The sequence below is a fragment of the Streptomyces sp. NPDC046831 genome (assembly GCF_040645305.1).
Classification (GTDB): Bacteria; Actinomycetota; Actinomycetes; order Streptomycetales; family Streptomycetaceae; genus Streptomyces.
The window spans coordinates 1-192,220 of sequence record NZ_JBEYXZ010000009.1; the positions used below are offsets into that span (position 1 = coordinate 1).

General features: G+C 72.1%; 161 protein-coding genes, 7 tRNA genes, 3 pseudogenes and 1 riboswitch. Of the genes and pseudogenes, 72 read left to right on the forward strand and 99 right to left on the reverse strand.

Features of this window, described 5'->3' with window-relative positions:
• Together ABZ920_RS10715 and ABZ920_RS10720 are read right to left on the reverse strand one after the other, a co-directional pair.
• A pseudogene (locus ABZ920_RS10715) lies at positions 1–261 on the reverse strand (hypothetical protein); the annotation flags it as partial.
• Between the two features lie 73 nt (positions 262–334).
• Positions 335–1,129, reverse strand: coding sequence for a carbon-nitrogen family hydrolase (locus ABZ920_RS10720; protein WP_361501463.1), 795 nt, complete (start codon positions 1,127–1,129; stop codon positions 335–337).
• Positions 1,130–1,350: 221 nt separating this feature from the next.
• Here ABZ920_RS10720 and ABZ920_RS10725 point away from each other — a divergent pair, with 221 nt between their 5' ends.
• Positions 1,351–2,175, forward strand: a complete 825-nt coding sequence (locus ABZ920_RS10725; protein ID WP_361501466.1) for a maleylpyruvate isomerase family mycothiol-dependent enzyme — start codon at positions 1,351–1,353, stop codon at positions 2,173–2,175.
• Positions 2,176–2,498: 323 nt separating this feature from the next.
• Here ABZ920_RS10725 and ABZ920_RS10730 read toward each other — a convergent pair whose 3' ends face one another.
• Together ABZ920_RS10730 and ABZ920_RS10735 are read right to left on the reverse strand one after the other, a co-directional pair.
• Positions 2,499–3,797, reverse strand: a complete 1,299-nt coding sequence (locus tag ABZ920_RS10730; protein WP_361501469.1) for an MFS transporter — start codon at positions 3,795–3,797, stop codon at positions 2,499–2,501.
• The gene (locus tag ABZ920_RS10735) at positions 3,794–4,444 is read right to left on the reverse strand and encodes a GntR family transcriptional regulator (RefSeq protein WP_361501471.1); all 651 of its coding nucleotides are present in this window, start codon (positions 4,442–4,444) and stop codon (positions 3,794–3,796) included. Before ABZ920_RS10735 ends, ABZ920_RS10730 begins: the two co-directional genes overlap by 4 nt.
• 186 nt (positions 4,445–4,630) lie before the next feature.
• Here ABZ920_RS10735 and ABZ920_RS10740 point away from each other — a divergent pair, with 186 nt between their 5' ends.
• On the forward strand, positions 4,631–5,533 hold the full coding sequence (locus tag ABZ920_RS10740) for a D-alanyl-D-alanine carboxypeptidase (RefSeq protein ID WP_361501474.1): 903 nt from the start codon (positions 4,631–4,633) through the stop codon (positions 5,531–5,533).
• A 433-nt stretch (positions 5,534–5,966) separates the two neighbouring features.
• Here the strand turns inward: ABZ920_RS10740 and ABZ920_RS10745 are convergent, their stop codons facing one another.
• The 3 genes from ABZ920_RS10745 to pdhA (ABZ920_RS10755) are packed head-to-tail and all read right to left on the reverse strand — an operon-like array spanning position 5,967 to position 9,673.
• Entirely contained in the window at positions 5,967–7,427 is a 1,461-nt protein-coding gene (locus tag ABZ920_RS10745; protein WP_361501477.1) for a dihydrolipoamide acetyltransferase family protein, read from the reverse strand.
• A 10-nt stretch (positions 7,428–7,437) separates the two neighbouring features.
• On the reverse strand, positions 7,438–8,418 hold the full coding sequence (locus tag ABZ920_RS10750; RefSeq protein WP_361501480.1) for an alpha-ketoacid dehydrogenase subunit beta: 981 nt from the start codon (positions 8,416–8,418) through the stop codon (positions 7,438–7,440).
• A gap of 1 nt (position 8,419) precedes the next feature.
• Positions 8,420–9,673, reverse strand: coding sequence for a pyruvate dehydrogenase (acetyl-transferring) E1 component subunit alpha (gene pdhA / locus ABZ920_RS10755; RefSeq protein WP_361501483.1), 1,254 nt, complete (start codon positions 9,671–9,673; stop codon positions 8,420–8,422).
• Positions 9,674–10,239: 566 nt separating this feature from the next.
• On the opposite strand from pdhA (ABZ920_RS10755), the gene ABZ920_RS10760 reads away from it, so the two are divergent.
• Complete coding sequence (locus tag ABZ920_RS10760; RefSeq protein WP_361501486.1) at positions 10,240–11,256, forward strand: phosphotransferase; 1,017 nt, start codon at positions 10,240–10,242, stop codon at positions 11,254–11,256.
• A 161-nt stretch (positions 11,257–11,417) separates the two neighbouring features.
• Here ABZ920_RS10760 and ABZ920_RS10765 read toward each other — a convergent pair whose 3' ends face one another.
• The gene (locus ABZ920_RS10765; protein WP_361501489.1) at positions 11,418–13,058 is read right to left on the reverse strand and encodes a protein kinase; all 1,641 of its coding nucleotides are present in this window, start codon (positions 13,056–13,058) and stop codon (positions 11,418–11,420) included.
• A 362-nt stretch (positions 13,059–13,420) separates the two neighbouring features.
• On the opposite strand from ABZ920_RS10765, the gene ABZ920_RS10770 reads away from it, so the two are divergent.
• Positions 13,421–15,085 carry a protein kinase gene (locus tag ABZ920_RS10770; RefSeq protein ID WP_361501492.1) on the forward strand — a complete coding sequence of 555 codons (1,665 nt, stop codon included), beginning with the start codon at positions 13,421–13,423 and terminating at the stop codon, positions 15,083–15,085.
• 132 nt (positions 15,086–15,217) lie between these two features.
• Here the strand turns inward: ABZ920_RS10770 and ABZ920_RS10775 are convergent, their stop codons facing one another.
• Positions 15,218–15,757 carry a bacterial proteasome activator family protein gene (locus ABZ920_RS10775; RefSeq protein WP_361501495.1) on the reverse strand — a complete coding sequence of 180 codons (540 nt, stop codon included), beginning with the start codon at positions 15,755–15,757 and terminating at the stop codon, positions 15,218–15,220.
• Positions 15,758–16,130: 373 nt separating this feature from the next.
• Between ABZ920_RS10775 and ABZ920_RS10780 the strand changes: the two genes are divergently transcribed.
• Positions 16,131–16,754, forward strand: coding sequence for a hypothetical protein (locus tag ABZ920_RS10780; RefSeq protein ID WP_361501498.1), 624 nt, complete (start codon positions 16,131–16,133; stop codon positions 16,752–16,754).
• Positions 16,755–16,891: 137 nt separating this feature from the next.
• Here ABZ920_RS10780 and ABZ920_RS10785 read toward each other — a convergent pair whose 3' ends face one another.
• From ABZ920_RS10785 to pdhA (ABZ920_RS10815), 7 genes are all read right to left on the reverse strand, one after another.
• Positions 16,892–17,872 (reverse strand): NAD(P)H-quinone oxidoreductase, encoded by a 981-nt coding sequence (locus ABZ920_RS10785; protein WP_361501501.1) that lies wholly within the window; start codon positions 17,870–17,872, stop codon positions 16,892–16,894.
• Positions 17,873–18,030: 158 nt separating this feature from the next.
• Positions 18,031–19,110, reverse strand: a complete 1,080-nt coding sequence (locus ABZ920_RS10790; RefSeq protein WP_361501503.1) for a potassium channel family protein — start codon at positions 19,108–19,110, stop codon at positions 18,031–18,033.
• Positions 19,107–20,567, reverse strand: a complete 1,461-nt coding sequence (locus ABZ920_RS10795; protein ID WP_361501506.1) for a molybdopterin molybdotransferase MoeA — start codon at positions 20,565–20,567, stop codon at positions 19,107–19,109. Before ABZ920_RS10795 ends, ABZ920_RS10790 begins: the two co-directional genes overlap by 4 nt.
• Entirely contained in the window at positions 20,564–21,838 is a 1,275-nt protein-coding gene (locus ABZ920_RS10800; RefSeq protein ID WP_361501509.1) for an NTP transferase domain-containing protein, read from the reverse strand. The genes ABZ920_RS10795 and ABZ920_RS10800 overlap by 4 nt, the downstream gene beginning before the upstream one ends.
• A 54-nt stretch (positions 21,839–21,892) precedes the next feature.
• Positions 21,893–23,311 carry a dihydrolipoamide acetyltransferase family protein gene (locus tag ABZ920_RS10805; RefSeq protein WP_361501512.1) on the reverse strand — a complete coding sequence of 473 codons (1,419 nt, stop codon included), beginning with the start codon at positions 23,309–23,311 and terminating at the stop codon, positions 21,893–21,895.
• The gene (locus ABZ920_RS10810; protein WP_361501515.1) at positions 23,311–24,315 is read right to left on the reverse strand and encodes an alpha-ketoacid dehydrogenase subunit beta; all 1,005 of its coding nucleotides are present in this window, start codon (positions 24,313–24,315) and stop codon (positions 23,311–23,313) included. Before ABZ920_RS10810 ends, ABZ920_RS10805 begins: the two co-directional genes overlap by 1 nt.
• Positions 24,312–25,457 carry a pyruvate dehydrogenase (acetyl-transferring) E1 component subunit alpha gene (pdhA, locus tag ABZ920_RS10815; protein ID WP_361501518.1) on the reverse strand — a complete coding sequence of 382 codons (1,146 nt, stop codon included), beginning with the start codon at positions 25,455–25,457 and terminating at the stop codon, positions 24,312–24,314. The genes ABZ920_RS10810 and pdhA (ABZ920_RS10815) overlap by 4 nt, the downstream gene beginning before the upstream one ends.
• Positions 25,458–25,647: 190 nt before the next feature.
• Here pdhA (ABZ920_RS10815) and ABZ920_RS10820 point away from each other — a divergent pair, with 190 nt between their 5' ends.
• The gene (locus ABZ920_RS10820; RefSeq protein ID WP_361501880.1) at positions 25,648–26,130 is read left to right on the forward strand and encodes an Lrp/AsnC family transcriptional regulator; all 483 of its coding nucleotides are present in this window, start codon (positions 25,648–25,650) and stop codon (positions 26,128–26,130) included.
• Between the two features lie 79 nt (positions 26,131–26,209).
• Here the strand turns inward: ABZ920_RS10820 and ABZ920_RS10825 are convergent, their stop codons facing one another.
• On the reverse strand, positions 26,210–26,800 hold the full coding sequence (locus tag ABZ920_RS10825; RefSeq protein WP_361501521.1) for a TetR/AcrR family transcriptional regulator: 591 nt from the start codon (positions 26,798–26,800) through the stop codon (positions 26,210–26,212).
• Positions 26,797–28,311, reverse strand: a complete 1,515-nt coding sequence (locus tag ABZ920_RS10830) for a 3-hydroxyacyl-CoA dehydrogenase (protein WP_361501524.1) — start codon at positions 28,309–28,311, stop codon at positions 26,797–26,799. The genes ABZ920_RS10825 and ABZ920_RS10830 overlap by 4 nt, the downstream gene beginning before the upstream one ends.
• A 148-nt stretch (positions 28,312–28,459) precedes the next feature.
• On the opposite strand from ABZ920_RS10830, the gene paaN reads away from it, so the two are divergent.
• A complete protein-coding gene (gene paaN, locus ABZ920_RS10835) occupies positions 28,460–30,169 on the forward strand; it encodes a phenylacetic acid degradation protein PaaN (RefSeq protein ID WP_361501527.1) in 1,710 nt (569 codons plus the stop codon).
• Between the two features lie 127 nt (positions 30,170–30,296).
• Here paaN and ABZ920_RS10840 read toward each other — a convergent pair whose 3' ends face one another.
• Genes ABZ920_RS10840 through ABZ920_RS10850 form a run of 3 tightly spaced genes read right to left on the reverse strand, consistent with a single transcriptional unit; the run spans position 30,297 to position 33,165 of the window.
• Entirely contained in the window at positions 30,297–31,052 is a 756-nt protein-coding gene (locus ABZ920_RS10840) for a TrmH family RNA methyltransferase (RefSeq protein ID WP_361501530.1), read from the reverse strand.
• Positions 31,049–32,263, reverse strand: coding sequence for an HTTM domain-containing protein (locus ABZ920_RS10845; protein ID WP_361501533.1), 1,215 nt, complete (start codon positions 32,261–32,263; stop codon positions 31,049–31,051). The genes ABZ920_RS10840 and ABZ920_RS10845 overlap by 4 nt, the downstream gene beginning before the upstream one ends.
• Positions 32,260–33,165 carry a DUF5819 family protein gene (locus tag ABZ920_RS10850; protein ID WP_361501536.1) on the reverse strand — a complete coding sequence of 302 codons (906 nt, stop codon included), beginning with the start codon at positions 33,163–33,165 and terminating at the stop codon, positions 32,260–32,262. Before ABZ920_RS10850 ends, ABZ920_RS10845 begins: the two co-directional genes overlap by 4 nt.
• A gap of 588 nt (positions 33,166–33,753) precedes the next feature.
• Here ABZ920_RS10850 and paaA point away from each other — a divergent pair.
• The 5 genes from paaA to ABZ920_RS10875 are packed head-to-tail and all read left to right on the forward strand — an operon-like array spanning position 33,754 to position 37,370.
• Entirely contained in the window at positions 33,754–34,764 is a 1,011-nt protein-coding gene (gene paaA / locus ABZ920_RS10855; protein WP_361501538.1) for a 1,2-phenylacetyl-CoA epoxidase subunit PaaA, read from the forward strand.
• Positions 34,761–35,048, forward strand: coding sequence for a 1,2-phenylacetyl-CoA epoxidase subunit PaaB (paaB, locus tag ABZ920_RS10860; protein ID WP_059130355.1), 288 nt, complete (start codon positions 34,761–34,763; stop codon positions 35,046–35,048). The genes paaA and paaB overlap by 4 nt, the downstream gene beginning before the upstream one ends.
• Positions 35,045–35,761: a 1,2-phenylacetyl-CoA epoxidase subunit PaaC gene (paaC, locus tag ABZ920_RS10865; protein ID WP_361501542.1), complete on the forward strand. Its 717-nt coding sequence runs from the start codon at positions 35,045–35,047 to the stop codon at positions 35,759–35,761. The genes paaB and paaC overlap by 4 nt, the downstream gene beginning before the upstream one ends.
• Positions 35,755–36,306 carry a 1,2-phenylacetyl-CoA epoxidase subunit PaaD gene (gene paaD, locus ABZ920_RS10870; RefSeq protein ID WP_361501545.1) on the forward strand — a complete coding sequence of 184 codons (552 nt, stop codon included), beginning with the start codon at positions 35,755–35,757 and terminating at the stop codon, positions 36,304–36,306. Before paaC ends, paaD begins: the two co-directional genes overlap by 7 nt.
• Positions 36,306–37,370, forward strand: coding sequence for a 2Fe-2S iron-sulfur cluster-binding protein (locus ABZ920_RS10875; protein ID WP_361501548.1), 1,065 nt, complete (start codon positions 36,306–36,308; stop codon positions 37,368–37,370). The genes paaD and ABZ920_RS10875 overlap by 1 nt, the downstream gene beginning before the upstream one ends.
• A 287-nt stretch (positions 37,371–37,657) precedes the next feature.
• On the opposite strand, the gene ABZ920_RS10880 is transcribed toward ABZ920_RS10875, so the two are convergent.
• The 4 genes from ABZ920_RS10880 to ABZ920_RS10895 form a co-directional block, all read right to left on the reverse strand.
• On the reverse strand, positions 37,658–37,987 hold the full coding sequence (locus tag ABZ920_RS10880; protein WP_361501883.1) for a rhodanese-like domain-containing protein: 330 nt from the start codon (positions 37,985–37,987) through the stop codon (positions 37,658–37,660).
• A 113-nt stretch (positions 37,988–38,100) separates the two neighbouring features.
• Positions 38,101–38,949: a hypothetical protein gene (locus ABZ920_RS10885; protein ID WP_361501551.1), complete on the reverse strand. Its 849-nt coding sequence runs from the start codon at positions 38,947–38,949 to the stop codon at positions 38,101–38,103.
• Positions 38,950–39,098: 149 nt separating this feature from the next.
• Entirely contained in the window at positions 39,099–40,499 is a 1,401-nt protein-coding gene (locus ABZ920_RS10890) for a DUF2252 domain-containing protein (protein ID WP_361501554.1), read from the reverse strand.
• A gap of 458 nt (positions 40,500–40,957) precedes the next feature.
• Positions 40,958–41,041: transfer RNA gene (locus tag ABZ920_RS10895), tRNA-Leu, on the reverse strand.
• Positions 41,042–41,692: 651 nt separating this feature from the next.
• On the opposite strand from ABZ920_RS10895, the gene ABZ920_RS10900 reads away from it, so the two are divergent.
• From ABZ920_RS10900 to pknB, 7 genes are all read left to right on the forward strand, one after another.
• On the forward strand, positions 41,693–41,815 hold the full coding sequence (locus ABZ920_RS10900) for a hypothetical protein (protein ID WP_361501556.1): 123 nt from the start codon (positions 41,693–41,695) through the stop codon (positions 41,813–41,815).
• Complete coding sequence (locus tag ABZ920_RS10905; RefSeq protein ID WP_361501559.1) at positions 41,803–42,657, forward strand: DUF3662 and FHA domain-containing protein; 855 nt, start codon at positions 41,803–41,805, stop codon at positions 42,655–42,657. Before ABZ920_RS10900 ends, ABZ920_RS10905 begins: the two co-directional genes overlap by 13 nt.
• A 10-nt stretch (positions 42,658–42,667) precedes the next feature.
• Positions 42,668–43,180 carry an FHA domain-containing protein gene (locus tag ABZ920_RS10910; RefSeq protein WP_361501562.1) on the forward strand — a complete coding sequence of 171 codons (513 nt, stop codon included), beginning with the start codon at positions 42,668–42,670 and terminating at the stop codon, positions 43,178–43,180.
• Between the two features lie 140 nt (positions 43,181–43,320).
• Entirely contained in the window at positions 43,321–44,892 is a 1,572-nt protein-coding gene (locus ABZ920_RS10915) for a Stp1/IreP family PP2C-type Ser/Thr phosphatase (RefSeq protein WP_361501564.1), read from the forward strand.
• 27 nt (positions 44,893–44,919) lie between these two features.
• Positions 44,920–46,356, forward strand: a complete 1,437-nt coding sequence (locus tag ABZ920_RS10920) for an FtsW/RodA/SpoVE family cell cycle protein (RefSeq protein WP_361501567.1) — start codon at positions 44,920–44,922, stop codon at positions 46,354–46,356.
• The gene (locus ABZ920_RS10925) at positions 46,353–47,834 is read left to right on the forward strand and encodes a penicillin-binding transpeptidase domain-containing protein (RefSeq protein WP_361501570.1); all 1,482 of its coding nucleotides are present in this window, start codon (positions 46,353–46,355) and stop codon (positions 47,832–47,834) included. Before ABZ920_RS10920 ends, ABZ920_RS10925 begins: the two co-directional genes overlap by 4 nt.
• Before the next feature lie 169 nt (positions 47,835–48,003).
• Positions 48,004–50,004, forward strand: coding sequence for a Stk1 family PASTA domain-containing Ser/Thr kinase (pknB, locus tag ABZ920_RS10930; RefSeq protein WP_361501573.1), 2,001 nt, complete (start codon positions 48,004–48,006; stop codon positions 50,002–50,004).
• A 151-nt stretch (positions 50,005–50,155) separates the two neighbouring features.
• On the opposite strand, the gene ABZ920_RS10935 is transcribed toward pknB, so the two are convergent.
• From ABZ920_RS10935 to ABZ920_RS10955, 5 genes are all read right to left on the reverse strand, one after another.
• Complete coding sequence (locus ABZ920_RS10935) at positions 50,156–50,917, reverse strand: class E sortase (RefSeq protein ID WP_361501576.1); 762 nt, start codon at positions 50,915–50,917, stop codon at positions 50,156–50,158.
• 14 nt (positions 50,918–50,931) lie between these two features.
• Complete coding sequence (locus ABZ920_RS10940) at positions 50,932–52,164, reverse strand: class E sortase (protein ID WP_361501579.1); 1,233 nt, start codon at positions 52,162–52,164, stop codon at positions 50,932–50,934.
• Entirely contained in the window at positions 52,161–52,799 is a 639-nt protein-coding gene (locus ABZ920_RS10945) for an aminodeoxychorismate/anthranilate synthase component II (RefSeq protein ID WP_361501582.1), read from the reverse strand. The genes ABZ920_RS10940 and ABZ920_RS10945 overlap by 4 nt, the downstream gene beginning before the upstream one ends.
• Positions 52,796–52,957, reverse strand: a complete 162-nt coding sequence (locus ABZ920_RS10950; RefSeq protein ID WP_206440922.1) for a hypothetical protein — start codon at positions 52,955–52,957, stop codon at positions 52,796–52,798. Before ABZ920_RS10950 ends, ABZ920_RS10945 begins: the two co-directional genes overlap by 4 nt.
• A gap of 175 nt (positions 52,958–53,132) precedes the next feature.
• Positions 53,133–53,912, reverse strand: a complete 780-nt coding sequence (locus ABZ920_RS10955; protein WP_361501586.1) for a DUF881 domain-containing protein — start codon at positions 53,910–53,912, stop codon at positions 53,133–53,135.
• Between the two features lie 140 nt (positions 53,913–54,052).
• Between ABZ920_RS10955 and crgA the strand changes: the two genes are divergently transcribed.
• Entirely contained in the window at positions 54,053–54,307 is a 255-nt protein-coding gene (crgA, locus tag ABZ920_RS10960) for a cell division protein CrgA (protein WP_361501589.1), read from the forward strand.
• 455 nt (positions 54,308–54,762) lie between these two features.
• Here crgA and ABZ920_RS10965 read toward each other — a convergent pair whose 3' ends face one another.
• Together ABZ920_RS10965 and ABZ920_RS10970 are read right to left on the reverse strand one after the other, a co-directional pair.
• On the reverse strand, positions 54,763–55,659 hold the full coding sequence (locus ABZ920_RS10965; protein WP_361501592.1) for a rhomboid family intramembrane serine protease: 897 nt from the start codon (positions 55,657–55,659) through the stop codon (positions 54,763–54,765).
• Positions 55,660–55,749: 90 nt separating this feature from the next.
• Positions 55,750–56,283, reverse strand: a complete 534-nt coding sequence (locus tag ABZ920_RS10970; protein WP_361501594.1) for a peptidylprolyl isomerase — start codon at positions 56,281–56,283, stop codon at positions 55,750–55,752.
• A 384-nt stretch (positions 56,284–56,667) separates the two neighbouring features.
• Between ABZ920_RS10970 and ABZ920_RS10975 the strand changes: the two genes are divergently transcribed.
• Positions 56,668–57,369, forward strand: coding sequence for a DUF5324 family protein (locus ABZ920_RS10975; RefSeq protein WP_361501597.1), 702 nt, complete (start codon positions 56,668–56,670; stop codon positions 57,367–57,369).
• An 80-nt stretch (positions 57,370–57,449) separates the two neighbouring features.
• Here the strand turns inward: ABZ920_RS10975 and ABZ920_RS10980 are convergent.
• A tRNA-Ala gene (locus ABZ920_RS10980) sits at positions 57,450–57,522 on the reverse strand.
• Between the two features lie 184 nt (positions 57,523–57,706).
• On the opposite strand from ABZ920_RS10980, the gene ABZ920_RS10985 reads away from it, so the two are divergent.
• Both ABZ920_RS10985 and ABZ920_RS10990 read left to right on the forward strand, forming a co-directional pair.
• Positions 57,707–58,255, forward strand: coding sequence for a DNA-binding protein (locus tag ABZ920_RS10985; RefSeq protein ID WP_361501600.1), 549 nt, complete (start codon positions 57,707–57,709; stop codon positions 58,253–58,255).
• 221 nt (positions 58,256–58,476) lie between these two features.
• Positions 58,477–60,759 (forward strand): protein kinase, encoded by a 2,283-nt coding sequence (locus ABZ920_RS10990; RefSeq protein ID WP_361501602.1) that lies wholly within the window; start codon positions 58,477–58,479, stop codon positions 60,757–60,759.
• 12 nt (positions 60,760–60,771) lie between these two features.
• Here the strand turns inward: ABZ920_RS10990 and ABZ920_RS10995 are convergent, their stop codons facing one another.
• Both ABZ920_RS10995 and ABZ920_RS11000 read right to left on the reverse strand, forming a co-directional pair.
• A complete protein-coding gene (locus ABZ920_RS10995; protein WP_361501605.1) occupies positions 60,772–62,100 on the reverse strand; it encodes a hypothetical protein in 1,329 nt (442 codons plus the stop codon).
• 227 nt (positions 62,101–62,327) lie between these two features.
• The gene (locus ABZ920_RS11000) at positions 62,328–62,456 is read right to left on the reverse strand and encodes a DLW-39 family protein (protein WP_003999697.1); all 129 of its coding nucleotides are present in this window, start codon (positions 62,454–62,456) and stop codon (positions 62,328–62,330) included.
• A gap of 337 nt (positions 62,457–62,793) precedes the next feature.
• On the opposite strand from ABZ920_RS11000, the gene ABZ920_RS11005 reads away from it, so the two are divergent.
• A complete protein-coding gene (locus tag ABZ920_RS11005; RefSeq protein ID WP_361501608.1) occupies positions 62,794–63,147 on the forward strand; it encodes a DUF6344 domain-containing protein in 354 nt (117 codons plus the stop codon).
• Positions 63,148–63,346: 199 nt separating this feature from the next.
• On the opposite strand, the gene ABZ920_RS11010 is transcribed toward ABZ920_RS11005, so the two are convergent.
• The 13 genes from ABZ920_RS11010 to dnaA all read right to left on the reverse strand — a co-directional run bounded on the left by ABZ920_RS11010 (position 63,347) and on the right by dnaA (position 78,914).
• Positions 63,347–63,961, reverse strand: coding sequence for a hypothetical protein (locus ABZ920_RS11010; RefSeq protein WP_361501610.1), 615 nt, complete (start codon positions 63,959–63,961; stop codon positions 63,347–63,349).
• 681 nt (positions 63,962–64,642) lie between these two features.
• Positions 64,643–64,996, reverse strand: coding sequence for a VOC family protein (locus tag ABZ920_RS11015; RefSeq protein WP_361501613.1), 354 nt, complete (start codon positions 64,994–64,996; stop codon positions 64,643–64,645).
• 201 nt (positions 64,997–65,197) lie between these two features.
• Positions 65,198–65,539 carry a hypothetical protein gene (locus tag ABZ920_RS11020; RefSeq protein WP_361501616.1) on the reverse strand — a complete coding sequence of 114 codons (342 nt, stop codon included), beginning with the start codon at positions 65,537–65,539 and terminating at the stop codon, positions 65,198–65,200.
• A gap of 116 nt (positions 65,540–65,655) precedes the next feature.
• Positions 65,656–65,732: transfer RNA gene (locus ABZ920_RS11025), tRNA-Ile, on the reverse strand.
• A 100-nt stretch (positions 65,733–65,832) separates the two neighbouring features.
• Positions 65,833–66,624 (reverse strand): DUF3566 domain-containing protein, encoded by a 792-nt coding sequence (locus tag ABZ920_RS11030; RefSeq protein WP_361501619.1) that lies wholly within the window; start codon positions 66,622–66,624, stop codon positions 65,833–65,835.
• Positions 66,625–66,642: 18 nt separating this feature from the next.
• A complete protein-coding gene (gene gyrA, locus ABZ920_RS11035; RefSeq protein ID WP_361501622.1) occupies positions 66,643–69,237 on the reverse strand; it encodes a DNA gyrase subunit A in 2,595 nt (864 codons plus the stop codon).
• A gap of 42 nt (positions 69,238–69,279) precedes the next feature.
• Entirely contained in the window at positions 69,280–71,361 is a 2,082-nt protein-coding gene (gyrB, locus tag ABZ920_RS11040) for a DNA topoisomerase (ATP-hydrolyzing) subunit B (RefSeq protein ID WP_361501624.1), read from the reverse strand.
• A 243-nt stretch (positions 71,362–71,604) separates the two neighbouring features.
• Positions 71,605–71,739 carry a hypothetical protein gene (locus ABZ920_RS11045; protein ID WP_361501627.1) on the reverse strand — a complete coding sequence of 45 codons (135 nt, stop codon included), beginning with the start codon at positions 71,737–71,739 and terminating at the stop codon, positions 71,605–71,607.
• On the reverse strand, positions 71,736–72,269 hold the full coding sequence (locus ABZ920_RS11050; RefSeq protein ID WP_361501630.1) for a DciA family protein: 534 nt from the start codon (positions 72,267–72,269) through the stop codon (positions 71,736–71,738). The genes ABZ920_RS11045 and ABZ920_RS11050 overlap by 4 nt, the downstream gene beginning before the upstream one ends.
• Positions 72,266–73,387 (reverse strand): DNA replication/repair protein RecF, encoded by a 1,122-nt coding sequence (gene recF, locus ABZ920_RS11055; RefSeq protein ID WP_361501633.1) that lies wholly within the window; start codon positions 73,385–73,387, stop codon positions 72,266–72,268. Before recF ends, ABZ920_RS11050 begins: the two co-directional genes overlap by 4 nt.
• A gap of 112 nt (positions 73,388–73,499) precedes the next feature.
• The gene (gene gnd / locus ABZ920_RS11060) at positions 73,500–74,375 is read right to left on the reverse strand and encodes a phosphogluconate dehydrogenase (NAD(+)-dependent, decarboxylating) (protein ID WP_361501636.1); all 876 of its coding nucleotides are present in this window, start codon (positions 74,373–74,375) and stop codon (positions 73,500–73,502) included.
• Positions 74,376–74,641: 266 nt separating this feature from the next.
• Positions 74,642–75,772, reverse strand: coding sequence for a DNA polymerase III subunit beta (dnaN, locus tag ABZ920_RS11065; RefSeq protein ID WP_361501639.1), 1,131 nt, complete (start codon positions 75,770–75,772; stop codon positions 74,642–74,644).
• Between the two features lie 1,105 nt (positions 75,773–76,877).
• Positions 76,878–78,914 carry a chromosomal replication initiator protein DnaA gene (dnaA, locus tag ABZ920_RS11070; RefSeq protein WP_361501642.1) on the reverse strand — a complete coding sequence of 679 codons (2,037 nt, stop codon included), beginning with the start codon at positions 78,912–78,914 and terminating at the stop codon, positions 76,878–76,880.
• Positions 78,915–79,292: 378 nt separating this feature from the next.
• Here dnaA and rpmH point away from each other — a divergent pair, with 378 nt between their 5' ends.
• The 9 genes from rpmH to ABZ920_RS11115 all read left to right on the forward strand — a co-directional run bounded on the left by rpmH (position 79,293) and on the right by ABZ920_RS11115 (position 86,316).
• Entirely contained in the window at positions 79,293–79,430 is a 138-nt protein-coding gene (gene rpmH, locus ABZ920_RS11075) for a 50S ribosomal protein L34 (protein WP_003956500.1), read from the forward strand.
• Positions 79,431–79,451: 21 nt separating this feature from the next.
• Complete coding sequence (rnpA, locus tag ABZ920_RS11080) at positions 79,452–79,823, forward strand: ribonuclease P protein component (RefSeq protein ID WP_361501645.1); 372 nt, start codon at positions 79,452–79,454, stop codon at positions 79,821–79,823.
• Positions 79,820–80,173: a membrane protein insertion efficiency factor YidD gene (yidD, locus tag ABZ920_RS11085; protein WP_361501648.1), complete on the forward strand. Its 354-nt coding sequence runs from the start codon at positions 79,820–79,822 to the stop codon at positions 80,171–80,173. The genes rnpA and yidD overlap by 4 nt, the downstream gene beginning before the upstream one ends.
• Positions 80,174–80,176: 3 nt before the next feature.
• Positions 80,177–81,454: a membrane protein insertase YidC gene (gene yidC / locus ABZ920_RS11090; protein WP_361501651.1), complete on the forward strand. Its 1,278-nt coding sequence runs from the start codon at positions 80,177–80,179 to the stop codon at positions 81,452–81,454.
• A 15-nt stretch (positions 81,455–81,469) separates the two neighbouring features.
• Complete coding sequence (locus ABZ920_RS11095; protein ID WP_361501654.1) at positions 81,470–81,982, forward strand: R3H domain-containing nucleic acid-binding protein; 513 nt, start codon at positions 81,470–81,472, stop codon at positions 81,980–81,982.
• Positions 81,983–82,123: 141 nt separating this feature from the next.
• A complete protein-coding gene (gene rsmG, locus ABZ920_RS11100; RefSeq protein ID WP_361501658.1) occupies positions 82,124–82,840 on the forward strand; it encodes a 16S rRNA (guanine(527)-N(7))-methyltransferase RsmG in 717 nt (238 codons plus the stop codon).
• Between the two features lie 359 nt (positions 82,841–83,199).
• Positions 83,200–84,273 carry a ParA family protein gene (locus ABZ920_RS11105; RefSeq protein ID WP_361501886.1) on the forward strand — a complete coding sequence of 358 codons (1,074 nt, stop codon included), beginning with the start codon at positions 83,200–83,202 and terminating at the stop codon, positions 84,271–84,273.
• Positions 84,270–85,376 carry a ParB/RepB/Spo0J family partition protein gene (locus tag ABZ920_RS11110; protein ID WP_361501661.1) on the forward strand — a complete coding sequence of 369 codons (1,107 nt, stop codon included), beginning with the start codon at positions 84,270–84,272 and terminating at the stop codon, positions 85,374–85,376. Before ABZ920_RS11105 ends, ABZ920_RS11110 begins: the two co-directional genes overlap by 4 nt.
• A gap of 322 nt (positions 85,377–85,698) precedes the next feature.
• Entirely contained in the window at positions 85,699–86,316 is a 618-nt protein-coding gene (locus ABZ920_RS11115; protein ID WP_361501664.1) for a GNAT family N-acetyltransferase, read from the forward strand.
• A gap of 114 nt (positions 86,317–86,430) precedes the next feature.
• On the opposite strand, the gene trxA is transcribed toward ABZ920_RS11115, so the two are convergent.
• The 7 genes from trxA to ABZ920_RS11150 form a co-directional block, all read right to left on the reverse strand.
• Positions 86,431–86,763 (reverse strand): thioredoxin, encoded by a 333-nt coding sequence (gene trxA / locus ABZ920_RS11120; RefSeq protein WP_361501668.1) that lies wholly within the window; start codon positions 86,761–86,763, stop codon positions 86,431–86,433.
• A gap of 48 nt (positions 86,764–86,811) precedes the next feature.
• The gene (trxB, locus tag ABZ920_RS11125) at positions 86,812–87,783 is read right to left on the reverse strand and encodes a thioredoxin-disulfide reductase (protein ID WP_361501671.1); all 972 of its coding nucleotides are present in this window, start codon (positions 87,781–87,783) and stop codon (positions 86,812–86,814) included.
• A gap of 166 nt (positions 87,784–87,949) precedes the next feature.
• Positions 87,950–88,993 carry a hypothetical protein gene (locus ABZ920_RS11130; RefSeq protein WP_361501673.1) on the reverse strand — a complete coding sequence of 348 codons (1,044 nt, stop codon included), beginning with the start codon at positions 88,991–88,993 and terminating at the stop codon, positions 87,950–87,952.
• The gene (gene sigM, locus ABZ920_RS11135; RefSeq protein ID WP_361501676.1) at positions 88,990–89,715 is read right to left on the reverse strand and encodes an RNA polymerase sigma factor SigM; all 726 of its coding nucleotides are present in this window, start codon (positions 89,713–89,715) and stop codon (positions 88,990–88,992) included. Before sigM ends, ABZ920_RS11130 begins: the two co-directional genes overlap by 4 nt.
• A gap of 25 nt (positions 89,716–89,740) precedes the next feature.
• Positions 89,741–91,462, reverse strand: a complete 1,722-nt coding sequence (locus tag ABZ920_RS11140; RefSeq protein WP_361501678.1) for a protein kinase family protein — start codon at positions 91,460–91,462, stop codon at positions 89,741–89,743.
• 118 nt (positions 91,463–91,580) lie between these two features.
• Positions 91,581–93,974: a murein biosynthesis integral membrane protein MurJ gene (murJ, locus tag ABZ920_RS11145; protein ID WP_361501681.1), complete on the reverse strand. Its 2,394-nt coding sequence runs from the start codon at positions 93,972–93,974 to the stop codon at positions 91,581–91,583.
• Positions 93,975–94,018: 44 nt separating this feature from the next.
• On the reverse strand, positions 94,019–96,427 hold the full coding sequence (locus ABZ920_RS11150) for a DUF6049 family protein (RefSeq protein ID WP_361501684.1): 2,409 nt from the start codon (positions 96,425–96,427) through the stop codon (positions 94,019–94,021).
• Positions 96,428–96,704: 277 nt separating this feature from the next.
• Between ABZ920_RS11150 and ABZ920_RS11155 the strand changes: the two genes are divergently transcribed.
• The gene (locus ABZ920_RS11155; protein WP_361501687.1) at positions 96,705–98,147 is read left to right on the forward strand and encodes a CCA tRNA nucleotidyltransferase; all 1,443 of its coding nucleotides are present in this window, start codon (positions 96,705–96,707) and stop codon (positions 98,145–98,147) included.
• A gap of 97 nt (positions 98,148–98,244) precedes the next feature.
• On the opposite strand, the gene ABZ920_RS11160 is transcribed toward ABZ920_RS11155, so the two are convergent.
• The 4 genes from ABZ920_RS11160 to ABZ920_RS11175 all read right to left on the reverse strand — a co-directional run bounded on the left by ABZ920_RS11160 (position 98,245) and on the right by ABZ920_RS11175 (position 102,011).
• A complete protein-coding gene (locus ABZ920_RS11160) occupies positions 98,245–98,736 on the reverse strand; it encodes a hypothetical protein (protein WP_361501690.1) in 492 nt (163 codons plus the stop codon).
• Positions 98,737–98,846: 110 nt separating this feature from the next.
• Positions 98,847–100,124 carry an MFS transporter gene (locus ABZ920_RS11165; protein ID WP_361501693.1) on the reverse strand — a complete coding sequence of 426 codons (1,278 nt, stop codon included), beginning with the start codon at positions 100,122–100,124 and terminating at the stop codon, positions 98,847–98,849.
• A gap of 76 nt (positions 100,125–100,200) precedes the next feature.
• Complete coding sequence (locus tag ABZ920_RS11170) at positions 100,201–101,283, reverse strand: inositol-3-phosphate synthase (RefSeq protein WP_361501696.1); 1,083 nt, start codon at positions 101,281–101,283, stop codon at positions 100,201–100,203.
• Between the two features lie 44 nt (positions 101,284–101,327).
• On the reverse strand, positions 101,328–102,011 hold the full coding sequence (locus tag ABZ920_RS11175; RefSeq protein WP_361501699.1) for a helix-turn-helix transcriptional regulator: 684 nt from the start codon (positions 102,009–102,011) through the stop codon (positions 101,328–101,330).
• Positions 102,012–102,385: 374 nt separating this feature from the next.
• On the opposite strand from ABZ920_RS11175, the gene ABZ920_RS11180 reads away from it, so the two are divergent.
• Together ABZ920_RS11180 and ABZ920_RS11185 are read left to right on the forward strand one after the other, a co-directional pair.
• Entirely contained in the window at positions 102,386–105,013 is a 2,628-nt protein-coding gene (locus tag ABZ920_RS11180; RefSeq protein WP_361501702.1) for a transglycosylase domain-containing protein, read from the forward strand.
• Between the two features lie 270 nt (positions 105,014–105,283).
• Positions 105,284–106,801 carry a glycosyltransferase 87 family protein gene (locus tag ABZ920_RS11185; protein ID WP_361501889.1) on the forward strand — a complete coding sequence of 506 codons (1,518 nt, stop codon included), beginning with the start codon at positions 105,284–105,286 and terminating at the stop codon, positions 106,799–106,801.
• Between the two features lie 82 nt (positions 106,802–106,883).
• Here ABZ920_RS11185 and ABZ920_RS11190 read toward each other — a convergent pair whose 3' ends face one another.
• From ABZ920_RS11190 to ABZ920_RS11200, 3 genes are all read right to left on the reverse strand, one after another.
• The gene (locus ABZ920_RS11190) at positions 106,884–107,915 is read right to left on the reverse strand and encodes an alanine racemase (protein WP_361501705.1); all 1,032 of its coding nucleotides are present in this window, start codon (positions 107,913–107,915) and stop codon (positions 106,884–106,886) included.
• Positions 107,916–107,993: 78 nt separating this feature from the next.
• Complete coding sequence (femX, locus tag ABZ920_RS11195) at positions 107,994–109,115, reverse strand: peptidoglycan bridge formation glycyltransferase FemX (protein WP_361501708.1); 1,122 nt, start codon at positions 109,113–109,115, stop codon at positions 107,994–107,996.
• 216 nt (positions 109,116–109,331) lie between these two features.
• On the reverse strand, positions 109,332–109,640 hold the full coding sequence (locus tag ABZ920_RS11200; RefSeq protein ID WP_361501711.1) for a hypothetical protein: 309 nt from the start codon (positions 109,638–109,640) through the stop codon (positions 109,332–109,334).
• A gap of 325 nt (positions 109,641–109,965) precedes the next feature.
• On the opposite strand from ABZ920_RS11200, the gene rpsF reads away from it, so the two are divergent.
• The 4 genes from rpsF (at position 109,966) to rplI (ending at position 111,696) form a co-directional block, all read left to right on the forward strand.
• The gene (gene rpsF, locus ABZ920_RS11205; RefSeq protein WP_004985983.1) at positions 109,966–110,256 is read left to right on the forward strand and encodes a 30S ribosomal protein S6; all 291 of its coding nucleotides are present in this window, start codon (positions 109,966–109,968) and stop codon (positions 110,254–110,256) included.
• A gap of 78 nt (positions 110,257–110,334) precedes the next feature.
• Positions 110,335–110,913, forward strand: a complete 579-nt coding sequence (locus ABZ920_RS11210) for a single-stranded DNA-binding protein (protein ID WP_361501714.1) — start codon at positions 110,335–110,337, stop codon at positions 110,911–110,913.
• An 81-nt stretch (positions 110,914–110,994) separates the two neighbouring features.
• On the forward strand, positions 110,995–111,231 hold the full coding sequence (gene rpsR / locus ABZ920_RS11215) for a 30S ribosomal protein S18 (RefSeq protein ID WP_003949403.1): 237 nt from the start codon (positions 110,995–110,997) through the stop codon (positions 111,229–111,231).
• An 18-nt stretch (positions 111,232–111,249) separates the two neighbouring features.
• A complete protein-coding gene (gene rplI / locus ABZ920_RS11220; RefSeq protein ID WP_361501716.1) occupies positions 111,250–111,696 on the forward strand; it encodes a 50S ribosomal protein L9 in 447 nt (148 codons plus the stop codon).
• A gap of 137 nt (positions 111,697–111,833) precedes the next feature.
• Here rplI and ABZ920_RS11225 read toward each other — a convergent pair whose 3' ends face one another.
• A complete protein-coding gene (locus ABZ920_RS11225; RefSeq protein ID WP_361501719.1) occupies positions 111,834–113,171 on the reverse strand; it encodes an MATE family efflux transporter in 1,338 nt (445 codons plus the stop codon).
• 460 nt (positions 113,172–113,631) lie between these two features.
• Here ABZ920_RS11225 and dnaB point away from each other — a divergent pair, with 460 nt between their 5' ends.
• Complete coding sequence (gene dnaB, locus ABZ920_RS11230) at positions 113,632–115,110, forward strand: replicative DNA helicase (RefSeq protein ID WP_361501722.1); 1,479 nt, start codon at positions 113,632–113,634, stop codon at positions 115,108–115,110.
• 115 nt (positions 115,111–115,225) lie between these two features.
• On the opposite strand, the gene ABZ920_RS11235 is transcribed toward dnaB, so the two are convergent.
• Entirely contained in the window at positions 115,226–115,951 is a 726-nt protein-coding gene (locus ABZ920_RS11235; RefSeq protein WP_361501725.1) for a dienelactone hydrolase family protein, read from the reverse strand.
• A gap of 142 nt (positions 115,952–116,093) precedes the next feature.
• Here ABZ920_RS11235 and ABZ920_RS11240 point away from each other — a divergent pair, with 142 nt between their 5' ends.
• Complete coding sequence (locus ABZ920_RS11240) at positions 116,094–117,479, forward strand: serine hydrolase domain-containing protein (protein ID WP_361501728.1); 1,386 nt, start codon at positions 116,094–116,096, stop codon at positions 117,477–117,479.
• 254 nt (positions 117,480–117,733) lie between these two features.
• Here ABZ920_RS11240 and ABZ920_RS11245 read toward each other — a convergent pair whose 3' ends face one another.
• The 7 genes from ABZ920_RS11245 to ABZ920_RS11275 all read right to left on the reverse strand — a co-directional run bounded on the left by ABZ920_RS11245 (position 117,734) and on the right by ABZ920_RS11275 (position 123,424).
• Positions 117,734–118,186 carry a GNAT family N-acetyltransferase gene (locus ABZ920_RS11245; protein WP_361501730.1) on the reverse strand — a complete coding sequence of 151 codons (453 nt, stop codon included), beginning with the start codon at positions 118,184–118,186 and terminating at the stop codon, positions 117,734–117,736.
• Between the two features lie 39 nt (positions 118,187–118,225).
• A complete protein-coding gene (locus ABZ920_RS11250) occupies positions 118,226–118,690 on the reverse strand; it encodes a MarR family transcriptional regulator (protein WP_361501733.1) in 465 nt (154 codons plus the stop codon).
• Between the two features lie 268 nt (positions 118,691–118,958).
• Positions 118,959–119,825, reverse strand: a complete 867-nt coding sequence (locus ABZ920_RS11255; protein ID WP_361501736.1) for a GNAT family N-acetyltransferase — start codon at positions 119,823–119,825, stop codon at positions 118,959–118,961.
• Between the two features lie 127 nt (positions 119,826–119,952).
• Positions 119,953–120,435, reverse strand: coding sequence for an NUDIX hydrolase (locus ABZ920_RS11260; protein WP_361501738.1), 483 nt, complete (start codon positions 120,433–120,435; stop codon positions 119,953–119,955).
• Between the two features lie 87 nt (positions 120,436–120,522).
• Positions 120,523–121,428 carry a LysR family transcriptional regulator gene (locus ABZ920_RS11265; RefSeq protein ID WP_361501740.1) on the reverse strand — a complete coding sequence of 302 codons (906 nt, stop codon included), beginning with the start codon at positions 121,426–121,428 and terminating at the stop codon, positions 120,523–120,525.
• Positions 121,429–121,712: 284 nt separating this feature from the next.
• The gene (locus tag ABZ920_RS11270) at positions 121,713–122,891 is read right to left on the reverse strand and encodes a cystathionine gamma-lyase (RefSeq protein WP_361501743.1); all 1,179 of its coding nucleotides are present in this window, start codon (positions 122,889–122,891) and stop codon (positions 121,713–121,715) included.
• 155 nt (positions 122,892–123,046) lie between these two features.
• Entirely contained in the window at positions 123,047–123,424 is a 378-nt protein-coding gene (locus tag ABZ920_RS11275) for a phage holin family protein (protein WP_361501746.1), read from the reverse strand.
• A 47-nt stretch (positions 123,425–123,471) separates the two neighbouring features.
• Between ABZ920_RS11275 and ABZ920_RS11280 the strand changes: the two genes are divergently transcribed.
• The 4 genes from ABZ920_RS11280 (at position 123,472) to ABZ920_RS11295 (ending at position 125,804) form a co-directional block, all read left to right on the forward strand.
• Positions 123,472–123,789 carry a cupin domain-containing protein gene (locus ABZ920_RS11280; RefSeq protein WP_361501749.1) on the forward strand — a complete coding sequence of 106 codons (318 nt, stop codon included), beginning with the start codon at positions 123,472–123,474 and terminating at the stop codon, positions 123,787–123,789.
• A 181-nt stretch (positions 123,790–123,970) separates the two neighbouring features.
• Positions 123,971–124,183 carry a DUF5326 family protein gene (locus tag ABZ920_RS11285; protein ID WP_361501752.1) on the forward strand — a complete coding sequence of 71 codons (213 nt, stop codon included), beginning with the start codon at positions 123,971–123,973 and terminating at the stop codon, positions 124,181–124,183.
• A 296-nt stretch (positions 124,184–124,479) separates the two neighbouring features.
• A complete protein-coding gene (locus ABZ920_RS11290; protein WP_361501755.1) occupies positions 124,480–125,268 on the forward strand; it encodes a helix-turn-helix domain-containing protein in 789 nt (262 codons plus the stop codon).
• A gap of 98 nt (positions 125,269–125,366) precedes the next feature.
• A complete protein-coding gene (locus ABZ920_RS11295; protein ID WP_361501758.1) occupies positions 125,367–125,804 on the forward strand; it encodes an SsgA family sporulation/cell division regulator in 438 nt (145 codons plus the stop codon).
• A 105-nt stretch (positions 125,805–125,909) separates the two neighbouring features.
• Here ABZ920_RS11295 and ABZ920_RS11300 read toward each other — a convergent pair whose 3' ends face one another.
• Entirely contained in the window at positions 125,910–127,490 is a 1,581-nt protein-coding gene (locus tag ABZ920_RS11300; protein ID WP_361501761.1) for a YibE/F family protein, read from the reverse strand.
• A gap of 70 nt (positions 127,491–127,560) precedes the next feature.
• Positions 127,561–127,738: riboswitch (TPP riboswitch) on the forward strand.
• Between ABZ920_RS11300 and thiC the strand changes: the two genes are divergently transcribed.
• Positions 127,731–129,515 (forward strand): phosphomethylpyrimidine synthase ThiC, encoded by a 1,785-nt coding sequence (thiC, locus tag ABZ920_RS11305; protein WP_361501763.1) that lies wholly within the window; start codon positions 127,731–127,733, stop codon positions 129,513–129,515. Its footprint overlaps the riboswitch before it by 8 nt.
• 115 nt (positions 129,516–129,630) lie before the next feature.
• Here the strand turns inward: thiC and ABZ920_RS11310 are convergent, their stop codons facing one another.
• The 3 genes from ABZ920_RS11310 to ABZ920_RS11320 form a co-directional block, all read right to left on the reverse strand.
• A complete protein-coding gene (locus tag ABZ920_RS11310) occupies positions 129,631–130,491 on the reverse strand; it encodes a hypothetical protein (RefSeq protein WP_361501765.1) in 861 nt (286 codons plus the stop codon).
• A 182-nt stretch (positions 130,492–130,673) separates the two neighbouring features.
• The gene (locus tag ABZ920_RS11315; protein WP_361501767.1) at positions 130,674–131,765 is read right to left on the reverse strand and encodes a metallophosphoesterase; all 1,092 of its coding nucleotides are present in this window, start codon (positions 131,763–131,765) and stop codon (positions 130,674–130,676) included.
• A 391-nt stretch (positions 131,766–132,156) separates the two neighbouring features.
• Positions 132,157–133,269 (reverse strand): LacI family DNA-binding transcriptional regulator, encoded by a 1,113-nt coding sequence (locus ABZ920_RS11320; protein ID WP_361501769.1) that lies wholly within the window; start codon positions 133,267–133,269, stop codon positions 132,157–132,159.
• A 424-nt stretch (positions 133,270–133,693) separates the two neighbouring features.
• Here ABZ920_RS11320 and hisC point away from each other — a divergent pair, with 424 nt between their 5' ends.
• The 5 genes from hisC to ABZ920_RS11345 all read left to right on the forward strand — a co-directional run bounded on the left by hisC (position 133,694) and on the right by ABZ920_RS11345 (position 143,350).
• Positions 133,694–134,776, forward strand: a complete 1,083-nt coding sequence (hisC, locus tag ABZ920_RS11325) for a histidinol-phosphate transaminase (protein WP_361501771.1) — start codon at positions 133,694–133,696, stop codon at positions 134,774–134,776.
• A gap of 332 nt (positions 134,777–135,108) precedes the next feature.
• Positions 135,109–136,617 carry a cytochrome ubiquinol oxidase subunit I gene (locus tag ABZ920_RS11330; RefSeq protein ID WP_361501773.1) on the forward strand — a complete coding sequence of 503 codons (1,509 nt, stop codon included), beginning with the start codon at positions 135,109–135,111 and terminating at the stop codon, positions 136,615–136,617.
• 20 nt (positions 136,618–136,637) lie between these two features.
• On the forward strand, positions 136,638–137,657 hold the full coding sequence (cydB, locus tag ABZ920_RS11335) for a cytochrome d ubiquinol oxidase subunit II (protein ID WP_361501776.1): 1,020 nt from the start codon (positions 136,638–136,640) through the stop codon (positions 137,655–137,657).
• A 79-nt stretch (positions 137,658–137,736) separates the two neighbouring features.
• Positions 137,737–141,315, forward strand: coding sequence for a thiol reductant ABC exporter subunit CydD (gene cydD / locus ABZ920_RS11340; RefSeq protein WP_361501779.1), 3,579 nt, complete (start codon positions 137,737–137,739; stop codon positions 141,313–141,315).
• A 1,003-nt stretch (positions 141,316–142,318) separates the two neighbouring features.
• Positions 142,319–143,350: a M23 family metallopeptidase gene (locus ABZ920_RS11345; protein WP_361501781.1), complete on the forward strand. Its 1,032-nt coding sequence runs from the start codon at positions 142,319–142,321 to the stop codon at positions 143,348–143,350.
• A gap of 45 nt (positions 143,351–143,395) precedes the next feature.
• Here ABZ920_RS11345 and ABZ920_RS11350 read toward each other — a convergent pair whose 3' ends face one another.
• The 4 genes from ABZ920_RS11350 to ABZ920_RS11365 all read right to left on the reverse strand — a co-directional run bounded on the left by ABZ920_RS11350 (position 143,396) and on the right by ABZ920_RS11365 (position 148,264).
• Positions 143,396–144,322, reverse strand: coding sequence for an HAD hydrolase family protein (locus ABZ920_RS11350; RefSeq protein ID WP_361501784.1), 927 nt, complete (start codon positions 144,320–144,322; stop codon positions 143,396–143,398).
• Between the two features lie 164 nt (positions 144,323–144,486).
• Positions 144,487–145,389 (reverse strand): LLM class flavin-dependent oxidoreductase, encoded by a 903-nt coding sequence (locus ABZ920_RS11355; RefSeq protein WP_361501787.1) that lies wholly within the window; start codon positions 145,387–145,389, stop codon positions 144,487–144,489.
• Positions 145,390–145,718: 329 nt separating this feature from the next.
• Positions 145,719–146,267, reverse strand: coding sequence for an RNA 2'-phosphotransferase (locus ABZ920_RS11360; protein ID WP_361501789.1), 549 nt, complete (start codon positions 146,265–146,267; stop codon positions 145,719–145,721).
• A gap of 239 nt (positions 146,268–146,506) precedes the next feature.
• A complete protein-coding gene (locus ABZ920_RS11365; RefSeq protein WP_361501791.1) occupies positions 146,507–148,264 on the reverse strand; it encodes an SDR family oxidoreductase in 1,758 nt (585 codons plus the stop codon).
• A 198-nt stretch (positions 148,265–148,462) separates the two neighbouring features.
• Here ABZ920_RS11365 and ABZ920_RS11370 point away from each other — a divergent pair, with 198 nt between their 5' ends.
• The 5 genes from ABZ920_RS11370 (at position 148,463) to ABZ920_RS11390 (ending at position 152,429) form a co-directional block, all read left to right on the forward strand.
• Positions 148,463–149,434, forward strand: a complete 972-nt coding sequence (locus ABZ920_RS11370) for an ABC transporter ATP-binding protein (RefSeq protein WP_361501892.1) — start codon at positions 148,463–148,465, stop codon at positions 149,432–149,434.
• Positions 149,424–150,335 carry an ABC transporter permease gene (locus ABZ920_RS11375; protein ID WP_361501794.1) on the forward strand — a complete coding sequence of 304 codons (912 nt, stop codon included), beginning with the start codon at positions 149,424–149,426 and terminating at the stop codon, positions 150,333–150,335. Before ABZ920_RS11370 ends, ABZ920_RS11375 begins: the two co-directional genes overlap by 11 nt.
• On the forward strand, positions 150,332–151,243 hold the full coding sequence (locus ABZ920_RS11380) for an ABC transporter ATP-binding protein (protein ID WP_361501797.1): 912 nt from the start codon (positions 150,332–150,334) through the stop codon (positions 151,241–151,243). Before ABZ920_RS11375 ends, ABZ920_RS11380 begins: the two co-directional genes overlap by 4 nt.
• Positions 151,244–151,254: 11 nt before the next feature.
• The gene (locus tag ABZ920_RS11385) at positions 151,255–151,974 is read left to right on the forward strand and encodes an ABC transporter permease (protein WP_361501800.1); all 720 of its coding nucleotides are present in this window, start codon (positions 151,255–151,257) and stop codon (positions 151,972–151,974) included.
• 370 nt (positions 151,975–152,344) lie between these two features.
• Positions 152,345–152,429 (forward strand) — tRNA-Ser (locus ABZ920_RS11390).
• 160 nt (positions 152,430–152,589) lie between these two features.
• Here ABZ920_RS11390 and ABZ920_RS11395 read toward each other — a convergent pair.
• From ABZ920_RS11395 to ABZ920_RS11435, 9 genes are all read right to left on the reverse strand, one after another.
• A complete protein-coding gene (locus ABZ920_RS11395) occupies positions 152,590–153,402 on the reverse strand; it encodes an HAD family hydrolase (protein WP_361501803.1) in 813 nt (270 codons plus the stop codon).
• The gene (serS, locus tag ABZ920_RS11400; protein WP_361501806.1) at positions 153,399–154,676 is read right to left on the reverse strand and encodes a serine--tRNA ligase; all 1,278 of its coding nucleotides are present in this window, start codon (positions 154,674–154,676) and stop codon (positions 153,399–153,401) included. The genes ABZ920_RS11395 and serS overlap by 4 nt, the downstream gene beginning before the upstream one ends.
• Positions 154,677–155,272: 596 nt before the next feature.
• Positions 155,273–156,205: a prephenate dehydratase gene (gene pheA, locus ABZ920_RS11405; RefSeq protein WP_361501809.1), complete on the reverse strand. Its 933-nt coding sequence runs from the start codon at positions 156,203–156,205 to the stop codon at positions 155,273–155,275.
• 82 nt (positions 156,206–156,287) lie between these two features.
• Complete coding sequence (efeB, locus tag ABZ920_RS11410) at positions 156,288–157,595, reverse strand: iron uptake transporter deferrochelatase/peroxidase subunit (protein ID WP_361501812.1); 1,308 nt, start codon at positions 157,593–157,595, stop codon at positions 156,288–156,290.
• Between the two features lie 6 nt (positions 157,596–157,601).
• Positions 157,602–159,653 carry a copper resistance protein CopC gene (locus ABZ920_RS11415; RefSeq protein WP_361501815.1) on the reverse strand — a complete coding sequence of 684 codons (2,052 nt, stop codon included), beginning with the start codon at positions 159,651–159,653 and terminating at the stop codon, positions 157,602–157,604.
• A 13-nt stretch (positions 159,654–159,666) separates the two neighbouring features.
• On the reverse strand, positions 159,667–160,131 hold the full coding sequence (locus ABZ920_RS11420; protein ID WP_361501818.1) for a copper chaperone PCu(A)C: 465 nt from the start codon (positions 160,129–160,131) through the stop codon (positions 159,667–159,669).
• Entirely contained in the window at positions 160,128–160,778 is a 651-nt protein-coding gene (locus ABZ920_RS11425; RefSeq protein ID WP_361501820.1) for an SCO family protein, read from the reverse strand. Before ABZ920_RS11425 ends, ABZ920_RS11420 begins: the two co-directional genes overlap by 4 nt.
• A gap of 88 nt (positions 160,779–160,866) precedes the next feature.
• Positions 160,867–161,601, reverse strand: a complete 735-nt coding sequence (locus tag ABZ920_RS11430; RefSeq protein ID WP_361501823.1) for a YcnI family protein — start codon at positions 161,599–161,601, stop codon at positions 160,867–160,869.
• Positions 161,602–161,985: 384 nt separating this feature from the next.
• Positions 161,986–162,861 (reverse strand): hypothetical protein, encoded by an 876-nt coding sequence (locus ABZ920_RS11435; RefSeq protein ID WP_361501826.1) that lies wholly within the window; start codon positions 162,859–162,861, stop codon positions 161,986–161,988.
• Positions 162,862–163,086: 225 nt separating this feature from the next.
• Between ABZ920_RS11435 and ABZ920_RS11440 the strand changes: the two genes are divergently transcribed.
• The gene (locus tag ABZ920_RS11440) at positions 163,087–163,533 is read left to right on the forward strand and encodes an ATP-binding protein (protein ID WP_361501829.1); all 447 of its coding nucleotides are present in this window, start codon (positions 163,087–163,089) and stop codon (positions 163,531–163,533) included.
• A gap of 445 nt (positions 163,534–163,978) precedes the next feature.
• Here ABZ920_RS11440 and ABZ920_RS11445 read toward each other — a convergent pair whose 3' ends face one another.
• On the reverse strand, positions 163,979–165,439 hold the full coding sequence (locus ABZ920_RS11445) for an aminopeptidase P family protein (protein ID WP_361501832.1): 1,461 nt from the start codon (positions 165,437–165,439) through the stop codon (positions 163,979–163,981).
• A gap of 445 nt (positions 165,440–165,884) precedes the next feature.
• Positions 165,885–167,312, reverse strand: a complete 1,428-nt coding sequence (locus ABZ920_RS11450) for a PP2C family protein-serine/threonine phosphatase (protein WP_361501835.1) — start codon at positions 167,310–167,312, stop codon at positions 165,885–165,887.
• 636 nt (positions 167,313–167,948) lie between these two features.
• On the opposite strand from ABZ920_RS11450, the gene ABZ920_RS11455 reads away from it, so the two are divergent.
• Positions 167,949–168,614, forward strand: a complete 666-nt coding sequence (locus tag ABZ920_RS11455; RefSeq protein WP_361501837.1) for a bifunctional DNA primase/polymerase — start codon at positions 167,949–167,951, stop codon at positions 168,612–168,614.
• 55 nt (positions 168,615–168,669) lie between these two features.
• Positions 168,670–169,197: a hypothetical protein gene (locus ABZ920_RS11460; protein ID WP_361501840.1), complete on the forward strand. Its 528-nt coding sequence runs from the start codon at positions 168,670–168,672 to the stop codon at positions 169,195–169,197.
• 273 nt (positions 169,198–169,470) lie between these two features.
• On the opposite strand, the gene ABZ920_RS11465 is transcribed toward ABZ920_RS11460, so the two are convergent.
• The 3 genes from ABZ920_RS11465 to ABZ920_RS11475 all read right to left on the reverse strand — a co-directional run bounded on the left by ABZ920_RS11465 (position 169,471) and on the right by ABZ920_RS11475 (position 172,379).
• Entirely contained in the window at positions 169,471–170,436 is a 966-nt protein-coding gene (locus tag ABZ920_RS11465) for a DUF5926 family protein (protein WP_361501843.1), read from the reverse strand.
• A 351-nt stretch (positions 170,437–170,787) separates the two neighbouring features.
• Positions 170,788–171,426, reverse strand: coding sequence for an ATP-binding protein (locus tag ABZ920_RS11470; protein ID WP_361501846.1), 639 nt, complete (start codon positions 171,424–171,426; stop codon positions 170,788–170,790).
• A 125-nt stretch (positions 171,427–171,551) separates the two neighbouring features.
• Positions 171,552–172,379 (reverse strand): glycerophosphodiester phosphodiesterase, encoded by an 828-nt coding sequence (locus ABZ920_RS11475; protein WP_361501849.1) that lies wholly within the window; start codon positions 172,377–172,379, stop codon positions 171,552–171,554.
• A 257-nt stretch (positions 172,380–172,636) separates the two neighbouring features.
• Here ABZ920_RS11475 and ABZ920_RS11480 point away from each other — a divergent pair, with 257 nt between their 5' ends.
• Positions 172,637–174,133 (forward strand): trypsin-like peptidase domain-containing protein, encoded by a 1,497-nt coding sequence (locus tag ABZ920_RS11480; RefSeq protein ID WP_361501852.1) that lies wholly within the window; start codon positions 172,637–172,639, stop codon positions 174,131–174,133.
• 66 nt (positions 174,134–174,199) lie between these two features.
• A tRNA-Ser gene (locus ABZ920_RS11485) sits at positions 174,200–174,286 on the forward strand.
• Positions 174,287–174,648: 362 nt separating this feature from the next.
• Here the strand turns inward: ABZ920_RS11485 and ABZ920_RS11490 are convergent.
• Positions 174,649–175,518 (reverse strand): bifunctional DNA primase/polymerase, encoded by an 870-nt coding sequence (locus tag ABZ920_RS11490; RefSeq protein WP_361501855.1) that lies wholly within the window; start codon positions 175,516–175,518, stop codon positions 174,649–174,651.
• A gap of 359 nt (positions 175,519–175,877) precedes the next feature.
• Here ABZ920_RS11490 and ABZ920_RS11495 point away from each other — a divergent pair, with 359 nt between their 5' ends.
• On the forward strand, positions 175,878–176,438 hold the full coding sequence (locus ABZ920_RS11495; protein ID WP_361501858.1) for a SigE family RNA polymerase sigma factor: 561 nt from the start codon (positions 175,878–175,880) through the stop codon (positions 176,436–176,438).
• Between the two features lie 149 nt (positions 176,439–176,587).
• A complete protein-coding gene (locus ABZ920_RS11500) occupies positions 176,588–178,243 on the forward strand; it encodes a long-chain fatty acid--CoA ligase (protein ID WP_361501860.1) in 1,656 nt (551 codons plus the stop codon).
• Positions 178,244–178,635: 392 nt separating this feature from the next.
• On the opposite strand, the gene ABZ920_RS11505 is transcribed toward ABZ920_RS11500, so the two are convergent.
• Positions 178,636–183,831 (reverse strand): PAS domain-containing protein, encoded by a 5,196-nt coding sequence (locus tag ABZ920_RS11505; protein ID WP_361501863.1) that lies wholly within the window; start codon positions 183,829–183,831, stop codon positions 178,636–178,638.
• Between the two features lie 589 nt (positions 183,832–184,420).
• On the reverse strand, positions 184,421–184,912 hold the full coding sequence (locus ABZ920_RS11510) for an SSI family serine proteinase inhibitor (protein ID WP_361501866.1): 492 nt from the start codon (positions 184,910–184,912) through the stop codon (positions 184,421–184,423).
• Positions 184,913–185,082: 170 nt separating this feature from the next.
• Here ABZ920_RS11510 and ABZ920_RS11515 point away from each other — a divergent pair.
• Together ABZ920_RS11515 and ABZ920_RS11520 are read left to right on the forward strand one after the other, a co-directional pair.
• Positions 185,083–185,173: transfer RNA gene (locus tag ABZ920_RS11515), tRNA-Ser, on the forward strand.
• Between the two features lie 275 nt (positions 185,174–185,448).
• Positions 185,449–185,521 (forward strand) — tRNA-Arg (locus ABZ920_RS11520).
• A gap of 221 nt (positions 185,522–185,742) precedes the next feature.
• Here ABZ920_RS11520 and ABZ920_RS11525 read toward each other — a convergent pair.
• From ABZ920_RS11525 to ABZ920_RS11535, 3 genes and pseudogenes are all read right to left on the reverse strand, one after another.
• Positions 185,743–186,579, reverse strand: a pseudogene (locus ABZ920_RS11525) (protein kinase).
• 70 nt (positions 186,580–186,649) lie between these two features.
• Positions 186,650–187,066, reverse strand: a complete 417-nt coding sequence (locus tag ABZ920_RS11530; RefSeq protein WP_361501868.1) for a hypothetical protein — start codon at positions 187,064–187,066, stop codon at positions 186,650–186,652.
• Between the two features lie 200 nt (positions 187,067–187,266).
• On the reverse strand, positions 187,267–187,509 hold the full coding sequence (locus ABZ920_RS11535) for a hypothetical protein (RefSeq protein WP_361501895.1): 243 nt from the start codon (positions 187,507–187,509) through the stop codon (positions 187,267–187,269).
• A gap of 107 nt (positions 187,510–187,616) precedes the next feature.
• Between ABZ920_RS11535 and ABZ920_RS11540 the strand changes: the two genes are divergently transcribed.
• From ABZ920_RS11540 to ABZ920_RS11565, 6 genes and pseudogenes are all read left to right on the forward strand, one after another.
• Positions 187,617–188,360, forward strand: a complete 744-nt coding sequence (locus tag ABZ920_RS11540) for an XRE family transcriptional regulator (protein WP_361501871.1) — start codon at positions 187,617–187,619, stop codon at positions 188,358–188,360.
• A gap of 2 nt (positions 188,361–188,362) precedes the next feature.
• Positions 188,363–188,833 (forward strand): NUDIX domain-containing protein, encoded by a 471-nt coding sequence (locus tag ABZ920_RS11545; RefSeq protein ID WP_361501873.1) that lies wholly within the window; start codon positions 188,363–188,365, stop codon positions 188,831–188,833.
• Between the two features lie 289 nt (positions 188,834–189,122).
• On the forward strand, positions 189,123–189,995 hold the full coding sequence (locus tag ABZ920_RS11550; RefSeq protein ID WP_361501875.1) for a DUF2797 domain-containing protein: 873 nt from the start codon (positions 189,123–189,125) through the stop codon (positions 189,993–189,995).
• A 4-nt stretch (positions 189,996–189,999) separates the two neighbouring features.
• Entirely contained in the window at positions 190,000–190,905 is a 906-nt protein-coding gene (locus ABZ920_RS11555; RefSeq protein ID WP_361501898.1) for an amidohydrolase family protein, read from the forward strand.
• 127 nt (positions 190,906–191,032) lie between these two features.
• Positions 191,033–191,773, forward strand: a complete 741-nt coding sequence (locus ABZ920_RS11560) for a response regulator transcription factor (RefSeq protein ID WP_361501877.1) — start codon at positions 191,033–191,035, stop codon at positions 191,771–191,773.
• Positions 191,774–191,777: 4 nt separating this feature from the next.
• Positions 191,778–191,987, forward strand: a pseudogene (locus ABZ920_RS11565) (two-component sensor histidine kinase); the annotation flags it as partial.
• Positions 191,988–192,220: the final 233 nt, after the last annotated feature.

Here is a 192,220-nt window from a genome sequence, read left to right on the forward strand (position 1 = left end):
ATCGACCAGCCCGATCAGACCGTGCAGGGTCAGGATCAGACGGAGGGTGCGGCGGCTGACGGTGACCGCGCGCGGGTCGTTCGGGATGTACAGGCCCGCGGGGCTTTCCCGCGGGTCACCGACCCGCCCTTTCCGTGCGTCTCTCGCGGCCCGGATCAGCTCCGCCAGGGCCGAGAAGCGGCTGCCGGGCGCGCGGACGCCGTCCGGCACCGTCTGCCGCGGCACGTCGCCGTCGAGGGCGCCGGATCGGCCTGGGGCCACGGGGCCGGCTCGCGGACCGGTCACGCGGCCGGCCACACGAACAGCGGCCGCACCCGGGGCCACGGGCCCGGCGTCACCGCCGCGGCGGCTCCAGCCCCAGCACCCTGTCCTTCAGGGCCGGGAACTGCTCCCGTGTCGTGGCCGTCCGGCCCGGGTCGAAGTCCACCGTGAGGACCTGCTCCTCGTGCCCCGCCTCGGCCAGCACCTCGCCCCAGGGGTCCACCACGATCGAATGACCTGCCTGGGGAACGCCCGCATGCGTACCCGCCGTTCCGCACGCGAGTACGAACGCCTGGTTCTCCACCGCCCGCGCCTGCGCCAGCAGCGTCCAGTGCGCGCGCCGTCGTTCGGGCCAGCCGGCCGGGATCACCAGGGTCTCGGCCCCGTCGGCGACGAGTCCGCGGAAGAGCTCGGGGAAGCGCAGGTCGTAGCAGGTGGCCAGGCCGAGTGTGGTCTCGGGCAGACGCACCGTCACCTTCTCGTGCCCCGCGCCCATCAGCACGGCCTCGCCCTTGTCGAAGCCGAAGCGGTGGATCTTGCGGTAGGCGGCGGCCAGGTCACCGGACGGGGCGAAGACGAGGGAGGTGTTGTAGAGGGTGCCGTCCGTGTCGCGCTCGGGGACCGACCCGGCGTGCAGCCACACGCCCGCCTCGCTCGCCGCCTTCGCCATCACCTCGTACGTGGGCCCTTCGAGCGGCTCGGCCTCGCTGCCGAACTCCTCGAAGGCGAAGGCCCCGGTCGTCCACAGCTCCGGCAGGACGACGAGGTCGGCGCCCTCCTGCTCGCGCACCAGCGCGGCCACCCGCTGCCGCCGCGACACGACCGATTCGCCCTCGTCCACAGCGATCTGGATCAGCGAGGCGCGCACACTACCACCGTCCTGACACTAGGGCCGTCCACACGGGCCTACGATCGTCACACGAAAGCACTGCCGGGGTGCTCCACAGCAGCGTAACTTGGGGGCTCCCCCTGTTCGAGGGCAGCCGCGAGCTTGGGGGAGTTCGACGACACCCGCCGACAGCAGCCACCAGCCCACTGGCATTGCCGTGACAACCTGCCCGTGTACCGACCGCCGAGGGGTCCCGTTCCGTGAGTCTGCATCCCACCCTCCAGCCCTACGCCGACGCCTGGACTCACTCCGTCGAAGCGATATCCGAGCTGGTGCAGCCGCTCGTGGAGGGCGAGTGGAACCGGCGGACCCCGTGTCCCGGCTGGTCCGTCCGCGACGTGGTCTCCCACGTCATCGGCCTGGACTGCGAGGCGCTCGGCGACCCGCGCCCCATCCACACCCTCCCGCGCGACCTGTTCCACGTCACCAACGACCACCAGCGGTACACGGAGATGCAGGTCGACGTCCGCCGCCACCACACGGCGCCGGAGATGACGTCGGAGCTGGAGTACACGATCATCCGCCGCAACCGCCAGCTGCGGAACGAGTCCCGCGACCCCGGGACGAAGGTGCGCGGGCCGCTCGGGACGGAGCTGACCCTCGAAGAGGCCATGCGCTACCGCGCGTTCGACATCTGGGTGCACGAGCAGGACCTGCGCGCGGCCCTCGGCCGCCCCGGCAACCTCGACTCCCCGGGCGCCCACGTCGCCCGGGACTACCTGCTCGGCGAGCTGCCCCGCGTGGTCGCGGAGAGGGCGGACGCGCCGCGCAGTTCGGCGATCGTCTTCGACGTCCACGGTCCCGTGGAGTTCCTCCGCACGATCCGCGTGGACATCCAGGGGCGCGGCACCCTGGAGACCGCTCCGGCTCTCGGGCCGGCCGCCGCGCTCACCATGGACTGGGAGACCTACGTCCGCCTGGCCTGCGGCCGCGTGAGCCCGGAGGCGGTCGCGGACCGGGTGAAGACGGAGGGCGACCCGGACCTGGTGGCGGCGATCCTGCGCGACTTCACGGTGACGCAGTAACGGCACGCGGCGACCGACCGCGCTGCGGCCCCCGGCGCCCCGTGCGCCTCCCCGGCCGGCGTCCCGGCCGGGGGTAGCCCACCTCGTCGGCGAGGGGCGTCCCGTGCTCGCGGGCGGGGCGAGTGCGTAGGGCGGCCGGCCGGCGCCGGGCCGCGGCACTCCGTTGACGCAGGGGGCGGCAACCCGGCCGGCGCAGGGGCGCCCGGCCGCACGGACCCGCGCACTTCGGGCGCACCCGCGCCGTCACACCGGGACGCGCGCCGTCACACCGGGACGCGCGCCGTCACGCCGGGAGGTGCACCCTCACGCCGGGACACGCGCCGTCACACCGGGACGTGCACCGTCTCCACCCGGCTGGCCACCAGCCGCTCCTTCTCCCGCCGGGCCGCCCGCCTGCGCAGCCGCAGGATCTGGCTGACCCCGAGCGCCTGGAGCACGAACACCGCCGAGAAGGCGACCCGGTAGTCGTCCCCGGTCGCGTCCAGCAGCACCCCGATCGCCAGCAGCGTCGTCATCGAGGCGATGAAACCGCCCATGTTGGTGATGCCGGACGCCGTCCCCTGTCGCTCCGGCGGGTTCGCCGGCCGGGCGAAGTCGAAGCCGATCATCGAGGCCGGACCGCACGCCCCGAGCACCGCGCACAGCACGAGGAGCAGCCACATCGGCGCGTGCCCGGGCCACGCCAGCGTCACCGCCCACAGCAGGGCCGTCGCGGCCACCGTGCCGAGCGCCAGCGGCAGCCGTGCCGCGTGGTGCCGGGCGATGATCTGCCCGTACACGAGCCCGACGAGCATGTTCGACAGCACGACCAGCGTGAGCAGCTCCCCGGCCGTGGCCCGTGACAGCCCCTGCGCCTCGACGAGGAACGGCAGGCCCCACAGCAGCAGGAACACCATCGCCGGGAACTGCGTGGTGAAGTGCACCCACAGGCCGAGGCGGGTGCCCGGCTCCCGCCAGGAGGCGGCGATCTGCCGGCGGACGTAAGCGGCGCCCTGGTGCGGCACCGGCTCCGGTTCGAAGCCCTCGGGGTGGTCCTTGAGGAACAGGGCCAGCAGCACCAGGACGACCACGCCCGCCAGCGCGCTGCCGGCGAACGCCGCCGTCCAGCCGGCCGTGTGCAGCAGCCGGGCGAGCAGCAGCGTGGACACCAGGTTGCCCGCCATGCCGACCAGCCCGGCGAGCTGGGCGACGAGCGGCCCGCGCCGGGCGGGGAACCAGCGCGTGCCCAGCCGCAGCACGCTGATGAACGTCATCGCGTCGCCGCAGCCGAGCAGCGCGCGGGAGGCGAGCGCCGTGCCGTACGACGGCGAGAACGCGAAGCCGAGCTGCCCGACCGTGAAGAGCACGACGCCGATGCCGAGCACCTTCTTCGTGCCGAGCCGGTCGACCAGGAGGCCGACGGGTATCTGCATGCCGGCGTAGACGAGGAGCTGGAGGATCGAGAACGTGGACAGGGCGGAGGCGCCCACGTGGAAGCGGTCCGCGGCGTCGAGGCCGGCCACCCCGAGCGAGGTGCGGAAGATGACGGCGACGAAGTAGACGGCGACGCCGATGCCCCAGACGGCGACGGCCCGCCGCCCGCCCGGGGGATCCCCGGGCAGCGACACGGACGGCGAACTCATCGGACCTCACCCCGCGCCAGGTGGGAGAACCAGCCGACGTGGCGGTGGACGACGCCGACGGCCGCCTCCGCGTCGCCGGAGCGCAGCGCGTCCAGGATCTCCTCGTGCTCGGTGAGCGTCTTGGCGATCCGGTCGGGGTGGGAGTGCATGACCGCGACGCCCATGCGCAGCTGCCGGTCGCGGAGCTGGTCGTAGAGCCGGGAGAGGATCTCGTTGCCGGCGCTGCGGACGATCTCGGCGTGGAAGCAGCGGTCGGTGACGGCGGCCGCCGCGAAGTCCCCTTCGGCGGCCTGCCGCTTCTGCCGGGCGAGCAGCTCCTCCAGCCGCTCGACGAGACCGGGCGGCGCGGGGACGGCCTTGCGGGCGGCGTGCTCCTCGACCAGCAGCCGGGTCTCGACGACGTCCGCGATCTCCTGCGCGGAGACGGGCAGCACCAGGGCGCCCTTCTTCGGGTACAGCCTGATGAGCCCTTCGGCCTCCAGCCGCAGCAGGGCCTCGCGCACCGGTGTGCGGGAGACCCCGACGGCCTCGGCCAGCTCACCCTCGGTCAGGAGCGTGCCGCCCTCGTAACGGCGGTCCAGCACTCCTTGTTTGACGTGGGTGTAGACGCGGTCGGCGGCGGGTGGTTGCTTCACGGCCAGGGTCATGTCCACAGAATAGATACAATAGGTACGCATCACCGGTACGGTCCAGCATGCGGACCCGCCGAAAATCACCCGGACGATCGCGCAACCTTCGGGGCCTTTCGCCTGTCACACAACTGTGGCCCTTCTCCATGGGGACTCAACTGGGCCGCACCCTAGGGGCAGTCGACACCAATCGGGGTACCTCACTTGAAAACCGGCATCCAGGGCTTCCGTTTCCACCGCGCCGCCGCCGTCGCCTTGACCTCCGGCGCCGTGCTCGCCACCGGAGCCCTCACCGCGGCGCCCGCCCAGGCCGTCAGCACGCCCTCGATCGTTGCCAAGGGCGGCTACGTCATGAACGACGTGAGCGGGACGTCGCTGTACATGAAGGGCGCCGACACCAGGCGCTCCACCGGCTCCACGACGAAGATCATGACCGCGAAGGTCGTGCTCTCACAGCCGAACCTGAACCTCGACGCCAAGGTCACCATCCAGAAGGCGTACAGCGACTACGTCGTCCGCAACAACGCCTCCCAGGCCCACCTCATCGTCGGCGACAAGGTCACGGTCCGTCAGCTGCTGTACGGGCTGATGCTGCCGTCCGGCTGCGACGCCGCCTACGCCCTGGCCGACAAGTTCGGCTCGGGTACGACGCGGGACGCGCGTGTGAAGTCGTTCATCGGCAAGATGAACACCGCCGCCCGCAACCTCGGCCTGCAGAACACCCACTTCGACTCGTTCGACGGCATCGGCCAGGGCTCCAACTACTCGACGCCGCGCGACCTGACGAAGATCGCCAGCAGCGCGATGAAGAGCGCCAACTTCCGCGCGATCGTGAAGACGAAGTCGTACACGGCCAGGACGGTCACCAAGACGGGCAGCACCCGCACGATGGCTCCCTGGACGAACACGAACACGCTGCTGAGCAGCTACAGCGGCGCCACCGGCGTGAAGACCGGCTCCGGCCCGGAGGCCGGGTACTGCCTCGTCTTCGCCGCCACCCGCAACGGCAGGACGGTCATCGGCACGATCCTCGCCTCCTCCTCGGCCTCGCAGCGCTCCTCGGACGCGACGAAGCTGCTGAACTACGGTTTCGCCAAGCTGGGCTGACGCTCGCTCACCCGCTCCCGGACGGGCCCGCCGCACCCGCGGCGGGCCCGTTCGCGCAGGCCGGCACCCTCGCCCGCTGCCGGCGGCCGGGGCTATCGCCGCAGCGGCCTGGGCACGACGGTGATGCTGCGGGCCGGGGAGTGTCCGATCGTCCGCGCTCGGCGCAGGCGCACGGACGTCGCGGTCGGTGTGGAGGACGACGCGGAGCGCGGGACCGTCCTGCTGAACGCGCCGCGTAGGGTGCGGCGCGGCCGACGCCGCGTCGAGGACGGCTCGGGCGGCGCCCGGTTCCCCGCGCGTGCGCGCAGGTGGCCGGCCGGACCCTGGGCGTCCGGGCCGGACGTCACGGTCCGGCCGGCATCCGCGCGGGAGCCGCGCACCCCGGGACGGGATGCGCGGCTCCGTGTCTCGTGCGCGGCGGTGCCGCCGGGCCCTACGCCCAGGTGATCAGCCGCTTCGGCTGCTCCAGGACCGCCGCCACGTCCGCCAGGACCTTCGAGCCCAGTTCGCCGTCGACCAGGCGGTGGTCGAAGGAGAGGGCCAGGGTCGTGACCTGGCGCGGCTTGACCTTGCCCTTGTGCACCCACGGCTGGAGCTTGATCGCGCCGACCGCGAGGATCGCCGACTCGCCCGGGTTCAGGATGGGCGTGCCGGTGTCGACGCCGAAGACGCCGACGTTGGTGATGGTGACCGTGCCACCCTGCATGGCCGCCGGGGAGGTCTTCCCCTCGCGGGCCGTCGCGACCAGGTCGCCGAGAGCCTCGGCCAGTTCCGGCAGCGTCTTGGCGTGCGCGTCCTTGATGTTCGGGACGATCAGGCCGCGCGGCGTCGCCGCCGCGATGCCCAGGTTGACGTAGTGCTTCTGCACGATCTCCTGGTTGGCCTCGTCCCAGGACGCGTTGATCTCCGGGTTGCGCCGGATGGCCACCAGCAGGGCCTTGGCGATCAGCAGGAGCGGGTTGACCCGCAGGCCCTGCATGTCCTTGTCCTGCTTGAGCTCCTCGACCAGCCGCATCGTCCGCGTCACGTCCACCGTCACGAACTCCGTGACGTGCGGCGCCGTGAAGGCGGAACCGACCATCGCCGCCGCGGTCGCCTTGCGGACGCCCTTGACCGGGACGCGGGTCTCCCGCGCGCCGTCGAACGTCACCGGGGCGGCCGGGGCCGCGGGAGCGGCGGCCGGGGTGCCGGTCTCCGGCTCGGCCGGCCGCGGCGGGGCCGTCGCCGCCGCCACGGCGGCGTGCACGTCCTCGCGGGTGATGACGCCGTCGGGGCCCGAGGGCACCACGGTCGACAGGTCCACGCCCAGGTCCTTGGCCAGCTTGCGCACCGGCGGCTTGGCCAGCGGCCGGGCCTCCGCCACGGGCGCCGCGGGGGCGGCCGGAGCGGTCGCGGCCGGCGCGGGGGCCGCGCCGTGGCCGTTGAGCTCCGTCTGGATCGCCGTCGCCGCCTGCGCGGCCGTGGCGTCCGGGCTCTTGCGGGGACGGCGCTTGGTCGAGGACGCCGAGACGCCGTAGCCGACGAGGACCGGCTGGCGGCCCTGCGGCTTGTCGTCCTCGTCCTTGTCCGCTGCCGGGGCCGGGGCCTGGGCGGCCGGAGCGGCGGCCTGGGCCGGCACCTCGGCGGGCGCCCCGCCTGCCACGTCCACCGCGATGATGGGCGTGCCCACGTCCACCGTGGTGCCCTCGGGGAACCGCAGCTCGCGCACCACGCCGTCGTAGGGGATGGGCAGTTCGACGGCGGCCTTGGCCGTCTCGACCTCGCACACCACCTGGCCGTCGGTGACGGTGTCACCCGGCTGGACGTACCACTTGAGGATCTCCGCCTCGGTGAGCCCCTCGCCCACGTCCGGCATCCTGAACTCGCGCACGGACGCTTCCGTCATCGTCGTCACGACCTTCTCCTCAGTACGCCAGCGAGCGGTCGACGGCGTCGAGCACGCGGTCCAGGTTCGGCAGGTACTCCTCCTCCAGGCGGGCCGGCGGGTACGGCGCGTGGTAGCCGCCGACGCGCAGCACCGGGGCCTCCAGGTGGTAGAAGCAGCGCTCCGTGATCCGGGCGGCGATCTCGGCGCCGGAGCCGAAGAACACCGGTGCCTCGTGCACGACGACCAGGCGGCGGGTCTTCTCCACCGACGCCTGGAGGGAGTCGAAGTCGAGCGGGGAGACCGAGCGCAGGTCCAGGACCTCCAGGGACTTGCCCTCCTCGGCGGCCGCCGCAGCGACCTCCTGGCAGAGCTTCACCATCGGGCCGTACGCGGCCAGCGTCAGGTCCCTGCCCTCGCGGACGACCTGCGCCTTGTGCAGCGGGCCGGGGATCGCCTCCGGGTTGACCTCGGACTTGTCCCAGTAGCGCCGCTTCGGCTCGAAGAAGATCACCGGGTCGTCGCTCTGGATGGCCTGCTGCATCATCCAGTAGGCGTCCGACGCGTTCGACGGGGTGACGATCTTCAGGCCCGCCACGTGGGCGAACAGCGACTCGGGGGACTCGGAGTGGTGCTCGACCGCGCCGATGCCGCCGCCGTAGGGGATGCGCACCACGACCGGCAGCTTCACCTTGCCGAGGGAGCGCGCGTGCATCTTCGCGAGCTGCGTGACGATCTGGTCGTACGCCGGGAAGACGAAGCCGTCGAACTGGATCTCCACCACCGGGCGGTAGCCGCGCAGGGCCAGGCCGATCGCGGTGCCGACGATGCCGGACTCCGCGAGCGGGGTGTCGATGACGCGGCTGTCGCCGAAGTCCTTCTGCAGACCGTCCGTCACCCGGAACACGCCGCCGAGCTTGCCGACGTCCTCGCCCATGATCAGGACCTTGGGGTCGGACTCCAGGGCACGGCGCAGCGACTCGTTGATCGCCTTGGCCAGGGCCATCTTCTCCGCTGCCATGTCAGACCCCCTCTGCGTCCGCGAACGACGCCTGGTAGGCGGCGAACTGGGCGCGCTCCTCGTCGACGAGCGCGTGCCCGTCCGCGTACACGTTCTCGAAGATGGCGAACCGGTCCGGGTCGGGCATGGCACGGACCGCTTCGCGCACCCGCTTGCCCAACGCCTCGCTCTCGCTCTCCAGTTCCGCGAAGAATCCCTCGTCCGCGTGGTTCGAGGCCTCCAGGTAGCGGCGCAGGCGCAGGATCGGGTCCTTCGCCTCCCACGCGGCCCGCTCGTCGTCGTGGCGGTAGCGGGTCGGGTCGTCGGAGGTGGTGTGGGCGCCCATGCGGTAGGTGTACGCCTCGACCAGGGTCGGGCCCTCACCGCTGCGGGCGCGCTCCAGCGCCCACTTGGTCACCGCCAGGCAGGCCAGCACGTCGTTGCCGTCCACCCGGACGCCGGGGAAGCCGTAGCCCTGCGCCCGCTGGTAGAGCGGGACGCGGGTCTGCTTCTCAGTCGGCTCGGAGATCGCCCACTGGTTGTTCTGGCAGAAGAACACCACGGGGGCGTTGTAGACCGCGGAGAAGGTGAACGACTCGGCCACGTCGCCCTGGCTGGAGGCGCCGTCGCCGAAGTAGGCGATGACCGCCGAGTCCGCGCCGTCCTTGGCGACGCCCATCGCGTAGCCGGTGGCGTGCAGGGTCTGGGAGCCGATGACGATCGTGTACAGCTGGAAGTTGTTGCCGTTGGGGTCCCAGCCACCGTTGTTCACGCCGCGGAACATGCCCAGCAGGTTCGTCGGGTCGACGCCCCGGCACCAGGCGACGCCGTGCTCGCGGTAGGTCGGGAAGACGTAGTCGTCCTCGCGGGTGGCCCGGCCGGAGCCGATCTGGGCGGCCTCCTGGCCGAGCAGCGACGCCCACAGGCCCAGTTCTCCCTGGCGCTGCAGGGCGGTGGCCTCGGCGTCGAAGCGGCGGGTGAGCACCATGTCGCGGTACAGGCCGCGGAGCTCCTCGGGCGTGATGCCGGCGACGTACGCGTCGTACTCCGCGTTCTCGACCCGCTCGCCCTCGGGCGTCAGCAGCTGCACGAGCTGGGGGTCCGCGGTGCCGGTGTCCTTCTTGGCGGCCGTGCGGGTGGTACGGGTGCCGCGCCGGGTGCCGGTGGCCTCGGCCGCCGCCGCGCCGGTGCCGGCCGTCTTCTTCGTGCCGGTGCTCCCGGCCTTGCTTCCGGCGCTGCGGCGCGGTGTGCGCGGGGCAGTGCTCTCCACGGTCACGTGTGCTCCTCCGTCGGTCCGGCCCCCGGGGTTGCCGGCAGGCCTGGGGTTCCCCCCGCTCGTGAGAGCTGGGGGAAGGCTCACCTGCCCGGCACCCAGGCACGGGGTGGGTGCCACTCGGCCGGGAACAGGCGTGACAGGTGCCCCGGCGAGCGCCCTGCAACAGTCACGTTACCCAGTGCTCCACATTTCTGTGAAACCCCTCCTGAGCTGCGTTTTTGCTTGGATTTCCAAGTATTTCGCCAGGAGGAAGTCCAACCATCGCGCAGGCTTCGGGGCAGCCGCTGGTCACAGCCTTGCAGGGGGCCGGAACACGGGCACGTTATCCCGGTGGACCTGGCCACGGGAAGAGTTCAGCCGGGGTACGCGCTGCTCCTGTCGTGGGACGGCCGGCGGGTCGGGCGTGGCGGCCCCGGCGGGTCGGGCACGGCGGACGGAGCGCACCCGGAGCGGTTCGCATGTGACCGGAAGCGACCGGTGACGACTGTGTGTGACAAGCCGCAGCTCAGAGGGGTCCGACGGTGCCCTAGCATCAGCGCGTGCCGCGCCCTTGTGTACCACCCCCCATGCCTCACGCGCCCCCGTTACGGGCCTTGCTCAAGCAGTACTCCGCCGGTTCCGCCCTCACCTGCGAGCCGGTCGACCAGGGGCTGCTCAACCGGGGCTACCGGCTGCGCACGACCCGGGGCCGGTACTTCCTCAAGCACCACTTCGACCCCGACACCGCCGACCCCGCGGCCATCGCCCGCCGGCACCGGGCCACCGAGCGCCTCGCCGACCTGGGCGTGCCGGTGGCCCCCGCGCTCCCCGGACGCGACGGGCGCACGGTCGCCGTCGTCGGCGGCCACGCGTACGCCCTGCACCCCTGGGTCGACGGCGGGCACCGGCACGGCGGTCAGCTCACCACCAGCCAGTGCGGGCGGCTGGGGGCGCTCCTCGGCGCCGTGCACGCCTGCCTGGAACGCGTGATGCCCCCGAAGGGGCGCACCCGCCCCGCCGCGGGCCCCCACCCGGTGGAGAGCGCCGACCCCGCCGGCACCTTCGCCCTCATCGACGGCCTGCTCGCCCAGGTCCGCCGGCACCGCCCCGGCGACGCCTTCGACGCGCTCGCCCGCCACCGGCTGCTGGAGCGCCGCGCGCTGCTGGAACAGCACGCGGACCGGCGTCCCCCGCCCGGCGGCCCGGTGGGCTGGGTGCACGGCGACTTCCACCCGTTCAACCTGCTCTACCGGGGGGACGCGCCCGCCGCGATCGTCGACTGGGACCGGCTCGGCGTGCAGCCGCGCGCGGAGGAGGCCGTCCGCGCGGCCGCGATCTTCTTCGTCCGGCCCGCCGGCACCCTGGATCTCGTGAGGGTGCGGGCGTACGCCCGCGCGTACCGGCGCGCGACCGGCGCCACCCCCGCGGAACTCGCGGCGGCCGTGCACCGCGTGTGGTGGGAGCGCCTGAACGACTTCTGGATGCTGCGCTGGCACTACGAGCGGGGCGACACCCGGGCGGACCCGCAGTTCCCGGCGGCCTCGGCGCTCGTGGTGTGGTGGACGCGGCGCTACGACGCGGTGTGCGGCGCGTTCGCGGAGTGAGGCGCCGTCAGCCGGCACCGGCCCACCGGGCTCGCCGCTCCGCCCTCCGCGCGCGGCCGCGGGAACGGCACGCGCGCGTGCGGCCCACCGGGGTCGCACGCGCGCTGTCAGCCACCTGTGGCGTCAGGACGAGGCCGGGGGACGGCCGGTGCCGGTGGCCTTCACGGCGTGGTGCCGCCGATCACGGCGCCGGCCGTGGAGCCCGCGTTGGTGCCGCCGTCCGTGGTGCTCCCGTTCGTGGTCCCGCCGCTCGCGCCGCCGCCGTTGGAGGTCCCCCCGTCCGAGGTGCCCCCCTCGGTGCCGCCGTCCGCCGGGTCCGAGGGCTGCGACTGCGAGGGCGTCGGGTCCGACGGCTCGTCGGTCGGCTGGGGGCCGGACGGCTGCGACGGCGTGTACGACGGCTCGGACGACGGCGTCCAGTGCGATCCGGAGCCGCCCGAGTAGCCGCCGTCGTCCGTCTCCGTGTCCGACGGCCCCTTCGACGCCTCGTCGCTCGGGCTGGAGCTGGACCGCGGGCCCCCGCTGGACGGTGTGCTCGACGGCGACGTGGTGGTGCCGTTGCCGCCGCCCTCGCCCTTGCCGCCGGTGTTCTGCAGCGCCAGGGCCACGCCGGCCACCACGGCGATCACCGCGAGCACGGCGAGGATCCACAGCTTGCCGCGGCCGCTGCCCTGGTTGCCGTTGCCCTCGAAACCGCCGTCGTCGCGGTTGCCGTAGCCGGCGGGCAGGATCGGCTGGGGGATCTGCGTGGTGCCGGAGCCGGCGTCGCCGGCGTGCGGCAGTACGGCCGTGCCCGCCAGGCCCGCCGCGGGAGTGTGCCGGCCGTCGTGCGCCGTCACCGGGCCGGTGTTCCAGCTGCCGGTGTGACCCCCCTGCTCGTACAGCATCTGCAGCGCGTACTGCACCATTCCGCGCATTTCCTCGGCCGTCTGGAACCGGTCGTCGGGCTCCTTGGCGAGGGAGCGCATGACGAGGCCGTCGAGCTCCGGCGGGCAGGCCTCGGCGACCGCGGACGGCGGCGACGGGATGTCCTGCACGTGCTGGTACACCACCGACAGCGGGGTCTCACCGGTGAAGGGGGGCCGCAGCGCGAGGAGTTCGTAGAGCAGGCAGCCGGTGGCGTACAGGTCGGAGCGGTGGTCGACGGCCTTGCCGAGGGCCTGCTCCGGGGAGAGGTACTGCGGGGTGCCCATCACCATGCCGGTCTGCGTCATCGTCGTGGACGCCCCGTGCAGGGCACGGGCGATGCCGAAGTCCATCACCTTCACGGCGCCGTTGTGCGTGATGATGACGTTGGCCGGCTTGATGTCGCGGTGCACGATGCCGTGCTGGTGCGAGTACGCCAGCGCCTCCAGCACGCCCGAGACGATGATGAGGGCCTGTTCCGGTCCCGGCGCCTCCGCGTTGAGCAGCAGATCGCGGATGGTGCGGCCCTCGACCAGCTCCATGACGATGTACGGCACGGCCTGGCCGCCCGCCTGGTCCTCGCCGGAGTCGTACACGGCGACGATCGCGTGGTGGTTCAGGCCGGCCACCGACTGTGCCTCGCGGGTGAACCGGGCCTTGGAGACCGGGTCTTCGGCGAGGTCGGCGCGCAGCAGCTTGACCGCCACCGTGCGGCCGAGACGCACGTCCTCGGCGGCGAACACCTCCGCCATGCCGCCCCGGCCGAGTCTGCGGGTCAGCCGGTACCGGCCGTCGCCGACAAGCCCGCCGTTGCCCCACATCTCCGGCGCGTCCGACATGCCGCCGCCGGACGCCTCGGGGTCGGACGGGCCCTGGGCGCGCTGCGTCTGTGCCATCGGTCCTCGCCGTCGTTTCTGCCCGCGGTGCGCGCGGTGTTGTCACGGTCTCCGTCGGCCACGCTACAGGCTCCGCGCAAGCCGCCGGTCCAGGTTGCGTGCGGGGACCGGCCCGAGACGGACCGGCCATCAAACCTCGTACGGGTGCGGTCGTGCAAATCCCGTATACCGGCCCCGCGCCCGCTGTAACGCTTCCGCGACGCTTCTTTCGCGTACGGTCACGGAACGGGCACCGAGCTTGACGTGTCGGTGCCCTGGGGCAGACTTGGCCGGGAATGACACATGCGATCACTGACTTTCGATCGCCGGACAGTAGATCGCGGGAGCAGCGCAGCCGCTGCCGCCTATGGGGGACGCAGAACATGAGCCAGGACGGCGCGGAGGGCCGGTTCGCGGGGCGGGCACTGGCCGGCGGCCGCTACCAGCTGCGCGACTTGCTCGGCGAGGGCGGCATGGCCTCGGTGCACCTCGCGTACGACGCCGTTCTGGACCGCCAGGTCGCGATCAAGACCCTGCACACCGAGCTGGGCCGGGAGCAGGCCTTCCGGGAGCGGTTCCGCCGCGAGGCGCAGGCCGTCGCCAAGCTCACGCACACCAACATCGTCTCGGTCTTCGACACCGGCGAGGACACGCTGTCCGGCGAGGGCGCGGGCGGCGCGCCGATGCCGTACATCGTCATGGAGTACGTCGAGGGGCGGCCGCTCGGCTCGGTGCTGGAGGAGGACATCCGGCAGCACGGCGCGATGCCCGCCGACAAGGCACTGAAGATCACCGCGGACGTGCTCGCCGCGCTGGAGATCAGCCACGAGAAGGGGCTGGTCCACCGCGACATCAAGCCCGGCAACGTGATGGTCACCAAGCGCGGTGTCGTCAAGGTCATGGACTTCGGCATCGCCCGCGCCATGCAGTCCGGCGTGACCTCGATGACCCAGACCGGCATGGTCGTGGGCACCCCGCAGTACCTCTCCCCGGAGCAGGCCCTCGGCCGGGGCGTGGACGCGCGGTCCGACCTCTACTCGGTCGGCATCATGCTCTTCCAGCTGGTCACCGGACGGCTGCCGTTCGACGCGGACTCCCCGCTGGCGATCGCCTACGCGCACGTGCAGGAGGAGCCGGTCGCGCCCTCCTCCATCAACCGCGCCCTGCCCCCGGCCGTGGACGCGCTGGTCGCCCGCGCGCTGAAGAAGAACCCCAACGAGCGCTTCCCGAGCGCGGAGTCGATGCGCGACGAGTGCCTGCGCGTCGCGGCCTCCGTCCAGGCGGCCCCGCCGAGCATCGTCCCGGGCGCGCAGACGCCGAGCGGCGCGGGCGTGGGCTCCGCGGTGTTCCCGCCGGTCGACCAGTCGGCCCCCGCTCCCCAGGGTCACGTCCAGACGCCGTACCAGCCGGCCCCGCACAACCCCTACGGCACCGGCGCGCCCACCGCGCCGTCCCCGGGCTACGGCTACCCGCAGCAGGGCGGGTACCAGACGCCCCAGCCGTCGCCGTACGCGCAGCAGGCCTCGACCCCGCCGCCGTACACCATGTCGCCGCACGCCACGGCGGCGATCGGCGGACCGGGCGACGGCGGCCGGAGCAGCCGGCCGGTGGTCATCGCCTCCATCGCGGTCGCCGTCATCGCGGTCGCCGGCCTCATCGTCGCCCTCGCCCTGAACGACAACGGCTCACCGGGCGGCAACGAGGGCAGGAACGGCACCGCGAGCGCGAGCGCCCCGGCGACCAGGGCGTCGGGCTACCGCGGGCCGGACCCGTCGAAGACGATCGAGAAGAGCGAGTGCACCGAGCCGCAGGAGTCGTACAACGACCCCGACAAGATCCAGGTGCCGGACTTCAAGTTCAAGTACATCAAGTCGGTCAAGGAGTGCCTGCAGGCCGCGGGCTGGAAGCTGAAGCTCGAGAAGCAGGACGAGAACACCTACGGTGACGGCACGGTCATGAACCAGTTCCCCGCCGCGGGCACCGACGTCGACCCGAAGAGCATGCCGGAGATCCAGCTCAACGTCTCCACCGGCAACCCGCCGTCCTGACCGCGGCTCCCTCCCGGCCGGTGGCGAACGGACCCGGTCCGCTCCAGCCGACGGAAGGGGCCCGGCGGTCCGGCCGCCGGGCCCCTTCCGCGCGCACGCGCTGACGACTACGTCCTCGGCGCCACCACGGGCCTACAGGTACGGTCCGCCCGAGCGCCCGCCGGTGCGGGGGTCGTCGCCCCCTTCGGGGGCGAGCCCCGGGGGAAGGGCGCGGCGCATCTGCTCCAGCTGGGCCCGCGCCGCCATCTGCTGCGCGAAGAGGGTCGTCTGGATGCCGTGGAAGAGGCCCTCCAGCCAGCCCACCAGTTGCGCCTGGGCGATGCGCAGCTCGGCGTCGCTGGGCGTTCCGTCGTCCGTGAAGGGCAGGGAGAGCCGCTCGAGCTCCTCGACGAGTTCCGGCGCGAGGCCGTCCTCGAGCTCCTTCACCGAGCTGGCGTGGATCTCCTTGAGCCGGTTCCGGCTGGCCTCGTCGAGAGGAGCGGCGCGCACCTCCTCGAGAAGCTGCTTGATCATGCTGCCGATCCGCATGACCTTGGCGGGCTGCTCCACCTGCTCCGTCACCGGGGTCTCGCGGGTGTCGTCGTCACCACCGCCGCCGAGCGCCATGCCGTCCTGGCCCACGACCAGGATCTGCGGGTTCTCCGGCGACCTTTCGTTCCTCGGCATCTCCATTCCCCCATTCTCTCGCACCCGCCCACCTCACCACGGAGGGGCCCCGGTGCGGGGCGATTCCCGAAGACGGGCCGGCGTTCGCGCCTGCCGGCCCCCGGCGGACCGCCCTCAGCCGTCGCCGACCTGCCGTCATCCACCTGCCGTCACCCTCCCGCCGTCACCCCCCGCCGTCACCCTGTCGCTGTCACCCGAACGCCGGATCGGCACCGTCCGTGGGGCGACCCGCCGTGACGTGCCCGGACCCTGCGGCCGGCTCGGCCCGTCGGCCCCGTCCGGAATGCCGGTCGGGCCAGTCGGTGTGACTGTTGTTCCACTGATGCGCTGACGCGCGACGCGCTGATGCGCCGACCGGGCACCGTGAGGGGGTCCCGACGTGACTCCAGGGCTGCGCACCTCGCTGGGTACCACCGGAACACTGATCCTGCTGGGCACGGCCACGCTGATCTGCGGCTCCGCCCCGTCGTACGGCGCCGCGCCGGTGTCCTCGGCCGTCGTGCCCTTCGCCCCCGCGTCGCCCTCCGCGTCGTCCCCGGCCTCGCCCTCCCCCCAGCCGTCACGGGCCGGGAGCCGGGCGGGCGAGGGGCGGCAGCGGCCGGGACGGCCGGAGCAGCCGGGGGAGGACCCGGAGAACCAGGACACGGCCGGGCCGGCGGAGGACGGGGGAGCCGGCGAGCGGGGGAACGTGGGGGACGGCGCGGAGGAGGACGCCGGGGACGGCGCGCAGGCGGACGGTGGTGTGGACGCCGGGGACGGCGGGGAAGCCGGGGACGGCGCGCGGCCCCCCGACGCCCCCGGGGCGGGCACCCCCTCGGAGACCTCCGGGGTGACCGGCCAGGTGCCGGCCTCCCCGGACGGCCCCGGCTCCTCCCGGACCGCCGGCCGGGCGGAGGCTCCCGCCGAACCCGTGCTGCGCGTCCTGCCCCTCGGCAGCGGCCTGGTCCTGATCGGCTTCGGCCTGGGACTCGCGTTCGTCGCCCTCAGGGTGCGCCGGAGCTAGGGAGTCCCCGGGCGGACCGGGGTGTGCCGGGCGCGTCGGCCACCAGGCCGCCGGTCCGGGGGCGCGTCGCGGAACCGGGTCGGTCCACAACGCACCCCCGTCGGCCCGTCCTGCCACCGGGACCGGGACTGGACGGGTCAGGGCGCGACCAGCAGCACCTTTCCGATGTGACCGCTCTCCTCCACGACCCGGTGGGCCGTCGCCGCTTCGTTCATGGGGATCTCGCGGTCGACGACCGGCCGCACCTCGCCCGAGGCGAGCAGCGGCCAGACGTGCTCGCGTACGGCCGCGACGATCGCCGCCTTCTCGTCCAGCGGCCGGGCGCGCAGCGAGGTCGCGCTGATCGCGGCCCGCTTGGCGAGCAGGGCCCCGATGTTCAGCTCGCCCTTGGCGCCGCCCTGCATGCCGATGATCGCGAGCCGGCCGTTGACGGCGAGGGCCTGGACGTTGCGGTCGAGGTACTTGGCGCCCATGTTGTCGAGGATGACGTCGGCGCCCGCGCCGTCCGTGGCCTGCTTGATCTCGGCGACGAAGTCCTGCTCGCGGTAGTTGATCAGGATGTCGGCGCCCAGCTCGGCGCAGTAGTCCAGCTTCTCCTTCGTGCCGGCCGTGACCGCGACCCGCGCGCCGAGGGCCTTGGCGAGCTGGATCGCCATCGTGCCGATGCCGCTGGAACCGCCGTGCACGAGCAGCGTCTCGCCCGGACGGAGGTGAGCCACCATGAAGACGTTGGACCACACCGTGCAGGTCACCTCGGGCAGCGCCGAGGCCTGCCGGAGGTCGATGCCCTCGGGCACGGGCAGCAGCTGACCGACCGGGACGACGACCTTCTCGGCGTAGCCGCCGCCCGCCAGCAGTGCGGCCACCGCGTCGCCCACGGCCCAGCCGGAGACGCCGGGGCCGAGCGCGGCGATCCGTCCGGCGCACTCCAGGCCGGGGTACCGGGACGCGCCGGGCGGCGGATCGTAGAAGCCCTGCCGCTGCAGGATGTCGGCACGGTTGACGGCACTGGCCACGACGTCGACCAGCACCTCTCCCTCGCCGGGTACCGGGTCCGGCACCTCGTCCCACACCAACGCCTCTGGCCCACCGGGTTCGGGGATCGTGATCGCATACATGGGTCCGACGCTACTCCCCGCTTTTCCCGGAAGACTTGGAGCACCGTGCACGCCAGCCGACGGCACCCGCCCCCTGCGAGGGAAGGGGACAGGCACACCCCCGCGGGCAGGTGGAGGCGAATACCCCCGCGGGCAGGTGGTCAGTCACCCCCGCCCGCTCAGCCCAGGGGCAGCGCCCGCGCCCCCGGCGTGGCCCGCACGATCGTGATCAGACGGTCCGTCAACTGGAGGGTGCCGACGGACGGATCGTCGTACCCGAGCACCCGGTGCCCCCGTACGACGCTCACCACCAGGTCGTCCATCTCCCGCGGGGTCTTGCCCACCTCGGCCTTCACGACGGGCCGTTCGACGATGTCCAGACCGCTCCCCTGCTGGATCAGGTCCTCCATCACCATGCCCGCGGCCGGGCTCAGCACGGACAGCCCCAGCAGCCGCCCCGCCGCGCTGGCACTCGTGATCACGGCGTCGGCCCCGGACTGCTTCAGCAGCGGCGCGTTCTCCTCCTCCCGCACCGCCGCGACGATCTTCACACCGCGATTGAGCTGCCGCGCGGTCAGTGTCACCAGCACGGCCGTGTCGTCCCGCTGCGTGGCGACGATGATCTGCCGGGCCCGCTGCACCTCCGCCCGCTTCAGCACCTCGCTGCGCGTGGCGTCCCCGATCACTCCGGCGTACCCGTCCGCCGCGGCCGCGTCGATCGCCTTCGCACTGGGGTCGACCACGACGACCTGCTGCTTGTTCAGCCCCGTCGCACAGACGGTCTGTATCGCGGACCGCCCCTTCGTACCAAAGCCGACGACGACGGTGTGGTCGCGCAACGCGGACCTCCAGCGGTTGAGGCGCCACTCCTCACGCGTGCGTTCGGTGAGGACTTCGAGCGTGGTGCCGACGAGAATGATCAGGAACAGCACGCGGAACGGTGTGACGACGAGGATGTTCGTCAGCCGTGCCGAGTCGCTGACGGGTGTGATGTCGCCGTACCCGGTGGTCGAGAGGGTGACGGTCGCGTAGTACGCCGCGTCGAGGAGGTCGACGGAGCCGTCGGAGTTGTCCGTGTACCCCTCGCGATCGGCATAGACGATGAACGCGGTCCCGATCAGGATCAGCAGCGCCAGGGAGAGCCGCTTGGCGACCTGCCGGATCGGCCGCTCCACCACCTTCCTGGGCAACTGCACCTGATGGGTCACAAGGTGTTCGCCCGCCTGGCGGGCGATCGCGTCCTGACCCGGAAGTTTCACGTGAAACACACCCCGATTCCCGCGGCGGCCCAGGGCAGATCGAGGAGTTCGGCCTCCTGACCCGGCCGGACGCCGCCCGGTGGTACGACGGCGAGGGCATCGGCGGCCGCGACGCCACGCAGCATCGCGGGTCCGTTGTAGTGCAATGGAACGGCGTGGTCGCCCCGCAGGACCACCGGCACCAGCCGGGTGTCGTACGGATGCCCGTGCACGGCCTCTCGAAGCGGCAGGGTGTAGGGCTCCGGGGCCGGGCGCCCCGCCAGGCCGCGCAGCAGCGGCTCGGCGAGCGTGAGCAGACCGGAGACGGCCGCGAGCGGGTTCCCGGGCAGTCCGACGAGGTGCTGGTCCTGCCTGGTGCGGGCCAGGAGCATCGGGTGGCCGGGCCGGGCCATGACGCCGTCCACCAGGAGTTCCGCGCCGATCCGGCGCAGCGTGGGATGCACGTGGTCCACCGGCCCGGCCGCGGTGCCGCCGGTGGTGACGATCAGGTCGGCCTGGGATCTGGAGACGGCCTGGTGCAGCGCCCTGGCGTCGTCGCCGATCCGGCGGACGCCGATGACGTCCGCGCCGAGGGCGCGCAGCCAGGGCGGCAGCATCGGGCCGAGCGCGTCGCGGATCAGGCCGTCGTGCGGCAGCCCCTCGGTCAGCAGCTCGTCGCCGAGTACGAGGACCTCCACCCGAGGGCGCGGAAGCACCGTGAGGGTGTCGTAGCCGGCGGCCGCGGCGAGACCGAGCACGGCCGGCGTGACCAGGGTGCCGGCGGGCAGCAACTGGTCGCCCGTGCGGCACTCCTGGCCGCGTGGGCGGATGTCCTGCCCGTGTCCGACCTCCCGGGTTGCGTGCAGCCGGTCCTTGGTGTCCGTGCGGCCGTGCTCGCTGCGCAGCACGGCCGTGGTGTCCTGCGGGATGCGTGCGCCGGTCGCGATCCGTACCGCCTCCCCGTCGGTCAGCGGCTCCGGCTGCCCGTCCCCGGCCAGGACACCCTCGTCCCGCACATCCCAGGGGCCGGGGCCGGAGACCGCCCAGCCGTCCATGGCGGAGGTGTCGAAGGAGGGCAGGTCGGTGAGGGCGGTCAGGGGCGCGGCCAGCACCTGCCCGAGAGCGGCCTCGAGGACCACCGGGACGGGAGCGCGCCCGCCGCCGGGGGCACCGCTCGTCCCGTCGCTGGCCGCAGGAAGGCAGGTGGTGGCTGCGATCTCACGGGCCTGCGGCCACGGGGTGGGCCCGTGGCGGCCGTCGGCCGGGTGCGGGCAGTGGTGTCCCGTTCCGGCCGGCCCCTGGCCCTCGGCGCGGACCGACGCGGGCGCGCCCGCACGCTGGGCACCACTCCCGCCCGCGCCGGCGGCGGGTGGACCGCCGCCCACTGCCAGTCCGTTGCTTTCCTTCACCAGGGCGAGCACCTCCTCGACGTCGAGATCCTCGACATCCTCGCCGGCCTGGACGCCGCGGGGGGTCATCCGGCATCCGGTTCCGCGCCCGGACCCGCGTCGGCGGTGGCCTCGTCCGCCCAGCGCTGCGCGAGCACGGCGGCCTTCCGGGCGGCTTCGGCGACGGCCTCGGGGCCGCCCTTCCCCTGCGCGGCCGCGTACCCCACGAGGAAGGTGGTCAGCGGTGCGGCGGGCCGGGCGACGCCGTGGGCGGCGTCACGGGCGAGGTCGAGCAGGACGTTGGTGTCGACGTCCAGGTCGATGCCCAGCTCGTCCTTGACTGCGGTGATCCATTCATCCAACACGTGCCCATGCTCCCTGATGCGTGCCCTGGCGGTGGCGATGTCGTCCCAGGTGTCGCAGTCGAAGGACGCGACGGGGTCGGGGACGCGGCTGAGATCGAGCACGGCGGTCAGCCGCCGCAGCGGCAGCCCGGTCAGGGCACTGCCCGCGCCGGAGCCGTCGGCGGAGGCGGTACCGCTTCGGCCCCTGCCCGCCGCGAGGCCGTCGGCGGACGCCGTGCCAGCGGGTGCAGTGCCCGGGGCCGAACCCCTGCTCGACTCCGCGCCGGTGGGAGCGCTGCCGACACCCGAACTCCTCGTGGACTCCGCAGCGGTGGGAGCGCCATCCGGAGCCGAGCCCCTGGTGGACTCCGCGTCGCTGAGGGCTCTTGCCTCGGCGGGCTTCTTGATGGACGCCGCATCGGTGGGAGCGCTGCCCGCAGCGGAACCCTCGATGAACGCCGCATCGCGCAGGGCGCCGCTCGCGCGGGGGCCGGAACCGGGCGCCGCGTCCGCGAGTGCTGTGAGTCCACGGCGCAGCGCGGCCGTCCGGTAGGCGGCCACCAGCGGCTGGTCGCGTCCGTCGGCGTCGGTGAGCAGGACACCGTCGCCCGCGCTGGCGCGCAGGGCGTCCAGCAGCCGGCGGACCGTGTCCTTGCCGACGAAGGGCAGGTCGGCGGAGAGCACGACGACGTGTTCGGCCGTGGTGCCGCGCAGCCCGGCCTCCAGCGCGGCGAGCGGCCCGGCGCCCGGGGGTTCCTCGCGCGTCCACCGCACGGGCCGCCCGGTGGCTCGCGGTTCGGCGACCACCACGGTCGTCCGGGCCCCGGCGCAGGCGTCGAGGACCCGGTCGAGCAGCGCCCGGCCGCCCACACGCACTCCGGGTTTGTCGATGCCGCCGAGCCGCCGGGCGCCACCGCCGGCCAGCACCACGGCGTCGTAGGCGGCGCCGGGCTCACCGGCGCCGCCCGGTGGCCCGGGCCTGGGTGGCTCGTACTCGGGGGGCTCGTACGCGGTCACCCCCCGAGTATGCGTCCCGCCGGGATCACAGGGAACGCGGGCGGGCCCCCTCCGTCACACAGTGCGCAGCAGCACCGCCGGCTGTTCCACGCAGTCGGCCACATACCGCAGGAAACCGCCCGCCGTGCCCCCGTCGCACACCCGGTGGTCGAAGGTGAGCGACAGCTGCACGACCTGGCGCACCGCCAGCTCGCCGTCGTGCACCCAGGGCTTGGGGACGACGCGGCCGACGCCGAGCATGGCGGCCTCGGGGTGGTTGATGATCGGCGTGGAGCCGTCGACGCCGAACACGCCGTAGTTGTTCAGCGTGAAGGTGCCGCCGGTGAGCTCCGCGGGCGTCAGGGTGCCCGCCCGGGCCGCCTCGGTCAGCCGGGCGAACTCGCCCGTCAGCGACTCGGCGTCCCGGGCCTGCGCGTCCCGTACGACGGGCACGACGAGCCCGCGCTCGGTCTGCGCCGCGAAGCCGAGGTGCACCTGGTCGAGCCGGACGACCTCCCTGGCCTCCGTGTCGACGGTCGAGTTCAGCTCCGGGAAGCGGGCGAGCGCGGCCGTGCAGATCCGCGCCAGCAGCGCCAGCAGGGAGATCTTCGGTCCGCCGGCCGCGTTCATGGCCGCCCGGGCGCGCATCAGCTCCGTCGCGTCGGCGTCCACCCAGCAGGTCGCGTCCGGGATCTCCCGGCGGCTGCGGGACAGCTTGTCGGCGACGGCACCGCGCACGCCCTTGAGCGGGATGCGGGTCCCGGCGCCGGTGCGTGCCGCGGCCGCGGCGGGGGCGGCCGGTGCGCCGGCCCGTCGGTGACCGTTCGGCGCGGGGCCCGCGACAGCGGGCGCGGACGTGGCGTGGGACGACGACACGGCCGTGGCCGCCGGCGTCCCCGCCGTGCGGCCCCGTGCGGCGTCGGCCCGGAGCACTTCCTCGACGTCCGCCCGCAGAATCAGCCCGTCGGGACCGGAACCTGCCAGCCGGCGCAGGTCGACGCCGTTCTCCCGGGCCAGCCGGCGGACGAGCGGCGAGATGACGGGGACGGGACCGTCACCGTGGGGCGCGGCCTCACGCACCGGGCCGGGCACCGCCGCGACGGCCGGCCCGCCCGCCTGGGAGGACGCGTGCGCCGCACCGGCCGGCGCCGGCCTCGGCCGCACCCTGCGGCGCCGCGCCGGAGCCTCGGAGGTGCCGTATCCGACCAGGACGTTGCCGGAGCCCTGGGGCCCCTCCGCGGCGGCCGGTTCGCCGACCGCGACGGTCAGCAGGGGCGCGCCGACGGGCAGTTCGGTCCCCTCCTCGCCGAAGCGGGCGGTGACCACCCCGCCGTAGGGGCAGGGCACCTCGACCATCGCCTTGGCCGTCTCCACCTCGACAACGGGCTGGTCCACGGCGACGACGTCACCGACCTCGACCAGCCACCGGACGATCTCCGCCTCGGTGAGGCCCTCCCCGAGGTCGGGGAGCTTGAACTCCAGCACCTGTGGCATCAGCTCTCCGCCTCCCACTGCAGACGCGCCACGGCGTCCAGGATCCGGTCCACGCCGGGCAGGTGGTGCCGCTCCAGCATCGGCGGCGGGTAGGGGATGTCGAACCCGGCCACCCGCAGCACCGGCGCCTCCAGGTGGTGGAAGCAGCGCTCCGTGACGCGGGCGGCGATCTCCCCGCCCGGGCCGCCGAACCCGGCCGACTCGTGCACCACGACCGCGCGTCCGGTGCGGCGCACCGACGCGCAGACGGTCTCGTCGTCGAACGGCACCAGTGAGCGCAGGTCGACGACCTCCAGGTCCCAGCCCTCGGCCTGCGCCGCCTCGGCGGCTTCCAGGCAGACGGGCACGGACGGCCCGTAGGTGATGAGCGTGGCGCTCCGGCCGGTCCGCCGCACCACCGCGCGGCCGATCGGGTCGACGCCCGGCGGTTCCTCGGGGTTCCAGGCGTCCTTCGACCAGTACAGGCGCTTGGGCTCCAGGAAGACGACCGGGTCGTCGGAGGCGATGGCGGCGCGCAGCAGCCCGTAGGCGTCGGGCACGGTGGCGGGCGTGACGACGTGCAGGCCGGGAGTCGCCATGTAGTACGCCTCGGAGGCGTCGCTGTGGTGCTCGACGCCGCCGATGCCGCCGCCGTAGGGGATGCGGATCGTGATCGGCAGCGGCATCTTCCCGCGCGTGCGGTTGCGCATCTTCGCCACATGGCTGGCGAGCTGCTCGAAGGCCGGGTACGCGAAGGCGTCGAACTGCATCTCGACGACCGGGCGCAGGCCGTACATCGCCATGCCGACGGCCGTGCCGAGGATGCCCGCCTCGGCCAGCGGCGTGTCCGTGCAGCGGTCCTCGCCGAACTCCCTGGCGAGTCCGTCGGTGACGCGGAAGACGCCGCCGAGCGTGCCGACGTCCTCGCCGAGGACGTGCACGGACGGGTCGGCGGCCATCGCGTCGCGCAGCGCGCGCGTGAGCGCCTGGGCCATGGTGGCCGGCTTGAGCGCGACGGTGGTCATCGGGCGGTGCCCTCCTCCGACTCGTTCTCGGCGTCGAGTTCCGCGCGCAGCTGCGCCTGCTGCTCCCGCAGCTGCGGTGTGGGCTCGGCGTACACGTGGGCGAACAGGTCCGCCGGGTCCAGCGCCGCGTCCTGGTTCATGCGCTCGCGCAGCCGTGCCGCCATCGTCTCGGCCTGCTCGCGCACGCTCTGGATGCCGCTGTCGTCGAGCAGGCCGCGCGCGGTCAGCTCCCCTTCGAGCAGGGCGATCGGGTCGTGCTCGCGCCAGGCCTCGACCTCGGCGTCGCCGCGGTAGCGGGTGGCGTCGTCGGCGTTGGTGTGGGCGTCGATGCGGTAGGTCACCGCCTCCACCAGCGTGGGGCCGCCGCCCGCGCGGGCGTGCCGTACGGCGTCGGCGAGCACCTCGTGCACGGCGGCGGCGTCGTTGCCGTCGACCAGGCGGCCCGGCATGCCGTACCCGACGGCCTTGTGGGCCAGGGAGGGCGCGGCGGTCTGCTTGGCCAGCGGGACGGAGATGGCGAAGCCGTTGTTCTGCACGAGGAAGACCACAGGTGCCTGCCAGACGGCGGCGAAGTTCAGCGCCTCGTGGAAGTCGCCCTCGCTGGTGCCGCCGTCGCCGACCATCGCCAGGGCGACCACGTCGTCGCCCTTGAGGCGGGCGGCGTGGGCGAGGCCCACGGCGTGCGGCAGCTGGGTGGCGAGGGGGGTGGAGAGGGGGGCGACGCGGTGCTCGTAGGGGTCGTAGCCGGTGTGCCAGTCACCGCGCAGCAGGGTGAGGGCCTCGACGGGGTCCGCGCCGCGGGCGACGACGGCGAGGGTGTCGCGGTAGCTGGGGAAGAGCCAGTCGCGCTCCTCCAGGACCAGCGCCGCGGCCACCTCGCAGGCCTCCTGGCCGGTGCTCGAGGGGTAGACGGCGAGACGTCCCTGCTTGGTCAGGGCGGTCGCCTGCACGTTGTACCGGCGGCCGAGGACCAGCTGCGCGTACAGGCGGCGCAGCAGCTCCGGATCGGCCTTCGCGACGGCCTGCGTGCCAAGGACGCGGTAGGGCTCCGCGTCGGGCAGCAGGGGCGCGGGGTCGGTACGGGGCTGCCAGGCGGGCGGCGGCGACGGCCGGTACGCGCCTCGCTGCTCCATGACCGTCATGACGGCACCTCCTCGTGGGAGCGGCTTGGAGAGGCGCGGCGTCTGTGACGCGCCTCACCTACCGATTGTTCGGTCGTCGGCACATTTTGGCTACAGGCGGCCCAAGGCTGTGGACAAACGGTTCTGCACAGCCTGAGATGGACGCAGTGCGTCCACGGCGGAGAGGCGGGGGGACATGGCACCTGAACAAATGGCCGAGCAACCCGACGACAGAGCCCTGCCGCCGCCCCGCCCGCTGGACGCCGTCGACCAGGACATCCTGCGGATGCTCCAGACGGACGGCCGCGCCTCGATACGGTCGGTCGCCGAGCGGGTCCACGTCTCCCGGGCCAACGCCTACGCACGCATCAACCGCCTCGTCGAGGACGGCGTCATCCGCGGCTTCGGGGCCCGTGTCGACCATGAACGCGCCGGCCAGGGCACGTCGGCGTACATCACCCTGAAGATCGTGCAGAACTCCTGGCGCACAGTGCGCGAGCAGCTGCGGCAGCTGCCCGGCGCCTCCCACATCGCCCTGGTGGGCGGCGACTTCGACGTCCTGCTGCTGGTGCACATGCCGGACAACCGCGCACTGCGCGAGGTGGTGCTCACCCGGCTCCAGGCGATTCCCGAAGTGCTCAGCACGCGCACGCTGCTGGTGTTCGAGGAGGAGGACCTGGAGCCGCAGGGCTGAGCGGCCCGGCCCGGGTCGTGTCCCGCCGGCGCGGGCCGGTGGGCTCCGAGCACCAGCCGGCGGCCGGCCCCGGCCCGGCTCAGTCCTGGTGGCGCAGGCCCCCGAAGACCAGCCGGGCGACGGCGTCGGCCACTTCGCGCTCGCCCATGCCGCGCCCGTCGGGCCGGTACCACTCGGCGATGGAATTGATCATGCCGAACACGAGCCGGGTCGCCAGCCGCACCTCCACGTCGCCGCGCACGTCCCCGTCGGCGGCGGCCGCCTTCAGCAGCTGGGCGACCCGGTGGTCGAACTCGCGGCGCCGCTCCAGCGCCCATCGCTCGGTGCCGGTGTTGCCGCGCACCCGCAGCAGCAGCGTGACGTAGGGCAGCTCGGCGATGAGCACCTCGACCATGCGCCGCACGACGTACTCCAGGCGGTCGGCGGCGCGCCCGCCGCGCGCCTGCTCCTCGTCGAGGATCCCGAACAGCCCGTCCAGCGCCCGGCTCACCGCCCGGCGCAGCAGCTCCTCCTTGCCGGCCACGTGGTGGTAGATCGACGACTTGGAGATGCCCGCCGCCTTCGACAGGTGCTCCATGGAGGTGCCGTCGTAGCCGCGCTCGTTGAAGACGCGCACGGCGACGGACAGCAGGCTCTCGGGCGTGTACGTGTCGCGCCTGGCGGTGGTCATGACGTGCCCTCCCGCGGGTCGGTGGCGTACGCGTGGCGGTACAGCGCGAGGGAGGGCGCGTAGCGTCCCGACGGGTCGCGCAGGTGCATCTCGTCCAGGAGTCCGTAGGCCCAGGTGCGGCCGAGCCGGCGGCTCCACTCGAAGGGACCGAGGGGGTAGTTCACGCCCAGGCGCATCGCGGTGTCGACGTCCTCCTCGGTGGCCACGCCCTTGGCCACGGCGTCGAGCGCCAGGTCGACGATCCGGGCGACCGTACGCGCGACGATCATGCCGGGGACGTCGCCGATGACGCTGACGTCCTTGCCGAGCGCCTGGAACAGGCCGGTGGCCTCCGCCAGGGTCTGCGGGGAGGTGTCCTTCGCGGCGGACAGGGCGATGCGCGTGGCCCTGCGGTAGTCGAGGGCGAGGTCGAAGTGGACGACGTCCTGGAACTCGGCGGAGGTCTGCCCGTCGGCGAGCGCGAGCCGGCCGCCGCCCGGCAGCACCAGCCGGGTGCCGTGGTCCTCTTCTTCCTCGCGGACGGGGATGCCCGCCTCGCGGATCAGCGTCAGCAGCTCGGCGGCGGGGCCGAGATCGCCCTCCACGACGACGTGGGAGGGTGGCTGGGCCTTCTCCGCGGTGTGCGGCTCGGGGCGCTCCGCGCCGTCGGAGTGGTCGTACCAGCCGCGGCCGGACTTGCGGCCGAGCCGGCCCGACTCCACCAGGCGCCGCTGGGCGAGCGAGGGCGTGAAGCGCACGTCCTGGAAGAAGGACTGCCACACGGAGTGCGTCACGGACTCGTTGACGTCCTGCCCGATCAGGTCGGTCAGCTCGAACGCCCCCATCCGGAAGCCGCCGGACTCGCGCAGGATTGCGTCGACGGTGGCGGGGTCGGCGGCCTGCGCCTCGTACACGGCGAAGGCCTCGGCGTAGAACGGCCGGGCGATCCGGTTGACGATGAAGCCGGGCGTGTCCGCGCAGGCGACCGGGGTCTTCCCCCAGGCCCGGGCCGTCTCGTACGCGCGCGTGGCCGACGTGACGTCGGTGGCGAACCCGGAGACGACCTCCACCAGCGGCATCAGCGGGGCCGGGTTGAAGAAGTGCAGTCCGACGAAACGGCCGGGCACGGCGAGGGCACCGCCGATCGCCGTCACCGACAGGGACGAGGTGTTGGTGGCGAGCAGGCAGTCGTCGGCGACGACGCCCTCCAGCTCGCGCAGCAGTTCCTGCTTGACGTCCAGCCGCTCCGGGGCGGCCTCCACGGCCAGCGCGCAGTCCGCCAGCTCCGAGAGGGCCCGTGCGGGCAGGAGCCGGGCGCGCGCCGCGTCCCGCTCCGCGCCGGTGAGCCGGCCCTTCTCGACGAGCCGGTCGAGGCGGGCTCCGATCGCCACGGCCGCCTCCCGGGCACGCCCGGGCACGGCGTCGTACAGCCGCACCGGATGCCCGGCGACCAGCGCGACCTGGGCGATGCCCTGGCCCATGATGCCGGTGCCGACGACGGCCACGGGGCTGCTGAGGTCGAGTGCTGTCATGTGCGCGATCCTCCCGCACGACGTTTTCCACAGATGCGGCGGTCCCCCTTGTCCCGACCGATCGTTCGGTTACTCTAGCCCTGTCCGGCTGTTTCCGCCCAGGTCATGAGCTCGACGAAGAGTTCCCCAGACGAGGAGTTGGTCCCGCATGGCCGCCGAACTGACCGCGCAGGAGCTGATCACCAGGCACCGGCCCACCCTGGACCAGGCGCTCGAGGCGATCCGCACGCGCGCGTACTGGTCCCCGCACCCGGAGCACCCCAAGGCCTACGGTGAGGGCGGCAGCCTGGACGCGGCGGCGGGCAGGGCCGCCTTCGACGCCGTCCTCGGCACCCGCCTGGACCTCGGCCAGCCCGGCACCGACGACTGGGTGGGCGGCGAGGTCTCGCCGTACGGCGTCGAGCTCGGCGTGACGTACCCGCACGCGGACCTCGACGTGCTGCTGCCCGCCATGAGGGCCGGCCAGCGCGCCTGGCGGGACGCGGGCGCCGAGGTGCGCGCCATGGTGTGCCTGGAGATCCTCCGCCGCATCAGCGACCGCACGCACGAGTTCGCGCACGCGGTGATGCACACCTCCGGGCAGGCCTTCCTCATGGCGTTCCAGGCGGGCGGCCCGCACGCGCAGGACCGCGGCCTGGAGGCGGTGGCCTACGCCTACCAGGAGCAGGTGCGCACCCCGGACACCGCGCAGTGGACGAAGCCGCAGGGCAAGCGCGACCCGCTCGCCCTCGCCAAGCAGTTCACACCCGTCCCGCGCGGCATCGCCCTCGTCATCGGCTGCAACACCTTCCCGACGTGGAACGGCTATCCGGGCCTCTTCGCCTCCCTGGCCACGGGCAACGCCGTCCTGGTCAAGCCGCACCCGCGCGCGGTGCTGCCGCTCGCGCTGACGGTGAAGACCGCCCGCGAGGTACTGGCCGAGGCGGGCTTCGACGCGAACCTGGTGGCACTGGCCGCCGAACGCCCCGGCGAGGGCATCGCCAAGACGCTGGCCACGCGCCCCGAGATCAGGATCATCGACTACACGGGGTCGACGTCCTTCGGCGACTGGCTGGAGGCCAACGCCCGCCAGGCGCAGGTCTACACGGAGAAGGCCGGCGTCAACACGGTGATCGTGGAGTCGACCGACGACTACAAGGGGATGCTGTCCAACCTGGCCTTCTCGCTGTCCCTGTACAGCGGCCAGATGTGCACCACCCCGCAGAACCTGCTCGTCCCCCGCGACGGCATCCGCACCGACGAGGGTCCCAAGACCTTCGACGAGGTGGTGGCCGACCTCGCGAAGTCCGTCGCCGGGCTCCTCGGTGACGACGCCCGCGCGAACGCCCTGCTGGGCGCGATCGTCAACCCGGACGTCAAGGCCCGCCTGGACGCCGCCGCCGACCTGGGCGAAGTCGCCCTCGCCTCCCGCGAGGTCGCCAACCCCGACTTCCCGGGCGCGGTGGTCCGCACGCCGGTGATCGTGAAGCTGGACGGCGCCAAGCCGGACGCCGAGGCCGCCTACATGAGCGAGTGCTTCGGCCCGGTCTCCTTCGCCGTCGCCGTCGACTCGGCGGCGGACGCGGTGGAGCTGCTGCGCCGCACCGTCCGCGAGAAGGGCGCCATGACCGTGGGCGCCTACACCACGGACGCGGAGGTCGAGCAGGCGGTGCAGGAGGTCTGCCTGGAGGAGGCCGCCCAGCTGTCGTTCAACCTGACCGGCGGGGTGTACGTCAACCAGACGGCCGCCTTCTCCGACTTCCACGGCTCGGGCGGCAACCCGGCGGCCAACGCGGCCCTGTGCGACGCCGCGTTCGTGGCCAACCGCTTCCGGGTGGTGGAGGTGCGCCGCACCGCCCCGCAGGCCGCCGCCGAATAGGCGCGGGAAGCGGGCCGGCGGCGGCCGGCCCGCGTCCCCCAGGGGGCAGGGCCGGACACGGTGGTCCTTGGGACACCCGGCCGGGCGGCCGGCCCGGCCCGGCTCTGAAGGTGTCGCCGCGCACCCCTCAGGGAGCGCGGTGCGCCCCGGCCGTGGTGCTCCAGTGGTACAGCGTCATGGCCACGCTCGTCGCGAGGTTGTAGCTGGAGACCTGCGGGCGCATGGGCAGTGCCAGCAGGTGGTCGGTGCGGGCGCGCAGTGCGGCGGACAGGCCGCTGCGCTCCGAACCGAACGCGAGCACGGCGTCGTCGGGCAGCTTCACCCCGCGGATGTCCTCGCCCTCCGGGTCGAGGGCGAACAGCGGACCGGACGGCAGCTCGTCGACGGACAGCCGCTCGACGGCGGTCGCGAAGTGCAGCCCCGCCCCGCCGCGCACCACCGCCGGGTGCCAGGGGTCGAGGGTGCCGGTGGTGACGACACCCGTCACCCCGAATCCGGCGGCGAGCCGGACCACGGCCCCCGCGTTGCCGAGGTTGCGCGGCTGGTCGAGGACCACGACGGGCGCACCGCGGGGCACGCGGGTCAGGGCCCGCAGCTGGGCGTCGCGTTCGGGCCGTACGGCCAGGGCGGCCACGGCGGTGGGGTGCGGACGCGGTACGAGAGACGCGTACGCCTCCCGGGGCAGCTCGGTCAGCAGCGTCTCCAGCCGGCCCCGCACGTCCGGGGCCAGCTCGTCCGCCAGGGCGAGCGCCGCCCGCCGGTCGGCGGTGACGGCCATCCGGACGTCGGCGCCGAAGCGGATCGCGTGCTTGAGGGCGTGGAAGCCGTCGAGCAGCACGGCCGTGCCGGCGAGCCGGTGCCAGGCGGACAGGGGGTCGGTCATGCCCCGAAGCCTACGTGGGCGGGCCCGTCCCGCTCCGGTGAGCGCGGTCCCCCGGGCACCGTCCGCCCGCCGCGCAGGGGCAGACGTCCTCGCGCCCGTGCCGCCCAGCCGCCGAGCCGGCGCAGGAACGAGGTCGGCAGGAACACCGCGTCCGTCGCGATCATCGCCAGCGAGAAGAACGGCAGACCCAGCACCACCGCGATCACGGCGTGCTCGAACATCATGGCCGCCAGCAGCACGTTCTTCACCCGCCGGTTGAAGAGTGTGAACGGGAAGGCGACCTGCACGGCCACCGTCCCGTACGTCGCGAGCATCACCAGCGTGCCGTTGGCGGACAGCAGGTCGGCGAGTGCCGGCCAGGGCGAGAAGTAGTCGAGGTGCAGCGGGTAGTAGACGGCCGTCCCGTCCTGCCAGCGCGATCCCTGGATCTTGTACCACCCGGCCGTCGAGTAGATCAGGCAGGCCTCGGCCATGATCACGAGGAGCGCCGCGTTGTGCACGACGTTCGCGATCACGTCGAGCAGGATCCGCGGCTGTGCCGAAGCCCCCGCCTGCCGTCCGGCGAGCCACCACAAAGCCTGCGCGAGCCACACGCCCCACAGCAGAGCGGGCACCAGCCACTCGCTGTCGAGCCGTCCCGCCGCGGTCACCGCGGCCAGGGCCGCCCCGAGCACGGCCCACAGGACGGGGCCGGTCCGGTCAGGCCTGTGATCGCCCCGCGCGCGGGCCGCGCGGGTCCGCGCGGCCCGCCGCGCGTCCAGCGACCAGACCTGGCCGCAGCGTGTGAAGACCAGGTAGAGCGCCATCAGGTGCAGCACGTTGTCGCCGCCGTCGCCCATGAACACACTGCGGTTCTGCAGCGACAGCATGCCGGCCATGAAGAGCACGGACGCCGTACGGGTGCGCCAGCCCAGCACGAGCAGCAGGCTCGACAGGGCGGCCAGCAGATAGACGGCCTCGAACCACGGTCCGCCCCTGAACCACATCAGTGCCGAGAAGGCGCCGTTGCCCGACGTCAGCTGCCGGGCGAGGTCCCAGCTCCACGGGCCGTCGGGCCCGTACAGCTCCTCGCGGTGGGGGAACTCGCGCAGCAGGAACAGCAGCCACGTCGCCGGGAAGCCGATGCGTATCACGGCCGTCTGGTAGGGGCCGAGGGCCGCTCCGGTGACCCGGGCCAGGCCCTGCGAGAGGGGCAGCGAGAGGCGGTTCACCGCGCTCCTCCCTCCGTCTCGTCCGCGGACACCGGCCACCAGGGCAGCTCGTGGTAGGTGGGCGTGCCCGACACCTTCTCGTCGCTCCACGCGGGCGGGGGCACGTCGGTGGTACGGCTGCGGACCTGTACGCGTTCGACGGCACCGCCCGGACCGGCCGCGTGCACGCGGTTCAGGCGCAGCACGACGATGCGGCGCAGGTACTCTTCCGCCAGCTCGCCCCGCCGCCCCGCCGGGCGGTTGTCGTCGCCGTGCGAGGCGGCGACGAAGTCCCAGGCGCGGCGCAGCTCGTTCTGCTGGGTGTGGCTCGGCAGCGGGTTTCCCTCGATGGCCCGGCCGTCCTGGGCCGACAGGTCGTACCAGCCGGTGGTGCGGATGCCGCCGTCCGGCCTCCGGACCTGGGCCCGCGCCTGCACCGCGATGTTCTGCTGCAGCGGGTTCGGCGCGAAGAGCTTCCAGTTCTGCTCGAACTCCGGGTAGATCCACTCGTCCACGGCCTTGCCGTGTTCCTTCGTCACCGTGTTCGACGGAGCGACGTGCAGGAACAGCATGCCGAGGTGCACGCAGGCGACCGCCGCGACGACCGCGAGCGCCAGCGCCGCACCGATCCGGTAGCGCGGGGAGAGCGCGGCGATCCCGGTACGGGTCTCGGGCGGGGGTCCGGCGGGCCGGGTGGCGCCGGGCCACGCCGGCTCACGGCGCGGACCGGGCACGGACGCGCGGCCCGGGTCCGTGCCGGACTTGGGGTGGGACTCCGTCCCGGACCCGCGGGGGAACTCCGCCCCGGCCTCCCCGTAGGGCTCGGGCAGGGACTCGCGGTGAGGGCCCGTCCCGGCCTCGTGGTGGGGCTCCGGCACGGACTTGTGGGGCTCGGGCCCGGACCCGCGGCGGGGGGCGGACACGGCCGGGCCGGGTATCCGCCCGGGGCGGGGGGTCACCGGGCCTGTCGAGGCCGCCGTCCCGGCGCCGCGGGCGTCGGACGGCTCGCCTTCCGCCGCTCGCGGCCCGTCCCGCGGCCCGTCCGGGGGGCTCGAGTCCTCGTCGTACGCGTCCATCCGCCCGTTTCCCCGATTCCCATCCGTCGTCCGCCGGCCTGGCGGCCCGGTCACAGGCCGCTCGGTCACAGGGCCGCCCGGCACGGGCCGCCCGGCCGCGGATCGCCGGCGCGGCACCCCGCCCGGCGCTCGTCGTTCCGCGCGGCACCCCGCCCGGCGCTCGTCGTTCCGCGCGGCTCCCGGCACGGCGTCCGGCGTCCGGCGTCCGCACACGGTACTCACGCCCGCCCACCGGGCGCAGCCCCTGCCGCACCGCCGGCGAGGGCCCGGCCGCCTGCTCCTCCTGCCGTCCGCCGCCTCCTCCTGCCGTCCGTCCACAGGGGGCGGCCGGTTGTCCACAGCGGTTGACACCTTACGCGGGTCGCTCCACCATTGATGCGACGGACCGAACGATCGGTCGGGAGACGGCAGGAAGTCGAGGTCGAGGGAGACCGCATGGCGACAGCAGCCGCGCACCGGACGGCCCGCAGCGAGGCGCACGACGCCTCGGGCGACGCCGCGCACACCGATGCCCACCAGCAGGCATTCGACGCGGCGGTCGCCGCGGACGAGCGCATCGAGCCACGCGACTGGATGCCGGACGCCTACCGGGCGACGCTGGTCCGGCAGATCGCCCAGCACGCCCACTCCGAAATCATCGGCATGCAGCCGGAGGCCAACTGGATCACGCGTGCGCCGTCCCTGCGCCGGAAGGCCATCCTCATGGCCAAGGTCCAGGACGAGGCGGGACACGGGCTGTACCTGTACAGCGCGGCGGAGACCCTCGGCACCAGCCGCGAAGAACTGCTCGACAAGCTGCACAGCGGCCGCCAGAAGTACTCCTCGATCTTCAACTACCCCACGCTGACCTGGGCCGACGTCGGCGCCATCGGATGGCTAGTGGACGGCGCCGCGATCACCAACCAGGTCCCGCTGTGCCGCTGCTCCTACGGCCCGTACGCGCGCGCGATGGTCCGCATCTGCAAGGAGGAGTCCTTCCACCAGCGCCAGGGGTACGAGCTGCTGCTGGCCCTCAGCCGCGGCACGCCCGAGCAGCACGCGATGGCGCAGGACGCGGTGGACCGCTGGTGGTGGCCGTCGCTGATGATGTTCGGCCCGCCCGACGACGCCTCGCAGCACTCCGCGCAGTCCATGGCCTGGAAGATCAAGCGCCACTCCAACGACGAGCTGCGCCAGCGCTTCGTGGACATCTGCGTCCCCCAGGCCGCGTCCCTCGGCCTGACCCTCCCCGACCCCGACCTCGAGTGGAACGAGGAGCGGGGGCACTACGACTTCGGCGCCATCGACTGGACCGAGTTCTGGGAGGTCCTCAAGGGCAACGGGCCGTGCAACGAACAGCGCATCACCCAGCGCAGGCGGGCCCACGACGAGGGCGCGTGGGTACGGGAGGCAGCCGCGGCCTACGCGGCCAAGCACACCGGTGAGACGGGAGCGGAACGAGCATGACCAACACCGACTGGCCCCTGTGGGAGGTCTTCGTGCGCTCCCGGCGCGGCCTGTCCCACACCCACGCCGGCAGCCTGCACGCGCCGGACGCGGAACTGGCCCTGCGCAACGCGCGGGACCTGTACACCCGGCGCGGGGAGGGCGTGTCGATCTGGGTGGTGCCCTCCTCGGCGATCACCGCCTCCTCGCCGGACGAGAAGGACCCCTTCTTCGAACCGGCCGCCGACAAGCCCTACCGGCACCCGACCTTCTACGACATCCCGGAGGGGGTGAAGCACCTGTGACGACCACCGCCACCACCGCCGCCCTCGCCCTCGGCGACGACGCCCTGGTGCTCTCCCACCGCCTGGGCGAATGGGCGGGACACGCCCCCGTCCTGGAGGAGGAGGTCGCCCTCGCCAACATCGCGCTGGACCTGCTCGGCCAGGCCCGGGTACTGCTCTCGACGGCCGGGGACGAGGACGAACTGGCGTATCTGCGCGAGGAGCGCGCCTTCCGCAACCTCCAGCTCGTGGAGCAGCCGAACGGCGACTTCGCGCACACGATCGCCCGCCAGCTGTACTTCTCCACCTACCAGCACCTGCTGTACGGCCGGCTGGCCGACGGGGACGGCGACTTCGCACCGCTGGCCGGCAAGGCCGTCAAGGAGGTCGCCTACCACCGCGACCACGCCGAGCAGTGGACACTCCGGCTCGGTGACGGCACCGAGGAGAGCCACCGGCGGATGCAGCGCGCCTGCGAGGCGCTGTGGCGCTTCACGGGCGAGATGTTCGAGCCGGTGGATGGCCTGGACGTCGACTGGGAGGACCTGCGGGCCGCCTGGCTCGCCTCCGTCGGCGACGTGCTGGCACAGGCCACTCTGACGCTTCCCGAGGGCCCCCAGACGGGGGCCTGGTCGGCGGGCGCGGGCCGGCAGGGCCTGCACACCGAGCCGTTCGGGCGGATGCTCGCCGAGATGCAGCACCTGCACCGCAGCCACCCGGGGGCGGCATGGTGACCACGGCGACGACCCTGGAGGCCGAACTGCTGCGGCTCGCGGGTTCGGTGCCGGACCCGGAGCTGCCCGTGCTCAGCCTGGCGGAGCTGGGCGTCCTGCGGGCCGTGCGCCTGCGCGCCGCGGACGCGGTCGAGGTCGATCTGACCCCGACGTACACCGGCTGCCCGGCGATCGAGGCGATGTCCCTCGACATCGAGCGGGTGCTGCGCGAGCACGGCATGCGGGAGGTCACCGTCCGCACGGTGCTGGCGCCGGCCTGGTCCACGGACGACATCACCGACGAAGGGCGGCGCAAGCTCCAGGAGTTCGGCATAGCCCCCCCGCGCGTCCACGGCGCCTCCGGGCCGGTCGCACTCGGACTCGGCCCGACGCGCACGCTCTCCGGGCGGGGCCAGGACGCCGCGGCCGAACAGGCCCCCGTCCACTGCCCCCACTGCGGTTCGGACCGTACCGAGCTGCTCAGCCGGTTCTCCTCCACCGCGTGCAAGGCGCTGCGGCGCTGCCTCGCCTGCCGAGAACCCTTCGACCACTTCAAGGAGGTGTGATGGCCCGCTTCCACCCGCTGCCCGTGACCGCGGTCGACCGGCTCACCGACGACTCCGTCGCCCTGACCCTCGCGGTACCGCCCGGGCTGCGCGAGGAGTACCGGCACGCACCCGGCCAGCACCTGACACTGCGGCGCGTGGCCGACGGCGTGGAGATACGGCGGACGTACTCGATCTGCTCCCCCGCGCCCGCCCCCGGCGCGGACGGACCGCGGACGCTGCGGGTCGGGGTCCGCCTGGTGGACGGCGGCGCCTTCTCCACGTACGCGCTGAAGGAGATCAACGTCGGCGACGAGCTGGAGGTGATGACCCCGGCGGGCCGCTTCACGCTGGAACCCGCACCGGGTCTGTACGCCGCCGTCGTCGGCGGCAGCGGCATCACCCCGGTGCTGTCGATCGCCTCCACGCTGCTGGCGCGGGAGCCCGGCGCCCGCTTCTGCCTGATACGCAGCGACAGGACGACCGCCTCGACGATGTTCCTGGAGGAGGTCGCCGACCTGAAGGACCGCTACCCCGAGCGGCTCCAGGTCGTCACCGTGCTCTCCCGCGAGGAGCAGCAGGCCGGGCTGCCGTCCGGGCGGCTCGACCAGGGGCGCCTGACCCAGCTGCTTCCCGCACTCCTCCCGGTGGGGGAGGTGGCCGGCTGGTTCCTGTGCGGGCCGTACGGGCTGGTGGGGCAGGCCGAGCGGGCCCTGCGGAGTCTCGGGGTGACCAAGGCCAGGATCCATCAGGAGATCTTCCATGTGGACGGCGGCACGGCATCCGGCCCGGCGTCCACGGCCCCGGCGAACAGCACGGTGACCGTCCGGCTCGACGGCCGCGGCGGGACCTGGCCGGTCCGGGACGGCGAGACGCTGCTGGAGACGGTCCTGCGCAACCGGCCGGACGCGCCGTACGCCTGCAAGGGCGGCGTCTGCGGTACCTGCCGGGCCTTCCTGGTGGCCGGCGAGGTGCGCATGGACCGCAACTTCGCCCTGGAGCCGGAGGAGACGGAGGCGGGGTACGTGCTCGCCTGCCAGTCGCATCCGAGGACGGAGACCGTGGAGCTCGACTTCGACCGCTGACACCGCCTCAGCACGGCCCGGCCCCCTCCAGGCGCACCGCGCCCGGATGCGGCCGGTGCCCCGCGACCGGACGAACGCGTCGTGCCGGTGCGTTCCGATGACTCCGGACCGGGCGCACGTCGGGCGCACGCCAGGCGGTCACTCACAGGCGATCACCCGCCCCGACGCCGGCCCTGCCTCCGGTCCGGGGCCTCGGCCCCGTCCACCGGTCCCGGACCTCGGTGCGGGACCGGAGACAGCCGCCCCCCACTGCGGCCGGACCGAGGGCGGCCTTGACACAGCGTCGGTCAGAGGACGTGGCCGGACTTGCCCTCGTCGGTCACGACGGGGCGGCCCGAGGCGGCCCAGACCTGCATGCCGCCGTCGACGTTCACCGCGTCGACGCCCTGCTGGGCCAGGTACATCGCGACCTGGGCGGAGCGGCCGCCGGAGCGGCAGATCACATGGACCCGGCCGTCCTGCGGCGCGGCCTCGGTCAGCTCCCCGTACCGGGCGACGAACTCACTGATGGGGATGTGCAGCGCCCCTTCGGCGTGACCCGCCTGCCACTCGTCGTCCTCACGGACGTCCAGCAGGAAGTCGCCGTTCTTGAGGTCCGTGACCTGGACCGTGGGCACACCAGCTCCAAAATGCATGCCTCCGACGCTACCCGACCCGGCCGCCCGCGGGCCTCGCCGCAGCCGACAGCCCGGGCCACGGCAGCCGGGGGCGCGGCGCAGGGGCAGCCGCGTCAGCCCTGCGCCAGCAGCGCCGCCAGCTCGGCCTCCCGCCGGGCGACGTCGTTGCGCAGCTGCTCGCCGATCTCGTCCAGGAGGCGGTCGGGGTCGTCGGGGGCCAGCCGGAGCATCGCGGCGATCGCGCTCTCCTCCAGCTCCCGCGCCACCATGGTGAGCAGTTCCTTGCGCTCGGAGAGCCACTCCAGGCGGGCGTACAGCTCCTCGCCGGGGCTCGGGCGCTGCTCCGCGAGCTTCGGCCCGGCCGCCCACTCCCCGGCCAGCTCCCGCAGCTCCGCCGCGTCGCCGCGGGCGTACGCGGCGTTGACGCGGGTGACGAACTCCTCGCGCCGCTTGCGCTCGTCCTCCTCCTGCGCCAGGTCGGGGTGAGCCTTGCGGACCAGGTCCCGGTAGAGCCTGCGCGCCTCCTCGCCCGGGCGTACCCGCTGCGGGGGCCGCACGGGCTGGTCCGTCAGCATCGCGGCGGCCTCCGGGAACAGTCCGTCCCCGTCCATCCAGCCGTGGATCAGCTCCTCGACGCCGGGTATCGGCATCAGCCGTGCCCGGGCCTCCTCCGCCCTGCGCAGGTCCTCCGGGTCACCGGTGCGCGCGGCCCGGACCTCGGCTATCTGCGCGTCCAGCTCCTCGAGCCGGGCGTAGAGGGGGCCCAGCCTCTGCTGGTGCAGCCGGGAGAAGTTCTCGACCTCCACGCGGAAGGTCTCCACCGCGATCTCGTACTCGATGAGCGCCTGCTCGGCGGCCCGCACGGCCCGTTCGAGCCGCTCCTCGGGCCGTGCCGCACCGTCCTCGGACGTCGCCCGAGCCGCACCGGCGACACCATCCTGCTCAGCTTCCGGGGTCGTCACCCGACCAGCGTAGGCCACCAAATGGATGCCCCGGTTCCCAACGCGACGAAGGTGCCGCCGGCGCCCGCGACGAGTCCCCTCCGGACCCGGCTCTCACGGGCGTCGCCTCACCTGCCCGGCAGGCGGCGTTCAGGCGCCCGCCGGCCTCCTCACACCCCCGTCTCCGCCGCGATCCGGCCCGCGCGCACCGCCGTGACCAGCGCGGCGTGGTCGGCCTCCGTGCGGTCGGCGTAGGCGACGGCGAACGCGGCGACGGCCTCGTCCAGTTCCTCGCTCTTGCCGCAGTAGCCGGCGACCACCCGCGGGTCCGCGCTGTGGGAGTGGGCACGGGCCAGGAGGGCGCCGGTCATACGGCCGTAGTCGTCCATCTGGCCGGCGGCGAGCGCGGCCGGGTCGACGCTGCCCTTGCGGTTGCGGAACTGCCGCACCTGGTAGGGCCGACCGTCGACCGTCGTCCAGCCCAGCAGGACGTCGCTCACCACCTGCATGCGCTTCTGCCCGAGGACCACGCGCCGGCCCTCGTGCGCGACCTCGGGCACCTCCAGCCCGGCGGTCGCCAGATGCGGCACCAGCGCCGAGGCCCGCGCCTCCTTGACCTGCAGCACCAGCGGTTCGCCGCGGTGGTCCAGCAGCAGCACCACGTACGACCGTGTGCCCACGCTGCCGGTGCCGACGACCCGGAACGCGACGTCGTGCACCGCGTGACGGGCCAGCAGCGGCAGACGGTCCTCGGACAGGGTGGTCAGGTACTGCTCCAGTGACGCAGCCACCGCCGCGGCCTCCGCGTCCGGCACCCGGCGCAGCACCGGCGGGGTGTCGACGAAGCGGCGCCCGCCGTCCCCGGTGGCCTCGGTCGACTTGGCGGCGAAGCGCCCGCTGGTGTTGGCCCGCGCCTTCTCCGAGACCCGCTCCAGTGTGCCGAGCAGGTCGTGGGCGTCGGTGTGGGAGACGAGCTCCTCGTCCGCGATGGCGTTCCACGCGTCCAGGACCGGCAGCTTCGCCAGCAGCCGCATGGTGCGCCGGTAGGCGCCCGCCGCGTCGCGGGCGGCCTCCCGGCAACTGTCCTCGTCGCAGCCCGCCTCCCGGCCGGCGAGCACGATCGAGGCGGCGAGCCGCTTGAGATCCCACTCCCACGGACCCGGCACCGTCTCGTCGAAGTCGTTGAGGTCGATGACCAGGCCGCCGCGGGCGTCGCCGTACAGGCCGAAGTTGGCCGCGTGGGCGTCACCGCATATCTGGGCGGTGATCCCGGTCATGGGCGTGCGGGCGAGGTCGTGGGCCATGAGGCCCGCCGAACCCCGCAGGAAGGCGAAGGGCGTCGCCGCCATGCGCCCCACCCGGATCGGCGTCAGCTCGGGTATCCGGCCGGCGTTGGACTCCTCGACCGCCCTGACCGCGTCCGGGCGGGAGGCGTGCGGGTCGAACTCGGCGTGCGCCCGGCGCGGCACCCGGCGCCGCAGCGCCTTCCCCTCTTCCTTGGGCGTCCCTTCGGCGGGCCACTTCGCGAAGCCCCGCACCCGGGGCAGCCGGCGCCCGTTCGTCTGTGCCATGTCCGACCTGCCCGTGTCCGACCTGTCCGTGTCCGGCTCCGCACGCGGTTCGGACCGCGCGGCCGCCTCCCTGTCCGTCGTCCCGACCGGCCCCGGCACCACGTCCGGCCCCGGCACGATGACCGGCTCCGGCACCGCCACTGCCACTGCCCCCACTGCGACTTCGGTCACCACGACCGCCTCCCCCGAGCACGCACGAACATCGACGCGAGGCGACCGTACCGCCGACGGCTCACGCACGTCAGACCCTGTGGACAACTCCGCCCAGGGTGCACGGCCGGCGTCCCCACCGCCACCGGAGACCGGCGGCCGAGGGCGCTCCGAGCCGGCCGGCCCCTCCGCAACCGCCCGGCCGTCCCGACCCCATGGACCGCACCTGTGATGAGCATCACCCGAGGCCGGAGTCGCACGAACATGCGAAAGCCCCGCAGGTCCGAGACCTGCGGGGCTTTCAGCTGTGCGCGAGGGGGGAGTTGAACCCCCACGCCCTTGCGGGCACTGGAACCTGAATCCAGCGCGTCTGCCTATTCCGCCACCCGCGCATTGGGTGTGTCCTCCGGCTCAGGCCCGGTGTTTTCCGGTGCCACCGCCTTCCGACATGCAGAACATTAGCACGTCCCGGAGGGTGGATTCACATCCCTTCCCCGGGGCCCTCCCGGAGCCCGCGCGCGGCCGGACGGCGAACCGGCACCCGCCTGACCTGCGCACCAGCGCAAACCGGCCCGGCACGACCGGCGCCGGCCCGACCCGCTCACCGGTGCGACGTCGGCCCGCGGACCGGCACCGGCCGGCCCGCACCGGGCCCGGGCAGAACCGCACACGCCGGAAAGCCCCCGCATCCCGTCCCGCCCCCGCCGAGCCCCTCTCCCGCCCCCGTCCGGCAGGAACTTCCGGGCCTCCCGCCTCGTATCAAGGAGTGCCGGCTCGCGTCTCAACCTCGTACCGGTCGCGCCCGACGCCCCCGGAGCGGACGAGGCGCGCTCCCGGGTGCGGGACACTGGTCTGCGGCCGCCTCTACGATCCTGGGCAGAAGTACGCGTAGGACTGCTTCCCGGTGGTTGGGAGAGGAGCTTCGCGGGGAACCTCGGAGGCAGCTCCGCGAGTGCCTCGGGACGTGGCACCGCGCACCACCTCGTAAGCCGCCGACACCCGTCGGCGGGGCCGACAGGGGGAACCAGCCGATTGACCGGCGCGTGGATACGATCAGTAAGCAGTACCAGGTAAGCAGTACGCAGCAGCACAACGGCAAGATCCGCAACACCGGCGAGACCCGGCACGACGGAAACGACGGAGGAGGTGCCCCATGGGAGTCCTGAAGAAGTTCGAGCAGCGTCTCGAAGGTCTGGTCAACGGCACCTTCGCCAAGGTCTTCAAGTCCGAGGTCCAGCCCGTGGAGATCGCCGGCGCGCTCCAGCGCGAGTGCGACAACAACGCGACGATCTGGAACCGCGACCGCACGGTCGTCCCCAACGACTTCATCGTGGAACTCAGCGCGCCGGACTACGAGCGCCTGAGCCCCTACTCCGGCCAGCTCGGCGACGAACTGGCCGGGATGGTGCGCGACTACGCCAAGCAGCAGCGCTACACCTTCATGGGACCGATCAAGGTCCACCTGGAGAAGGCGGACGACCTCGACACCGGCCTGTACCGGGTGCGCAGCCGTACGCTCGCCTCCTCCTCCAGCCAGCAGGCCCCCTCCGCCCCGCCCGGGCGGCCGGGCCCCGGCGCCCAGGGCGGGTACGGCTACCCGCCGGCCGCCGGGCCCGCCGGAGCGCCTGCCATGCCGTCCGCGCCGCCGCCCGGCTCGGGCCCGGGCGGCTACGGCTACCCGCAGCCCGCCGCGCAGCGGCCCCCGGCCGCCCCGGTGGCCGGCGGGCGGACCCGCCACTGGATCGAGATCAACGGCACTCGCCACCAGATCTCCCGTCCGACGCTGGTGCTGGGCCGCAGCACCGACGCCGACGTGCGGATCGACGACCCCGGCGTCTCACGCCGGCACTGTGAGATCCGGACCGGAACGCCCTCGACGATCCAGGATCTCGGGTCCACCAACGGCATCGTGGTGGACGGGCAGCACACCACCCGCGCTACGCTCCGCGACGGCTCGCGGATCGTCGTGGGCAGCACCACCGTTATCTATAGGCAAGCCGAAGGGTGAAGCGGGGGCAATGTCAGAGCTGACCCTCACGGTCATGCGGCTGGGTTTCCTGGCCGTACTGTGGCTGTTCGTGATCGTGGCCGTGCAGGTCATCCGGAGCGACCTGTTCGGTACGCGTGTCACCCAGCGGGGGGCCCGCCGGGAGGCCGGACGGCCGCAGCAGGCCGCGCGCCAGGCCGCGCCTCCGCAGCAGCGCGGTCAGCAGGGCGGCGGCCGCCAGCGCCGCAACGCCCCCACCAAGCTCGTGGTGACCGAGGGCACCCTCACCGGCACCACGGTCGCGCTGCAGGGCCAGACCATCACCCTGGGCCGTGCGCACGACTCCACGATCGTGCTGGACGACGACTACGCCTCCAGCCGTCATGCCAGGATCTATCCGGACCGCGACGGCCAGTGGATCGTCGAGGACCTCGGATCCACCAACGGCACGTACCTGGACCGGTCGCGGCTGACGACTCCCACACCGATCCCGCTGGGCGCGCCGATCCGCATCGGCAAGACCGTCATCGAGCTGCGGAAGTAGTGCTACATCATGAGTGAGCGCGAGCGGAGCGAGCACGCAGTGGCGGCCGGCACCCCGGGCCCCGGCGCGCTCCCGACCGGAGGGTGGGCAGTGTGGCTCGACACGATCGGCTGTACCCGGAGCCGGCGGGCGAGGTGCGCATGAGTCTGTCACTGCGCTTCGCCGCCGGATCGCACAAGGGCATGATCCGCGAGGGCAACGAGGACTCCGGTTACGCCGGTCCGCGCCTGCTCGCGATCGCCGACGGCATGGGCGGCCAGGCCGCCGGCGAGGTGGCCTCCTCCGAGGTGATCTCCACCATCGTGCCCCTGGACGACGACATCCCGGGCTCCGACGTGCTCACCTCGCTCGGCGCGGCCGTGCGGCGCGCCAACGACCAGCTGCGCTCGATGGTCGAGGAGGACCCCCAGCTCGAGGGCATGGGCACCACGCTCACCGCCCTGCTGTGGACCGGGCAGCGGCTCGGCCTCGTGCACGTCGGCGACTCGCGCGCCTACCTGCTGCGCGACGGCGTGCTGACGCAGATCACGCAGGACCACACCTGGGTGCAGCGCCTGGTCGACGAGGGCCGCATCACCGAGGAGGAGGCCAGCACCCACCCGCAGCGCGCCCTCCTCATGCGGGCCCTCGGCAGCGGCGACCACGTCGAGCCCGACCTGTCGATCCGCGAGGTCCGCGCCGGCGACCGCTACCTGATCTGCTCCGACGGCCTGAGCGGCGTCGTCTCCCACCAGACGATGGAGGAGACCCTCGCCAGCTACCAGGGCCCCGAGGAGACCGTGCAGGAGCTCATCCAGCTCGCGCTGCGCGGCGGCGGCCCGGACAACATCACCGTCATCGTCGCCGACGTCCTCGACCTCGACACCGGTGACACCCTCGCCGGGCAGCTCTCCGACACTCCGGTCGTGGTGGGCGCGGTCGCCGAGAACCAGAGCCACCTGCAGGACAACGGCATCATGCAGACCCCGGCCGGCCGCGCCGCCGGTCTCGGCCGGCAGGTGCCCGGACAGGGCGGCGGAGGCGGTGAGTTCGGCCCGCCCGGCTCCGGCGACACCACGGGCTACGTCCCGGCGGCCGGCTTCGGCGGCTACGGCGACGAGGACTTCGTCAAGCCGCGGAAGAACCGCAGGTGGCTGAAGCGATCCTTCTACACCGTGCTCGCCCTCGGCGTCATCGGCGGCGGCCTGTACGGCGGTTACCGCTGGACGCAGACGCAGTACTACGTCGGCACCAACGACGAGCACGTCGCGCTGTACCGGGGCATCAGCCAGGACCTGGCCTGGGTCAAGCTGTCGAAGGTCGAGAAGGATCACCCCGAGATCGAACTCAAGTACCTGCCGCCCTACCAGCAGAAGCAGGTCAAGGCGACGATCGCGGCGGGTGGTCTGGCGGCCGCCCAGAAGAAGATCGACGAGCTCTCGGTGCAGGCCTCGGCGTGCCAGAAGGAGTCCGAGGTCCGCACCCTCGAGAGCCAGAACGCCAAGACGGCTCAGGGCGTGGCCGCGAAGCCGGCCCAGGGTGTGGCCGGTCACACCGCGGGAACCACCCGCGTCTCCCTCACGTCCAAGGCGACACCCACGCCGAACCCGTCGGCGTCGAAGCCATCGGAGTCCCCGTCCACGTCCCCGTCCGCGACCGCGCCCACTCCCAGCCCCGGCCCCACTCTCTCGGAGGAAGAGCAGAAGGTCGTCTCGCTGTGCGGTAAGCAGTAGGCAAGCCGTGAGAGGCCCTGTCACACGATGAGCAGTACTTCCAACACGTCGACGCACCACACGTCCACGATCGGCGCCATCGGCGCGCCCAGCAGGCGCAACACCGAGCTCGCGCTGCTGGTGTTCGCCGTCGCCATCCCGGTGTTCGCCTACGCCAACGCGGGCCTGGCCATCAACGGCTCGGTGCCGGCCGGCCTGCTGAGCTACGGCCTGGGCCTCGGCCTGCTGGCCGGCGTCGCCCACCTCGTCGTGCGGAAGTTCGCCCCGTACGCGGACCCGTTGCTGCTGCCGCTGGCCACGCTGCTGAACGGCCTCGGTCTGGTCGTGATCTGGCGGCTGGACCAGTCCAAGCTGCTGCAGGCCATCGGCCAGGGCGGCGACAAGGCCCCCAAGCAGCTGATGTACACGGCGATGGGCATCGCGCTGTTCGTCGTGGTGCTGATGTTCCTCAAGGACCACCGCGTCCTGCAGCGCTACACCTACATCTCCATGGTGGGCGCGCTGCTGCTGCTGCTCCTGCCGCTCGTCCCCGGGCTCGGCGCGAACATCTACGGCGCCAAGATCTGGATCCAGATCGGCAGCTTCACCATCCAGCCGGGTGAGTTCGCCAAGATCGTGCTGGCGATCTTCTTCGCCGGCTACCTGATGGTGAAGCGCGACGCGCTGGCCCTCGCCAGCCGCCGCTTCATGGGCCTGTACCTGCCGCGCGGCCGCGACCTCGGCCCCATCCTGGTCGTCTGGTTCATCTCGATCCTCATCCTGGTGTTCGAGACCGACCTCGGTACGTCCCTGCTGTTCTTCGGAATGTTCGTCATCATGCTGTACGTCGCCACCGAGCGGACCAGCTGGATCGTCTTCGGTCTCCTGATGTCCGCGGTGGGCGCGGTCGGCGTGGCGTCCTTCGAACCGCACGTGCAGCAGCGCGTCCAGGCCTGGCTCGACCCGATGAAGGAGTACACGCTCTCCCGCCAGGGGGTCGCGGGCCACTCCGAGCAGGCCATGCAGGCGCTGTGGGCGTTCGGCTCCGGCGGCACCCTCGGCAGCGGCCTGGGCCAGGGCCACTCGGACCTCATCCGGTTCGCCGCCAACTCCGACTTCATCCTCGCCACCTTCGGCGAGGAACTGGGCCTCGCCGGCATCATGGCCGTCCTGCTCATCTACGGCCTGATCGTGGAGCGCGGCGTGCGCACCGCGCTCGCCGCCCGCGACCCGTTCGGCAAGCTCCTCGCCATCGGCCTGTCCGGCGCCTTCGCGCTGCAGGTGTTCGTCGTCGCCGGCGGTGTGATGGGCCTGATCCCGCTGACCGGTATGACCATGCCCTTCGTGGCGTACGGCGGTTCCTCCGTCATCGCCAACTGGGCCCTCGTCGGCATCCTGATCCGGATCAGCGACACCGCCCGCCGCCCGGCGCCCGCCCCCGCCTCCAACCCCGACGCCGAGATGACCCAGGTGGTCCGCCCGTGAACAAGCCCCTGCGCCGGATCGCGATCTTCTGCGGCCTGCTGGTGCTGACGCTGCTCATCCGCGACAACTGGCTCCAGTACGTCAAGGCCGACAGCCTGAAGGACGACGACAAGAACCGCCGCGTCACCATCGCGCGCTACGCCACACCGCGCGGCGACATCATCGTCGGCGGCAAGGCCATCACCGGGTCCACGGAGACGAAGAGCAACGGGCTCAACGACCTGAAGTACAAGCGCACGTACAAGAGCGGCCCCATGTGGGCGCCCGTCACCGGGTACGCCTCGCAGGCCTTCGGCGCCAACCAGCTGGAGTCCCTCGAGGACGGCATCCTCACCGGCAACGACGACCGGCTCTTCTTCCGCAACACCCTGGACATGATCACGGGCAAGCCGAAGCAGGGCGGAAACGTCGTCACGACCCTCAACGCGGCCGCGCAGAAGGCCGCGTACGACGGTCTGAAGAAGCGCGGCAAGGGCGCCGTCGTCGCCCTCGAACCCTCCACCGGCAAGATCCTGGCGCTGGCCTCCTACCCGTCGTACGACCCCTCGTCGTTCGCCGGCACGTCCGACTCGGACGCCGAGGCCTGGCAGAAGCTGCAGAAGAAGCAGAACCCGAACGACCCGATGCTGAACCGGGCGCTGCGCGAGGTCTATCCCCCCGGCTCCACCTTCAAGGTGGTCACCGCGGCCGCCGCGCTGGAGAACGGCCTGTACTCGTCGGCCGACGAGAAGACCGACTCGCCGCTGCCGTGGATCATGCCGGGCACCACGACGCCGCTGAAGAACGAGGGCAACATCCCCTGCGAGAACGCGACCATGCGGGAGGCCCTGCGGGTGTCCTGCAACAGCGTCTTCGGCAAGATCGGCGCCGACCTGGGCAACGACAAGATGCTGGAGGAGGCGAAGAAGTTCGGCTTCACCGCCGAGCAGTTCACGCCGGTCCGCTCCAGCGCCTCGGTCTTCTCCGGGGACATGAACGACTCGCAGACCGCGCTGTCCTCGATCGGCCAGTACAACACCGCCGCCACCCCGCTGCAGATGGCCATGGTCGCCTCGGCCATCGCCAACGACGGCAAGCTGATGAAGCCGTACATGGTCGACATGCTGCAGTCGCCGAACCTCGACCCGCTCAGCAGGACGGAGCCGCAGGAGCTCAGCCGGCCGCTGTCGGCGCGGAACGCCCAGATCCTGCAGGCCATGATGGAGACGGTCGTCAAGGACGGCACGGGCAAGAGCGCACAGATCGACGGCGTCACCGTGGGCGGCAAGACCGGTACCGCCCAGCACGGTGTCGACAACAGCGAGAAGCCGTACGCCTGGTTCATCTCCTACGCCAAGGGCGCCGACGGCAGTTCGCCGGTCGCCGTGGCCGTGGTGGTCGAGGACGAGCAGGCCAACCGTGGCGACATCTCCGGCGGCGGCCTCGCGGCGCCGATCGCGAAGAGCGTGATGGAGGCGGTCGTCGACGGCAAGAAGTGACTCCTGTCACGCCCCCTTCACATCGGTGCACGTTGCGATACCGGTCCTGTATCGGGTGACGGGCTTGGCCAGGTCACGGAAGGCGAGCCGGGTACGGTATGCCCGGACGGCAGTCTCCGGCGGCACACAGGTGCCGGTCGGGACCGACGGAGAGGGCTGGTAGGTAGCTATGGAAGAGCCGCGTCGCCTCGGCGGCCGGTACGAACTGGGCCAGGTGCTCGGCCGTGGTGGCATGGCGGAGGTGTACCTCGCGCACGACACCCGGCTGGGCCGCACCGTGGCGGTGAAGACGCTGCGGGCCGACCTCGCCCGCGACCCGTCGTTCCAGGCCCGGTTCCGCCGGGAGGCCCAGTCGGCCGCCTCGCTCAACCATCCCGCGATCGTCGCGGTCTACGACACGGGCGAGGACTACATCGACGGGGTCTCGATCCCGTACATCGTGATGGAGTACGTCGACGGGTCGACGCTCCGTGAGCTGCTGCACAGCGGCCGCAAGCTGCTGCCCGAGCGGGCCATGGAGATGACCATCGGCATCCTCCAGGGCCTCGAGTACGCCCACCGCAACGGCATCGTCCACCGCGACATCAAGCCGGCCAACGTCATGCTGACGCGCAACGGTCAGGTCAAGGTGATGGACTTCGGCATCGCCCGCGCCATGGGCGACGCCGGCATGACGATGACGCAGACGGCCGCCGTCATCGGCACCGCCCAGTACCTCTCCCCCGAGCAGGCCAAGGGCGAGCAGGTCGACGCGCGGTCCGACCTGTACTCGACGGGCTGCCTGCTGTACGAGCTGCTGACCGTCCGCCCGCCCTTCGTCGGCGACTCCCCGGTCGCGGTCGCCTACCAGCACGTCCGCGAGGAGCCCCAGCCGCCGAGCGTCTTCGACCCCGAGATCACGCCCGAGATGGACGCGATCGTGATGAAGGCGCTCGTCAAGGACCCGGACTACCGGTACCAGTCCGCCGACGAGATGCGCGCCGACATCGAGGCATGCCTCGACGGCCAGCCGGTCGCGGCCACCGCCGCGCTCGGCGCGGTCGGCTACGGCGGCTACCACGACAACCAGGCGACGACCGCGCTGCGCTCGGATTCCGGGCCCGTGGGCGCCACGACGATGCTGCCGCCGATGAACCCGGACGACGGCGGCTTCGGCTACGACGAACGCCCCGACCGGCGGCGCCAGAAGCAGTCCAGCAACACCTCGACGATCCTGCTGGTCGTCGCCGGCGTGCTGGTCCTCATCGGCGCCATCCTCATCGGCAAGTGGGCCTTCAGCGGCGACGGCTCGGCGGCCAAGGTGCCCGTGCCCAACTTCGTCGACCAGACGCAGAGCGACGCACAGCGGTCGGCGGAGAACGTCGACCTGAAGGTGGCGTTCACTCAGAAGCCGTGCGAGAACCAGCCCAAGGGCAGGGTCTGCTCGCAGAACCCGCAGCCCGACACCGACGTGAAGAAGGGCACCACCATCAACCTGGTGCTGTCCACGGGCGCGCCGAAGGTGGCGGTGCCCAGTGTGCTCGGCCTCGACGTCGACGAGGCCCGCTCGAAGCTCGAGGGCGACAAGTACCAGTTCAAGGTCGACACCAAGACGCGGGAGTCCACGGAGGAGGAGGGCACCGTCCTGGAGCAGGACCCCGTCACCGGCGAGGAGGTCCAGAAGGGGTCGACGATCACCCTCATCGTGGCCAAGGCCGTCGAGAGGTCCACGGTCCCCGACGTCTCGGGGCAGGGCTGTGACGCCGCCAAGCAGCAGATGCAGGCCAGCAACCTGACCGGCGAATGCGTCGAGGTGGACAACAACGACCCCAACAAGGCGGGCAAGGTCATCCAGACCGTCCCGGGCATCGGTCAGCAGGTCGACAAGAACTCCAAGGTGCAGATCCAGATCGGCAAGCAGGTCCAGCAGAAGACGCCGGTGCCCGAGGTCCGCGGCGGGACCGTGGCCCAGGCCCGGCAGACGCTGGCCGCGGCGGGCTTCACCAACGTCCAGATCGCCCCGGGCAGCGACGGGAGCGACAACGCGCTGGTCATCGACCAGGACCCGAAGCCCGGTCAGCAGGTGGACAACCCCGGTGGCACGCAGATCACCCTGAAGACCATCGGCGGCGGCGGGAACAACGGCGGAGGCGGCGGAAACGGCGGCTTCTTCGGCGGTGGGACCGGCTGACAAGACGCCGTATCCCCCTCGGCACCGGGCCCCGGCACCCTCCAGGAGGGTGCCGGGGCTCCGTCGTCACGTCACGGCCGGTCGCTGCCCCGGCGGGACCCGGTCCGGCCGCGCTCCTCGGGAGCGTCGGCCCGCCGGTTCCCGCGCGGCCTCAGCGCAGTTCCTTCGGCGGCGTCCGCTCGCTGTCGACCTTGTCGACGCGCTCCAGTTCGCCCCACACCACGTACCGGTACCGGCTCGTGTAGACCGGGGTGCAGGTCGTCAGGGTGATGTAGTGGCCGGCCTTCTTCACGCCCGACTCCTTGGGGACCGCCGTCAGCACCTCGACGTTGTACTTCGAGGTCTCGGGGAGGATGGCGTAGACCTTGTAGACGTACCACTTGTCCTTCGTCTCGAAGACGATCGGGTCGCCCTTCCGCATCTTGTCGATGTTGTGGAACTTCGCACCGTGGCCGTCGCGGTGGGCGGCGAGCGTGAAGTTTCCGTTCTTGCCGGTCATCGGCAGGGTCGCCTTGACGGGGTCCGTGTAGTAGCCGGCGACGCCGTCGTTGAGGATCTTGGCGGTGGTGCCCTTCTCGACCAGCACGTCGCCGCTCTTCATGGCCGGCACGTGCAGGAAGCCGATGCCGTCCCCGCTGTCGAACGCGGCGGGGCCGCCGGGCTGGTGGGCCCAGGTGTCGCGGACCTTGTCGGCCTGCTGGCCGGCCTCGCGGTCGGCGACGACGTTCGTCCACCACAGGGAGTAGACGACGAACAGGCCGAGGACGAGTCCCGCCGTGATGAGGAGTTCACCGAGGACGCTGACCGCCAGGGCCAGCGGGCCGGGGCGGCGCCGGGGTCCGGCGGCGGACGCGTCACCGCGCCGTTCGGTTCCGTCGGTGTGCTCTGCGGTGTCGTCCGCGGTCGCTGCCACTGTTCATCTGCCCTTTAACTGACGAGCGCATCCGGCTTGCCCTTGCTGCGCGGCCGTTCCTCGACCATCTTGCCCCAGACGATCAGCCGGTACTTGCTGGTGAACTCAGGTGTGCAGGTGGTCAGCGTGATGTAGCGACCGGATCGGGTGAACCCCGACCCCCTGGGGATGGGATCGAGGACGGTCGTGTTGCTCGGCGACGTGACGGGAAGCATCGACGCCATCTTGTAGACGAAGTACGTGTCCTGGGTCTCGACGACGATCGCGTCGCCGGGCTGGAGCCTGTTGATGTAGCGGAACGGCTCGCCGTGCGTGTTGCGGTGGCCCGCCAGACCGAAGTTGCCGGACTCCGCGTCCGGCATCGCCGTGGTGAGCGGGTCCTCGGCGTAGTGCCCGACCATGCCCTTGTCGAGCACCCTGGTCTTGCTGATGCCCTCGGCGATCGGCACGACCACGTCGAGCTTGGGGATGTGCAGGATGGCGAAGCCCTGCCCCGGCTCGAACGTCCCCGGGTTGCGTCTGCCGCTCGCCCAGTCGTCCTGCAGCTGGTGCGCCTCGCTGCCCGCCTGGGCGTGGGCGCGGATGTTGGTCCACCACAGCTGGTACGTGACGAACAGCAGCATCACCACGCCGGTGGTGATGAACAGCTCGCCGACGATGCGGCTGGCGATGACGCCCGGGCTGGGCCTGCGGGCCCGCGCCAGACGCCTGGCCTCCACACGGGACAGGGGTGCGGAACGGCTGCCCCTGTTCCCGTCCCCCTCTCCGGCAGGTGCCTCGGAGGTACCGCCACGACGCCCGTGGCGGGCCTTGGCGGCCTTTCTGCGGGCAGCGCGCCCTCCCGGCGTCGGTGCGGTGCCCCCCGTGGCCCGTGGGGCCTCTGAGGCGGCCGGAGACCCGGACCCGGTCCGGTCCGACGGCGGACCGGGGATCCGCAGCGCGACGGTCTCCTCGTCGGCCGGCGGCAGGTACGGCGCTCCTGAGGGCTCTTCGCCGGGGGAGGCGTACGGAACCCCCGGAGAACCGTCGCCCGGGGAGGCCCACGCCGCCGACGACGATCCGCCGGCCTCGGACGGGTACGGCGCCGGCGGTCCCTCGTCGCCGTACGGGTACGGCGACGCGTACCGCTCCTGCGCCGAGCCCTGTGCCCCGGGGCCGTACCACTGCCCCGCGAACGCGCCCGGCTCCCCGTACGACTGCCGCCCGTACGAGGTGCCGGACTCGCGCTCCGGGCGCAGCGCGGTCACGCCGTGGCCCTGCCCACCACCGGGGCCAGCCCCGCCGACCTCGCCACCGCTCCGCCGTCGCCGCACTCCACCAGCCAGTTGGCCAGCATCCGGTGTCCGTGCTCGGTCAGCACCGACTCGGGGTGGAACTGCACGCCCTCCACGCGGTGTTCCCGGTGGCGCAGGCCCATGATGATGCCGTCGTGCGTGCGCGCCGTGACCTCGAGCTCGGCCGGTACGGTCGCCGGCTCGGCGGCCAGGGAGTGGTAGCGCGTCGCCGTGAACGGCGTGGGCAGGCCCGCGAAGACGCCCTTGCCCTCGTGCTCCACCAGCGACGTCTTGCCGTGCAGCAGCTGCGGCGCCCGGTCGACGACACCGCCGTACGCCACCTGCATCGACTGCATGCCCAGGCACACGCCGAAGACGGGCACACCGGTGGCGGCGCAGTGGCGCACCATCTCGATGCAGACCCCCGCCTCCTCCGGCTTGCCCGGCCCGGGCGACAGCAGCACCCCGTCGAAGCCGTCCTGTGCGTGCGCCGTCGACACCTCGTCGTTGCGCACGACCTCGCACTCGGCACCCAGCTGGTAGAGGTACTGGACGAGGTTGAAGACGAAGCTGTCGTAGTTGTCGACGACGAGAATCCGCGCGCTCACTGGTTGTCCACCGTCACATCGTTGAAGGGAAGCAGCGGCTCGGCCCAGGGGAAGACGTACTGGAAGAGGACGTAGACCACGGCCAGAACCAGCACCAGTGAGATCAGCGCCCTGACCAACGCGTTACCCGGCAGATGCCGCCAGATCCAGCCGTACATGCCGTCCCTTCCGTCGCACCACGGCACCAGACTCACGCCGTACGCCACCAGACTAACGGCGCGGCGGCTCCGGTTTCCCGGCCTCCGCGGGCTTGTTCCACGTGAAACCGAGGCATCGTCCGGGTGTTCGTGCGCAGGCCTGCCGGGTGACCGCCCGCGAATACGGTCGCCCGTCCTATTCGGCGGGCTGCGCGTAGTGGAGGTCGACCGCTCCGGAATAGCCGGGCAGCGTCACCGTGCCGTCCTCGGTGACCTTCCAGCCGAGACCGTAGACGTTGACGTAGACCATGTAGTTCTGGATCGCCGGGGAGTCGGCGAGCGCCCGCTTCAGCCGGTCCGGGTCGCCGACCGCCGTGATCTTGTACGGCGGCGAGTAGACGCGGCCCTGGAGGATCAGCGTGTTGCCCACGCAGCGCACCGCGCTGGTGGAGATCAGCCGCTGGTCCATGACCTTGATGCCCTGGGCGCCGCCTTGCCACAGCGCGTTGACGACGGCCTGGAGGTCCTGCTGGTGGATGACCAGGTAGTCGGGCTGCGGCTCAGGGTAGCCGGGCAGCTTGGCGGTGGCGTTGGGGGGCGCGTCGTTCAGCGTTACGGTGATCGCCCTGCCCTTGAGCGGCCGGGTGCCGGCGTTCTTCTCCAGTCCGGCGAGCAGGTCGTCCTGGGCCCGGGTGCTGCCGTTGTCGCGCTCGGCGAGCGTCTCGACGTCGTCGCGCAGGGCCGCGTTGGAGTCGTCCAGCTCCTTGTTCTTGTGGCTGCGCTCCTGGACCAGGTCGGACAGCTTCAGCAGGGACGTGTCCGTGCGGATGTTGGTGCCCTTCGCCGTGTCGAAGCTCGTGAAGAACAGGAGCCCGGCGAGGGCGAAGACTGCACCGGTGAGGATCCGCACGGGCCTGGGACGGCGGGTGCGGGCGGGGGTGGAACTCGCCCCGGGGGAGTCGGCAGAATTGCTCAACGTACCCTTATCTCCTTCGGCGCCACGGAAGCACTACGCTAACGGACGCCCGGGAAAGTGCTCAGCGTCCCCTTGTACGCTGCCCCGAGCCAGCCCAGTTCCCTGCGCGGCCACGCAGCGCATCGACAGGAGAGACCCTCGTGCCGAAGTCACGTATCCGCAAGAAGGCCGACTACACGCCGCCGCCGGCGAAGCAGGCTGCGAGCATCAAGCTGGAGAGCCGCAGCTGGGTCGCGCCCGTCATGCTGGCCATGTTCCTCATCGGCCTGGCCTGGATCGTCGTCTTCTACGTGACCGACGGCTCGCTGCCCGTCGACGCCCTGGACAACTGGAACATCGTGGTGGGCTTCGGCTTCATCGCCGCCGGGTTCGCCGTCTCCACCCAGTGGAAGTGACGGCCTCCCGGACGGGAGAGCGGTGGGTTCCCCTTTCGCCGCGGTGACCCTTTGGTCCGCACATGGGGTGATCTGCGGTTCCTCTTCGGCCGGGGAAGAGAATCACGGCCGGGGCGAAGTCGCCCGTGGGCCCGCCCCGGCTGGGAAGCAGGCACCTGAGGACCGTCGCGCGCCGTGAGAATCGGGGTCGGTTTCTCGTTGAACGGAGCCCTGCCGGGGGTCGTCCGACGAGTTATCCACAGCTCCGGTCGAATTTCCACACTCACCTGGGGAAAAGCCAGCCGATCTGTGGATAACCCGTTGAGCATTGACGCCGGTACGACTGTCGCACCACATCGGGAAGATCCCAGCACATCACCTCTGACCTGCACAGACACAGGTGAGCGAACAGAGGCACAGATGTTCCCGCACCGTGTGCACAGGACCCGGCACACGCTGTGGACAACGGTTCGGCCTCAGGCCAGCTGGGCCGTTCTCACCAGGGCAAGGACCACCGCGACCCCCAGCACCAGGGCACAGACCCCGTACTGGATCAGGTCCCGGTGCCGGCGCGGGGCGTGGACCATCGCGTAGCCCACCACGGCACCGGCGACCAGGCCACCGATGTGCGCCTGCCAGGCGATGTTGCTCCACCCGAAGGTGACGATCAGGTTGATCACCAGCAGAGCGATGATCGGCCGCATGTCGTAGTTCAGCCGGCGCATCAGGATCGCGGTCGCGCCGAAGAGACCGAAGATCGCGCCGGAGGCCCCGAGCGAGGGCTGGTTCGGGGCGGCGATCAGATAGGTGAGGGCACTGCCCGCCAGCCCCGCGGTGAAGTAGAGCGCGAGGTAGCGGGCCCGGCCGAGGGCCGCCTCCAGCGGGCCGCCGATCCACCACAGGCTGAGCATGTTGAACAGGATGTGCAGGTGGCCGCCGTGCAGGAACATCGACGTCAGCAGCCGGTACCACTGGCCCTGCGCGATCCCCTGCGGTGAGCCGAGCGACGGGACGTACGCCTGGCCGATCAGGTCCAGCCGGTCGGTGAAGCGGGCGCCGACCACGAGCTGGGCGAGGTACAGGGCCAGGTTCACACCGATGAGGATCTTGGTGGCCAGCCGCGGGTCGGAGCTCACCCTGCCGCCCGCGAGCGTGCGCGGCCGGGAGGCGTCCGGGGCGTGGCCCGTCCCGGACCCGGAGCGGACGCAGTCCGGGCACTGGAAACCCACCGAGGCGCTCACCATGCACTCCGGGCAGATGGGCCGCTCGCAGCGGGTGCAGCGCACGCCGGTCTCACGGCCGGGGTGGCGGTAGCAGGTGGGCAGTACGTGGGCGTCCTGCGGGCCCTGCGGGTTGCCTGGCGCCTGTTCCATGCCGATCCCCTCGTCATCGTGTGCAATGCACCGCCCCGCCCATCCATACGGACGAGCGGGGCGTTTGGTTCCCTCGGGGACCTCTCGGGCTCAGCCCTGGCGGGTCTCCACCACGACCGACTCGATGACGACGTCGTTGAGCGGACGGTCGGTGCGCGGGTTGGTCTGCGTGGTCGCGATGGAGTCCACGACCTTCTGGCTCGCCGCGTCGACGACCTCACCGAAGATGGTGTGCTTGCGGTTCAGCCACGTCGCCGGGGCGACGGTGATGAAGAACTGCGAGCCGTTGGTGCCCGGACCGGCGTTGGCCATCGCCAGCAGGTAGGGCTTGTCGAACGAGAGGTCCGGGTGGAACTCGTCCCCGAACTGGTAACCGGGACCGCCGGTGCCGTTGCCCAGCGGGTCACCGCCCTGGATCATGAAACCGCTGATCACCCGGTGGAAGACCGTGCCGTCGTAGAGCTTCGCCGTGGACTTCTCGCCGGTGGCGGGGTGGGTCCACTCCCGCTCGCCCTGGGCGAGCTCGACGAAGTTCTTGACCGTCTGCGGGGCGTGGTTCGGCAGGAGCCGGACGTCGATGTCGCCGTGGTTGGTCTTCAGGGTGGCGTAGAGCTGCTCAGCCACGTTCTGCCTTCCGTTGTCTTCCTGTGCCCCCCGATCCTCGCACGGCCCGCGCCGTGCGTCGCCCGGCGACTGCTTCCCGGCACGGATCCGCCGAATTCGGTTGCGGAAAACCCCTTTCGATACTCGCGGGATGCAAGCGCGGAGCGTCAATCCGTGGCATTGTCGACCACGGGATCACGTTGCCCCTTGTTCATCCGCAATTGCACTGGATCGTCCCTCGATCGTCTCTCGGGCAGTGGCTTGATCGGAAGAGCCGGCGGGGGACCGGAGCCGTCACCGGTGACCCGGATGCCGTCTCTCGCATGCCGCCGTGTCCGTCGGCAGGCATGATCCGCAAAAGGGCGGAAAGTCGAATCACCGTACGCCACCGAGGAGGAGGAACCCGTGACCCGCATTGACAGCGTGCGCGCCGCGACCGGCTCGGCGAAGGAGAGCGTGCTGCACGCCGCGGACGTGGTGGCGCCCTACGCCGACACAGCCAAGGAGAGGGCCGCACACTACGCACACGAGGCACGTGTACGGCTCGCGCCGAAGGTGTCGCTGGCCGCCGGCCAGGCCCGCGCCCAGTACGGCGCCCACGTCGCTCCCCGAGTGGAGCAGGCTCTCGCCTACGTGCCGCCGAAGGTCGACCAGGCCGCCCAGGAAGCCGCCGCGCGCACCCGCAAGGCCGCGCGGCAGGCCGCCGAGTACTCCCGCCCGAAGATCGAGCAGGCCGTGGCCGCGGCCGCGCCGGTCAAGGAGGAGGCCGCCGCACGCGGCGCCGCTGCACTGGTCGCGCTGCGCGGCCAGGTCCCGCCGCGGGAGATCCTCCGGCTGGTCCGGCGCCAGGAGCGGCGGGCGAGGGCCGGACGCGTGGTGAAGGCGCTCGTGGTGGCGGGTGCCCTCGCCGGCGGCGCCTTCGCGGCGTGGAAGTGGTGGGACAAGCAGGCCAACCCCGACTGGCTGGTCGAGCCGCCCGCGGCGACCGAGGTCCCCGAGTCCGGCGGACTGACGTCGGTGGACGGCAGCGGCCAGGCCGTGCTGGACCCCCAGGTCCAGGAGAAGGAGGCCGAGGAGGAGGCCGCCGACCGCGACGAGAAGGGCTGACCGTCACTGACCGGCCGATACACACGAGAAAAGCTCCCCCGCACGCCACGGTCGTGGACACGCGGGGGAGCTTTCGTACGTGGAGCCTAGGGGAGTCGAACCCCTGACATCTGCCATGCAAAGACAGCGCTCTACCAACTGAGCTAAGGCCCCGTGAACGGGAGCGTCCGGCCGGGGGAACCGCGTACCGGTCGGGCGCCGCAGACCAGAGTACCGGGTCACCCCCCCGATTCCGCAAAAGGATTAGGGGTCCCCGTGGCCGACCACTCTCCGTAAGATGCTCCGCGTGGTTCGCTGGAGCGAACCTCGGTACCTGGGGAAGCGATGGGGAGACGCAATGGACGCCGCACAGCAGGAAGCCACCGCGAGAGCGCGGGAACTGCAGCGGAACTGGTACGGGGAGCCGCTGGGGGCGCTCTTCCGCAAGCTCATAGACGACCTGGGGCTCAACCAGGCCCGTCTGGCGGGGGTACTGGGACTGTCCGCACCGATGCTGTCGCAGCTGATGAGCGGCCAGCGCGCGAAGATCGGCAATCCCGCGGTGGTGCAGCGGGTGCAGTTGCTGCAGGAGCTGGCGGCGCAGGTGGCGGACGGCAGCGTCAGCGCGGCGGAGGCCACCGAGCGCATGGACGAGATCAAGCGGTCGCAGGGGGGCTCGGTGCTCAGCAACACCACGCAGACGGCGGGCAGTTCGGGTGCGCCCACGGTGAAGCGCGTGGTGCGTGAGATCCAGTCGCTGCTGCGCTCCGTCGCCGCCGCCGGGGACATCATCGACGCGGCGGACTCCCTCGCCCCGACCCACCCCGAACTGGCCGAGTTCCTCCGCGTGTACGGCGCCGGCCGCACCTCCGACGCGGTCGCGCACTACCAGGTGCACCAGAGCTGAAACCCACCGCCCGGGCCACCACGGGGGGATCGGCCGCCGGGCGGACGCCGAGGGGGCGGCACGCCGGCCCGGCAGACGGCGCACGGCCCGCCCGGAACGGGAGCCGCACCGCTCTGCGGGCACCGGCGCAGGGCAGGTGACCGCACGGACCGCACGGTCAGTACCGGACCCGCCGGTCGCACCGGACGCGCAGGTCTTTGGGGGAGGAGCGACGCACAGCCATGGGTGAGGTCTTCGCCGGCCGGTACGAGCTGGTCGACCCGATCGGACGCGGCGGGGTCGGCGCGGTCTGGCGCGCCTGGGACCACCGCCGCCGCCGGTACGTGGCCGCCAAGGTCCTGCAGCAGCGCGACGCGCACTCCCTGCTCCGCTTCGTGCGGGAACAGGCCCTGCGGATCGACCACCCCCATGTGCTCGCGCCGGCCAGCTGGGCCGCCGACGACGACAAGGTCCTGTTCACGATGGACCTGGTGACCGGTGGATCACTGGTCCACCTGGTCGGGGACTACGGGCCGCTGCCCCCGGTGTTCGTCTGCACCCTGCTCGACCAGTTGCTGTCGGGGCTGGCCGCGGTCCACGCGGAGGGCGTGGTGCACCGTGACATCAAGCCCGCCAACGTGCTGCTGGAGGCCACCGGCACCGGCCGTCCCCGGCTGCGCCTGTCCGACTTCGGCATTGCGATGCGGCTGGGCGAGCCACGGCTGACGGAGACCAACCTCGTGGTGGGGACGCCGGGTTACCTCGCTCCGGAGCAGATGATGGGCGCGGAGCCGGACTTCCCGGCGGACCTGTTCGCCGTCGGCCTGGTCGCCCTCTACCTCCTGGAGGGCGCGAAGCCCGACGCCAAGGCCCTCGTCGAGTACTTCACCGAGCACGGCACGCCGGGCGCGCCGAAGGGCATCCCCGAGCCCCTGTGGCAGGTCGTGGCCGCGCTGCTGCAACCGGATCCGGCGGCCCGGTTCCGTACGGCGACGGGTGCGCGCAGGGCGCTGGCCGCGGCCGCCGAACTCCTCCCCGAGCCGGGGCCCGACGACGAACTCGTCGAGATCTTCGACCAAGTCGGCCCGCTCCCCCCGGGTTTCGCCCTCGACGGCCCGCTCGAACGCAGCCCGGGGGTGGCGGTGGTGCACACGGGCGGGGCGACGGGCTCGACCGGAGCGGCACGCACCAGGGCGGCGTGGACGGGAGCCGGGGGAGCAGCCCGGACGGGGGACCTGGAGGCGCCGCGATCGTCGGAGGAGCGGGCCTTCGCGCCCGGGGAGGGGGAGGGACGTGACGCGCCGGCCGGTGCGGAGAACGGTTTCGCCCATGACACCGGGGCAGACCGCGACACGGGGCGGCGGGACGAGGGCGGCACAGGGAGCAGCGGCGGCGCGGGGAGCGGCCGTCACGGGGGCCGCCACGGTGGCGACGGGGTCCGGAGCGGCCGCGAGGCGGGCCGCCAGGGTGGCGACGGCACGGGCAGCGGCCAGGACCCGGTTCCGCGGCGCCTCGATGAAACGGAAAGCGGCCGGGACGTGGGCCGGGGCGACGGCACCGGAAGCGCCGGCGGTGCGGAAAGCCGGGACGCGGTCCCCCAGCGCGGCAGCGGTCACGACTCGGTGCCACGCGACGGCCGCCACACAAGATCGCACAGTGGCCCGGAATCAGGGCCGCAGAGCGGCCACGGCGCCGGAAGCCGGGGCGATACCGGCCGATCGGCCCAGCCGGGGGCGGGCGGCGACGCCCCACTCGATCCGAGCCGTCACGCCCGCCGGGAACCGGGCGGCCCCGCACGGCACGACCTCGATGGCCACACCCCGCACGCCTCACACGACCCGATCGGCCACACCCCGCACGCCCCGCACGACCCGATCGGCCACACCCCGCACGCCCCGCACGACCCGATCCGCCACACCCCGCACGCCCCGCACATCCCGGGCGGGAATTCCACCGGCGCCCCGGCCTCCCCCGCCCCGCCACTCGACGCCTCCGCGTCCCCTCCCACCGGGCCGTCCACGATGTCGGACACCGGCAGCTTCCACCTGCCTCCGCCCCAGGCAACCGGCTCCGTACCGCGGTCCCCCGCCGGCCAGGACGGTTCGCCGCGGCCCCGACGGCCCGAGCCCGGGCGTCCGTGGCCGCAGCACACGCTCGACGCCGAGTCCCCCGCGGCGCCCCGACCCGGGTTCAGCCCTCCGCTCCCACCCGAGGTTCCCGCCTCACCGCGCTTCTCCCCCCACGACCCGACCGATCCCCTGCCTCACCGCGGTTCACCGCCGAGCCACCCGGCGCCGACGTCACGGCAGGACGGCGACACCTCCACCGCCGAGTACACGGCCGAGGTCCCACAGGCGCCGACCGTGCCCCACCCGCCCCCGGAGCGCACGCCGGGGCGCAGGCCGTCCCGGCACCGAGCCGCGCGCCCCCGTCGCCCCGGCCCGCCCCGCGCGGTCGCTGTCCCGCTGCTGCTCCTCGCGCTGGCGTGCTACGCCGTGGGCCTCTGGGCTCTGACGCGCCTGTGAGGCCGGGCCCGGTCAGGCCCGCGCCCGGCGCCTGGTCACAGCGGTCCACACTCCTAGCCCGGCCAGCAGGACCGTTCCGGCACCGATCCCGCCCACCGCCAGCGCCCGCAGCGCGGTCTCATCGGGTGCCCCGGTCCCGTCGGCCGTCGCCGCGGCCCGGTCCCGGGAGGTGACCGCGAACAGGTCCCGCGGCGTGGACTGCCCCGCGTATCCGGGCCCGGACCGCGCCGCGCCGCCGAGCCGGACGCGCAGGGTCAGCTCGAAGGGCCCGTCCCCGAACTGTTCGGCCGTCTTCCCGGCCAGGTGCACCACCAGGTAGTAGCAGCCGGCGAACCGCGTGGCCTTCATCTGGTCGGAGAAGCCGAAGCGGTTCGAGTAGGCCACGGGCGGCAGCGGCGGGGACGCGGCGGACGCCTGCCGCCCGTCGTAGCCGTCGCTCGCGTCCGCGACGGAGCCCCGGGCCGGGTTGTAGAGGGACAGGGTCAGCGCTCCGCTGACGTAGCCCCGGCCGCCGCTGGAACCACCCAGCTCGGCAAGGGCGTTGAGCTGCTGCCCCCAGTCGACCGGCACCGCGTAGAAGAGCGTCTGCCCGGGCCGCAGCCGGGCCTGCCAGACCCCCTGGCCCACCCGGCTCGCCGTGGCGAACCCGCCGCCGCCCGCCCGTTCCACCGGCTTACCGGTGACCGGCGCGGGCGAGGCCGAGTCCCATGTCCCGGGCGCCCTGCTCGCGCCGGTCCGTTCCAGGGGCGGTTCCGCCACGGGGGCCAGTTCCAGGGCCCAGTCGTCCGGTGACGAGCCCCTGGCGTCGGTGCGTTCGACGACCACGTGAAAGGTGCCGGCGCCCTGGCACAGCACCCGGCCGGGGAGGACCTCGCGCGCTCCCCAGGCGGCGATCGGGTGCGGGCTGTGGCTCGCGCCGAAGCGGGCGCTCTGGAAGGAGCAGGAGGTGCCGTCGGCGGCCTGGACCGACACCCGCAACCCGTCGGTCGCGGCGACCGTGGTGCCGGGCCGGGGCACAGCGGTCGCGGAGACGTACGCGCTCGAGGTGTCGTCGAGGTCGAGGCGGTAGTAGACCTTGCCGTGGGCCGGCAGGGAGCTGGTGTAGGCGCGACCGGGCTCGAGGCGTTCGGCGCCGGCGGGGCTCGTCGCGCCGGTGACGGACCGGGCGCCGTCGGCGAAGGAGTACGGTTCCGGTGTCCCGGCCGCGACCGCGGTGTACCCGGGGACCGCCACCACCAGGGAGAACGCCGCCGCGGCCACGGCCGTGCCGGCGGCGCCGGCCGGGCGGCCGCACCGGCCGCGTCCGGTCCCCGCGCGCCGTCCCCCCGTACGCCGCACCATCACGCGCACCTCCCCCTCGTCGCTCCGGGACGTCGCCCATCCTGCCCCGTGCGGCGGTACGCCATCCGCACAATCCGCTGATGTGTCCGGCCCGCGGCCTGCCGCGGCGACGCGCTACCCGAGGCGCCCCCACCGCGCAACACGAGAGCCCGGCCCCGGCCGGCCCCGGCAACACAAAACCCCGACCGCGAGGCGGCCGGGGTCTGTTCAGATCGGGATGCAGGTACTCACGAACCCGTGGGCACGGAGTCAGTCGCCTCCGTCCACAGATCCTGCTCGGCGCGATCCGCCTGGATCTGGCGGTACACGAGGAGCCCGCCGATGGCGGCCAGTGCGACCAGGAGAAGCTTCTTCACCGCGCGACCTCGTCTTTCCTTGACGTAGGGGACCTCTGGCGCCCGACTATACACACCGGCCGATACCGATCGGTGACCTGAGTCGGGCCCCAACTCCCGGTGCCGACCGCGCCGTCGGCGAGCATCGCGCCGATCCGATCGGAGGGTGATCGCACCTCCACGCACGGTGACTTATGGCAGATCCCGCCCTTGTTCTTACGTTTTCTGACTCTATGCGTCCATACGAGTGGTGTTCATCCGAAGATCCCGGTGTCGCGGGCGTCGGTCCAACACTTCGCGGCCCGCATACACATGATGGGCAACGTACGCAAATCGCCCGACCCGAAAGTGAGGGGCCATGGACCAGAGCAAGGTCATGAAGGTGTGGACCACCATCGTCACCGTCTTCCTCGCGCTGTGCGCGGCGCTCGGATTCACCACGACGACCGCCGCCGCGGCGCCCACCGCGTCGCAGCCCGAGACGGCACCGAAGAGCACGGTTCCGGTGCCGGCCCAACCGACATCCCCATGGTCCCGCGTTCACGCCAGGTCACTGCCCCCCACGATGAAACAGCGCATCCGCGCCGAGGCCCACGGAAAGAGCCCCAGCTGCCGGCACCGCCCCACGGCTGAAGCGTCCGCCCAGATGACCGACCCCCTGTGCGTATCCGACGCACCGCCGGTCAGACCGACGATTCCCCTTCAGCGCTGACAGCGCCGAGGCGGCACCCCGGTGCCGCCATCCGGAACCCATGACAGAACGGCGATCTCGCGTACAGCACCGCCTCGACCCTGGAAGATCCCCGGTCATCGCGACCGGGGATCTTTTCGTCATGCGGGAATTCCGGACACACGACAGTGGTGAGGCGGACAGCCGCCTCACCACCGCGGTCGGCACTGCTGCCTCGTGGCTACATCGCCGGGGGCGCTTGAGTGCCGGCGGTCCCCGTGGTCGCGCTCGGGTTGCTACTGATGCCCGTACCCGACGGGGCCGTGGTGGTACCCGACGGGGTCGTGGTGCCCGTGCCCGACGGAGTGGTGGTCCCCGTGCCCGACGGGGTCGTGGTGCCCGTGCCCGACGGGGTCGTGGTGCCCGTGCCCGACGGAGTGGTGGTCCCCGTGCCCGACGGGGTCGTGGTGCCCGTACCCGACGGGGTCGTGGTGCCCGTACCCGACGGGGTCGTGGTGCCCGTACCCGTGCCGGTGCCCTCGGTACCCGTGCCGGTGCCCGTACCGGTGCCCGTACCGGTCCCCTCGGTACCCGTGCCGGTGCCCGTACCGGTCCCCTCGGTACCCGTGCCGGTGCCCGTACCGGTCCCCTCGGTACCCGTGCCGGTGCCCGTACCGGTCCCCTCGGTGCCGGTGCCGGTGCCGGTGCCCGTACCTGTGCCGGTGCCCTCGGTGCCCGTGCCGGTGCCGGTGCCGGTGCCGGTGGCCGGAGTCTGGGTGCCTGTGCCCGGGAGGTTGACGTTCGTCACGTTCTGGGTGTTGTTCTGGATCGCGGTGTTCACCACGTTGTTGATCACCGTCTGCGGTACGCCGGGTGCTGCGGCTCGGGCGGCTGCGGCGGCCTGCGCGGGGGTCGCGCCCCTCCTCACCGCCTGTGCGGCTGCTGCCTGTGCGGCTGCTGCCTGGGCCGCTGTCGCTCCCCCTGCTCCCGCGGCCTCACCTGCCGGCGCGGAGCACTGCACGCCCGCCACGGAGACCGGGCCCCCGCCCGCCAGAGACGTTTGGAAACTACCGCCCTGCCCCGAGACGGTGCCGAGGGACGTCCCCCCGCGCGTGACCGGGTACGCCGTCGTGCCGGGGTTGAAGCCCTGTCCCGACAACGTGCCCCCGGCCAGCCGGCACGTCTGGGTCTGAACTGCAGAGGCCTGCGAAGCAGAGACCGCGGTCGCCCCCGCAGCCAGTGCGATCGTTGCGGCGACGGCCAGCGTCTTCCCTTTTCGCATGGGTGTCTCCATTCCTCGACGAGGAAGTCCCGGCGCGGGGCGCACGTGGCCGCGCGCATGCCGAGGACTTCTTCCATCCCTCGCCATCCTGGAAGAGGGGGCGTCACGTCGGCGTGATCCTCGCGTGACGCGCATGCGACGCCGGGCGGACCCAGGAATTCGTGCCGCGACCCGCCGCGAGCCCTGGACGACGAAGACCCCCGGTCCAGGTGGACCGGGGGTCTTCCCGTCGGCGGCGCCGGTAGGGGTGGAACCTCACTGACGCCGTTGGCCGAGGACACAGAACTCGTTGCCCTCGGGGTCTGCCATGACGACCCACGACTGCTCGCCCTGGCCGATGTCGACACGCTTCGCGCCGAGAGCCTCGAGGCGGGCCACCTCGGCGTCCTGGTCGTCGGGCCTGAAGTCCAGATGCAGCCGGCTCTTGGCCTTCTTGCTCTCCTCGATCCGGACGAAGTCCAACCCGGGCAGGCGATCCGGCTCCGGGCGGATCTCGAACTCCTCGTCGGAGGAGTGCACCACGACCCAACCGAGAGCGGTGGCCCACCACTGCCCCAGGGCAGCCGGATCGACCGAGTGGACAATCACCTGTTCCCATTCCAAGGTCATTCGCCGAGTCTAGGCACACCGAGGCTCCGGAGGCAGGCACTTTACGGGCCGGACGAAGGCTGCGGCAGGGACCGTCCGGCCCCCGAGCGGCCCGGTTCCGGAAGCCGGACTCCGACTCTCCTGACCGGCGACGGCGACGCGAAGCGGCTGGCACGCAACGGCGCCGGCCCTCCGGCAGATCCGTCCGTCCAGCAGTCGCGGTCAGTTGTCGGTGGTCCCGCCTCGACGTCGGAGCACCCGCCGAGCGCCGCGCAGCGCAAGGATGCAAAAAATCCGGAACACCATGAACACAGTGGTGAGAGCGAACGCGCGGGCAAGCACGTCAATGACCGTGGTCCAGGGATCGGGCAGGCCGAGAAGGAGTGACAGCTCTCCGAGGGCCGTGGTCAGCCCGAACATGAACGGCAGCCATTCCCAGTGAGTCCGTGAGCCCTGCCTGACCGCTGTCCGCCGCCTCCGACCCGTCACCCAGCTGAGGACGGCGCTCAGAACGATCAGCGAAGCGGGCGCCCACAGGTCCGACCAGTGCACCGTGAGCTGCACGGCTCCGCCCCCTTGCCGAGCTGTTGGAAGGCCCACTCACCGGCTGACCGCCGCTGCTGGTGTCCCGTGTGGGTGTGAGAAGACCCCCGGCCCAAGTGGACCGGGGGTCTTCTCGCTGGTGGGGCTAACAGGATTTGAACCTGTGGCCTCATCCTTATCAGGGATGCGCTCTAACCAACTGAGCTATAGCCCCGCCGCGCTCTGCGGTGTGCCCCGCGCGCTGACTCCTGAAGATTAGCGCACGACGTGGTCAGTCCCAAAATCGGTTGCCGGGCGCCGGTGCCCGCGGATCCTCACTCGTCCTCGGCCAGCGTCAGCTCGACTCCGCCGACGAAACCGGCGGAGAGGTTGTAGATGAACGCGGCGAGGGTCGCGAGCGCCGTGGCGAGGACGACGTCGATGAGCGCGATGATCGACGCGAACATCAGCACGTGCGGCAGGGACAGGAAGGACTGCAGGTCGAAGCCGTTCGACTCGTTCGAGCCGGTCGCCTCCGAGATGGTGCCGCCGACGGTGGAGAAGACGCCCATCGCCTCCAGCACCATCCACAGCACGGCGGCGGCCACGATCGTGCAGATGCCCAGCGCGATGGAGAGCAGGAAGCTCATCTTCATCACCGACCACGGGTCGGCCTTGGCCACCCGCAGCCGCGCCTTGCGGGTCCGCGGGGTCGTCGTGGCGCCCGTACGGGGCCGGCGCACCGCGCCCGCCTGGTAGGCCTGGGGCGGGTGGTAGGGCCCCGTCTGCTGCTGCGGCTGGCGCTCGCCCGGCAGCGGGGAGGCCGACTGCGGCCCGACCGTCTGGCCGGAGGCCGCCTGCTGGGCCTGCGGGCCTCGGGTGTCCGTCACCGTTCCCCCCTGGGATGCGTGCGTGTCGGGCGCGTGCGAGTCGGACGCGGACGGCTTGATCGCTTTGAGGTTGGTCGTGTGCGGGTCGGGCGCGTGCGAGTCGGGCGCGGACGGTTTGATCGCCTTCAGGTTGGTCGTGTGCGGGTCCGTCGCCTGCGCGGCGGAGCCACGGCCGCCGCCGTCCGCTTCCGTACCCGTGGGGGTACCGGCCGACCCGGCGCCCGTGGCTCCGCTCACGATCACTCTCTCCTCGTACTACTCGGCCGAGGGCGCCTCGCCCTCGTCCGTGCCGTTGGTCGCGGCGTCCTCCGCGGTCTCGTCCACGGCCACGTCGCCGTCGACTTCCTCCGCCTCGCGTCCCGCCTCGGCGTTACGAGCGATGCCGACGACGGCATCGCGCTTGCCCAGGTTGATCAGTTGGACGCCCATGGTGTCACGGCCCGTCTCCCTGATCTCGTTGACTCGCGTACGAATCACACCGCCCGACAGTGTGATGGCGAGGATCTCGTCGGTCTCCTCGACCACCAGCGCCCCCACGAGCGAACCGCGGTCCTCGACGATCTTGGCGGCCTTGATGCCGAGGCCGCCGCGGCCCTGGACGCGGTACTCGTCGACACGGGTCCGCTTCGCGTACCCACCGTCGGTGGCAGTGAAGACGAACGTACCGGGTCGGACGACATTCATCGAGAGCAGTTCGTCGCCCTCGCGGAAACTCATGCCCTTGACGCCCGAGGTGGCACGGCCCATGGGACGCAGGGTGTCGTCGGAGGCCGTGAACCGGATCGACTGCGCCTTCTTGCTGATCAGCAGCAGGTCGTCGTCGGCCGAGACCAGTTCGGCGCCGATCAGCTCGTCGTCGGAACCGTCCTCCCGCTCGCGGAGGTTGATGGCGATGACACCGCCGGAGCGAGGCGAATCGTAATCCTTCAGAGGCGTCTTCTTGACCAGGCCGGCCTTGGTGGCCAGTACCAGGTACGGTGCCGCCTCGTAGTCGCGGATGGCGAGGATCTCGGCGATCGCCTCGTCCGGCTGGAAGGCGAGCAGGTTGGCCACGTGCTGTCCGCGCGCGTCCCGGCCGGCGTCCGGCAGCTCGTAGGCCTTGGCCCGGTAGACCCGGCCCTTGTTGGTGAAGAACAGCAGCCAGTGGTGCGTGGTGGACACGAAGAAGTGGTCGACGATGTCGTCTTCCTTCAGCTTCGCGCCCCGCACGCCCTTGCCGCCGCGCCTCTGGGCGCGGTAGTCGTCGGTCTTGGTGCGCTTGACGTAGCCGCCGCGGGTGACCGTGACGACGATGTCCTCCTCGGCGATGAGGTCCTCGATGGACATGTCGCCCTCGTACGGGATCAGCTTGGTCTTGCGGTCGTCGCCGAACTTCTCGACGAGCGCCGCCAGCTCCTCCCGGACGATGCCGCGCTGGCGCACCGAGGAGGCCAGGACCTCGTTGTACTCGTTGATCTTCGCCTGGAGTTCGTCGTGCTCCTGGACGATCTTCCGACGCTCCAGGGCGGCCAGTCGCCGCAGCTGCATCTCGAGGATGGCGTTGGCCTGGATCTCGTCGATCTCCAGCAGGCTCATCAGCCCGCCGCGGGCGATCTCGACGGTGTCGCTGCGCCGGATCAGGGCGATGACCTCGTCGATGGCGTCCAGGGCCTTCAGCAGACCGCGCAGGATGTGGGCGCGCTCCTCGGCCTTGCGCAGCCGGAAGCGGGTCCGGCGGACGATGACCTCGATCTGGTGCGTCACCCAGTGGCGGATGAACGCGTCCAGGGACAGGGTGCGCGGCACGCCGTCGACCAGCGCCAGCATGTTGGCGCCGAAGTTGGTCTGCAGGTCGGTGTGCTTGTAGAGGTTGTTCAGGACGACCTTGGCGACCGCGTCCCGCTTGAGGACGATGACCAGGCGCTGACCCGTGCGGGACGACGTCTCGTCGCGGACGTCCGCGATGCCGCCGATCCTGCCGTCCTTCACCAGGTCGGCGATCTTCTGCGCGAGGTTGTCGGGGTTGACCTGGTAGGGCAGCTCCGTGACCACCAGGCACTGGCGGTTCTGGATCTCCTCGACCTCGACGACCGCGCGCATGGTGATGGAGCCGCGGCCGGTGCGGTACGCCTCCTCGATCCCCCGGCGGCCCACCACGAGGGCGCCGGTCGGGAAGTCGGGGCCCTTGATGCGCTCGATGAGCGCGTCGAGCAGCTCCTCGTGCGAGGCCTCGGGGTTCTCCAGGTACCACTGGGCGCCGGCGGCGACCTCGCGCAGGTTGTGCGGCGGGATGTTGGTCGCCATGCCGACCGCGATACCGGCGGAGCCGTTGATCAGCAGGTTCGGGAAGCGGGACGGCAGGACGGTCGGCTCCTGGGAGCGGCCGTCGTAGTTGTCCGTGAAGTCGACGGTCTCCTCGTCGATGTCGCGGACCATCTCCATCGACAGCGGCGCCATCTTGCACTCGGTGTACCGCATGGCCGCCGCGGGGTCGTTGCCCGGGGAGCCGAAGTTGCCGTTGGAGTCCACCAGCGGCATCCGCATCGCCCACGGCTGCGCGAGGCGGACCAGCGCGTCGTAGATCGAGGAGTCGCCGTGCGGGTGGTAGTTGCCCATGACGTCGCCGACGACGCGGGCGCACTTGTAGAAACCGCGCTCGGGGCGGTAGCCGCCGTCGTACATGGCGTACAGGACGCGGCGGTGGACGGGCTTGAGACCGTCGCGGACGTCGGGCAGCGCACGGGACACGATGACGGACATCGCGTAGTCCAGGTACGAGCGCTGCATCTCCGTCTCGAGCCCGACGGGCTCGACGCGCATCGCGAGTTCGCCGCCCTCTTCAGGGGTGACAGGGGTGTTCTCGTCGGCCATTGCTGGTGAGGATCCTTCCTGGTGCGGTCAGCTGAGACCGACTCAGATGTCGAGGAAGCGGACGTCCTTGGCGTTGCGCTGGATGAACGCGCGGCGGGCCTCGACGTCCTCGCCCATGAGGACCGAGAACAGGTCGTCGGCCTGGGCGGCGTCGTCGAGGGTGACCTGGCCGAGGACCCGGTGCTCCTGGTCCATCGTGGTCACGCGCAGCTCCTCGGCGTTCATCTCGCCGAGGCCCTTGAAGCGCTGGATCGAGTCCTCCCGGACCCGCTTGCCGCGCTGGCGGCCCAGCTCCAGCAGCGCGTCGCGCTCACGGTCGGAGTACGCGTACTCGACGTCGTCCTTGCCCCACTTGATCTTGTAGAGCGGGGGGCGGGAGAGGAACACGTGGCCGGCCTCGACCAGCGGCCGCATGAAGCGGAACAGGAAGGTCAGCAGCAGGGTGTTGATGTGCTGGCCGTCGACGTCGGCGTCCGCCATCAGGATGATCTTGTGATAGCGGAGCTTGTCGATGTCGAAGTCCTCGTGCACGCCCGTGCCGAAGGCGGAGATCAGCGCCTGGATCTCCTGGTTCTGCAGGATCTTGTCGAGGCGGGCCTTCTCGACGTTGAGGATCTTGCCGCGGATCGGGAGGATCGCCTGGTACTCCGGGTTGCGGCCGGACTTCGCCGAGCCGCCGGCGGAGTCGCCCTCGACGATGAAGATCTCGCACTTGGCCGGGTCGTTGGACTGGCAGTCCGACAGCTTGCCCGGCAGGGACGCGCTCTCCAGCAGGCCCTTGCGGCGGGTGAGGTCCCGGGCCTTGCGGGCCGCGACGCGCGCATAGGCCGCCTGGATGCCCTTGCGGATGATGTCCGCGGCCTCGTTCGGGTTGCGGTCGAGCCAGTCGGTGAGGTGCTCGTAGACGATCTTCTGGACGAAGGTCTTGGCCTCGGTGTTGCCCAGCTTGGTCTTGGTCTGGCCCTCGAACTGCGGCTCGCCCAGCTTGACCGAGATGATCGCGGTCAGGCCCTCGCGGATGTCGTCGCCGGTGAGGTTGTCGTCCTTGTCGCGCAGCAGCTTCTTGTCCCGCGCGTACTTGTTGATCAGCGAGGTCAGCGCGGCGCGGAAGCCCTCCTCGTGCGTGCCGCCCTCGTGGGTGTGGATGGTGTTGGCGAAGGAGTACACGCCCTCGCTGTAGCCGTTGTTCCACTGCATCGCGACCTCGACGGACAGGAGCTTGTCCTTGTCCTCGGCCTCGATGTCGATGACGGAGGGGTGGACCACGTCCCCCTTGCGGGAGTTGAGGTACTTCACGAAGTCGACGATGCCGCCCTCGTAGTGGTACGTGACGGACTTGACCTCGTCCTTCACGTCGGCGCCCGCCTCGTCCGCGCCGGTGGTGGCCTTCGCCGACTCCCGCTCGTCCGTGAGCCTGATGGTCAGGCCCTTGTTGAGAAACGCCATCTCCTGGAAGCGCCGCGACAGCGTCTCGAACGAGTACTCGGTGGTCTCGAAGATGTCGCCGTCGGCCCAGAAGGTGACCGAGGTGCCGGTCTCGTCCGTCGCCTCGTGCTTGGCCAGCGGGGCCGTCGGGACGCCCATCTTGTAGTCCTGCGTCCAGCGGTGGCCGTCGGTCCGGACCTCGACGGAGACCTTCGTCGACAGGGCGTTCACAACCGAGACGCCGACGCCGTGCAGACCGCCGGAGACCGCGTAGCCGCCGCCACCGAACTTGCCGCCCGCGTGCAGCACGGTCAGTACGACCTCGACGGCCGGCTTGCCCTCGGAGGGAACGATGCCCACCGGGATGCCGCGGCCGTTGTCGACGACGCGGACGCCGCCGTCGGCCAGGATCGTCACGTCGATGGTGTCGGCGTGGCCGGCCAGCGCCTCGTCGACGGAGTTGTCGACGACCTCGTACACGAGGTGGTGCAGGCCGCGCTCACCGGTGGAACCGATGTACATACCGGGTCGCTTGCGGACTGCGTCCAGACCCTCGAGGACAGTGATGGCGCTGGCGTCGTACGAGGCCGTGACCTCACCGTTCGAGGATGCGGCCCCGTTCACGCCGGCGTCGGTGGACGGGATGTTCTCGTTGGGGTTGCCGGAATCGGCCACGAAGCGCCCTTTCTGGCACAGCACGAGCCGGGCTCGGCGGCAGGTTGCCGGAGCGGCTGCGGCATGTTGCGTTGGTAAGCCTTGTTCAGCGTTGCTCAGCTTTTCCCGGGCGGTCCCCACAGGCGGGGCGGGATTGTCTTCCAGTCTACCGGTAGCACTGACAGTGATGGGGGTTTGCCGGTACCTGAGTCCGCATGTGCCGCCCTGAACCGGTCTCGGCCGGGTCCCGATATGCGGAAGGGGGCTCCAAGAGGCTCACAGCGGCACTCAGAGCTTCTGGACGTCAACCCCTCGCTCCTCGCGGGTCAGGTCGGTTCCCGCAAGGGTGTGCGGTTCCATGACGAACAGCCCGGACGGGTTCCCGGCCGGGCCGTCGTGACCGCTCAGTGTGAGGTCTGTCACCCGTACGTGTCGCCGGGTCCGGTGCTGCCCGGAGCCCTCAGGGGACCGTAGCGGCGGGCGGGACCGCCCGGCCCGAGCACCTTGATCAACTGCACCCTGCCGTGCCCCAGGTCCTCGTTGAGGCGGGCGACGAGCGTCGGCGCGAGCAGGCGCAGGTTCGTCGCCCAGGCCGTGGAGTCGCAGCGCACGGTCAGCACCCGCTCGTCCTCGTCGTACCGCTCCGGCACGCAGTGCTTGGCCACGTCCGCGCCGACGATCTGCGGCCAGCGCCCCATGACGCCGCCCACCGCGGCCGGGGCCTCCCAGCCCCGCTCGGTCAGCAGCCGGTTGATCGCCGCGCCCAGCGCCATGGGATCGCGGCCGTCCGCCCGCGCGCCCGAGCGCAGGCCCCCGCGCCGGGCCTGCTTGCGCTGCCGCGTGGCGTCCCCCCGCGCCCGGGCCGCCTCCTTCGCCGCCCTCAGCGCCACCCGCGCCAGGTCGACGCCGGAGGGCTCCGCACTCTTCCTCGGGGTCGGGTCCTCGCCGCTCATACCCGCTCCACCGCCCCGCCGGACACGGCGAAGCGCGTTCCGGTCAGCACGTGCGGCACGTCGTCGTCGACGGCGGCCGTCACCAGCACCTGCTCGCCGGGCGCGACCAGTTCGGCCAGGCGCTCGCGCCTGCGGGCGTCCAGTTCGGCGAAGACGTCGTCCAGGATCAGCACCGGCTCGTTGCCCTCGGCGCGCAGCAGGTCGTAGGAGGCCAGACGCAGCGCCAGCGCGAACGACCAGGACTCGCCGTGTGAGGCGTATCCCTTGGCGGGCAGCTGACCGAGCTTGAGGAGCAGGTCGTCCCGGTGCGGCCCCACGAGGGTCACACCTCGTTCGATCTCCTGCTTGCGGGCCTCGGCGAGCGCCGACAGGAGCTGGACGAACAGATCGTCGCGGGTGTGCGCCTCACCGGGGGCGGACGACTTGTACTCCAGGGCGACCGGCCCGCCGCCCGGCGCCAGCTGCTCGTACGCCTTGTCGGCCAGCGGCTGGAGCGCGCCGATCAGGTCCAGGCGCTGGGCCAGCAGCTCGGCGCCCGCGCGCGCGAGGTGCTGGTCCCACACGTCGAGTGTGGACAGGTCCATCGAGCGGCCGCCGTGTCGCCGGGCCAGCGCCGCCGACTTCAGCAGGGTGTTGCGCTGCCTGAGGACCCGCTCGTAGTCGGAGCGCACGCCGGCCATGCGGGGGGAACGGGCGGTGATCATCCCGTCGAGGAAGCTGCGCCGCTCGCCGGGATCCCCCTTGACCAGCGCAAGATCCTCCGGGGCGAACAGCACGGACCGCACGATGCCCAGCACGTCACGGGGCCTGACCTGCGAGGACCTGTTGATACGGGCGCGGTTGGCCCGCCCCGGGTTGATCTCCAGCTCGATCAGCTGCTGCCGCTCGCCCTGCCGCACCTGCGCCCGGACCACCGCGCGGTCCGCCCCCATGCGCACCAGGGGCGCGTCGGAGGCGACGCGGTGGCTGCCGAGGGTCGCGAGGTAGCCGACGGCCTCGACGAGGTTCGTCTTGCCCTGTCCGTTGGGGCCGACGAAGGCCGTCACGCCCGGGTCCAGCGGTACCTCCGCCCGCGGGTACGAGCGGAAGTCGGCCAGCGACAGATGCGTGATGTGCATGGTCGTTCGCCGACCTCCCAACGTGGTGCCTCGGGTGTCCCCGGTTCGTCCACGGCCTGTGGACGAACCGGGTCTGTCCTGGGGGTGCACGGTGCCGCCCCCAGGCTGTGGACTACTTCTTCTCGACCGCGTGGCCGCCGAACTGGTTGCGCAGCGCGGCGATCATCTTCATCTGGGGCGAGTCCTCCTGGCGGGAGGCGAACCGCGCGAACAGCGACGCGGTGATCGCCGGCAGCGGCACCGCGTTGTCGATCGCGGCCTCCACGGTCCAGCGTCCCTCGCCGGAGTCCTGCGCGTAGCCCCTCAGCTGCTCCAGGTGCTCGTCGGCGTCGAGGGCGTCGACCGCGAGGTCGAGCAGCCAGGAGCGGATGACCGTGCCCTCCTGCCAGGAGCGGAAGACCTCACGCACGTCGGTGACGGAGTCGACCTTCTCCAGCAGCTCCCAGCCCTCGGCGTAGGCCTGCATCATCGCGTACTCGATGCCGTTGTGGACCATCTTCGCGAAGTGGCCCGCGCCGACCTTGCCGGCGTGCACCGCTCCGAAGTCGCCCGCCGGCTTCAGGGCGTCGAAGACGGGCTGCACCTTGGCGACGTTCTCCTTGTCGCCGCCGTACATGAGCGCGTAGCCGTTCTCCAGGCCCCAGACGCCCCCGGAGACGCCGCAGTCGACGAAGCCGATGCCCTTGGCCGCCAGCTCCTCCGCGTGCCTCTCGTCGTCCGTCCAGCGGGAGTTGCCGCCGTCCACGACCACGTCACCGGGTTCGAGCAGCTCGGCCAGCTGGTCGATCGTGCTCTGGGTGGGCTCTCCGGCCGGGACCATCACCCAGACCACGCGGGGGCCGCTGAGCTTGCCCACCAGTTCTTCCAGGCTGTGGACATCGGCGAGATCCGGGTTGCGGTCGTATCCGATGACGGTGTGGCCGGCGCGGCGTATGCGCTCGCGCATGTTGCCGCCCATCTTGCCGAGGCCGACGAGACCGAGCTCCATCAGTTGCGTTCCTTAGGTTGCACGACGTGGCGTTCAGGCACTTTCGTACCTGCGTCCGAGCCTAAAGCCTGGGGGTACCTGCCACGCCTTTCGGGCAGCGGGGGACCTCACGCACATCTGTGGGCATACCCGCTCACTCGTACGCCCCCGTCCGCCGCGTGCCCGGCACCGGCCCACAGGCGCCGTGCGGGCGGCGGACCGGCACCGCTCCTCATGGGGCGGGTGCGGGCGGCGCCGGCCGCTCAGCCGCTCAGCCGCTCAGCCGCTCAGCCGCTCAGCCGCACCGGCATGATCAGGTACTTGTAGGCCTCGTCCGCCTCGGCGTCCACCGCCGGCCTGCCGCTGAGCAGCGCGGGCTTCGTGGACGTCGTGAAGGAGAGCTGGGCCACCGGGGAGTCGATGGCGCTGAGGCCGTCCAGCAGGAACGTCGGGTTGAAGGCGATGGAGATGTCGTCGCCCTCGAGCTGGGCGTCCACCCTTTCCACAGCCTGTGCGTCGTCGCTCGAGCCGGCCTCCAGGATCAGCACGCCCTGCTCGAAGCTCAGCCGCACCGGGGTGTTGCGCTCGGCGACCAGGGCCACGCGCTTGACGGCCTCCACGAAGGGGCCGGTCTCGATGACGGCGACCGAGTTGAACTCCGTCGGGAACAGCGTGCGGTACTTCGGGAGGTCACCCTCCAGCAGGCGCGTGGTGGTGCGCCGCCCGGCGCCCTCGAAACCGATGAGGCCCTCGCCCGCACCCGAGCCCGACAGCGCCAGGGTGACGGTGTCGCCGGCGCTGAGCGCCTTGGCGGTGTCCAGCAGCGTCTTGGCGGGCACCAGGGCGACCGCGGAGGCGTCCGGGTTCTCCGGCTTCCACAGGAACTCGCGGACCGCGAAGCGGTAGCGGTCGGTGGAGGCCAGCGTCACGGACTCGCCCTCGATCTCGATGCGCACACCGGTGAGGACGGGCAGCGTGTCGTCGCGGCCGGCGGCGATGGCGACCTGCTGCACCGCGGAGGCGAAGACCTCGCCGGGGACCGTGCCCGTGGCGTTCGGCATCTGCGGCAGCGCCGGGTACTCCTCCACCGGCAGAGTGTGGAGGGTGAAGCGCGAGGAGCCGCAGACCACGGTCGCCCGTACACCGTCTGTGGAAATCTCCACCGGCCGGTTGGGGAGGGCGCGGGAGATGTCGGCGAGCAGACGGCCGGAGACGAGGACCGTGCCCTCCTCCTCGACCTCGGCCTCGACGGACACGCGAGCGGAGACCTCGTAGTCGAAGCTCGACAGGCTCAGCTGGCCGTCCTCGGCCTTCAGCAGCAGGCCGGCGAGGACAGGCGCCGGCGGACGGGCCGGGAGGCTGCGTGCCGCCCAGGCCACTGCCTCCGCGAGTACGTCGCGTTCCACCCGGATCTTCACCGTAAGCCGCCTCCTGCTGTTGCTACTGAGTCCTCCGACTCGGTGTCACCGCCCTCTGCGACGGGCAGGACACCGGGGACCAGTCTGACGCACCGCGCTGACAGTAGGTGCCTGTCGGGGTCAAGTCGGGTCGAGGGGCAGCCGGGCTCGAGAGAGCGAGTTGTGCACAGGGCCCTCTTCGAAACGGATTCAGCGCTCTCTCTAGTCGGGAGTAGTAGTAGGGCCTGTGGATACCGTGGATAACCACGTTTGCCCAGCTCAGCGCGTGAATTTTGTCCACGGCCCCTGTGGGTGGCGGCGGTGGACAACCAGGGGTCTCTGTGGAGAACGGGAAGTTCTGCACACCCCGCCCACAGGTTGGAGGCACTTCTCCCCAGCTGCGTCCCCAGTTTTACCCACGTTTCCCACACCCCAATCCGGCACCTCGGTGTGACCGCTTTCACTCGGTGCGGTGAGGAGCGGCTCCGGGTTGCCGAACAGTGGACAGCCATGTGGAGAAGCCGCCGATCACTGGGGACAACGGGCCGTTCCCTGTGGGCGGGCCGTGGACAACGTCGTGCACAGCCTGTGGACCGCCGCTTCGTCCACAGGCTGTGGAGATCGTTCGTCCACGCTTCCACAGCCGGTTGAGCTGGGCCGACGCTCTTTCTACCGCACAGGCTGTGGACACGGTCTGGACAACTCCCGGATCCCCAGCATGTGGACCGCAGAAAGTCGCCGAATCTGTGGAGAGCGCCCGTAACCCGGCCGGTATTCGAACAGCGGGAGCGCGAGGGCACGCACAGCACGAGAGGCTCGCACGGGCCGGACGGGGGCGGGAGCGGGCTGAGCGCGTCCCACGGGGTGGAGGGGCGGGTCTTCGGGCGACGAGGGCCGAGGCGCTGGCGAGAGGAAGGCGCGGGCGGGCCCGGGCGCCGGGAGGCGGGCTGAGCGCGTCGCAACAGGCGCGGGCCGCCGAGGGAGGCGACGGGCGGGCCGTCGGGCCTGCGGGGACAGGGCCGGGTACGACGAAGGGCGCCCCGGAACGGGTCCCGGGGCGCCCTCGCGGTCGCGGCCGGTCTTCCCGGCCGTCAGCCGTGAGCCGTCGGCCGTCAGCCGTCAGCCGTCAGCCGTTCTTGATGCGGTTGGTCAGCTCGGTGACCTGGTTGTAGATGGAACGGCGCTCGGCCATCAGCGCGCGGATCTTGCGGTCGGCGTGCATCACGGTCGTGTGGTCCCGGCCGCCGAACTGCGCGCCGATCTTGGGCAGTGACAGGTCGGTCAGCTCACGGCACAGGTACATGGCGATCTGGCGGGCCGTCACCAGCGCGCGGCCGCGCGAGGTCCCGCACAGGTCCTCGACCGTGAGTCCGAAGTAGTCGGCGGTCGCCGCCATGATGGCCGGGGCCGTGATCTCCGGGGCGCTGTCCTCACCACCGGGGATCAGGTCCTTCAGGACGATCTCCGTCAGGCCCAGGTCCACCGGCTGCCGGTTGAGCGAGGCGAACGCGGTGACGCGGATCAGCGCGCCCTCCAGCTCGCGGATGTTGCGCGAGATCCGCGAGGCGATGAACTCCAGGACCTCGGGCGGGGCGTTGAGCTGCTCCTGGACCGCCTTCTTGCGCAGGATCGCGATGCGCGTCTCCAGCTCGGGCGGCTGGACGTCCGTGATCAGACCCCACTCGAAACGGTTCCGCAGCCGGTCCTCCAGCGTCACCAGCTGCTTGGGCGGCCGGTCGCTGGACAGGACGATCTGCTTGTTGGCGTTGTGGAGGGTGTTGAACGTGTGGAAGAACTCCTCCTGCGTCGACTCCTTGTCCGCCAGGAACTGGATGTCGTCGACGAGCAGGATGTCCATCTCCCGGTAGCGCTTGCGGAAGCTGTCGCCCTTGCCGTCGCGGATGGAGTTGATGAACTCGTTGGTGAACTCCTCCGAGCTCACGTACCGCACCCGCGTGCCCGGGTACAGGCTGCGGGCGTAGTGGCCGATCGCATGCAGCAGGTGCGTCTTGCCGAGCCCGGACTCCCCGTAGATGAACAGCGGGTTGTACGCCTTGGCCGGCGCTTCGGCGACGGCCACCGCGGCGGCGTGGGCGAAGCGGTTGGAGGCGCCGATGACGAACGTGTCGAAGAGGTACTTCGGGTTCAGGCGCGCGGTCGGCTCACCCGGTCCGGTCGCCGGCGCGGGCTGCGCGGCCAGCGGTCCGGGAGCGCCGGTGGTGGGCAGGTTCGGGCCCACCGGGCCGCCGCGGTGCACGTGCCCGGAGCCGGCCTGCGGTTCGGACCGCTCGCGGCGGACGGGGTCGCGCTGGTCGTAGTCAGGGCGTGACGGCTCGTAGTCGGAGCGCTGCTGGTCGTACGGCGGCCGGTCCAGGTGCTGCGGCCGGTAGTCCTGGGACGGCGCGTACGCGTCCTGCCCGGACGGCGCGTAGGAGTCCTGAGCCGCGCCGTAGGAGTCCTGGGCGGGACCGTAGGAGTCCGGCCCGGAGCCGTACGTGTCCTGTGCGGAACCGTAGGCGTCCTGCCCCGGCGACGCGTACGGGTCGCGTTCGGGGAAGCCGAGCCGCTGCTGCTGCCAGCCGTAGTCGTCGTGCGACGGGCGGGGCCAGGCGCCGGGCTCGGGGCGCTGGTACTCGGAGGGGTAGGCGGGCCGTGCGGTCGGCAGCGGATCGGTGCCGTCGGCCGGCTGCGGTCCCGTGCGCGGAGGCAGCAGGTGGTCGCCGCCGGCGCCCGGACGCCGGCCGTCCCGGCCCCCGGGACTGTCGGGGCCGCCGCGACGGTCGTCGGCCCGGTGGCGCCCGTACCCCTCGTATCCGCCCTGGTTCGAGGGGAGGTGCTGCTCCTCGTAGCGCGACGGCGCGGCCGGCGCCGGGGTGTGCGGTTCGCCGACGGAGCTGTCGACGGTGATCGCGATGCGGATCGGGCGGCCGCACTCGCGGCTCAGGGTCTCGCTGACGATCGGGGCGAGGCGGCCTTCCAGGACGCCCTTCGCGAACTCGTTCGGCACGGCGAGCAGGGCGGTGTCCGCGACCAGAGCCAGTGGCTGGCAGCGCCGGATCCAGTGCTCGTCCTTGGTCTCGACACCCTGTCCGCGCCCCTCCCCCAGGAGCTGCTCGAGTACTCGCGGCCACACTGCGGCAAGATCGGCAGGTACGTCAGCCACAGGGCACGCTCTCTCACAAGTCCCACGAACGGGTGGTTCGGGACGGGTCGGGTTCTGAAAAATCGGATGGGGTGGAGGACAAAGGAACGAATCGGAGTCCAGCCACGGTAGTCAGCGCGGCCGGTACGGTTCAAGTTGTTGTCCCCAGGCTGTGGACAGTGTCTCCCGGCGAGCTCCGGTTTGACCGGATGCCGCAGCCCCGCGTACCGTAACCAGGTCGAGTTGTCGATGGCTGCTGCCGCCTGCCTCCGAAGGGCACAGATCGCGTCAAGGTGATCGGTAAGCGGTGCACTCGGGCGTTACTGCGAGCTACTCGTGGGCGCACGGTGACAGCCAGGACGGCACCCCGCCACTACCGATACTTTCTGGAGCCCCCGAGTGAGCAAGCGCACCTTCCAGCCGAACAACCGTCGTCGCGCGAAGACCCACGGCTTCCGGCTGCGTATGCGCACCCGAGCCGGCCGCGCGATCCTCGCGTCCCGCCGCAGCAAGGGTCGCGCCCGCCTGTCCGCCTGATCCCGATCAGGTCATGACGTCGTGCTGCCCACCGACAACCGGCTGAGGCGGCGCGAGGACTTCGCGACCGCGGTACGACGAGGACGCCGGGCCGGGCGCCCACTCCTCGTCGTCCACCTTCGTAGCGGTTCCACGGACCCGCACGTGCCAGGGGAGAGCGCTCCCCCGCCACGTGCGGGTTTCGTCGTGAGCAAGGCAGTGGGTGGTGCGGTCGTGCGCAACACGGTGAAGCGCAGACTTCGCCATCTGATGCGCGACCGAGTCACCCTTCTGCCCCCCGGTAGCCTGGTAGTCGTACGAGCGCTGCCCGGGGCGGCCGACGCGGACTCCGCACGGCTGGCCCGAGACCTTGATGCCGCCCTTCGACGACTGCTGGGAGGGGGCGCGCGATGAAGTACCCGCTGCTGGCACTGATCAAGCTGTACCAGTGGACCATCAGCCCGTTGCTCGGGCCGGTGTGCAAGTACTACCCATCGTGTTCCCACTACGGCTACACGGCCATCGACCGGCACGGCGCGATCAAGGGAACGGCACTCACCGCCTGGCGCATCCTGCGGTGCAATCCGTGGTCGCTGGGCGGTGTGGACCACGTTCCGCCGCGCAAGCGTCCGCGGTGGCACGAAATGCTGCGCAGCGCCTGGCGCGCACGCAAGGGCGGGCCCTCCGCCGCCGAACCGGCCACCGACCGGGGCATCCGGTCGAGCCCGGCCGCAGAGACCTCGTCCCATGCCCAAGGAGCATGATTAGTGGACACGATTGCCAGCCTCTTCAGCTTCATCACGACACCCGTCTCCTGGGTCATCGTCCAGTTCCACACGGTCTATGGCGCGATCTTCGGCCCTGACACCGGGTGGGCCTGGGGCCTGTCCATCGTGTCCCTGGTGGTTCTGATCCGCATCTGCCTGATCCCGCTCTTCGTGAAGCAGATCAAGGCGACCCGTGCGATGCAGACGCTCCAGCCGGAGATGAAGAAGATCCAGGAGCGCTACAAGAACGACAAGCAGCGTCAGTCCGAAGAGATGATGAAGCTGTACAAGGAGTCGGGCACCAACCCGCTCTCCTCGTGCCTTCCCATCCTGGCGCAGTCCCCGTTCTTCTTCGCCCTGTACCACGTGCTCAACGGCATCGCGTCGGGGCACACCGTCGGCGTCATCAACGAGTCGCTGCTGGCCAGCGCCCGTCAGGCGCACATCTTCGGTGCTCCGCTCGCCGCGAAGTTCAAGGACAGCTCCGACACGATCCACGCGCTGGGGGCCTCGGTCACCGACGTGCGGGTCGTCACGATCCTCATGATCGTGCTGATGTCGGCGTCGCAGTTCTACACGCAGCGCCAGCTGATGACGAAGAACGTCGACACGACGGTGAAGACGCCGTTCATGCAGCAGCAGAAGATGCTGATGTACGTCTTCCCCATCATGTTCGCCGTCTTCGGCATCAACTTCCCGGTCGGTGTCCTCGTCTACTGGCTGACCACCAACGTGTGGACCATGGGCCAGCAGATGTACGTCATCCACAACAACCCCACCCCGGGTTCCAAGGCGCAGGGCGCCTACCTCGAGCGCCTGTACAAGCACGTCACCCACCACGGGAAGACCCGCAACCGGCGTGAGAGGGCCATCGTCAAGGCGATCGTGGCCAAGGGCCGGGACCGCAACGAGTTCGAGCGCAAGTTCATCAACGGTCTGAACAAGGCGGGCCTGGCGGCCCAGGCCGACGGCACCGTCGTGAAGAGCGAGAGCGTCGCCGCCACGCAGTCCGAGGACGGCACGCAGGTCACCGCGACCGCCCCCGCCCCGCGGCGCCAGCAGCCCAAGCGCCAGTCCAAGGCCCAGCGCCAGTCGACGGCCGGCAAGCCTGATGAGGCAGGGTCGTCCACGTCGCTGAGCAAGTCCGACGAGCCGCAGGACGCCTCGCCCGCCGCTCCCGGGAAGGCCGCCTCGAAGCCCGGCAACGGCACCCGCAGCAGGGCCCAGTCCGGCCAGCGCAAGGGTCCCCAGCGGCCCAAGTCCCCGTCCAAGAAGTAAGAAGGAGCCCATCCCGTGACGGAAGGCACCACCTCCGCGGCCGCCGAGGGCGCAGACGCGCTGACCCGCCTGGAACAGGAGGGTGAGATCGCGGCGGACTACCTCGAGGGTCTGCTGGACATCGCCGACCTCGACGGCGACATCGACATGGACGTCGAGGCCGACCGCGCCGCTGTATCGATCGTCAGCGACACCGGCAGCCGCGACCTGCAGAAGCTGGTCGGCCGGGACGGCGAGGTGCTGGAGGCGCTCCAGGAACTCACGCGCCTGGCGGTGCACCGGGAGACCGGCGACCGCAGCCGCCTGATGCTGGACATCGCCGGCTACCGGGCCCGGAAGCGCGGCGAGCTGTCCGAGCTGGGTGCCAAGGCTGCCGCCGAGGCCAAGAGCACCGGTGAGCCCGTGAAGCTGAATCCGATGAGCCCGTTCGAGCGCAAGGTCGTGCACGACGCGGTCAAGGCCGCCGGCCTGCGCAGCGAGTCCGAGGGCGAGGAGCCGCAGCGCTTCGTCGTCGTGCTTCCCGCCTGATCGGTCCCTGAGTTCCACCGGCCCCGTCTGTTGCGCAGACGGGGCCTCACTTTGTCAGCCTGGTCCTGACGGCTGACAGTCCCTGGTAGTCCTGGTGATCAGCGCCCACGGCGCTGGAGCGGTACGGAAGGACGGTCCCCCGTGATGGAGGCAGCAGAGCTTCCCCCCGCGCCCGAGCAGGCGCGCGAGGTGTTCGGCGATCGTTTCGCGGATGCGGTGCGCTACGCGGAACTGCTCGCTGAGGCGGGTGTGCAGCGCGGACTCATCGGCCCCCGCGAAGTGCCCCGCCTGTGGGAGCGGCACCTGCTGAACTGCGCGGTGCTCTCGGAGGTCGTGCCCGAAGCGGTGACGGTGTGCGACGTCGGGTCGGGCGCCGGCCTGCCGGGCATCCCCCTGGCCCTCGTCCGGGAGGACCTCAGGATCACGCTGCTGGAGCCCCTGCTGCGGCGCACCAACTTCCTCACCGAGGTCGTCGAACTGCTGGGCCTCGACCACGTCACCGTCGTCCGGGGCCGTGCCGAGGAGGTCATGGGCAAGCTGCCGCCCGTGCATGTGGTGACGGCCCGGGCCGTGGCTCCCCTGGACCGCCTCGCGACCTGGGGCATCCCGCTGCTGCGGCCGTACGGGGAGATGCTCGCCCTCAAGGGCGACACGGCCGAGGAGGAGCTGAAGAGCGCGGCGACCGCGCTCAGCAAGCTCGGTGCCGTCGAGACGTCCATCCTGCAGGTGGGTGAAGGCATCGTGGATCCGCTCTCGACGGTGGTGCGGGTCGAGGTCGGGGAGAGCCCCGGCGGTGTCCGTTTCGCGGCGAAGCGTGCGAAGGCGGCTCGGACGGGACCGAAGCGCCGACGCCGGTAAGGCCCTGTGGTACGGATCAGCCCGGTGCCCCGGGGTCGGGCACGCGCATCTGCCTGGTTGCTTGATGACGGACAGTCGTACTCCACACAAGCTGCCCAACCTGCGCAACTCGGAGTGTCGCGACAGTTCGGCCATGACTGCTGTGCATCGTGTTTCACGTGAAACGTCGCTCACTGCTGCACGGCATCATCAACCGTGGCCGCGCTGCGGCCCCATCTCGCGAGCGCAAGCCGCTCGGTTCCCTCGAAGAGGTTCCCGTCTTCGACGGTGCTCCGTCCCCCGAGAGGGGCACGGAGTTGTCCACAGAGGTGGATTTCTCCACAGAACGCCAGGCCTCACTGGTTCGCGACCCCGAAGGCATGGGAGGCTCTGTTCATTGCGAGCCTGAAGTCGAGGAGAGTGAATCCTTGCGGTCCGACGCCAACATCGCGGGACCGATGACCGATCCGGTCCCCGGCCCCCGTACCGAGTCGCCGGGGGAGGATGTTTCACGTGAAACACCGCCCCCGATGGACGACACTCCCATCGGTCGTGCTGCCCAGCTGGCGGTCGAGGCTCTGGGGCGCGCAGGCGAGGGTCTGCCGCGGCCCGAGCAGACGCGTGTCATCGTGGTCGCGAACCAGAAGGGTGGGGTGGGCAAGACGACGACGACCGTCAACCTTGCCGCATCCCTGGCTCTGCACGGCGGCCGTGTCCTGGTGGTCGACCTCGATCCTCAGGGCAATGCGTCCACCGCGCTGGGGATCGATCATCACGCGGATGTCCCCTCCATCTATGACGTCCTGGTGGAGAGCAAGCCGCTCGCGGAGGTCGTCCAGCCCGTCCCCGACGTGGAAGGCCTGTTCTGTGCCCCGGCCACGATCGATCTCGCCGGTGCGGAGATCGAGCTTGTGTCCCTGGTGGCACGGGAAAGCCGGCTGCAGCGGGCGATCCAGGCGTATGAGCAGCCGCTGGACTACATCCTCATCGACTGTCCGCCCTCGCTCGGCCTGCTGACCGTCAACGCCCTGGTCGCCGGCCAGGAGGTCCTCATCCCGATCCAGTGCGAGTACTACGCGCTGGAGGGCCTGGGCCAGCTGCTGCGCAACGTCGACCTGGTGCGGGGGCACCTCAACCCCACGCTGCATGTGTCGACCATCCTGCTCACCATGTACGACGGCCGGACGCGGCTTGCGTCCCAGGTAGCGGAGGAGGTGCGCAGTCACTTCGGCGACGAGGTGCTGCGGACGAGCATTCCCCGCTCGGTCCGGATCTCCGAGGCGCCCAGTTATGGGCAGACGGTGCTGACTTACGATCCTGGTTCCAGTGGTGCCCTCTCCTATCTGGAGGCGGCACGAGAAATCGCGCTGAGGGGCGTAGGCGTCCGGTACGACGCGGCGCACGCCCACATCGGCGCTCAGAGTGATCCGAGCATGGTGGAGGGGATCCAGTGAGTGAGCGACGCAGGGGGTTGGGCCGTGGTCTCGGCGCGTTGATTCCCGCTGCCCCGACGGGGGAGAGGACGCCCGCGGCCGCCGGCGTCGGGAGCTCTGCTCCGACGTCTTCCGCGGGGGCGCCGGTGCTGACCACGGACCGCGGAGTGGCCGCGGCGAAAGTGGCGACACTGCCGCCTGTTTCACGTGAAACCGATGAGCTGAGTGCGCCCGGCACCGCGGAGACGTCCGCACCCCCCATGGGTGCCCACTTCGCCGAGATTCCCCTCGACTCCATCACCCCGAACCCGCGCCAGCCGCGCGAGGTCTTCGACGAGGACGCACTGTCCGAGCTCGTCACCTCCATCAAGGAGGTCGGCCTGCTCCAGCCCGTCGTCGTGCGGCAACTCGGGCCCGCGCGCTACGAGCTCATCATGGGCGAGCGGCGCTGGCGAGCCTGCCGCGAGGCGGGCCTGGAGGCGATCCCGGCGATCGTCCGGGCCACCGACGACGAGAAGCTTCTGCTGGACGCCCTTCTGGAGAACCTGCACCGGGCCCAGCTGAACCCGCTGGAAGAGGCAGCCGCCTACGACCAGCTTCTGAAGGACTTCAAGTGCACGCACGACCAGCTGGCTGACCGGATCGGGCGCTCGCGTCCGCAGGTCTCCAACACCCTGCGTCTGCTGAAGCTCTCTCCTGCGGTGCAGCGTCGGGTGGCCGCCGGGGTCCTGTCCGCCGGACACGCACGGGCCCTGCTCTCCGTGGAGGACTCCGAGGAGCAGGATCGCCTGGCCCACCGGATCGTGGCCGAGGGCCTCTCGGTGCGAGCCGTCGAGGAGATCGTGACCCTCATGGGGTCGCGGCCGAAGACGCCCACACGCAACAAGGGACCCCGTGCAGGAGCCCTGGTCTCCCCGGCCCTCTCCGATCTCGCGACGCGTCTGTCGGACCGCTTCGAGACCCGGGTGAAGGTCGACCTCGGGCAGAAGAAGGGCAAGATCACCGTCGAGTTCGCCTCGATGGAGGACCTCGAGCGCATCCTCGGCACGCTGGCGCCCGGTGAGGGCCCGGTCCTGCAGAAGAGCCTCGTGCACGGCGACCCCGAGGAAGAGACTGACGCCTGAGACCCCAGAGAGGGGTTTCACCTCGGCCGTTCGGCAGAAGCGGGTCGTGTCCGGAGTGCACCGGAACACGGCCCGCTCTTTGCTTTCAGGACGGTATCGACGGAAAAGCAGCGTGGATACGATGCGTTCGGGTAGGGCGTATGCACCTGTCGGCCCTCTGATCGGGAAGCGGAGTCATGCGAGGAGTGAGCCGCACCGTACTGGTGGCAGGGTGCTGGGGAATCGGCGCGCTCGGCGGGTTCGTCGGCAGCCTCCTCAGGGAACGGAGGGTTCTGGCAGCCGCCCGCAGCGCAGTGGGAGAAGGAAGGGAGGAACCCCCTCCATGGGGCGCAGGCTCGTACCGCTCACGCTGGACAACCTTCAGGACCTTCCCACGCGCTGTCGCGCGTGTGTCTTCTGGGAGCTGGATCCCGTCAGCGGCGAAGCCGCGGTGAAGGCGGGAACCGCAGCGCTGGAGAAGGAAGCCTGGATCTCAGCCGTCCTGCTCGACTGGGGATCGTGCGGCCGGGTCGTCTACGTGGACGATGTCCCCGTGGGGTTCGTCCTCTACGCTCCCCCTGCCTATGTGCCGCGCTCCACGGCCTTCCCCACCAGCCCCGTCTCTCCGGACGCGGTGCAGCTGATGACCGGCTTCGTGATGCCGGGCTATCAGGGGCAGGGACTGGGCCGCGTCATGGTCCAGACGGTTGCCAAGGATCTGCTGCGGCGGGGATTCAAGGCGATCGAGGCGTTCGGCGACGCACGCTGGACGGAGCCCGCCTGCCTCCTGCCGGCCGATCATCTGCTGGCCGTGGGCTTCAAGACGGTCCGGTCCCACCCGAGTCATCCGCGGTTGCGTCTGGAGCTGCGGTCGACCTTGTCCTGGAAGGAAGACGTGGAGATGGCCATCGACCGGCTCCTGGGTGCCGTCCAGAAGGAACCGGCACTGCGGCCGCTCTGAGAACTTCGCACCGAAGAGGCTCCAGCGGGCATGTGGCCGCCCCATGTGTTTGAAGCTCTCAAGCCGAATGGGCCAACCCGAGAGGGTTGGCCCATTCGTGTTTCACGTGAAACGTCACTCGGCGATGAAGTCCTCGAGGTCGCGGACGATCGCGGCCTTCGGCTTCGCGCCGACGATGGTCTTGGCGACCTCGCCGTTCTGGTAGACGTTGAGGGTCGGGATCGACATGACCCCGTACTTGGCGGCCGTACCCGGGTTCTCGTCAATGTTCAGCTTGACGATCTCGATCTTGTCGCCGTACTCGGCGGCAATCGCCTCCAGGGACGGAGCGATCTGACGGCAGGGACCGCACCAGGCGGCCCAGAAGTCCACCAGGACGGGCTTGTCGCTCTTGAGGACGTCCTGTTCGAAGGAGGCGTCGGTCACGTTCTTCAGGGTGCCGGCCACAGCGGGCTCCTTAACTGTTTCGTGCGGTGGGGTGTAGGGAGTGAGGGATCAGACGGTGGTCTTCTCGGGCTCCGCCTGCTGCTCGGTGTCTGCGAGCGCCGCGAGGAAGCGCTCGGCGTCCAGGGCGGCGGAACAGCCGGTGCCGGCCGCGGTGATCGCCTGACGGTAGGTGTGGTCGACCACGTCACCAGCGGCGAAGACACCGGTCAGGTTGGTGCGGGTGGACGGGGAGTCGACCTTCAGGTAGCCCTCCTCGTCCGTGTCCAGCTGGCCCTTGAACAGCTCGGTGCGCGGGTCGTGGCCGATGGCGATGAACAGGCCCGTGACCGCCAGGTCCGAGAGCTCGCCGGTCTTGAGGTTGCGCAGCTTCAGGCCCGAGAGCTTCTCGTCGCCCTGGATCTCGGCCACCTCGCTGTCCCAGACGAACTTGATCTTCGGGTCGGCGAAGGCGCGCTCCTGCATCGCCTTCGAGGCGCGCAGGGTGTCCCGGCGGTGGACGATCGTCACGGACCTGGCGAACCGGGAGAGGAAGGTGGCCTCCTCCATCGCGGTGTCGCCACCGCCGATCACGGCGATGTCCTGGTCCCTGAAGAAGAAGCCGTCACAGGTGGCGCACCACGAGACGCCGCGTCCGGAGAGCGCGTCCTCGTTCGGCAGACCGAGCTTGCGGTGCTGGGAGCCGGTGGTGACGATGACGGCCTTCGCCCGGTGCACCGTGCCGACCGTGTCGGTGACGGTCTTGATCTCGCCCGTGAGGTCCACGGAGACGATGTCGTCCGGGATCAGCTCGGCACCGAAGCGCTCGGCCTGGGCGCGCATGTTGTCCATGAGTTCGGGGCCCATGATGCCGTCACGGAAGCCGGGGAAGTTCTCGACTTCGGTGGTGTTCATCAGGGCGCCGCCCGCGGTGACGGCCCCTTCGAACACGAGCGGCTTCAGCGACGCGCGCGCAGTGTAGAGCGCCGCCGTGTAGCCGGCGGGCCCGGAGCCGATGATGATCACGTTACGGACGTCGCTCACGGCTTGATTCCTCGTCTCTGGACTGTGTCGTACGGTCCGGTGGGAGCCTCACTCACAGCTCTCACCCCACCCAACGGATCCTACGGGCCAGGCATTCCCGGCGTGCCCGGGCACGCGCGGGCGCGACAGCCTACGGCACACCGGGGTCATCACGGGCCGGGGGTTCTCAGCTACGTGCGTAGGAGTGCGACAGCAGGACGCCGGCCGGAGCCGAGGGGTGCTGGACACAGGTGGCGTCGACGACATAGGCCGTTACCCGGGCGGCGTCGCCGGATGCGTCGGGCAGCACGACGAGATAGGCGTCCTTGCCGCTGTAGACGCCTTTTCGCGCGGCGAGTGCGTCGTCGTCCCGGCCGAGGCCGAGCTGGACGCAGGAGGGCAGCGAGACGGTGGGCCGGTCCTTCAGGACGTTCGGCCGATCGCTGCCCGGTGCGGAGCCCGCGCCGAAGGTGTGCGGGGTGCGGGCGTCACCCGGCGACTGCTCGGCCTGGGCGAGCAGATCCACGACCTGCGTCCCGAGGGTGTCCTCGGAGAACGTGTCCGCTGCGGCTGAGGGCGCACGGTGAGCGCCGGCGCCGGGGCCGGTGTCGTCCCGCACAGACGCCAGCACCACGGACACCATGCCGATGACGGCGGCAGTGAGCGCGGACCCGAGGACGGCGATCCGACGACGCCCGCGCCACGTGCGGCCCTTGCGGCCGGGATGCGTGCCGTTGGGGCGGGTGTGCCCCGCGAGGCGGCTCGCACGCGATGTTTCACGTGAAACACCGCGGCTGCCACCCGTCTCCCGAGCCCGGTTCGCCCCTGGCACCCCGTCCGTGCTCGGGGTCGCGCCTGAGTCCGCAGGGCCCGCCCCCGGGCCCACGGGGGCCGCTCCCGTGTCCGCAGGACCCGCGCCCGGCTCGCCGGGAGAGGCACCGGCGAGGGCCGACGTGCTGTCGGGCTCGGGTTCCGAGGCGTTCAGCAGCGCTTGTGCCGCCAGGGCGGCGTCGATACGGCCCGCGATGTCCGCGGGCATGCGGGGCGCTCCCGGCATCGTTCCCAGCACACCCCGTATCTCCTCCAGGGACCCCTGGACGTCGGCGCACAGCTCACAGCCGTCCAGATGCCGCGTCACGTCCGCCGCCCGCGAGGCGGACAGCAGGCCCTCGGTGAGGTCGGAGATCTCCTCGACGTCCGGGTGCCCGGCTGCGTCTGCCGTCGATGTCATGCTCGTCCACCTCCGCCCTTCACAGCAGCTGAGTCGCTCGGCCCCGCGTCCTGTGGATCCGTGTCCAGAGGTTTCGCCGTCGGTGGGACGGATGCCGCCTGCGTCCGGTTCCGTGACGGGGCCTGCTGCGTCCGGTCGCCGGCGCGTCCGGGGCGCAGATGGCTGAGCAACGGCAGGAGCCTGGCTCTGCCCCGGGCGCAGCGGCTCTTCACCGTCCCGGTCGGCACGTCGAGAATGCGGGCGGCCTCGGCGACGGGATAGCCCTGCATGTCGACCAGGACGAGGGCGGCCCGCTGGTCCGCGGGTAGCGTGCCCAGCGCCTCGACGAGCTGGCGCTGCACGTCGTTCCTCTCGGCCGGCGCAGAGGCCGACTCGTGCGGCTCCAGCAGCTGCTCCAGGCGCTCGGTGTCGTCCATGGGTGAGGTCTTGCGTGAGGAGGCCTTGCGGGCCCGGTCCAGGCAGGCGTTCACCGTGATGCGGTGCAGCCATGTGGTGACGGCCGACTGCCCCCGGAAGGTATGGGCGGCGCGATAGGCGGAGACGAGTGCGTCCTGCACCGCGTCGGCGGCCTCCTCACGATCGCCCAGCGTGCGCAGGGCGACGGCCCAGAGGCGGTCGCGGTGCCGCCGTACCAGCTCCCCGAAGGCCTCGGGGTCGCCCTCGACGTGCCGGGCGAGCAGGTCCTGATCGCTCACACCGTCGTGCCCGGCGCCTTCCGCCATCGGGCCCCTCCCCCTTTGCGGGCCGTCAGCCCATGAACCTCAGGTCGGTGATGGCCTGCTTGTAGCCGGACCCGCTGTAGCCGTCACTCGGCGCGTTCGGCACGTCCGTGATCCACAGCAGGACGTACTGCGTCTTCACCCGCTTGTCCGCCTTCACGGTGAGAGAGGTCCCGCTGGTCGTGCCGGTTCCGATCTCCTTCATCCCGTCGATTCCGGTCGAGGGGGTCAGGGAGTCCGTGGCGTAGAGGTGGATGGTGGTGTGATCACCGGGGTACCGGAGCTGTATCGACGCCGTCGAGACCTCCTGGGCCGAACCCAGGTCGTAGACGATGCCCACACCCGGCTTGTAGGGCGCCAGCTTCGGCCCGGCGTTGTAGCGCTTGGTCCGCCAGTACGTCGAGCTGCTGCCGTCGTACGTCTTGGCCACGTCCTCGGGCGCCTGGGCCTCGCCGCTGGCGACGTACTCCTGCGCCTCCTGGATCGCCAACGGCTTGACCGGCTGTGGCCGCTTGGCGTTCTTGTCGCTGCCGTCCGTCGTCTGCGTCTGGTTGTCGCTGTTGGAGGAGCCGCCCCGGTCCATCAGGGCTTCCGCGAGCTGCCAGCTGCCGAGACCGAGGGCGGCGATGAGGAGGGCGGAGACGGCCCACTTGAGGGCCTTGCCGGTACGGCTCTGCAGCGGGAGCGGCGGAGGGGGCACGGGCTGGGTGGCGCCGGGGTGCGTGGCCGGGCGGCCGTACACGCCCTGCTGGTAGGTCGTGCGCTGGTACTCGGGCGGGGCGGTGAAGGCGGGCTCCGGCGGACGGATCCGCGGCATCTCGCCGATCGCCTTCACCAGCTCCTCCGGCGTGGTGCAGGCGGACTCGTGGCGGGAGGCGGTGGCGCCGTCGTTCGCCAGGGCGCGCATGGCGAGCTCGGACAGACCGCGGTGGACGCCGGCGCGTACCTGGTCGGGGGCGATGAGACCGATGTCCTTGGGCAGGCCGGACAGGCCGTAGGCGTCGCTCTCGTACGGCCAGCGCTGGGTGAGCGCCGCGTAGAGGAGGGCGCCGATCGCCTCGGTGTCGGTGCGCTGCGGGGTGTCGGAGCTGACCCCGCGCAGGGCGGCGTTCACGGCCAGGCCGCGGATGCGCCACTGACCGGTGGAGGTGCGCAGGACGGCGTTGGGGTTCAGGCGGAGATGGGCGAGTCCCTCGCGGTGGGCCGCGGCCATTGCGGAGGCGATCTGACTGGCCAACTGGTAGGCGTCGTGAGGTTCCAGCGGCCCTGCGGACAGGAGGGTGGTCAGTTCGACGGCGTCGGGCAGCCATTCGTGGACCACGTAGACGAGGTCGTTCTCCTCGACGGCGTCCAGCACCTGGACGAAACGGGGGTCGCCCAGCAGGGCGGAGGATCGGGCCGCGGCCAGTACGGAGCGGGCCCGCGCGTGGTCCGCGGGCAGGATGTGGACGCCGACGGCCCGTCGCAGTTTCTCGTCCACCGCGCGCCAACTGCTGAACCCGTCCAGACGGGTGACGCACTCCTCCAGGCGGTAGCGTCTGGCGAGCTTGTGGCCGCTGTGCAGTTCGGGTGTCGAGGCCTTCCTTCCGGGAACCGTGGTTCCGTCGCTCCCCTGTGCCTCGTCGTTGTCCGTGTCCCGTTCCCGCTTCTGGGCCACCCCGTCGCCCGTGGACTGGTCCGCCTTGGCGGTCAGCGACTCCTCGCCGCTGTTCTCTGCCACGTCGACGGCAGCCGTGCTCCGTTCTGCCACCGTCGCTCCTGCCTCCCCATCCGTTGCGCGCTGTCCGACGCCGAAACCAATTGTGCCCACAGTCCGCTGCTATGCACGACACACAGCTGCGGACGATGGTTGTGCGCGTACCCCTGCCTCAGCGCCCCAGGCGCCCTCTGACCATGCCCACGAGCGAGTTGAGTTCCTCGATGCGCATGCGCCGTGCGGCGACGAAGAAGACGCCGAACAGGAGGGCGCCACCGGCCAGAAGCGCGGCGAACGAACCGAGGACGCCCTGGCCGAGGCTGTGGCCGATGCCGTAGCAGGCCGCGCCGCTCAGCAGAGCGGCCGGCACCGAGGCGATGCAGAGCCGCGCGTACGTCCGGAGCACGTGCGAGCCGTCGAGGTCGCCGCCGAGCCGCTTGCGCAGCCGGTTCCAGGCGACGCCCACTCCAATGGCGTAGGCGAGGCCGTACGAGGCGGCCATGCCGACGACGGCCCAGCGGGCCGGCAGGAGGAAGTAGCACAGGGCCGAGGCGCCCGCGTTGACGGCGGCCACGATGACCGTGTTGTAGAAGGGCGTCCGGGTGTCCTCGTAGGCGTAGAACGCGCGCAGGACGACGTACTGCACGGAGTACGGGATGAGGCCGAGACCGAAGGCCATCAGCATGTAGCCCATGTTGGTGGCGGCCGCGGTGCCGGAGGATCCGAAGATCAGGGTGCACATCGGGATGCCGAGGGAGACGAAGCCGAAGGCGATGGGCACGATGGCGACCGCCGTCGTCCGCAGCCCCTGCGAGATGTCGTCGCGTACGGCGCCGCCGTCGCCCTCGGCGGCCGAGCGTGAGATCCGGGGCAGCAGGGCCGCCATCAGGGACACCGTGATGATGGCCTGCGGCAGGCCCCAGATCAGCTGGGCGTTGGCGTAGGCGCTGAAACCCGTGCCGGGGATGTTCGTGTCGGTCACGGCGCCGGTGGCCAACTGGGTGACGACGAGAGCACCCGCCTGGTTGGCGAGGACGAAGAGGACCGTCCACTTGGCGAGTACGGCCGCCCTGCCGAGGCCGTGGCCCTTCCAGTCGAACCGCAGGCGGAGCTTGAAGCCCGTCTCGCGCAGGTAGGGGATCATCGCGAGTGCCTGCACGACCAGACCGAGGAGGACCCCGATCCCCAGCAGGCGCTGTCCCTCCGGCGGGATGTTCGTGACACTCATATGGGAGTCGGCGGCGGTGCCGTAGACCCACAGGAACATCGCCAGCGTCACGATGAGGACGATGTTGTTCAGGACCGGCGTCCACATCATCGCGCCGAACTTGCCGCGTGCGTTGAGGATCTGACCCATCACCACGTGGATGCCCATGAAGAAGATCGTGGGCAGGAAGTACCGGGTGAGGGTGACGCCCACGTCGTTCGCAGCCGGATCGCCGGCGACCGGGTTGGACAGGACCCGCACCAGCACGGGCGCGGCCAGCATCGCGAGAGCCGTGAGCACTCCCAGCGCGACGACGACCAGGGTCAGCAGGCGGTTGGCGAAGGCCTCGCCCCCGTCGTCGTCCTCCTTCATGGCGCGGACGAGCTGCGGTACGAAGACGGAGTTGAGTCCGCCGCCGACGGTGAGGATGTAGATCATCGTCGGCAGCTGGTAGGCCACCTGGAAGGTGTCACCCAGGAGCGCCGTGCCCAGCGCGGAGACGATCAGCGCGGACCGGATGAACCCCGTGAGCCGGGAGACCATCGTGCCCGCCGCCATCACGGCGCTCGACTTCAGCAGACCCGATGCCCGCCCGCCCTTCTTGGCGGCCGGCGCGGCCGGCGCGGGCGGCGCAGCGGCTGCCGGGGCCACGGTGCCGGTCGCGGCCCCCGCGTACGGCCCCGCCGGTCCCTGACCGGTGGCCGGGGCGGTTGAGGGACCGGGCACCGGCGGTGTGTCCATGGGCGGGCGTCCGCCGGCCTGCGGGTCCTGGAAGCCGCCGTGCTGTGAGGGGTGGAAGCCGCCCTGCGGGTTCTGGACACCGTCCTGCTGCGCCGCGTGCGGGCCGGCCTGGGGAGCACTCGGGAAGCCGTCCTGCTGCGGGCTCTGGAACCCGCCCTGCTGCTGGTCCCGGAAGAGGTGCGCGAAGGCGTCCGGCTCGTGGTGCTCCTCACCGGAGTGGGAGACCAGGTCGTCCACGCCCACGAACTGGGTGTTCCGGGGGTCTTCGCCGTGCGGCAGGTACTGGGTGGGGCCCGACGGCTCAGGCGCCGGGGTCTGGGCCCACACCCGGGGGTCGGGGGCGTGCGGAGACTGCGGCGGACGGCCGTACAGCGGCTGCTGTGGCTGGTCCGTGCCCGGCGCCGGCGGGGGGTGCGCGGCGCGGTCGTACAGCGCCTCGCCGACGGGGTCCTGGGCGGAGAGGTCCTGCGCCCGGTACGGGTCCGTGGCGTAGGCCTCCTGGAGGTACATGTCCGTCGGCGGCTGCGGCGGCACCTGGCCGTGCTCGGGCGGCGGGGTCTCGGGGTGGCCCGAGCCGCCCACGGCCCCGCCGCGGTCACCGTCGTACGGCGCGTTCATGGTTACCCCACCTCATCGTCCCGGGCCCACCGGCCACGACATGCTCAACGGTCCACTCTCTCACCAGCGCCGGACGGGTCTGTGCTTTCCGCTGCGGTGTCCGGCGCCGGGTCACTCGCCTGCTCCGGGGTGTCCGCCCCGGATCCGGTGCCGGTTTTCCCCTCAGGACGATCCGCGGAGCCCTCCGCGTTCCCCGGCCCTTCCGCGGCCTTGCCCGCCGTCTCGGCGGCGTCCTCCGCGTCCGGGCCGCCCTCCCCGCCGTCGCGGACCGCAGCCCGCTTGCGCTGGGTGTACATGCGGAAGCCGGCGAGGACGAGCAGCAGGACCCCACCGCCGATGACCAGCATCACGGTGGCCGTGATCTCGGTCACCTTCACGTCGAAGGCGACGGGCCCGCCGTACTCCTGGCCGTCCTGCGTGTACAGCTGGGCCACCACCGCCACGCGTCCGTTCGCGTTCGCCGACGTGGTGAACTTCACGGACTGGCTGTGGCCGCCGGCGACCGTCACCGGCTGCTCGTCGTACCCCTTGCCGCCGATCTTGAGACGTGTGGGGTTCGTGGAGGTCAGCCGGAGGACCAGGTGGTCGACGCCCTGCACCAGGTTGTTCTGCACCGTCACCGGGATCGTGGCACTGCGCCCGGAGAGCTTCGTCTCCGACTTGTCGATCAGCTTCACCTGGCGGGTGAGGTCGTCGAGGTGCGTCTCCACGCCGTTGCGGAAGGACTGCGCCCGAGCGGCCAGGCCACGCCACGACGTGGACATCTCGCGGTTCATGGCCCGCCCGAAGGGGGTGACCACCCGGGACTCGTCGGTGAGGACCACCTCGAAGTTGTCGACCTTGTCCTGTGTCCGGGCGATCGCTTCGAAGGCGGGGCGGGTCAGCTCGCGCTTGCGCAGCGAGGAGGGGTACTTCGACGCCGACGGGATCTTCGTGGTGGCGCCGGCGTCGGGCTTGGCCTTGGCCGCCGCGGTCAGTCCCTGGGGCTCGGACCACGTGCTCTGCTGGAGGACATGCAGGGCCCGCGCCATCGTCTGGGCCTGGCTCGCGGTCGGCATGCGCTGCGGGGCCACGACGACGCTGCGCTGCTTGCCCGTCTGCAGGCCGAGCGCGAGGCTATGGGCGAGGAACCGCTGCACGGCGAGCGTGGTGGCGCCGGCCCGGGTCAGGTCGCCCTCGAACGCCGTGGACAGCTGCGCGTCCGCGACGACCGCCGTGGTGCCGCCACCGACGGGACGGGATGCGGAGGGCGTGTAGGTCAGGCCGTCCGGCTCCTGGAGGCTGTCGCTGCGCGCGATCACCTTGTCGGCGCCCCCGGAGGTGGCCACCTTCACGATCGACGGGTCGACGGCGCCGTTCACGGGCCAGGCGAAGTCGGTGTTCGGCGTCACGTGGAGCACCGTCTCCACCGTGCTGGCGGCGACGTCGGTGGCGTCCTTGAGCTGGCTCAGCGAGCCACTGACGCTCGTACCGCTGTGGGCGAGCGAGGCCAGGTCCGGGTCGCCGAACGGCAGCGCCACGACCTCCTTGCCCGCCACCGCCTGCTGCAGCCTGGCCAGCCACTGCTTGGCTACGTCCTGGTGGGTGCCCGGCGTGGGGTCGCCGCTGCCGGTCCGCACCTGGTAGTTCCGTGTCATGGCGTCGACCGAGGCCAGCAGGTCCGGATCGATCACCCAGGTGACGTCAAGGTCCTGGCCGAGCGACAGCATCTGCTCCAGGCGGCCGCCCGGAGCGATCTCCTTGGCCAGGTCGTCGTTGAGGAAGACGGGCGTCTGCTGCTCGCCGGGGCCCGTTTCCGCCGTCATGTGGACGGTGGACACGAGCGGCCAGAGATATGTCGTCCTGGTCTTCGGGTCCGCCTCGTCGGGCTGCCACGGCAGGAACGTGTGCTGGATGCCCAGGACATCGTCCCAGGGCCGGGCCGCCGTCCGGCCGGACAGTGAGACGGACAGTCCGTACACCCCGTCGGCGCCGAGATCCAGCTTGTCGACCGGTACCGACAGGCTGAAGTGCTCGGCGACGCCCGGCGTCAGCTCGGCGAACTTCTGGACGTACGGACCGCCGATCTCCGCACCGTCCGTCTCCGGGGTGTACCCGGTGCGCCGGGCGACCGTGTCGATGGCCGATCGGGTGTTCAGCGGGGAACTCACCCGCAGACCCACATGGGCGCCGGTGACCGCCTGCTTGCCGTTGTTCGTCACCGTGCCGGAGACGGTCAGTGTGTCCCCGTCCGACGGGGCGCTGGGGCTGAGCGAGTCGAGGGAGACGTCGACGGTGCGTGAACCGGAGTCGGCCCGTGAGGCGTCCTGGCCCGTGGCCTGCGCGGACGGCGCGGCCGGCAGCTGGAGCAGGCCGGCGAGCAGCGGCGCGCCCGCGAGCAGTGCTCCGGTACGCCGCAGCCAGCGGCGGGCAGGTGAGGGACTGGTCCCCTGGAAGTCTGCCGCCTCGGCCACGCGCTCGCCCGTCCCTCGTCGTCGTCAGTGGTCTCGGAATGTGCGTCCAGGCATGGTAACGATGCGCGCCGAGGGGAAGTGCCACGGAGCCACCCTCAAGATCGTGCAGCACCGGCGGAGCGCCGGAATGGCAGGACATCCGAGGATCTGTTGCCCCTGTCACGGGAACGGCCCGTGCGTCCTGATGAGGAGGGGTGCTCCTGTCGCCGCGAAGAGCCGGTCCCACCCCTTTTGTGACGGCGCGGCCGGCCGTCGCAGCCACGTACCCTCTTCTGTTGTGCCGAACGCCAACGAAGACACTTCCACTGTCCTGAGCCAGGTGCAGCAGCGCGCGGTGAGCGAGCTGCTGCGGGTGGCCCCAGTCGCCGACGACCTCGCGCGCCGCTTTGCGGACGCCGGGTTCTCGCTCGCCCTGGTCGGCGGCTCGGTCCGGGACGCGCTGCTCGGCCGGCTCGGCAATGACCTGGACTTCACCACCGACGCCCGCCCCGAGGACGTACTCCGGATCGTGCGCCCCTGGGCCGACGCGGTGTGGGAGGTCGGGATCGCCTTCGGCACGGTCGGGGCCCAGAAGCAGGGCTACCAGATCGAGGTGACCACCTACCGGTCCGAGGCCTACGACCGCTCCTCGCGCAAACCGGAGGTGTCCTACGGCGACTCCATCGAGGAGGATCTCGTCCGGCGTGACTTCACCGTGAACGCGATGGCCGTGGCTCTGCCGGAGAAGAGGTTCATCGACCCGCACGGCGGCCTGGAGGATCTCGCGGCCCGCGTGCTGCGCACCCCCGGCACTCCGGAGGAGTCGTTTTCCGACGATCCGCTGCGCATGATGCGAGCCGCACGCTTCGCGGCGCAGCTCGGCTTCGAGGTCGCACCCGAGGTCGTCACCGCGATGAAGGAGATGGCCGGGCGCATCGACATCGTCTCGGCCGAGCGGGTCCGGGACGAGCTGAACAAGCTGATGCTCTCCTCGTGCCCGCGCAAGGGCCTGACGCTGCTGGTGGACACCGGCCTCGCCGACCATGTGCTGCCCGAGCTGCCCGCGCTGCGTCTGGAGAGCGACGAGCACCACCGGCACAAGGACGTCTACGAGCACACGCTGATCGTGCTGGAGCAGGCGATCGCGCTGGAGGAGGACGGACCGGACCTCACGCTCCGTCTCGCCGCGCTGCTGCACGACATCGGCAAGCCGCGTACGCGCCGCTTCGAGAAGGACGGCCGGGTCTCGTTCCACCACCACGAGGTGGTGGGGGCGAAGATGACCAAGAAGCGCATGACGGCCCTGAAGTACTCCAACGAGCTCGTGAAGGACGTCTCCCGGCTGGTCGAGCTGCACCTGCGCTTCCACGGCTACGGCACCGGCGAGTGGACGGACTCCGCCGTCCGCCGCTACGTCCGCGACGCCGGCCCTCTCCTGAGCCGTCTGCACAAGTTGACCCGCTCGGACTGCACCACGCGCAACAAGCGCAAGGCGGCGGCGCTGTCCCGCGCTTATGACGGCCTGGAGGAGCGCATCGCGCAGCTGCAGGAGCGGGAGAAGCTGGACGCGATCCGTCCCGACCTCGACGGCAACGAGATCATGCAGATCCTCGGCGTCAAGCCCGGGCCTGTCGTCGGCCGCGCCTACCAGCACATGCTGGAGCTCCGCCTGGAGAACGGGCCGATGGAGCAGGATGCCGCGGTGGCCGCTCTCAAGGAGTGGTGGGCTCAGCAGGACTGAGGCGTGAGAAAGGGCGTGTTTCACGTGAAACACGCCCCCGGAAGTGCTGAGGGGCGATGTTTCACGTGAAACATCGCCCCTTGCCCTGCACGGGCCGTTACTTGATCTGCTTCAGGCAGAGCACCACGTCGTGGTTGTTGCCGTACTGGTAGTACGCGATCTCCGCGTCCTTCACGGCCTCGCACTTGCTGTCGTCGCTGGTGTCGTCGAACTTCTCGACGACCTTGTACTGGGCCTCGCTGGACGAGCAGTCGACCTCGTTGAGGTCCGCCTTGGAGTCGGAACCGTCGTTGTGCATGCAGGCGCCGACCGAGGTCGTCTCGGCGTCGGTCTCGCTGGCCCACCAGCCGATGCCGAACTTGATGACACCGATGATGACGGCGACGACGATCACGCCGAGGATGCGGAGCACCTTCTTCCCGCCGCGCTTGGCCGGCGCGGCCGGCGGGGGCACGGGCCCGCCCTGCTGTTGCGGGAACGGCGCGTAGGGCTGCTGCGGGACTCCCGGCTCGCCGGGCTGCTGCCCCGCGGGAGCGGTGGGTGCCTGGGCGTACGGATTCTGACCCTGGGGCGGCGGCGGAGTGGTCACTGGGGGTCCCCCTCGAACTTGGGCGCATGTGACGCGGACATGGCGCGAATAAGACCCACGTAAGGTATCGGTCCGCACCGACATCCCTTCAACATCGGGGGGACTCTGTGTCATTGATGTGACACTGACCTGCGCTCAAAGCGGGCCATAGCCGCCGCAATCGCTCCGTACAGCAACGCTATCGTGACCACCAGCGGTGCCGAACGTCCGTCGGACGGCAGCATCAGCGCGGCGACTCCCGCCGCTCCGACGAACGCGATGTTGAACAGCACGTCGTACACGGAGAAGATCCGGCCGCGGAAGCCGTCGTCGACCGAGGACTGCACGACCGTGTCCGTCGCGATCTTCGCTCCCTGGGTGACCAGGCCGAGCACGAAGGCCGCGGCCAGCAGGGGCCCCGTGAGGAACGGAAGGCCGAGGGCGGGTTCCAGGACCGCCGCCGACGCGGCGCACACGACGATCCAGCGGGCCGGACCGAGCCGGCCCGCCGCCCCGGGCGTCACGGCGGCCGCGGCGAAGAACCCGGCCCCGGAGAAGCCCAGCGCCAGCCCCAGCAGGCGCAGCCCGTCATCGGCGTCCGACGTCAGGCCGTACCGGCACAGCATCAGCACCATGACCGTCAGCGCGCCGTAGCAGAACCGCATCAGCGTCATCGACGCCAGCGCCCAGGCGGCCTCCCTGCGCGGTGGGGCCGCCAGATGACGCACGCCCGCCACCAGGTCGTGGGCGGTGCCCCTCAGCGCCGTACCCAGCCGTGGCTGCACCAGCTCACGCTCCGGGCCGAGCAGCTCCGGTGCCATGAGCAGCGACGTCAGGGCCGCGCCGAGGTACAGGACGGCTGCCAGGAGCACCACGGCCGCATCGGAGTCGGCCCCTGCCAGGCGTATGACGAAGGCCAGACCGCCCCCCGCGAAGGCGGACAGGGTCCCCGCGGTCGGCGACAGGGAGTTGGCGATCACCAGGCGATCGGCGTCGACCACGCGCGGCAGCGCGGCGGACAGGCCGGCGAGGACGAAGCGGTTGATGCCGGTGACGCACAGTGCGGAGGCGTAGAACAGCCAGCTCGGGACGTCCGCGACCATCAGCACACCCGTGACCGCGGCCAGGACCGCGCGGGCCAGGTTGCCGTGCAGGAACACCTGGCGCCGCCGCCAGCGGTCCAGGAGGACCCCGGCGAAGGGACCGACGACGGAGTACGGGAGCAGCAGCACCGCCATCGCGGAGGCGATCGCGGCCGCGGAGGCCTGTCGCTCCGGGGAGAAGACGACGTAGGTGGCGAGCGCGACCTGGTAGACGCCGTCGGCGCCCTGGGAGAGGAGCCGTACGGAGAGCAGGCGCCGGAAGTCGCGGAAGCGGAGCAGGGCGCTCAGGTCGCGTGCGACGGACATGGGCCACAGCCTCACATACGGGAAGATCCCCGGGCACGGCGCCTCGGGGATCTTCCACGGCCTGCGGGGCGGAGCGTCAGCGCTCGACCTCGCCGCGGATGAACTTCTCCACGTTCTCGCGGGCCTCGTCGTCGAAGTACTGCACCGGCGGGGACTTCATGAAGTACGAGGACGCGGACAGGATGGGACCGCCGATGCCGCGGTCCTTGGCGATCTTCGCGGCGCGCAGGGCGTCGATGATGACGCCGGCGGAGTTCGGGGAGTCCCAGACCTCCAGCTTGTACTCCAGGTTCAGCGGGACGTCACCGAAGGCACGGCCCTCGAGGCGGACGTAGGCCCACTTGCGGTCGTCGAGCCACGCGACGTAGTCGGACGGGCCGATGTGCACGTTCTTCTCACCGAGGTCCCGGTCGGGGATCTGGGAGGTGACGGCCTGCGTCTTGGAGATCTTCTTGGACTCCAGGCGCTCACGCTCGAGCATGTTCTTGAAGTCCATGTTGCCGCCGACGTTCAGCTGCATCGTGCGGTCCAGGATCACGCCCCGGTCCTCGAACAGCTTCGCCATGACACGGTGCGTGATGGTGGCGCCGACCTGCGACTTGATGTCGTCGCCGACGATCGGGACGCCCGCCTCGGTGAACTTGTCCGCCCACTCCTTGGTGCCGGCGATGAAGACCGGGAGGGCGTTGACGAAGGCGACCTTGGCGTCGATGGCGCACTGGGCGTAGTACTTCGCCGCGTGCTCGGAACCCACGGGGAGGTAGCAGACGAGGACGTCGACCTGCTGGTCCTTCAGGACCTGGACGACGTCGACCGGCTCCTCGGCCGACTCCTCGATGGTGGCGCGGTAGTACTTGCCGAGACCGTCGAGGGTGTGGCCGCGCTGGACCGTCACCCCGGTGCTGGGGACGTCGCAGATCTTGATGGTGTTGTTCTCGGAGGCGCCGATGGCGTCCGCGAGGTCGAGGCCGACCTTCTTCGCGTCGACGTCGAAGGCGGCGACGAACTCGACGTCCCGCACGTGGTAGTCGCCGAACTGCACGTGCATGAGGCCCGGGACCTTGGACGCCGGGTCGGCGTCCTTGTAGTACTCGACGCCCTGCACCAGCGACGCGGCGCAGTTGCCCACGCCGACGATGGCTACGCGAACCGAACCCATTCCGGTTGCTCCCTGTGTGTTCTCGGTGAAGCCCCGACGGGACCTCACATGGCGGTGTCGCCGGGCGTATCCGGCCGGGACGTGTTCCCGGGCCGGGGCAGGCCGCCCGTCGCTCCATTGGTGGTGTCCTGCTGAGCGGATTCGCCGGATGCCGGACCCTTCAGGTCCCGCCCGGCGCGCTCGCTCTCGATGAGCTCGTTCAGCCAGCGCACTTCGCGCTCCACGGACTCCATCCCGTGGCGCTGGAGCTCGAGGGTGTAGTCGTCGAGGCGCTCGCGGGTGCGCGCGAGGGAGGCGCGCATCTTCTCCAGGCGCTCCTCCAGCCGGCTGCGGCGGCCCTCGAGCACGCGCATGCGCACGTCCCGGGAGGTCTGCCCGAAGAAGGCGAAGCGTGCGGCGAAGTGCTCGTCGTCGTACGTGTCGGGGCCCGTCTGGGAGAGCAGCTTCTCGAAGTGCTCCTTGCCCTCCGCCGTGAGCCGGTAGACGATTTTGGCCCGGCGCCCCGTCAGTGAAGCGGCGCCGGCTTCCTCGGCGGTGTTCCCCGGCTCTTCGATCAACCAGCCGTTTGCGAGCAGCGTCTTGAGGCAGGGATAGAGCGTCCCGTAGCTGAACGCACGGAACACACCCAGTGACGTATTGAGTCGTTTGCGCAGCTCATAGCCGTGCATCGGGGATTCGCGGAGCAGGCCGAGTACGGCGAACTCGAGGATCCCGGAACGCCGGCCCATCGTCGCCTCCTCTCTGCCGCGGACATGCCGTGACGGTCTTTATCTCGCACTGATGTATCGACTCGATACATCACGACGATAGAACGGCCTGTCGGGTGGGACAAGAGGGGGGATGGTGAACGGGATCACATCACCGATTCGTTGGAGGCAAGTTGCCCTATTTGGGGTGAACTTCGGACCTCGGCAGGTTTTGGCGGTGCGTAGTCTGTGCGCCATGCACACCGCCGGGAACCGAGTGACGCCCGGGGACGTCCTCGTCCTCGGTGCAGTACGGGTGAATGCGGGACCGACCGCATCCGTACTTCGGGGGGACCGGAAACCAGCCGCTGTTTCCAGGCGCGCAGGGATGCGCCTGCCCGAGGAGTAATCGTTCGATGAGCGAGCACCGTCGCAAACCGCCGCAGCCGCAAGGAGGCGGACGTGCCGCGGCCCGACGCGGCCAGTCCGGTTCGTCCTCCACCCGCCGCGCGGCACCGCGAGGCGCCACCGGATCTCCTGCCGACTCCTATGGGCCCAGTTCCTATGGGTCGGTCTCGTCCGGCGTGGGGGGTGATGAGCATTCCTACGGCGGTCGCGCCGAGGCCCGCCGGGCCGCACAGAGAAACGGCGGCCGCCGCAGGACGGCCGAGCCGGGACGGCGTGGTGGTCCCGGCGGCCCGAACGGCCCCGGGCGGGGCAGGGGCCGCCCGGCGCCGCCCGCGCGGAAGGGCTTCATCGACTATCCGCGGGCGGGCAAGTACGGAGCCGCCCGCTGGCTGCCCTCGTGGCGGCTGGTCACCGGCACCCTTCTCACCTTCATCGGCGGGCTGATGGTCGCGGCCGGCATCGGGTACGCGATGGTCGGCATTCCGAAGGTCAATGAGACGGCCCTGGCCCAGAACAACGTCTTCTACTGGTCCAACGGCACCCAGTTGGCGGCCACGGGCGGCCAGGCCAACCGGCAGATCGTGCCGCCGTCGGAGATCCCGAAGGACATGAAGAACGCGGTGGTCTCCGCGGAGAACGCCTCGTTCTACACGGACAAGGGCGTCGACCCGATGGGCATCGCCCGCGCGTTCGTCAACATGGCCCGGGGCGGTGAGACGCAGGGTGGCTCGACCATCACCCAGCAGTTCGTGAAGAACACCTACCTGAGCCAGGAACAGACGGTCTCCCGCAAGTTCAAAGAGCTCTTCATCTCCATCAAGGTCAACTCGAAGATGTCGAAGGACGAGATCCTCGCGGGCTACCTGAACACGGCCTACTACGGACGCAACGCCTACGGCATCCAGGCCGCCGCCCAGGCCTACTTCGGCGTGGACGCCAAGAAGCTCACCACCGAGCAGTGCGCCTTCCTCGCGTCCGTCCTCAAGGGCCCCAACCTCTACAACCCCGACGGCGGCATCGGCGCGGCGGCCACCGAGAAGGCCAACACCGAGCGGGCCAGGGAGCGGTGGAACTGGATCCTGGGCCGCATGGTCGAGCTGGGGAAGCTGCCGGCGGCGGAGCGGCCCGACCCCAGCAAGTTCCCCAAGTTCAAGGCGCCCACCTCCTCCCTGTCCGGACAGACGGGTTACCTCGTCGACATCGCCAAGGAGTACGTGGCGAAGAAGACGGGCCTGACCCCAGAGCAGCTCGAGAAGGGCGGCTACCGGATCTACACGACCTTCGACAGGAAGAAGGTCCAGGAGCTGACAGACGCGGTCCAGAAGACGAAGAAGAGCTTCCTCGACCCCAAGAAGCGTCCGGAGCTCGACACGCACGTCCAGTTCGGCGCGGCCTCGATCGACCCGAACTCGGGCGCGATCGTCGCGCTGTACGGCGGCGACGGCTACAACAAGGGGCACTACACCAACAACGCCAACACCTCGGGTGTCCCGGTCGGCTCGACCTGGAAGCCGTTCGTGCTGGCCGCGGCGATGAAGTACGGCACCTACGAGACCCGCCCCGAGCCGCTGTCCCCCCTGGCCCGGTACAACGGCGACGACCTGGTCGTGATCCGGAACCAGAACGGCGACCCGATCATGGGCAACGACGGCAAGCCGTTCCGCCAGAAGAACGAGGGCACCACGGACTGGGGCATGGTCACCCTCAAGAAGGCCATGGAGCAGTCGATCAACACGCCGTTCGCCCAGCTGGGCATCGACGTCGGCCTGGAGAACACCCGGACCCTGGCGCAGTCGATCGGCATCCTCCCGGAGTCCTTCGACAAGGGGAACCTGCGCAACGTGTCGTTCTCGCTGGGTACGTCCACCCCGAGCGCCATCCGCATGGCGGACGCGTACGGCACCTTCGCCAGCTCGGGAACGCACTACGAGCCCTACTCGGTCACCGCGGTGAAGAAGGACGGCCGGAACCTGCCCGGGTTCTCGGCCCCGGAGGGCGAGCGGGCGCTCGACGAGAACATCGCGAACAACGTCACGGACGTCTTGGAGAACGTGGTCGAGAACGGTACGGCCAAGAAGATCGCGGACATCGGCTTCCCGGCGGCCGGCAAGACCGGTACGACCGACAAGAACAAGTCGGCGTGGTTCGTCGGGTACACGCGGGAGCTGTCCACCGCCGTCACGCTGTTCCGCACCGACCCTGCCCAGGCCGAGCTGCTGTCCATGAACGGTACCGGCGGTGTCCCGTCGATCCACGGTGGTGACATCCCGGCCCAGATCTGGAAGGACTACATGGCGGAGGCGACGAAGGGCGACGCGCACAAGCCCTTCCCGGACGCGGAGCCCATCGGCGAGATCGTCAACGCGGTGCCGAGCCCGTCGGTGACGCCCACCCCCTCCGAGCCCGTGGAGGAGAGCCCGTCGCCGAGCCCCTCGCCGAGCGTCACGTCCACCAGCCCGTCCCCGTCGCCGAGCAACACCTGCGGCTTCTTCGGGTGCAACGGCAACGGCGGGAACGGCAACGGCGGCAACACGGACGGCGGCACGAGTACCTCCCCGTCGCCGAGCGAGAGCAGTGGCAACGCGACCAGAGGCAACGGTCCCGGAGGCGGGATCTTCGGCGGCACGAGCAACTAGCCGCCGAGCCGTTCGACAGCGAAAGGGCCGGGCCCTCGGAACCCCTCCGAGCGCCCGGCCTCTTTGTGTGGCCGGGCGCGTCTCCCAGGGGACCCCGCAGCTCCTCGTCCATGGGCGCCTGACCGTCAAGGGGCGCCTGGCCTCATTCGGCAGGCGCCGTTCGTCCGCGGTGTCCGGTCCGTTGCCTCCTGGGTGTTTCACGTGAAACATGTGCCGGTGATCCCGCCGGGTGCCGCGTGCCCCGGCGCGCCCCCGAATGCGTACGGCAGGATGTGCGGCATGCCCAGTGCTGAATCGACGCAAGCGAGCGTGCACGAGCCCGGTCCGGTGCGGCCCACCCAGGAGGACGAGGTTGCCGCGGCCGGCAGTGAGCTGATCGGCGGCCCCGTCGGACGGCGCGCCCTGCTCGGGACGTCCTGGTGGACGCCCGTGCGGATCATCGCGCTCGTGGCGATCGGCATGTTCGCCCTCGGTCTGGTCCAGAAGGCGCCCTGCTACAACGGCGCCTGGTTCTTCGGGGCCAGCTCCCAGTACACCAAGGCGTGCTACTCGGACATCCCTCACCTCTACCAGGGCCGCGGTTTCGCCGACGGTCTCGTGCCGTACTTCGACCGGCTCCCCGGTGACATGGACTTCCTCGAGTACCCGGTGCTCACCGGGCTCTTCATGGAGGTGGCCTCCTGGCTCACTCCCGGCAGCGGGAGCATCCAGGACCAGGAGCAGTGGTACTGGGTGGTCAATGCCGGGATGCTCATGGTGTGCGCGGCCGTCATCGCCGTGTGCGTGACCCGTACGCATGCCCGCCGGCCCTGGGACGCCCTGCTGGTCGCCCTGGCGCCCGCCCTGGCGCTGACCGCCACCATCAACTGGGACCTGCTCGCCGTCGCTCTGACGGCCGCCGCCATGCTCATGTGGTCCCGGGGCCGTTCCCTCGCCTTCGGCGTACTCCTGGGGCTCGCCACGGCCGCCAAGCTCTACCCGGTCCTGCTGCTCGGCCCGCTGCTCGTGCTGTGCTGGCGCGCCGGCACGTGGCGGGAGTACGGAAGGGCACTGGGCGGCGCGGTCGGCGCCTGGCTGGTCGTGAACCTCCCCGTGATGCTGTTCGCCTTCGAGGGGTGGTCGAAGTTCTACCGCTTCAGCCAGGAGCGCGGCGTCGACTTCGGCTCGTTCTGGCTGATCCTGGCTCAGAACTCGCGCCGGCCCCTCAGCACCGACACCGTCAACACCGTCGCGGCCCTGCTCATCCTGCTGTGCTGCGGAGGCATCGCGGCACTGGCGCTGAGCGCCCGGCGCCGCCCGCGCTTCGCCCAGCTGGCCTTCCTGGTCGTGGCGGCCTTCGTCGTCACCAACAAGGTCTACTCGCCGCAGTACGTCCTCTGGCTGGTCCCGCTGGCCGCGCTGGCCCGGCCGAAGTGGCGGGACTTCCTGGTCTGGCAGGCGTGCGAGGTGGCGTACTTCCTGGGCATCTGGATGTACCTCGCGTACACCATGAGTGGTGACGCCCACAAGGGCCTGCCCACCGACGGCTACCACTGGGCCATCGGTGTGCACCTGCTCGGCACGCTGTACCTGTGCGCGGTCGTCGTGCGCGACATCCTCGTGCCGGAGCGGGACGTGGTGCGCCGCGCCGGGGACGACGACCCCTCGGGCGGCGTGCTCGACGGGGCGGAGGACGTCTTCGTCCTGGGGACGGCGGCCCGTCCGCCCCGCCACGCTGTCCACTGCGACGAGCGCGCCGCGGGCTGGGGACGCCGCGACCCGTTCGCCGCCGACGACAGTTCGCTCTGAGCGAAACGGACGGGTGAGCCCGTACGCGAAAGGCCGTACCCGGAGGTCTCCGGATACGGCCTGTGGCTCGGCGGGGGGACGCTCAGCGATCCACGATGCGGTCGAACTGTGTGGTGGTGTGCCGCAGATGGGCCACCAGTTCGTCGCCGACCTTCGGTTCCGGGGCGTCCGAGGGCACGAACAGGATCGACACCTGCATGTGCGGCGGTTCCGCGAACCAGCGCTGCTTGCCGCCCCAGACGAACGGGGAGAGATTGCGGTTGACCGTGGCGAGGCCGGCCCGGGCGACGCCCTTGGCACGCGGCATGACGCCGTGCAGCGCCTTGGGGGCCTCCAGGCCCACCCCGTGCGACGTACCGCCCGCGACGACCACCAGGAAGCCGTCCGAGGCCGCCTTCTGCTGCCGGTAGCCGAAGCGGTCGCCCTTGGCGACGCGCGTGACGTCCAGGACGGCGCCGTGGTACTCCGTCGCCTCGTGGTCCCCCAGCCACAGCCGGGTGCCGATACGCGCCCGGAAGCGGGTCTGCGGGAACTGCTGCTGCAGCCGGGCCAGTTCGTCGGCCTTCAGATGACTGACGAACATGGTGTGCAGGGGCAGCCGGGCCGCACGCAGCCGGTCCATCCAGCCGATGACCTCCTCGACGGCATCGGAGCCGTCGGCGCGGTCGAGCGGCAGGTGGATGGCGAAGCCCTCCAGGCGGACGTTCTCGATGGCGGCGTGCAGCTGGGGCAGCTCCTGCTCGGTGATGCCGTGCCGCTTCATCGAGGACATCACCTCGATGACGATGCGCGCCCCCACCAGGCCGTAGACCCCGTCGACCGACGACACCGAGCGCACGACGCGGTCGGGCAGCGGCACGGGCTCCTCGCCTCGCCGGTACGGCGTCAGCACCAGCAGGTCACCGCTGAACCAGTCCTTGATCCGCGCGGCCTCGTAGGTGGTGCCGACGGCGAGCATGTCCGAGCCCAGCCGTGTGGCCTCCTCCGCCAGCCGCTCGTGCCCGAAGCCGTAGCCATTGCCCTTGCAGACCGGGACCAGACCCGGGAACTGCTCCTGCACGTGCTTGTGATGCGCCCGCCAGCGCGCGGTGTCGACGTAGAGCGTGAGCGCCATGGCCGGACCTGGGACCTTTCTCGTGGCTGCGGTGTAGCAGGGAGGGAGACGGAAACGGGGGAAACGCGAGACGCGGGGTCAGCGCCGCGACATGTAGATGTCGAGCGCCTTGTGGAGCAGCTTGTTCAGCGGGAAGTCCCACTCGCCGAGGTACTCGGCCGCCTGCCCGCCGGTGCCCACCTTGAACTGGATGAGACCGAAGAGGTGGTCGGACTCGTCGAGCGAGTCGGAGATGCCCCGCAGGTCGTACACGGTGGCGCCGAGCGCGTAGGCGTCCCGCAGCATCCGCCACTGCATGGCGTTCGACGGCCTCACCTCACGGCCGATGTTGTCGGAGGCGCCGTAGGAGTACCAGACGTGGCCGCCGACGATCAGCATGGTCGCCGCAGCCAGGTTCACACCGTTGTGGCGGGCGAAGTACAGCCGCATGCGGTTGGGGTCCTCGGAGTTGAGGGCCGTCCACATGCGCTGGAAGTACGACAGCGGACGGGGGCGGAAGTGGTCGCGCACCGCCGTGATCTCGTACAGCCGCTGCCACTCCTCCAGGTCCTGGTAACCGCCCTGGACCACCTCGACGCCGGCCTTCTCGGCCTTCTTGATGTTGCGGCGCCACAGCTGGTTGAAGTTCTTGTGGACCTCTTCCAGGGAGCGGTTGGCCAGCGGCACCTGGAAGACGTAGCGGGGCTGGACGTCGCCGAAGCCGGCGCCTCCGTCCTCGCCCTGCTGCCAGCCCATGCGGCGCAGCTTGTCGGAGACCTCGAAGGCGCGCGGCTCGATGAAGTCGGCCTCCAGGTCGCGCAGACGCTTCACGTCCGGGTCCTGGATGCCCTTCTTGATGGTGTCGGCGTCCCAGCGCCGGATGATCACGGGCGGGCCCATCTTCACCGAGAAGGCGCCCTGCTGCTTCAGGTGCGCCAGCATCGGCTGGATCCAGTCGTCGAGATTCGGCGCGAACCAGTTGATGACCGGGCCCTCGGGCAGGTACGCCAGGTACCGCTTGATCTTGGGGAGCTGACGGTAGAGGACGAGACCGGCGCCGACGAGCTGGCCCGTCCGGTCGTCGAACCAGCCGAGGTTCTCCGAGCGCCACTCCGCCTTGACGTCCGCCCAGGCCGGCACCTGCATGTGACTGGCAGCGGGCAGGCTCTGGACATAGGCCAGATGCTGCTCTCGACTGATGGTCCTCAGGGTCAGGCTCATTCGGGGCGCTCCTCGGGCTGGCGTGTCCCCATGGGTACAGGGGTCCGGCTCTCGCCGAAGCCTACTGCGCTGGGCGAGCGGCCCGAATGACCGTACGGAACCTTCGCACCGGCCCATGGGCTGCCGGGGTGTCACCTGCACGCGTGTGCACGGCCGTCCGCCGGGTTCCCGGCGGACGGTGACCGTGATCAGTGGGAGGTGGAAGGGGTGTGGGTGTCAGCCGACCAGGCCGCCGTGCCACATGCCGAGGAAGAAGCCCACCGCGGAGGCGCCGAGGCCGAGGATCAGCCCGAAACGCTCGCGTGTCGTCACCGACACCCACTGGCCGTACGCGCCGGTGAGGATGCCGACCAGGCCGGTCCAGGAGCTCAGCAGGTGCAGACTCTGGGACGACAGCGCCGTGACGAAGGACGTCAGGCCCAGCACCAGGGTCACCACGAGCAGGGTGTCCTGGAGAGGGTGGCGCTTGCCGTCCGTGGCCATGAGGCCGCTGCCCGCGGTGTTGGGTCGCAATGCCTGTGCCATGGGGCACCTCCTGCGAAAGGCGGCGCATCGTAGCGCCGTACACACCCGATGTGTCCAGGTTGACGGGTCCTGCCGCCTGATTTCAACCCGAAGCGGGGGTGCGGGTACTCTGTACCGTCTGCACCTGTCGTGCCTGCCCGGTAGTACGTCGGGGCGGAACGCCGGGCACTCGCTCCCGATCCGACGGAGCGGCCCGGGGATCCGGCCGGCCGGCCCCCATTGTCAGTGGTGGCTGTTTTACTGGCAGGCATTGGTGCACCACGCATCACAACCCTCCTGCCACGGAACGACCGTGGCCGCTGAGTCCAGAGGAGGTGGGTTCCACATGCGTCACTACGAGGTGATGGTCATCCTCGACCCCGATCTCGAGGAGCGCGCTGTCTCCCCGCTGATCGAGAACTTCCTTTCTGTCGTCCGTGACGGCGGCGGAAAGGTCGAGAAGGTCGACACCTGGGGCCGTCGTCGTCTCTCGTACGAGATCAAGAAGAAGCCCGAGGGCATCTACTCGGTCATCGACCTGCAGGCCGAGCCTGCGGTCGTCAAGGAGCTCGACCGCCAGATGAACCTGAACGAGTCGGTCCTCCGGACCAAGGTCCTCCGTCCCGAGACCCACTGAGCTCTCCCGCTCAGCTGATCCCGGGATTCGAGTAGCAGCACCCAGCAGCCAGCAGCACACCCGCCGAGAGGTTCCCCCATGGCAGGCGAGACCGTCATCACGGTCGTCGGCAATCTTGTCGACGACCCCGAGCTGCGCTTCACCCCCTCCGGTGCGGCGGTCGCGAAGTTCCGTGTCGCGTCCACGCCCCGCACCTTCGACCGTCAGACGAACGAGTGGAAGGACGGCGAGAGCCTGTTCCTGACCTGCTCGGTCTGGCGCCAGGCGGCGGAGAACGTCGCCGAGTCGCTCCAGCGAGGCATGCGCGTCATCGTGCAGGGCCGGCTGAAGCAGCGGTCCTACGAGGACCGCGAGGGCGTCAAGCGCACGGTCTACGAGCTGGACGTCGAGGAAGTCGGCGCCAGCCTGCGCAACGCCACGGCCAAGGTCACCAAGACCACGGGCCGCGGTGGCCAGGGCGGTTACGGCGGCGGTGGCGGCCAGGGCGGCGGCGGCTGGGGCGGCGGCCCCAGCGGCTCCAGCGGCGGCGGCCAGGGCGGTGCTCCGGCCGACGACCCGTGGGCGACCGGCGCTCCCGCCGGTGGCAACCAGGGTGGCGGCGGCTGGGGCGGCAGCTCCGGCGGCGGTGGCGGCTACTCGGACGAGCCCCCCTTCTAGGGCGTCCAGCCCGGTTTCCGGACCGGGCCGGGCCGAGGGCGGGGCCGTACCCACACTTCTTGATCACACAGGAGAAACACCATGGCGAAGCCGCCTGTGCGCAAGCCGAAGAAGAAGGTCTGCGCTTTCTGCAAGGACAAGGTCACGTACGTGGACTACAAGGACACGAACATGCTGCGGAAGTTCATTTCCGACCGCGGCAAGATCCGTGCCCGCCGCGTGACCGGCAACTGCACGCAGCACCAGCGTGACGTCGCCACGGCCGTCAAGAACAGCCGTGAGATGGCGCTGCTGCCCTACACCTCCACCGCGCGATAAGGGAAGGGTGAGCCACACATGAAGATCATCCTTACCCACGAGGTCTCCGGCCTCGGTGCCGCGGGTGACGTCGTCGACGTCAAGGACGGCTACGCTCGCAACTACCTTATCCCGCGGAAGTTCGCGATCCGCTGGACCAAGGGTGGCGAGAAGGACGTCGAGCAGATCCGTCGTGCTCGCAAGATCCACGAGATCCAGACCATCGAGCAGGCCAACCAGATCAAGGCCCAGCTCGAGGGTGTGAAGGTCCGTCTGGCCGTCCGCTCGGGCGACTCCGGCCGTCTCTTCGGTTCCGTCACCCCGGCCGACGTCGCCTCGGCGATCAAGGCTGCCGGTGGTCCGGAGGTCGACAAGCGCCGCATCGAGATCGGTGCGCCGATCAAGACCCTGGGCGCCCACGAGACGTCCGTGCGTCTGCACCCCGAGGTCGCCGCGAAGGTCGACGTCGAGGTCGTCGCGGGCTGATCACCGCGTTCGGCTGGAGCAGCTGGAAGAAGGGCCGTACCCCGCCGGGTGCGGCCCTTCTTCGTGGCTGGGTCGCCGTGCCTCACCGGAGGCCGTGGTCCGTGTGTTCCACGTGAAACGGCGGCCGGTCGCGACGGTCAGCGGGCCGCGCCCGTCACCAGCCACCGCCCGGAGCGGGTGCGCAGCCAGAGAGTGATCATCCGTACGGTCATCATCAGCGTCATCGCGCCCCACAGCGCGGTGAGCCCCCCGCCGAGTGCGGGCACCAGCACGGCGGCCGGGGTGAAGACCGCGAGCGTGACCAGCATCGCCCAGGCGAGGTACGGGCCGTCGCCCGCACCCATGAGGACGCCGTCGAGGACGAAGACGATGCCGCAGACCGGCTGGGAGAGCGCCACCACGAGCAGCGCCGGCAGGGCGGCCTCCCGCACGGGGGAGTCGGAGGTGAACAGCGGCAGGAAGACCGGCCGGGTCACGATTACCAGGAGACCGAGGACCAGGCCGACCGCGACGCCCCACTGCACCATGCGGCGGCAGACGGCCCGGGCGCCCTGGGCGTCGCCGGCCCCGAGGTAGCGCCCGATGATCGCCTGTCCGGCGATCGCGATGGCGTCGAGTGCGAAGGCCAGCAGGCTCCACAGTGACAGGATGATCTGGTGCGCGGCGATGTCGGCGTCGCCCAGGCGGGCGGCCACCGCTGTCGCGATCATCAGGATCGCCCGCAGGGAGAGCGTGCGGACGAGCAGGGGTGCGCCGGCCTGCGCGCAGGCTCTGATCCCAGCGACGTCCGGGCGCAGCGAGGCACCGTGGCGGCGGGCACCGCGGACGACCACGGCCAGGTACACGGCGGCCATGCCGCACTGGGCGATGACCGTGCCCCAGGCCGAGCCCGCGACGCCGAGTCCGGCGCCGTAGACGAGGCCGGCGTTGAGGACGGCGTTGGCCACGAAGCCGCCGATGGCGACGTAGAGCGGTGTCCGGGTGTCCTGCAGTCCCCTCAGGATGCCCGTGGCGGCCAGCACGACGAGCATGGCGGGGATGCCCAGGCTGGAGATGCGCAGGTAGGTCGTCGCGTACGGGGCGGCCGTGGGCGAGGCGCCGAAGAGGTCCACGAGGCCGGGAGCGCCGGGCAGGACGACCGCGATGACGGCGGCGCCGATCAGGAGCGCCAGCCAGACACCGTCCATGCCCTGGCGGATGGCGGCCTGGAGATCGCCCGCACCGACGCGCCGGGCGACGGCCGCGGTGGTGGCGTAGGCGAGGAAGACGAAGACGCTGACGGCCGTTGTCAGGAGGGCCGAGGCGATGCCGAGCCCGGCGAGCTGCGCCGTGCCGAGATGGCCGACGATGGCGCTGTCGGCCATGACGAAGAGCGGCTCGGCGACGAGTGCGCCAAAGGCCGGAACGGCGAGCGCGACGATCTCGCGGTCGTGCCGGCGCCGCACGGCGGCAGGGCGTACGGGGGCCTGTGTCATAGCCACCAATCTAACCGTCCACAGGTAAGAGATGCAAAGGGCATGTGACCCTTACTCGGGCGTATGTGTCCTGCGTATGTGCGTGACACTTCAAGCGAACTTGATCCGACCGGGGAAGTTTTTCTTCTGCACAGCCCGTGGATCATAAAGTTGCAGGTCAGCGCAGTTGGCTCGGATAAGGCGAGGGCTTGTTCACAGCGCTGTCCACCGGATCGTGCACAGGTTTCATGGAGTTCTCCACAGCATCGGGCCGCTCGTCCACATGGCCTGTGGATAACCAGATTGGCTGACGGTGCCCGGGGGCCTACCGTGGTCCGGCGCCCGCTCCGTCCGCCGGCTTCGAAAGCGTCGCCCACATGACGCGCCAGAAGCGGAGCAGGGCCTCTTAAGTGTCAGTGCCGTGCCGTAGGAAAGAGGGGCACGGCGAGGTCCGCTCGGCGGACGGGAGGAGGTCGCTCGGTTGAGCATTTCCGAGCCCTTGGACGACCCGTGGGCCGACAGCGGTCCCAGTGATCGTCTGCCCGCCTCCCGCCGGCGCCCCGACGGGGGCCGGGGCCGCGACGAGCAGCACGACCGCGGCCGGGACAGTGGTGCGTGGGACGGTGCGAGCGCCTCCTTCGAGCGGGTCCCGCCGCAGGACCTGGACGCCGAGCAGTCGGTCCTCGGCGGGATGCTCCTGTCCAAGGACGCCATCGCCGACGTCGTGGAGATCCTCAAGGGACACGACTTCTACAAGCCCGCGCACGAGACGATCTACCAGGCGATCCTCGACGTCTACGCCAAGGGCGAGCCGGCCGACCCCATCACGATCGCCGCCGAGCTGACCCGACGCGGTGAGATCAACAAGGTGGGCGGCGCCTCCTATCTGCACTCCCTGGTGCAGACGGTGCCGACGGCGGCGAACGCCGAGTACTACGCCGAGATCGTCCACGAGCGCGCCGTCCTGCGGCGCCTGGTCGAGGCCGGCACGCGCATCACGCAGATGGGCTACGCGGCCGACGACGACGTCGACGAGATCGTCAACCGGGCCCAGGCGGAGATCTACGCGGTCACCGAGCAGCGCACCAGCGAGGACTACCTGCCGCTGGGCGACATCATGGAAGGCGCTCTCGACGAGATCGAGGCGATCGGTTCGCGCAGCGGGGAGATGACGGGTGTCCCGACCGGCTTCACCGACTTCGACTCGCTGACCAACGGTCTGCACCCGGGGCAGATGATCGTCATCGCCGCCCGTCCCGCGATGGGCAAGTCGACGCTCGCGCTCGACTTCGCCCGTGCCGCCTCGATCAAGCACAACCTGCCGAGTGTCATCTTCTCGCTCGAAATGGGCCGTAACGAGATCGCGATGCGTCTGCTGTCGGCCGAGGCCCGGGTCGCGCTGCACCACATGCGGTCGGGCACGATGACCGACGAGGACTGGACCCGGCTGGCCCGGCGGATGCCGGACGTGTCGGCCGCTCCGCTCTACATCGACGACTCCCCGAACCTGTCGATGATGGAGATCCGCGCGAAGTGCCGCCGCCTCAAGCAGCGCAACGACCTGAAGCTGGTCGTCATCGACTACCTCCAACTGATGCAGTCGGGCGGCTCCAAACGTGCCGAGAGCCGTCAGCAGGAGGTCTCGGACATGTCCCGGAACCTGAAGCTGCTCGCCAAGGAACTGGAGATCCCGGTCATCGCGCTCTCGCAGCTCAACCGTGGTCCCGAGCAGCGCACCGACAAGAAGCCGATGGTCTCCGACCTGCGTGAGTCCGGCTCGATCGAGCAGGACGCCGACATGGTCATCCTGCTGCACCGCGAGGACGCCTATGAGAAGGAGTCCCCGCGCGCCGGCGAGGCGGACCTGATCGTCGCCAAGCACCGCAACGGCCCGACGGCGACCATCACCGTCGCCTTCCAGGGCCACTACTCGCGGTTCGTGGACATGGCGCAGACCTGATGACGCGAGGGCGGCCTCCCGGCTCCGGCCGCGCGATCCGGCCGCCCGCTTCCTGCCGGCCGCGTTGGTAGGGGCGCGGCGAGGTGAGGGGTCCCGGGTCAGCGAGCGGCCCGGGTCAGTCCGCCACGGGCAGGCACTCGGCGAGCAGGGCGACGATGTCGCGCCAGGCCCGCTGCGCGTGCTGCGGGTGATGGGCGACACCCGGTAGCACGGTGTGGCCGACCGTCGGGTGGTGGAAGGCGTGCTGGGCTCCGCCGTACACCGTCAGGCGCCAGTCGACGCCCGCGGCCTGCATCTCGGCGGCGAAGGCCTCCCGCTGCTCGGCGGGCATGATCGGGTCCTCCGAGCCGACGCCGGCCCACACCGGGCAGCGGATGCGCGCGGCCTCACCCGGCCGGCCCGTGGTCACCGCGTTGACCGTCCCGATTGCCCGCAGGTCGACGCCGTCGCGCCCGAGTTCCAGCGCGATCGCGCCTCCGGTGCCGTAGCCGACGGCGGCTGTCCGGGCGAGGTCGGCCCGCGGTTCGGCACGCAGTACGTCGAGCGCCGCATGGCCGATCCCCCGCATCCGGTCGGGGTCGGCGAGTAGCGGGGTCACGTGGGCCAGCATCTCCTGCGGGTCGCTGAACCAGCGTCCGCCGTTGATGTCGAACGCCAGCGCCACGTACCCCAGTACGGCGAGGGCGTCGGCCCGGCGGCGCTGGAAGTCGTTCAGCCCTGGCCCCTCGGGCCCGATCAGGACCGCGGGCCGGCGGTCGACACCGGCGGGGAGCGCGAGGTGTCCGATCATCGTGAGGCCGTCGGCCGGGTATTCCACCGTGCGCGTGGTGACCGTCGTCATGAGACCGGACGGTAGCGATGGCCGAGCGCGGTCGGGCCGGTTCTTGGCTGTCGGCAGAACAGCGTTGGCGAGAGCCCGTGGGCGGGCACTGTGGAAGGCCCCCGCACTCGACGTGCGCGCCCACGCCGGATGGACTGGGGGCATGACGACTACTCAGGAAGAACTGCTGCCCGGCACGCGACGGGCCCTGCTGCACCGGATCGCCCTGGCCCAGGCCGAAGGGCGCGCACCGTCCCTGGTCGCGGCGGTCGTCCGGGGCAGCCGCGCGGTGTGGCACGGCGCGCGGAGCATGAGGGACGAGCACGCTCCCGACGAGAACGTGCAGTACCGGATCGGCTCGATCACCAAGACGTTCACCGCCGTGCTCGTACTGCGGCTGCGTGACGAGGGCGCCCTCGACCTCGGTGATCCACTGGAGAAGCACCTGCCCGGGACAGGGGCGGGGCATGCGACCATCGCCGAACTCCTGGCCCACACCAGTGGGCTGGCTGCCGAGACGCCGGGGCCCTGGTGGGAGCGGACCCCCGGATCGCTGCGTCCGGAACTGACCGATCTCCTCGGTGAGCAGCCCCTACGGCATCCGGCGGGCCGGCGGCACCACTACTCGAACCCCGGATACGCCCTGCTGGGGGCGTTGGTCGAACAGGTACGGGGCGCCTCCTGGGAGGACGTCCTCCAGCGGGAGGTGCTCGAGCCGCTGGGCCTGTACCGGACGAGTGTGCGCCCGCGGGATCCGCATGCGGGCGGCTGGGCGGTCCATCCCTGGGCCGATGTGATGCTGCCCGAGCCCGCCGAGGATCTCGGCCGGATGGGCCCCGCCGGGCAGTTGTGGTCCACCACCGGCGACCTGGCCCGCTTCGCGGTCTTCCTGGCCCACGGTCACGACAGCGTGCTCAGCGCGGAATCCGTGCGGGAGATGCGGACGCCCGCGGCTCCGGCCGAGGTGGCGGACCTGGCGGACGGAGCGACGTACGGACTCGGCCTGCAGATCCAGCACTGCGGCGGCCGGGTGCTCGTGGGGCACTCCGGGTCCCTGCCGGGTTTCCTGGCGAACCTCACCCTCAGCGTGGAGGACGACGTGGCCTGCGTCGTCCTGGCCAACTGCACCTCCGGCCCCGCGCTGTCCACGGTGGGCGCCGACCTGCTGCGGATCGTCACCGAGGCCGAACCGCGCATCCCCGCACCGTGGCGGCCGCTGCGGGAGGCCGACCCGTCGGTGCTGGAGTACGTGGGGCAGTGGTACTGGGGCACGCAGGGCTTCGCGCTGCGGTTGACGGCGGACGGCCTTGTGTCACTGGAGCCGCTGTCCGGGAGGGGGCGCCGGTCGAGGTTCCGGCAGAACGGCGACGGAACCTGGACGGGTCTGGAGGGGTACTACGCGGGCGAGCTGCTGCGGGTGGTGCGACGGCCTGACGGTTCGGTCAGCCACCTCGACCTCGGATCCTTCGTCTTCACCCGGCAGCCGTACGACGACTCGGCGCCCCTGCCCGGCGGAACCGACCCGGAGGGGTGGCGGGGCATCGGCTAGGTCCTGTCGCTGGCAACAGACCGGCTGTGAGGTGCGGTGCCTTCCGGTCGGCGCAACGCCTGGGTGACCCAGACCAGGCCTTGTGCCCGTCGGCATGACAGGCGTCCTGTTTCACGTGGAACAGGACGCCTTGCCTTTGCGCCGGCCGGGCCGGGCTCGATCGTCCGGCAGCCGAAGCCGAAGCCGAAGCCGAAGCCGAAGCCGAAGCCGAAGCCGAGGCACGACGTCCGAGGTCCGGCGCGTCGGTGCCGAGGTCAGAGCTGGAGCTTGAAGCCCACGTGTGAGGCCGTGAAACCCAGCCGCTCGTAAAAACGGTGGGCGTCGGTGCGTGTCGCGTCCGAGGTCAGTTGCACCAACTGGCAGCCGTGGCACCGCGAGGCGCCGATCGCCCACTCGATGAGCTGTGTGCCCAGGCCGCTGCCGCGTTCGTCGGCATGGACCCGTACGCCTTCGATGATCGACCGGGTGGAGCCGCGCCGGGACAGTCCGGGAATGATCGAGAGCTGCAGCGTGCCGATGACGCGTCCCTCGCGTACCGCGACGACCAGGTGCTGGTTCGGGTCGCTGCTGAGCCGTTCCAGTGCGGCCTGGTACGGAGCGAGGTCGTCCGGCGACTCGCGCTGTGCGCCCAGCGGGTCGTCCGCGAGCATGCCGACGATGGCAGGGACGTCGTCGGCGACGGCGGGCCGTATGTCGAGATCTTCCATGCCCCCGCACCCTACGCGGGGCGGTCACGACCGTCGGGATTACGCCGTGGCAGGAGCGTGGAGCGACTCCACGGCCCGGACCAGCGGCGCGAGGTCCGGGTTCTTGGCTGCCTCGTCGAGCGCATCGCGCAGCGCGCGGTCATTGGTCGGCCGGGCCTCTTCGAGCAGCTTGAGGCCGGCCTCGGTGACATTGGTGTAGATGCCGCGTCGGTCGGTGGGGCACAGATAGCGCTCGAGCAGACCTCGGTCCTCGAGCCGGGTGACCAGCCGGGTGGTGGCGCTCTGGCTGAGCACGACCGCGTCGGCGACCTGCTTCATCTGCAGATGGCCGCCTTCCCCGTCGTGCTGTCGGCTGAGGACGTCCAGCAGGAAGTACTCGCGCGCACTCAGATCGTGCCCGGCCTGCAGGGCGCGCTCGATGTGCGCCTCGATCCTGCCGTGCAGCAGGGAGAGGGCGCCCCATCCCTGGGAGAGGGCGGTGAGCGCGGGGTCCGTCGCTGTCATGGGCCTTTTCCTCCGTCCCGATGCTGATGACCAGGATAGGACAATGGCGCAATAGCCTTTATGTGCGCATAACCGGCGTATGCAAGTGGCTGGGGAGGAAAGCGAGACCCGCTGTCGACTCTGTCCGCTCGGTGTCCGCTGCGGACCGGACCGGCTCAGGAACGGCGGATCCTGGCAGACAACGACCTCGCTCACCCCCCGGCGCCTCCTGGCGGCACCTACCGGCTCCCGGAAGGGGAGCCGGTAGGTGCCTGGACGCCTTCCGTCCTCAGACCGCCGCGACCGTCAGCGGAGCGAACCGCCGGGTCCAGTCCCCGGGCAGCTCCGGGGTTCCGTGGGTCATGACGGCGTTGGTGGCGATGGGCTCCAGGCCCCGTTCCTTCAGCCAGCCCAGCAACTCCTCGTGCCGCACGTCGACGTCGGTCCGCAGCGGGCGGTCGGTGTGCGCGGCGAGTGAGGCGACCAGAGCCTGCGCGGTCTCCGTGTCCCGGGCGATCAGCGGTCCCACGACATGGGTGTCCATGTTGGGCCAGGCGGCCGCGTACCCGATGATGCGGCCACCGTCCTCGGCCACGCGCAGCTGGTCGGCGAAGGCGGGCAGCCGCGCGATGATGTGCGTGCGGTCGGCGCCGAGCACGTCCTGATCCAGGCGGAGGATGCCGGGGAGGTCGTCGGCGGTGGCCACGCGGGTGGTGACGCCGGACGCCGTCCGTTCCGGCGTGAAGTGACCGCGCACCATCTCGGCGCGGCCGGTGACCTTGAAGCCGAGCTCCTCGTAGAGAGGGCGGCCGTTCGGTGTGGCGTGCAAGGTCAGCGGCGTCGTCTGCATCGCGGCGATCACATGGCGCATCAGCCGGCGCCCGATGCCCTGCCGGGCATGCCGTTCGGCGACCAGGACCATGCCGACGGCCGCGAAGTCCGGGCGGTGCTGCGGACCGTACTCCGTGACGACGCATGCGGCGACGAGCCCGCCGTCGGGGTCGTCGATGCCGTACGCCCTCCCCGCGGTGAGCAGGAGGCCCCACTTGTGTTCCTCCCGCGGCCACCCCCGGTTCTCGGAGAGGTCGGCGCAGGCGGTGAGGTCGCGAGGCGTCAGCCGGCGGATGGGCGAAGCGGCGGGGGAAGGAGTCGGCACGCAGGTCAGGCTGACCGACGCGCGCCGCCGGCGTCCACCCGTTTCGAAGGGCACCTGTGTTCTTTTGGACACCGGACGGGTTCGTGCCGAAGGTGGGTACTGCCCGTGCTGTGCCGACCCGGGGGAGTCAGCCCAGGTCAGGGGCGTGCATGGCTCGGACGCCCTCGATGTTGCCGTCCAGGTAGTGCCGCAGGGACAACGGGACCAGATGGACGGACGCGATGCCGACCCGGGTGAACGGCACCCGGACGATCTCGTACTCGCCGGCGGGCTCGTCCACCTCGGGGCCGTGCCGCAGGGCCGGGTTCATGGACTCCAGGCGGCAGACGAAGAAGTGCTGCACCTTCACACCGGTCGCCCCGCCGTCCTCACCGATGTGCTCCACGGTGTCCACGAAGCAGGGCACCACGTCGGTGATCTTCGCGCCGAGTTCCTCGTAGACCTCACGGTGGAGGGCGTCGACGACGGTCGTGTCCCCCGGTTCCACCCCGCCCCCGGGTGTGACCCAGTAGGGATCCACACCGGGCTTGGTGCGTTTGATCAGGATCAGGTCGTCACCGTCGAGAAGGACGGCGCGGGCGGTGCGCTTGACCACGGGTCGGACGGTCATGGGAGGAATGTGGCCCAGCTGGTTCCACGTGAAACATCGCGGAACGTCACCGCGGGCGCACCGGGAGCTGTCCCGCGCACGGGGGGCTCAGCACCAGCTCGTGGCGGCCTGCGACAGCCACGCGTGGGCCCTCGCGATGTGCGGCACCGCCAGGGTGCCGCTGCGCGCCACCAGGAAGTATGTCCGCAACGGAGGCACCGCCGGCTCATGGAGGGCCACGACGTCGCGGCGCTCCAAAGCGGCGGCGCACAGATAGCGGGGCAGCACCGCAAGCCCTGCGCCGGCGACGACGCAGGCGAGGACCGCGCGGAGATCGGGCACGATCACGGTCCCGGACGTGGCGGGCCGGGAGTCGAACACGGAGGCCCAGTAGCGGGAGACGAACGGCAGCGACTCGTGGACCTCGACCACCGGGACATGCTCCAGGGTGGAGGCGTCCGCGCCGGGTGCCGCCGTCGCGCCGATCCCGTCCGTCCACCGCGGCGCCGCGACGAGGACGTGCTCCTCGTCGCACAGCGCTGTGGCGGTGAGCAGCGCTCCCCGGGGACGGACCGTGCTGATGGCCAGATCGTGATGGCCTGCTGCCAGTCCCTCCAGTGTCTCCTCGGCGTTGCCGAAGGACGCGCGCAGGGCGAACGGCTGCCCGTCGTCACCGGTCAGCTCGGTGAGAGCGGGCAGCGCCCGCTCCGCGGTGAACTCCGGCGGTCCGGCCAGGTGCAGGGTGCGCAAGGAGGATTCGTCGTCCAGGCCGGTCTCGGTGATCTCCACCAGGGCGTCGAGATGCGGCGCTGCCTTGTGCGCGAGCTCGTCGCCGATGGTCGTCGGGGTCACACCGCGGGCCCGGCGCAGGAACAGGGGCCGGCCCAGCTGCCGTTCCAGGGTGCGGATCTGGGAGGTGACCGCCGGCTGGGAGAGGCCCAGCAGCGCGGCGGCACGGGTGAAGGAGCCCGCCCGGTGCACGGTCACGAAGGTGCGCAGCAACGCCAGATCCATCGCGCTCCCTTCCCCCTCGGCGCCGTTGGTGCGCGCGGCGGCTCGCGCCCTGCGCTCCGCGTCCCGCCGCCCAGGACCAGCCCAACTATAAATATGTCGATAGGTCTCTGTCGCTACCGTGATTGGACACTGACAGAGAGTCAACTAGCCTTGGTCGCGCGGTTCTTCGCGCGCGGAACCGAGGGCGGTCCGAGCCACGAGGGGGGAGGTTCGGACCGTCCGCCGTGCTCCTCCGGAGGCCCTCGGGCGTCCGGAGGAGCACTTGGCTGCCAGGACCAGGAAGATCAGTCCGCCGACTCGTCCAGCGCCCGCAGCACGTCCGCCACCAGGTCCGCGGAGTCCTCCGCCCCGACCGACAGCCGGATGAAGCCCTCCGGCACCGCGTCGCCGCCCCAGCGGCCGCGCCGCTCGGCGGTGGAGCGCACGCCGCCGAAGCTCGTCGCGTCGTCCACCAGGCGCAGCGCGTCGAGGAACCGCTCCGCACGCTCGCGCGTGGGCAGCGTGAAGGACACCACGCATCCGTAGCGCCGCATCTGCTGCGAGGCCACCTTGTGCGAGGGGTCGTCGGGCAACCCCGGGTAACGCAGTCCGGTCACCTCGGGGCGCTCGCGCAGGGCCTCGGCGAGAGTGAGGGCCGAGGCGTTCTGCCGCTCCACGCGCAGCTGCAGCGTCGCGATCGAACGGTGCGCCAGCCAGGCCTCCATGGGCCCGGGGATCGCCCCGACGATCTTGCGCCAGCGGCGTACGGCGGCCATCGCCTCGGCATCGCGGCCGGCGACGTAACCCAGCAGGACGTCTCCGTGCCCGGTGAGCTGCTTGGTGCCGCTGGCCACCGAGAAGTCGGCCCCGAGCGCCAGCGGCCGCTGCCCGAGCGGCGTCGCGAGGGTGTTGTCGACGGCGACGAGGGCACCTTGCGCGTGGGCCGCCTCGACCAGCCGCCGGATGTCGCAGACGTCGAGCCCGGGGTTCGAGGGGGACTCGATCCACAGCAGACGGGCCCCGTCCAGCACCTCGAGCTGGGCGTCACCCCCGGTCGGCGCGGTGCGCACCTCGATGCCGTAGGCCTCGAGCTGGGCGCGTGCCAGCGGCAGCGCCTGGTAGCCGTCGCTGGGCAGGACGACTGCCTCGCCGGCGCGCAGCTGCGAGAAGAGCACCGAGGAGATGGCCGCCATGCCGGAGGCGAAGACCAGCGTCTCCACACCGTCCTGCTCGGGGGCCTCCAGCTCGCCGATGGCGCGCTCCAGCAGGGTCCAGGTCGGATTCTCGTCGCGGCCGTAGGTGTACGGGCCCGTCGGATCACCGGGCAGATGGAAGTGTGCGGCGAAGACCGGTCCCGGGAGGGTCGGTTCGTGCTTGACCGGTGCGGGCAGGCCGGCCCGCACCGCACGGGTGGCGTCGCCGGAGCCGGCGGCGTCGGTCTGCGGCATCCCGGCGCCCTCGTTGTCCCTAGCGGAATCGTTCATGCCGCCGTCCCTCCAGATGCTCTCGTGCCGCGGCGAGCGGACCGGGGCTCGCCGTCCTCCACCTTCTCAGGCCGTCGCGGGGGACGGGGAAGCGGTGGACCCGTCGCGCCCTCTCCTTGCTGCGACGTGGTCCGAGCCGACGGCCGGCCGGGCGTTCAGTCCTCGTCGGGCAGGACGAGATTGAGGACCCAGGAGACGACCGAGACGATCAGGCCGCCGAGGACGGCGGTCCAGAAGCCCTCGACGTGGAAGCTCAGGTGCAGTTCGCCGCACACCCACGAGGTCAGCAGCAGCATCAGCGCGTTGACCACCAGCGTGATCAGGCCGAGCGTCAGGAGGAACAGCGGCAGGGTCAGCACCTTCACGATGGGCTTGACCACCAGGTTCACCAGGCCGAAGACCAGCGCGACGGCGACCAGGGTGCCGATCTTCCTGCCGGTGCTGTCACCGGTCAGCGTGATCTTGTCGAGGAGCCAGACGGCGACCGCGAGGGCGCCCGCGTTGGCGATCGTCTTGACTATGAAATTCTTCATGTGTCTGATCGTGGCAGACGAGATCGGCACCGAGTACGGGCGAGGCGATGAAGGCATTCCGGCTGGACGAACTGGAGGCGGAGCGAGCCGCCAACGAGGGCGCCTACCTTCAGTTCCTGCGGGAGCGGAACATGTCGGTCGGCCTGTACGCGCTGAACGCGGGGGACCACGACCCGCAGAAGCCGCACCACCAGGACGAGGTCTACTTCGTCGTCAGCGGCCGCGCCTCCCTCACGGTCGGACTGGAGACGACCGAGGTGGCGCGCGGCAGCGTGGTGTACGTGCCCGCCGGGGTCGCCCACAAGTTCCACCACATCAGCGAGGACCTGCGGGTCCTGGTGGTGTTCTCTCCGCCGGAAGCCTGAGACGCGGGTCCGGGATTCCCTAGGGGACCGGTCAGGGGAGGACAAGGGATGCGAGACCCCCGCCAGGCCTCCTGCCGCCCCTAGCATCGGGTGCAGCACATCAGGAGCTGCCGGCGTCTGGACCGGCGGGCTTCCCACAGGACCCGGCACAGCGGCGGGCGGAGAGGTGAGGACGAAGGCGATGCGAGAGATCTTCGCGGGTCTGCCGTGGTGGGTGAAGTGGGTCGCGGTGCCGGTCATCGCCCTGGTCGTCTTCGGCAGCCTGATAGCGAGCGTGGTGCACTTCGTGGTGTACCTGCTGTTCAAGGCACTGGTCTTCGTGGCGCTGGTCGGCGGGCTGATCTACGTCGTGCGGAAGGTGAGGGCGAGCTCGGCCTCGCGCAGTGACTGGTGAGCGGCGCTGGCACCGGTGAGCGGTAACAGGAATCGCCGGTTCCCTCGCGGGAGGGAAGTTTGCGCGACGGACCGCCTGCGAGCGGTGGCAGGCGGATAGGGTCCGGGAATCGACGCGGGGCCGGCCCCGCGGGCGGCATACCCCTCACCGTGTTCCGCACACGGCTGCCTTCCCTCGCTCCGGAGTGACCCTTGGCCACGGTTGACACCGCACCCGCAGAACGGCAGGCATCACCCGCGCCCCGGGCGCCGGCGCCCTCCGTGGCACTGCCCGCCCAGCCGTGCTCCGGGGCGGTCATGGAACGGTCACGTCCGAGCGTCCCGGAACAGCAGCGGTCGTCCCAGACCCTCATCGGGTCGGTCCAGCGCGCGATGCGCCTGCTGGAGACCGTCGCCCGGCACGCGCACGGCGCACCGGCCAAGCAACTGGCCCGCGAGACCGGCCTCGCGCTGCCCACGGCCTATCACCTGTTGCGCACCCTGGTGCACGAGGGATATCTGCACCGCGACCGGGGACTGTTCTTCCTGGGCGAGGCCGCCGAGCGGCTGAGTAGCAGCGGAGCGGAGCAGAAACGTCGCAGCACACTCGTCGACACGCTCGCCCGATGGCGTGATCTGCTCGGTGTTCCGCTGTACTACGCGGTGTATCGCGACGGCGAGATCGAGGTCGTGTGCGTCTCCGAGAGCCCCGGGAACCCGGCGGTGCCGGAGTGGGCCGACTTCCGAGAGACGGGCCACGCCCACGCGATCGGCAAATGCCTGCTGTCCCAGCTGGACGACGAGGCCCGCCGTGACCACCTAAGCCGCTATCCGGTGCGCTCGGTCACGCCCTACACAGTCCGGGACGACCACTCCTTCCTGCGCCGTCTGGAGCGGACGGGACGCATGGAACCGGTGACCGAGCGGCAGGAGTACGCGCTGGGGACGGTCTGCGCGGCGATCCCGGTGACGGTGGGCACGGCCGCCGCGACGCTGGCCTTCTCCCTCCCCGCCCACCAGGCCGACCGTCTGCTGCCCACAGCCCACCAACTGCAGAGCGAGGCCGGACGCCGGCTCGGCTCCCTGGCGCTCTCTATCAGCATCTGAAAACTCACTGGTTGTGATCTGTTGTGTACGTTCAGCAAGATGCCACAGTGTTTACGGGGATGATTCCCGGCCAGTCGACGGCAGATGACGGGGTAGCGATGCGCGAGTCCGTACAGGCAGAGGTCATGATGAGCTTTCTCGTGTCGGAGGAGCTCTCCTTCCGCATCCCGGTGGAGCTGCGGTACGAGACCTGCGATCCCTATGCCGTCCGGCTCACTTTCCATCTGCCGGGGGACGCCCCGGTGACCTGGGCCTTCGGGCGTGAGCTGCTGATCGACGGCGTGGGGACGCCGTGCGGGGACGGCGATGTGCGGATCTCGCCCGTCGGCACCGACTCCCCGAACGAGGTGCTGATCCGTCTGCAGGTCGGGGGCGACCGCGCCCTGTTCCGCTCGTCGACGGCCCCGCTGGTGGCGTTTCTCGACCGCACCGACAAGCTCGTGCCGCTGGGCCAGGAGGGTGCGCTCGCCGACTTCGACGCCCACCTCGACGAGGCGCTGGATCGCATCCTGGCGGAGGAGCAGAGCGCCGGCTGAAGCGCGACGGCGACGGGGCGTGCGGTGACGTAACGCTTCAGCGTCACTCCGGCCGACCTGGCCGACCCGGCCCCCGGGCCGGCCCATGCAGTTCGTCCAGCCCCTTCAGTGCTTGCGGCGCCGGCCCTTACCGCCGCGCGCCGGAACCGGCTGCGCGCCCGCGGTCGCCCGCGACTCGGGCCCCGGTCGGTCCGCGGAGACCATCAGGGCGGCGAGCGCGGTGGTGACCGGGACCGAGGCGACCAGGCCGATGGAACCCACCAGGGTGCGCACGATCTCCTCGGCGACCACTTCGCTGTTGGCGACCGTGCCGACACTGCTCTGCGCGATCGAGAAGAGCAGCAGCAACGGCAGCGCGGCACCGGCGTACGCGAGGACGAGGGTGTTGACCACGGACGCGATGTGGTCCCGCCCGATCCGGATGCCGGCCCGGTACAGCGCGCGCCAGCCCATGGCGGGATTGGCCTCGTGGAGCTCCCAGACCGCCGAGGTCTGCGTCACCGTCACGTCGTCGAGCACGCCCAGTGAGCCGATGATGACACCGGCGAGCAGCAGACCGCTCATGTCGATCGACGGGAACAGGCCGTGGATCAGGCCGGTGTTGTCGTCGGTGTTGCCGGTCAGCGCCGCCCAGCCGATGAACAGCGAGCCCAGGACGCCGATCAGCAGCAGCGAGATGAGGGTGCCGAGCACTGCGACGGAGGTGCGGGCGGACGGGCCGTGACACAGGTAGAGGGCGATCAGCATGATGGCGCTCGAACCCACCACCGCCACGACCAGCGGGTTGGAGCCCTGCAGGATCGCGGGCAGGACGAAGAAGTTCAGCACCAGGAAACTGATGGCCAGCGCCACCAGCGCCATGACGCCGCGCATCCGCCCGACGATCACCACCGCGAGTGCGAAGACGCCGGCCAGCAGCGCCATGGGGAAGCCCCGGTCGACGTCGGTGACCGAGTACTGCAGATCCCTGGGCGCGGAGGGTTCGTAGGCGACCACGACCTTCTGCCCCTTGCTCAGCTGCCGCGACTGGTCCGGCTGCACGATCTCGGTGAACGTACGGCCTTTGTCGCGCCCCGTGTCGACCCGGATCGTCGCCTTCCTGCAGGTGGCGGAGTCCTGCTGTTGCGCGGCCGAGCCCGCGTCGGCGGGGTCCGCACCGCTGGGCGGGCCCCCGGAGGCGTGCACCGACTTGCAGCTCACCTCGATCACCGTGGTGACCGTGGCCTGCTGGGTCTGCCGGTCGAAGCCGACGCCGCTGCGTTCGTGCGCCGGGGCGCCGCCGGGCCAGAGCACCCCGAGCCCGACGAGCACCGCAGCGGCGAACGGGATGAGGATCGCCGCTATCACCTTGCGGAGGTGCTGCGACACGGGGGCGGCGGGGCCATGACTGTGACTGTGCCCGTGCCCGTGCCCGTGCCCGGGTTCATGCCCGGGCGGGTGCTGCCGGCCGTCACCGGGCCCATGACCGGGGCCGTGGCCGAGCTCCTGGAGGCGCACGTCGCCCTGCCCGGTGCTCCGGCCGTCGCTCTGCCCGTGGCTCCGGCCGTCACCGGGTCCGTACCCGTGCGTGTCCGGGCCGGGGCCGCCCGCGGGACCGTTGCCGCCATCCGCACCCGAGCCGCCTGCCGGCCCGTGTCCGCGCCGTGGCCCGGGCGGGGGAAAGGGGAACTGCTGTGTCGAGGTCACCGCCCGATCATCGCAAGAACGACGGGGTCCTCTGTTCACCGCGCCCGAAGTGGCGCTAGCGTGGTGGCACCTTTGCACACGCGGGAGCTCGGAGCACCGGGCTGAGAGGGCGCTGACCTCCGTCTTCGCGATGTTTCACGTGGAACCAGCGATGTTTCACACGAAGCACCGGCAGACGGGAACCGCTGCGTCGACCGCCGAACCTGTTACCGGGTAATGCCGGCGTAGGGAGTAGGTCTCATGACCAACAAGGACGCACGCACGCCTGCCTCCACGCAGATCTCCAGCGACGGGGAGACCAGCAGGTCCGTCGGCTGGCACAAGACGTACGTCGAGGGCTCGCGCTCCGACCTGCGGGTGCCGGTCCGTCAGGTGCACCTGACCAACGGGCAGTCCGTCATCCTGTACGACACATCCGGCCCGTACACCGATCCACTCGTCGACACCGACGTCCGCCGGGGACTGCCGCCGCTGCGGGAGAACTGGATCATCGCCCGCGGCGACACCGAGGAGTACGCGGGCCGCCCCGTCCGGCCCGAGGACGACGGAATCAAGCACACCTCGCCGCGAGGCGGCCTGCGCAACCTCGACGCGATCTTCCCGGGGCGGCCCCGCCAGCCGCGCCGCGGCCGCGGTGGCGGGGCGGTGACGCAACTGGCGTACGCACGCCGGGGGGAGATCACGCCGGAGATGGAGTACGTGGCCATCCGGGAGAACGTGAGCCCGGAGGTCGTACGCGAGGAGATCGCGGCGGGTCGCGCGGTGCTCCCCGCCAACGTGAACCACCCCGAGACCGAGCCGATGATCATCGGCAAGCGGTTCCTGGTGAAGGTGAACGCCAACATAGGCAACTCGGCGGTGACGTCCTCCATCGAGGAGGAGGTCGAGAAGATGACCTGGGCGACCCGCTGGGGCGCCGACACGGTCATGGATCTCTCCACCGGCCGCAACATCCACACCACTCGCGAGTGGGTGCTGCGCAACTCCCCCGTCCCCATCGGCACGGTGCCGCTCTACCAGGCGCTGGAGAAGGTCGACGGCAGGGCTGAGGAACTGACCTGGGAGATCTACAAGGACACGGTCATCGAGCAGGCCGAACAGGGCGTCGACTACATGACCGTCCACGCGGGTGTCCGCCTCGCGTACGTTCCGCTGACCGCCCACCGCAAGACCGGCATCGTCTCGCGCGGCGGATCCATCATGGCCGCGTGGTGCCTGGCGCACCACAAGGAGTCGTTCCTCTACGAGAACTTCGAGGAGCTGTGCGAAATCCTCGCCGCCTACGACGTCACCTACTCCCTCGGTGACGGCCTGCGGCCCGGTTCGATCGCCGACGCCAACGACGAGGCGCAGTTCGCGGAACTCCGCACCCTCGGCGAGCTCAACCGGATCGCGAAGCGGCACGACGTCCAGACCATGATCGAGGGACCGGGACATGTCCCGATGCACAAGATCAAGGAGAACATCGACCTGCAGCAGGAGATCTGCGAGGAGGCTCCGTTCTACACGCTCGGCCCGCTGACGACGGACATCGCGCCGGCGTACGACCACATCACCTCGGGCATCGGCGCCGCCATGATCGCCTGGTGGGGTACGGCGATGCTCTGCTACGTCACGCCCAAGGAGCACCTGGGCCTGCCCAACCGTGACGACGTCAAGACCGGCGTGATCACCTACAAGATCGCCGCCCACGCGGCCGACCTGGCCAAGGGGCACGCCGGTGCGCAGGAGTGGGACGACGCGCTGTCCGACGCCCGCTTCGAGTTCCGGTGGGAGGACCAGTTCAATCTGGCCCTCGACCCGGACACGGCACGGGAGTTCCACGACGAGACGCTGCCGGCGGAGCCGGCCAAGACGGCCCACTTCTGCTCGATGTGCGGCCCGAAGTTCTGCTCGATGAAGATCTCGCAGGACATCCGGCGCGAGCACGGCAGCACCCAGCCGGAGATCGAGGCGGGTATGGCCCAGAAGGCGAAGGAGTTCGCGGCCTCCGGCAACCGGGTGTACCTGCCGATCGCGGACTGACGACGGCCGCGGTGGTGCCCGCCCGCCATGGTGGACGGGCACCACGACGGGCCGGCTTCGTTGCCGGGGCAGGGGTCCGGCGCAGGCCCTGCCGGAGCTGAGGGCGCCGGGCCGGTCACTCCGGCCGGTGCTCCGGACCGCCGAAGTCCGGGCTGGTGAAATCGGGACTGCTGAAGCTCGGCCGGGAGCTCGGCACGCCGTCGTGGGGACTGCTGAAGCCGGGACGGTCGTAGCCGAGCCGCGGTATGCGGCCACCGGGTTCTGCCGGGGCGCCGCGGCGCTCCCCGTCGGAGCCGGGACCGGCGAGAGCCTCGCGCAGGAACGGCAGGATCCCACGTTCCAGCAGCGCCTCGCGCCAGGCCTCCCTGGCCCGGGCGACCTCCTCGGCGAGCTCGTCGTAGGACGCGCTCTGGAACGAGGGGCGGTTGCGCAGGGCGGTGAGCAGCAGCCCGGCGCCGGCGACGAGGATCGCCGCCGCCGTCAGAGCGCCGAACACCCAGCCCGTGGTGACCATGGTCCGGGCGAACGCCGGAGCGGGGTCGAGCATCCTCAGGACGTATCCGACCAGCAGGAAGATGGCCGCCGCGGTGCCGGCGAGAACGGGCGCGAGGACGGCGACGACGGCGACCGCTCCCGCGCCGGCCGTCTCGGCTACCTCTCCCGCGGTGGTGGCGAGCCCCACCGTGCCCGGATCGGCGGGAGCGGTCTCGCGGACCGGGGACGGAGTGGACGACGACGCGGGATTCCGCAGCTCCTCGCGGACCTCGACGTAGTGCTGGTACTCGCTCGCCGCGGCCGCCGTGATGAGGGCGGTGGCGCTGAGCGCCATGGTGCGCAGCTGGGCGACGGTGAGCCGCTGTCCGGCGGCGGCCAGTTCCGGTCGGTGCGGTGCGGAGCGCAGCGCCTCATCGAGGACCCGCTCGTACTCCTGGCGGTCCTCGCTCAGCAGGTGCTGCGGAACGCTGTTCATGTGCATCCCCCGATGCTCCGTAGGGCTTGGGGCTCGCACGTCGACGAGCCGTCGGGCAGAAACGGAGGGGAGCCTGCTACGGATAAGCCGATGGTAGAGCGGGGGCGGCTCGCGGTGACAGGGGGTTTCCAGAAATTGGGTGCCGACCTGCACGGACGCCCGCGACGCGGCGGGCGTCCGGTGAACCGTCAGGCGTCCAGGGGCAGTTGCTGGACCAGCAGTTTCCCGGCCATGGTCACTCCGCCGTCCATCGCGATGGCGAGCCCGCCGGCGTACACGTGCGGTCCCTCGACGACCGGGCCCGTGCCCTCCTCGCCGTCCTCGGAGCCGACCTCGCCGAGGAGGTAGGGGATGGGGCTGTGCCCGTGAACGATACGGGTGCCGCCGTACGTATCGAGCAGGGAGCGCACGGCGTCGGCACCGCCCTCGTCGCGGAAGGAGAAGCGCTTGGTGAACTTGCGGAACAGGTCCCACACCTCGTCCGCGTCGTTGCGCGTGAGCGTCTCGCGGACGGTGTCGTTGACCGCTTCGATCGAGTCGCCGTAGTCGAGGTAGGCGGTGGTGTCGGAGTGGACGAGCAGGTAGCCGTCGACCTCCTCGACGGCGTCCAGGCGTGCCATCCACTGCAGGTGGTGGTCCTGGAGGCGGTCCATGTCGCTCTTCTGGCCGCCGTTGAGCAGCCAGGCCGCCTGGAAGGTGGCCGTGCCCGCGCCGGAGTTGACCGGGGTGTCGCCGAAGCGCTTGGCGCCGAGCAGGAGCAGCTCGTGGTTGCCCATGAGGGCCTTGCAGTAGCCGCCGGCGGCGGCCGCCTCGGCGGACAGCCGCATCACGAGGTCGATGACGCCGATGCCGTCCGGGCCGCGGTCGGTGAAGTCGCCGAGGAACCACAGCCGCGCGGTGCCCGCGCACCAGTGGCCGGCGGAGTCGACGAGCCCCTTCTCCCGCAGGGCGGCGAGCAGCTGGTCGAGGTAGCCGTGCACGTCGCCGACGACGTAGAGGGGACCGGGACCGGTGGCGGCCTGCTGCGCCGGGACGGCGGCCGGGTCGGCCGTCACCTGAGGCGTGTCTTCCCGGTTGATGACGGGCAGGTCGCGTTCGGTGGGCGTGTACCCCTCCGGGTAGCCCTCCTCGACCGGTGGGACGGTGGGGACGGGGTGGGCGCCGTGGGCGTACGGACCGGTCTCGTGGACGTACGCGGGTACCCGGAAGTCGCGCAGCGTCGCCGTCCGCTCCACCTCGGGTCCCTGACCGGCCCCCTGAGTCATCGACCCCTCCACCATCGCGCCGCATCTGCACCGCTTCGGACTGCCTGGTCGCAGCGGCCCGCGGTGTCGTGGGCCCATCATAGGAATGCGCGTCGCGCCATGTGACGACCCAGGGGTGGTGAATCGGAACAGGACTCCTGTTTCACCGCCGCTTTCGCCCCGATTGGCAGGGCTTCGGCCGTCCCGTGCCCGCCCGGGGACGGGACGCGGCTCCGCTCGGCCCTCCCGGCGGGTCCGCGGCGCTCCCGCGGTACGGCGGCCGGGAGGCGCCCCGGGTACCGCACCTCGCCGCGTCGCCGGGCGCGCCTGGCGTGCACCGTACGGGGCCGCCCTCCGCCTGCGGCGCACCGTGCCGGACGGGCGTCGCGCCGGTGGCACGCTGGCCGGGGCGCCGCGAGCACCGCGTCTAGCGGCGCTCCGGTCCCCGTGGCGGGCTGACCGTCGTACGGGGCGGGCGTCGCTGGGACGACGTGCGCACGATCAGCTCGGTCGGTATGACCTGCTCGACCGGCTCGTCCCCATCGACTCCCTCGATCGCGTCGATGAGCAGCTGCACCACCGCCGTGCCGATGCGGCGCGGCTTCAGGGAGAGCGTCGTGATGGGCGGCTCGGTGTTGGCGTACACGGTGGACTCGCTGCAGCACACGAGCAGCAGGTCGTCGGGGACGCGCAGGCCGTAGCGGCGGGCGGCGGCGAGCAGGTCGGTGCCGTTCGGGTCGAACAGTCCGTAGACCGCGTCCGGGCGGTCGGGGCGTGCCAGCAGGCGGTCCGCGGCGACGGCGCCCGCGCACGGGTCGTGCGCCGGGTAGGCCTCGTACACCGGGTCCTGTCCGACGCGCTCGCACCAGCTCAGGTAGGCGGTGGTCGACAGGTGGGTGTACGTGTCCGTCGTGGTGCCGGTGAGCAGGCCGATCCGGCGGGCGCCGGCCTCGGCGAGGTGGTCGAGGATGCCCAGGACGGCGGCCTCGTGATCGTTGTCGACCCAGGCGGTGACGGGCAGCGCGCCGGCCGGGCGTCCGTCGCTGACGACGGGTAACCCCTGGCGGACGAGCTCGCTGACCACCGGATCCTGGTCGGAGGGGTCGATGACGACCGTGCCGTCCAGCGCGACGTTCGACCACACGTCGTGGCGCGAGGTCGCCGGCAGGATGACGAGGGCGTAGCCGCGGGCGAGCGCGGCCGAGGTGGCGGCACGGGCCATCTCGGCGAAGTACGCGAACTCGGTGAAGGTGAAAGGTTCATCCCCGTACGTGGTCACGGTCAGGCCGATGAGGCCCGACTTGCCGGTGCGGAGAGTGCGGGCCGCGGCCGAGGGGCGGTACCCCAGCCGGTCGGCGACCTCGCGGACATGGCGTCGGGTGGCGTCCGGGAGCCGGCCCTTGCCGTTGAGGGCGTCGGAGACGGTTGTGATGGAGACCCCGGCGGCGGCGGCCACGTCTCTGATGCCCGCCCGGCCCGGCCGGCTCCCTCGCCGTGAGGTTCCCGCGCGGCTCACCTGGTGCTTACCTGCTGCTGTCATGGCGAGCCGATAGTAGGGCTCCTGCGGTGGGGTAATGCGGACGCATATGCACGCGTAGACAGGCACGTTTCTGCATGATCATCGGTGGTCAACTGCCTGGGAAAGTAAACTTGTTTAACGATTCCATGGCAGGACGTGGCGTGGCGGCCCGTGTCGGCCTGTTGACCCCCCGATGTCTCGAAGAGGTCTCAACTCACCTGCATGGGCGATGCGCGCCACGGCGTGAGCCACCGGCGCGTAGATATATGTGTGACACGCCCCCCAATTCGTACGTGTTCGTACGCCGGTGCCCCCGATGTCGGGCCGGACGGGCCGGGCGAGCGCTCTCCTCCCCGGTCGATGATTCCCGACCCATACGCAGCGGCGCCGAATCCTCATAAGGTGAGCAGTATTGATGCCGGTGGTGGTCACAAGGAGGACTGCGGTGAGCGAGACGAGCCCGAAGCTGCGCGCCGAGCTGGAGGGTATCCCCACCTACAAGCCGGGCAAGCCCGCCGCGGCCGACGGCCCGGCGGCCTACAAGCTGTCCTCCAACGAGAACCCCTACCCGCCGCTCCCGGGCGTCCTGGAGACGGTCACCGCGGCCGCCTGCAGCTTCAACCGCTACCCGGACATGGCGTGCACGGCCCTGACGAACGAGCTGGCCGAGCGGTTCGGGGTGCCGGCGTCCCACGTGGCGACCGGCACCGGGTCCGTGGGTGTCGCCCAGCAGCTGATCCAGGCGACCAGCGGCCCCGGTGACGAGGTCGTCTACGCCTGGCGCTCCTTCGAGGCGTACCCGATCATCACGCAGATCAGCGGTGCCACCTCCGTACAGGTGCCGCTGACCCCGGGTGACGTGCACGACCTGGACGCCATGGCGGACGCCGTCACGGACCGGACCCGCCTGATCTTCGTCTGCAACCCCAACAACCCGACCGGGACCGTGGTGCGGCGGGCGGAGCTGGAACGATTCCTCGACCGAGTGCCCCGTGACGTGCTGGTGGTGCTGGACGAGGCGTACCGCGAGTTCATCCGCGACCCGGAGGTGCCCGACGGCGTGACCCTCTACCGGGACCGGCCCAACGTCTGTGTCCTGCGCACCTTCTCCAAGGCCTACGGCCTGGCCGGGCTGCGCGTCGGCTTCGCGATCGCCCACGAGCCGGTGGCGGCGGCACTGCGCAAGACGGCGGTGCCGTTCGGGGTGAGCCAGCTCGCGCAGGAGGCGGCTATCGCCTCGCTGCGGGCCGAGGACGAGCTGCTGGGCCGCGTCGGTTCGCTGGTCTGCGAGCGCACGCGCGTGGTCGAGGCGCTGCGGGCGCAGGGCTGGACAGTGCCCGAGACGCAGGCCAACTTCGTGTGGCTGCGGCTGGGGGAGCGCGCGGCCGCCTTCGCTGCGGCGTGCGAGCAGGCCGGCGTCGTGGTGCGGCCCTTCCCGGGGGAGGGCGTGCGGGTGACGGTCGGCGAGAACGAGGGGAACGACATCTTCCTGAAGGTGGCGGAGGGCTTCCGCAGGGAAGCCGCCTGAACGACGGCGGGGCGCGGAGCGCGGGCCTGGCCCGCGTCTTCCGCGCGCACCCCTGGTGAACTGCGCTTTCGTGAGCGGCCGACGCGGGATTCGTACGAGTCCCCGTCGGCCGCTCGTGTGCTTCCGGCGGCCGTCGCAAGATCACCCACGGCCGGGTCGAGGGCCGGCGGAGAAGGGGGCACCCCCCGCCTCGCAGTGCTTGAACGGTCATGCGTCATAATTGCTTGTGAATGTGAACGCGTTCACAAGCGCCTCCGATTGCTCCCCGTGACGGGTGTTGCGTCCGGAGCGAATCGGCCGCTGTGACCGCGGCGAGGTAAGGAGAGTGACGAGTGGACCTGGCATTGGCGCCGGAGACACTGGCCCGCTGGCAGTTCGGCATCACCACCGTCTACCACTTTCTGTTCGTCCCCCTGACGATCTCGCTGGCCGCCCTGACGGCCGGGCTGCAGACGGCCTGGGTGCGCACGGAGAAGGAGAAGTACCTCAGGGCGACCAAGTTCTGGGGCAAGCTCTTCCTGATCAACATCGCGATGGGTGTGGTCACCGGCATCGTGCAGGAGTTCCAGTTCGGCATGAACTGGTCGGACTACTCCCGCTTCGTCGGTGACGTCTTCGGTGCCCCGCTGGCCTTCGAGGCACTGATCGCGTTCTTCTTCGAGTCGACGTTCATCGGGCTGTGGATCTTCGGCTGGGACAAGCTGCCGAAGAAGGTCCACCTGGCCTGCATATGGATGGTGTCGATCGGCACGGTGCTGTCGGCGTACTTCATCCTCGCGGCCAACTCGTGGATGCAGCACCCCGTCGGCTACCGCATCAACCAGGCCAGGGGTCGCGCCGAGCTCACCGACTTCTGGGCCGTGCTGACCCAGAACACCGCGCTCAGCCAGGCCTTCCACACCCTGGCCGCGGCCTTCCTGACCGGCGGCGCCTTCATGGTCGGCATCGCCGCCTTCCACCTGGCCCGCAAGAAGCACGTGCGGGAGATGAAGACCTCGCTGCGGCTCGGCCTGGTCACGGTCGTCATCGCCGGCCTGCTCACCGCCGTCAGCGGTGACGTCCTCGGCAAGGTGATGTTCAAGCAGCAGCCGATGAAGATGGCGGCCGCCGAGGCGCTGTGGGACGGGCAGAACGGCGCGCCGTTCTCGATCTTCGCCTACGGCGACGTGGACAAGGGCCACAACAGCGTCGCCATCGAGGTCCCCGGCCTGCTGTCCTTCCTGGCCGACGACAACTTCCACTCGCACGTCCCCGGCATCAACGACGTCAACAAGGCCGAGCAGCAGAAGTACGGCCCCGGCGACTACCGGCCCAACATCCCCGTCACCTTCTGGGGCTTCCGCTGGATGATCGGCTTCGGCATGGCGTCCTTCGCGCTGGGTGTGGCCGGACTGTGGCTGACCCGGAAGAGGTTCCTGCTGCCACAGCATCTGCGGGTCGGTGAGGAGGAGGTGCCGCACCTGGTCCTGTTCCGGAACAAGGCGCTCGGCCCGACGCTCACCGTTTGGTTCTGGCGCGTCGCGGTCTGGACCCTGGCCTTCCCGCTGATCGCCAACTCCTGGGGCTGGATCTTCACCGAGATGGGCCGCCAGCCGTGGGTCGTCTACGGCGTGCTGCAGACGAGGGACGCGGTCTCCCCCGGTGTCTCCCAGGGCGAGGTCCTGACCTCGATGACCCTCTTCACGCTGCTGTACGCGATCCTCGCCGTCGTCGAGGTGAAGCTGCTCGCGAAGTACGTCAAGGCCGGCCCGCCCGAGCTCACGGAGGCCGACCTGAACCCGCCCACGAAGATCGGCGGCGGCGACCGTGACGCCGACAAGCCGATGGCCTTCTCGTACTAGGCCCAGGGAGCTGCACAGTCATGGAACTGCACGACGTCTGGTTCGTCCTGATCGCCGTCCTGTGGACCGGCTACTTCTTCCTGGAGGGCTTCGACTTCGGGGTCGGCGTCCTCACCAGGCTGCTGGCCCGCGACCGGCCCGAGCGGCGGGTGCTGATCAACACCATCGGCCCCGTCTGGGACGGCAACGAGGTGTGGCTGCTCACCGCGGGCGGGGCCACCTTCGCCGCCTTCCCCGAGTGGTACGCCACGCTGTTCTCCGGCTTCTACCTGCCGCTGCTGGTCATCCTGCTCTGCCTGATCGTGCGGGGTGTGGCCTTCGAGTACCGGGCCAAGCGGCCCGAGGAGCACTGGCAGCGCAACTGGGAGGCCGCCATCTTCTGGTGCTCGCTCGTTCCCGCGTTCCTGTGGGGTGTGGCCTTCGGCAACATCGTGCGGGGCGTGCCGATCGACCGGAACCTCGAGTACGTGGGCACCGTCTGGGACCTGCTCAACCCGCACGCCCTCCTCGGCGGACTGGTGACCCTGACGCTGTTCACCTTCCACGGTGCGGTGTTCACCGCGCTCAAGACCGTCGGTGACATCCGCGAGCGGGCCAGGGCGCTGGCGCTGCGCGTCGGCCTCGCGGCGGCCGCGTGCGCGGTGGTCTTCCTGCTGTGGACGCAGGCCGACACGGGCAACGGCCGCAGCCTCGTGGCGCTCGCGGTGGCGGTGGCCGCGCTGGTCGCCGCGCTGGTGGCGAACCAGGCGGGGCGCGAGGGATGGTCGTTCGCCCTGTCGGGCCTCGCGATCGCGGCCGCCGTGGCGATGCTGTTCCTGTCGCTCTTCCCGGACGTGATGCCGTCCTCGCTCGACGAGCAGTGGAGCCTGACGGTCACCAACGCCTCGTCGACCCCCTACACCCTGAAAATCATGACGTGGTGCGCCGGCATCGCCACGCCGGTCGTCCTGCTCTACCAGGGCTGGACCTACTGGGTGTTCCGCAAGCGCATCGGCACCCAGCACATCGCCGCGGACGCCGCGGCCGGCGCCGCGCACTGAGTCTGGCCGGGAGGGTGCCGCACGCGCCGTGTGACGTGTCGTGTGCGGCACCCTTCCTGGAGCGAAGGGCTTGTTTCACGTGAAACCGATTGATCCCCGCCTCCTGCGGTTCGCTCGCGCCACGCGTTTCTTCCTGGTGGCGGTCGTCGGCCTCGGCGCCCTCGGTGCCGGGCTGGTCATCGCGCAGGCGATGCTCGTCGCCGAGGTGGTGGTGGGCGCCTTTCAGCACGGCACGCCGGTCGCCGGGCTGCGTAGTCCCCTGCTGTTGCTGGTGGCCGTCGCCGGTGGCCGGGCGCTGGTGGCCTGGCTCACCGAGCTGGCCGCGCACCGGGCAAGCGCGTCCGTGAAGTCGGAGCTGCGCGCGCGACTGCTGGACCGGGCGGCGTCACTCGGTCCCGGGTGGCTCGGCGGGCAGCGGACCGGCTCGCTGGTCGCGCTGGCCACGCGCGGGGTCGACGCCCTCGACGACTACTTCTCGCGCTATCTGCCGCAGCTGGGGCTCGCGGTGGTCGTCCCGGCGGCGGTTCTGGCCCGGATCGTCACGGAGGACTGGGTCTCGGCGGCCCTCATCGTCGTCACACTGCCGCTCATCCCGGTCTTCATGGTGCTGATCGGCTGGGCCACGCAGTCCCGGACGGACCGCCAGTGGCGATTGCTCTCCCGGCTGTCCGGGCACTTCCTGGACGTGGTCGCGGGGCTGCCGACCCTGAAGGTGTTCGGCCGGGCCAAGGCTCAGGCCGAGTCGATCCGCCGCATCACCGCCGAGTACCGGCGGGCCACGATGCGGACCCTGCGGATCGCCTTCCTGTCGTCCTTCGCGCTGGAGCTGCTGGCCACGCTGTCCGTCGCCCTCGTCGCCGTGACCATCGGGATGCGGCTCGTCGCCGGCGAGATGGACCTGTACATCGGGCTGGTCATCCTCGTCCTCGCCCCCGAGGCCTATCTCCCCCTGCGGCAGGTGGGCGCGCAGTACCACGCGGCGGCGGAGGGCCTGGCGGCGGCCGAGGAGATCTTCGCCGTGCTGGAGACGCCGGTGCCCCTGACGGGCACCGGCGCCGTCCCGCCGGGCGCGCTGTCCTTCGAGGACGTCACTGTCCGCTACCCCAGCCGGACCGCCGACGCCGTGCGGGACGTCTCCTTCGCCGTCCGGCCCGGGGAGACGGTGGCTCTCGTCGGGCCGAGCGGCGCGGGAAAGTCGACGCTGCTGCACGTGCTGCTGGGGTTCGTCCGCCCCACCGGAGGCCGGGTCCGCGTCGGGGAGGCGGATCTCGCCGGCCTCGACCTCGGGAAGTGGCGGTCGCGCATCGCGTGGGTGCCCCAGCGGCCGCACCTGTACGCGGGCACGATCGCCGAGAACGTGCGGCTCGCGCGGCCCGCGGCGGACACCGCCGCCGTACGGCGGGCCCTGGCCGACGCGGGTGCGCTGGCGTTCGTGGACGCCCTGCCCGACGGCCTGGACACCGTGCTCGGCGAGGACGGGGCCGGGCTGTCCGCCGGGCAGCGGCAGCGGCTCGCGCTCGCCCGGGCCTTCCTCGCCGACCGGCCCGTGCTGCTGCTCGACGAGCCGACGGCGGCGCTGGACGGCGGCACCGAGGCCGAGGTCGTGCAGGCGGTGCGGCGGCTCGCCGCCGGGCGGACGGTGCTGCTGGTGGTGCACCGGCCGGCGCTGCTCGACATCGCGGACCGCGTGGTCCGGCTGGAACCGGCCCCGCTTCCGTCCCGGTCAGGTGCGGCCCACGGTCCGACGAGCACGGACCCGCGAAGCGGTGAGCAGCCCGCGGCCGGGGACGCGACGGTGGCTCGTGCGGCGGCGGACGACGGCACCGCCGCGCTCCCGGCCGTGGACGGCCGGGAGCAGGCACGGGGCCGGTCGGCCGGAGCCCCGCCCCTTCGCGGGCGCGGGCGGAGGCCTCGGGCGCTGGCTCGGGTCCGCGCGATGTCCGGCCCCCGGCAGGGGAGGCTCACGGGCGCGCTGCTGCTCGGCAGCCTGGCGCTCGGCAGCGCCGTCGGGCTGATGGCCACCTCCGGGTGGCTCATCTCGCGTGCCTCGCAGCAGCCGCCCGTGCTGTACCTGATGGTGGCCGTCACGGCGACGCGGGCCTTCGGCATCGGGCGTGCCGTCTTCCGGTACGCGGAGCGGCTGGTGTCGCACGACGCGGTGCTGCGGATGCTCGCCGACACACGGGTGGCCGTCTACCGGCGGCTGGAACGGCTGGCGCCCGCCGGGCTGCGCCGCGCACGACGGGGCGACCTGCTGACCCGGCTGGTCGCCGACGTGGACGCGTTGCAGGACTACTGGCTGCGCTGGCTGCTGCCCGCCGGAGCGGCGCTGGTCGTGTCCGCCGCCTCCGTGGCCTTCACGGCCTGGCTGCTGCCCGAGGCCGGCGCGGTGCTCGCCGCCGGCCTCCTCGCGGCCGGGGCCGGCGTCCCGCTGGTCTCGGGGGCGGTGGCCCGGCGTGCCGAGCGCCGGCTCGCCCCGGCGCGGGGCGTGCTCGCGACGCGCGTGACCGACCTGCTGACGGGGACCGCCGAACTGACGGTCGCCGGCGCGCTGCCCGCCCGTACCGCCGAGATCAGGCGGACCGACTCCGCGCTGACCCGGATCGCCTCCCGCGCCGCCACCGCCACCGCGCTCGGTGCCGGGCTGACCGTGCTGGTCTCGGGGCTGACCCTCGCGGCGGCCGCTGCCGCCGGCGCCCGCGCGGTCGCCGACGGGCGCCTGGCCGGCGTGGTGATGGCCGTCGTCGTGCTGACCCCACTGGCCTCCTTCGAGGCCGTCCTCGGGCTGCCGCTCGCCGTGCAGTACCGGCAGCGCGTGCGCCGCAGCGCCGAGCGCGTCCAGGAGGTGCTGGACGCGCCGGAGCCCGTCCGGGAGCCGCAGCGGCCCCGGCAGGCGCCGGCCTCGCCGTTCCCGCTCGTCGTGCAGGACCTGACGGCCGGGTACGCCGGACAGGACCGGGACGCGCTCACCGGGCTCCGGCTGACCCTGGAGCGGGGCCGCCGGATCGCCGTGGTGGGGCCGTCGGGCTCGGGCAAGACGACCCTCGCGCAGGTGCTCCTGCGGTTCCTCGACACGCGGGCCGGGACGTACACGCTCGGCGGTGTCGACGCGTCCGCCCTCGACGGCGACGACGTCCGCCGGCTGGTCGGGCTGTGCGCCCAGGACGCGCACCTCTTCGACAGTTCCGTGCGCGAGAACCTGCTGCTCGCCAGGAAGGACGCGAGCGAAGCCGAGCTGCGCGACGCGCTCGCGCGGGCCCGGTTGCTCGACTGGGCCGACAGCCTGCCCGACGGGCTCGACACGCTCGTCGGCGAGCACGGCGCCCGGCTGTCCGGCGGGCAGCGGCAGCGGCTGGCGCTGGCCCGCGCGCTGCTGGCGGACTTCCCGGTCCTGGTCCTCGACGAACCCGCCGAGCACCTCGACCTGCCCACCGCCGACGCGCTCACCACGGACCTCCTGGCCGCCACCGAGGGCCGTACGACGCTGCTCATCACGCACCGGCTGGCGGGTGTCGAGGCCGTCGACGAGGTGATCGTGCTGGACGAGGGCCGCGTGGTGCAGCGCGGCGCGTACGCGGAGCTGGCCGCCGAGCCCGGGCCGCTGCGCACGATGGTCGAACGCGAGGCGGAGACGGACCTGCTCGCCGGGGCCCGGTAGCCCGGCCCGCGCCGGAGGCGACCGGCAGGATCGGGCGACGCCCCCTGCGGGCAGGCCGGTCCGACCACCGCGCGCGGGAAGGCGGCAGGCGGCCTCGCGGCGACGGGGGCGGGCCCGTGCGGGAGGCGCACGGTGGGCCCCGTGCCTTGGGGTCGGTGTTTGCGCAGGGAGGCGCGGTGGGCTGCCTCGCGTCTAGGGGGTGGTAGTTCTGCGCGGGGAGGTGCACGGCTGCCCCGCACCTGCGCGGTCCGGGCTCCGCGCGGGAGCCGCACGGTGGCCCCGCGCCTGCCCGGTCCGCGGGCGGGATCCGGCGGGGGCGCAGGACCAACGTCAGGGCCAGGAGGGCGACCGACACGGCGAGGAGGCGGTCTCGCTGTCGCGAAGGTCCGCGACGATCTGGGCCGGCTCGTCATCGGCCAGCGTGGGCGCGGCCTCCAGACGGGCACGGGCTCCGTGGGGCCCCACACCGGTAGGTCCCATCGCGGCTGTGACAGCGTGACGGGCTCTGTCACGCAGGACAGAGCCCGTACGGTGCCGTCGTCCTGGCGGGCCGCCTCCAGCATTGACCACGCGCCGGCGAGCCGGTCGGCGGTCCGGGCCTGGACCCGTGCGACGCGTGCCCCGGCCGCCGTCACGGCCTCCAGGCCGCTTTGCGTACAAGGCGCATGGCGGCCTCGCGTCTGCGTGGTCCGGGTTCTGCGCGTAGGGCGCGTGGTGGCCTCGTGCCTGCGGGGTGCGGGTTCTGCGCATGGGGCGCATGGCGGCCTCGCGTCTCGTGGTCGGGGTTGTGCGCTGGGAGGCGGTGGCCTCGCGTCTGCGGGGTCCCGGTGCTGCGCATGAGGCGCCCGGCGGTCTCGCGTCTCGTGGTCGGGGTTGTGCGCAGGAGGCGGCGGCTTCGCGTCGCGGGGGCCGGGCGTCGAACCTGAGCCATCCGGGGCGATTACCGCCCCGGCCCGACGCGCCGACGCCGCCGTCGCCCGCCACGGGGGTCAGGATCACCGGCATGCACTCACTTCGCTGTCGGTGCCTGCTGATCGCGCTGCTGTGGGTACTCACCTTCCCGGCCGCGGGGCCCGCCGGCGCTCACGGCCGTGGCAGCGGCACCGGGGCACAGCCGGCGCGGCTCCACGAGGAGGCCGCCGTGACCGCGCGGCGCTACGAGGCGGGCCGTCGTGATGCGGCGGAGCAGCGGCAGCGGGCCCGCCGCATCGACGAACTCCGCGACCGCGAGCGCGGGCGGGTCGTCGGCCTGCGGGAGGACCTGGGCCGGATCGCGCGCGCCCGGTACCGCGCCGGAGGGGGACTGCCGCTCAGCGTGCAGCGGCCGCTCACGGACGACGCGGAGGACTCGGCGCGACTCCGGCGGGCCGCGCGTCAGGCGGGCGGCGTCCAGACGGTCCGCAGCAGCCGCCGGACCGAGCCACGGCTCACCGCGGAGGAGGCCAGGGCGCTGCGGGCCTTGGAGGCGCTGGAGCACCGCACCGTCCGCCCCACCGAGCTCGGGAAGGGATTCCGGCAGAGGCTGGAGAGGGCGCGGTGGCGGCTGCAGCGCCAGGCGGACGCCTCGGTCGCGGCGGGCAGGTGCCGTCACGCCGTGCGGCTGGGCCGGGCGCCGTCGCACTCCCCGCGGGGCTGGGTCGCGCCGGTGGAGACGTACGTGCTCTCCGCCGGGTTCGGCAACCGGGGGAGACGGTGGGCGCACCGGCACACCGGGCAGGACTTCGCGGTGCCGATCGGCACGCCGGTGCGGGCAGTCGGCCCGGGCCGGGTGGTGAGGGTGGCCTGCGGGGGTGCCTTCGGCATCCAGGTCGTCCTCCGGCACCCGGACGGCTCGTTCACGCGGTACGCCCACCTCGCCTCCGTCGCCGTCGAGCGGGGTGAGCGGGTGACGAGCGGCCAGTGGGTCGGCCAGTCCGGCAGCACCGGGAACTCCACCGGCCCGCACCTGCACTTCGAGGTGGGCACCGGCGAGTGCACCGGTTCCGCGGTGGACCCGCTGCGGTGGCTGGCAGCCCGCGGCGTCCATGTGGGATAGCCGCCCGTCCGCGGGCCGGCGGTGGGACTGTGGAGCCGGCTGCCGCTACAGCCGGTCGCCGATGAGGCGCTCGATGACCACCGCTACCCCGTCGTCGTTGTTGGCGACGGTCCGCCCGGACGCCGCGGCGACCACGGCGGGATGCGCGTTGCCCATCGCGTAGGAGCGGCCGGCCCAGGTCAGCATCTCGACGTCGTTCGGCATGTCCCCGAAGGCGACGACCTCCTCGTGCGAGATGCCGCGCTCGGCACAGCACAGGGCCAGCGTGCTGGCCTTGGAGACGCCCGGGCCGCTGATCTCCAGCAGCGCGCTCGGGCTGGACCGGGTGATGGTGGCGCGCTCCCCGACGGCCAGCCGGCCGAGGGTGAGGAAGGCGTCCGGGTCCAGTTCGGGGTGGTAGGCGAGGATCTTCAGGATCGGCTGGTCCGAGCCCACCCCGTCCGGCGCCAGCAGCTCCTCGGCGGGTGCGAGCGTGTCGGGTGTCTCCATGTGCAGCTTGGGGTACGCCGGCTCCTGGTAGAAGCCGTACGTCTGCTCCACCGCGTAGACCGTGCCCGGCGCCGCGTCGCGCAGCAGCCCGACCGCTTCCACCGCGTTCTCCCGTGCCAGGTCCCGCACCTTGACGAAGCGGTGGGCGCCGGGGCCGCCGTGCAGGTCGACCACGGCCGCGCCGTTGCCGCAGATCGCCAGGCCATGACCGTGGACGTGGTCACTGACGACGTCCATCCAGCGGGCCGGGCGGCCGGTGACGAAGAAGACCTCGATGCCCGCCTCCTCGGCGGCGGCGAGGGCGGCGACCGTGCGGGGTGAGACGGACTTGTCGTCGCGCAGCAGGGTTCCGTCGAGGTCGGTGGCGATCAGCCGCGGCCGGACGATGGGGGCACCTCCCTGTTCGGGCGAAGTCGCGAGCGGGGGCGCTGCCGGGGGCTCGGGCTGTCGAGTCGCTGAGGTCACCCGGTCATTGTCCCGCACATGCCCGCACGGGCGTGCGGAACTCCGCACAGCTGAGACGTTGCGGACGTCACGTCACGTCGTGTCACACCATGTCCCGGCTTCGGAGGGGCGGCGGCGCCGTGGCCGCTCCCATGGCGGGGCCAGGCCGCCGGTGCCACCGCCCCCCAAGGGGCCGGGCCGGCTCACGCCAGCTGCGCGGGCGCCTCCAGGGCGATGCGCTCGAACACCTTCTGGTCCGCCGCGAAGTCCGAGTCCGGGATCGGCCAGTGGAGCACGATCTCGGTGAAGCCCAGTTCCTGGTGGCGGCCCGCGAAGTCCACGAACGCGTCCAGGGATTCCAGCGGCCGCCCGCGGTCGGGGGTGAAACCGGTGAGCAGGATCTTGTCCAGCTCGGCGACGTCCCGTCCGCTCGCCGCGCAGGCGTCGGCCAGCTTCCGGGTCTGACCGCGCAGGGCCTGGACCGACTGTTCCGGAGTGCCGTCCTCGAACAGCCGCGGGTCACCGGTGGTCACCCAGGCCTGCCCGTACCGTGCGGCGAGCCGCAGCCCGCGCGGCCCGGTGGCCGCCACGGCGAACGGCAGCCGGGGGCGCTGGACGCAGCCGGGAATGTTGCGCGCCTCGTGCGCCGAGTAGAACTCGCCCGCGTACGACACGTCGTCCTCGGTCAGCAGCCGGTCGAGCAGCGCGACGAACTCGGCGAACCGGTCGGCCCGCTCCCGCGGAGTCCAGGGCTCCTGTCCGAGCGCGGTGGCGTCGAAGCCGGTGCCGCCCGCGCCGACACCGAGCGTGATCCGCCCTCCGGAGACGTCGTCGAGGGAGATCAGTTCCTTGGCGAGGGTGACCGGGTGCCGGAAGTTCGGCGAGGTGACCAGCGTGCCCAGGCGCAGGCGCTCGGTCGCGGCCGCCGCGGCGGTCAGGGTGGGAACGGCACCGAACCACGGGCCGTCCCGGAAGGTGCGCCAGGACAGGTGGTCGTAGGTGTAGGCGGCGTGGAAGCCGAGCTCTTCGGCGCGTGTCCAGGCCGAGCGGCCGCCCTCGTGCCAGCGGCGGTAGGGGAGGATCACGGTGCTCAGGCGCAGACTCATGCCTCCGAGCCTATAGGCCCTGTCGCGCGGATCAGCCCGGCGTCACGGCCCCCCGGCACGCACAGTCGCCGCCGCGCTGTCGTCGGTCGGTGAGCTGACGCCCCCGGCGCGGCCGCGCGCACCCGCGCCGCACGCGGCGGCGGTCCTGGGTCCTGAAAGAAGCGCCTTGCGCAACGGCCCGGGCTCCATGGCCCGCGCGTTTCACGTGAAACAACGGCGCACCGGCCGCTCAGTCGCGCGGTGCGGAGAACAAGTGCCGGGGTCGGGCGGGAGGGCTCGCACTCGGAGCGATGCCTCGGGCGGCCACGCCGGAGGAACGCCGGCCGGCATCAGCGGGGATCGGGGAACCGGAGGTATGCGGGCGGGACGCTCCTGGTCAGCCACACCCCGTTGGCGCTGACGTGGAAGACATGGCCGTCGCGGTGCATGGCGGCGGCGTCCACCGAGAGCACGACCGGGCGGCCGCGGCGGGCACCGACGCGTGTCGCGGTCTCGCGGTCCGCGGACAGGTGCACGTCGTGGCGGTTCATCGGCCTCAGTCCCTCGGCGCGGATGGCGGCCAGGGCGCTGGCCACGGTCCCGTGGTAGAGGTGCGGCGGCGGGACCACCGGTGGCAGGCCGAGGTCGACCTCGACGCTGTGGCCCTGGCTGGCCCGGATGCGGTCGCCTTCGATCGCGAAGCGCCGCTTGTCGTTGGTGGCGACCACGCGGTCGAGTTCCTCGCGGGAGAAGGGAAAGCCGTGAGCCGCCGCTGCCGTGATCAGTGTGTCGACGGCGACCCAGCCGCCCTCGTCCAGGGTCAGCCCGATCCGGTCCGGCTGGTGGCGCAGGTGCCTGGAGAGGAACTTGGACACCTTCACCGTGCGTCTTTCGTCCATCCCCCAAGGATGCCGCGAGAGACGCGGATCACGCAGAAGAGATCGACGAACAGGTTTGATCCACAGCCCGGCATGGTTTTCCACAGGCTGAGGCGCGAGATTGTGGACAAGTGGCCCCTGTGTCAGGCAAGTGGCCTCTGTGTCAGGGACCCTCGGGTCAGGCCGTTCGACGGGGGCAGCGGCCGGATGGCACGGTCCGCGGAGGCTTCACAGCCGGAGCTCTCCACAGCCGGAGCTCCTCACAGCCGGGGCTCCACCCGCGCGATCCGCCGCGCCAGGCCGGGAGCCCAGCGGGACACCGCGTGGAGGGCCCGGGCCTCCGGGGTGACCGGGACCACCGCCTCGTCACGGACCACCGCCCGCACGATCGCGGCGGCGACCCTCTCCGGCGGGTAGCCGCGCAGCCCGTACAGGCGGGTGACACGCTGCTGCCGCCGCCTCTCCTCCGCGGCGTCGACGCCCGCGAACCGCGCCGTCGACGTGATGCCGGTGGCGACGAAGCCGGGGCACACCGCCGTGACGCCGATCCCCCGTCCGGCCAGCTCGGCGCGCAGGCACTCGCTGAGCATCAGCACGGCCGCCTTGGAGGTGCTGTAGGCGGGCAAAGCCTTCCAGGGGTGGTACGCCGCGGCGGAGGCGATGTTGACGATGTGGCCGCCCTGCCCGCGCTCGGCCATCCGCCGTCCGAACAGCCGGCAGCTGTGGATGACGCCCCACAGGTTGACGTCGAGGACCTGGCGCCAGTCCTCGGGGGTGGTGTCGAGGAAGGCGCCGGACAGGCCGACGCCCGCGCTGTTCACCAGCACGTCCACGACGCCGTACTCGGTGGCCACCCGCTCGGCGAGCTGCTCCATCGCCTTCTCGTCGGAGACGTCGGCCGTCTCCGCCCACGCCTCCCGCGCGCCGGCCGCTCGGCACGACTCGGCGGTGCGGGCCGCGGCCTCCGCGTTCCGGTCGACGGCCACCACGCGCGTGCCGGCCTCGGCGAACGCGAGCGCCGTCGCCCGCCCGATGCCACTGCCCGCCCCGGTGACCAGCACGAGCTGCCCGCTGAAGCGGTCGGCGTGCCTCCCGCCGGGCCGCGGCGCGGGACGGCCCTCCTCGGTGGCCGTCACGAACTCCGCGATCCAGGTCGCCAGCAGGTCCGGGCGGGTTCGCGGCACCCAGTGCCCGGCCGGGAGCGTCCGGCGCACCAGCCGCGGCGCCCACTCCTCCAGCCCGTCGTACAGCCGCTCCGACAGGAACGGGTCATCGAGGGGCGTGATGAGCTGCACGGGTGCGTGTGCGTAGGCGTCCGCGCGGGGCCGGCGCAGCCGGGGCCGGACGTTGTCCCGGTAGAGCCAGGCGCCGTGCGCGGCGTCGCGGGGCAGCGACGAGGTCGGGTAGTCGCCGCCGGGCAGCTTCTCGGCCCGCCGCAGGATCGCCGGCCAGCGCCTGCCGAGCGGGCCCCGCCAGGCCAGCTCGGGCAGGAGCGGCGTGTGCAGCAGGTACACGTACCAGGACTTCGCGCCCTGGGCGAGGAGCTGGCCGATCCGGCGCGGGGTGGGCCGCCTCATCCGCCGGCCGATCCAGTGGCCGAAGTGGTCGAGCGAGGGCCCGGAGAGCGAGGTGAAGGAGGCGATGCGGCCCTCGGTGCGCCCCACGGTGACGAACTCCCAGGACTGTACCGAGCCCCAGTCGTGCCCGACCAGGTGCACGGGCCGCCCGGGGCTCACCGCGTCGGCGACCGCCAGGAAGTCGTCCGTGAGCTTGTCCAGGGTGAAGCCGCCGCGCAGGGGCCGCGGGGCCGTGGACCGGCCGTGGCCCCGCACGTCGTACAGCACGACGTGGAAGCGGTCGGCGAGGCGGACGGCCACCTCGGACCAGACCTCCTTGCTGTCCGGGTAGCCGTGCACGAGGAGGACCGTCGGCCGGGCCGGGTCGCCCAGTTCGGCCACGGCAAGCTCGACCCCGTCGGCGTGCACCCGGCGCTCCCGCGCGTCGTCGATCACCGTCACTCCCCTCAGCTCGCCCCCGGCGACTGTGGCAGTCGTTAGACGGACCGTCAACAGTGCCCTGCGCACCCCGGGGAGACCGCTGATGGCGTGAGACCTCAGGGGGACCCCTACGTACCCGTACGACTGGAGTCTGACACCAAGACGGCTCTGGGGTCTGACGACCGGCGTGGCGGGTGTCACTACCGTCGGGGTGTGACTGTGATCGCGACCGAAAGCCTGAGCAAGCGGTACCCACGGGTGACCGCGCTTGACCGGCTCTCCGTGGACGTCGGACCCGGTGTGACGGGGCTGGTCGGCGCCAACGGAGCCGGCAAGTCCACACTGATCAAGATCCTGCTGGGTCTGTCCCCCGCGTCCGAGGGCCGCGCCGAGGTGCTCGGTCTCGACGTCGCCACCGAGGGCGCCGCCATCCGCGAGCGCGTCGGCTACATGCCGGAGCACGACTGCCTGCCGCCCGACGTCTCGGCCACCGAGTTCGTCGTCCACATGGCGCGCATGTCGGGGCTGCCCGCGACCGCCGCGCGCGAACGCACCGCCGACACGCTGCGCCACGTCGGTCTCTACGAGGAGCGGTACCGTCCCATCGGCGGCTACTCGACCGGCATGAAGCAGCGGGTGAAGCTGGCCCAGGCCCTGGTGCACGACCCGCAGCTCGTCTTCCTCGACGAGCCGACCAACGGCCTCGACCCGGTCGGCCGCGACGAGATGCTCGGCCTGATCCGCCGCATCCACACCGACTTCGGCATCTCCGTCCTGGTCACCTCTCACCTGCTCGGCGAACTCGAACGCACCTGCGACCACGTCGTCGTCATCGACGGCGGCAAGCTCCTGCGCTCCAGCTCCACCACCGACTTCACCCAGATCACGACCACCCTCGCGGTCGAGGTCACCGACAGCGACGAGCACCCGGACGGCACCCGCGCCGTGCGGGAGGCGCTCCACGCGCGCGGGGTGCAGACCCAGGACGGCACCGGACTGCCGGGCGCGGGCCATGTCCTGCTCCTGACCGCGCAGGACGAGGAGACGTACGACCTGGTGCGGGACGTCATCGCGGACCTCGGCCTCGGCCTGGTGCGCATGGAGCAGCGCCGCCACCACATCTCGGAGGTCTTCCGGGACGACGAACAGCACGGCGCCCAGCGGAAGGAGGCGGTCGGCCATGGCGGTTGAGCAGCCCACGGCGACACCGGGCGACCAGACCCGCATCCACAACATCGGCTACCGGGGCTACGACGGCCCCCGCCTGGGCCGGGCCTACGCCCGCCGCTCGCTGTACTCGCAGTCCCTGCGCGGCGCCTACGGCCTCGGCCGCTCCCTGAAGTCCAAGGTGCTGCCGATGCTGCTGTTCGTGGTCATGTGCGTGCCCGCCGCCGTCATGGTGGCCGTGGCCGTCGCCACGAAGATGAAGGACCTGCCGGTCGACTACACCCGCTACGCCATCATCATGCAGGGCGTCATCAGCCTGTACGTCGCCTCGCAGGCACCCCAGTCCGTCTCGCGGGACCTGCGCTTCAGGACCGTGCCGCTGTACTTCTCGCGGCCCATCGAGACCGCCGACTACGTCCGCGCCAAGTACGCGGCGCTGGCCTCGGCGCTGTTCGCGCTGACCGCCGCGCCGCTGCTCGTGCTGTACGCGGGCGCGCTGCTGGCCAAGCTGGACTTCGCCGCGCAGACCGAGGGATTCGCCCAGTCACTGGTCTCCGTGGCACTGCTGTCACTGCTCTTCGCCGGCATCGGCCTGGTCATCGCCGCCGTCACGCCGCGCCGCGGCTTCGGCATCGCCGCCGTCATCGCGGTGCTGACCATCTCCTACGGCGCGGTCTCCACGCTCCAGGCCATCGCCGTCTCGCAGGGGAGCACCGGCGCCGTCGCCTGGATCGGCCTGTTCTCGCCCATCACCCTCATCGACGGGGTGCAGACCGCCTTCCTGGGCGCGACCTCCAGCTTCCCCGGCGGAACGGGGGCCGGGCCCTCCCGTGCCGAGGGCGTCGTCTACGTCCTCGCCGTCCTCGGACTCGTCGCCGCGAGCCACGGCCTCCTGATGCGCCGCTACAAGAAGGTGGGACTGTGACGACCCTCAGCATCGACCACGTCTCCCGCTGGTTCGGCAACGTGGTCGCCGTCAACGACATCACCATGACGATCGGCCCCGGCGTCACCGGCCTGCTCGGCCCCAACGGCGCCGGGAAGTCCACGCTGATCAACATGATGGGCGGCTTTCTCGCCCCCTCCACGGGCTCCATCACGCTCGACGGGCAGCCGGTGTGGCGCAACGAGGGGATCTACCGGCACATCGGCGTCGTCCCCGAGCGGGAGGCGATGTACGACTTCCTCACGGGCCGCGAGTTCGTCGTGGCCAACGCCGAGCTGCACGGGCTGGGCGCCAAGGCGGCCCAGCGGGCGCTGGCCACCGTCGAGATGGAGTACGCGCAGGACCGGAAGATCGCCACGTACTCCAAGGGCATGCGCCAGCGTGTGAAGATGGCGTCCGCCCTGGTCCACGAGCCCTCGCTCCTGCTGCTCGACGAACCCTTCAACGGCATGGACCCGCGCCAGCGCATGCAGCTGATGGACCTGCTGCGGCGCATGGGCGACGAGGGCCGCACGGTGCTGTTCTCCTCCCACATCCTCGAAGAGGTCGAACAGCTCGCCCGGCACATCGAGGTGGTCGTCGCCGGACGGCACGCGGCCAGCGGCGACTTCCGCAGGATCCGCCGGCTGATGACCGACCGTCCGCACCGCTACCTGGTGCGGTCCAGCGACGACCGCGCGCTCGCCGCCGCGCTGATCGCGGACCCCTCGACGTCCGGCATCGAGGTCGACGTCGCCGAGGGCGCGCTGCGTGTCCAGGCCGTCGACTTCGGCCGCTTCACCACGCTGCTGCCGAGGGTCGCCAGGGACCACGGCATCCGGCTGCACACGGTCTCGCCCTCCGACGAGTCCCTCGAGTCCGTCTTCTCGTACCTGGTCGCGGCGTAGGAGGCCGAAAGATGTACGACCCCACAGTCGCCCGGCTCACCTACCGGGCCCTGCTCGGCCGCCGCCGGGCCCTCATCCTCGGCGCCCTGCCGCTGCTGCTGATCGTCATCGCCGTGGCCGTGCGCGCCCTCGCCGGCGCCGACGACCAGACGGCCGTGGACGTCCTCGGCGGGCTCGCGCTGGCCACGATGGTGCCCATCATCGGAGTCATCGCCGGCACCGGCGCCATCGGGCCGGAGATCGACGACGGCTCGGTGGTGTACCTGCTGTCGAAGCCGCTGAAGCGGCCGACGATCATCTTCACCAAGCTCATCGTGGCGATCGCGGTGACGATGGTGTTCTCGGCCGTTCCCACGCTCGTCGCGGGGCTGATCCTCAACGGCAACGGACAGCAGATCGCGGTCGCCTACACGGTCGCGGCGCTGGTCGCCTCCATCGCCTACGCGGCGCTCTTCCTGCTCCTCGGCACGGTGTCCCGGCACGCGGTGGTCCTCGGCCTGGTCTACGCGCTCGTCTGGGAGGCGCTGTTCGGATCCCTGGTCCCCGGCGCGCGCACGCTGAGCGTCCAGCAGTGGTCGCTGGCCGTGGCCCACCAGGTCGCCGGCGGTGACCTGGTCACCTCCGACGTCGGGCTGACCACGGCGACGGTGCTGCTGGCGGCGGTCACGGGGCTCGCCACCTGGTACGCCGGGCAGAAGCTGCGCTCCCTGACGCTGGCCGGGGAGGAGTGACGCCTCCGGCCGGCTCGTGCGGGCGTGCGCGCTCCTCCCCGTCGCCGGCCGGTCCGTTGCCCAGCGGGATGCGCCCGCGGGCGGCGGCGGCCGGGGCCCGGACGGCGGCCCACCGGTAAATCGGTGGCGGGCCGTACGGCGGCGCGGGCACAGTGGTGGTGTTCACGACGCCGGCCGGGCCGGCGCCACGTTCCGGGAGAGGAGCCGGGGATGCCACCGCACGGCAGTACGCCCCGCTCCCGACAGGGCAGTCCGCGGCAGGCTCCGGAGTAACCACCACTCCGTCGAGCCCGCCCCGCACGGGGAACTGCCCGGGGCGGCCGCTTCGAGCACGCGACGGCTGATGCGCTGTCGCGTGGGCCGCCCACCCGGAGGATTGGCCGAGAGGCAAGGCACCGGCTTGCTGAGCCGTGGTCGGGTGCGAGCCCGCGCGCGTTCGATCCGCGCATCCTCCGCGAGAGACGTCACTGCGACCCGCCGGTCGCAGGTCGGGGCACGGCTGCGCCCGTATCCCGGCCGGGACGTCATGCGCCTGTGCGGACCGAGGCCGCACAGGCCGGACCGCGGGCGGTCGGCCGGACGTGGGGCCCGCAGACGACCGGCCTCGCGGCGGCCTCAGCCCAGCAGGCGTTCCAGCACCACCGCGATGCCGTCCTCGTCGTTCGAGGCCGTGACCTCGTCGGCGACCGCCTTCAGTTCCTGATGAGCGTTGGCCATGGCCACGCCCCGGGCCGCCCAGGCGAACATCGGGATGTCGTTGGGCATGTCCCCGAAGGCAAGGGTGTCGGCGGGCTTCATGCCCAGGCGGCGGGCCGCCAGGGACAGACCCGTGGCCTTGGACAGGCCGAGCGGGAGCAGTTCGACGATGCCCTCGCCGGCCATGGCGACGGTGACGAAACCGCCCGCCGTCCGGCGGGCGACATCGGCGAGTTCGTCGTCCGTGAGCGTGGGGTGCTGGATGTAGACCTTGTTCAGCGGGGCGCTCCACAGGTCGGAGACGTCCGTGAACGGCACGGAGGGCAGCGCGCCGGAGACGGCGTAACCGGGACCGACCAGCACCTCGCCGTCCAGGCCGTCACGGCTCGCGGCCAGGTACAGCGGGCCGACCTCCGCCTCGATCTTCGCCAGGGCCACACCGGCCAGCTGCCGGTCCAGCGTCACCGACGTCAGCAGGCGGTTCTCGCCGGCGTGGTAGACCTGCGCGCCCTGGCCGCACACCGCGAGGCCCTGGTAGCCGAGGTCGTCGAGGATGTGCCGCGTCCAGGGGACCGCGCGGCCGGTGACCACGATGTGCGCCGCGCCCGCCGCGGTGGCCGCGGCGAGCGCCTCACGCGTGCGCTGCGCTATCGACTCGTCGGAGCGCAGCAGCGTCCCGTCGAGGTCGGTCGCGATGAGCTGGTACGGGAACGCCGGAGCGGTGGGTGTCACTTGGCCACCGGCTCCAGGACCTCCCGGCCGCCGAGGTAGGGACGGAGCACCTCCGGCACCCGCACCGAACCGTCGGCCTGCTGGTGGTTCTCCAGCAGCGCGACGATCGTGCGCGGGACCGCGCAGAGGGTGCCGTTGAGCGTCGCCAGCGGACGGACCTGCTTGCCGTCGCGCATGCGGATGTGCAGGCGGCGGGACTGGAACTCGGCGCAGTCCGAGGTCGAGGTCAGCTCGCGGTACTTGCCCTGGGTCGGGATCCAGGCCTCGCAGTCGAACTTGCGCGACGCGGAGGCGCCGAGGTCACCCGAGGCGACGTCGATGACCCGGAACGGCAGCTCCAGCGCGGTCAGCCACTCCTTCTCCCACTCCAGCAGCCGGCGGTGCTCCTCCTGCGACTCCTCGGGGACGACGTAGGAGAACATCTCGACCTTGTCGAACTGGTGCACGCGGAAGATGCCGCGGGTGTCCTTGCCGTGCGAGCCGGCCTCGCGGCGGAAGCACGGCGAGAAGCCCGCGTAGCGCAGCGGCAGCCGGTCGGCGTCGATGATCTCGTCCATGTGGTACGCGGCGAGCGGCACCTCGGACGTGCCGACCAGATAGAGGTCGTCCTTTTCCAGGTGGTAGACGTCCTGGGCCGCCTGGCCGAGGAAGCCGGTGCCGGCCATCGACTGCGGGCGGACCAGCGCCGGGGTCAGCATGGGCGTGAAGCCGGCAGCGGTGGCCCGGGCGATCGCCGCGTTCACCAGGGCCAGTTCCAGCAGGGCGCCGACGCCGGTGAGGAAGTAGAACCGCGAGCCGGAGACCTTGGCGCCGCGCTCGACGTCGATCGCGCCGAGCGTCTGGCCGAGCTCCAGGTGGTCCTTGGGCTCGAAGCCCTCGGCCGCGAAGTCGCGGATGGTCCCGTGCGTCTCCAGCGTGACGAAGTCCTCCTCGCCGCCGACGGGGACGTCGGGGTGCACGAGGTTGCCGAGCTGGAGGAGGAGTTCCCTGGTCTCGGCGTCGGCCGCGTCGCGCTCGGCGTCGGCCGCCTTGACGTCGGCGGCGAGCCGGCCGGCCTTCTCCAGCAGCGCCGGCTTCTCGTCCCCGGTGGCCTTGGGGATGAGCTTGCCGAGCGACTTCTGCTCGGCGCGCAGCTCGTCGAAGCGGACGCCGGACGACCTGCGCCGCTCGTCGGCAGACAGGAGGGCGTCGACGAGCGCGACGTCCTCTCCACGGGCGCGCTGTGACGCGCGCACACGGTCGGGGTCCTCACGGAGCAGGCGAAGGTCAATCACGCGGTCAAGGCTACCGGTGCGGCGTTCCGGCTCACGACCCGGTATTCCGGGCCGCGTGCCACCCGCCGTCGTGGGCTCGTTCCGGTTCGTGCCGGCATTCGGTGGCCGCGGTCCGGAACGGGACGGGCCGCGCATGGCCGGCCGGCTCGATTCCCTTGCTCCGCCCGGTACTTGGTCACTCGGTCTTCCACAGGGAAGTGTGCGGCGGAGAAGTTATCCACAGGCTGTGTGCAAGGTCTGTGGATGTCGGAATTGATCATTCCAGAAGTGTCCGAGCGGCGAAGAAATGTGCGGTCCGCCGCAGGTCTCGCCCCACTTTTGGGTGCATGGACGTCCCCCCAAAAGATGAATTGCTGGAATCGCAGGGACGAAGGGTGATGCGTGCGGCAGTAGCCCGCCCGGCGGGACGTGAGGCGATTTGTCGATCGGAGGGGCTTTTGATGTCGACTTGTCCCCAGGTCGAGAAGCCCACCTGTGGATAACGTCTGTGGACAAAGGAATGCATGCCGCGCCGGCCGGAATCGTGTCGCTCGGGCCGGGCAGGCGGGACTGCGGGGCCGGCCGGGCAGCCGCACGCACCGCGGGGCGGTCCTGGCCTAGAACCGGCCGTCCTGGCAGCGCGCCACCCAGTCGGCGGCCGCCGCGAACTCCGCGTCGGAGGTGCCGGGCAGGGGCGGGCGCACGTCCGCCACCCCGGCGTCCGCGCGCGGGTAGGAGCCCAGGAAGCGCACCTGGAGGCAGATGCGCCGGAGCCCCATGAGGGCCTCGGCCATCCGGCGGTCGCTGATGTGGCCCTCGGCGTCGACGCAGAAGCAGTAGTTGCCGATGCCGGCGCCCGTGGGACGGGACTGCAGCAGCATCAGGTTGATGCCCCGCGTCGCGAACTCACCGAGCAGGTCGCGCAGCCCGCCGGGGTGGTCGTCGCGCTGCCACAGCACCACGGACGTCTTGTCCGCGCCGGTCGGAGCGGCGGGCCGCGCGGGCCGGCCGACCAGGACGAACCGCGTCTGCGCGTTCTCCGCGTCGTGGATCCCCGTCTCCAGGGCCTCCAGGCCGTAGCGGGCGGCGGCGAACTCGCCGGCGAAGGCGGCGTCGTAACGGCCCTCCTGCACCAGGCGGGCGCCGTCCGCGTTGGACGCGGCCGACTCCCACACGGCGTCGGGGAGGTTCGCCCTCAGCCAGTTGCGCACCTGCGGCTGGGCGGCGGGGTGGGCGGTCACCGTCTTGATGTCCGACAGCTTCGTACCGGGCCGGACCAGGAGCGCGAAGGTGATCGACAGCAGCACCTCGCGGTAGATCATCAGCGGCTCGCCCGCGACCAGCTCGTCGAGCGTGGTGGTGATGCCGCCCTCGACGGAGTTCTCGATCGGCACGAAGGCCGCCTCCGCGTCACCGCCGCGTACCGCGTCCAGCGCGGACTGCACCGACACATACGGGACGAGTTCCCGGGTGGCCGTCTCGGGGAGCGTGCGCAGGGCGACTTCGGTGAAGGTGCCCTCGGGGCCGAGATACGCGTAACTCGCTGGCATGACCTCACCCTAATGGGCCGACGGCGGCGCGGGGCGGCCGTCCGGGCGGAGCCCACCCCGGAAGGTCGACCCCGGGCGCCCCTCAGCCCTCCAGCAGCCGCTGCCCCACGTACTCCCCCTGCGCCGCCCCGCCCGGCACCGCGAACAGCCCGCTCGCCTCGTGCCGGATGTACGGCGAGAGCGCGTCGCCGCGGTCCAGCTTGCGCTGGACCGGCACGAAGCCGCGCAGCGGGTCCGCCTGCCAGCAGACGAACAGCAGGCCCGCGTCCGGCACGCCGTCCGCGTCGAAACCGTCGTGGTAGGAGAACGGGCGGCGGAGCATCGCCGCGCCCCCGTTCTGGTCAGGACGGGTGATCCGCGCGTGGGCGTTGAGCGGGACGACCACCCTGCCGTCCTTCCCCGTCCTCTCCAGGTCCATCTCCGTCGTCTCGCCGCCCCCGCTCAGCGGCGCGCCGTCGGACTTGCGCCGCCCGATGACGGCTTCCTGCTCCGCCCTCGGCAGCTTCTCCCAGTCGTCCAGGAGCATGCGGATCCGGCGGACGACGACATAGGAGCCGCCCGCCATCCACGCCGGCTCTCCGTCGTCGGGGACGAAGACGCGCCGGTCGAAGTCGGCGTCGGCCGGCTTCGGATTGCGTGTGCCGTCGATCTGGCCCATGAGGTTGCGGGTCGTCATCGGGTGCGCGGTGGCGCCCGGGGAGCGGTTGAAGCCGTTCATCTGCCAGCGCACGCGGGCCGCCGAACCGGCCTCCTTCTGCAGGGTGCGCAGTGCGTGGAAGGCGACCAGTGCGTCGTTCGCGCCGATCTGCACCCACAGGTCGCCGTCGCTGCGCGCCTTGTCGAGCCGGTCGGAGGAGAAGTCGGGCAGCGGGTCGAGGGCGGCCGGCCGCTGCTTGCCGAGGCCGGTCCGGTCGAAGAAGCCGTGGCCGAAGCCGAGGGTGATCGTCAGCGACGACGGGCCGGCGTCCCGGGCGACGTCCGTGTCGTCGTGCGGGGCGGCCTCGCCCGCCATCAGCCGCTCCGCCGCCGCCGACCAGCGGCGCAGCAGGGCCGCCGCCTCCTTGCGGCCCGCGCCCGCCACCAGATCGAAGGCGACGAGGTGGCCGCGGGCCTGGAGGGGATCGGTGATGCCGGGCTGATGTTTCCCGTGAAACATCGCCCGGTCCGAGCCCAGCGAGGTGAGCGGCACGGCCGCCGAGGGCGCCGCCGCGTGTCCCACGGCCCCGCCCGCCGCACCGAGGACGAGCCCGGTGGCACCGGCGGTGCCGAGCAGCCGCCGTCGCGAGATGCCCTCCCCGGCCGTGGCGTCACCCGCAGCGCCGTGCCCGCGGGCGGCCGCCGCGGGGGAGGGGTGCTGAGGCGTGGCCTGGGAGGTGGACTGGTCAGGCATGGGGGTTCAGCCGATCTGCGCGTTCTTGGTGACGGTCACCTGGTCGATGGCGGAGGTCCGCACGGTCACGGCGACCTCCCAGTCGCCGGCCATCGGGATCTGCACCCCGCTTGCCGCCCAGTGCCCGGTGGTGATGTGGTCGGGGACCACCGGCAGCGGTCCGACCTTCTTGGTGGTCAGGGTGAAGGCGATCTTCACCTCGGGGACGTCGAAGCCCCGGCCGTTCGGCCGCTCCACGTAGACGTGCATCTCGTTGCCGCCCACGCGCGCGGGGTCGAGGTCGATGCGGACGACGCCCTTGCCGTCCGGGCCGCCGGTGTCGAACGGCATGTCCAGCGTCACGGCGCCTCCCGACGACGAGGACGCCGCCGCGGTCGCCGCGGCCTTGGCCTCCTCCTCCGTGCGCCCCGGCTCGGTCTGCGTGAGCACGGTGGTGACGGCGAGCAGCACGACGGCCACGCCGGCCTCCATGAGCACGGAGCGGCGCAGCCCGAAGCGGAGCGGGTCGGCGTCCCGCAGGCGTTTCTGCCGTGCGGCGTTCACGGCGGCCCGCTGCCGGGCGAGCTGGGCGGTCCGCCGGGGATCGGCGGACGCCGGAGCGGTCCCGCCCGCGCCGCCCTCGGGGACGACTGCGGTGTCCCCGACGCCCGCCGGTGCCTTCTGGCCCGCCTTCTCGCCTGCCGTCGCCGGGTCCTCGGCCGGGGCCGGGGCCGTGACCGCAGCCGCGTCCGCCGGGGCCGTGACCGCCGCCGATTCCGCCGGCCGTCCCGCGGTGGACGTGACAGCCGTCGCCCGCGCGGGCCGTCCCGCGGCGGCCGGGGCGGCGGCCGTCTCCGCCAGCCGTCCCGTCCACCGCCGCGAGGTCCAGGCGATGCCGACCAGCACCACCACGAGCCCGATCTTGACCAGCAGCAGCTGGCCGTAGCGGGTCCCGGTGAGCGCGGACCACGAGCCGGCCTGCCGCCACGACTGGTAGGCACCCGTGGCGACCAGGGCGAGGACGGACCCGAAGGCGACGCGGGAGAAGCGGCGCACGGCGGAGGTCTCGACCCGGGCCGACGCGGGAGCCCGGTACAGCGCGACGAGCAGGGCGGCCAGTCCGCCGAGCCACGCGGCGACCGCGAGCAGGTGCACCACGTCGACCGGCATCGCGAGCCCGGGCTGGAGACCGGTGGAGGCGTGTTCGGCCGTCGCCCAGCTCGCCGCCAGCCCGGCCGCGACGACCACTCCGCCGATCGTGAGACCGAAGGACAGGTCGCCCTTCTCCTCTTCCTCCCGCTTGTCGTACGCGCCGAACAGGACCGCCACGAACAGCGCCGCAGCGGCCAGCAGCAGCAGCCGGGAGACCAGGGCCGCGCCCGTCTTGGTCTGGAGGACCTCGCCGAGGAGGTCCAGGTCGAAGACGTCGGCGATCCTGCCGGAGGTGGTGTACGAGCCGCGCAGGAGCAGCAGGGCCAGCGTGGCGGCGGTGAGCGCGACCCAGCCGGAGGCGACGAGCCGCTGCACGGCGCGCACCCCCGATCCGCGCGGCCAGCAGGCCAGCACGAAGGCGGCGCCGCCGGCCAGGACGACGAAGCCGGCGTACGACACATACCGGCCGAGCCCGTACAGCAGGCCGACGGCCCCGCCGCCCGCGGTCTGCTCGCCGACCGCGGCGGAGGTGGCGGACGGGGCGCCGACGGAGAAGGTGTAGGCGCCGGCGACGGGGTGGCTGTCGGCCGAGACGACCTGGTAGGCGACGGTGTAGGTGCCGTCCGGCAGTCCGTCGCGCAGACGCACGGCGTAGGTGGTCCCGCCGGTCTCGGACGGCGTGCCGGTGTCGACGCGCTGACCGCGCGGGTCGAGCACGCGCAGCGAGTCGTCGTTCAGTGCGACCTTCTCGGAGAAGGTCAGCGACACCTGGGCGGGGGCCTGGTCGACCACCACCCCCTGCTGGGGGTCGCTGCCGGTCAGCGCGGCGTGCGCGGAGGCCGGTCCGGCACCCGCGAGGAGTGCGCCGGTGACGGCCAGCAACAGCAGCACCAGCGTCCGGACGCGGGGGGCGGTGGTCGGCGTCACGGTGGTCCCTCCCTCAGTGGCCGGTCGCGGGGGTGTACGTGGCGGGCTTCACCGGCATCTCGACCGTGACCGGGCCGGACGCGGCGAAGTGCAGTTCGACGGCGACGGTCTGGCCCTGCCGGGGCCGCCGCTTCAGGTCCTCGAACATCAGGTGGTTGCCGCCGCTTGCGAGCACCAGCCGGCCGTGGGCGGGGACGGTGAGGCGCTGGACCTCCCGCATCGCCCCCCCGACCGTCTCGTGCACGGTGACGTCGCCCGCTATGTCGCTGGTGACCGACGTCAGCTCGTCCTTCGCTCCGCCGTCGTTGACGATCGTCAGGAAGCCGGCCGCCATCGAGGCGGAGACCGGCTGCGGCATGTAGGCGGAGCTGACCGCCAGCCGGGCGTTCACGTCCCCGGACCCGGAACCGCCGCAGCCCGCCAGGAGCCCGGCGGCCAGGGCCACGGCCAGCAGGGCGGCCGGTGCCGTCCGCCTCACGGGTTCCGTCCCTGGACGAGCTTGGGCAGGTCCCTGGTGTAGTCGTCGACGGTGGCGTCCTCCCCGTACAGGACGTACCCGGCGTCGGTCTTCGGCGAGAACGCGATGACCTGGGTCCCGTGCACCGAGACGGCCTTGCCGTCCTTGTCCTTCGTCGACGGCTCGACGGAGATGCCGAGGGTGCGGGCACCGGCCTGGACGGCCGCGAAGTCACCGGTCAGACCGACGAACTGCGGGTCGATGCCCTTGAGCCACCTGCCGAGCTCGGCCGGGGTGTCGCGGGCCGGGTCGGTGGTGACGAACACCACCCGCAGCCTGTCCTGCTCGGCCCTGGGCAGCGCCTTCTTGGCGACCGCGATGTTGCTCATCGTCAGCGGGCAGACGTCGGGGCAGTGGGTGTAGCCGAAGTAGACCAGCGTCGGCCGGCCCGCGGTCTCCTTGCGGAGGTCGTACTTGCGGCCCTGGGTGTCGGTGAGCACCAGGTCCGGCTTCTCGAAGGGCTTGTCGAGGACGGTCGCGGACTTCCGCGCGGTGTCCTCGGACACCGCCGCGACCGGCTTGCTGCTGTCGTCGCCGCTGCCGCAGGCGGTGAGGGTCAGGGTGGCGGCGGCGAGGAGCGCGGCCGCGGCGAACGTCTTGTTGCGCATGGAGAAGGTCCCAGAGGTGAGGATTCCGGCGCGCGCCGGGGTCGTAGGCAAGGGTCGCACGACCCCGGCGCGGTGGGCGGGGAGCGGGTCAGACGGTGGTGCGGCGACGGCCGGCGAACACGCCGTACGCCACGCCCGCCGCGCCGACGACGATGCCCACGACACCGAGGACGCGGGCGGTGGTGTCACTGCCGTCCCCGGAGCCGGAGTCGGCGGCGGTCTTCTGCGCGGCGGCCTGGGCGTCGTCGCCGGTGTCCTCGGCCGGCGAGCCGTGGTGTTCGTCGTCCGCGGCGGCGGCGAGCTCGAGGACGGGCGCCGGGTTGTCGGGCTCCTCCTGGCCGTCCTGCTGCACCTCGATCCAGCGGACGACCTCCTTGTCGGAGTACGTCTGCAGCGCCTTGAAGACGAGCTCGTCGGTGTCCTCGGGCAGCGCGCCCAGGGAGACGGGGAACTTCTGGAAGTAGCCGGGCTGGATGCCCTTGTCCTCGGCGGTCCAGGTCACCTTGCTGACGGCCTCGGAGATCTTCTCGCCGTGCATCTCCAGCGGCTTGGCGAGCTTCGACTTGGTGACCTCGATCTTCCAGCCCTCGACCGCCTCCGGCATGACCGAGGCCAGCGGGTGGTCGGTCGGGAAGTTGACCTCGACCTTGGTGGTGGAGGCGTTGTCGCGCTCGTTGGGCACCTTGAAGTCGACGACCGTGTAGCCGCCCTTGGCGGGGGTGGTCTCCGGCTGCACGCTGACATGGGCGAACGCGGGGGCGGACACGGCGAGGACGGCCGAGCCGGCGACGGCGCCGGCGGCAGCGAGACGAGAAACGTTCATGGCAGGGGGGTACTCCGCTTCGAGTGGTTCCGGTGGTGAGGGACGCGTGCGCGGGGCCGGGACGCCGGCCGGTGAGGCGATCCGCAGGTCACAGCGGCGGTCGTGCCGGGCCGGAGACCGACGGGACCACGGTGACGGCCGCGGCCACGGTCCCGTCGCCGCCGTCGGCGACCGACAGGACTGCGGGCAGCCCGGGGGCCGCGGCGACCGACCGGACCGCGGCGACCGAGGATGCCGCGGGTACGGCGGACGCCTCGGGACCGGCGGCATCACGGGCCACCCCGGGGACTGCGGTGGGCCGGTGGCGGTGGTCGTGCACGCGCGCGTGCCGGACGGCGACGGCCTCCCTCAGGCGGAACCCCGCTCGGTGGTGGTCGCGTCGCGTCAGGCAGCGAGGACGAGTGCGCCGGCAGCCGGCGGGCCGCGCCGGACGACCGTGTGCTGCAGCGCGGTGCCGCGCAGCAGCGGGGGCGCGCAGTGGGCGGCGGGCCAGAGGCGGGGGCCGGCCGGTGGCCCGGCCGGCAGCCCGGCGCACAGGGCGCGCACCAGGGCGAGCGCCGCGCGCAGCGACCGTACGAGCGCGGTCTCGGCGACTCCGTGCGCCGACAGCCGGATCAGCCGCAGCAGGGCCAGGTCGCCGCGGCGCAGGAGCCAGCCCGCGGCGATCGCGGCCAGGACGTGGCCCAGCAGCATGGGCAGCGACGGCAGCAGGGAGGCCGGTGCCCCGGCCGCGGACAGGGCGTCCGCGTGCTGCGCCCGCGTGCCCCCGGGCGGGACCGCGGCCGCGTGGACGTGCGCGTCGGAGAGAATCCGGTAGGCCTGCGCGGGACTGATCGCCGCGGCGGTGGTGCCGCACACGAGCCGCGCCGCCTGCTCGACGAGCGAGGCGTCGCTCATGCCGTGCAGGCCTCCCGCGGCCCCGGCCGATCCGGCCGGGCCCGTCGCCTGCGGGGACGTCCCGCCGGACGCCATGGCCGTCGCGCCGTGCTGCCCCAGTCCGAACAGCGTGTGGAGCACGATCTGGCCCACCGCGAGCAGGGCCGCGATGCCCGGCAGGGACCGCTCGCGCCCGGCGAGCGGCGCCACGACGACGAGCGCCCCCAGGAAGGCGGCGCCCACGGTCCACAGCGGCACCGTGGCACAGGACGCCAGCGCGTGCCCGGCCGCGGCCAGCACGACGCAGACCGCGGCGAACACCGCGGCCCGCAGGACCCGGAGATCGCTTCCGGAACGCGCCGTGCGCGGGCGGGGAGCAGACATGGCGGGTTCATCATCCCACCGGCCCCCGACCCGCCGTGCGGCAGGCCCGGAAGAGGCCGGCGGAACGACCGGAAAGTCACCCTCCGGGCCGGGGCCTGCGCATACACCCACTCCGGCTCCCGCCGCGTCCGCCGATCGGGCCGGGGCGCGACGACGCCGTGCTTACCGCCGGGCACGGGCGGCAATAGGTAACGGTATGGCGAGCCGCGGCCGGGAGGCTGGAGCATGAGCATCTGGTGGTCACTCCATCTGCGGCGCGACGCTGCGAGCGTCCCGCTCGCCCGGCGGCTCCTCCTCGGCACGATGGAGACCGCGGGAGTCGACCCCGACGTCTCGTTCGACCTGTCCCTGGCCCTGAGCGAGGCCTGCGCGAACGCCGTCGAGCACGGGGGCCGCGACGGCTGCTCGGAGGGGTACCGCGTCACCGCCTACCTCGACGGGGAGAAGTGCCGCATCGAGGTGGCCGACGCCGGACCCGGTTTCCCGCCGGCCGGGCGGCGCACCCCGTTCCGCGCCGCGCACACCGAGGCGGAGCACGGCCGCGGCCTGTGCCTGATCCAGGAGCTCGCCGACCACGTCCAGATCGGCACCAAGCCGGGGCGGGGCGGCGCGGTGGTGAGCTTCGACAAGATGCTCAAATGGCGCCGGGGCGTGCCGCTGATGGCCGTGTAGGGCGCCACGGTGCCGGGCGGCGCCGGGCGCGCGCCGCCCCGGTTTCCCGCCCTGCCTCGGCCGGAACCGCACGGCCCGGAAGCGGGCCGGTCCCGGACCGCGCCCGCCGTGACCGCGCATTGGCTTCGGACCGCGCCCGCCGTGACCGCGCGCCGACTTCGGACCGCGCCCGCCGTGACCGCGCATTGGCTTCGGACCGCGTCTCTCGCGACCGCGCGCCGACTTCGAACCGCGCCCGCCGTGACCGCGCGCCGACCTCGGACCGCGCCTGCCGCGGCCACGCGCCGACCTCGACCGCGCGCCGGCCGCGCCCGAACCGTCGCGGAGCTGGGGCATGCGTCCCGGCACGCCGAGGGCCGGGCACCCCGCGGGTGCCCGGCCCTCGGCGTCGTATCAGCCCCCGGCCGTCAGCACGGCGCCCGAGGGGCCCCGTGGAGCGACCGGTTCAGCCCTTCAGGGACGCCATCCACGCCTCGACGTCGCCGGAGCGGCGCGGCAGGCCGGCCGACAGGTTCCGGTTGCCGTCCTCGGTGACCAGGATGTCGTCCTCGATGCGCACGCCGATGCCCCGGTACTCCTCGGGCACGGTCAGGTCGTCGGCCTGGAAGTACAGGCCGGGCTCGACGGTGAGCACCATGCCCGGCTCCAGCGTGCCGTCAACGTAGGTCTCGGTGCGCGCGGCGGCGCAGTCGTGGACGTCCATGCCGAGCATGTGACCGGTGCCGTGCAGCGTCCAGCGGCGCTGCAGGCCGAGCTCCAGCACCCGCTCGACCGGGCCCTCGACGAGGCCCCACTCGACGAGCTTCTCGGTGAGGACGCGCTGCGCGGCGTCGTGGAAGTCGCGGTACTTGGCGCCCGGCCTCACGGCCGCGATACCGGCCTCCTGGGCCTCGTACACGGCGTCGTAGACCTTCTTCTGGATCTCGCTGTAGCGGCCGCTCACCGGCAGTGTGCGCGTGACGTCGGCCGTGTACAGGGTGTGCGTCTCGACACCGGCGTCCAGCAGCAGCAGGTCGCCGGAGCGGACCGGGCCGTCGTTGCGTACCCAGTGCAGCGTGCAGGCGTGCGGTCCGGCGGCGGCGATCGTGCCGTAGCCGACGTCGTTGCCCTCCACCCGCGCGCGGAGGAAGAAGGTGCCCTCGATGTAGCGCTCGCTGGTGGCCTCGGCCTTGTCGAGGACCTTCACGACGTCCTCGAAGCCGCGCACGGTGGAGTCGACGGCCTTCTGCAGCTCGCCGATCTCGAACTCGTCCTTGACCATGCGCATCTCGGAGAGGAAGACGCGCAGTTCCTCGTCGCGCTCGGCGGTGACCTTGTCGGTCAGGGCCGCCTCGATGCCGGCGTCGTAGCCGCGCACGACGCGGACCGGGCCGGTCGCCTCGCGCAGCGCGTCGGGCAGTTCCCGCACGTCGGAGGCGGGGATGCCGTACAGCTTCCCGGCCTCGGTCAGGGAGTGCCGGCGGCCCACCCACAGCTCGCCCTGGCCGGAGAGCCAGAACTCGCCGTTCTCCCGGTCGGAGCGCGGCAGGAGGTAGAGCGTCGCCCGGTGACCGTCGGTGGTGGGCTCCAGGACCAGCACGCCGTCCTCGGTCTGGTTGCCGGTGAGGTACGCGTACTCGACGGAGGACCGGAAGGGGTACTCGGTGTCGTTGGAGCGGGTCTTCAGGTTGCCCGCGGGGATCACCAGGCGCTCACCGGGGAAGCGGGCGGAGACCGCGGCGCGGCGGGCGGCGGTCCGCTCCGCCTGGGCGACCGGCTCCAGGTCGCGCAGCTCGGTGTCGGCCCAGCCGGACTTCATGTTCTCGGCGAGCTCGTCGGACACGCCCGGGTACAGGCCGTTCTTGCGCTGCTTGATCGGCTCCTCCGAGTCGGCTTCCGGGGTCTCCGGGGTGAGCTCGTCGGCCACGGTCTTCCTCCTTGATACGGCACTGGACCACGCACCATCGTACGGTCGCGGGGCAAGGGGCCCCGGGGGCCCGAGGACCGCTCGCCGGACGCCGCGGCAGGCGCCGGGCCCCGGACGCGCGCCGGGTTCACGCCGGCGCGCGGCGGGCCCGCGTCACGGCCGGCGCCGAGCCCGTGCCTGGTGCAGGAAACGGCTCGCGCCTGTTCCCTGTCACGACCGGCATGCGCGAGCCGCCCCGCGTGGCGACCTGGCACCCGTGTGGCGAGCGGCACCCGCGACGGGCAGCCGCCGGCCCCGTCCCCGTGGCGACGGGCACCCGCGGCTCGCCCGCGACCAGCACCGGCCGGCCCCGCCCACGTGCCGACCGGGCACCCGCCACCTCGCCCGTGACCCACGCCCGTGACCCGGCATCGCGGGCGGGCACCGGGGCCCGCTCACGCCCCCGTCACTCGAAGCGCGCCGCCAGCAGCACGACGTCCTCCCCGCCGTCCGTCGCGTCCAGGCCGTCCGGCAGGACGGTGGCCAGGACGTGGTCGGCGACCGCCCCGGGGTCGCGGCGCAGCGGCCGGGGGACGCTCGCGGCCGCCGCGTGCAGCCGGGCGAAGGCGCGGTCCACGGAGTCGCCGGTGCGGTGCAGCAGCCCGTCGGTGTACAGCAGGACCGTCTCGCCCGCCTCGGCCTGGAACTCCGTGCTCGGCGCCTCCCAGCAGGCGAGCATTCCGAGCGGCGCGGACACGGACGTCTCCACGAACTCCGTGCGCCGCTCCCCGACGAGCAGCGGCGGGCTGTGGCCCGCGCCGGCCAGGGTGACCCGGCGCAGGGCGGGCTCGCAGTAGGCGAACAGGGCGGTGGCGGACCGGGCGGGCTCGGTGAGCCGCAGCAGCAGTTCGAGGTCGGACAGGACGGCGACGGGGTCCTCGCCCTCCATCACGGCGTACGCCCGCAGCGACGCGCGCAGCCGTGCCATCGTGGCGACCGCGGCGGGCCCGGACCCGGTGACCGAGCCGACCGCGAGGCCGAGTGCGGCGTCGGGCAGGGGCAGCGCGTCGTGCCAGTCGCCGCCGCCGCGCGGGCCGGTGCGGTGCCGGGCGGCGAGCTGGACGCCGGCCACCCGGGGCAGCCGGGAGGGCAGCAGCTCCTCGAACAGGGTGCTCACGCAGGCGCGCATGCGCTCCACCTCGAGCAGCCGCGCCAGGTGCTCGGTGGCGTGGCGGACGTACAGGCCGACGAGGTGGCGGGGGCGCTCGGCCGGCTCGGCGGGCTCGTCGTACAGCCACATCGCGGCGCCCAGCCGGCCGGCGGCGTCGGTGGACAGGGGGACCGCGTAGCTGGCGGCGTAGCCGAGGCGGGCGGCGACCTCGCGGTGGCGGGGGTCCAGTCCGTCCTCGGCGAACAGGTCGGGCCGCACGAGCTCGTCCTCGCCGCCCGGGAGGCCGGCGGGCGTGTCGAGGAGCGTGCCGTAGGGCATCGCGTCGCGCGGGACGGTCTCGAGGTGACCGAGGTCGGCGCGGCCGAGGCCCAGGCCGACGACGGTGTCGGGGCCGCGTCCGTCCTGCGGCTCCCACACGACGAGGCCGCGCCGGGCGCCCACGAGGGCGGCACCGGCGCGCAGCAGTTCCGTCAGGGCGGCGTCGAGTCCGTTCGTACGGGCCAGCCGCTCGGTGAGTTCGTGCAGGGTCGTGAGGTCGGAGACCCAGCCCGCGAGCTGGTCCTGCAGGGCGAGGCCCGGCGCGTTCGGCGGGTGCGGACAGGACGGGCCGCCGGGCGGGGCGGCCGCGGTCTCCGGGGAGGCGGGCGTGGGCGCGACAGTGTGTGCGGGGGCGGGGACCGGCGCATCGATTCCGGCCACTTTCGGAAGGTGGGGGGCGGTCATGGCGTCCGGCTTTCCGACCGGTGCTTAGTGCCCAGAAGCATCGCAAACCCCCATGTCCTTCTGCACCGCCGGCAGTGTCTCCACATGTACACGCACTCGTGAGGGGATGTCCAGCATTGTCCTGCCAGGATTCCTGGTGTCCATGAGGTCGGCGGGGTTGTCCGCCGAACCCCTTGCGGAAATGCGAAGTTGGCTTGAAACTGCCTCGGGTAACGGCTGATTGCGGTCGACTGGGTCTGCTCGACGGAGCGTCACAGCGGTCGTGACGGGTACGTACTCGGAGAAGTCCAGGGGTGGTTGAGGGTCACCCGGAACCTGGCGGCGGACCCGGGCGTCCCAGTCATCGACGACCGTGCCCCATCCTCCGCGGTGGCGGCGGAGAGCAGAACACACGACGGCAAAACGCCATGTTCCGCCACCCCGCGCCATGCCCGTGCTTCTGATAGATCCGGCAGGGACGGGGCACACGGGCAGCCAGGCTGCTGCGGAAGCCGGCCGAACGCGGCCCACAGGGGTTCCCCGCGCCTGACGGCGGGGGTGTGATGCGCCAACAGGTACGCACAGTGAAGTGATCGACACATGGTGTGATGTGACCCACGGTGTTGCCAGCGGTGCAACGGAAAGGAACGAGCGCTGATGCGCGAGATCCCCGGAAGGCGACGCAGGTTCCTGTCCCAGCGCGGCGACAGAAGTCCCGAGCCGATCGGCGCGGCCCTGACCTTCGCGACGGCCTGGCAGTGGCCCGTGCTCCCGGGCGTGGCACCGGACCCGCGGGGGCGTGCCCGCTGCGGCTGCCCCGACCCGGACTGTACGGTCCCCGGTGCGCACCCCTTCGATCCCGGCCTCCTCGCGGCCACCACGGACGGCCGCATGGTGCGCTGGTGGTGGACGAACCGGCCCACCGCCCCGATCATCCTGGCCACCGGCGGCAGGGCGCCCTGCGCGGTCAGCCTGCCGGCCCTGGCGGCCGCCCATGCCCTGGCCGCCCTGGACCGGATCGGCATGCGCCTCGGTCCGGTCGTCGCCTCGCCCTCGCGCTGGGCCCTGCTGGTGAAGCCGTACTCCATGGAGCAACTGGGCGAGCTGCTGTACGCCAAGGACTTCGTGCCCGGCTCCCTGCGCTTCCACGGCGAGGGCGGCTATCTCCCCCTGCCCCCCTCCGAGACCGGCGAGGGCGCGGTCCGCTGGGAGCGCGCGCCGCTGCCCGGCTCCCGCGCGCCCTGGGTGCCCGACGTCGAGGCCGTGGTGGACGCGGTGGTGGAGGCCCTCACCCGTACGGGTGTGAGCGCGCCCGAGATGTAGGGGCGCCGGGCGCGTGCCGGGCGGGGTGGCCGCCCGGGCTCGTTATCGTCCGGCCATGAACTGCCGTCTCCTCGCCCTGGCGGGCGCTGTCACGTGCGCCGTCGTGCTGCCGCTGGCAGTGGCGTCCGCGGGACCCGCGGGGAACGGGGGCCGTGCCGACGCGCGGCCCGCCGCACCGTCCCTGCCGGAGGCCGACGACAAGATGCCGTCCGCCGCGCCCTCCGCCTCCCCGCGGCTGCTCGGCCTGGGCCTGGCCACCGCGGCCCGCTGCGGTCCCGAGGCCTCCTCCCCGGGCGGAGTCCAGGCGCAGACCTGCGTGCTGACGCGAGGCGAGGACACCTGGGCACGCACGTACTACCGCAACACGACCGGCGAGGTCCTGGACGCCGCCCTGAGCCTGATGGGCCCCGGCGACCGCACCGTGGGCATGCACTGCCCGCCGGCCGAGGGCGACGAGCCGCTGGTGTGCGAGACGCCCCGGGAGCGCACCCGCGGGATGCCGACGGCGTACACGGCCGTGGCGGAGTTCTGGGCGCGCGGGGAGGCGGGGCCGCTGCTGCTGCGCTCCGGAAGCAACTCGTGAGCGGGAACGGGCCGCTGACGCGCGAACGCGTTCCGTGAGGGGCGGCGGCATGGAAAGACCCGGTTGCTGGCGACGGGGGATGCACCAGCAACCGGGCTACTGGAACGGTAACAAGAGATCGGCGGTTCGCAAATTCGGTCTCGGCTTTCCGGTCACCGGCGAGGCGGGCTTTCCGGTCACCGACTCGCTTGCGCCCCGCGGGAGTTGTGACGGCGGTCACCCCCCTGTGGCGGACGGGTCAGGCTGACCGGCCGGTCAGCCTGACCCGGCGTGTCAGCTGAGGGTGATCTGCCGGTTGGTCAGGCCGCCGCGGGCCCGGCGCTCCTCCGCGGTCAGCGGGGCGTCCGTGGCCAGGGCGTCGGCGAGGCGCTCGGCGAACTCGGCGGCCGGCTTCTCCACGTCGTCCGCGGAGACACCGCTCGGCAGGTCCCAGACGGGCACCGTCAGACCGTGGGCGCGGAAGGAGCCCACCAGGCGGGTGCCCTCACCGAGGTTCGAGGCGCCGGCCGCGTGCAGCCGCGCCAGGGCGTCCAGAAGCCGCTCCTCCGGGTGCGGCATGACCCAGCGCAGGTGGTTCTTCTCCGGCGTCTCGCACCAGTACGCTGCCTCCACGCCCCGCAGGCGCACGGTCGGGATGGCCGCGGCGTTGGCCCGCTCCAGGGAGGCGGCCACGTCCGGCGTCGCGTTGTCCGCGTCCGGCACCCAGAACTCGAAGCCCGTGTGCACGGCCGGCTCGAAGGCGGCCTCCGGGTCGAGCAGGTCCTGCAGCCGCGGACCGCCGGCCGGGGCGCGGCGGGCCTGCACCGGCGTGCCGGGCTCGGCCTCCAGCGCGCGCAGCAGGGTGTCGGCGAGGTCGCGGCTGATGTCGCCGGACGGCGTGTCGTTCTGCAGGCCGATCAGCACCGAGCCGTCCTCGCGGCGCAGCGCCGGCCAGGCCATCGGCAGCACCGTGGCCAGCGTGACGGACGGGACGCCCTCCGGCAGGCCCTCCCGCAGCGTCAGCCCGACCGTGGCGGCGGGGACCAGCTCGCGCAGCGCCACCCAGTCGCACTCGCCGGGCAGCCCCTCGAACGGGCGCTGCACCAGCTCGGTCACGGCGTGCGCGGCGGCACGGCCGTGGCAGGCCTTGTAGCGGCGGCCGCTGCCGCAGGGGCACGGCTCACGGGCGCCGACGACCGGGATCTCCCCGTCCGTGAGCTGCGGGCGCCTGGCCTTCGTCTGGGGTCGCTTCTTGGCCATCTGGGTGTCTCCCGGTTACGGCTCGTCTCGTACGGCGCGAGCCTAGCCGTTCGCGCCATGATCGACGGGACCCTGTGGACAACGCCGTGGGCGGCCCGCCGCAGGAGTACCGGAGCGGGTTACCGGGACCCCGGTGCCGCGACCGCCGGCCCCTGCGGACACCGGCGACGGGCCCGGTGGCGGGCGCGCCGGACACGCGGATCGGTGTGGTGGCCGGGCCCGGCGCCCCGCTCGTACCTGCGCCCCGGACGGCGCGGTGCCCGCGCGGGACCGCGTGCGCGGGTGGGCCGGGTCGTGCCGCGATCGCGCGCAGGACGGCGCGGCGCCGGTGCCGGTCGTGCCCGGGCCGGTTCAGTCCAGGTCGTCGAAGGCGTCCGCGAGGTCCAGCCCGGGCAGGGCGGAGACCCGCGGGGCCGTGATGCGCGAGGCGAAGTCGTCGCGCCGTTGCCCGGCGTCCGGGTCGTGCACGTCCTCGTGGACGACGACCCACACGGTCACCTCGCCGCGGACGTCGTCCCGTACGCCCCAGTCGTCGGCCAGCGCGGTGATGATGTTCAGTCCGCGGCCGCCGTGCGCGGTGACCGACGGAGTGGCGGGTGCGGGGCGGGTCGGGCCGCCGCCGTCCGTCACCTCGACGGTCAGCCGGCCGCCCTCGTCCACACGCCACGCGGCCCGGACGTCACCGTCGCCGGCCAGGGCGCCGCCCAGGGGCCGGCCGTGCTTGCAGGCATTGCTCAAGAGTTCGGAAAGGATCAGTACGGCGTCGTCGACGACCGATTCCGCCACGCCACCCCGGCGCAGCTGGGCGCGCATCCGGCGTCTCGCCTCCCCCACGCCCGCAGGGCCATGGGGTACGGCCATGCTCGACGACGTGGGCACCTCCTGTGCCACCACCAACGCCACCCCCGAGACCTCCTTCGCCCCACGCCACGGTGTGGATGCCCTTCCGGTCTGTACCGGAAACCGGCCCGATCCGGTCCGGCGACGCATTCGCCACAGGCGGACACGCACCGAACGCGCCGGAGCACTCCCTGTGACGGTTGGCTGATTTTCGCCGGTGTGGCCGAGATCGGAGGATGCTTCAGACGGACGTCCAGGTCAAGGGGTGCGGCCGATCAGCGGCCGAGCTGATGCAGGACCACGCGCGGACGGTTGGTGATGATGGCCTCGACGCCCAGGCCGAGGCAGAGGTCGACGTCCGCCGGCTCGTTCACGGTCCACACGTGCACCTGGTGCCCGGAGGCCTTCAGACGCTCGATGTAGGCCGGGTGGTTGCGCACTATCCGGATCGAGGGCCCCGCGATCCGGACACCCGCCGGCAGCCGCCCGTCCCGCAGCCGCGGCGAGACGAACTGCATGAGGTACACCGTCGGCAGCGTCGGCGAGGCCGCCCGCACCCGGTGCAGCGAGCGTGCCGAGAAGCTCATGATCCGCACCTGGGACTCGGCGGCCGAGGGCGGGGCGTCCAGGCCGAAACGCTTCAGCAGCTCCAGCAGCCGCTCCTCGACCTGCCCGGCCCAGCGCGTGGGGTGCTTGGTCTCGATGGCGAGCTCCACCCGTCGCCCGGCGTCGGCGACGAGTTCGAGCAGCCGCTCCAGGGTGAGCACCGAGGTGTCCTGGGGATCCTCGGGGCGGAACTCCCAGTCGGGCTCCTCCTCGCGGCCCCGCCACGGGGAGCGCGTCCGCCAGGACCCGAAGTCGAGCGCGGCGAGATCGGCGAGCTCCAGGGCCGACACCGCTCCCCGGCCGTTGGACGTACGGTTGACGCGGCGGTCGTGGACGCAGACGAGATGACCGTCCGCGGTGAGCCGCACGTCGCACTCGAGGGCGTCCGCTCCGTCCTCGATGGCCTTCCGGTAGGCGGCCAGCGTGTGCTCGGGCGCGTCCTCGGAGGCTCCGCGATGGGCGACGACTTGCGTGTGGTGCTGTCGTACGTGGGTCACCGCGTCATGGTGCCACCACGAAGGGGTAGGTGTGACCGCGGGCGGCCGTCGAGGATGTGTCCGTTTCGCGCGACATGGCTTGTATAAAGGGTGAGCCCGGACCCACAGCCACCGCTTATGGTGCTCTGACGGCCCATGGGAAAAGCTGACCGTATACACATGCCCGTGTGCACTGTGAGCGTGCCGCGTCGGTGGAACGCGTGACGAGCGCGCCGAGTGCGACCGACAACAACAGCCGTGGATCGAGGAGTAGAGCTGTGAGCACCGAGAACGAGGGCACTGCGGTCCCCCCGGCCCCGTCAGCACCTCCCGTGCCGGTGGACTCGCCCGCTGCTTCCCCGCAGGCGGCCGCAGCCCGGGGCGACGCGCCTCCGGCTCCCGCGGCCCCGCCGTACCCGCCCGGAGCGCCGGAGTACGGCCCGGCCCCGGCGTACCCCGGCGAGCAGGCCGCCCACATGTCGGCAGACCCGCACGGAGCGCCCGGCGCGTCCGGCCCGCAGGGACCCGGCGTTCCGGCCGACGGCTCCTGGCCGCCCCCGCCCCCCGGCACGCCCGCGTACGCGCACGGCGGCGGAGGGAACTCCGGCTGGGGTGCGGGCTGGGGCTCCCCGGCCGGGCAGCCCGCGTCGAAGCGCGGACGGGGCGGTCCGATCGCGGCCCTGCTGGTGGCCGCGCTGGTCGCCGGCGGGCTGGGCGGCGGTATCGGCTACACCCTCGCCAGGAACAACGACGTCGGCGGCTCCACCACCATCTCCGCCCCCGACTCGGGCGCCTCCCAGGTCAAGCGCAATTCCGCCTCGATCGCGGGCGTGGCCGCCAGGGCGCTGCCGAGCACGGTGACCATAGAGGCCGAGGGCACCAGCGGCCAGGGCGGCACCGGCACCGGCTTCGTCTTCGACAAGCAGGGCCACATCGTCACCAACAACCACGTGGTGGCCGAAGCGGTCGACGGCGGCAAGCTCTCCGCGACGTTCCCGGACGGCAAGAAGTACGACGCCGAGGTCGTCGGCCACGCCCAGGGCTACGACGTCGCGGTCATCAAGCTCAAGAACGCCCCCTCGGACCTCAAGCCGCTCGCTCTCGGCGATTCGGACAAGGTGGCCGTCGGCGACGAGACGATCGCCATCGGCGCGCCCTTCGGCCTGTCGAACACGGTGACGACGGGCATCATCAGCGCCATGAACCGCCCGGTGGCCTCCAGCGACGGCAGCTCGGCCAGCAAGGCGTCCTATATGAGCGCCCTGCAGACCGACGCCTCCATCAACCCCGGCAACTCCGGCGGCCCCCTCCTCGACGCGCGCGGAGCGGTCATCGGCATCAACTCCGCGATCCAGTCGACGGGCGGCGGCGGCTTCGGCGGCTCGGGCCAGTCCGGCTCGATCGGCCTGGGCTTCGCCATCCCGATCAACCAGGCCAAGTACGTCGCCCAGCAGCTGATCAAGAGCGGCAAGCCGGTCTACGCGAAGATCGGCGCCTCCGTCTCCCTGGAGGAGACCATGAACGGCGCGAAGATCACCGAGCAGGGCGTCGGCGGCGCCTCCCCGGTCGACGCCGGCGGCCCCGCCGCCAAGGCCGGCCTGAAGCCCGGCGACGTCATCATCAAGCTCGACGACCGCGTGATCGACTCCGGCCCGACCCTGATCGGCGAGATCTGGACCCACCAGCCCGGCGACAAGGTCACGATCACCTACGAGCGCGGCGGCAAGGAGCACACCACCGAGCTCACCCTGGGCTCCCGCGTCGGCGACAGCTGACCCCCCACGCGCGCCTGCCGACCCGTTAGTCTTGTCCCCGCGCCCGCCCGATCCGGCGCGGTGCGGGGAGGCGTGCCCGAGCGGCCGAAGGGAACGGTCTTGAAAACCGTCGTGGCAGCGATGTCACCGTGGGTTCAAATCCCACCGCCTCCGCGTTGAGCAGTAGGAGCGGCCCCTGACCAGGAGATACGGTCAGGGGCCGTTGTGCTGCCCGGAGTCCGCTCGCCGCCGTTCTTCCCCGCGGCTTCCCGCGGCTTCCCGTCGATCCCCGTGGTTCTCCGCAGGATCGGGCGCGGATGCGGGCACGGGCAGTGCACGGCCTTCCGCACAGCGGTTTTCCCGGCTCCTCCTGCGGCGCCGCGGGCCGTGCGATGCTTCCTCGGTTGCGTTTCGGTGGGGAGACGGCGGTCGGCGCCTACCGGCCGCTGCCCCTCCGGATCCTCGCTCCTGCACCCCTGCGACTGGGCGGTGACCTCGGACGACGGCCCCGCTCGCCCGCGCAAGGTGCGGCCGTGTCAGCGGTGGCCCGTCATGCGGGCCGCCGAGGCGATGGTGGCTCGGGCCTCGCGTTCGGTCAGACCGGTGTGCCGGGCGGCCTCCACGAGCGGTTCGGTGAGGGCCGGGCCGATTCCGTCCTCGTACGCCCGGCAGGCGGCCCAGTACAGGCGCGTGTTGCGCTGCCCCTCGTGGGCGCCGAGCACGAACTGCACCAGCCCCTGGCCGTGCCAGCCCGCCGGATCAAGTGCGGTGGGCCGGTGCGGTCCGCGGGGCGGTGGCAGCAGCAGCCTCAGCAGGGCCGGCGGGCAGGGTGCGGGCGCGAGGCGGGCGGTGCGGGGTGCGGTGGCGTACACCCCGTGGGCGGTGCGGGAGCCGGGGCCGACCAGGTAGCCGCCCGCCCCGCGGATGTCGATGCCGGGGGCCAGCCGCCCGGCGGAGTTGGGGACGACGACATGCGGCGGGCCGCTCAGCCAGAGGTGCCGGCCGCCGCTGGGGGTCACCACGACCACGGTCGGCGGGATGGTGAACAGGTGGCGCAGGGCGAGTTCCCGCAGGGCCGCCGGAGCGTCCGTGCCGCCCTTGACGTCGAGGTCGATCCCGATCAGGTGGTGGGGCGGCAGTCCGCAGGCGATGCCGTAGCCGGTGGCCCAGGGGGCGGCGGCGAACAGTTCGCGGATGCGTGCCGGGTCGGTGGAGGCGTCGTACACCCCGTGGCCGGGGCGGCCGCACTCCCCGTGGCAGGGCGCGGCGTCGGGGTCGTCGTGGTGGGGGGAGCGCAGGGCCGGGAGTTTCGTCCGGGACAGGGGGATGACGGCCAGTCCGCGGTCGGCGGCTGACAGCGCGTGCGCGAGGGCCAGCGTCGTGGCCTGCCGGTCGATGGTGGCCATGACTCCATCGTCGTACAGGCGTTCGAAAATGGGAAGAGGGGAGCTCGGGGTGCCCGCGCGTCGGGCAGGGATCGGCCGTCACGTGCGGGAACGGTTCGTCTCCTGGCGGCGCCGGACGCCTGAGGCGCTTCGGTGCGGCCGCGCCGGACGGGTCGGGCGGTGCGCCGGCGCGGCGGGCGGGGGTACGCCGCTGCCCGGTGCGTTCGACGGGTCGACCCAGGGGTGAACCCCTGAGGAGGCGCCGCCCCGGGTCCACCTGGAGGAGGTCGGGCCGCCCCCACCCCTACAACCTGAGGGGGACCCGGCTTCAGGACCTGCGGCCGATCCGCCGCGGCGGGTGCCGCTCATAGCGTGGGGCCATGACCCCACCCGTCTGCACCAGCGCGTCGAACGCCGCCGTACCGACGGCGCGGGCCCTGGCCTACCCGTCGTTCTCGTCGTACGTGAGAGCCCGGCAGCCGGTGCTCCTGCGCACCGCCCGGTCGCTGACCGCGAACCCGAGCGACGCGGAGGACCTGCTGCAGACCGCGCTGACCAAGACGTACGTGGCGTGGGGCCGGATCGAGGACCACCGCGCGCTCGACGGCTATGTGCGCCGTGCGCTGCTGAACACGCGCACGTCCCAGTGGCGCAAGCGCAAGGTCGACGAGTTCGTGTGCGAGGAACTGCCCGAACCGGACCCCGTGCCCGGCGCGGCCGACCCGGCCGAGCAGCAGGCGCTGCACGACGCCATGTGGCGGGCGATCATGAAGCTGCCCGCCCGGCAGCGGGCGATGGTCGTCCTCAGGTACTACGAGGACCTCTCCGAGGTGCAGACGGCAGAGGTCCTCGGGGTGTCCGTCGGGACGGTGAAGTCCGCGGTGTCGCGGGCGCTCGGCAAGCTGCGCGACGACCCCGAGCTGGGGCTCGAGTGCCGGTGACGCGGGAGCCCCGGCCCCGCGAAGGAGCGTTCCGTGCAGAACGTCACGTGATCGATCACCCGTCCCTAGTGACATACCGCGCGGTATGTGCGCAGAATCAGCGCAGCCCCCTTACCACCGCGTAGGCGACGCCGCCACGGGAGGACGCCGTGCTGAGCACCATGCAGGACGTACCGCTGCTGATCTCCAGGATCCTGACCCACGGGTCGACGATCCACGGGACATCGCAGGTGATCACCTGGACCGGTGACGGCGAGCCGCACCGCCGCTCCTTCGCCGAGGTCGGCGCCCGCGCCGCCCAGCTGGCACACGCCCTGCGCGAGGACCTCGGCGTCGCCGGCGACGAGCGGGTGGCCACCCTGATGTGGAACAACGCCGAGCACGTCGAGGCCTACTTCGCCATTCCGTCCATGGGCGCGGTGCTGCACACGCTCAACCTCCGCCTGCCCGCCGAGCAGCTGGCCTGGATCGTCAACCACGCTGCCGACCGGGTGGTCATCGCCAACGGTTCCCTGCTGCCGCTGCTCGCCCCGCTGCTGCCGCACCTGAAGACGGTCGAGCACGTCGTCGTCACCGGCCCGGGCGACCGCTCCCCGCTCGCGGGGGCCGCCGTCCAGGTGCACGAGTACGAGGAGCTCATCGCCGGCAGGCCGACCACGTACGACTGGCCCGAGCTGGACGAGCGCCAGGCCGCCTCCATGTGCTACACCTCCGGCACCACCGGGGACCCCAAGGGCGTCGTCTACAGCCACCGCTCGGTCTACCTGCACTCCATGCAGGTCAACATGACCCAGTCCATGGGCCTGACCGACCAGGACACCTCGCTCGTGGTCGTCCCCCAGTTCCACGTCAACGCCTGGGGCCTGCCGCACGCCACCTTCATGACCGGCGTCAACATGCTCATGCCGGACCGCTTCCTCCAGCCCGCCCCGCTCGCCGAGATGATCGAGCAGGAGCAGCCCACCCACGCCGCCGCCGTCCCCACCATCTGGCAGGGCCTGCTCGCCGAGCTGACCGCCCGGCCGCGGGACGTCACCTCCCTCACCCAGGTCACCATCGGCGGTTCGGCCTGTCCGCCCTCCCTCATGGAAGCCTTCGACAAGCTCGGCATGCGGGTCTGCCACGCCTGGGGCATGACGGAGACCTCCCCGCTCGGCACGGTCGCCCGCCCGCCGGCCCACGCCGTCGGCACGCAGGAGGAGTTCGCCTACCGGCTCACCCAGGGCCGCTTCCCGGCCGCCGTCGAGGCCCGCCTGACCGGGCCCGGCGGCGCACGCCTGCCCTGGGACGGCGAGTCCGCCGGCGAGCTGGAGGTCCGCGGCCCGTGGATCGCCGGCGCCTACTACAACGGCCCCGACGCCGAACCGCTGCGCCCCGCCGACAAGTTCAGCGAGGACGGCTGGCTGAAGACGGGCGACGTCGGCACCATCAGCCCCGACGGCTTCCTCACCCTCACCGACCGGGCCAAGGACGTCATCAAGTCGGGCGGCGAGTGGATCTCCTCCGTCGAGCTGGAGAACGCCCTGATGTCCCACCCGGCCGTCGCCGAGGCCGCCGTCGTCGCCGTCCCCGACGACAAGTGGGGCGAGCGCCCGCTGGCCACGGTCGTGCTGAAGGAGGGCGCCAGCGCCGACTTCCAGACCCTGCGGACCTTCCTCCTGGAGGAGGGACGGATCGCCAAGTGGCAGCTCCCGGAGCGCTGGACGGTGATCGAGGCGGTGCCGAAGACCAGCGTCGGCAAGTTCGACAAGAAGGTGCTGCGCAGGCAGTACGCGTCCGGCGAACTGGACGTCACCCAGCTGTAGCGGCACGGGCGCCGCGGCGCACTCGTGCCGGGCGCGGTACGGGCGCCGCGGCGCCCGTCGTCCGTGCCGGGTGGGGCGCGTCACCGCGGCGCCCGTCGTCCGTGCCGGGGTGGGCGTGGACGACGGCGCGGTGCACGTCCCTGCCGGGGGTGCGGCATGCACTCCTGACGCACGTCTGTGCCGGGAGCGGCATGGACGTCTCGGCGGCGCACACTTCTGTGCCGGATGTGGCAGGTACGCGTGGTGCCGGCCAGCGTCGGCCGGCACCGACGGCGTGGCGCAGCCGCCGGACGGCCGGCGGGGGACCGGACCCACCGAGGGCGGCCGGTGAAAAACCGGACCCGCCGAGGACGGGCGGCAGGGAGCCGGCCGTCCTCGGCGGGTCCGGTCGCTCAGTTGGTGCCGATCCGGGCCAGCAGGTCCACGATCCGGTCCTGCACCTCACCGCTGGTGGACCGCTCCGCGAGGAACAGCACCGTCTCGCCGGAGGCCAGCCGCGGCAGGTCGGCCGGATCGACGGCGGCCGTGTAGACGACGAGCGGGGTGCGGTTGAGCTGGCCGTTCGCGCGCAGCCAGTCGACGATCCCGGCCCGGCGCCGGTGCACCTGCATCAGGTCCATCACGACCAGGTTCGGCCGGAACTGCCCGGCCAGCGTCACCGCGTCGGCGTCGCTCGCCGCCCGCGCCACCTGCATCCCGCGCCGCTCCAGCGTCGCCGTCAGGGCCAGCGCGATCTCCGCGTGCTCCTCGATCAGCAGGACGCGCGGCGGGTGCTGCTCGCTGTCCCGCGGCGCCAGCGCCTTCAGCAGGACGGCCGGGTCGGCACCGTACGCCGCCTCGCGCGTCGCCTGCCCGAGTCCGGCCGTGACCAGCACCGGAACCTCCGCCGCGACCGCCGCCCGCCGCAGGGACTGCAGCGCGGTGCGCGTGATCGGCCCGGTCAGTGGGTCGACGAACAGCGCGGCCGGGAACGCGGCGATCTGCGCGTCCACCTCCTCGCGCGAGTGCACGATCACGGGCCGGTAGCCGCGGTCGCTCAGCGCCTGCTGCGTGTTCACGTCCGGCGCGGGCCACACCAGCAGCCGCCGGGGGTTGTCCAGCGGCTCCGGCGGCAGCTCGTCGTCCATCGGCTGCGGCCGCGGGGTGTCCGCGATCTCCACGGCGCCGCCCGGACCGTCGAGCGGCTCGGGTCCCTCGGCCGCGTTCACGTCCGGGGCTCCTATGGCGTACGACCGTCCGGCCCCCTCGGTGGCCGGTGCGAGCCGGGACTGTCCGGCCAGGGACGGCTGCGCCGGGGGCTGTTCGGCCGGCGGCTGCGGACGGGCGGCGCCGGGCCGCTGCTCCGCCTGCGCGGCGGCCGGGTCGGGCCGCGTGCCCAGCTTGCGGCGGCGGCCGGAACCGCCGGTCGCGTGGGGAGGCGGCGTGGCGGAACCCGGCTGCGGTGCCTGGGCCTGCGCGGCCTGCCGGCTGAACGGCACCCCCTGACCCAGCGTGCGCACGCTGATCGCCCGCCCCTGCGTGGAGGTGGGGTCGCCCGACGCGGCGGCCTCGGCGGGCAGCGGCTGGGCGGCACGGGTGGCACCGGCGGGCTGCCCGGCCGGCGGTGCGACCGGCTGCCCGGGCGCCGCGGCCTGCTCGGGCGGCAGCGGGGTGCCGGGCGCGGGCGTGGGAGTGCCCTGCGCCGGCGTGCCGGGGACCGGGCCGGCCGCGTTCGGCACGGGCACGGCCTGGGCCGGCGGGACGGGGACGCCGGGGGGCAGCGGAGTGCCGGGCACGGGCGGGGGCACCGGGGCGCCGGGTGCGTTCGGCGGGACGGGGCCCGCGGCGCCGTTCGGCGGTACGGGCGCGGGGGTGCCGTTGGGTGGTACGGGAGCACCTGCACCCGGCGCGCCGGGGGCGCCGGCGGTGTCGCCGGTGCCGGGCCACTGCTGCGGGAGGGGAGTGCCCGCGCCGGGCGCCGGCTGCGCGGCGGGAACGCCCGGGACGGGGACGCCCTGGGCGGGAGCCCCCTGCGCCGGGACGGGCCCGCCCTGGACGGCCTGGCCGGGGACGGCCTGCGCCGGTGCGGTGGGGACCTGCGCGGGCTGGGCCGCGCCCTGCCCGGGAAGCGGCTGGGCGGCGAGCGCCTGACCGGGAAGCGGCTGGGCGGCGAGCGCCTGACCGGGAGCGGGGGCGTTCGGCGCGGGAGCGGGACCGGCCCCCTGAGCGGGCAGCCCCTGCACCGGCGGAACCGGAACCGGAACGGAAACCGGCTGCTGCCCCGGCAGCTGCTGTGCCGGCACCGACTGCCCCGGTACCTGCGGCGCCACCACCGGCTGCCCCGGCGCCATTTGAACCGGGACGGGCTGGCCGGGAGTGGCCTGCGCCGGTACGGGGACGGGCTGGCCGGGAGTGGCCTGCGCCGGTACGGGGACGGGCTGGCCGGGAGTGGCCTGCGCCGGTACGGGGACGGGCTGGCCGGGAGTGGCCTGCGCCGGCACGGGGACGGGCTGGCCGGGAGTGGCCTGCGCCGGAACCGGGACGGGCTGGCCGGGAGTGGCCTGCGCCGGAACCGGGACCGGCTGGCCGGGAGTGGCCTGCGCCGGAACCGGAACCGGCTGGCCGGGAGCGATCTGCGCCGGCACGGGAACCGGCTGACCGGAGGCCGCCTGTCCGGGCGCCGGGACAGCCTGACCGGGAACCGGCACACCGGTCGGCGGCACGGCCTGCGTGGCGGGCACGGGCTGCCCCGCGGTGCCCTGCGCCGGGACGGCGGCCGCCATCTGGCCTTGCTGTCCCTGAGGAGCCTGACCTGCCGGCTGTCCTGGCGGGACCTGCCCCTGAGGCATCGGCTGCGCCTGCGGCATCTGCGGGCCCGGCGCGACCGGGCCGCCCTGCTGCGAAACGGCACCGCCCTGTCCGGGCACGGCGGGCTGCGCGGCGGAGCCCGCCACACCCTGCGCCCCGGTGCCCGCGGCGGGACCCGCCTGCGCGGGCACCGCGGCCACGCCGGGCGCCCCGGAGGGCTGGGCCACCGCGCGGCGACGACGCCCCGTCGGCGCGCTCGCCGGATGCGGCTGAGGCGGGGTGTGGTCGTCGGACTGGTCCTGGGGCACGGCGTCGTGCCGGCCGGCGTCGGCCACGGCGTCGACGGGGGCCGCCTGAGCCGGCACCTGCACCTGCACCGGCTGCCCGCCCTGGCCGGGCTGTCCCGGCTGCGCCTGCTCGGGGCCGGGGCCGGAGGGCCGGTCCGCCTCGGCGGGCGGCAGGGCGAAGACCGCACGGGGGGCCGCCTCCTGCGCGGCGGCCCGCTCGGTCGCCGCGGCGAGGGCACGCCGGCGGCGCCCCGTCGGCTGCGCGGCCTGCGCCCCGGAGCCGTCCGCCGCTTCCGGGGCGGCGGGGAGCGCGGCGGGCAGCGCGTGCGGCTCGCCGCCGTCGCGCCGGGCCCGCCGTCCGGTGGGTGCGGGCACGCCCTGCGGCGGCACGGTCCCGCCGAGGCCGGTGCCCGCCGCCGCGGTCCCCGCCGCGTGTTCGGCCGCCGTCACCACGGCCCCCTCGGCCACGCCCGCGTCGTCGGCGGGCCGCCCGCGCCGGCGTCCGGTGCCGCCGGAGCCGTCGGCACCCTGAGCCGGTACGGGCTCGGCCTCCTGGGCCGGACCGGCCGCGCGCCTCCTGCGCCGCCCGGTCGGAGCCGACTGCCCGTCCGGGGCGTCGCCCTCGCCGTCGCCCTCCAGGAACGCGTCGGTGGAGGCCCGCCGGGCCCGCCGCCGTCCGCGGGCCGAGGCCGGCTCGGGAACGTCGGCCTCCGCGGAGGCACCCTGCCCGGCGCCGGGTCCGGCGACCGCGGCCGGATCCGCACCGAATCCCTGGCCGTGGCCCTCTTCCTGGCCCTGATCCTGATCCGCGTCCTGTGCCTGCACGGGGCCGGGGGCGGCCGCCACGGCACCCGCGCCACCGCCGAGCGGCACCTCCAGGACGTACGCGTTGCCGCTCATCCCCGGCACTTCGTGCGTCTGCAGCACGCCACCGTGCGCCCGCACGATCCCGCGCACGATCGGCTCGTGCACCGGGTCTCCCCCGGTGTACGGTCCGCGCACCTCGATGCGCACCACCTCGCCGCGCTGCGCCGCCGCCACCACGACGGTGTTGTCCATGTAACCGCCCGCCGACACGGGCGCGTTACCGGTCGCGTCGACGCCGGCGACGTCCGCGACGAGGTGCGCCAGCGCGGTGGCGAGCCGCTGGGGATCGACCTCGGCCTCGATGGGCGGCGCGTGCACCGCGAACTGCACCCGCCCCGGGCCGACGAGCTCGACGGCCCCCTCCACACCGGCGGCGACGACCGCGTCGAGCATCACCTTCGTCCGGGTGATCTCCTCGCTGCCGGCGTCGAGACGCTGGTATCCGAGGACGTTGTCGATGAGGGTCGTGATCCGCGAGTAGCCGGCCGACAGGTGGTGCAGGACCTGGTTGGCCTCGGGCCACAGCTGTCCGGCGTCGTCGGCGGCGAGCGCGGCCAGCTCGCGGCGCAGCTCGTCCAGGGGGCCGCGCAGCGACCGTCCGAGCAGGGTCAGCAGTTGCTCGTGCCGGGCGGCCAGGGCCTCGTAGCGGTCCTTCTCCCGCTCGCCGAGCGCGGCGTACCGGTCCTCGTTCGCGGCGAGTTCCTCGGCGTGCCGTTCGGTGAGCTCCTCGATCTCGGTGGCGTGCTGCCGCCGCAGGTCGGCGAGTTCGGAGGCGTGTTCCCCGGCGAGCCGTTCCAGCTCCTCGGCGTGCTGCTTCTCGGCGTCGGTCTTCTCCTCGGCGAGCGCGTCGTAGGGACGCCGGTCGGTGAAGGTCATCACGGCGCCGACGAGCTGGTCCCCGTCGCGCACGGGCGCGGTGGTCAGGTCGACCGGCACCTTGTCGCCGCTCTTGGACCACAGCACCTGCCCGCGCACCCGGTGCTTGCGTCCGGAGCGCAGGGTGTCGGCGAGCGGCGACTCCTCGTACGGGAAGGGCGAGCCGTCGGCGCGGGAGTGCAGGACGAGGGTGTGCAGCTCGCGGCCCCCGAGCTCACCGGCCCGGTAGCCCAGTATCTGGGCGGCGGCGGGGTTGACGAGGACGATCCGCCCGTCGGTGTCGGTGCCGACGACGCCCTCCGACGCGGCGCGCAGGATCATCTCCGTCTGCCGCTGCGAACGCGCCAGCTCGGCCTCGGTGTCGACGGTGCCGGACAGGTCGCGCACGACCAGCATCAGCAGTTCGTCGCCGGTGTAGCCGTGGCCGTCGTAGGCCTGCTGGCCGTTCTCCAGGTTCGCGCTCGTGACCTCGACCGGGAACTCGGTGCCGTCGGTCCGCCGCGCCGTCATCCGGGTCGGCTTGGTCCGCGCCCGCGGATCGATGTGGTCGGGGCGCCGCATGGACCCCGGGATCAGTTTGGAGTCGAACTGCGGCAGCAGGTCGAGCAGCCCCCGCCCGACGAGGGCGGTCCCCGGCGCCTCGAAGGCCTCCAGGGCGATGGTGTTGGCGTTGACCACGGTCCCGTTGGCGTTGACCAGCACCAACGCGTCGGGGAGCGCGTCGAGTATGGCAGCGAGGCGAGCAGCGCCTCGGGATGGCCTGCTGCTCACGAGACGCTTCCTCCCTGTTACCGCACCTTGCCGACCGCGGGGGCCATCTTGCCAACCGGTCCCCGACGTGTCACGCGAGGGAGTCTATGCGCTGCGGCCGGCTCGCGACGCGGGATGAGGAGGAGGCCCCACGACGAAGTGACGGGCAAGGTGTGACCGTTCACCGCGTCCTCCCGGTGGGTTCCCCCTCTGCTTCGCAGGACCTTCGCGGGACCTTTACGGGCCGACTGCCGCGGCGGTCCCGGAGCCGTGCGCGCACCCCGTCACGCGCTCGCGGACGGCTGCCGGCAGGTCCGGGACGGGGACGCACGCACGGGCCGCATCCGCGCGCGGGCTCCGCGAGGGGACGTACGACGACGTCACGCACCGCGAGCCCGCGGACGGCTTCGGGGTCGTCCACGGCCGACCGGGGAGGCGTCTCCCCGCTCGGACCGCACGACCGGCCGGAGGCCAGGGGCGAGCGACCGGCCGCGGACCCCGGGGGCGACCGGCCGGCCGCGGAACCTGGGGCGGCGTCGGCCGGGGGCCCCGTGGCGGCGGCAGGGGCCCGCCGGGTCCAGGGCGTAGGCCCGCCCTGGACCCGGCGGGCCTACGCCCCCATGTCGGGCAGGAGCGGCACCAGCCGGTTCCAGCGGTCGATCTGGCAGCCGTTGCTCCGCTCGTACGTCGTGTCGACGGGGCGCCCGGACCACGTCCCGGTGACGTGGGCGGTGGCCGGTCCGCCGTACCTCATGGTGCACACGCTGCCCTCCGGCACCGGCGCGAAGGGGTCGCGGCCCCAGCGGGTGTTCCGGTCGAGCGCGTCGCAGGCTCCCCGCACGTCCGGGTGCCTGCCGCGGCCGGGACGGCAGTGCACCTCGTACGTCCCGTCCCGGCCCTGGCCGGCGTGCCGGACGGTAACCGTGAGGTGGTCGCCGGCCCGGTCGTCGTCACGCACGGGCGGGGGCGCGGCGGCGAGGGCTGCGGAGGGTACGGCGCACAGCGACGCGAGGGCGACGGCGGGGGCGGCGACGGCGAGGAGGAGGCGCCGCAGGGGCCCGCGCGCGGCGGCCCCGGGTGCGGGGGAGCTGACCTGGACCATGCCCGGACCAACGGCCGGCGCCCCGGAACGTTGCGCACGGGCGCCACGACGCGAAGGGCTTTGCCCTGCGGCCTGCCTGCCTAGTACCGTGGACGTCGATTGGTGACACCCCGCTCGACTGTGTCATCATCTGCACGCACCACTCGCGCGCCGGCGTGAGCGGTTGTGCTGGAGGCGTCGCCTAGTCCGGTCTATGGCGCCGCACTGCTAATGCGGTTTGGGCCTTAAAGCCCATCGAGGGTTCAAATCCCTCCGCCTCCGCGCCTGATCACCGAAGCCCCGGTCCCACGGACCGGGGCTTCGCTGCGTGTGCGTGTCCGGGACCTTTTGTGCGCTGCCGGGCCGGCCGCGACCGCCGCCGAGCCGCCCCGACTCCCCCGCCCACGAGTGTCCCCGTGACCACCCCGATGGGCGTTTCCGCAGCTCACAAGGGGCGTGCGGAACGGATTTCACATGACGGCGGCAGTCATGTAATGTTCTTCCTGTCGCCGCGAGCGGGCCGAAAGGACCGGGAGCGAAGACGAAAAACAGAACAAGCACTCGTAGCTTAACGGATAGAGCATCTGACTACGGATCAGAAGGTTGCAGGTTCGAATCCTGCCGAGTGCACACAGATCAGAGGCCCTGTGGATCACCCCACAGGGCCTCTGGCTTTTTCCTTGACGGCAGTGTTTGACGGCAACCGCGTCAGCCGGCGGGAGCGGGACCGATCAGACGGCTAGGAGGGCACCAGCCGCGCCGTCGTCAAAGCGGCCCGCCTACGACGGGCCGCGCGATGAGCGGCGGGGGCCGCCGGGGGTGGCCCGGTCTTCTGGTTGTGGGTCTACGGCTCAGCTCAGGGCTTTACCGACCTCGTGGATCGTGGGCCTGTCTTCGGGCGCCCGGCTGAGCATGGCGTCGATCAGTTCGCCCAGCTCGCCATGCACCTTCACAGGCCGGCGCTTGCCACTTGCGACAGCTCGCCTCTGCTCGGGGCGCGGTGCGTCGTCCGGGTACTCGACGGCCCGCCAGCCTGTGGCGGAAATGAGCAGGGACGCGCCGAGCGCATAGATGTCGGCTTCCTGCGTAGGCTCCGCCTCTCCGGTCGCAAGCACGCTGCGCGCGATCTCTGGCGCCTCGTAGTGGACGAGGCAGCCGCGGAACGGAAAGTCGTACCCTTCGGGGACGTGTCCGCCGCGTGCCAAGGCCAGGTCGATGAGGTGCGTGCGATCCGGGCCGACGATGAAGTGTGCGGGCTGCACGTCGCCGTGGGCCCAGCCCTTGCCGTGCAACTCGGCCAGCGCCTCTACACAGCCGAGGGCCGCACTGGTGTGAGGTTCCGTACGAGAGTCCGGCTCACGACAGGGCTTCCACAGCTCCTACAGGTCGGGCCCTTCGTGCCACGGCTGGAAGTTCCAGGTGCCCAGCTCCCATTCGCCGTACGCGAAGTCGTCGAGGCCGAGTCGGTACAGCACGGCCCCCTCGCGTGCGGGAGCGAGTGCCGTCCAGGGCTGGGCGGGCCAGTCGGCCGCAGCCTCGATCGGGTAACCGACCTTCGCGGCGTACTGCCCCCGATGGCTCTCGACCTCCCAGACCATCGAGCCGCGGCGATTGACGACCAGACGCTGAGCCTTGGGCATCAGTGCGTCGAGCACGACCATCGGCAGTTCAGGGGGTGTCCCGGACAACGTCTGTTCTCCTTCCGGGCGGCGCGGCCGACCCCGCGTCGAGGCCGGCCGCGTCGCTGGTGTCGTGTCGCTACGCCTGGCCGTACGGACGGCCGCAGTCCGCGTCGCACTGCGCGAGGTTCGCGCCGTCCACGGTCCAGAGGTCGTCGAAGACCATGAACCCGGCCGCCTTCATCGCGTGCGCGGACGCGACGACCTTCTTCGGGTCACGGGGCCCTCCGCCCGGCATGGGGTTGTGGTGGAGGAAGCGGCCGGCGTACCGGTCGCAGAGCGCGGCGTACTCCTTCGTGTGCAGGATGAGCGCGTGCAGACCGAGGTCCACGTCGTCGGACGGGACCATGGGGACGGTCGCGGTCGCGGCGGTCACCACGAAGGCCACCGCCTGGTCCGCGATCCGCTCGGCCCGTTCGCGGGACTGCCGGTTGTGGACGATCACGAAGTGGGTGAGGCTGTCGAACAGCTCTTGCTCTGGCACTTGCGCCCGCATCGGTCGCCGAGGCACGGCCTATGGCGACCGGGGGATGGAAGGCCGACCCCGAACGGGGAAGGGGGAGCCAGGGAAGGTGGCACCCCGTTCGGGGCGGCCGGTCTACTGGCTGGTGCCGAGGGCCATGCCGATCACCAGGCCACACGATCCGCTGATCATGATGATGAACAGGACCCCGGCATACCGGCCGATGGCGCGCATCACAGGCCGTCCCGGCTGTTGCCGTTCTTGATGGCCAGGCGGGCGCTCAGTTCTTCCCGCGCGGTCGGGGCCACCACGTTGTCCGGCAGGGCATCCCACTCGACGCCGCCGCCGACGGGCCTTACCTGCACCCGGGCGCCGACCTCGCCCATGACGACGCCGATACGTCCACTGGCAGTGTCCTTCGCCAGTTCCCCGATGCCTGGTCTGGTCTGCTGGTTGCTCGCCATGCGGACGAGCATCCTGCCGCTCATCAGGACGTCGGAACCTCCGACAAACCCCACTTCGGGACGTCCCGTGTCAGGTAGAACGTCCCTAGTGCCGTCCCCAGGTGTTAGGAGAGATTGGGATGCCGAACGAGGGCTTACGTGCTGCCATGGCGGCCGGCGGATGGACGTACGCCGCCCTTGCGGACAGGGTCGAAGTCGACCCCAAGTCCGTTGAAAGATGGGTCAACCTGGGGCGTACGCCGCGCCGAGCCACGGCCATGCTGGCAGCGGAAACACTAGGAGAAGACGTGCACGCTCTATGGCCCGCGCTCCGGCAGGCACGTCCTGCCCGCGCTGTCAGTCCGGAACTTGTGGCCCTCTACGACCAGCGGGCGGACATCCCCGTGTCCACCTTCGTGGACATGCTGAGCCAGGCGCGCGAGCACATCGACGTGCTGGTGTACGCCGCCGTCTTCCTGCACGAGGCGTACCCGCGGCTCAACGACTTGTTGCGAGAGCGAGCGGACGACGGGTGTGCGGTCCGTATCGCGATCGGCGACCCGGACAGTACACATGTCCAACAGCGCGGCGCGGAGGAGAGGTTCGGCCACGGGATCGAGTCCCGTTGCCGACTCGCCCTCATGCACTACCGCCCGCTTGCCGGGGTACTTGGCATCGAGGTGCGCACCCATGCCACCACGCTCTACAACTCGATCTATCGTGCGGATGACCAGGCACTGGTCAATGCGCATGTCTGGGGCGTGAACGCCTACGGCGCTCCCGTGTGGCATCTCCGGCGCAGCGGAAAAGGCGGCATGTTCGACACCTACGCCAGCAGCTTCGACGCGGTCTGGGAAAGCGCGACGCCGGTACGAGAAGGGTGACCATGGCACGGACCGAGTACTACGACGACCCAGCGGCACCTGAGCCGAACAGCCTGGTGGTCGCCGCGTCCGCCGTGGTCACCGATGACAAAGGGCGCGTACTCCTTCAGCGCCGCCGGGATAACGATCTGTGGGCGCTACCTGGCGGCGGCATGGAGATGACCGATTCACTCCCGGGAACGGCCGTCCGCGAGGTGAAGGAAGAAACCGGACTGAGCGTAGAGATCACCGGGCTCGTGGGCACGTACACCGACCCTCGCCACGTCATCGCCTACTCGGACGGTGAGGTGCGCAGGCAGTTCAACGTCTGCTTCACCGCCCGCGTGGTCGGGGGCCGGCTCGCCATCTCGGACGAGTCCACGGAGCTGCGGTTCGTCCAGCCGGGGGAGATCAATCAGCTGCCGATGCACCCCACGCAGCGGCTCCGGATCCGTCACTTCCTGGAACACCGTGAGCGTCCCTATCTTGGCTGATAGCACCGGCGACCCTGTCATAGATCGTCCCGTTACGGGAGAGGCGGCAAACCGTCGTCCGGCTCGGCCTCGCGCCGCTCGGGGGCCGGAGTTCCCGCCTGTCCCGGGATCGCCTAGGCTCCGCGTCGCGGCGATCGCGTACGCCGCGAGCCGGTGCCACTGTTCCGAGCTGACGGCAACCCTGACGGCAACGCCGGCACACAGAGAGCGCGCGTCCCGCCGGGTGTGCGCCGCGCACAGCCGCGCACAGGCCCGGCCGTTGTCAGTGCCGTTTCCTACAGTGAGGGCGATGGCACAGGTGTGGAGGTGTGCGGGGCTGCGGTGGGCGTCGTCCGGTCCCGAGCTGGAGTGGCACGGGGGGCGCAGGAGCGCGCTGCCCCGGGGGAAGCGGGTGGCGTTCGAGGTCGCGGACGGGGGGACACGGACGTGCCGGGGGGCGCGGGGACGCGCGTGTCCGGTGCGGGCGGTCGTGCCCGGGCGCAGCACGGGGGCGCGCTGCGAGGAGTGCGCGCGCCTCGACCGGGCGCACTCCGTGGCCGCCGACACGTTCGCGGACGACCCGCGGCCGTACCGCGTCTACCTGGCGTGGTTCGGCCCCGGCATGACCAAGGTCGGGATCACCGCGCTGGAACGGGGCACGGCGCGGCTGCTCGAACAGGGCGCCGTCTGCTTCAGCTGGCTCGGTGCCGGGCCGCTGATGGCCGCCCGGCGCTCCGAGGAACTGCTGCGCGCCGCGCTCCGGGTGCCCGACCGGATCCCGTACGCCGACAAGCGGGCCGTGCGGTCCGCGCTGCCAAAGACGGCGGCCGCCCGGGCCGCCGAGATCGAGGACCTGCACGCCCGGGCCGTGGCGCTCGGCGGCTGGCCGGAGTCGCTGGAGCGGGAGCCGTTCCGTCCCGTCGACCACGCGGAGGTGTTCGGCCTGGCCGGTCTGCCAGCCCCCGTCGGCCAGGTCGGCGAACTGGTCCCGGGCGGCGCCGTGAGCGGCGAGCTGGTCGCCGCCGCCGGTCCGGACCTGCACCTGGCGACCGACGGCGGAGTCGTCGTGCTGGACACCCGCCTGATGACCGGGTGGGAGCTGCGGCCTACGGTGGGCGGTGGTCTGAGCGTTCCGGTGTGCGGGTGCAGGGAGGCGGCGGGTGTGCAGGACGAGCTCTTCTGAGCGTATTGGGGAGGACGTCACCGGGGCCGAGCCGGCCGAGGTGCGGCGGTTCTGGCGGCGGCTCGGCGTGCCCGGCCTCGTCGACGTCCACACCCACTTCATGCCCGAGCGCGTACTGCGCAAGGTCTGGGACTACTTCGACGGGCTCGGCCCGCTCACCGGCGGCATCGAGTGGCCGATCGCCTACCGCGAGGAGGAGGCCCGACGGGTCGCGCTGCTGCGGGAGTTCGGGGTGCGCGCGTTCACCGCGATGCTCTACCCGCACAAGCCGGGCATGGCCCGGTGGCTGAACGGCTGGGCGGCCGACTTCGCCCGCCGGACGCCCGACTGCCTGCACACCTCCACCCTCTTCCCCGAGGAGGGCGTCGAGTCGTACGTGCGGGAAGCGGTCGAGGCGGGCGCCCGCGTCTTCAAGGCGCACGTCCAGGTGGGGGCGTACGACCCGGCCGACGCCGTTCTCGACCCGGCCTGGGGCCTGCTCGCCGACGCGGGGATCCCGGTCGTGATCCACTGCGGTTCGGGGCCGGCGCCCGGCCGGCACACCGGGCCCGGTCCGGTGGGGCGGGTGCTCGCCCGGCACCCCCGGCTGCGGCTGGTGGTCGCGCACCTCGGCATGCCGGAGTACGAGGACTTCCTCGGCCTCGCCGAGCGGTACGACGAGGTCCGGCTGGACACGACCATGGCGTTCACCGACTTCAGCGAGCGGCTCGCCCCGTTCCCCCGGCGCGCCCTGCCCCGGCTGGCCGGCCTCGGCGACCGGGTCCTGCTCGGCTCCGACTTCCCCAACATCCCCTACCGCTACGCCCACCAGCTGGACGCCCTGCGGGACCTCGGCCTCGGTGACGACTGGCTGCGCGCGGTGTGCCACGACAACGCGGCGCGGTTGTTCGCCCTGCCCGCCGGCGCCTGACGGCGGGTCAGCGGACGGGCCCCGGCGCGCCGTTCCCCGGCGTCCGCCGAGACGTCCCGTGCGGTTCTCAGCGAAATCACAGACGGGCGAAAGGGCCCTCTCAGAGGATGCCGACAAGGTGTCCGCCATGACCCCGACGTCGCCCAAGGGGCGCACCGAGCTGCTGAGGCCGGACGGGAGCCCCGTCCGGGTGCTGGTGGTGGACGACGAGCTGTCGATCACCGACCTGCTGTCCATGGCCCTGCGGTACGAGGGCTGGCGGATCCGCAGCGCGGGTGACGGGCAGGGCGCGCTCAGGGCCGCGCGCGAGTTCCGCCCGGACGCCGTCGTCCTGGACATGATGCTGCCGGACATGGACGGCCTGTCCGTCCTGGGGCGGCTTCGCCGCGAGCTCCCCGACGTCCCCGTCCTCTTCCTGACCGCCAAGGACGGCGTGGAGGACCGCATCGCCGGTCTCACCGCGGGCGGGGACGACTACGTCACCAAGCCGTTCAGCCTGGAGGAGGTCGTGGCGCGGTTGCGCGGGCTCGTCCGCCGCTCGGGCGCCGCCGACCGGCGCTCGGACGCCGTGCTCGTCGTCGGCGACCTCACCCTCGACGAGGACAGCCACGAGGTGTCCCGGGGCGGGGAGGACATCCACCTGACCGCCACCGAGTTCGAGCTGCTGCGCTTCCTGATGCGCAACCCGCGCCGGGTGCTCAGCAAGGCGCAGATCCTGGACCGGGTCTGGTCCTACGACTTCGGCGGGCAGGCCAACGTCGTCGAGCTGTACATCTCCTACCTCCGGCGGAAGATCGACGCCGGCCGCGAGCCGATGATCCACACCCGCCGCGGCGCCGGCTACCTGATCAAGCCCGCGACGCCGTGAGCGAGTGCCGGCGGCCGGGTCCGCGCGGGCGGTGGGCGGGAGGCCGCGCACCCTGCGGACACGGCTCGTCGCCGCCTCCGTGGTGCTGACCGCCGTCGTCTGCGCCGTCACCGGCACCGTGACCACGCCGGCGCTGCGCTCACACCTCTACGAGCATCTCGACGGCCGGCTCGGCGAGGTCGCGGCCCGCGCGGCGGGTGTGTTCGGGCCGCCCGACGGCCACCAGGGCGTCCTGGAACCGCCCCGGCAGCAGGCCGCGGAGATCGCGCACACGTGACGCCGCTGTGCCCCGTTATCTTCTTCGCGGTCCTGCAAGAGGGCCGCTGGCCTCCGGGCCCGGCATGACTGTTGCCCCCGTTATCTTCTTCGCGGTCCTGCAAGAGGGCCGCTGGCCTCCGGGCCCGGCATGACTGTTGCCCCCTGTCGAAGGGATGACCTGGGGGGTGG

Coding starts and splice junctions, on each gene's coding strand:
- ABZ920_RS10760 (WP_361501486.1), top strand. CDS start 10,240: ATGCCTCACGCGCCCCCGTTACGGGCCTTGCTCAAGCAGTACTCCGCC.
- ABZ920_RS11470 (WP_361501846.1), bottom strand. CDS start 171,426: ATGCGTCGCCGGACCGGATCGGGCCGGTTTCCGGTACAGACCGGAAGG.
- ABZ920_RS11385 (WP_361501800.1), top strand. CDS start 151,255: ATGTACGACCCCACAGTCGCCCGGCTCACCTACCGGGCCCTGCTCGGC.
- pknB (WP_361501573.1), top strand. CDS start 48,004: ATGGAAGAGCCGCGTCGCCTCGGCGGCCGGTACGAACTGGGCCAGGTG.
- yidD (WP_361501648.1), top strand. CDS start 79,820: ATGAAGTACCCGCTGCTGGCACTGATCAAGCTGTACCAGTGGACCATC.
- ABZ920_RS11425 (WP_361501820.1), bottom strand. CDS start 160,778: ATGCGCAACAAGACGTTCGCCGCGGCCGCGCTCCTCGCCGCCGCCACC.
- ABZ920_RS11180 (WP_361501702.1), top strand. CDS start 102,386: ATGAGCGAGCACCGTCGCAAACCGCCGCAGCCGCAAGGAGGCGGACGT.
- ABZ920_RS11270 (WP_361501743.1), bottom strand. CDS start 122,891: ATGAACGATTCCGCTAGGGACAACGAGGGCGCCGGGATGCCGCAGACC.
- ABZ920_RS10890 (WP_361501554.1), bottom strand. CDS start 40,499: ATGGCACAGACGAACGGGCGCCGGCTGCCCCGGGTGCGGGGCTTCGCG.
- ABZ920_RS11455 (WP_361501837.1), top strand. CDS start 167,949: ATGCGCGAGATCCCCGGAAGGCGACGCAGGTTCCTGTCCCAGCGCGGC.
- ABZ920_RS11260 (WP_361501738.1), bottom strand. CDS start 120,435: ATGACCGTCCGACCCGTGGTCAAGCGCACCGCCCGCGCCGTCCTTCTC.
- ABZ920_RS11430 (WP_361501823.1), bottom strand. CDS start 161,601: ATGAACGTTTCTCGTCTCGCTGCCGCCGGCGCCGTCGCCGGCTCGGCC.
- ABZ920_RS11490 (WP_361501855.1), bottom strand. CDS start 175,518: ATGGCCACCATCGACCGGCAGGCCACGACGCTGGCCCTCGCGCACGCG.
- ABZ920_RS10920 (WP_361501567.1), top strand. CDS start 44,920: ATGAGCAGTACTTCCAACACGTCGACGCACCACACGTCCACGATCGGC.
- ABZ920_RS11530 (WP_361501868.1), bottom strand. CDS start 187,066: ATGCGGGCGCAAGTGCCAGAGCAAGAGCTGTTCGACAGCCTCACCCAC.
- ABZ920_RS11105 (WP_361501886.1), top strand. CDS start 83,200: ATGGGAGGCTCTGTTCATTGCGAGCCTGAAGTCGAGGAGAGTGAATCC.
- femX (WP_361501708.1), bottom strand. CDS start 109,115: ATGAGCCTGACCCTGAGGACCATCAGTCGAGAGCAGCATCTGGCCTAT.
- ABZ920_RS11170 (WP_361501696.1), bottom strand. CDS start 101,283: ATGGGTTCGGTTCGCGTAGCCATCGTCGGCGTGGGCAACTGCGCCGCG.
- ABZ920_RS11280 (WP_361501749.1), top strand. CDS start 123,472: ATGAAGGCATTCCGGCTGGACGAACTGGAGGCGGAGCGAGCCGCCAAC.
- ABZ920_RS11535 (WP_361501895.1), bottom strand. CDS start 187,509: ATGCTCGTCCGCATGGCGAGCAACCAGCAGACCAGACCAGGCATCGGG.
- ABZ920_RS11200 (WP_361501711.1), bottom strand. CDS start 109,640: ATGGCACAGGCATTGCGACCCAACACCGCGGGCAGCGGCCTCATGGCC.
- gyrA (WP_361501622.1), bottom strand. CDS start 69,237: ATGGCCGACGAGAACACCCCTGTCACCCCTGAAGAGGGCGGCGAACTC.
- ABZ920_RS10985 (WP_361501600.1), top strand. CDS start 57,707: ATGGACGCCGCACAGCAGGAAGCCACCGCGAGAGCGCGGGAACTGCAG.
- ABZ920_RS11130 (WP_361501673.1), bottom strand. CDS start 88,993: ATGACATCGACGGCAGACGCAGCCGGGCACCCGGACGTCGAGGAGATC.
- pheA (WP_361501809.1), bottom strand. CDS start 156,205: ATGCCAGCGAGTTACGCGTATCTCGGCCCCGAGGGCACCTTCACCGAA.
- ABZ920_RS10770 (WP_361501492.1), top strand. CDS start 13,421: ATGAGCCAGGACGGCGCGGAGGGCCGGTTCGCGGGGCGGGCACTGGCC.
- recF (WP_361501633.1), bottom strand. CDS start 73,387: ATGCACATCACGCATCTGTCGCTGGCCGACTTCCGCTCGTACCCGCGG.
- ABZ920_RS11275 (WP_361501746.1), bottom strand. CDS start 123,424: ATGAAGAATTTCATAGTCAAGACGATCGCCAACGCGGGCGCCCTCGCG.
- gnd (WP_361501636.1), bottom strand. CDS start 74,375: ATGGAGCTCGGTCTCGTCGGCCTCGGCAAGATGGGCGGCAACATGCGC.
- ABZ920_RS11115 (WP_361501664.1), top strand. CDS start 85,699: ATGGGGCGCAGGCTCGTACCGCTCACGCTGGACAACCTTCAGGACCTT.
- ABZ920_RS10905 (WP_361501559.1), top strand. CDS start 41,803: ATGGGAGTCCTGAAGAAGTTCGAGCAGCGTCTCGAAGGTCTGGTCAAC.
- ABZ920_RS10825 (WP_361501521.1), bottom strand. CDS start 26,800: ATGACCACCGCCAGGCGCGACACGTACACGCCCGAGAGCCTGCTGTCC.
- ABZ920_RS11495 (WP_361501858.1), top strand. CDS start 175,878: ATGACCCCACCCGTCTGCACCAGCGCGTCGAACGCCGCCGTACCGACG.
- ABZ920_RS10775 (WP_361501495.1), bottom strand. CDS start 15,757: ATGGAGATGCCGAGGAACGAAAGGTCGCCGGAGAACCCGCAGATCCTG.
- ABZ920_RS11345 (WP_361501781.1), top strand. CDS start 142,319: ATGCACTCACTTCGCTGTCGGTGCCTGCTGATCGCGCTGCTGTGGGTA.
- ABZ920_RS10840 (WP_361501530.1), bottom strand. CDS start 31,052: ATGACCGACCCCCTGTCCGCCTGGCACCGGCTCGCCGGCACGGCCGTG.
- ABZ920_RS11355 (WP_361501787.1), bottom strand. CDS start 145,389: ATGAGTCTGCGCCTGAGCACCGTGATCCTCCCCTACCGCCGCTGGCAC.
- ABZ920_RS11315 (WP_361501767.1), bottom strand. CDS start 131,765: ATGGTGGAGGGGTCGATGACTCAGGGGGCCGGTCAGGGACCCGAGGTG.
- ABZ920_RS11210 (WP_361501714.1), top strand. CDS start 110,335: ATGGCAGGCGAGACCGTCATCACGGTCGTCGGCAATCTTGTCGACGAC.
- ABZ920_RS10915 (WP_361501564.1), top strand. CDS start 43,321: ATGAGTCTGTCACTGCGCTTCGCCGCCGGATCGCACAAGGGCATGATC.
- paaA (WP_361501538.1), top strand. CDS start 33,754: ATGGCGACAGCAGCCGCGCACCGGACGGCCCGCAGCGAGGCGCACGAC.
- ABZ920_RS10990 (WP_361501602.1), top strand. CDS start 58,477: ATGGGTGAGGTCTTCGCCGGCCGGTACGAGCTGGTCGACCCGATCGGA.
- rpsR (WP_003949403.1), top strand. CDS start 110,995: ATGGCGAAGCCGCCTGTGCGCAAGCCGAAGAAGAAGGTCTGCGCTTTC.
- ABZ920_RS11290 (WP_361501755.1), top strand. CDS start 124,480: ATGGAACGGTCACGTCCGAGCGTCCCGGAACAGCAGCGGTCGTCCCAG.
- rpsF (WP_004985983.1), top strand. CDS start 109,966: ATGCGTCACTACGAGGTGATGGTCATCCTCGACCCCGATCTCGAGGAG.
- ABZ920_RS11190 (WP_361501705.1), bottom strand. CDS start 107,915: ATGGCGCTCACGCTCTACGTCGACACCGCGCGCTGGCGGGCGCATCAC.
- ABZ920_RS11550 (WP_361501875.1), top strand. CDS start 189,123: ATGGCACAGGTGTGGAGGTGTGCGGGGCTGCGGTGGGCGTCGTCCGGT.
- ABZ920_RS11240 (WP_361501728.1), top strand. CDS start 116,094: ATGACGACTACTCAGGAAGAACTGCTGCCCGGCACGCGACGGGCCCTG.
- ABZ920_RS11450 (WP_361501835.1), bottom strand. CDS start 167,312: ATGACCGCCCCCCACCTTCCGAAAGTGGCCGGAATCGATGCGCCGGTC.
- ABZ920_RS11320 (WP_361501769.1), bottom strand. CDS start 133,269: ATGACAGCAGCAGGTAAGCACCAGGTGAGCCGCGCGGGAACCTCACGG.
- ABZ920_RS10810 (WP_361501515.1), bottom strand. CDS start 24,315: ATGACCACCGTCGCGCTCAAGCCGGCCACCATGGCCCAGGCGCTCACG.
- ABZ920_RS11175 (WP_361501699.1), bottom strand. CDS start 102,011: ATGGGCCGGCGTTCCGGGATCCTCGAGTTCGCCGTACTCGGCCTGCTC.
- cydB (WP_361501776.1), top strand. CDS start 136,638: ATGGAACTGCACGACGTCTGGTTCGTCCTGATCGCCGTCCTGTGGACC.
- ABZ920_RS11015 (WP_361501613.1), bottom strand. CDS start 64,996: ATGACCTTGGAATGGGAACAGGTGATTGTCCACTCGGTCGATCCGGCT.
- ABZ920_RS11185 (WP_361501889.1), top strand. CDS start 105,284: ATGTGCGGCATGCCCAGTGCTGAATCGACGCAAGCGAGCGTGCACGAG.
- ABZ920_RS11540 (WP_361501871.1), top strand. CDS start 187,617: ATGCCGAACGAGGGCTTACGTGCTGCCATGGCGGCCGGCGGATGGACG.
- ABZ920_RS10820 (WP_361501880.1), top strand. CDS start 25,648: ATGGCCGAGCAACCCGACGACAGAGCCCTGCCGCCGCCCCGCCCGCTG.
- ABZ920_RS11285 (WP_361501752.1), top strand. CDS start 123,971: ATGCGAGAGATCTTCGCGGGTCTGCCGTGGTGGGTGAAGTGGGTCGCG.
- ABZ920_RS11265 (WP_361501740.1), bottom strand. CDS start 121,428: ATGGATCTGGCGTTGCTGCGCACCTTCGTGACCGTGCACCGGGCGGGC.
- ABZ920_RS10910 (WP_361501562.1), top strand. CDS start 42,668: ATGTCAGAGCTGACCCTCACGGTCATGCGGCTGGGTTTCCTGGCCGTA.
- ABZ920_RS11250 (WP_361501733.1), bottom strand. CDS start 118,690: ATGACAGCGACGGACCCCGCGCTCACCGCCCTCTCCCAGGGATGGGGC.
- ABZ920_RS10765 (WP_361501489.1), bottom strand. CDS start 13,058: ATGGCACAGACGCAGCGCGCCCAGGGCCCGTCCGACCCCGAGGCGTCC.
- ABZ920_RS11295 (WP_361501758.1), top strand. CDS start 125,367: ATGCGCGAGTCCGTACAGGCAGAGGTCATGATGAGCTTTCTCGTGTCG.
- ABZ920_RS11460 (WP_361501840.1), top strand. CDS start 168,670: ATGAACTGCCGTCTCCTCGCCCTGGCGGGCGCTGTCACGTGCGCCGTC.
- ABZ920_RS11005 (WP_361501608.1), top strand. CDS start 62,794: ATGGACCAGAGCAAGGTCATGAAGGTGTGGACCACCATCGTCACCGTC.
- ABZ920_RS10795 (WP_361501506.1), bottom strand. CDS start 20,567: ATGACCCCCCGCGGCGTCCAGGCCGGCGAGGATGTCGAGGATCTCGAC.
- ABZ920_RS11545 (WP_361501873.1), top strand. CDS start 188,363: ATGGCACGGACCGAGTACTACGACGACCCAGCGGCACCTGAGCCGAAC.
- thiC (WP_361501763.1), top strand. CDS start 127,731: ATGACCAACAAGGACGCACGCACGCCTGCCTCCACGCAGATCTCCAGC.
- ABZ920_RS10735 (WP_361501471.1), bottom strand. CDS start 4,444: ATGACCCTGGCCGTGAAGCAACCACCCGCCGCCGACCGCGTCTACACC.
- ABZ920_RS11510 (WP_361501866.1), bottom strand. CDS start 184,912: ATGGTCCAGGTCAGCTCCCCCGCACCCGGGGCCGCCGCGCGCGGGCCC.
- ABZ920_RS11310 (WP_361501765.1), bottom strand. CDS start 130,491: ATGCACATGAACAGCGTTCCGCAGCACCTGCTGAGCGAGGACCGCCAG.
- sigM (WP_361501676.1), bottom strand. CDS start 89,715: ATGGCGGAAGGCGCCGGGCACGACGGTGTGAGCGATCAGGACCTGCTC.
- rplI (WP_361501716.1), top strand. CDS start 111,250: ATGAAGATCATCCTTACCCACGAGGTCTCCGGCCTCGGTGCCGCGGGT.
- ABZ920_RS11165 (WP_361501693.1), bottom strand. CDS start 100,124: ATGTCCGTCGCACGCGACCTGAGCGCCCTGCTCCGCTTCCGCGACTTC.
- ABZ920_RS10965 (WP_361501592.1), bottom strand. CDS start 55,659: ATGGAACAGGCGCCAGGCAACCCGCAGGGCCCGCAGGACGCCCACGTA.
- ABZ920_RS11050 (WP_361501630.1), bottom strand. CDS start 72,269: ATGAGCGGCGAGGACCCGACCCCGAGGAAGAGTGCGGAGCCCTCCGGC.
- ABZ920_RS11435 (WP_361501826.1), bottom strand. CDS start 162,861: ATGTCTGCTCCCCGCCCGCGCACGGCGCGTTCCGGAAGCGATCTCCGG.
- ABZ920_RS10805 (WP_361501512.1), bottom strand. CDS start 23,311: ATGCCACAGGTGCTGGAGTTCAAGCTCCCCGACCTCGGGGAGGGCCTC.
- paaD (WP_361501545.1), top strand. CDS start 35,755: ATGGTGACCACGGCGACGACCCTGGAGGCCGAACTGCTGCGGCTCGCG.
- ABZ920_RS10785 (WP_361501501.1), bottom strand. CDS start 17,872: ATGTATGCGATCACGATCCCCGAACCCGGTGGGCCAGAGGCGTTGGTG.
- ABZ920_RS10995 (WP_361501605.1), bottom strand. CDS start 62,100: ATGGTGCGGCGTACGGGGGGACGGCGCGCGGGGACCGGACGCGGCCGG.
- paaB (WP_059130355.1), top strand. CDS start 34,761: ATGACCAACACCGACTGGCCCCTGTGGGAGGTCTTCGTGCGCTCCCGG.
- ABZ920_RS11360 (WP_361501789.1), bottom strand. CDS start 146,267: ATGGACGAAAGACGCACGGTGAAGGTGTCCAAGTTCCTCTCCAGGCAC.
- ABZ920_RS10875 (WP_361501548.1), top strand. CDS start 36,306: ATGGCCCGCTTCCACCCGCTGCCCGTGACCGCGGTCGACCGGCTCACC.
- efeB (WP_361501812.1), bottom strand. CDS start 157,595: ATGCCTGACCAGTCCACCTCCCAGGCCACGCCTCAGCACCCCTCCCCC.
- paaN (WP_361501527.1), top strand. CDS start 28,460: ATGGCCGCCGAACTGACCGCGCAGGAGCTGATCACCAGGCACCGGCCC.
- ABZ920_RS11440 (WP_361501829.1), top strand. CDS start 163,087: ATGAGCATCTGGTGGTCACTCCATCTGCGGCGCGACGCTGCGAGCGTC.
- murJ (WP_361501681.1), bottom strand. CDS start 93,974: ATGAACGCGCCGTACGACGGTGACCGCGGCGGGGCCGTGGGCGGCTCG.
- ABZ920_RS11235 (WP_361501725.1), bottom strand. CDS start 115,951: ATGACGACGGTCACCACGCGCACGGTGGAATACCCGGCCGACGGCCTC.
- ABZ920_RS10750 (WP_361501480.1), bottom strand. CDS start 8,418: ATGGCAGCGGAGAAGATGGCCCTGGCCAAGGCGATCAACGAGTCGCTG.
- ABZ920_RS11560 (WP_361501877.1), top strand. CDS start 191,033: ATGACCCCGACGTCGCCCAAGGGGCGCACCGAGCTGCTGAGGCCGGAC.
- ABZ920_RS10730 (WP_361501469.1), bottom strand. CDS start 3,797: ATGAGTTCGCCGTCCGTGTCGCTGCCCGGGGATCCCCCGGGCGGGCGG.
- ABZ920_RS11245 (WP_361501730.1), bottom strand. CDS start 118,186: ATGGAAGATCTCGACATACGGCCCGCCGTCGCCGACGACGTCCCTGCC.
- ABZ920_RS11375 (WP_361501794.1), top strand. CDS start 149,424: ATGGCGGTTGAGCAGCCCACGGCGACACCGGGCGACCAGACCCGCATC.
- ABZ920_RS11225 (WP_361501719.1), bottom strand. CDS start 113,171: ATGACACAGGCCCCCGTACGCCCTGCCGCCGTGCGGCGCCGGCACGAC.
- ABZ920_RS10830 (WP_361501524.1), bottom strand. CDS start 28,311: ATGACAGCACTCGACCTCAGCAGCCCCGTGGCCGTCGTCGGCACCGGC.
- ABZ920_RS11465 (WP_361501843.1), bottom strand. CDS start 170,436: ATGGCCAAGAAGCGACCCCAGACGAAGGCCAGGCGCCCGCAGCTCACG.
- pdhA (WP_361501518.1), bottom strand. CDS start 25,457: ATGACGGTCATGGAGCAGCGAGGCGCGTACCGGCCGTCGCCGCCGCCC.
- ABZ920_RS10950 (WP_206440922.1), bottom strand. CDS start 52,957: ATGTACGGCTGGATCTGGCGGCATCTGCCGGGTAACGCGTTGGTCAGG.